The 227,046-nt window shown below is 66.9% G+C and carries 219 protein-coding genes, 3 tRNA genes and 1 riboswitch (2 of these 223 only partly in view); of the genes, 105 read left to right on the forward strand and 117 right to left on the reverse strand.

Annotated elements, in window-relative coordinates; all coding sequences use genetic code 11:
* Positions 1-402: the 3' end of a trimethylamine methyltransferase family protein gene (locus EV656_RS06385; protein ID WP_132601110.1), read on the forward strand. 1,113 nt of this gene lie to the left of the window's left edge; only the last 402 of its 1,515 coding nucleotides appear in the window; its start codon lies off the left edge, out of view; the stop codon is at positions 400-402.
* Positions 403-476: 74 nt separating this feature from the next.
* Here the strand turns inward: EV656_RS06385 and hflX are convergent, their stop codons facing one another.
* From hflX to dusB, 9 genes are all read right to left on the reverse strand, one after another.
* Entirely contained in the window at positions 477-1,766 is a 1,290-nt protein-coding gene (gene hflX, locus EV656_RS06390; protein ID WP_207287063.1) for a GTPase HflX, read from the reverse strand.
* Positions 1,763-1,996: an RNA chaperone Hfq gene (gene hfq / locus EV656_RS06395; protein ID WP_081535796.1), complete on the reverse strand. Its 234-nt coding sequence runs from the start codon at positions 1,994-1,996 to the stop codon at positions 1,763-1,765. Before hfq ends, hflX begins: the two co-directional genes overlap by 4 nt.
* A gap of 134 nt (positions 1,997-2,130) precedes the next feature.
* On the reverse strand, positions 2,131-3,651 hold the full coding sequence (locus EV656_RS06400) for a TrkH family potassium uptake protein (RefSeq protein WP_132601113.1): 1,521 nt from the start codon (positions 3,649-3,651) through the stop codon (positions 2,131-2,133).
* A gap of 2 nt (positions 3,652-3,653) precedes the next feature.
* A complete protein-coding gene (gene trkA / locus EV656_RS06405; protein ID WP_132601116.1) occupies positions 3,654-5,030 on the reverse strand; it encodes a Trk system potassium transporter TrkA in 1,377 nt (458 codons plus the stop codon).
* Positions 5,031-5,086: 56 nt separating this feature from the next.
* Positions 5,087-6,496 (reverse strand): nitrogen assimilation response regulator NtrX, encoded by a 1,410-nt coding sequence (ntrX, locus tag EV656_RS06410; RefSeq protein WP_132601119.1) that lies wholly within the window; start codon positions 6,494-6,496, stop codon positions 5,087-5,089.
* Complete coding sequence (locus tag EV656_RS06415) at positions 6,496-8,748, reverse strand: sensor histidine kinase NtrY-like (protein WP_242469017.1); 2,253 nt, start codon at positions 8,746-8,748, stop codon at positions 6,496-6,498. The genes ntrX and EV656_RS06415 overlap by 1 nt, the downstream gene beginning before the upstream one ends.
* Positions 8,749-8,859: 111 nt before the next feature.
* On the reverse strand, positions 8,860-10,230 hold the full coding sequence (locus tag EV656_RS06420; protein WP_132601125.1) for a response regulator: 1,371 nt from the start codon (positions 10,228-10,230) through the stop codon (positions 8,860-8,862).
* A gap of 5 nt (positions 10,231-10,235) precedes the next feature.
* Complete coding sequence (locus tag EV656_RS06425; RefSeq protein ID WP_132601128.1) at positions 10,236-11,309, reverse strand: two-component system sensor histidine kinase NtrB; 1,074 nt, start codon at positions 11,307-11,309, stop codon at positions 10,236-10,238.
* Positions 11,306-12,289: a tRNA dihydrouridine synthase DusB gene (gene dusB / locus EV656_RS06430; protein WP_279432459.1), complete on the reverse strand. Its 984-nt coding sequence runs from the start codon at positions 12,287-12,289 to the stop codon at positions 11,306-11,308. Before dusB ends, EV656_RS06425 begins: the two co-directional genes overlap by 4 nt.
* Before the next feature lie 193 nt (positions 12,290-12,482).
* On the opposite strand from dusB, the gene EV656_RS06435 reads away from it, so the two are divergent.
* From EV656_RS06435 to EV656_RS06450, 4 genes are all read left to right on the forward strand, one after another.
* Complete coding sequence (locus tag EV656_RS06435) at positions 12,483-13,628, forward strand: bifunctional 2-C-methyl-D-erythritol 4-phosphate cytidylyltransferase/2-C-methyl-D-erythritol 2,4-cyclodiphosphate synthase (protein ID WP_132601134.1); 1,146 nt, start codon at positions 12,483-12,485, stop codon at positions 13,626-13,628.
* Complete coding sequence (locus EV656_RS06440) at positions 13,625-14,113, forward strand: phosphatidylglycerophosphatase A family protein (RefSeq protein ID WP_132601137.1); 489 nt, start codon at positions 13,625-13,627, stop codon at positions 14,111-14,113. Before EV656_RS06435 ends, EV656_RS06440 begins: the two co-directional genes overlap by 4 nt.
* 2 nt (positions 14,114-14,115) lie before the next feature.
* Positions 14,116-14,580: a CinA family protein gene (locus EV656_RS06445; RefSeq protein WP_132601791.1), complete on the forward strand. Its 465-nt coding sequence runs from the start codon at positions 14,116-14,118 to the stop codon at positions 14,578-14,580.
* A 175-nt stretch (positions 14,581-14,755) separates the two neighbouring features.
* Positions 14,756-15,934: an ammonium transporter gene (locus EV656_RS06450; protein ID WP_132601140.1), complete on the forward strand. Its 1,179-nt coding sequence runs from the start codon at positions 14,756-14,758 to the stop codon at positions 15,932-15,934.
* Positions 15,935-16,015: 81 nt separating this feature from the next.
* On the opposite strand, the gene prfB is transcribed toward EV656_RS06450, so the two are convergent.
* The 3 genes from prfB to EV656_RS06465 all read right to left on the reverse strand — a co-directional run bounded on the left by prfB (position 16,016) and on the right by EV656_RS06465 (position 21,132).
* Positions 16,016-17,143: a peptide chain release factor 2 gene (gene prfB, locus EV656_RS06455; protein WP_132601143.1), complete on the reverse strand. Its 1,128-nt coding sequence runs from the start codon at positions 17,141-17,143 to the stop codon at positions 16,016-16,018.
* 90 nt (positions 17,144-17,233) lie between these two features.
* Complete coding sequence (locus EV656_RS06460; RefSeq protein ID WP_132601146.1) at positions 17,234-19,762, reverse strand: penicillin-binding protein 1A; 2,529 nt, start codon at positions 19,760-19,762, stop codon at positions 17,234-17,236.
* A gap of 125 nt (positions 19,763-19,887) precedes the next feature.
* Positions 19,888-21,132 (reverse strand): N-acetylmuramoyl-L-alanine amidase, encoded by a 1,245-nt coding sequence (locus EV656_RS06465; RefSeq protein ID WP_132601149.1) that lies wholly within the window; start codon positions 21,130-21,132, stop codon positions 19,888-19,890.
* Positions 21,133-21,313: 181 nt separating this feature from the next.
* Here EV656_RS06465 and EV656_RS06470 point away from each other — a divergent pair, with 181 nt between their 5' ends.
* The 3 genes from EV656_RS06470 to EV656_RS06480 all read left to right on the forward strand — a co-directional run bounded on the left by EV656_RS06470 (position 21,314) and on the right by EV656_RS06480 (position 24,621).
* Positions 21,314-23,290, forward strand: coding sequence for a heme lyase CcmF/NrfE family subunit (locus EV656_RS06470; RefSeq protein ID WP_132601152.1), 1,977 nt, complete (start codon positions 21,314-21,316; stop codon positions 23,288-23,290).
* Between the two features lie 5 nt (positions 23,291-23,295).
* Positions 23,296-23,757, forward strand: coding sequence for a cytochrome c-type biogenesis protein (locus tag EV656_RS06475; RefSeq protein WP_132601155.1), 462 nt, complete (start codon positions 23,296-23,298; stop codon positions 23,755-23,757).
* An 87-nt stretch (positions 23,758-23,844) separates the two neighbouring features.
* Positions 23,845-24,621, forward strand: coding sequence for an enoyl-CoA hydratase-related protein (locus tag EV656_RS06480; protein WP_132601158.1), 777 nt, complete (start codon positions 23,845-23,847; stop codon positions 24,619-24,621).
* A gap of 9 nt (positions 24,622-24,630) precedes the next feature.
* On the opposite strand, the gene EV656_RS06485 is transcribed toward EV656_RS06480, so the two are convergent.
* The 6 genes from EV656_RS06485 to EV656_RS06510 form a co-directional block, all read right to left on the reverse strand.
* Positions 24,631-25,164 (reverse strand): holin family protein, encoded by a 534-nt coding sequence (locus EV656_RS06485; protein ID WP_132601161.1) that lies wholly within the window; start codon positions 25,162-25,164, stop codon positions 24,631-24,633.
* On the reverse strand, positions 25,155-25,766 hold the full coding sequence (locus EV656_RS06490) for a holin-associated N-acetylmuramidase (RefSeq protein WP_132601164.1): 612 nt from the start codon (positions 25,764-25,766) through the stop codon (positions 25,155-25,157). Before EV656_RS06490 ends, EV656_RS06485 begins: the two co-directional genes overlap by 10 nt.
* 64 nt (positions 25,767-25,830) lie before the next feature.
* Positions 25,831-26,295, reverse strand: coding sequence for a cytochrome c maturation protein CcmE (gene ccmE / locus EV656_RS06495; RefSeq protein WP_132601167.1), 465 nt, complete (start codon positions 26,293-26,295; stop codon positions 25,831-25,833).
* 13 nt (positions 26,296-26,308) lie between these two features.
* Positions 26,309-27,337 (reverse strand): N-acetyl-gamma-glutamyl-phosphate reductase, encoded by a 1,029-nt coding sequence (gene argC, locus EV656_RS06500; RefSeq protein ID WP_132601170.1) that lies wholly within the window; start codon positions 27,335-27,337, stop codon positions 26,309-26,311.
* A 53-nt stretch (positions 27,338-27,390) separates the two neighbouring features.
* Positions 27,391-28,203, reverse strand: coding sequence for a glutamate racemase (gene murI, locus EV656_RS06505; protein ID WP_132601173.1), 813 nt, complete (start codon positions 28,201-28,203; stop codon positions 27,391-27,393).
* Positions 28,204-28,338: 135 nt separating this feature from the next.
* Positions 28,339-31,749, reverse strand: a complete 3,411-nt coding sequence (locus tag EV656_RS06510; protein ID WP_279432460.1) for an indolepyruvate ferredoxin oxidoreductase family protein — start codon at positions 31,747-31,749, stop codon at positions 28,339-28,341.
* A gap of 141 nt (positions 31,750-31,890) precedes the next feature.
* Between EV656_RS06510 and EV656_RS06515 the strand changes: the two genes are divergently transcribed.
* The 7 genes from EV656_RS06515 to EV656_RS06545 all read left to right on the forward strand — a co-directional run bounded on the left by EV656_RS06515 (position 31,891) and on the right by EV656_RS06545 (position 37,459).
* On the forward strand, positions 31,891-32,796 hold the full coding sequence (locus EV656_RS06515) for a LysR family transcriptional regulator (protein ID WP_132601179.1): 906 nt from the start codon (positions 31,891-31,893) through the stop codon (positions 32,794-32,796).
* A gap of 272 nt (positions 32,797-33,068) precedes the next feature.
* A complete protein-coding gene (gene purL / locus EV656_RS06520; protein ID WP_132601182.1) occupies positions 33,069-35,228 on the forward strand; it encodes a phosphoribosylformylglycinamidine synthase subunit PurL in 2,160 nt (719 codons plus the stop codon).
* A gap of 12 nt (positions 35,229-35,240) precedes the next feature.
* Positions 35,241-35,723, forward strand: coding sequence for a GNAT family N-acetyltransferase (locus EV656_RS06525; RefSeq protein ID WP_132601185.1), 483 nt, complete (start codon positions 35,241-35,243; stop codon positions 35,721-35,723).
* 62 nt (positions 35,724-35,785) lie between these two features.
* Entirely contained in the window at positions 35,786-36,028 is a 243-nt protein-coding gene (locus tag EV656_RS06530) for a BolA/IbaG family iron-sulfur metabolism protein (protein WP_132601188.1), read from the forward strand.
* Positions 36,029-36,033: 5 nt separating this feature from the next.
* Positions 36,034-36,396, forward strand: coding sequence for a Grx4 family monothiol glutaredoxin (gene grxD / locus EV656_RS06535; RefSeq protein WP_132601191.1), 363 nt, complete (start codon positions 36,034-36,036; stop codon positions 36,394-36,396).
* Between the two features lie 8 nt (positions 36,397-36,404).
* Positions 36,405-36,899 (forward strand): hypothetical protein, encoded by a 495-nt coding sequence (locus tag EV656_RS06540; RefSeq protein WP_132601194.1) that lies wholly within the window; start codon positions 36,405-36,407, stop codon positions 36,897-36,899.
* Positions 36,900-36,985: 86 nt separating this feature from the next.
* A complete protein-coding gene (locus EV656_RS06545) occupies positions 36,986-37,459 on the forward strand; it encodes a hypothetical protein (RefSeq protein ID WP_132601197.1) in 474 nt (157 codons plus the stop codon).
* A gap of 13 nt (positions 37,460-37,472) precedes the next feature.
* Here EV656_RS06545 and modC read toward each other — a convergent pair whose 3' ends face one another.
* From modC to EV656_RS16505, 3 genes are read right to left on the reverse strand one after another with little or no spacing between them, the layout of a single operon-like run.
* On the reverse strand, positions 37,473-38,594 hold the full coding sequence (gene modC, locus EV656_RS06550; RefSeq protein WP_132601200.1) for a molybdenum ABC transporter ATP-binding protein: 1,122 nt from the start codon (positions 38,592-38,594) through the stop codon (positions 37,473-37,475).
* Positions 38,591-39,274, reverse strand: coding sequence for a molybdate ABC transporter permease subunit (gene modB, locus EV656_RS06555; RefSeq protein WP_132601203.1), 684 nt, complete (start codon positions 39,272-39,274; stop codon positions 38,591-38,593). Before modB ends, modC begins: the two co-directional genes overlap by 4 nt.
* A gap of 3 nt (positions 39,275-39,277) precedes the next feature.
* The gene (locus EV656_RS16505; RefSeq protein ID WP_165918949.1) at positions 39,278-39,424 is read right to left on the reverse strand and encodes a hypothetical protein; all 147 of its coding nucleotides are present in this window, start codon (positions 39,422-39,424) and stop codon (positions 39,278-39,280) included.
* 331 nt (positions 39,425-39,755) lie between these two features.
* Here EV656_RS16505 and EV656_RS06560 point away from each other — a divergent pair, with 331 nt between their 5' ends.
* Positions 39,756-40,541, forward strand: a complete 786-nt coding sequence (locus EV656_RS06560) for a TOBE domain-containing protein (RefSeq protein WP_132601206.1) — start codon at positions 39,756-39,758, stop codon at positions 40,539-40,541.
* On the opposite strand, the gene EV656_RS06565 is transcribed toward EV656_RS06560, so the two are convergent.
* From EV656_RS06565 to EV656_RS06605, 9 genes are read right to left on the reverse strand one after another with little or no spacing between them, the layout of a single operon-like run.
* Positions 40,538-42,379 carry an NAD-dependent epimerase/dehydratase family protein gene (locus EV656_RS06565; RefSeq protein WP_132601209.1) on the reverse strand — a complete coding sequence of 614 codons (1,842 nt, stop codon included), beginning with the start codon at positions 42,377-42,379 and terminating at the stop codon, positions 40,538-40,540. The two genes, EV656_RS06560 and EV656_RS06565, sit on opposite strands and share 4 nt — an antisense overlap.
* A gap of 12 nt (positions 42,380-42,391) precedes the next feature.
* Complete coding sequence (locus EV656_RS06570) at positions 42,392-43,351, reverse strand: NAD-dependent epimerase/dehydratase family protein (RefSeq protein ID WP_279432461.1); 960 nt, start codon at positions 43,349-43,351, stop codon at positions 42,392-42,394.
* A gap of 55 nt (positions 43,352-43,406) precedes the next feature.
* On the reverse strand, positions 43,407-44,630 hold the full coding sequence (locus EV656_RS06575) for a tetratricopeptide repeat protein (protein ID WP_132601215.1): 1,224 nt from the start codon (positions 44,628-44,630) through the stop codon (positions 43,407-43,409).
* Between the two features lie 51 nt (positions 44,631-44,681).
* On the reverse strand, positions 44,682-47,189 hold the full coding sequence (locus EV656_RS06580) for an NAD-dependent epimerase/dehydratase family protein (protein WP_132601218.1): 2,508 nt from the start codon (positions 47,187-47,189) through the stop codon (positions 44,682-44,684).
* Positions 47,190-47,248: 59 nt separating this feature from the next.
* Positions 47,249-48,079: an alpha/beta fold hydrolase gene (locus tag EV656_RS06585; protein ID WP_132601221.1), complete on the reverse strand. Its 831-nt coding sequence runs from the start codon at positions 48,077-48,079 to the stop codon at positions 47,249-47,251.
* An 8-nt stretch (positions 48,080-48,087) separates the two neighbouring features.
* Positions 48,088-49,695, reverse strand: a complete 1,608-nt coding sequence (locus EV656_RS06590; RefSeq protein ID WP_132601224.1) for an alkaline phosphatase family protein — start codon at positions 49,693-49,695, stop codon at positions 48,088-48,090.
* A 12-nt stretch (positions 49,696-49,707) separates the two neighbouring features.
* Positions 49,708-49,995, reverse strand: a complete 288-nt coding sequence (locus tag EV656_RS06595) for a phosphopantetheine-binding protein (protein ID WP_132601227.1) — start codon at positions 49,993-49,995, stop codon at positions 49,708-49,710.
* Entirely contained in the window at positions 49,992-54,761 is a 4,770-nt protein-coding gene (locus tag EV656_RS06600) for a type I polyketide synthase (RefSeq protein ID WP_132601230.1), read from the reverse strand. The genes EV656_RS06595 and EV656_RS06600 overlap by 4 nt, the downstream gene beginning before the upstream one ends.
* Positions 54,758-62,020 carry a type I polyketide synthase gene (locus EV656_RS06605; protein WP_132601233.1) on the reverse strand — a complete coding sequence of 2,421 codons (7,263 nt, stop codon included), beginning with the start codon at positions 62,018-62,020 and terminating at the stop codon, positions 54,758-54,760. Before EV656_RS06605 ends, EV656_RS06600 begins: the two co-directional genes overlap by 4 nt.
* 180 nt (positions 62,021-62,200) lie before the next feature.
* Between EV656_RS06605 and EV656_RS06610 the strand changes: the two genes are divergently transcribed.
* Complete coding sequence (locus tag EV656_RS06610) at positions 62,201-64,675, forward strand: sulfotransferase family protein (protein ID WP_165918952.1); 2,475 nt, start codon at positions 62,201-62,203, stop codon at positions 64,673-64,675.
* Here the strand turns inward: EV656_RS06610 and EV656_RS06615 are convergent.
* The 3 genes from EV656_RS06615 to EV656_RS06625 form a co-directional block, all read right to left on the reverse strand.
* Positions 64,665-65,393: a hypothetical protein gene (locus EV656_RS06615; protein WP_132601239.1), complete on the reverse strand. Its 729-nt coding sequence runs from the start codon at positions 65,391-65,393 to the stop codon at positions 64,665-64,667. The two genes, EV656_RS06610 and EV656_RS06615, sit on opposite strands and share 11 nt — an antisense overlap.
* 80 nt (positions 65,394-65,473) lie before the next feature.
* Positions 65,474-66,151: an SDR family NAD(P)-dependent oxidoreductase gene (locus EV656_RS06620; protein ID WP_132601242.1), complete on the reverse strand. Its 678-nt coding sequence runs from the start codon at positions 66,149-66,151 to the stop codon at positions 65,474-65,476.
* A gap of 18 nt (positions 66,152-66,169) precedes the next feature.
* Positions 66,170-67,081, reverse strand: coding sequence for a CE1 family esterase (locus tag EV656_RS06625; protein ID WP_132601245.1), 912 nt, complete (start codon positions 67,079-67,081; stop codon positions 66,170-66,172).
* Between the two features lie 284 nt (positions 67,082-67,365).
* Here EV656_RS06625 and EV656_RS06630 point away from each other — a divergent pair, with 284 nt between their 5' ends.
* Positions 67,366-70,293, forward strand: coding sequence for an efflux RND transporter periplasmic adaptor subunit (locus EV656_RS06630; RefSeq protein ID WP_132601248.1), 2,928 nt, complete (start codon positions 67,366-67,368; stop codon positions 70,291-70,293).
* Between the two features lie 60 nt (positions 70,294-70,353).
* On the opposite strand, the gene EV656_RS06635 is transcribed toward EV656_RS06630, so the two are convergent.
* Positions 70,354-70,686, reverse strand: coding sequence for a sulfotransferase (locus tag EV656_RS06635; RefSeq protein ID WP_165918954.1), 333 nt, complete (start codon positions 70,684-70,686; stop codon positions 70,354-70,356).
* Entirely contained in the window at positions 70,671-70,925 is a 255-nt protein-coding gene (locus EV656_RS06640) for a hypothetical protein (RefSeq protein WP_132601254.1), read from the reverse strand. Before EV656_RS06640 ends, EV656_RS06635 begins: the two co-directional genes overlap by 16 nt.
* 151 nt (positions 70,926-71,076) lie before the next feature.
* Here EV656_RS06640 and EV656_RS06645 point away from each other — a divergent pair, with 151 nt between their 5' ends.
* A complete protein-coding gene (locus EV656_RS06645; protein ID WP_132601257.1) occupies positions 71,077-71,940 on the forward strand; it encodes a hypothetical protein in 864 nt (287 codons plus the stop codon).
* A 17-nt stretch (positions 71,941-71,957) separates the two neighbouring features.
* Here the strand turns inward: EV656_RS06645 and EV656_RS06650 are convergent, their stop codons facing one another.
* Positions 71,958-72,722: a hypothetical protein gene (locus tag EV656_RS06650; protein WP_132601260.1), complete on the reverse strand. Its 765-nt coding sequence runs from the start codon at positions 72,720-72,722 to the stop codon at positions 71,958-71,960.
* Positions 72,723-72,929: 207 nt separating this feature from the next.
* Here EV656_RS06650 and EV656_RS06655 point away from each other — a divergent pair, with 207 nt between their 5' ends.
* Positions 72,930-73,664 carry a hypothetical protein gene (locus EV656_RS06655; protein ID WP_132601263.1) on the forward strand — a complete coding sequence of 245 codons (735 nt, stop codon included), beginning with the start codon at positions 72,930-72,932 and terminating at the stop codon, positions 73,662-73,664.
* On the opposite strand, the gene EV656_RS06660 is transcribed toward EV656_RS06655, so the two are convergent.
* A complete protein-coding gene (locus tag EV656_RS06660) occupies positions 73,646-75,883 on the reverse strand; it encodes an HAD-IIIC family phosphatase (protein WP_132601266.1) in 2,238 nt (745 codons plus the stop codon). The genes EV656_RS06655 and EV656_RS06660 overlap by 19 nt on opposite strands.
* Before the next feature lie 319 nt (positions 75,884-76,202).
* On the opposite strand from EV656_RS06660, the gene ugpB reads away from it, so the two are divergent.
* Genes ugpB through EV656_RS06680 form a run of 4 tightly spaced genes read left to right on the forward strand, consistent with a single transcriptional unit; the run spans position 76,203 to position 80,302 of the window.
* Positions 76,203-77,513: a sn-glycerol-3-phosphate ABC transporter substrate-binding protein UgpB gene (gene ugpB / locus EV656_RS06665; protein WP_132601793.1), complete on the forward strand. Its 1,311-nt coding sequence runs from the start codon at positions 76,203-76,205 to the stop codon at positions 77,511-77,513.
* Between the two features lie 48 nt (positions 77,514-77,561).
* Positions 77,562-78,443, forward strand: coding sequence for a sn-glycerol-3-phosphate ABC transporter permease UgpA (gene ugpA / locus EV656_RS06670; protein ID WP_132601269.1), 882 nt, complete (start codon positions 77,562-77,564; stop codon positions 78,441-78,443).
* Between the two features lie 20 nt (positions 78,444-78,463).
* On the forward strand, positions 78,464-79,300 hold the full coding sequence (ugpE, locus tag EV656_RS06675; protein ID WP_132601272.1) for a sn-glycerol-3-phosphate ABC transporter permease UgpE: 837 nt from the start codon (positions 78,464-78,466) through the stop codon (positions 79,298-79,300).
* Complete coding sequence (locus EV656_RS06680; RefSeq protein ID WP_132601275.1) at positions 79,301-80,302, forward strand: ABC transporter ATP-binding protein; 1,002 nt, start codon at positions 79,301-79,303, stop codon at positions 80,300-80,302.
* A gap of 127 nt (positions 80,303-80,429) precedes the next feature.
* Here EV656_RS06680 and EV656_RS06685 read toward each other — a convergent pair whose 3' ends face one another.
* The 5 genes from EV656_RS06685 to pdxH form a co-directional block, all read right to left on the reverse strand.
* Positions 80,430-84,077, reverse strand: coding sequence for a vitamin B12-dependent ribonucleotide reductase (locus tag EV656_RS06685; RefSeq protein ID WP_132601278.1), 3,648 nt, complete (start codon positions 84,075-84,077; stop codon positions 80,430-80,432).
* Between the two features lie 449 nt (positions 84,078-84,526).
* A tRNA-Pro gene (locus EV656_RS06690) sits at positions 84,527-84,603 on the reverse strand.
* Positions 84,604-84,656: 53 nt separating this feature from the next.
* Complete coding sequence (locus EV656_RS06695) at positions 84,657-85,142, reverse strand: DUF192 domain-containing protein (RefSeq protein ID WP_132601281.1); 486 nt, start codon at positions 85,140-85,142, stop codon at positions 84,657-84,659.
* On the reverse strand, positions 85,106-85,654 hold the full coding sequence (locus EV656_RS06700; protein WP_132601284.1) for a cold-shock protein: 549 nt from the start codon (positions 85,652-85,654) through the stop codon (positions 85,106-85,108). The genes EV656_RS06695 and EV656_RS06700 overlap by 37 nt, the downstream gene beginning before the upstream one ends.
* Before the next feature lie 171 nt (positions 85,655-85,825).
* A complete protein-coding gene (pdxH, locus tag EV656_RS06705) occupies positions 85,826-86,431 on the reverse strand; it encodes a pyridoxamine 5'-phosphate oxidase (RefSeq protein WP_132601287.1) in 606 nt (201 codons plus the stop codon).
* 98 nt (positions 86,432-86,529) lie between these two features.
* Between pdxH and fabI the strand changes: the two genes are divergently transcribed.
* The 7 genes from fabI (at position 86,530) to trpE (ending at position 93,723) form a co-directional block, all read left to right on the forward strand.
* Positions 86,530-87,348 (forward strand): enoyl-ACP reductase FabI, encoded by an 819-nt coding sequence (fabI, locus tag EV656_RS06710; protein ID WP_132601290.1) that lies wholly within the window; start codon positions 86,530-86,532, stop codon positions 87,346-87,348.
* Positions 87,349-87,352: 4 nt separating this feature from the next.
* Positions 87,353-87,955, forward strand: a complete 603-nt coding sequence (locus tag EV656_RS06715) for a LysE family translocator (protein ID WP_243695683.1) — start codon at positions 87,353-87,355, stop codon at positions 87,953-87,955.
* 7 nt (positions 87,956-87,962) lie between these two features.
* The gene (locus EV656_RS06720) at positions 87,963-88,574 is read left to right on the forward strand and encodes a LysE family translocator (protein WP_132601293.1); all 612 of its coding nucleotides are present in this window, start codon (positions 87,963-87,965) and stop codon (positions 88,572-88,574) included.
* A 15-nt stretch (positions 88,575-88,589) separates the two neighbouring features.
* Positions 88,590-89,093, forward strand: coding sequence for a xanthine phosphoribosyltransferase (gpt, locus tag EV656_RS06725; protein ID WP_132601296.1), 504 nt, complete (start codon positions 88,590-88,592; stop codon positions 89,091-89,093).
* A 10-nt stretch (positions 89,094-89,103) separates the two neighbouring features.
* Positions 89,104-90,282: an aminotransferase gene (locus tag EV656_RS06730; protein WP_132601299.1), complete on the forward strand. Its 1,179-nt coding sequence runs from the start codon at positions 89,104-89,106 to the stop codon at positions 90,280-90,282.
* Positions 90,283-90,350: 68 nt separating this feature from the next.
* Positions 90,351-92,198 (forward strand): peptidylprolyl isomerase, encoded by a 1,848-nt coding sequence (locus EV656_RS06735; RefSeq protein ID WP_132601302.1) that lies wholly within the window; start codon positions 90,351-90,353, stop codon positions 92,196-92,198.
* 10 nt (positions 92,199-92,208) lie between these two features.
* The gene (trpE, locus tag EV656_RS06740) at positions 92,209-93,723 is read left to right on the forward strand and encodes an anthranilate synthase component I (RefSeq protein ID WP_132601305.1); all 1,515 of its coding nucleotides are present in this window, start codon (positions 92,209-92,211) and stop codon (positions 93,721-93,723) included.
* A 7-nt stretch (positions 93,724-93,730) separates the two neighbouring features.
* Here trpE and EV656_RS06745 read toward each other — a convergent pair whose 3' ends face one another.
* The gene (locus tag EV656_RS06745; RefSeq protein WP_132601308.1) at positions 93,731-95,419 is read right to left on the reverse strand and encodes a divergent polysaccharide deacetylase family protein; all 1,689 of its coding nucleotides are present in this window, start codon (positions 95,417-95,419) and stop codon (positions 93,731-93,733) included.
* Between the two features lie 132 nt (positions 95,420-95,551).
* Between EV656_RS06745 and EV656_RS06750 the strand changes: the two genes are divergently transcribed.
* The 6 genes from EV656_RS06750 to lexA all read left to right on the forward strand — a co-directional run bounded on the left by EV656_RS06750 (position 95,552) and on the right by lexA (position 100,366).
* Positions 95,552-96,133 carry an anthranilate synthase component II gene (locus tag EV656_RS06750; protein ID WP_132601311.1) on the forward strand — a complete coding sequence of 194 codons (582 nt, stop codon included), beginning with the start codon at positions 95,552-95,554 and terminating at the stop codon, positions 96,131-96,133.
* Entirely contained in the window at positions 96,130-97,149 is a 1,020-nt protein-coding gene (gene trpD, locus EV656_RS06755) for an anthranilate phosphoribosyltransferase (RefSeq protein WP_132601314.1), read from the forward strand. Before EV656_RS06750 ends, trpD begins: the two co-directional genes overlap by 4 nt.
* On the forward strand, positions 97,146-97,946 hold the full coding sequence (trpC, locus tag EV656_RS06760) for an indole-3-glycerol phosphate synthase TrpC (protein ID WP_132601317.1): 801 nt from the start codon (positions 97,146-97,148) through the stop codon (positions 97,944-97,946). Before trpD ends, trpC begins: the two co-directional genes overlap by 4 nt.
* Positions 97,946-98,425, forward strand: coding sequence for a cyclic pyranopterin monophosphate synthase MoaC (gene moaC / locus EV656_RS06765; RefSeq protein ID WP_132601320.1), 480 nt, complete (start codon positions 97,946-97,948; stop codon positions 98,423-98,425). The genes trpC and moaC overlap by 1 nt, the downstream gene beginning before the upstream one ends.
* Positions 98,422-99,594 carry a molybdopterin molybdotransferase MoeA gene (locus EV656_RS06770; protein ID WP_132601323.1) on the forward strand — a complete coding sequence of 391 codons (1,173 nt, stop codon included), beginning with the start codon at positions 98,422-98,424 and terminating at the stop codon, positions 99,592-99,594. Before moaC ends, EV656_RS06770 begins: the two co-directional genes overlap by 4 nt.
* 70 nt (positions 99,595-99,664) lie before the next feature.
* A complete protein-coding gene (lexA, locus tag EV656_RS06775; RefSeq protein WP_132601326.1) occupies positions 99,665-100,366 on the forward strand; it encodes a transcriptional repressor LexA in 702 nt (233 codons plus the stop codon).
* Here the strand turns inward: lexA and EV656_RS06780 are convergent.
* The gene (locus EV656_RS06780) at positions 100,360-102,378 is read right to left on the reverse strand and encodes a ComEC/Rec2 family competence protein (RefSeq protein WP_132601329.1); all 2,019 of its coding nucleotides are present in this window, start codon (positions 102,376-102,378) and stop codon (positions 100,360-100,362) included. The genes lexA and EV656_RS06780 overlap by 7 nt on opposite strands.
* Before the next feature lie 86 nt (positions 102,379-102,464).
* Between EV656_RS06780 and gltX the strand changes: the two genes are divergently transcribed.
* Together gltX and gltA are read left to right on the forward strand one after the other, a co-directional pair.
* Positions 102,465-103,868 (forward strand): glutamate--tRNA ligase, encoded by a 1,404-nt coding sequence (gltX, locus tag EV656_RS06785; protein WP_132601332.1) that lies wholly within the window; start codon positions 102,465-102,467, stop codon positions 103,866-103,868.
* 89 nt (positions 103,869-103,957) lie between these two features.
* Positions 103,958-105,253, forward strand: coding sequence for a citrate synthase (gene gltA, locus EV656_RS06790; RefSeq protein ID WP_132601335.1), 1,296 nt, complete (start codon positions 103,958-103,960; stop codon positions 105,251-105,253).
* A gap of 93 nt (positions 105,254-105,346) precedes the next feature.
* Here gltA and EV656_RS06795 read toward each other — a convergent pair whose 3' ends face one another.
* The 6 genes from EV656_RS06795 to EV656_RS06815 all read right to left on the reverse strand — a co-directional run bounded on the left by EV656_RS06795 (position 105,347) and on the right by EV656_RS06815 (position 111,532).
* A complete protein-coding gene (locus EV656_RS06795) occupies positions 105,347-105,955 on the reverse strand; it encodes a superoxide dismutase (protein ID WP_132601338.1) in 609 nt (202 codons plus the stop codon).
* Positions 105,956-106,017: 62 nt separating this feature from the next.
* A complete protein-coding gene (locus EV656_RS06800; RefSeq protein ID WP_132601341.1) occupies positions 106,018-106,578 on the reverse strand; it encodes a sarcosine oxidase subunit gamma in 561 nt (186 codons plus the stop codon).
* On the reverse strand, positions 106,571-109,579 hold the full coding sequence (locus EV656_RS06805) for a sarcosine oxidase subunit alpha family protein (RefSeq protein ID WP_132601344.1): 3,009 nt from the start codon (positions 109,577-109,579) through the stop codon (positions 106,571-106,573). The genes EV656_RS06800 and EV656_RS06805 overlap by 8 nt, the downstream gene beginning before the upstream one ends.
* Positions 109,576-109,905 carry a sarcosine oxidase subunit delta gene (locus tag EV656_RS06810; RefSeq protein WP_132601347.1) on the reverse strand — a complete coding sequence of 110 codons (330 nt, stop codon included), beginning with the start codon at positions 109,903-109,905 and terminating at the stop codon, positions 109,576-109,578. Before EV656_RS06810 ends, EV656_RS06805 begins: the two co-directional genes overlap by 4 nt.
* A 54-nt stretch (positions 109,906-109,959) precedes the next feature.
* The gene (locus tag EV656_RS16510) at positions 109,960-110,124 is read right to left on the reverse strand and encodes a hypothetical protein (RefSeq protein ID WP_165918955.1); all 165 of its coding nucleotides are present in this window, start codon (positions 110,122-110,124) and stop codon (positions 109,960-109,962) included.
* Positions 110,125-110,278: 154 nt separating this feature from the next.
* Entirely contained in the window at positions 110,279-111,532 is a 1,254-nt protein-coding gene (locus EV656_RS06815) for a sarcosine oxidase subunit beta family protein (protein ID WP_132601350.1), read from the reverse strand.
* 195 nt (positions 111,533-111,727) lie between these two features.
* Here EV656_RS06815 and ccmI point away from each other — a divergent pair, with 195 nt between their 5' ends.
* The 3 genes from ccmI to EV656_RS06830 are packed head-to-tail and all read left to right on the forward strand — an operon-like array spanning position 111,728 to position 113,633.
* On the forward strand, positions 111,728-112,969 hold the full coding sequence (gene ccmI, locus EV656_RS06820) for a c-type cytochrome biogenesis protein CcmI (RefSeq protein ID WP_132601353.1): 1,242 nt from the start codon (positions 111,728-111,730) through the stop codon (positions 112,967-112,969).
* Entirely contained in the window at positions 112,966-113,445 is a 480-nt protein-coding gene (gene ruvX, locus EV656_RS06825; RefSeq protein ID WP_132601356.1) for a Holliday junction resolvase RuvX, read from the forward strand. Before ccmI ends, ruvX begins: the two co-directional genes overlap by 4 nt.
* The gene (locus tag EV656_RS06830; RefSeq protein ID WP_132601359.1) at positions 113,442-113,633 is read left to right on the forward strand and encodes a DUF1289 domain-containing protein; all 192 of its coding nucleotides are present in this window, start codon (positions 113,442-113,444) and stop codon (positions 113,631-113,633) included. The genes ruvX and EV656_RS06830 overlap by 4 nt, the downstream gene beginning before the upstream one ends.
* Before the next feature lie 16 nt (positions 113,634-113,649).
* Here the strand turns inward: EV656_RS06830 and EV656_RS06835 are convergent, their stop codons facing one another.
* Positions 113,650-114,087 carry a PACE efflux transporter gene (locus EV656_RS06835; protein ID WP_132601362.1) on the reverse strand — a complete coding sequence of 146 codons (438 nt, stop codon included), beginning with the start codon at positions 114,085-114,087 and terminating at the stop codon, positions 113,650-113,652.
* Positions 114,088-114,222: 135 nt separating this feature from the next.
* Positions 114,223-114,969: a GNAT family N-acetyltransferase gene (locus EV656_RS06840; RefSeq protein WP_132601365.1), complete on the reverse strand. Its 747-nt coding sequence runs from the start codon at positions 114,967-114,969 to the stop codon at positions 114,223-114,225.
* A 107-nt stretch (positions 114,970-115,076) separates the two neighbouring features.
* Between EV656_RS06840 and msrB the strand changes: the two genes are divergently transcribed.
* On the forward strand, positions 115,077-115,484 hold the full coding sequence (gene msrB / locus EV656_RS06845; protein WP_132601368.1) for a peptide-methionine (R)-S-oxide reductase MsrB: 408 nt from the start codon (positions 115,077-115,079) through the stop codon (positions 115,482-115,484).
* A 181-nt stretch (positions 115,485-115,665) separates the two neighbouring features.
* On the opposite strand, the gene EV656_RS06850 is transcribed toward msrB, so the two are convergent.
* Positions 115,666-116,091: an outer membrane protein assembly factor BamE gene (locus EV656_RS06850; RefSeq protein WP_132601371.1), complete on the reverse strand. Its 426-nt coding sequence runs from the start codon at positions 116,089-116,091 to the stop codon at positions 115,666-115,668.
* Positions 116,092-116,205: 114 nt separating this feature from the next.
* Here EV656_RS06850 and EV656_RS06855 point away from each other — a divergent pair, with 114 nt between their 5' ends.
* The 8 genes from EV656_RS06855 (at position 116,206) to EV656_RS06890 (ending at position 122,020) form a co-directional block, all read left to right on the forward strand.
* Positions 116,206-116,751 (forward strand): YceD family protein, encoded by a 546-nt coding sequence (locus EV656_RS06855; RefSeq protein ID WP_242469066.1) that lies wholly within the window; start codon positions 116,206-116,208, stop codon positions 116,749-116,751.
* A 156-nt stretch (positions 116,752-116,907) separates the two neighbouring features.
* Positions 116,908-117,117, forward strand: coding sequence for a 50S ribosomal protein L32 (gene rpmF, locus EV656_RS06860; RefSeq protein ID WP_132601372.1), 210 nt, complete (start codon positions 116,908-116,910; stop codon positions 117,115-117,117).
* Between the two features lie 27 nt (positions 117,118-117,144).
* Positions 117,145-118,245 carry a phosphate acyltransferase PlsX gene (gene plsX, locus EV656_RS06865; protein WP_132601375.1) on the forward strand — a complete coding sequence of 367 codons (1,101 nt, stop codon included), beginning with the start codon at positions 117,145-117,147 and terminating at the stop codon, positions 118,243-118,245.
* Entirely contained in the window at positions 118,242-119,219 is a 978-nt protein-coding gene (locus EV656_RS06870; protein ID WP_243695684.1) for a beta-ketoacyl-ACP synthase III, read from the forward strand. Before plsX ends, EV656_RS06870 begins: the two co-directional genes overlap by 4 nt.
* Positions 119,220-119,316: 97 nt before the next feature.
* Positions 119,317-119,619 (forward strand): integration host factor subunit alpha, encoded by a 303-nt coding sequence (ihfA, locus tag EV656_RS06875; RefSeq protein ID WP_132601378.1) that lies wholly within the window; start codon positions 119,317-119,319, stop codon positions 119,617-119,619.
* A 7-nt stretch (positions 119,620-119,626) separates the two neighbouring features.
* Positions 119,627-120,721, forward strand: coding sequence for a MerR family transcriptional regulator (locus tag EV656_RS16515; RefSeq protein ID WP_165918956.1), 1,095 nt, complete (start codon positions 119,627-119,629; stop codon positions 120,719-120,721).
* 63 nt (positions 120,722-120,784) lie between these two features.
* Positions 120,785-120,861 (forward strand) — tRNA-Pro (locus tag EV656_RS06885).
* Positions 120,862-120,934: 73 nt separating this feature from the next.
* On the forward strand, positions 120,935-122,020 hold the full coding sequence (locus tag EV656_RS06890; protein ID WP_132601381.1) for a 2'-deoxycytidine 5'-triphosphate deaminase: 1,086 nt from the start codon (positions 120,935-120,937) through the stop codon (positions 122,018-122,020).
* A gap of 31 nt (positions 122,021-122,051) precedes the next feature.
* On the opposite strand, the gene EV656_RS06895 is transcribed toward EV656_RS06890, so the two are convergent.
* From EV656_RS06895 to argS, 6 genes are all read right to left on the reverse strand, one after another.
* Positions 122,052-122,267, reverse strand: a complete 216-nt coding sequence (locus EV656_RS06895; protein WP_132601384.1) for a hypothetical protein — start codon at positions 122,265-122,267, stop codon at positions 122,052-122,054.
* A gap of 24 nt (positions 122,268-122,291) precedes the next feature.
* Positions 122,292-122,930 carry an SMC-Scp complex subunit ScpB gene (gene scpB, locus EV656_RS06900; RefSeq protein ID WP_132601387.1) on the reverse strand — a complete coding sequence of 213 codons (639 nt, stop codon included), beginning with the start codon at positions 122,928-122,930 and terminating at the stop codon, positions 122,292-122,294.
* A complete protein-coding gene (locus EV656_RS06905; RefSeq protein WP_132601391.1) occupies positions 122,930-123,718 on the reverse strand; it encodes a segregation and condensation protein A in 789 nt (262 codons plus the stop codon). The genes scpB and EV656_RS06905 overlap by 1 nt, the downstream gene beginning before the upstream one ends.
* Positions 123,711-124,721, reverse strand: a complete 1,011-nt coding sequence (nagZ, locus tag EV656_RS06910; RefSeq protein WP_207287094.1) for a beta-N-acetylhexosaminidase — start codon at positions 124,719-124,721, stop codon at positions 123,711-123,713. Before nagZ ends, EV656_RS06905 begins: the two co-directional genes overlap by 8 nt.
* Before the next feature lie 2 nt (positions 124,722-124,723).
* A complete protein-coding gene (locus EV656_RS06915; protein WP_132601397.1) occupies positions 124,724-125,644 on the reverse strand; it encodes an SPOR domain-containing protein in 921 nt (306 codons plus the stop codon).
* Between the two features lie 83 nt (positions 125,645-125,727).
* The gene (gene argS, locus EV656_RS06920; RefSeq protein WP_132601400.1) at positions 125,728-127,473 is read right to left on the reverse strand and encodes an arginine--tRNA ligase; all 1,746 of its coding nucleotides are present in this window, start codon (positions 127,471-127,473) and stop codon (positions 125,728-125,730) included.
* A 157-nt stretch (positions 127,474-127,630) separates the two neighbouring features.
* Between argS and EV656_RS06925 the strand changes: the two genes are divergently transcribed.
* Positions 127,631-128,470 (forward strand): lipoprotein N-acyltransferase Lnb domain-containing protein, encoded by an 840-nt coding sequence (locus EV656_RS06925; protein ID WP_207287090.1) that lies wholly within the window; start codon positions 127,631-127,633, stop codon positions 128,468-128,470.
* Here EV656_RS06925 and EV656_RS06930 read toward each other — a convergent pair.
* Positions 128,443-129,588 carry a deoxyguanosinetriphosphate triphosphohydrolase gene (locus EV656_RS06930; protein WP_132601406.1) on the reverse strand — a complete coding sequence of 382 codons (1,146 nt, stop codon included), beginning with the start codon at positions 129,586-129,588 and terminating at the stop codon, positions 128,443-128,445. The genes EV656_RS06925 and EV656_RS06930 overlap by 28 nt on opposite strands.
* An 89-nt stretch (positions 129,589-129,677) precedes the next feature.
* Here EV656_RS06930 and EV656_RS06935 point away from each other — a divergent pair, with 89 nt between their 5' ends.
* The 7 genes from EV656_RS06935 (at position 129,678) to xth (ending at position 135,094) form a co-directional block, all read left to right on the forward strand.
* Positions 129,678-130,001, forward strand: coding sequence for a HesB/IscA family protein (locus EV656_RS06935; RefSeq protein WP_132601802.1), 324 nt, complete (start codon positions 129,678-129,680; stop codon positions 129,999-130,001).
* Between the two features lie 3 nt (positions 130,002-130,004).
* Complete coding sequence (locus tag EV656_RS06940) at positions 130,005-131,012, forward strand: amidoligase family protein (protein WP_132601409.1); 1,008 nt, start codon at positions 130,005-130,007, stop codon at positions 131,010-131,012.
* Positions 130,994-131,722 carry a gamma-glutamyl-gamma-aminobutyrate hydrolase family protein gene (locus EV656_RS06945; protein ID WP_132601412.1) on the forward strand — a complete coding sequence of 243 codons (729 nt, stop codon included), beginning with the start codon at positions 130,994-130,996 and terminating at the stop codon, positions 131,720-131,722. The genes EV656_RS06940 and EV656_RS06945 overlap by 19 nt, the downstream gene beginning before the upstream one ends.
* A 176-nt stretch (positions 131,723-131,898) precedes the next feature.
* The gene (locus EV656_RS06950) at positions 131,899-132,354 is read left to right on the forward strand and encodes a c-type cytochrome (protein ID WP_132601415.1); all 456 of its coding nucleotides are present in this window, start codon (positions 131,899-131,901) and stop codon (positions 132,352-132,354) included.
* Between the two features lie 3 nt (positions 132,355-132,357).
* Complete coding sequence (locus EV656_RS06955; protein ID WP_132601418.1) at positions 132,358-132,963, forward strand: cytochrome b/b6 domain-containing protein; 606 nt, start codon at positions 132,358-132,360, stop codon at positions 132,961-132,963.
* A gap of 43 nt (positions 132,964-133,006) precedes the next feature.
* On the forward strand, positions 133,007-134,200 hold the full coding sequence (locus EV656_RS06960) for a BaiN/RdsA family NAD(P)/FAD-dependent oxidoreductase (protein ID WP_132601421.1): 1,194 nt from the start codon (positions 133,007-133,009) through the stop codon (positions 134,198-134,200).
* A 114-nt stretch (positions 134,201-134,314) separates the two neighbouring features.
* The gene (xth, locus tag EV656_RS06965) at positions 134,315-135,094 is read left to right on the forward strand and encodes an exodeoxyribonuclease III (RefSeq protein ID WP_132601424.1); all 780 of its coding nucleotides are present in this window, start codon (positions 134,315-134,317) and stop codon (positions 135,092-135,094) included.
* A gap of 3 nt (positions 135,095-135,097) precedes the next feature.
* Here the strand turns inward: xth and EV656_RS06970 are convergent, their stop codons facing one another.
* Together EV656_RS06970 and dksA are read right to left on the reverse strand one after the other, a co-directional pair.
* On the reverse strand, positions 135,098-136,291 hold the full coding sequence (locus EV656_RS06970; protein ID WP_132601427.1) for an FAD-dependent monooxygenase: 1,194 nt from the start codon (positions 136,289-136,291) through the stop codon (positions 135,098-135,100).
* Between the two features lie 40 nt (positions 136,292-136,331).
* On the reverse strand, positions 136,332-136,754 hold the full coding sequence (gene dksA, locus EV656_RS06975) for an RNA polymerase-binding protein DksA (RefSeq protein WP_132601430.1): 423 nt from the start codon (positions 136,752-136,754) through the stop codon (positions 136,332-136,334).
* Between the two features lie 189 nt (positions 136,755-136,943).
* On the opposite strand from dksA, the gene EV656_RS06980 reads away from it, so the two are divergent.
* The 4 genes from EV656_RS06980 (at position 136,944) to EV656_RS06995 (ending at position 140,937) form a co-directional block, all read left to right on the forward strand.
* Complete coding sequence (locus EV656_RS06980) at positions 136,944-137,783, forward strand: AAA family ATPase (RefSeq protein WP_132601433.1); 840 nt, start codon at positions 136,944-136,946, stop codon at positions 137,781-137,783.
* Positions 137,784-137,897: 114 nt separating this feature from the next.
* Positions 137,898-138,344, forward strand: coding sequence for a GNAT family N-acetyltransferase (locus EV656_RS06985; protein ID WP_132601436.1), 447 nt, complete (start codon positions 137,898-137,900; stop codon positions 138,342-138,344).
* A 4-nt stretch (positions 138,345-138,348) separates the two neighbouring features.
* On the forward strand, positions 138,349-139,713 hold the full coding sequence (locus EV656_RS06990) for a DUF2927 domain-containing protein (protein ID WP_132601439.1): 1,365 nt from the start codon (positions 138,349-138,351) through the stop codon (positions 139,711-139,713).
* Positions 139,714-139,752: 39 nt separating this feature from the next.
* A complete protein-coding gene (locus tag EV656_RS06995; RefSeq protein WP_132601442.1) occupies positions 139,753-140,937 on the forward strand; it encodes a vWA domain-containing protein in 1,185 nt (394 codons plus the stop codon).
* Positions 140,938-140,945: 8 nt separating this feature from the next.
* Here EV656_RS06995 and EV656_RS07000 read toward each other — a convergent pair whose 3' ends face one another.
* Entirely contained in the window at positions 140,946-141,683 is a 738-nt protein-coding gene (locus EV656_RS07000; protein WP_242469067.1) for a lysozyme family protein, read from the reverse strand.
* An 88-nt stretch (positions 141,684-141,771) separates the two neighbouring features.
* Between EV656_RS07000 and EV656_RS07005 the strand changes: the two genes are divergently transcribed.
* From EV656_RS07005 to EV656_RS07075, 15 genes are all read left to right on the forward strand, one after another.
* Entirely contained in the window at positions 141,772-142,467 is a 696-nt protein-coding gene (locus EV656_RS07005; protein WP_132601445.1) for a M48 family metalloprotease, read from the forward strand.
* A 137-nt stretch (positions 142,468-142,604) separates the two neighbouring features.
* A complete protein-coding gene (locus EV656_RS07010; RefSeq protein WP_243695685.1) occupies positions 142,605-143,510 on the forward strand; it encodes a DMT family transporter in 906 nt (301 codons plus the stop codon).
* Positions 143,511-143,658: 148 nt separating this feature from the next.
* The gene (locus EV656_RS07015) at positions 143,659-144,111 is read left to right on the forward strand and encodes a formate dehydrogenase subunit gamma (RefSeq protein ID WP_132601448.1); all 453 of its coding nucleotides are present in this window, start codon (positions 143,659-143,661) and stop codon (positions 144,109-144,111) included.
* 2 nt (positions 144,112-144,113) lie between these two features.
* Positions 144,114-145,622 (forward strand): formate dehydrogenase beta subunit, encoded by a 1,509-nt coding sequence (locus EV656_RS07020; protein ID WP_132601808.1) that lies wholly within the window; start codon positions 144,114-144,116, stop codon positions 145,620-145,622.
* 106 nt (positions 145,623-145,728) lie between these two features.
* Positions 145,729-148,554, forward strand: coding sequence for a formate dehydrogenase subunit alpha (gene fdhF / locus EV656_RS07025; protein WP_132601451.1), 2,826 nt, complete (start codon positions 145,729-145,731; stop codon positions 148,552-148,554).
* On the forward strand, positions 148,551-149,378 hold the full coding sequence (fdhD, locus tag EV656_RS07030) for a formate dehydrogenase accessory sulfurtransferase FdhD (RefSeq protein WP_132601454.1): 828 nt from the start codon (positions 148,551-148,553) through the stop codon (positions 149,376-149,378). Before fdhF ends, fdhD begins: the two co-directional genes overlap by 4 nt.
* The gene (locus EV656_RS07035; protein WP_132601457.1) at positions 149,368-149,604 is read left to right on the forward strand and encodes a formate dehydrogenase subunit delta; all 237 of its coding nucleotides are present in this window, start codon (positions 149,368-149,370) and stop codon (positions 149,602-149,604) included. The genes fdhD and EV656_RS07035 overlap by 11 nt, the downstream gene beginning before the upstream one ends.
* 28 nt (positions 149,605-149,632) lie before the next feature.
* Positions 149,633-149,833, forward strand: a riboswitch (cobalamin riboswitch).
* Between the two features lie 142 nt (positions 149,834-149,975).
* Positions 149,976-151,793, forward strand: coding sequence for a TonB-dependent receptor plug domain-containing protein (locus tag EV656_RS07040; protein ID WP_132601460.1), 1,818 nt, complete (start codon positions 149,976-149,978; stop codon positions 151,791-151,793).
* Complete coding sequence (locus tag EV656_RS07045; protein ID WP_132601463.1) at positions 151,780-152,622, forward strand: ABC transporter substrate-binding protein; 843 nt, start codon at positions 151,780-151,782, stop codon at positions 152,620-152,622. The genes EV656_RS07040 and EV656_RS07045 overlap by 14 nt, the downstream gene beginning before the upstream one ends.
* Positions 152,619-153,611: a FecCD family ABC transporter permease gene (locus EV656_RS07050; protein WP_132601466.1), complete on the forward strand. Its 993-nt coding sequence runs from the start codon at positions 152,619-152,621 to the stop codon at positions 153,609-153,611. The genes EV656_RS07045 and EV656_RS07050 overlap by 4 nt, the downstream gene beginning before the upstream one ends.
* Positions 153,608-154,363, forward strand: coding sequence for an ABC transporter ATP-binding protein (locus EV656_RS07055; RefSeq protein ID WP_132601469.1), 756 nt, complete (start codon positions 153,608-153,610; stop codon positions 154,361-154,363). The genes EV656_RS07050 and EV656_RS07055 overlap by 4 nt, the downstream gene beginning before the upstream one ends.
* A 1-nt stretch (position 154,364) precedes the next feature.
* Positions 154,365-154,985: a MotA/TolQ/ExbB proton channel family protein gene (locus tag EV656_RS07060; protein ID WP_132601472.1), complete on the forward strand. Its 621-nt coding sequence runs from the start codon at positions 154,365-154,367 to the stop codon at positions 154,983-154,985.
* A 3-nt stretch (positions 154,986-154,988) separates the two neighbouring features.
* Positions 154,989-155,369, forward strand: a complete 381-nt coding sequence (locus EV656_RS07065; RefSeq protein WP_132601475.1) for an ExbD/TolR family protein — start codon at positions 154,989-154,991, stop codon at positions 155,367-155,369.
* 3 nt (positions 155,370-155,372) lie between these two features.
* Entirely contained in the window at positions 155,373-155,750 is a 378-nt protein-coding gene (locus EV656_RS07070; RefSeq protein WP_242469069.1) for an ExbD/TolR family protein, read from the forward strand.
* Complete coding sequence (locus tag EV656_RS07075) at positions 155,747-156,712, forward strand: energy transducer TonB family protein (RefSeq protein ID WP_132601478.1); 966 nt, start codon at positions 155,747-155,749, stop codon at positions 156,710-156,712. Before EV656_RS07070 ends, EV656_RS07075 begins: the two co-directional genes overlap by 4 nt.
* Here EV656_RS07075 and cueR read toward each other — a convergent pair.
* The 6 genes from cueR to tyrS form a co-directional block, all read right to left on the reverse strand.
* A complete protein-coding gene (gene cueR / locus EV656_RS07080; protein WP_132601481.1) occupies positions 156,709-157,110 on the reverse strand; it encodes a Cu(I)-responsive transcriptional regulator in 402 nt (133 codons plus the stop codon). The genes EV656_RS07075 and cueR overlap by 4 nt on opposite strands.
* Positions 157,111-157,233: 123 nt before the next feature.
* Complete coding sequence (locus EV656_RS07085; RefSeq protein ID WP_132601484.1) at positions 157,234-157,593, reverse strand: hypothetical protein; 360 nt, start codon at positions 157,591-157,593, stop codon at positions 157,234-157,236.
* Between the two features lie 75 nt (positions 157,594-157,668).
* Positions 157,669-157,875 (reverse strand): DUF1127 domain-containing protein, encoded by a 207-nt coding sequence (locus EV656_RS07090; RefSeq protein WP_132601487.1) that lies wholly within the window; start codon positions 157,873-157,875, stop codon positions 157,669-157,671.
* 218 nt (positions 157,876-158,093) lie between these two features.
* Positions 158,094-158,603: a hypothetical protein gene (locus EV656_RS07095; protein ID WP_132601490.1), complete on the reverse strand. Its 510-nt coding sequence runs from the start codon at positions 158,601-158,603 to the stop codon at positions 158,094-158,096.
* Positions 158,604-158,795: 192 nt separating this feature from the next.
* Positions 158,796-158,993, reverse strand: coding sequence for a hypothetical protein (locus tag EV656_RS07100; RefSeq protein ID WP_132601493.1), 198 nt, complete (start codon positions 158,991-158,993; stop codon positions 158,796-158,798).
* Positions 158,994-159,165: 172 nt separating this feature from the next.
* The gene (gene tyrS, locus EV656_RS07105) at positions 159,166-160,422 is read right to left on the reverse strand and encodes a tyrosine--tRNA ligase (protein ID WP_132601496.1); all 1,257 of its coding nucleotides are present in this window, start codon (positions 160,420-160,422) and stop codon (positions 159,166-159,168) included.
* 64 nt (positions 160,423-160,486) lie between these two features.
* Between tyrS and EV656_RS07110 the strand changes: the two genes are divergently transcribed.
* Positions 160,487-161,587: an anhydro-N-acetylmuramic acid kinase gene (locus EV656_RS07110; RefSeq protein ID WP_132601499.1), complete on the forward strand. Its 1,101-nt coding sequence runs from the start codon at positions 160,487-160,489 to the stop codon at positions 161,585-161,587.
* A gap of 75 nt (positions 161,588-161,662) precedes the next feature.
* On the forward strand, positions 161,663-161,989 hold the full coding sequence (locus EV656_RS07115; protein ID WP_132601502.1) for a hypothetical protein: 327 nt from the start codon (positions 161,663-161,665) through the stop codon (positions 161,987-161,989).
* A 60-nt stretch (positions 161,990-162,049) separates the two neighbouring features.
* Here EV656_RS07115 and EV656_RS07120 read toward each other — a convergent pair whose 3' ends face one another.
* Positions 162,050-162,604 carry a peptidylprolyl isomerase gene (locus EV656_RS07120; RefSeq protein WP_132601505.1) on the reverse strand — a complete coding sequence of 185 codons (555 nt, stop codon included), beginning with the start codon at positions 162,602-162,604 and terminating at the stop codon, positions 162,050-162,052.
* Positions 162,597-163,103, reverse strand: coding sequence for a peptidylprolyl isomerase (locus EV656_RS07125; RefSeq protein ID WP_132601508.1), 507 nt, complete (start codon positions 163,101-163,103; stop codon positions 162,597-162,599). The genes EV656_RS07120 and EV656_RS07125 overlap by 8 nt, the downstream gene beginning before the upstream one ends.
* Before the next feature lie 147 nt (positions 163,104-163,250).
* On the opposite strand from EV656_RS07125, the gene EV656_RS07130 reads away from it, so the two are divergent.
* From EV656_RS07130 to EV656_RS07155, 6 genes are all read left to right on the forward strand, one after another.
* Positions 163,251-164,441 (forward strand): phosphoglycerate kinase, encoded by a 1,191-nt coding sequence (locus tag EV656_RS07130; protein ID WP_132601511.1) that lies wholly within the window; start codon positions 163,251-163,253, stop codon positions 164,439-164,441.
* 142 nt (positions 164,442-164,583) lie between these two features.
* The gene (locus tag EV656_RS07135; protein WP_132601514.1) at positions 164,584-164,886 is read left to right on the forward strand and encodes an FtsB family cell division protein; all 303 of its coding nucleotides are present in this window, start codon (positions 164,584-164,586) and stop codon (positions 164,884-164,886) included.
* 129 nt (positions 164,887-165,015) lie between these two features.
* Positions 165,016-166,026: a pyruvate dehydrogenase (acetyl-transferring) E1 component subunit alpha gene (gene pdhA, locus EV656_RS07140; RefSeq protein WP_132601516.1), complete on the forward strand. Its 1,011-nt coding sequence runs from the start codon at positions 165,016-165,018 to the stop codon at positions 166,024-166,026.
* Between the two features lie 14 nt (positions 166,027-166,040).
* Positions 166,041-167,405, forward strand: a complete 1,365-nt coding sequence (locus EV656_RS07145; protein ID WP_132601519.1) for a pyruvate dehydrogenase complex E1 component subunit beta — start codon at positions 166,041-166,043, stop codon at positions 167,403-167,405.
* A 13-nt stretch (positions 167,406-167,418) separates the two neighbouring features.
* Positions 167,419-168,726, forward strand: a complete 1,308-nt coding sequence (locus tag EV656_RS07150) for a pyruvate dehydrogenase complex dihydrolipoamide acetyltransferase (protein ID WP_132601522.1) — start codon at positions 167,419-167,421, stop codon at positions 168,724-168,726.
* A 29-nt stretch (positions 168,727-168,755) separates the two neighbouring features.
* Entirely contained in the window at positions 168,756-169,091 is a 336-nt protein-coding gene (locus EV656_RS07155) for a carboxymuconolactone decarboxylase family protein (protein ID WP_132601525.1), read from the forward strand.
* A gap of 22 nt (positions 169,092-169,113) precedes the next feature.
* On the opposite strand, the gene cysE is transcribed toward EV656_RS07155, so the two are convergent.
* Positions 169,114-169,935: a serine O-acetyltransferase gene (cysE, locus tag EV656_RS07160; RefSeq protein WP_132601528.1), complete on the reverse strand. Its 822-nt coding sequence runs from the start codon at positions 169,933-169,935 to the stop codon at positions 169,114-169,116.
* A gap of 83 nt (positions 169,936-170,018) precedes the next feature.
* Between cysE and EV656_RS07165 the strand changes: the two genes are divergently transcribed.
* A complete protein-coding gene (locus EV656_RS07165) occupies positions 170,019-170,354 on the forward strand; it encodes a TraR/DksA family transcriptional regulator (protein ID WP_132601531.1) in 336 nt (111 codons plus the stop codon).
* A gap of 14 nt (positions 170,355-170,368) precedes the next feature.
* Here the strand turns inward: EV656_RS07165 and EV656_RS07170 are convergent, their stop codons facing one another.
* The 25 genes from EV656_RS07170 to EV656_RS07290 form a co-directional block, all read right to left on the reverse strand.
* Positions 170,369-171,082 carry a DUF2793 domain-containing protein gene (locus EV656_RS07170; RefSeq protein ID WP_165918958.1) on the reverse strand — a complete coding sequence of 238 codons (714 nt, stop codon included), beginning with the start codon at positions 171,080-171,082 and terminating at the stop codon, positions 170,369-170,371.
* On the reverse strand, positions 171,075-175,478 hold the full coding sequence (locus tag EV656_RS07175; protein WP_132601537.1) for a baseplate multidomain protein megatron: 4,404 nt from the start codon (positions 175,476-175,478) through the stop codon (positions 171,075-171,077). Before EV656_RS07175 ends, EV656_RS07170 begins: the two co-directional genes overlap by 8 nt.
* Positions 175,479-175,481: 3 nt before the next feature.
* Positions 175,482-175,907 (reverse strand): C40 family peptidase, encoded by a 426-nt coding sequence (locus tag EV656_RS07180; RefSeq protein WP_200276790.1) that lies wholly within the window; start codon positions 175,905-175,907, stop codon positions 175,482-175,484.
* Positions 175,908-175,921: 14 nt separating this feature from the next.
* On the reverse strand, positions 175,922-176,812 hold the full coding sequence (locus EV656_RS07185; RefSeq protein ID WP_132601543.1) for a DUF2163 domain-containing protein: 891 nt from the start codon (positions 176,810-176,812) through the stop codon (positions 175,922-175,924).
* Positions 176,809-177,441 carry a DUF2460 domain-containing protein gene (locus tag EV656_RS07190; RefSeq protein ID WP_132601546.1) on the reverse strand — a complete coding sequence of 211 codons (633 nt, stop codon included), beginning with the start codon at positions 177,439-177,441 and terminating at the stop codon, positions 176,809-176,811. The genes EV656_RS07185 and EV656_RS07190 overlap by 4 nt, the downstream gene beginning before the upstream one ends.
* Before the next feature lie 15 nt (positions 177,442-177,456).
* Positions 177,457-178,122: a phage tail tape measure protein gene (locus EV656_RS07195; RefSeq protein ID WP_132601549.1), complete on the reverse strand. Its 666-nt coding sequence runs from the start codon at positions 178,120-178,122 to the stop codon at positions 177,457-177,459.
* Positions 178,123-178,125: 3 nt separating this feature from the next.
* Positions 178,126-178,323: a rcc01693 family protein gene (locus tag EV656_RS07200; protein ID WP_132601552.1), complete on the reverse strand. Its 198-nt coding sequence runs from the start codon at positions 178,321-178,323 to the stop codon at positions 178,126-178,128.
* Positions 178,310-178,645, reverse strand: coding sequence for a gene transfer agent family protein (locus tag EV656_RS07205; protein ID WP_132601555.1), 336 nt, complete (start codon positions 178,643-178,645; stop codon positions 178,310-178,312). The genes EV656_RS07200 and EV656_RS07205 overlap by 14 nt, the downstream gene beginning before the upstream one ends.
* Positions 178,645-179,058, reverse strand: coding sequence for a phage major tail protein, TP901-1 family (locus EV656_RS07210; RefSeq protein WP_132601558.1), 414 nt, complete (start codon positions 179,056-179,058; stop codon positions 178,645-178,647). Before EV656_RS07210 ends, EV656_RS07205 begins: the two co-directional genes overlap by 1 nt.
* Before the next feature lie 22 nt (positions 179,059-179,080).
* On the reverse strand, positions 179,081-179,491 hold the full coding sequence (locus EV656_RS07215; protein ID WP_132601561.1) for a DUF3168 domain-containing protein: 411 nt from the start codon (positions 179,489-179,491) through the stop codon (positions 179,081-179,083).
* Complete coding sequence (locus EV656_RS07220) at positions 179,488-179,829, reverse strand: head-tail adaptor protein (RefSeq protein ID WP_132601563.1); 342 nt, start codon at positions 179,827-179,829, stop codon at positions 179,488-179,490. The genes EV656_RS07215 and EV656_RS07220 overlap by 4 nt, the downstream gene beginning before the upstream one ends.
* Complete coding sequence (locus tag EV656_RS07225; protein WP_132601565.1) at positions 179,826-180,425, reverse strand: head-tail connector protein; 600 nt, start codon at positions 180,423-180,425, stop codon at positions 179,826-179,828. The genes EV656_RS07220 and EV656_RS07225 overlap by 4 nt, the downstream gene beginning before the upstream one ends.
* 102 nt (positions 180,426-180,527) lie before the next feature.
* A complete protein-coding gene (locus EV656_RS07230; RefSeq protein WP_132601568.1) occupies positions 180,528-181,715 on the reverse strand; it encodes a phage major capsid protein in 1,188 nt (395 codons plus the stop codon).
* 37 nt (positions 181,716-181,752) lie between these two features.
* Entirely contained in the window at positions 181,753-182,316 is a 564-nt protein-coding gene (locus EV656_RS07235; protein ID WP_132601571.1) for an HK97 family phage prohead protease, read from the reverse strand.
* Positions 182,317-182,330: 14 nt separating this feature from the next.
* Positions 182,331-182,573 (reverse strand): GTA head formation protein, RCAP_rcc01685 family, encoded by a 243-nt coding sequence (locus EV656_RS07240; RefSeq protein ID WP_132601574.1) that lies wholly within the window; start codon positions 182,571-182,573, stop codon positions 182,331-182,333.
* Complete coding sequence (locus EV656_RS07245) at positions 182,570-183,745, reverse strand: phage portal protein (protein WP_132601577.1); 1,176 nt, start codon at positions 183,743-183,745, stop codon at positions 182,570-182,572. The genes EV656_RS07240 and EV656_RS07245 overlap by 4 nt, the downstream gene beginning before the upstream one ends.
* A 122-nt stretch (positions 183,746-183,867) precedes the next feature.
* Positions 183,868-185,238, reverse strand: coding sequence for a DNA-packaging protein (locus EV656_RS07250; RefSeq protein WP_132601580.1), 1,371 nt, complete (start codon positions 185,236-185,238; stop codon positions 183,868-183,870).
* Positions 185,138-185,491 carry a hypothetical protein gene (locus EV656_RS07255; protein WP_132601583.1) on the reverse strand — a complete coding sequence of 118 codons (354 nt, stop codon included), beginning with the start codon at positions 185,489-185,491 and terminating at the stop codon, positions 185,138-185,140. Before EV656_RS07255 ends, EV656_RS07250 begins: the two co-directional genes overlap by 101 nt.
* A gap of 169 nt (positions 185,492-185,660) precedes the next feature.
* Positions 185,661-186,815, reverse strand: coding sequence for an endolytic transglycosylase MltG (gene mltG, locus EV656_RS07260; protein WP_132601586.1), 1,155 nt, complete (start codon positions 186,813-186,815; stop codon positions 185,661-185,663).
* Entirely contained in the window at positions 186,815-188,077 is a 1,263-nt protein-coding gene (gene fabF, locus EV656_RS07265; RefSeq protein ID WP_132601589.1) for a beta-ketoacyl-ACP synthase II, read from the reverse strand. The genes mltG and fabF overlap by 1 nt, the downstream gene beginning before the upstream one ends.
* Positions 188,078-188,237: 160 nt before the next feature.
* Positions 188,238-188,471: an acyl carrier protein gene (locus EV656_RS07270; protein ID WP_132601592.1), complete on the reverse strand. Its 234-nt coding sequence runs from the start codon at positions 188,469-188,471 to the stop codon at positions 188,238-188,240.
* A gap of 184 nt (positions 188,472-188,655) precedes the next feature.
* The gene (gene fabG / locus EV656_RS07275) at positions 188,656-189,393 is read right to left on the reverse strand and encodes a 3-oxoacyl-[acyl-carrier-protein] reductase (protein WP_132601595.1); all 738 of its coding nucleotides are present in this window, start codon (positions 189,391-189,393) and stop codon (positions 188,656-188,658) included.
* 10 nt (positions 189,394-189,403) lie between these two features.
* Positions 189,404-190,342 carry an ACP S-malonyltransferase gene (fabD, locus tag EV656_RS07280; RefSeq protein ID WP_369075516.1) on the reverse strand — a complete coding sequence of 313 codons (939 nt, stop codon included), beginning with the start codon at positions 190,340-190,342 and terminating at the stop codon, positions 189,404-189,406.
* 51 nt (positions 190,343-190,393) lie between these two features.
* Entirely contained in the window at positions 190,394-191,302 is a 909-nt protein-coding gene (locus tag EV656_RS07285) for a glycosyltransferase family 2 protein (RefSeq protein WP_132601601.1), read from the reverse strand.
* Between the two features lie 84 nt (positions 191,303-191,386).
* Positions 191,387-192,043 carry a hypothetical protein gene (locus EV656_RS07290; protein ID WP_132601604.1) on the reverse strand — a complete coding sequence of 219 codons (657 nt, stop codon included), beginning with the start codon at positions 192,041-192,043 and terminating at the stop codon, positions 191,387-191,389.
* A 250-nt stretch (positions 192,044-192,293) separates the two neighbouring features.
* On the opposite strand from EV656_RS07290, the gene rpsF reads away from it, so the two are divergent.
* From rpsF to rplI, 3 genes are read left to right on the forward strand one after another with little or no spacing between them, the layout of a single operon-like run.
* Positions 192,294-192,647, forward strand: coding sequence for a 30S ribosomal protein S6 (rpsF, locus tag EV656_RS07295; protein ID WP_132601607.1), 354 nt, complete (start codon positions 192,294-192,296; stop codon positions 192,645-192,647).
* Positions 192,648-192,673: 26 nt separating this feature from the next.
* Positions 192,674-192,901 (forward strand): 30S ribosomal protein S18, encoded by a 228-nt coding sequence (gene rpsR, locus EV656_RS07300; RefSeq protein WP_132601610.1) that lies wholly within the window; start codon positions 192,674-192,676, stop codon positions 192,899-192,901.
* Between the two features lie 13 nt (positions 192,902-192,914).
* A complete protein-coding gene (gene rplI / locus EV656_RS07305; protein WP_132601613.1) occupies positions 192,915-193,538 on the forward strand; it encodes a 50S ribosomal protein L9 in 624 nt (207 codons plus the stop codon).
* Positions 193,539-193,597: 59 nt separating this feature from the next.
* On the opposite strand, the gene EV656_RS07310 is transcribed toward rplI, so the two are convergent.
* The 3 genes from EV656_RS07310 to EV656_RS07320 all read right to left on the reverse strand — a co-directional run bounded on the left by EV656_RS07310 (position 193,598) and on the right by EV656_RS07320 (position 195,721).
* Positions 193,598-194,197, reverse strand: a complete 600-nt coding sequence (locus tag EV656_RS07310) for a GNAT family N-acetyltransferase (protein WP_425057170.1) — start codon at positions 194,195-194,197, stop codon at positions 193,598-193,600.
* A 78-nt stretch (positions 194,198-194,275) separates the two neighbouring features.
* Positions 194,276-195,610 (reverse strand): trigger factor, encoded by a 1,335-nt coding sequence (tig, locus tag EV656_RS07315; protein WP_132601616.1) that lies wholly within the window; start codon positions 195,608-195,610, stop codon positions 194,276-194,278.
* Between the two features lie 26 nt (positions 195,611-195,636).
* A tRNA-Leu gene (locus EV656_RS07320) sits at positions 195,637-195,721 on the reverse strand.
* A gap of 179 nt (positions 195,722-195,900) precedes the next feature.
* On the opposite strand from EV656_RS07320, the gene EV656_RS07325 reads away from it, so the two are divergent.
* Positions 195,901-196,185: a Hint domain-containing protein gene (locus EV656_RS07325; protein ID WP_243695686.1), complete on the forward strand. Its 285-nt coding sequence runs from the start codon at positions 195,901-195,903 to the stop codon at positions 196,183-196,185.
* 93 nt (positions 196,186-196,278) lie between these two features.
* Here EV656_RS07325 and EV656_RS16915 read toward each other — a convergent pair whose 3' ends face one another.
* On the reverse strand, positions 196,279-197,157 hold the full coding sequence (locus EV656_RS16915; protein ID WP_306666785.1) for an NAD(P)H-hydrate dehydratase: 879 nt from the start codon (positions 197,155-197,157) through the stop codon (positions 196,279-196,281).
* Entirely contained in the window at positions 197,147-197,869 is a 723-nt protein-coding gene (locus EV656_RS16920) for an NAD(P)H-hydrate epimerase (protein WP_306666786.1), read from the reverse strand. The genes EV656_RS16915 and EV656_RS16920 overlap by 11 nt, the downstream gene beginning before the upstream one ends.
* 153 nt (positions 197,870-198,022) lie before the next feature.
* Between EV656_RS16920 and EV656_RS07335 the strand changes: the two genes are divergently transcribed.
* The 4 genes from EV656_RS07335 (at position 198,023) to EV656_RS07350 (ending at position 202,366) form a co-directional block, all read left to right on the forward strand.
* Positions 198,023-198,361 (forward strand): P-II family nitrogen regulator, encoded by a 339-nt coding sequence (locus tag EV656_RS07335; RefSeq protein WP_132601619.1) that lies wholly within the window; start codon positions 198,023-198,025, stop codon positions 198,359-198,361.
* 64 nt (positions 198,362-198,425) lie between these two features.
* Positions 198,426-199,832, forward strand: coding sequence for a type I glutamate--ammonia ligase (gene glnA / locus EV656_RS07340; protein WP_132601623.1), 1,407 nt, complete (start codon positions 198,426-198,428; stop codon positions 199,830-199,832).
* Positions 199,833-200,024: 192 nt separating this feature from the next.
* Positions 200,025-201,092: a hypothetical protein gene (locus EV656_RS07345; protein WP_132601626.1), complete on the forward strand. Its 1,068-nt coding sequence runs from the start codon at positions 200,025-200,027 to the stop codon at positions 201,090-201,092.
* A gap of 71 nt (positions 201,093-201,163) precedes the next feature.
* Complete coding sequence (locus EV656_RS07350) at positions 201,164-202,366, forward strand: bifunctional alpha/beta hydrolase/OsmC family protein (RefSeq protein ID WP_132601629.1); 1,203 nt, start codon at positions 201,164-201,166, stop codon at positions 202,364-202,366.
* Between the two features lie 136 nt (positions 202,367-202,502).
* Here EV656_RS07350 and EV656_RS07355 read toward each other — a convergent pair whose 3' ends face one another.
* A complete protein-coding gene (locus EV656_RS07355) occupies positions 202,503-203,108 on the reverse strand; it encodes a biotin transporter BioY (RefSeq protein ID WP_132601632.1) in 606 nt (201 codons plus the stop codon).
* Between the two features lie 6 nt (positions 203,109-203,114).
* Entirely contained in the window at positions 203,115-203,582 is a 468-nt protein-coding gene (locus tag EV656_RS07360; protein ID WP_200276661.1) for a DUF6314 family protein, read from the reverse strand.
* Positions 203,583-203,661: 79 nt separating this feature from the next.
* Between EV656_RS07360 and purB the strand changes: the two genes are divergently transcribed.
* From purB to EV656_RS07375, 4 genes are all read left to right on the forward strand, one after another.
* Complete coding sequence (purB, locus tag EV656_RS07365; protein ID WP_132601635.1) at positions 203,662-204,966, forward strand: adenylosuccinate lyase; 1,305 nt, start codon at positions 203,662-203,664, stop codon at positions 204,964-204,966.
* Between the two features lie 99 nt (positions 204,967-205,065).
* Positions 205,066-205,230 (forward strand): hypothetical protein, encoded by a 165-nt coding sequence (locus EV656_RS16520; protein ID WP_165918959.1) that lies wholly within the window; start codon positions 205,066-205,068, stop codon positions 205,228-205,230.
* Positions 205,231-205,357: 127 nt separating this feature from the next.
* A complete protein-coding gene (locus tag EV656_RS07370; protein WP_165918960.1) occupies positions 205,358-206,413 on the forward strand; it encodes a FliG C-terminal domain-containing protein in 1,056 nt (351 codons plus the stop codon).
* Between the two features lie 97 nt (positions 206,414-206,510).
* Entirely contained in the window at positions 206,511-207,431 is a 921-nt protein-coding gene (locus EV656_RS07375) for a lysophospholipid acyltransferase family protein (protein WP_132601641.1), read from the forward strand.
* A gap of 7 nt (positions 207,432-207,438) precedes the next feature.
* Here the strand turns inward: EV656_RS07375 and EV656_RS07380 are convergent, their stop codons facing one another.
* The gene (locus EV656_RS07380; RefSeq protein WP_132601644.1) at positions 207,439-208,137 is read right to left on the reverse strand and encodes a DUF1223 domain-containing protein; all 699 of its coding nucleotides are present in this window, start codon (positions 208,135-208,137) and stop codon (positions 207,439-207,441) included.
* 219 nt (positions 208,138-208,356) lie between these two features.
* Between EV656_RS07380 and acnA the strand changes: the two genes are divergently transcribed.
* Positions 208,357-211,107: an aconitate hydratase AcnA gene (gene acnA, locus EV656_RS07385; protein ID WP_132601647.1), complete on the forward strand. Its 2,751-nt coding sequence runs from the start codon at positions 208,357-208,359 to the stop codon at positions 211,105-211,107.
* A gap of 268 nt (positions 211,108-211,375) precedes the next feature.
* Here acnA and EV656_RS07390 read toward each other — a convergent pair whose 3' ends face one another.
* The 9 genes from EV656_RS07390 to yajC form a co-directional block, all read right to left on the reverse strand.
* Positions 211,376-211,924 carry a DsbE family thiol:disulfide interchange protein gene (locus tag EV656_RS07390; protein WP_242469079.1) on the reverse strand — a complete coding sequence of 183 codons (549 nt, stop codon included), beginning with the start codon at positions 211,922-211,924 and terminating at the stop codon, positions 211,376-211,378.
* Positions 211,917-212,075 (reverse strand): heme exporter protein CcmD, encoded by a 159-nt coding sequence (gene ccmD, locus EV656_RS07395; RefSeq protein ID WP_132601650.1) that lies wholly within the window; start codon positions 212,073-212,075, stop codon positions 211,917-211,919. The genes EV656_RS07390 and ccmD overlap by 8 nt, the downstream gene beginning before the upstream one ends.
* Positions 212,072-212,800, reverse strand: coding sequence for a heme ABC transporter permease (locus tag EV656_RS07400; RefSeq protein ID WP_132601653.1), 729 nt, complete (start codon positions 212,798-212,800; stop codon positions 212,072-212,074). Before EV656_RS07400 ends, ccmD begins: the two co-directional genes overlap by 4 nt.
* Before the next feature lie 55 nt (positions 212,801-212,855).
* Entirely contained in the window at positions 212,856-213,512 is a 657-nt protein-coding gene (gene ccmB, locus EV656_RS07405; RefSeq protein ID WP_132601656.1) for a heme exporter protein CcmB, read from the reverse strand.
* Positions 213,509-214,123, reverse strand: a complete 615-nt coding sequence (ccmA, locus tag EV656_RS07410; protein WP_132601659.1) for a heme ABC exporter ATP-binding protein CcmA — start codon at positions 214,121-214,123, stop codon at positions 213,509-213,511. Before ccmA ends, ccmB begins: the two co-directional genes overlap by 4 nt.
* 153 nt (positions 214,124-214,276) lie before the next feature.
* Positions 214,277-214,651 (reverse strand): Mth938-like domain-containing protein, encoded by a 375-nt coding sequence (locus tag EV656_RS07415; RefSeq protein ID WP_132601662.1) that lies wholly within the window; start codon positions 214,649-214,651, stop codon positions 214,277-214,279.
* Positions 214,652-214,658: 7 nt separating this feature from the next.
* Positions 214,659-215,630, reverse strand: coding sequence for a protein translocase subunit SecF (gene secF / locus EV656_RS07420; RefSeq protein WP_132601665.1), 972 nt, complete (start codon positions 215,628-215,630; stop codon positions 214,659-214,661).
* Positions 215,631-215,640: 10 nt separating this feature from the next.
* Positions 215,641-217,305, reverse strand: coding sequence for a protein translocase subunit SecD (gene secD, locus EV656_RS07425; RefSeq protein WP_132601668.1), 1,665 nt, complete (start codon positions 217,303-217,305; stop codon positions 215,641-215,643).
* Between the two features lie 6 nt (positions 217,306-217,311).
* A complete protein-coding gene (gene yajC / locus EV656_RS07430) occupies positions 217,312-217,641 on the reverse strand; it encodes a preprotein translocase subunit YajC (RefSeq protein ID WP_132601671.1) in 330 nt (109 codons plus the stop codon).
* A gap of 135 nt (positions 217,642-217,776) precedes the next feature.
* Between yajC and EV656_RS07435 the strand changes: the two genes are divergently transcribed.
* The 3 genes from EV656_RS07435 to EV656_RS07445 all read left to right on the forward strand — a co-directional run bounded on the left by EV656_RS07435 (position 217,777) and on the right by EV656_RS07445 (position 220,557).
* Positions 217,777-218,490 carry a trypsin-like serine peptidase gene (locus EV656_RS07435; protein WP_132601674.1) on the forward strand — a complete coding sequence of 238 codons (714 nt, stop codon included), beginning with the start codon at positions 217,777-217,779 and terminating at the stop codon, positions 218,488-218,490.
* A 73-nt stretch (positions 218,491-218,563) separates the two neighbouring features.
* The gene (gene serS, locus EV656_RS07440) at positions 218,564-219,856 is read left to right on the forward strand and encodes a serine--tRNA ligase (RefSeq protein ID WP_132601677.1); all 1,293 of its coding nucleotides are present in this window, start codon (positions 218,564-218,566) and stop codon (positions 219,854-219,856) included.
* Positions 219,856-220,557 carry a hypothetical protein gene (locus EV656_RS07445; protein ID WP_132601680.1) on the forward strand — a complete coding sequence of 234 codons (702 nt, stop codon included), beginning with the start codon at positions 219,856-219,858 and terminating at the stop codon, positions 220,555-220,557. The genes serS and EV656_RS07445 overlap by 1 nt, the downstream gene beginning before the upstream one ends.
* 57 nt (positions 220,558-220,614) lie before the next feature.
* On the opposite strand, the gene der is transcribed toward EV656_RS07445, so the two are convergent.
* The 3 genes from der to EV656_RS07460 are packed head-to-tail and all read right to left on the reverse strand — an operon-like array spanning position 220,615 to position 224,149.
* Positions 220,615-222,078 (reverse strand): ribosome biogenesis GTPase Der, encoded by a 1,464-nt coding sequence (gene der / locus EV656_RS07450; protein WP_132601687.1) that lies wholly within the window; start codon positions 222,076-222,078, stop codon positions 220,615-220,617.
* 49 nt (positions 222,079-222,127) lie between these two features.
* Positions 222,128-223,441 (reverse strand): PQQ-binding-like beta-propeller repeat protein, encoded by a 1,314-nt coding sequence (locus EV656_RS07455; RefSeq protein ID WP_132601690.1) that lies wholly within the window; start codon positions 223,439-223,441, stop codon positions 222,128-222,130.
* Between the two features lie 54 nt (positions 223,442-223,495).
* Entirely contained in the window at positions 223,496-224,149 is a 654-nt protein-coding gene (locus EV656_RS07460; protein ID WP_132601693.1) for a hypothetical protein, read from the reverse strand.
* Between the two features lie 199 nt (positions 224,150-224,348).
* On the opposite strand from EV656_RS07460, the gene EV656_RS07465 reads away from it, so the two are divergent.
* Both EV656_RS07465 and EV656_RS07470 read left to right on the forward strand, forming a co-directional pair.
* Positions 224,349-225,566: an efflux RND transporter periplasmic adaptor subunit gene (locus EV656_RS07465; RefSeq protein ID WP_132601696.1), complete on the forward strand. Its 1,218-nt coding sequence runs from the start codon at positions 224,349-224,351 to the stop codon at positions 225,564-225,566.
* Positions 225,563-227,046 carry the 5' end (the start) of an efflux RND transporter permease subunit gene (locus tag EV656_RS07470; protein WP_132601699.1) on the forward strand. Its footprint extends 2,101 nt past the window's final position, so only the first 1,484 of its 3,585 coding nucleotides appear in the window; its start codon is at positions 225,563-225,565; the stop codon falls past the right edge of the window. The genes EV656_RS07465 and EV656_RS07470 overlap by 4 nt, the downstream gene beginning before the upstream one ends.

Below are 227,046 nucleotides of genomic sequence, written 5' to 3' on the forward strand. Positions count from 1 at the left end.
GCGACGGCGTTCAGCCCGGTCCAGGCCGTTCTGGACGACCAGATCGGTGCGATGTTGCGCCGCCTGCGACGCCCGCCACCCGTGGACGACGACAGCCTGAACTGGACCGGCCTGACCGCTATCCGGACGGGCGGGCACTTCCTGGCCGACCCGCATACCCTGGCCCGCTGCCGCCACGGATTGCAGCCGGGCGCCTTCCTGCGCCCCGGCCGCCAGTCCCATGACGCAAACGACGGGTTCACCGCACTGGATACCGCGCGCGAGGCCGCCCTTGCCGCCATCGCCGCCGCCCCCCAGGATGGCGTGCTGAGCACCGACCAACGCGCCGAGATCGCGGCCCTTGTCGCCCATGCCGACCGCCATGTTCCCGATGCCTTCGCCGAAACCGGCCCTGGCGTCTGACCGCGCCCTGCCGTTCTTTTTGGTAAAAATACCCCGGGGGGGTCCGGGGGGCAGCGCCCCCCGGCCTGCGCCCCCTAGAGTTGCCGGAACCGGGCCTGCTGCCGGGCGGTCCAGTTCACCCGCAGACGATAGCCGTCCTCGTCCTGTTCCTCATCCTCTACCACGCCCTGCTCATACAGCCAGGCACGCCGCTTCCCCTCGGCAAAGCCCAGCAACAGGTCCTGGCGGCTCCGGGCCTCGTCCAGGGCGGCCGTCACCGCCTCCATCAGCGGCGCCATCCCCGTGCCCGTCCAGGCCGACAGCGTCAGGATGTCATCGCGGCGGGCAGCGATGGTTTCCAGCGCGGCGCGCTCATCCGGGGGCAACAGGTCCGTCTTGTTCCAGACCTCGATCACCGGGGTCTCCTTGGCGACGCCCAGATCGGCCAGGATCGCGCGCACGTCCTCGGCCTGTTCCTCGGTGCCGGGATGCGCGATGTCGCGGACATGGCAGATCAGATCGGCCTCCAACACCTCTTCCAGGGTGGCGCGGAAGGCCGCGACCAGCTGCGTCGGCAGGTCCGAGATGAACCCCACCGTGTCGGACAGGATCACCTTCAGGCCCGTGGGCAACGTTACGGCCCGCATCGTCGGGTCCAGCGTGGCAAACAGCATGTCCTTGGCCATCACCTCGGCGCCGGTCAGGCGGTTGAACAGCGTGGACTTGCCCGCGTTGGTATACCCCACCAGCGCAACCACCGGGAACGGCACCTTGCGCCGGGCGGCGCGGTGCAGGTCGCGGGTTTTCACCACCTTGGCCAGTTGCCGCTTCAGCCGGGTGATCGCCTCGTCAATGGCGCGCCTGTCGGCCTCGATCTGGGTTTCACCGGGGCCGCCGACGAATCCCAAGCCGCCCCGCTGACGTTCCAGGTGGGTCCAGGCGCGGACCAGCCGCGTACGCTGATAGGACAGCGCAGCCAGTTCGACCTGCAGCACGCCCTCTCGGGTGCGGGCGCGGTCGGCAAAGATTTCTAGGATCAGGCCGGTCCGGTCCAGGATTTTAACCTTCCAGTCCCGTTCCAGGTTGCGCTGCTGGATCGGGGTCACCGGACCGTCAATCAGGACCAGTTCGACCTCTTCATCGCGAAAGCGTTCGCCCAACTCCTCCAGCTTGCCGGACCCGAACAGCAGCCCCGGCCGCACCTTTGGCAGCGGCACGATCTCTGCCCCGACGACCTGCATGTCGGGCAAGGCCGCGGCCAAGGCCACGGCCTCTTCCAGCGCGGGGCCCGCCTCGCGCCGGTCACGGTCGGACGTGATGTCCGGGTGCAGCACCCATGCGCGCGTGACGGTCGGGCCGTGCTCTTCAAAGCCGGCGGCGCTCAATCCTCACCGTCATACAGGTTGATGGGCTGCGACGGCATGATCGTGGAAATCGCGTGCTTGTAGACCAGCTGCGATTGCCCGTCGCGGCGCAGCAGTACGCAGAAATTGTCGAACCAGGTGATGACGCCCTGCAGCTTGACCCCGTTGATCAGAAAGATCGTGACCGGAACCTTGGTCTTGCGAACGTGGTTGAGAAATGCGTCTTGAAGATTCTGCTTGTCGGCAGCCATTTGTTCTTGCCCTTGTTGTCTGGACCTGCCCCTCGGCGGACAGCCGTCTCCCTACGGGGCGAGTATGAAGCGAGGTTTTCCGAGTTTCCAGCCCTTCCGTCGCCCCCACGGTGCGAAATCGCCGCCCGTGACACTCACGAGCGCCAGAATTCCGGGTTCATCAGGGCGATGATCGCCAGGGTTTCCAGCCGCCCCAGCACCATCGCCGCGGCCAGCACCATTCGGGCGTCATCCCCAAGCGCGGCGTAGGACAGGGCCGGATCGGCGGCCGCCCCGGCCAACGGGCCGGTCGTGGTCAGCGCCGCGACTGTCAGAACCATCGCGGCCTCGAAATCCAGCCCGGTCAGGCCCAAGGCCACCATGACCACCGCGACCGACAGTGCGAACAGCATGAAAAAGACAAAGGCGATCTGCGCCCCCTGTCGGCGGATGCGCCGGGCATAGGCCCCCGCGCCCCCGACGGAACTGGGATGGATCAGCTTTTCCATCTCACGCACGCCGTGCTTGTAAAGCGCGTAGATGCGCAACAGCTTGACCCCGCCCGCGGTGGTCGCCACGCCGCCGCCAAAGACCGCCAGCCCCACCAGGATCAGCCCCGGCGAGGGCAGCCCTGACCAATCCCGCGCCGCCGCCCATTCGCCCGACGTGAACCCCGTGGTCGTCAGGAAAGAGGTGACCGTGAAGACCGCCCCCCATAGCGCCTTGAGCGCGGCAATCCCGTTTTCGTCCACCGACCCGCCATAGGCGCCCATCCAGTGGCGCGCGATCAGAAAGGCAGTGACCAACCAGGCAATGGCGATCCCCATGCGGAATTCCAGGTCGCCGACCAACCCCCGCCAGCTTTCGGGGCGAAAATCGAACATGAATGTGCGCCGGGAAAACGCGAAGGCAAAGAACCAGAACAGCATGAACTCGCCCCACAGGCCGCTGGCCCCGCCTTCGACCCCGCCTACAGGCGAAATCCCCGATGTGGCCATCACCGCCATGGCATGACAGGCGGCCACCAGCGGCCCCTCGCCGGTCAGCAGCATCAGCACCCACAGGCTGGCGGTCAGGCCCAGATAAACCGGCGCCAGTTGCGCGCCGAAGCGGATCAGCCGCTCGCGCGCATCGGCTGTGGTTGTCGCCCCCGCAGCAGGCCGGGCGCGGCCCGTCACGCCGCCCTGCGTCGCGGTCACCTCGAACCCGCCCAGGTTCATCGGCGCCAGGATCGCAATGGCCGTCACCCACAGGAAATAGCCGCCCAGCCATCCAACCAGCGCGCGCCACAGATGCACCGCCGGGCCGGGATCCGCGCTGCCGTCAAAGATCGTCGCCCCCGTGGTCGTCAGGCAGGACACCATCTCGAAATAGGCGTCGATCAGGCGCAGGTCCGGCACTGCCTCTGTCAGGGGCACCGCCAGCATCAGCGGCAGCGCCGTGTAACAGCCCAGCATGGCCAGCAGGTGGCTGCGCGCCTGGTTCTTGACCGCGTTGTTGACCGTGGCAATGCCGATCAGCGTGGTCAGCATCCCGAACAACAGCGCCCCGTAAAAGAACGCGCGGGCGGCCTCGTGATCGTTGTCCACCAGGGCCACGGGCACCGGCACCAGCATAGCCAGCGCACCGATCCCCATCAGGATCACCAGAAAAGGAAGATCGGTGACCCGCGCCATCGTCAGAAGAAGTCAATCGAGACCTGGAGAAGCTGCTCGACCGCCGGGACGTCCGCGGACAGGGCAAAGATCGCCACCATGTCGCCCTCCTCGATCCGGGTGCGGCCGGTGGGGCGCACGACCTTGTCGCCCTTCTGCACCGCGCCGACCAGGGCCCCTTCGGGGAAGTCGATATTCGCGATGCGCTTGCCGCACATCGGCGAGGTGGACAGAACCTGCGCCTCCAGCACCTCGGCCTCGGCGTCGCCGATGGAATAGACGCCGCGCACGCGGCCGTGGCGCACATGGCGCAGGATGGAACTGACGGTGGTCGCGCGCGGATTGATATAGGCATCCACGTCCAGCGGCCCCATCAACGGCACCAGCGAGGGATCGTTGACCAGGCAGATCGCCATCGGGCAGCCGGCCATCTTGGCGCGCACCGCGGTCAGCAGGTTGGTCTTGTCGTCGTCGGTCACAGCCAGGATCGCGTCGGCGCGGTCGATATTGGCCTCGTGCAACAGCGCCACGTCCAACCCGTCGCCGTTCAGAACGATCGTCCGTTCCAGCGCGTCTGCGGCAATCTCGGCCCGGCGGCGGTCATGCTCGATCACCTTGGCGCGAATGCGGTGTTCCTGCCGTTCCAGGGCCTGCGCCACGGACAGGCCGACATTGCCACCGCCGACGATCACCACCCGTTCCTGCCGCTTGGTCGATTTGCCGAAAATTTCCAGCGTGCGGTTCACGTCCTCCACATGGGAAAAGGCGTAGATCTGGTCGTCGGGGAACAGCTGGTCGCCCGGTTCGGGGGCGAACAGCGTGCCCTCGCGGCGGATGCCGACCACCACCGCGCGCAGGGTCGAGAACAGCTCACTCAACTGGCGCAGGGGCGTGTTCAGCACCGGGCAGTCGGCCTCCAACGTGATGCCCAGCAATTGCGCGCCGCCCCGCAGAAAGCTTTCGGTGTCAAAGGTCGCAGGCGCGGCCAGCCGTTGCAGGGCTGCGTTTGCGACCTCGCGCTCGGGGCTGATGACCACATCGATGGGCATGTGTTCCCGGCGGTAAAGGTCGGAATAGATCGCCGCCAGGTAGGATTGCGCCCGCAGGCGGGCGATCTTGCGCGGGACCGCAAAGACCGAATGGGCCACCTGGCAGGTGACCATGTTGACCTCGTCCGAATAGGTCGCGGCGATGATCATGTCCGCATCCCGCGCGCCCGCCCGTTCCAGAACGTCCGGGTAAGAGGCGTGCCCGGCGATACCCTGCACGTCCAGCGCGTCGGTAGCACGCCGGATCAGGTCGCCGTCACGATCCACGATTGTAACGTCGTTCTTTTCGCCCGACAGGTGCCGCGCGATCTGCCAGCCGACCTGGCCCGCACCGCAGATGATGACCTTCATGGCCGCCTACGCCCCCAAGGAAGATGCCCCTTGCATTGCAGATGCCCGGTCATGGGTCAATCGGTGCCGTCGCCGGGCCCGACATGGGCCACCCGTGCCCCGCCCTTGGCCGAGGTCACAACCCCCAGCGTCTTGAGCTTGCGGTGCAGGGCAGAGCGTTCCATTCCGACGAAGCTGGCCGTGCGCGAGATATTGCCGCCAAAGCGGTTGATCTGGGTCAGCAGATATTCCCGCTCGAACAACTCGCGCGCCTCGCGCAGCGGCAGGGTCGCCAGACCGCCCGACAGCACCACGCGGCCCTCGTCCACCGGGGCCTCTGCCGGGACGGGCAGTTCGCTGGCGGCGATGGGGTCGCTGCCTTCGCCCAGGATCAGAACCCGTTCAATCACGTTCTTCAACTGGCGCACATTGCCCGGCCAGACCATCGTCTGCAGCAATGCTTCTGCCTCGGCGCTGAGTTCCCGCTGCGTCAGCCCCTGTTCGCGGTTGAAGCCCTTGATGAAATGCGTGGCCAGTTCGGGAATGTCCTCGCGCCGTTCATCCAGCGAGGGAACCTCGATCGGCACCACGTTCAGGCGATGGTATAATTCTTCCCGGAAATTGCCTGCCGCGATCTCGGCCGTCAGGTCGCACGTCGTGGACGAGATCACGCGAATATCCACACGCACCTTGTCGGACCCGCCAGAGCGCTGGAATTGCTGGTCCACCAGCACCCGCAGGATCTTGGACTGGGTGCCAAGGGGCATGTCGGCCACCTCGTCAAAGAACAGAACGCCCCCATGGGCCTGTTCCAGCAGGCCCGGTTCTATCCCGCGGTCCTGGCTTTCGCGGCCGAACAGCACCTCTTCCATCCGGTCGGGTTCGATAGAGGCAGAGTTGACCACCACGAAGGGCCGCCCCGACCGGCTGGAATTGGCGTGGATATAGCGGGCGGCCACCTCCTTGCCACAGCCCGGCGGGCCCGACAGCATCACCCGCCCGTTCGATTTCGTCACCTTGTCCAGCTGCGCCCGCAGCGCGCGGAACGCGGGGCTGGAGCCGACCATTTCCGCCTGCGCCACGTCGCGCCGCCGCAATTCCTGGTTCTCGCGGCGCAGCCGGGCGGCCTCCATCGCGCGGCGAATGACGACCAGCAACTGATCGATATTGAAGGGCTTTTCGATAAAATCATAGGCGCCCTGCTTGATCGCGGCCACCGCGATCTCGATGTTGCCGTGGCCAGAGATGATGACCACGGGGATATCGGGATTGTCGCGCTTGGTCGCGGTCAGGATGTCGATCCCGTCCATGCGGCTGTCCTTCAGCCAGATATCCAGGACCATCAGCGCCGGCGGCTCGGCGTTGATCTCGGCCATGCACTCTTCGGAATTCGCGGCCAGCCGCGTGGAATAGCCCTCGTCGATCAGGATATCCGAGATCAGTTCCCGAATGTCCCGCTCGTCGTCCACGATCAGGATGTCGCCCATCATTCCCTCCCCGAACTTGTTTCGTCCTGTGGCGGCACGCCCGGCCCGCCCAGGGTCAGCGGCAGCCGGATTTCTGCCAGCGCCCCGCGATGGGCGTCCGGCCCGAACGGTGCCGCATCGCGCAGATCCAGCGTGCCGCCATGTTCCTCGATGATCTTTTTGACGATCGGTAGGCCCAGCCCGGTGCCGCTGTCACGGGTCGTCACGTAAGGCTCGAACAGCCGCGCGCGATCCTCTGGCAGGCCGATCCCGTTATCGGCGATGGTGATGACGCCGAATTCGTCTTCTTGCCTCAGGCTGGTCCGAATTTCCGGCGCATACCCCTCGGGCGCCCCTTTTTCAACAAGGGTTTCCGTGGCTTCGCCAGCATTCTTCAGCAGGTTTGTCAGCGCCTGCGCAATCATCGTCGCGTCCAGTTCGGCGGGCATCTCGCTGTCCGGCAGATCCTCGACGAACCGCACGCCCGGCTGTCCGCTTTCCTGCAAAAGCAGCGCATCGCGCAGCAGCGCGGTCAGGTCCGCCCGTTTGCGCTCTGGCTCGGGCATCCGGGCGAACTTGGAAAACTCGTCCACGATGCGGCGCAGGTCGTCGGTCTGGCGCATGATGCGATCGGTCAGGTTCGCGACCTTGTCGGCGTCCTCCCCCTCCAACCGCCGGGCAAAACTGCGCTGTATGCGCTCTGCCGACAGCTTGATCGGGGTCAGCGGGTTCTTGATTTCATGCGCGATGCGGCGGGCCACGTCGCCCCAGGCGGCCATGCGCTGCGCGGTCACCAGATCCGTCACGTCATCGAAGGCCACGACATAGCCCTCCAGCCGCCCGTCCGACCGGCGCCGCGTGGCCATCCGAACCAGCAGGTTTTCCATCTTGCCCCGGCGCACCAATCGGATCTCGCCTTGCGCCACCTCCCGAGGACCGCCGCGCAGCTTGTTGAAAAGCTGCAGAAATTCCGGCGCGGCCTGTTCCAGGGAAACGCCGTTGTCGCGCTTTCCATCCAATTCCAGCAGGGTCAGCGCAGAGCGGTTCATGAACTCCACCCGGCCCTGGGCATCCAATCCCATGACGCCCGCCGTCACCGAGGACAGCACCGAGTCGAACAGCCGACGCCGCTGTTCGATCTGGCGGTTGGTTTCCAGCAGGGCCTCGCGCTGGCCCTTCAACTGCCGCGTCATCTGGTTGAACAGGCGTCCCAGCATCGCGATTTCGTCGTCTCCGACCTCTTCGCGCACCTGCACGTCCAGATCGCCCGCGCCCACCTGTTGCGCCGCGCCCGCCAGCCGCCCCACCGGCCGCGACAGGCGTTCGGCGAACCACAACCCCAGCCAGACCGCGGCCAGGATCAGAATGGCGGCGAACCCCAGATAAAGCAGGCCGAATTCGAACAGGACGCGGCCGCGCTCGCTTTCCAGCTGGTGGTAGAGGCGGACGGTTTCCTGGGTGTCGTCCAGCAGGTTCAGGATGTCCCCGTCCACCGTGCGGGAAATATAAAGGAAGCGGTCCACATAGGCGCCAAGCCGCAAGAGCGCGCGAAACTCGTTATTGTCCCAGTCCTCGATGATGACGGTTTCACCGTCGGCTGCGCGGGACAGATCCTCGGGGGGCGGACGCTCATAGTCGAACAGGTAAGACCGTTCGCCCCGTGCCTGGATCTCGCCCGTGCCGTCGATGACATAGGCCTCTTTCAGGCCGCGCTGCACTCGGCTTTGGGCCTGTGTCAGCAATTGGCGCACCTCGCCGTCGGACAGGAAAAACGTCGCCTGCCGCGCCACGTTCAGGTACCCGGCCAGCGATTCCGCATCCGTGGCCAGATCGCGGCGGTGTTCCTCTTCATACGCTTCGGCCGCCGCCAGCGAGGCGCCGACCACGTTGCGCACCCGGTCGGAAAACCAGCCCTCCAGCCCGATATTGATGGTCAACCCCGCAAAGACCGCGACCAGAACCGTCGGGATCAGCGCGATCAGCGCAAAGACCCCGGTCAGCCGCAAGTGCAGACGCGAGCCCGCGGAATGGCGCCGTCTTGCCGCGATCATCCGCGCGATGCGTTGAAACACCAGCGCGGCCACGACCAGCGCATAGACAAGATCGACCAGCAGAACCGCGCGCAGACCGGCCGAGGTCGCCCCCTGCCCCAGCGGCCCCAGCAACAGGAAGGTACCGATCGCCAGCACCGGACCCAGCACGACCACGCCCAGCGTCGCCGCGTTCTGCAGGCGCCGTGTCTTGCGCGCCTGCAAAAGCCGTTCGAGGGACATCTTTCCCGCCAGGGCTGGCACTGCCCGCCTCATCCTGCTGCACCGCTGCCGCGCGGCCTTGTTCGCGTCCCGGCGCCGAACTGCGTCCTTGGCGCCACGGGTGTTGCGAAACTACATCAACTTGCGGCGGCGTGTCACGCGAATATCCAGATCGTTGATCTTCTTGCGCAGGGTATTTCGGTTGATGCCCAGCAGATCGGCGCATTTGGCCTGGTTGCCGCCGGTGGCGTCCAGCGCAATCTCGATCAGCGGCATTTCCACCTCGCGCAGGATGCGGGCATACAGGCCCGGCGGCGGCAGCACGCCGCCATGCAGGTCGAAATAGCGGCGCAGGTGTTTGGCAACCGAGACCGACAGCTTTTCGCCGTCGCCGCCGCCCACCAGCGGCTCGATCTCGGGCTGGTTGCCCAGGACCGCCTCGACCTCGGCGCGGCCGATCACCTGCTCGGGGCTGGTCACCACAAGACGGCGGATGGTGTGTTCCAACTGACGGACATTGCCCGGCCAGCTATAGGCGCGGATCAGGTCCATCGCATCCTCGGCCAGTTGCCGCTGGGGCGTGCCGTCCCGTTCCGCACGGCCCAGGAAATGTTCGGCCAACAGCGGAATATCCTCGACCCGTTCGCGCAGGGACGGCACCGCCAGCGTGACGCCGCCCAGCCGGTAGAACAGATCCTGCCGAAAGGCACCCGCTTCCATCCGCGATGTCAAATCGCTTTGGCTGGTGGCCATGACGCGCGGCGCGCTGTCGCCGAAACTGTCCATCATGCGCACGATGCGGCCCTGGGCCTCGTCGTCGAAATCCGCGACCTCATCGAACAGGATCGAACCGCCCCGCGCCCGCGCAACCAGCGCCGAAGGGCCATCCGCCCCCTGCAGATCGCCCGCGGTCGCCACGATGAAGGGCAGGTTCCGCCGGTCGGAAAAATCGTGGATCGCCCGTGCGATCAGCGACTTGCCGGTGCCCGATTCACCCGTGACCAGAACCGGCAGATCGGCGTTCATCACCCGTGCCACCAGACGGTAAAGCGCCTGCATCTGCGGCGTGCGGCCAACCAGCGGCAGGTCGTCCTGTTCGGCGCTCGGGGTGGGAACCTCGGACACGGGCCGGGCACGGCGCTTGCTTTCCAGGGCGCGCGCGGCGCGTTTCATCAGGTCGGGCAGGTCAAAGGGTTTTGGCAGATAGTCATAGGCCTCGGCCTCGGCGGCCTGGATCGCCGTCATGATGGTGTTCTGAGCGGAGATCACGATCACCGGCAGACCGGGGCGATCCTGGGCGATCTTGGGCAGCATCTCCAGCCCGTTTCCGTCGGGCATGACCACGTCCGAGATCACCAGATCGCCCTTACCCTCGCCGACCCATCGCATCAGCGTGGTCAGCGAAGAGGTGGCATGCACCTTGCACCCCGCCCGCGTCAGCGCCTGCGTCAGCACGGTGCGGATCGTGCGGTCGTCATCGGCGACAAGAATGGTTCCGTCCATCGGGGTCAGTCCTTTTGCGGTTTCGGCGCGACCGGCAGCGAGACGCGGAACACCGTCCGGCCGGGGACGGAGTCCACGGCGATCCAGCCGCCATGGTCGGAGATGATCTTGGATACCAGCGCCAGGCCGAGCCCGGTGCCGTTTTCACGGCCAGACACGAAGGGCTCGAATATGTCGCCGGCAATCTCGGGCGGCAGGCCGGGGCCGTCGTCGACGATTTCCACCTGCAGGGGCACCGGCATCCCCGAGCCATCGGGATGGCGCAGCCGCAGCGACAGGTCATAGAAGGTGTGCAGCCGGATCGTGCCCCCCTGCGGCCCGGCGGCCTGGGCGGCGTTCTTGATGAGATTGGTAAAGACCTGCATCAGCTGATCGGCATCGGCCCAGGTGGGGGGCAGCGAGGGGTCGTAATCCTCGACGATGGCCATGTTCGCCGCATAGCCGACCGAGGCGGATTTGCGCACCCGGTCCAGCACGTCGTGGATGTTCACGGGCTTGCAATCGGGCGGGCGCAGGTTGCCGAACTGTTCGACCTGGTCCAGCAGCTTCACGATGCGGCGGCTTTCGGCGACGATCAGGTCGGTCATCTCGCGGTCGCCGTTGGACAGGTTCATCGACAGCAGTTGCGCAGCGCCGGTGATGCCCGCCAGCGGGTTCTTGATTTCGTGGGCCAGCATCTCGGCCATGCCGATGGCCGATTTCGCCGCCGATTTCACCGAATGCGCCCGCCCCAGCCGCCCGGCGATTTCACGGGGGGAAATCAGCAGCAGCAGGTGATCGGCCTGATCGTTCATCGGTGCGACCTGCAGATTGCACTCGACCGGCGGGCGCGTTCCGGCGGTGACATCCACGTCGTTGATGAACAGGGCGGCATGATTGGCCCGCACCCGGGCAAAGGCCTCGTCCAGCGGGGCATCGACGGCGATGCGGTCGAACACCGGCACCCCGCGCAGACCCTTGATGGTGGCATTCATGAACAGTTCTGCCGCGGGGTTGATCGCGGCCACCTTGTCCTCGGCGTCCAGCAGAAAGGTTGGAATGGGCAGGGCCGTCCAGATGGCATCTTGATCCAGGGTCATGCTGCGACCCTTTCACCGGACGTGCCTGCAAGGGCCTCTGGCAGCAGGGCCAGGACGCGTTCGGGATCGCGGGCGGTCAGCACCGCGCGGCGCAGATCTGTGGGCGTGCCCGCGTGATCCATGTACCAGCCCAGATGCTTACGCACGACACGAACCCCAAGGTCGCGCCCGTAAAAGGACAGCGCGTCCTGGTAATGACCGGCCACCATGGCGGCAAAGGCTGCCCCCTGTGGCGCCTCTGGCACCGGCTGGCCCTCCAGCGCCGCGGCGATCTGCGCCAGCAGCCAGGGCCGCCCCTGTATGCCGCGCCCGACCATCACGCCATCGGCGCCGGAGTGATCCAGGGCGCGGCGGGCGCTTGGCCCGTCGACGATATCGCCATTCGCGATGACCGGCACCGAAACGGCCTGTTTGACCGCGCGGATCGCCGCCCAGTCCGCCCGCCCCGTGTAAAACTGGCACCGGGTCCGGCCGTGGATCGTGATCATCTGCACGCCCGCAGCCTGGGCCCGGGCGGCGATATCCGGGGCGTTTATCGTGCCCTCGTCCCACCCCAGCCGCATCTTCAGCGTGACCGGGACAGACACGGCACCCACCACCGCCCCTATCAGCGACAGCGCACGGTCCGGGTCGCGCATAAGCGCCGAGCCGGAATAGCCCCCGGTCACCTTCTTGGCCGGGCAGCCCATGTTGATGTCGATGATACGGGCGCCCTGCCCCTCGACCAGGCGCGCGGCGCGGGCCATCCAGACCGGATCGCGCCCGGCCAGCTGGACGGCGGTTGCCGCCTCGCCCAGCCCCAGGGCCGCGCGTTCGCGCACACCGGGTTTGGCCTGAACCATTTCTTGGCTGGCCACCATTTCGGACACGACCAGCCCCGCGCCAAAGCGGACCACGAGCCGACGAAAAGGCAGATCGGTGATGCCAGCCATGGGGGCCAGCAGGACGGGCGGGTCTAGGGGGATATTTGCCACCTGAATGGCCAATTGATTAATCCTTGTGCATTCGGGATGGATGTAACAACGCTGGGCGCCAATGGCAATCGGCGGGGCCGCGCTGCACCCGCAGAAAAACGCGCATGCCCAAAATTTAAGCGCATGATATCGGCAGATTGCCCCATTGCCCCGCAGCCTCGCGCCGCCTAGAACGCCAGCGAACAAAGAAGGGCATGCGATGACGGTCACGGCACTCATCGTTGCTGCGGGACGCGGCACACGGGCGGGGGGCGACAGGCCCAAGCAGTATCAGGCGCTTATGGGGCGGGCCATCCTGGGCCGCACGCTGGCCGCCTTTGCCGCGCATCCGCGGGTGGACGCGTTGGTTGCGGTGCTGCATCCAGACGATGACGACCTGTTCGCCGAGGCCGTGGCCGGGCTGGACCTGGATGTGACGACCGTGCACGGCGGCGCGACGCGCGATGCCTCGGTCCAGGCGGGGCTGGCCGCCGTCGCGGACGAAAGCGGCCTGGTCCTGATCCATGACGGCGCCCGCCCGCTGGTCGCCCCCGACCTGATCGACCGGGTGATCGACGCGCTGGCCGATCACCCCGGCGCGGCGCCCGCCCTGCCGGTGACCGATGCGTTGTGGCGCGGCGCCGATGGCAAGGTGCAGGCCCCGCACCCGCGCGACGGGCTGTTCCGGGCACAGACGCCGCAAGGCTTTCACCTGCGCGCCATCCGGGCGGCGCATGACGCCCATCCCGGCGGTGCCGCCGACGATGTCGAGGTGGCGCTGGCCGCGGGCCTTGACGTGGCCATCGTGCAAGGGGATGAGGACAACCTCAAGATCACCCACCCAGAGGATTTCGCCCGCGCCGCGCGGGTCTTGCGGGAGAGAGACATGGATATTCGCACCGGCAACGGCTTTGACGTGCACGCCTTTTGCGAGGGGGACGGGGTGATCCTATGCGGGGTGAAAGTGCCCCACGACAAGGCGCTGAAGGGCCACTCGGACGCCGATGTGGGCATGCACGCGGTGACGGATGCGATCTATGGCGCGCTGGCCGACGGCGATATCGGCCAGCATTTCCCGCCCTCGGACCCGCAATGGAAGGGGGCGCCGTCCGACATCTTTCTGAAACATGCCGTCGCACTGGCCGGGGAACGCGGCTATCGCATCTCAAACGCCGATCTGACGCTGATCTGCGAACGCCCCAAGATCGGCCCGGTGGCCGGTGCCATGCGCGCCGAGATGGCCCGCCTGATCGGCATCGACCTTGACCGCATCAGCGTCAAGGCCACCACCTCGGAACAGCTTGGCTTTACCGGTCGGCAAGAGGGGATCGCCGCGCTGGCCACCGTGACCCTGGTGAAACCATGAGCCGCTTTGTCGCCACCTTTTTCGGCGTCGGACTCTTGCGGCCTGCGCCGGGCACCTGGGGTTCGCTCGCCGCGCTGCCGCTGTTCTGGGCGCTGCATGTGCTGGGCGGGCCCTGGCTGACGGGGCTGGCCTGTCTGGCTGTCACGCTGATCGGCTGGTGGGCCGTCGGCAGCGCCTCGCACGGGGCCAGCGATCCCGACCTCAGCGAATACGTGATCGACGAGGTCGCGGGCATGTGGATCGCGCTGATGCCGGTGTCCATCGGGGCCGCGCTCGCGCGGGTGGATGTCCTGGCGCTGTATCCCGGGTGGATCGCCGGGTTCCTGGCCTTTCGCCTGTTCGACATCTGGAAGCCCGGGCCGATCGGCTGGGCGGACCGGATGAAGACCCCCCTGGGCGTGATGCTGGACGACGTGTTCGCCGGGATCGCGGCGGGGATCGTCGTACTTGCACTGGCGATAATCTCGCATACCTATTTCATGTGAGTATCGACGCCCAGACCCTGGTTCAACGCGCCCGCGACGCGGGCGTAATGATCGCCACCGCAGAGAGCTGCACCGGCGGCATGATCTCGGCCGCGATCACCGATATCCCGGGCTCGTCGCGCGTGTTCGACCGCGGCTTTGTCACCTATTCCAACGGGGCCAAGCAGGCCATGCTGAGCGTGCAGCCCGCTACGCTGGAGGCCCATGGCGCGGTTTCCGAAGCGGTTGCCGCCGAGATGGCCGCGGGCGCCCTGGCGCGTTCCGATGCGGATATCGCGGTTGCCGTCACCGGCATCGCGGGCCCCGGCGGTTCGCAGCACAAGCCAGAGGGCCGGGTCTGTTTCGGGCTGGCGCGCGCCGGGCAGGCCGTACGTACCGAAACGGTCGAATTCGGCGCGTTGGGGCGAGAACGGGTGCGCCGGGCGACGGTGGACCATGCCTTGCAACTGCTCCTATCGGCGGTCTGAGCGCGATCACAGATCGCCCCTTTCGCAAGCGCCGACCTCAATAACAGCCCATTTCCGCGCCACTTTTTGAATCGCACAAGGATTCACCGTCGCCAAACACGATTGCCGCTTTTCCTTGCGCTGATTGACCGCTTCAACCCCCGGCAACCTGAAAAGAACCGAAAGGAACGAGGGAATGAACGGGGCGGATACTGCCTGGATCCTGGTCGCCACCGCGCTGGTGCTGTTCATGACGCTACCGGGGCTGGCGCTGTTTTACGGGGGGCTGGTGCGCGCGCGCAACGTGCTGTCCGTCTTTATGCAAACCTATGCCATCGCCTGTTTGATGAGCGTGCTGTGGTTCGCGCTTGGCTACTCTATCGCGTTCGGGGACGGCGGCGCGCTTTGGGGTGGGCTGGGCAAGGCCTTCCTTGCGGGCGTGGGCGATGACAGCCTGTCGGGCACCCTGCCCGAATACCTGTTCATGGCGTTCCAGATGACCTTTGCCATCATCACGCCCGCGCTGATCGTGGGGGCCTATGTGGAACGGATCGGCTTTGGCTTTGTGCTGCTGTTTTCGGGCCTGTGGATGCTGATCTGTTACGCGCCAGTCGTGCACTGGATCTGGGGCGGCGGGATGTTGGCCGATGGCGGCATCTTCGGCGACGTTGGCGCGCGCGATTTCGCCGGTGGCATCGTGGTGCACGAAACCGCCGGTCTGGCCGCGCTGGTGATCGCTGTGATGCTGGGCGCGCGGCGCAACCGCACCACGCCGCCGCATGCGCCCGGCTTCGTCTTCATCGGCGCGGCGATGCTGTGGGTTGGCTGGTTCGGGTTCAACGGCGGTTCGCAACTTGCCGCCGATGGCGGCGCGGCCAAGGCGCTGCTGGTCACGCACCTGTCGGCGGCGGTCGCCTCGCTGAGCTGGGCACTGTGGGAAAAGATCAAGTACGGCACCCCCTCGCTGGTGGGGATCGTGACCGGCACCATCGCGGGTCTGGCCTCGATCACCCCGGCCAGCGGATTCGTCGGGCCAGTGGCGGCCCTTGTGATCGGGGCTGTGGCGGGCATCCTGTGCCAAGAGGCCGTGAACGTCATCCGCAACAAGCTGCACATCGACGACACGCTGGACGTGTTCGCGGTGCATGGCGTGGGCGGCATCTTCGGCACGATCATGATCGCACTTTTCGGGGCGGGCAGCTGGATCGCGCAACTGGGCAGCCTGGTCATCGTCGGCGCCTTCACGCTGGTCGTGACGATCGTGCTGGTCAAGCTGGTGGCGCTGGTCACCCCCCTGCGCGTCGATCCCGAGACCGAGACAACGGGCCTGGACCTGAGCGTGCACGGCGAACGAGCCTACGACATCGTATCGTAAAAGAATGCGCCCCCGGCAAGCGGGGGCGCGACAACAGGATCGGGGCCGGGTGGCGTTGCGCCCGGCCCCTGTCGTTCGCGATCAGTCCTCGGCCTGGGCCTCGGCGCGGGTCTTGCCGGCCACGTCCATTGCCAGGGTGGCGGCCATGAACGGGTCCAGCGCGCCGTCCAGCACGCCCGAGGTGTCCGAGGTTTCCACGCCGGTCCGCAGATCCTTGACCATCTGGTAGGGCTGCAACACGTAGGATCGGATCTGGTTGCCCCAGCCGGCCTCGCCCTTGGCCTCGTGCTGGGCGTTGATCTCGGCGCTGCGCTTGTCCAGCTCCAACTGGTACAGGCGCGATTTCAGGGCCTTCATGGCGATATCGCGGTTCTGGTGCTGCGATTTTTCAGAGCTGGTCACGACAATCCCGGTGGGCATGTGGGTGATCCGCACGGCCGAGTCGGTGGTGTTGACGTGCTGGCCGCCCGCGCCCGAGGACCGATAGGTGTCGATCCGGATGTCCGACGGGTTCACCTCGATCTCGATATTGTCATCCACCACCGGGTAGACCCAGACCGAGCAGAACGAGGTATGCCGCCGCGCCGCGCTGTCATAGGGCGAGATGCGCACCAGGCGGTGAACCCCCGATTCCGATTTCAGCCAGCCATAGGCGTTATGCCCCGAAATCTTGTAGGTGGCAGAGCGGATACCAGCCTCTTCGCCCGGGTTTTCCGATTGCAGTTCCACCTTATAGCCGTGCTTCTCTGCCCAGCGGACATACATCCGCGCCAGCATGCTGGCCCAGTCACAGGATTCCGTGCCGCCCGCCCCTGCGTTGATTTCCAGGAAGGTGTCGTTTCCGTCGGCCTCGCCGTCCAGCAGGGCCTCCAGCTCTTTCTGGGCGGCCTTTTCCTTCAGCGCCTTCAGCGCGGTTTCAGCCTCTTTGACGACCTCGTCGTCCTCTTCCATCTCGCCCAGTTCGATCAGGTCGATATTGTCCTGAAGGTCTTGGGAAATGGACTTGTAGGTGTCCATCGCATCGACCAGCGCCTGCCGCTCGCGCATCAGCTTTTGCGCGCGGTCGGGGTCGTTCCACAGGTCGGGATCCTCTGTCATCGCGTTGAACTCTTCCAGCCGATGCTCGGCGGTGTCGTAGTCCATTCGCTGGGCCAGCAGCGTCAGCGACTTGCGGATATCCTCGACGATGTTCTGCGCCTCTGCACGCATGGGGCCACCCTTGAATGAGATGTCAGGCGCGAGAGATACCAACCCCCCCGGCGGCCCGCAAGTAGGCAGGCGGGACAGCCCCGCCCTGCCCTAGTACAACCCGCCCGAGGACAGCGTGCCGAAATTCGCCTTGGGGCCCACGGTGGCCTTGCGGCCGGTGGATGTTGTGACCTCTTCGCCCATGTCCACGGGCGGGGCATCTTCGCCCGGCTCGAACAGCGGCAGGTCGGACCCCATGGCAAAGCCGCCATCGATCATCCCACCCAGGCCAAAGATCGGCTCTGCCCCGGCGCGGAAATACTCTGCCACCACGTTGGGACCAGCCGCATCGTCAGGCAGGCGTGCGCCGGAATAGCGGTCGATCTTGATGAAACGCCCCCCCGGCGGCACCTTGAACGGGCCACCGCCGTATTTCGCCGTCGCCACCTTCATGAAGGCATTGAAGACCGGGGCGCACATGCTGCCCCCGTAGGATCCGCGCCCCAGACCGCGCGGGCGGTCGAATCCCATGTAACACCCCGCCGCGATGTTCGAGGTAAAGCCCACGAACCACACGTCGCGCGCGTCGTTGGTCGTGCCGGTCTTGCCCGCCGTGGGCACACCCAGGTTGACGCGGCCCGCTGCAGTGCCCCGTTCGACGACACCCCGCATCATCGAGGTCAGCTGGTAGGCGGTGATCGCGTTCATCACCCGCTTGCGGTCGGACTCGATCTGCGGCGCCTCGCCCTCTGCCAGTTCGGGGGTGTCGCAGTCGATGCAGCGGCGTGTGTCATGGCGATAGACCGTCCGCCCCCAGCGGTCTTGCACCCGGTCGACCAGCGTCGGTTCCACCCGCTCGCCGCCATTGGCGAACATCGCGTAGGCGGCCACCATGCGGTAAAGCGTGGTTTCCTGCGCCCCAAGCGCGTTGGCAAGGTAAGGTTCCAGCCGGTCGTAGACGCCGAACCGCTCGGCATAATGAGCGACGGTTTCCATACCGACCTCGCGCGCCAAGCGCACGGTCATCAGGTTGCGCGATTGTTCGATCCCGGTGCGCAACGGCGTCGGGCCATAGAACTTGTTGGACGAGTTGCGCGGACGCCAGATGCCCTCGCCGGTGTCGATCTCGATCGGCGCGTCGATGACGATGGTCGCAGGCGAATAGCCGCTGTCCAGCGCGGCGGCGTAGACAAACGGCTTGAACGACGAACCGGGCTGCCGCGTGGCCTGGGTGGCGCGGTTGAACACCGAATCCTGGTAGGAAAATCCTCCCTGCATGGCCAGAACGCGGCCGGTATTGACATCCATGGCAACGAAGCCGCCCTGGATTTCCGGCACCTGCCGCAGGGTCCAGCGGATAAAGCTGCCATCGCTGTCGGCGGTCATGCGCCGGACATGAACCACATCGCCCGGTTTGAAATTCTCGAAGAAGTCGCCCTTCATCCAGGCGATGTCCTTGCGCGGCACCTCGGCCGTGCCTTCGACATCCTCGATTCCGATCACAAGGCGCTGCGCCTCGACCCTCAGCACCACTGCGGGCAACCATTTCCCGTCAAGCGCGATATCGCGGGGCACCCGAACCTCTGCCAGGGCCGCGCGCCAGGCCGCCTCGTCCGCCAGGGCGGCGGGATCGACGGTTTCGCCGGTCCCCCGCCAGACGCCGCGGTCGCGGTCGTAGGTTTCCAGCCCACGGCGCAGCGCCTGGGCAGCCTCGGCCTGCAATTCCGGGTCGATGGTCGCGCGAATGCTCAGCCCGCCGCCAAAGAATTCAGCCTCGCCGAAATCGCGCGACAACTGTCGGCGGATTTCGTCGGTGAAATAGTCACGCGATGGCAGGCTGGCAGAGAACGGCTGGTAATCACCGTTCTGAACGCTGCGCAGGGGCGCGGTATGGGCGGCCTGATAGGTTTCGGCGTCCAGAAACCCATTTTCATGCATCTCGCGCAAGACGAAGTTGCGCCGCTCGACCGCGCGCTCGCGTTCGCGGACCGGATGATAGCGCGAGGGGGCCTTGGGCAGGGCAGCCAGATAGGCGGCCTCTTCGGGGCGCAGTTCTGAAAGCGTCTTGTTGAAATAGGTCTGGGCCGCCGCCGCCACCCCGTAAGAGTTCTGCCCTAGGAAGATTTCGTTGAGGTAAAGCTCAAGGATCTCGTCCTTGCTCAGGGTCTCCTCGATCCGGGTGGCCAGGATCAGTTCCTTGACCTTGCGCTCGCCGGTGCGCTCGCCGCCCAGCAGAAAGTTCTTCATCACCTGTTGGGTGATGGTGGACGCACCGCGCACGGTCTGACCGCGGCTTTTCACGGCCTCGACCAGGGCGGCGGCAATACCGCGCGCGTCATAGCCCTTGTGGGTATAGAAATTCTTGTCCTCGGCCGAAATGAAGGCCTGTTTGACAAGCTCCGGGATCTCGTCTGCGGGGGCGAACAAACGCCGTTCCTCGGCGAATTCGTCGATCAGGCGTCCCTCGCCGGAATAGATCCGGCTGATCGTCTTGGGCTCGTAATTCGCCAGATCCTCGGTATCGGGCAGGTCGCGGGCATACATCCAGAACACCGCACCGATCATCATCACCCCGGCCACAAGGCCCAGGGTCACGAAGGTAAGGATCGCGCCGAAGAAGGAAAAGATGAACCGGACCAAACGCCCTGCCCCCTGAATTCTGGTCCGCTCTGTATACGCATCGCAGGCGGGCCGGTCAAAGCACGACAGGCGCCATTTCGCCCACCGCAAGCGATTTCATCGCTCACGTTCCCGCCAGACCGCCGTCACCGCCGCAGCAGCCCGGCCAGTGCCGCATCCTCGGCCGCCCAGGCACTCAGCCCGGCGACCAGCCCTGCCACGGCCTTGGCCCGCCATTGTGGGGACACCAGGCGTTCGCGGTCGCTTTTCGAGGACAGAAAACCCAGTTCGACAAGGATCGAGGGAATATCGGGCGATTTCAGCACCGAGAACCCGGCCGACAGCTGCGGCCGCTTGTACAGATGCCCGGCGTGCGCCTTCAGCCCGGCCACCACCGCGGCGGCCAGCCTGTCGCTGCGCGGCGCGGTTTCGGTGCGGGCCAGGTCCATCAGCACGGTCGCGATCACGTCGTCCTGTTCGCTCAGGTCCACCCCGGCCAGCAGCGCGTCGCGGTCATGCCGTTCGGCCAGCAGCGCCGAGGCCTTGTCTGACGCGGTTTCGGACAGGGTATAGACCGTCGCGCCAGAGGCATGGCCATCGGCCAGCGCATCGGCGTGAATCGATACGAACACATCCGCCTGCGCGCGCCGGGCGATGTCGATGCGGGTTTCCAGCGGCACGAATATATCGGCGTCCCGAGTCAGCACGACCTCGAATCCCGCGCGGCGCAGCGCCTCGCGCAACTCGCGGGCAAATCGCAGGACCAGGGTGGATTCGCGCACGCCATCGCGTTCAGCTCCGGGGTCGATCCCCCCGTGACCGGGGTCCAGCACGACCCGCAGCGGGCGGGTGCCATCGGGGCGACGCCGGGGCGGCGGCAGGGTTTCGGGGTCAGGCAGGCCCCACAGCGCGCTTTGCGGCGGGCGGCTTTGGGCGGCGAATGCCTCGGGGGCGGCGGGGCGCAGCGCCAGACGCAGCAGCGCACGCCCGGTCACGGGATCGGGGCGCATCTCGGCGCTGTCCAGCCCCAGCGGACCGGCCAGGTCCAGCACCAGCCGCGACCAGCCCGGCCGCACCACCCCGGCGCGGGCCCCCTGAACCCGTTCGGTCCGGATCAGGGCGGCAGGATCGGTGCCGGCCCAATCGACCTCGCGAAAATCGGCGACCAGACGGGGCGGGTCGGCCAGGGTAAAGACGCGGTAGGGCACCGGCTGGCTGAGCGAAAGCTGCACGCGCACGCCGCCGTCGGCCCCGTCAGCGATGGCCGATGCGCCGATGTCAGGCCGCGCCAGCGCACTGAGATCCTGTGCCGCGACCGGCAATGCCAAGGCCAGAGACAACAAGAGGGCCAATCCCGACAGGCGGCCGCGGTTCCGGAATAGGGGTCTCATGTAGTGGTGCAACTGCTCGCTGTTGTTGGGGACAGGATAACGCAGCGCCCGGCCCGCGCAAACCGGCATATGCCCTGGTGACCGGGGACGGTGCGGGCGATGCTCACGATTGCGTCACCCCGCGCGCGGCGCGGCGGAAAACCCATTGGCGCGGCGGGCGGCCAAGTTTAATACTCGGCTCATGTTTATCGAACTCGGCCACTTCGCCCTGACCCTCGCCTTCGCCGTCTCGCTGGTGCAGATGGTGATCCCCCTGATCGGTGCCCACAAGGGCTGGAGCGGCTGGATGGCCATGGCCGAACCGGCCGCCATCGCGCAGTTCCTGTTGACCGGGCTATCCTTTGCGGCGTTGACCTACGCCTTCGTCACCTCCGATTTCTCGCTTCGGATCGTGACGGCGAACTCTCACACGCTGAAGCCGATGCTTTACAAGGTGTCGGGCGTCTGGGGGAACCACGAGGGATCGATGCTGTTGTGGGTGTTGATCGTGACGCTGTTCGGCGCCATGGCAGCGCTGTTCGGCGGCGGCCTGCCGCCCAGCCTGCGCGCCCGCGTCCTGGCGGTACAGTCGGCCATCGGGGCGGCGTTCTTCGCCTTTATCCTGTTCACCTCCAACCCGTTCGAGCGGTTGGCGATGCCCCCCTTCGACGGGCGCGACCTGAATCCGCTGTTGCAGGATCCCGGCCTCGCCTTCCATCCGCCGTTCCTGTACCTGGGCTATGTGGGTCTTTCGATCTGCTTCTCCTTCGCCGTGGCCGCGTTGATCGAGGGGCGGGTGGATGCCGCCTGGGGCCGGTGGGTGCGCCCCTGGACGCTGGCCGCCTGGATCTGCCTGACCATCGGCATCGCCCTGGGGTCGTGGTGGGCCTATTACGAACTGGGTTGGGGCGGCTTCTGGTTCTGGGATCCGGTTGAAAATGCCAGCTTCATGCCCTGGCTGATCGCCGCAGCCCTGCTGCATTCGGCCATTGTCGTGGAAAAGCGCGAGTCGTTGAAAAGCTGGACCATCCTGTTGGCGATCGTGGCCTTCGGCTTCTCGCTGATCGGCGCTTTCATCACCCGCTCGGGGATCATCACCTCGGTGCATGCCTTTGCCACGGACCCGACGCGGGGCGTGTTCCTGCTGTTGATCCTAGGCGTCTTCATGGGGGGGGCGCTGACGCTTTTCGCCGCGCGGGCGAACGCGATGGAGGCCAAGGGCGTCTTTGGCCTGGTCAGCCGCGAATCCGCGCTGGTGTTCAACAACATCCTGCTGGCGGTGTCGGCCTTCGTGGTGTTCATCGGCACGATCTGGCCCCTGGTGGCGGAGATGGCCTTTGACCGAAAGCTGTCTGTCGGCGCGCCCTTCTTCAACATGGCGTTTACGCCTTTCATGGTGATCCTGGGGATTATCCTGCCGCTGGGGGCCATCATGCCGTGGAAACGGGCACGGCTGGGCCGGGCGGTTCGCTATCTGCTGCCCGCGATGATCCTGGCCGTTGCCCTGGGGGCATTGACCTGGGCTATGCAGACGGGCCGCTCGGCACTGGGGCCGGTCGGCATCGCGTTGGGAACCTGGCTGGTGTCCGGCGCGGCGATGGATCTGTGGATGCGCGCGGGTCGCGGGGCGGCGGGGGCCAAACTGGCCCGTATCGCCCGCCTGCCGCGCGCCGACTGGGGCAAGGCCGTGGCCCATTCCGGGCTGGGCATCACCATGATCGGCATCGCCGGCATGATGGCCTGGCAGCAAGAGGATATCCGCGTCGCCCAGATCGGCGAACGCTTCGAGGTCGGCGAATACGGTATTCTGCTGGACAAGGTCGAGCGGGTGGAGGGGCCGAACTATCTGTCCACCACCGCGACTGTCACGGTCTGGCAAGCTGATGAACAGGTCGCAACGATGTACCCGGAAAAACGGGTCTACCCGGTGGCCGCGATGCCCACGACAGAGGCCGCGCTGGACAACGGCGTGCTGCGCGACGTCTATATCGCCATCGGCGACCCGCAGGATGGCGGCGGCTGGGCGATCCGCACCTATATCAAGCCCTTCGCGAATTGGATATGGGCGGGTGCGCTGATCATGGCGCTTGGCGGTCTGCTCAGCCTGTCCGACCGTCGCGTCCGTGTCGCGGCCGGGGCGCGCAAGGAACGGGCCGCCGCGCCCATGCCCGCGGAGTGATTGCGATGCTGAAACGCCTGATCCTGGCCCTTGCGCTGACCCTGCCCCTGCCCGCGCTTGCGGTCGAACCCGCGGAAATGCTGGACGACCCCGCGCAAGAAGCCCGCGCCCGCGAGGTCTCGAAAGAGCTGCGGTGCCTGGTCTGCCGGAACGAAAATATCGACGATTCCAACGCCTCTCTCGCCAAGGAATTGCGCCTGCTGGTGCGGGACCGCATCACCGAAGGGGACAGCAACGAAGAGGTGATCGAGTATGTCGTCGACCGCTACGGCGAATACGTGCTGCTGAAACCCACGGTGACCGGGTCCAACCTGCTGCTGTATATCGCGGGTCCGGCCATGTTGCTGATCGGGTTCATCGTGGCGATGGTCTATATCCGCGGCCGCAGCCGCCGCACCGATGTCGCCGCCGACGGGCTGAGCCCCGAGGAAGAGGCCCGCCTGAAAGAGATCATGGGCGGCAAGTGACGCGACGGCCCGGCGGCGGGTTGCCCCTTCCCCCCGCGCCCCGCATCCCTGTAACCTGTTGCGCGACCCCAATGGCAGGAGCGCGCGATGGTTTACAAGGTGATTGATCTGAAGGTCGAAAACGACGTGGCCGTGCTGACGTTGAACCGGCCCGAGGTGATGAACGCGCTGAACACGCAGATGCGCGCGGAAATCCTGGATGCCGTGCGCGAGGCGCCCGATCACGCCCGCGTTCTGGTGCTGACCGGGGCCGGGCGGGCGTTCTGTTCGGGCCAGGATCTGGGCGATAAAGCCAATGTCGCCAATATCGACCTGGAACGCACCCTGCGCGACGAGTATGAACCGATGCTGCGCGCGATCTTCGATTGCCCGATCCCCACCATCGCCGCCGTGAATGGCCCCGCCGCCGGGGCAGGCGCGAACCTGGCGCTGGCCACCGACGTGGTGATCGCGTCAGAGGCCGCGATGTTTCTACAGGCCTTTACCCGGATCGGGCTGATCCCCGATGCGGGTGGTACCTACTGGCTGCCCCGTCAGGTGGGATTCGCCCGTGCCATGGGGGCGGCGCTCTTTGCCGAGCCCGTCCCGGCCCGGCAGGCCGCCGATTGGGGCATGATCTGGGAAGCGGTGCCCGAGGACGGGTTCGAGGCCCATTGGCGCGCCCGCGCGGCCCATCTGGCTGTTGGTCCAACGCTTGCCTACGGCCGCCTGAAACAGGCGATCCGGCAGTCCTACGACAACGCGCTTGAGGATCAGTTGGCGCTGGAGGCCGAATTGCAAGGCGATTGCGGCAAAAGCCACGATTTCAAGGAAGGGGTTGTCGCCTTCCTTGAAAAACGCCGCGCCCGGTTCGAGGGGCGCTGAACACAGGGCTCAGCCTGCCCCCATCGTCCCGCCCCCGGCCCGCCAGGCATCGAGGGCGGGATTGGCGTCCGTGCCAGCGCCTTGCCCCCGCCACCCCGCGCCATCCGACGCCCCCATGGGCATACGGGCCAGCGAGACCGCCAGCGCACGCTGAAACTCTTGCCCCTTGGCCTGGTGCCGGGCGCCGAAATAAAAACTGACGATCGCGCCCAGCAACCACCAAAGCGGTTCGGGCACCAGCGCCAGCCCCTGCATGCGGCTGGCGAACCAGACCGGATTCACCATGGCCGCCCCCAGCAGCCCCAGGGTGCCAAAGGCCATCGCCGGGCGCGGCAGCCGATTCAGCCCGTCGATCACCCGGTCGAACAGACTGCGCCCGGGCGCGCCGAACTCTGCCGCGAACTGGGCCAGCGCGGCGGCCTGCGCCGCGGCTGCGCGTTCGTCCGATGCATCCGCGTTCACCCGGAACACCTGCGCCGTTTCGGCAATCGGATTGCGCCCATCGCCGAACACGGTTTCCAGCGCGCCGCCGATCAGTCCCATGCCGCCACCCGCGCGCGATGGGCGTCTTCGCCCAGGTGATAGCCCGGCGCGATGAAGGTTTCGGCCCGCTTGATCCAGCCGCCCTTGCCGCCATCGCGACGGCGCACGTATTTGCGGCTGGCCGGGCGCCGGTCGGCCAGCGCGTAATAGTAGTTGCGCCGCGCGATACCATAGGCGTCGGCGATATGCTCCGGCGCCTCGGTGACAGCGGCGCGCGCGGTCTGCGCGGTCTGCGGGCCGATCACCCCGTCCACAACCAGCGCGGCGCCCATATCGTTCAGCAACCGCTGCAGCAGGCGCACAGCGTTGGCACCGGAATGCACATACATGTCAAAGACAGAGGGTTGCAGCGCCTCGGGCAGTTGATCCAGCCGGGGCGCGGCGTAGTAATGCTGGACGAAGATGTCCACCGCGCGATCCTGATCCAGCTTGCGCAGGTCCAGCAGATCCACCTGTCCGTCGCCGTCCAGATCGATGCCCAGCCCGCGCAAGGTGGCCAGCGTCACCCCGTGCTTGGTGAGGCCGCCCGGATCGTCGGGATCGTTAACAAAGCCGCCCTCACGCGCGACGATCGCGCGGGCCAACTCTTGGACCGTCTGCATGAAAAACCCCCGGTCGATGGTTCAGACCGGGGGCACTTTCGCGTGGCATGGGTTAACGGTGCCGTTAGCTACCGCTCGGAACCTCGCCCTCTTCCATGTGGCGATAGACGCCCTGTTCCTTCAGCGCGTCGACCACTTCCTTGGGCATATAGCTTTCGTCGTGCTTGGCCAGGATCTCGCGCGCGACGAACACGCCGTCGACCAGTTGCCCGGTGCCGATCATGCCCTGATTCTCGGCAAACAGATCGGGCAGCACGCCCGTATAGGTGACCGGCACCGTCGCCCCGCCATCTGTCACGTTGAACCGGATCACCTCGCCCTGCCCGCGCTGCAGGCTGCCCGCCTCGACAAGCCCGCCGATGCGGAAGGTTTCGGTCGGCGGCGGCGGCGCCTCGACGATCTGGCTGGGCGCGCGGAAGAAGTTGATCCCATCCTTCATCGCATAGCCGATCAACGCCGTGGACCCCGCCAGCGCCACGATGGCCACCACGATGATCTGTATCCGCCTTTGCTTCTTCAGTCCGCGCATCTTTCACTCTCCATCAGGGGAAGCAGGGGGCCAACATCAGCCCCTCCTCCTCCGCGATCCCCAGCATCAGGTTGGCGTTCTGGATCGCCTGCCCCGAAGACCCTTTCGTCAGGTTGTCCAATGCCACGATCACCATCGCGCGTCCCGGCCTGCGGTCGGCCACCACGCCCACATGCACGAAATTCGATCCGCGCATATGCCGGGTAGAGGGATGCTCGCCCATCGGCAAAACCTGAATGAAAGTCTCATCTTCATAGGCGTTTGCCAAGGTTTCATGCACCCGCCCCGGATCACCTTTCAGATAGGTGGTCACCAGGATACCCCGGTTGGCGGGAATCAGGTGGGGGGTGAACTGCACCTCGACCGGGCGCCCGGCGATGGCGGAAAATTCCTGGTCGAACTCGCCCAGGTGGCGGTGGGTGCCGCCGACCGCGTAGGCGTGAAAGCCCTCGGACAGCTCGGCGTGCAGCAGGTTTTCCTTCAGCGCGCGGCCCGCGCCGGAAACCCCGGCCTTCAGGTCCATCACGATGTCGTCCAGATCAATCACAGCCGCCGCGATCAGCGGGCGCAGTCCGTACTGACCGGCCGCCGCGTTGCAGCCCGTGCCCGCCACCAGCCGCGCATTGCGGATGTCGTCGCGGTAGAATTCCGTCAGGCCGTAGACGGCCTCTTTCTGCAACTCCAGCGCGGCGTGGGGCTTGCCGTACCATTTTTCATAAGCGGCCGGATCGCGCAGCCGGAAATCGGCGGACAGGTCCACCACCTTCAGATCGCGCGGCAATTCCTTGATGACCGCCTGAGACGTCGCATGGGGCAGCGCGCAAAAAGCCAGGTCAACACCGGCAAAGTCGATCTGGTCGATCTTGACCAGATCCGGCAGATCCAGGTGGCGCAAATGGGGGAACACGGCCGCCATCGGCAGGCCGGCCTTGCGTTCGCCCGACAGGGCGACGATCTCCATCCCCGGATGGGTCGCGATCAGGCGGACAAGTTCCGCCCCCGTATAGCCAGAGGCGCCCAGAATGGCGATCTTGTGGGTCATGGTCCTTCCCGCAGCGTTTTCAGCTATCTAGGCAGAAATCCGCGTCACCGCAATCAGGCGGCGGTGAATTCGATGCGCCGGTGCAGGAATTGCGTGGCCTTGTCGGATACCGCCGCCGGGTCGCCGGTGGTCAGGAAAAGGCTTTGTTCGCCCGCGCCCAGCATTTCAGGATGGCGTTGCAGATAGTCGGCCAGGCTTTCGGCGACCAGGTTGGCCTGCGAATAGACCCGCACCTGCGGGCCGAGCGCCTGCTGGAACGCCTGTTCCATCAGCGGATAATGCGTGCAGCCCAGGATCGCGGCCTCGGGGTGGGGCATGCGCCGTTTCAACGCCTCGACATGGGAGCGCACCAGCGCCTCGGCCAGCATCTCGTCGCCCTCCTCGATGGCGTCGACCAGCCCGCCGCAGGGCTGGGCCTCGACATCCACGCCGATGGCGCGGAAGGCCAGTTCCCGCTGAAAGGCACGGCTGGCCACGGTCGCGGGGGTGGCAAACAACGCGACATGTTTCACGGCGACCTCACGCGGGGGGGAATTGTCGCCCCACTGCCGTTCGGTCAACGCCTCGATCAACGGCACGAAGACGCCCAGAACGCGCTTACCCTCGGGCACCCAGCTTTCCTGCATCCGCCGCAGTGCCGCGGCACTGGCGGTATTACAGGCCAGGATCACCAGATCGCAGCCCGCGTCGAACAGCCGGGTCACCGCGGCCGTGGTCAACTGATAGACATCCTCGGCATCGCGGGTGCCATAGGGCGCATGGGCGTTGTCCCCGAAATAGACAAAGGGAACCTCGGGCAGCCGTCGCGCCGCGGCGTCCAGAACCGTCAGACCGCCCAGACCGGAATCGAAAATACCAACCGCCATCGTCTCTTGCCCTGCGCCTGTGATCGGACACTGTCAGCCCCGCACGGCCGCCAGAGTCCATGTGACAAGTCATAAGTCGCATTGCCGCGGAAATCCATCGCCGCCATGTGCCTGCGTCCATCGATCCGCGCGTTCTCAGGCCGCGGCCGCCCCCTCCTTGCGGCCGCCTGCGCGGATTTCGGCCAGCAGCTCTGCGCGCCGCGCGGCGGCCTCCTGCTCTGCGGCCTGCTTGACCGGGCCAAAGCCGCGGATCGAGTGGGGCAGTTCCGCCAAAGCGATTGCAGGCGCCAATGTTTCAGGGCCAAGGTGCCCCAGAAGCTCGCGCATATCGGCCTCGTACTGGCGGATCAGGGCGCGTTCGCGTTTCCGCTCCCCCTGCCAGCCGAACGGGTCCAGCGGCGTGCCGCGCAGCCGCCGCATCCCCGCCAGCACCCGGAAAAGCCGTTCCATACCAGCGCCAAAGCGGCGTTTGCTCGGGCGGCCCGACGCGTCCTTGCCGGGCAGGAAGGGCGGGGCCAGGTGCCAAGCAACCCGGAAATCGCCTTCGAAGGTTTCGCGCGCCTTTTCGACGGTTTGCAGATGCAGACGGGCGACCTCGTATTCGTCCTTGTAGGCCAAGAGCTTGTGATAGCCTTTTGCGATGGCCAGACGCAGATCAGGGTCCGCAGCGCGGTCCACAAGGCGGCGATAGCGGCGGGCAAGCCGCGCGGACTGATAGGCGCGCAGGTGATCGGCGCGTAGGGCGATCTGCTGGTCCGGGGTTTTCGGTTTTTCCAAGGTCTCGGACATGACCAGACGCGTGGCCTCTTCGGAATGCAACGCGGCCCACCGCCCGATCTCGAACGCGCGGCGGTTGCCCGCCACGCCCGCGCCGTTCAACTGAATCGCGCGGTCGATGGCGTCGAAGCGCACCGGGATCAGCCCGTTCTGCCACGCCGTCCCTGTAACGATCATGTTGGCAAAGATCGTGTCGCCCATCAAACGACGGGCCAGTTCGGTGGCATCCAGAAACTGCACCCGCTGTTTCAATCGCGCCTCAAGAGAGACCTGCAACCTATCGGATGGAATGCGAAATTCGGGATCGCGGGTAAAGGCGCCGGTGACGATGTCGTGGTTGTTTACCACCGCGCCGGTGCGCCCCGTGGTCATCAGGCCGATGGTCTTTGCCCCCGCCGTCACCACCAGATCGCCGCCGATCACGGCGTCGGCCTCGCCCGTCGCCACACCGATCGCGGAAATGTCCTCGGGCCGGTTGGCGATGCGGCAGTGGATATGCACCGCGCCGCCCTTCTGGGCGAGGCCGGCCATTTCCATCATCCCCGCGCCCTTGCCGTCGATATGGGCGGCCATGGCCAGGATCGCCCCGATGGTCACCGCGCCCGTCCCACCGACCCCGGTGATGACCAGATTATGGGTGCCATCGATTGCCGGCAGCGTGGGGTCCGGCAACGCGCCGATCTCGACCTCGGCGCTGGCCTGCTTGCGCAACTTGGCGCCGCTCAAGGTGACGAAAGAGGGGCAAAACCCTTGCAGGCAAGAGAAATCCTTGTTGCATGCCGACTGATCGATGGCGCGCTTGCGGCCCAGATCGGTTTCCACCGGCACGATGGCCACGCAGTTGGATTGCACCCCGCAATCGCCGCAGCCCTCGCAGACATCGGTGTTGATGAACACCCGCGTATCGGGATCGGGGAAACTGCCACGCTTGCGGCGACGGCGCTTTTCGGCGGCACAGGTCTGAATGTAAACGATGGCCGTGACGCCGCTGATTTCACGCAGTTTTTCCTGAACCTGCATCAACTCTACCCGCGGGTGGCAGACAACACCAGGCGGAAAGCTGCCTGTATCCAGATCCTCTTTCTCATCATAGACCACCTCGACGCGTTTCACGCCCGCAGCCACCAGTTCGGCGACGATCTGTTGCGGGGACAGGCCGCCATCGTTGCCCTGCCCGCCGGTCATCGCCACCGCGTCGTTGTAAAGGATCTTGAAGGTGATGTTGGTGTCGGCGGCCACTGCCGCATGGATCGCCATGCGCCCCGAGTGGTTGTAGGTGCCGTCGCCCATGTTCTGGAAAACGTGGTCGCGGGTGGAAAACGGGGCCTCGCCCACCCAGTTCGCGCCCTCGGCCCCCATATGGGTATAGCCGCTGGTTTCGCGATCCATCCACATCGCCATGATGTGACACCCGATCCCGGCATAGGCGCGGCTGCCCTCGGGCAATTTCGTCGAACTGTTATGCGGACACCCCGCACAGAAATAGGGCAGCCGGGCGGCCAGGTCCTCGGCATTGTCGGCGCGGCGGGATTCTTCGACCCGGGCAAGGGCCGCGCGCAGGGCGTCCGTGCCGCGGCCCTCTTCGATCAGGATCGCGCCCAGTTTCTCGGCGATCATCACCGGGTCCAGCGCGTAACGCGACGGGAACAGTTCGGCGCCCCGATCGTTCTGCGCCCCATAGATGCGCCGCCCCCGCCGGTCATGGAAGATGGCCTCTTTCGCCTGCACCTCGATCAGCTTGCGCTTTTCCTCGACCACCACGATCAGGTCCAGCCCCTCGGCAAACGCGGCAAAGCCGGCCATGTCCAGCGGCCAGGTCTGGCCCACCTTGTAGGTGGTGATGCCCAACCGCTCGGCCTCGGCCGCATCGATGCCCAGCAGGCCCAGGGCATGCACCAGGTCCAGCCAGTTCTTGCCCGCGGCGACCAGCCCGATCTTTGCGCCCGGTTTGCCCCAGACCCGACGATCGATGCGGTTGGCATGGGCAAAGGCCTCGGCGGCGAAGCGCTTGTAATCCAGCATCCGCGCCTCTTGCGCGACCCAATGATCGCCCAGCCGGATGCTCAGCCCGCCCTCGGGCATATCGAAGTCCGGCGTGACGAAGGACATCCGGTCCGGGCGGCCATCGACAACCGAGGTCACCTCGACCGTGTCCTTCATAAGCTTCAGGCCGGCCCAGACCCCGGCGAAACGCGACAGCGCGAATCCATAAAGCCCGTAATCCAGAATTTCCTGCACGCCCGCGGGGGACAGCACCGGCATATAGGCATCCACCATCGCCCAGTCCGACTGGTGACAGGTGGTCGAGGATTCGCCGGTATGGTCATCCCCCATCGCCATGATGATCCCGCCATTGCGCGATGTGCCCGCCATGTTGGCATGCCGCATCACATCGCCCGAACGGTCCACCCCCGGCCCCTTGCCGTACCACAGGCCGAATACGCCGTCGTATTTGCCCTCGCCGCGCAATTCGGCCTGCTGGGTGCCCCACAGCGCGGTGGCGGCCAGATCCTCGTTCAAACCGGGTTGGAAACGGATTTCGGCGGCCTGCAGTTCGGCCTGGGCGCGGGCCATCTGCACATCGACCGCCCCCAGCGGCGAGCCGCGATAGCCCGTCACATAGCCGCCCGTGTTCAGCCCCGCCGCCCGGTCACGGGCCTTTTGCATCAGCATCAACCGGACAAGCGCCTGTGTGCCGTTCAGCAAAACGGGCGACTTGGCCAGATCGAAGCGGTCTTGCAGTTGAATGTCCTGCCGGGTCATGGGGATCTCCGTCGTGCTGGGCCGTGTCGCCTTGACATTAGGTCAAAAACAATGACCTACAAAATGAAATCTCCGGCAAGACTGCAATTGCAATGGCCAGAGCGCGCCCGCTAGGACTGATAGACGGGAAAAATCGGGACATTCGCCATGGACTGGGACAAGCTGAGGATCTTTCACGCGGTCGCCGACGCCGGAAGTCTGACCCATGCGGGCGATACGCTGCACCTGTCGCAATCGGCTGTATCGCGCCAGATCCGCGCGCTGGAGGAAAGCCTGGACACCACGCTTTTCCACCGTCACGCCCGCGGCCTGATCCTGACCGAACAGGGCGAACTGCTGTTCGACGCGACCACCGCGATGAACAAGCGGCTGGATACCGCCGTGGCCCGCATCCGCGACAGCGTCGAAGAGGTGTTCGGTGAATTGCGGGTGACGACCACCACCGGGTTCGGCTCGCTCTGGTTGGCCAAGCGGCTGCCCAAGCTTTATGAACGCTTTCCCGACCTGCGCATCGACCTAATGCTGGAAGAGCAGGTGCTGGACCTGCCCATGCGCGAGGCCGATGTCGCCATCCGCATGAAGGAACCCAGCCAGGCCGACCTGATCCGCCTGCGCCTGATGAGCGTGCGGATGCGGCTATACGCCGTGCAGTCCTACCTGGATCAGAACGGCACCCCCACCAGCCTGGAGGATCTGGGAACCCATCGCCTGATCTGCCAGAACACCGGCGCGACCCAGGTTACGGCCGGTGCCCAGCTGGTGCGGGAACTGATGACGCACCCGATCCGCTCTACCCTGACGGTGAACAACTATTTCGGCGTGCTGCAGGCCGTGCTGAACGGTTTGGGGATCGGGGTGCTGCCCGACTACGTGACCGAGGATCACCCGCAACTGGTGCGGGTTCTGGAAGACGTCGAATCAACCGAGGTTCCGGTCTATCTGGCCTATCCCGAGGAATTGCGCGCATCGCGTCGGATCGCGGTGTTCCGGGATTTCGTCACCAGCCAGATCAGCGAACAGCGCCTCAGGCAAAAGGACATGCCCGACATGTGAGATATGTGTCACAGGCATGACGGACATACGCCAGCGCCACAAATTTTGGTATTGAACTGCCCGGTTCGTGGGCATACTTGGCTTCACGAAGGCGGAGGCAGCGCTTTCGTCTTTACCTCCCTGTTGGACTTGGGCCGGGCTTCACGCTCGGCCTTTTTTTGTTTCCTGGCGGCGCGCGGACCGGGTCCAAACCCGCCTTGGGCGCCCCTGCCCCCTTCCCCCGCGCCCGCGCCTGTCGTAGACGCTAGGCAATCCGACCTGAGGGGGACGTCATGGAAGAGCCGCAGATCACCGAAGAGCTGATAGAAGCCCACGGGCTGAAGCCCGAGGAATATGCCGAGATCCTGCGGCTTCTGAATCGCGCGCCAAGTTTCACCGAACTGGGTATCTTTTCGGCGATGTGGAACGAGCATTGTTCCTACAAGTCGTCCAAGAAATGGCTGCGCACCCTGCCCACCGACGGGCCGCAGGTGATCTGCGGGCCCGGGGAAAACGCGGGCATCGTCGATATCGGCGACGGGCAGGCGGTTGTGTTCAAGATGGAGAGCCACAACCACCCCAGCTATATCGAACCCTACCAGGGCGCCGCGACCGGCGTGGGCGGCATCCTGCGCGATGTCTTTACCATGGGGGCGCGCCCTATCGCGGCGATGAACGCGCTCAGCTTCGGCGAGGTGGACCATCCCAAGACCCGGCAACTTGTGCACGGCGTGGTCGAGGGCGTGGGCGGCTATGGGAACTGCTTTGGCGTGCCCACCGTGGGCGGCGAGGTTCGCTTTCACCCCGCCTATAACGGCAACTGCCTGGTCAACGCCTTTGCCGCCGGTTTGGCCGATGCGGACAAGATCTTTTACTCGGCCGCCAGCGGCGTCGGCATGCCCGTGGTCTATCTGGGGGCCAAGACCGGGCGCGACGGCGTCGGCGGCGCGACCATGGCCAGCGCTGAATTCGACGAGGGGATCGAGGAAAAGCGCCCCACCGTGCAGGTCGGCGATCCCTTTACCGAAAAGCGGTTGATGGAGGCCTGCCTGGAACTGATGGCCTCGGGCGCGGTGATTTCCATTCAGGACATGGGCGCGGCGGGGCTGACCTGTTCGGCGGTGGAAATGGGCGACAAGGGCGGCCTGGGCATTCGGCTGGACCTGGATCAGGTACCGCAGCGCGAAACCAACATGACCGCCTACGAAATGATGCTGTCGGAATCCCAGGAACGGATGCTGATGGTCCTGCGCCCGGAAAAAGAGGCCGAGGCGCGCGCGATCTTCGACAAGTGGGATCTGGATTTCGCCATCGTGGGTGAGACCCTGCCAGAGGACCGCTTTGTCATTATGCACCAGGGCAAATGCTGGGCCGATCTGCCGCTGTCGAAACTGTCGTCCTCGGCCCCCGAATACGACCGCCCCTGGCAGGAAACGCCCCCCGCCCCCGAGATGGACGAGGTGCCGGGCATCGATCCCGTAGACGGCCTGAAGGCGCTGATTTCCAGCCCCAACTACGCCTCGAAACACTGGGTCTATGAACAATACGACACCCAGGTGATGGGCGACACGGTGCGCCGCCCCGGCCTGGGCGCGGGCGTGATCCGGGTCCACGGCACCGACAAGGCGCTGGCCTTCACCTCGGACGTGACCCCACGCTATGTGCGCGCCAACCCGGTCGAGGGCGGCAAGCAGGCGGTGGCCGAGGCGTATCGCAACCTATGTGCGGTCGGCGCGAAACCGCTGGCCACCACCGACAACATGAATTTCGGCAACCCCGAGAAACCGGAAATCATGGGCCAGTTCGTGGGCGCGATTCAGGGCATCGGCGCGGCCTGTACGGCGCTGGACATGCCCATCGTGTCGGGCAACGTGTCGCTTTACAATGAAACCGACGGCGCCCCGATCCTGCCCACGCCCACCATCGGCGCGGTAGGCCTGATCGCGCATATCGACGAAACGATCGCCGGTCTGGCCGCAGCTGGGCATGTCGCGCTGCTGCTGGGGGAAACGACGGGCCATCTGGGCCAGTCCGCCCTGCTTTACGAGGTGTTCAACCGCGAGGATGGCGATGCCCCCCATGTGGATCTGGACGCCGAGCGCCGCCATGGCGAGTTCATCCGCGCCAACCGCACCTGGATCGCCGCCGTAACCGACCTGGCCGATGGCGGCCTGGCGCTGGCCGCCTTCGAGATGGCCGAGGCCGCCGGGATCGGCGTGACGCTGGACGCGGGCGACACCCCCACCCTGTTCGGAGAGGATCAGGGCCGGTACCTGATCGCGGCCTCCTTCGACGCGGCCGAGGCGCTGATGGTCGAGGCGGGCAAGGCAGGCGTGCCGCTGGCGACCGTGGGCCGGTTCGGCGGTGATGCGGTCAGCTTCGGCGGAAATGCGGCCCCGCTGGCCGAATTGTCGGCGATCTACAGGGCCGCCTTCGCCGACACGCTTGGCTGAGGTGTGGGACCGATGACCGATACGATCCGCCCCGCGCGGCCCGACGATTTCACCTTTATCCACGCCATCGCGGCGCGGACGGAAAACGCGCGCTTCATCATTGACGAGGATGACGCGGCGCTGGCCGCTCATGTGGCTGCCCCCGACCGCGATCTGGTCATCTGGGAAGATGGCGGCACACCGCAAGGCTTTGCCCTGTTTGCAGAGATCGGAAATCCCGCAGCCCGTGTGGAACTGCGCCGCCTGGCGCTGGCCACGCCCGATGCGGGTCTGGGCGCGCCGTTCCTTCGGGCGCTGATCGCCCACGGCTTTGACGGGCTGGGGGCCGAACGGATCTGGCTGGACGTGGCTGGCGACAACCTGCGGGCGCAGAAAACCTATGCGCGGGCGGGCTTCGTCCACGAGGGGACATTGCGCCGCCATTGGTGCAGGCCCGCAGGCGATGTCGCCGATCTCGCGATTTACGGCCTGCTGCGCGAAGAGTGGCAGCCCTGACCGCTTGCCCCGGCCCCGACGCTCCCTTACATCTTGGGCGACAACAGGAAGGACGCACGCAGATGGCCATTGCGCCCGAAGAAATCGAAACCCTGATCCGCGCCAAATTTCCCGATGCGCAGATCACGATCACCGACATTGCTGGCGACGGGAACCACTATGCCGCCGAGGTGATCGACGAAACGTTCCGCGGCATGAACCGCGTACAGCAGCAGCGCGCGGTCTATGCCGCGCTGAAAGAGCAGATGGACGGCTCTGACGCCGCGCTCCATGCGCTCGCCCTGACCACCAAAGCCCCGGAGTGATCCAGATGTCCGACGCGCAGACCCAGATCAAGGAAACCATCGACGCCAACGATGTCGTGCTGTTCATGAAGGGCACCGCCGGCGCCCCGCAATGCGGATTCTCCAGCCGCGTGGCCGGTGTGCTCAGCTTCATGGGGGTGACCTACAAGGACGTGAACGTTCTGGCGGACGAGGAAATCCGCCAGGGCATCAAGGACTTCTCCGACTGGCCGACGATCCCGCAGTTGTACGTCAAGGGCGAGTTCGTGGGCGGTTGTGACATCATCACCGAGATGACCCTGTCGGGCGAGCTGGACAAGCTGTTCGACGACAAGGGCGTGACCTATGACAAGGACGCCGCCGACAAGATCCGCTCTGCCAACGCCTGAGGCCGGACATGTTGCGCGCGCGCCTGTGGTACGGCCCGGCCGGGCAGGACGTGGCGCTGGACCGGGTGGCGCGGTATCTGAGCGGGCCGCTGGCCTGCACCACGCGCCCCACCCAGCGGCGTCATCGTGATGGCTGGGTCGCGCAGATCGAACTGCGCGGCCCGCTGTGCGCTGCGGTAGAGCAGATCCGCGCGCCGCATGTCGGCGCCGAGGCGGAGCTGCTGGCCCGGCGCCTGCACCCTGCGGCCCCTGGCGCGCTGGCCAAGCGGCTGGTCGCCTGCACCGCACGGCTGGAGGTGCACGATCTGCCCGGCGCCGCCCCGTTTCTGCCGGCCACGGGTACGGCGCGCAGCGTACTGCTGCCGCTGGCCTATGCCATGGACGGCTATGTCGAAGAGGTCGAAACCGGCCGGCTGTTCTACTATCCCAAACCCGGCGACCGGCGCCGCACCGCGCCGATGCGGTTCGCGCTTGCGGCCCTTGGACGATTGATCCGGCGTTAAGCGCTCCAGTTGCATTCCGGACATTTTGGCGCATTCCTCCGGGGGCGATCCGTGCTCATCTGAAGAGGGCCCCAAGGAGCATGGCCATGGAACAGAAGACGGGACATTGTCCCTTTGCCGCGCAACACGACACCATCACTGGCCATCATCCCATACGGATCGGCCGCTCTGTCATGAATCGGGAAATCCTCCGCCCGGTCCTTCGGCAGGCGGGCGTGTCCGAGATGCCGTTCGATCCGCATGTGCTGGTGGCCTCCTGCCCCTGTCCCGTGGATTGGGACGCGGCCGCCTTTGCGCCGGAACACAACCGGATCGCGATCTCGCCCCGCAAGCCGCGGCTTGTTCGCACGCCCGAGGACACGGTTGCTCTGGCCTTCGATGCGGATGAACTGAGCGCGCGCTGGAAAACCCTGACAGAGGCCGGCGCCCACTGGACCGGGGCCGCCTACGTGCCGCAGATCGTGCTGGGCCCCGCCCCTGACGACCTGCCCGAGACCTGCTTTTTCAGCGGACCGATCCTATTCGGCCCAGAATGGCGCAAGACCCCCGACTGCGCCTGAGACCCGGCTTGCCTCAGGCGGTGTGCGCGGGCGGCGCCTGCGCCAGTTCCGGTGCGGCACCCGGCGCTGCCAAGGCAACCGCCTTTAGCCGCGCCACGACCGTTTCCCCCACGCGCAATCCCAAGGTGTCCCAGGACTTGAGCGAAACACTGGCCAGCAGCGCGGCGCCCTCGCCCCGTTGCCCTAGGCGCAGACGCACGACCACCTGATGGGCGGCGGTTTCCTCGGCGCCCTCGATCCGGGCGGGCAACGCGTTCAGGATCGTGGTGTCCTGCGGCGCCCGGCGGCCCAGGCTGACATCGCTGGCGGGGATCCGCAGGCGCCGCCGCCGCCCGATCGGCCCCAGGTCGCCCTGCACCGTCACCACGCCGCCGGGAACCCGTAGATCGGTCAGCCCGTAACGCGCATCACGCGCGATAACCTGCCCGTCGATCACCGCGGCCGGTTGCGGCATGTGGATCAGCGGCAAGGCGGGATCGGCCAGAAGGCCCGCGATGGGACCAGAGGCCCGCACCCGCCCCCGCTCCATCAGCACCAGGGTATCGGCCAGCCGCTCGACCTCGGCGATGTCGTGGCTGACATAGATCACCGGGATCGACAGGCTGGCATGCAGGCGTTCGAGGTAGGGCAGGATCTCTTCCTTGCTGACACGGTCCAGCGCCGACAGCGGTTCGTCCATCAGCAATAACTGCGGTTGGGACAGCAGGGCGCGGCCGATGGCGACGCGCTGCCGCTCGCCCCCCGACAGCATCGCCGTGGGCCGGTCGAAGAGCGGCGCGATACCCAGCAGGTCCACAACCTCGTTCAGGCCGATGCGGGCGGTGCTGCGCGACCGGCGCAGGCCAAACCGCAGGTTGTCCTCGACCGAGAGATGGGGAAACAGGCTGGCCTCTTGAAAGACATAGCCGACGGCGCGGCGGTGTGGCGGCACGAACCGGCGGCCCGCCTGCCACGTTTCGCCGTTGACCTGCAAGCGCCCGTCGCGCAGCCGGGCCAGCCCGGCGATCGCGCGCAGCACCGTCGTCTTACCCGATCCCGACGCCCCGAACAGCGCCGTGATCCCCTGCCCCGGCACCCGGAATTCGGCATCCAGATCGAAACTGCCCAACCGCCCGCGAAACGCAGCCTCGATCATGTCCGCCCCCGGTTCAGCCGACGTTCCAGCAGCAGCATGGCCAGGATCACGACGAAGGACAGCACCAGCATCCCCCCGGCCAGCACATGCGCCTTGCCCCATTGCAGGGTTTCCACGTAGTCGAAGATCGTAACCGACAGAACCTTGGTCTCACCCGGGATGCCGCCGCCGATCATCAGCACGACGCCGAACTCGCCCACCGTGTGGGCGAACCCCAGTATCGCCCCCGTCATCAACCCCGGCAGGGCCAGCGGCAATGCCACGGTCACGAACGCATCCAGACGCGAGGCGCGCAGCGTCGCCGCAACCTCCATCGGACGGTCGCCCATCGCCTCGAACGCGTTGCGGATCGGGTTCACCACGAAGGGCAGGGAATAGATGACAGACCCCAGCACAAGCCCCTCAAAGGTAAAGGACAGCTTGAATCCCAGAAGGGCGGTCAGCGGGCTGTCCGGCCCCATCGCGATCAGCAGATAGAACCCCAGCACCGTCGGCGGCAGGACGATAGGCAGCGACACAAGGCTGGCGATGACCTCTTTCCACGGGCCGCGGGTCCGCGCCAGCCACCAGGCCAGCGGCGTGCCGACCAGCAACAGCACCACGGTCGTTATCGCCGCCAGCTTTAGCGTCAGCAGGATCGTTTCGATCATCGATGCGTCGAACAGATGTCCCTCGCCCATGGCTTAACCACCCGTTCCGTAGCCGAGTTTGCGGGTGATCGCCTGCGCCGCCGGGTGGCCCGGATACGCCAGACAGGCCCGCGCCGCCAGGGCCAGCCCGACGATCAGGGCCACAGCACCGCCGCGTATCGAGGAACGGAAAAGGATCATCGGTCTTTCCTTGTTGTCGGCACCTTGTGCGGGACCGGTACGGCGGCCGAGAGACAGCGCCACGGCACCTTCCCGCATAACGTCGTGCAACGGTCTGTTTCAACAGCCCCGCTATTACCTCGCACTACATAACGCAGGGCGTGACCCCAATGCGACAGCCCCGCAGCGCCCACACCCACAGGCGAAATTGCGTAGCAGCCGCGCAGAAGGATGACCCGTGCCGAAAAACGCGCCGTTCTGCGAACAGTTCTACGGTCGTGCCCCTCGCCGCTGGTCCCAATGGGCGCGACTCGTTAAGACAGACAGGCCAATGCAGAGGGGAGCGGGACCAATGCCCGAAGGATTACGCAGTGCGCTGACACTGGAACGGCCCGGCGCGCGTATGGGCGCCGACCGGGTCGCGCTGCTGGCCGCGGTCGGGCGCACCGGCTCGATTTCCGCCGCCGCCCGCGAGGTGGGCCTGTCCTACAAGGCCGCCTGGGACGGTGTGCAGGCAATGAACAACCTGTTTTCCGGTCCTCTGGTCACAGCCGCGCCGGGCGGGCGCGCGGGCGGCGGCGCCACGCTGACCCCGGCGGGCGAAAAGGTGATCACCGCCTTCACCGCCATGCAAGAGGGGCTGGAGCGCGTTGTCGCCGCGCTGGACGCCCAGATCGACCTAGACCCGACCGACATGCTCTGGAGCCTGATGATGAAAACCTCGGCCCGCAACACCTATCGCTGCACCGTCACCCAGATCACCCAGGGCACGGTCAGCGCCGAGGTGGACATGGACCTGGGCGGGGGACAACAGATCACCGCCGTCATCACCGGCCGCAGTGCCGCGGACATGGGCCTGGCACCGGGGACCGAGGTCTTTGCCATGGTCAAGTCGAGCTTTGTCATCCTAGCCAAGGGCCAGGCCGAGGGCATGCTGTCCGTCCGCAACCGCCTGACCGGCACCGTCACGGCCCGCACCGACGGCCCCGTCACCAGCGAAATCGTTCTGGATCTGGGCGGCGGCAAGACGCTGGCCGCGACCATCACCCACGAAAGCGCGAACAACCTGGAGCTGCGGCCCGGCGACACGGCAACGGCCCTGATAAAGGCCAGCCATGTGATCCTGGCCCTACCCTAGGTCGCGTCCGGGGTTGCATCGGCCAGGGCCAGGCAGCGTTGCCAAAGGCGCTCGGCAATCTCTTGGTCCAGCACATGCGGCACGGGGTTGTCCTGCCCCTCCATCACGAAGAAACCGCCATTGCGCACCACCTCGGGGCCTTGAACGGCCAGATCGGCGATATGGCTGGCCACGTCCCGGGGCGAGGTCATCTGCATCACCGCCCGGTTGCGCAGGGTTTCGCGCCGCTGCCGTTCCTGCGCGCCCAGCATCTCGTTATCCTGGGACAACGGCGGCAGGCGCCAGGTTTCCGACCGTTCCGCCCGCGGCACAAGGGTTGCAACGCGAATGCCGCTGCCCTCTGTCATGCCGGACAGGACGAACCCGCACATCATCAGGGCCGCCTGCGCCCGCCCCATCGCCATAAGCGGCGCATAGACGATCCGGCTTTCCAGATCGTCGGGGTCCACGGGACAATCGGCATAGCTGTTGTTGACGACGTTCACGACCAGCGCATCCTGCGCCGCCTGCAACGGCCCGGCCAACAGGTCAGTCAGCAAAAGCTGTCCCAGCAGATTGGCGGCAACACTGCGCTCGTGCCCCTCGGCGGTTTCTTCGCGGGTGTCGTGCAGGCGCAGCACCGTGTTGAACAGCAGGTCGATCTGGCCCGGCGTTTGGCAAAGCTGCCCGGCGATGCGGCGCACATCGCCCATCAGCGCGATATCGCCATGCAACAGATCCAGCTTGCCCGCCTTTTCAAAATCGCCGAACCGGGCTTGTAGCGCCGCAGCATCCTCGGGCCGGGTGACGACATGCAGATGCGCCCCCAGCCGCAACAACAGCGACACCAGTTCGCGCGTCGCCGGGGTCGCGGCCTCGGTCACGACGACATGCTTTCCGGCAAGGGGCGTTTGCCCGGCCTCGACCGCGGTCAACGCGGGTGGCAGGCTGGACCGCACCGGCGGCAACAGCCCGCCATCGCGGTCGCGGCGGATGACCTCTTGCAGGATCTCTGCGAAATTCACCCAGACCCGTTTGCGCGGGCGAAATCCCAGGACCTGGACCGCGCGCGCGGTGTTCAGGACCGGCGGCACCTCGGGATAGACCGGCCGAACCCGGATGGTCGTATCGGTGTCATCCAGCAGCATCTTGCCCAGGCGTTGGCATTCGGCGGCGGCACTGTCCGCCCCCACGGCGACCGGCCCGGCCAGGTTGAAGGCCAGACCGGCCGCGCCGGGCCGTTCCGCAGCGGCCAGCACCATATCGGCCAGTTCGTCGACATCGACCGGATGCAACCGGCCAAGGCCCGCTTGTGGCTGGCCAGTGCGCCACATGTCCCGGATCGCGGCGCGCGCGGCGGGGCAATCCCGCGACAGCACCGGCAGGCAGCGCAAAACGGTGGCCTGCGCATCCTCGGACAGGTCGGACAGCGCACGTTCCAGCGCGATGGCCGCCCGGGCCAACGGATCGGCCGTCTGGGCGGACACGAAGGGGCCGTTTTCATCCACCGTCGCGGATTGCAACGCGACCGGGTCATAGACGGCGGCGCTGTTGACCAGCACGATGCGCGCCACGCCCGCCTTGTCGGCGGCCGCGATCAGCCCCGCGATATCGGCCGCAGCCTGCTCCGGCTCTTCCGGGGGCGTCGCGAAATCGGGGATGACCACCAGCGACACGCGCGCCAGCCGCCGCCCGAACCGCCCCGGCGTCTTGGGCCAGGGGCCTGTGCGCACGCCCTCTGGCGCGCGGTCAGCCTCTTCGGGCGACGCCAGGCCGGTGACCTCATACCCCGCTGCAAGCAGGCGCTCCGCTACCCGTTTGCCCAAGGGGCCGCAAACATCCGATATCAGTGCGCGCATGATCTTCGGCCCCTAGTCTTCCAGCATGTAGGCCGGCAGGCGGATACTCTCGGACGAGGCGAAGTCCAGCCGGCCCAGCACCTCCTCGATACAGTCGCGCACGGGAATCTCGGCCCGCCAGCCAAGCGCCTTCAGCTTGCGCGGTTCACGCTTCACCAGTCCGATATTGTTGCGCGAGGCCAGCTCGGTCACCGGGTTATCCGTTCGCCCGACATTGAGGATATCCCAGACCATCGCCTGGATATCGTACAGCGTGATCGGCTCTTCGCCCGCGACCAGAAAGCACTGATTGCGCGCGCGGTCATCCTCGGCCACCAGCAGCGCGGCGCGGGCCAGATCCTTGCCGTGGGTCCATTGCATGACATCCCACAATCGGCGCTGCATCTCGATCTGGGCAGGCTGGTTGCGCAGAACAGTGCTCACCATGGTTTCGATCGCGGGGCATTTGCGCCCGGCGATGACCGTGGGCCGCAGGATCGCATAGTCCAGCTTGCCTGTGGCGCCCGCATCCATCAGGGCATCCTCGGCGGCGATCAGGGATTCCGATTCCGCGACCTGGGTGGGGTTGCCATGGGCGTGGCGGGGATCGTCGTCCAACAACGGCCACATCGCGGGCGAGCGGTGCAGACCGTAGATGTTGTTGGACGTGACCATGACCATCCGCCGGGCGGACCCGGCGCAGGCCGCGATCAGGTTGCGGGTGCCCGTGACGTTGACCGCGTCCAGCGTATCCGCCCAAAGCGTCGGCGTCGGAGAGACCAGCGCGGTATGAAAAACCAGGTCCACACCGCGCGCGGCCTCTGCCAACGAGACAGGATCCAGCACATCGCCCGGCACCATCTCGATCCGGTCGCGAAACCGCACCCGATGCATCGAATCCGCCAGCGCAAGAACCCGGACATCGTGGTCCGTGGTCATCAGGGTTTCGAGAATGTATTGACCTGCCGTGCTTGTCGGCCCTGTCAGGAGCACCTTCAAACCAAGTCTCCCCGCCCCCTGTCATATGCCTGGCCCATTCGAACGGGGCCTAGTCCCTGTCACCCATCCTGAACAACGAGGACATCATGTCCTTCTGGCTTTGATCCAGCGCATCGGTGTAAAGCGCGAACAGTTCCGTGTCCGACAGCTTGCGCGCCGACCGCGCCTCGTCGATCTTGCGGATATAGGTCTCGCCTTTCGGGGCAGAATGCAACGCCGCACGATAGGATTCTTCGGCTGCGGTGATATTTCCCTCTCGGGCAAAGGCGTCGCCATACAGGCGCTGGATCGCGACGGCCATGTTCCCGCGGCGGGGCAATTGTGCCAGGATCTCGCGTGCCTCGGACTGCTTGTTCTGCGGGATCAGGGCCTGCACCAGCAAAAGCTGGGCAAAGACCCGCGGCCGCCCGCGGAACCAGTCGGCCATACGGCGGCGGAATTCGGCCTGGCGGGGCGATTGTGCCTGGCCCTGGCCCAGTTGGGACGCTTGCTCGCCACCGGCGGCAGCCGCGCGACGGGGCAGTGTCACCGCCCGGCGCAACAGTCCCTCGGCCTCTTGGAAATTGCCGGACCGGATCAGCATGTTGCCAAGCGCGGACAGCAACCCGGCATCCTCGGGATGCGCCTCTGCCGTGCGCCGCAACAGGGTCAGCGCCTCATCCGCCTTACCCATGTCATGCAGCGCGTTGCCCAGCTGGATCACGGTCGGGATATCGTCCGGGAAGATCGAAAGCACATGTTCCAGATGCGCCTGCGCGTCCTCGTAGCGATCCTGATCGACACAAAGCGCGGCCAGTCGCTGGCGCAGACGGCGGGATTGCGGATCGGCCTCGATCGCGCGTTCAAGAACCGTGATCGCCTCTTCGGGTTTGTCATTACGCAAATGCAGCCGGCTGAGGCCGGTCAGCGCACGGACAGAGTTCGGATTGGCGGCCAGCGCCTTGTGAAAGTTGACCTCGGCATATTCGGGGTTGTCGCCGCGCATCCCAACCTGGGCGGCCAACAGCGCCGGAACCTCGTTCTCGGGGTCCAGATCCATCGCCTTTTCGAACTGGCGCGCGGCCTCTTCCAGCCGTCGCTCGCGCAGCAGCGAAAAACCAAGCGCGATCACCGGGCGCGCATTGTCCGGGTCGGCCTCGATCTGCTTTTGCAGTTCGGCCCGCGCCTCTTCTACGCGGCCTTCGGAAAACAGACTGCGGATATAGCCCATCGACTGGGTATCGGTGTCGTCGAATTCCCGAAAACTCGGGGTCCATTCATTGGTATCAGACATGATTTCATTCCCCCTGACAAATCATGACAAGCTGCGGCCTGCCCAAAAACCCTAAATCGCTCCGCTCCGTTCCTCGGTTTTTCGGGTGTTTCCCGGCGACGGGATTGGTCCCTCTGCCACAGGCAGATGCCCGGCTGCCTGCTCGGCCTCGATGATGCGCCGCAACCCCTCTGCAAAGGGCACCCGCGGGGAAAACCCCATCTTGGTGCGCGCGCGGCTCATGTCGTATTGCTGAACGTAACGCCGCCAGATACGGGTGCGGTCCGGGCTCAGATCACCCGGGCCCGGCTGTCCGATGGCGATGCGGGTCATCTTGCCCAGATCGCGATAGGTAATCAGGTCCGGCCCGGCCACGTTGAAGGTCACATTGCGCGCCTCGGGCTGGAAGATGGCGCGTAGCAACGCCTCGACCGCGTCGTCGATATGCACGAACTGGCGCTGCTGATCGCCCCCGGGCCCCGAGCCGAAGCCCGGATCGGGCGCGTTGTCGCGCACCATGGGCGCGACCAGGGGATCGCCCACCCCATAGACCAGCGCCAGGCGCAGGATCGCGTGATCGAAACCGTGCTGCTTGCCGTAATGCTGTACCAGATTCTCGCCGGCGATCTTGCTCATCCCGTATTCGGCAAGGTCGTTGTCGGCATCCATGCGCAGGGCGTGGGCCTCGTGGATGGGCCATTCGGTTTCGGTGAACTGGTGCTGGTAGACCGCGACCGAACTGGTGAAAACGAAATGCTTCAGCGTCCCGTCCGCGATGCAGGCGCGCAGCAGGTCGTGGGTGCCGTCGACATTGGTCCGGCGCAGATCCTGCCGGGTGCAGGCCCCCGCCAGACGCGCGGCCATGTGCACCACGGTTTCCGCCCCGGCGACAAGGTCCGAAAGCGCGGTCTTGTCCTCCAGCGTGCCCTCGATCACCTCAAGGTTTTTGTGCGCGGGGATGTCGCCCGCCGTGCCCGGCAGGGTCAGAACCCGCAACCGATAGCCCGCCTTCAGCAGATGCGGCAGCGCGTGGCTGCCGAAATAGCCGGTCAGACCCGTCGCCGCGATCAGCGGCGTCTTCTTGCGCCCGGTTGCGGCGGGAACCTTATAGGGAACGGTGTCGCCGTTGCCGATGAATACCTCGGTCCCGCCATCGGGGTTTTCGATGTATTCCCAACGCGAGGCCAGGCGCGCGGGCGATTTGCCCCCGAACACGTTCGCCGTGCCCACCGCCAGCCCCTTGGGCGTGGAAACCATCGTCCGTCCGCCGTAATTGAACGGGTTTCCCATGCCGTTCAGCGTGACCGGCATCCAGTTGACGCCGTCGCGGGTGCGCCACATCTCGAACCCGCCGCCGACACTGGCCAGTTGCTCATAGCTGATCCCATTCAGCAGGCGTTTCGACGTGGGCGAGGGCCGGTGCGCGTATTGCAGGAACACCGACCAGTCAAAGGTGGTGGTGTAAAGCCAACCGTCATGCACGCACATCCGCCACGTATAGCCGGCAAAGATGTTGTCGAAGCCGGGGCCAAGGCCGGACAGCGGGTATTTCACCCCGTCGGGGGTTTCCCGCGGGCTGCCCACCAGCAGATCCCAACTGCCATCGGGCCAGATGCGGATGACCTCGCCCGAGGCGGGGCCGACCAGGTTGGTGCGGTCATAGCCGCCGTTCTGGATCGACGATCCGACATAAAGCGCGCCATTGAATTCGACCATCGCCATGGCGATTTCGGAAACGGGGCCGCGATAGGCGCCCTTGTCGATCACCTTGCGCCATTGCAGCGGGCCGTCGCCGCAGGGCGGCGTGGTCCAGATCTGATAGCCCTCGAAATTGTTGAAGGTGCCCGCGTATAGCTGGCCGTTGGCCACGGTCATCATGAAGATGCCGTTGTTGGTCGGATCGCCAAAGCCCAGGTCGCAGGCGACCTCCCAATTGCCGGGGCGCGGGTCCTTGGACCGCATCAGCACGCCCGAGCGGTTGGAGTTGAACTGGATCCCCTCGCCCGCCGGCGGCGCGTAAAGCCAACCGTCAAAGGAGACAAGCTCGCGAAACGTGGAAATCCGGTCGTTGCCGATCCCCGGCTCGCAGGCCGGTTCGAAGTTCAACCCATCCTCGGACCGCAGCACATGGGCCGCGCAACCGCGCAGCACCGTTGACATGGTGGACACGTAAAGCGTGGGTTTCTCGTCCGAGGCGCCCTGAAACACCGTCATGCCGCGATAGCCCAGGTCGCGCGGGGCCGGTTCGCCCTTTTTGCCGGGGATCATGGGCGAGCGAAAGGCCAGTTCCCAGTCGTCGGTTTCCGGGGTCCAGCGCCAGATCTGGCCCTGCATGTCCAGATCCTCGACCCGGGGCGGCACCTCGACCGGCCAGGGGTCCAGTGCGGGCGGGTCGATCGGCGGAAACAGCTTGAGCAGCTTGAACGAATTGCGGGTCATCCCGCAGTAAAGCCGCCCCTCGTACCACGCCATGCCATGCACATAGGCGTTGGCCGGGTCACCGATCCCGTTCTTGGCGATCTGCCGAAACTGGCCCGCTGTCAGGCCCTGTCCGTCCAAGTCTTTGGCGTTACCGCTCATGCGCCCTGCCTTTCAGCGCCCGTCCGGTTCGTTCTCGTGGAATTCATCCCGGCATCTCCTCAGGCCACGGCGTCCAGCGACGCGACAAACGCGGCCGGCCGCAGCAACGGGAAGAAATGGCCGGCGCCGGGCAACAGCAGGCTTTCATGCTCTGGCAGGATCTCTGCCAGCCGGTCCCGCGTGGGCAGGAAGCGCGAGCGCGATCCGTAAACCAGCCGCACCGGCACCTCGATGCGTTGCAGCGCATCAGGGTCCAGACCGGCGGGATCGTGGATCTCGGCCTTGGCCGTCGGCAGCGCCATCAACTGTTTCCAGCGCTTCATCGCCCGACCACCGCCCTGGCCGGGAAACCCCATCATCCCGGTGCCGGAAACCGCACCCTCGGGAGAGTCGAGAACCTCTTCGAAAAACCCGCGCACCACCAGGGGCATGTCCGGCTCGGCACTGACGCCCTGATCGGCCAGACGCTTTTGCAGCCCCGACCATTCGCCCTGCGCCGTCAGCAGCGGCGCATCCTGAAGCGAGGGCAGCCACGCATCGGCCAGGCTCAGCCGGTGGACCCGGTCGGGATGGGCCGCCGCCAGGGCCGCCGCAACCGCGCCGCCAAAGCTGTGCCCGACGATATGCGCCCGCTGGATTTCAAGGTGGTCCAGCAGCGCCAGCACGTCCTCGGCCATGTCACGGGCGCGATACCGGTCGGGCGTCAGGCCGGAAAAGCCGTGACCGCGCAAATCCATCGCGGTGACCCGATGGGTTTCAGCCAGCTTCGGCGCGACCCAGAACCACCAGAAGGCGATGCTGCAAAACAGCCCATGGATCAGGACGATATCGGACCCTTGCCCAAGCTGTTGATAATGCGTCGTGTTTCCGCGGAGCTGAACCCTGGGCATGGCTATTCCTACAGATAGCCCAGGGATTTTAGGCGTTCCCTGATCTGCGCCTCGGCCTCATCGGTCAATGTCTCGCCATCGCCGCCTGCCTGGGGGCCGTCCCCGGCACGGGCGAACCGGACCGGGTGCGCGGCGCTCCACTCCTCGGCAAAGGCATTTTCGGCAACGATGCCCTCCATGTCGTCGGGCACGGCAAGTCCCAGCGAATGCAGGACGGTCGGCGCCACATCAGCGATCTTCAGCGGCGCCAGCGCCGTTTCCCCGGCGATGCCCGCCCCGGTGGCAACAAAGATGCCGTCGGGATGGTGGGTGGCGTAGGGCACGCGCCGGTCCTTCAGCGGCGCATCCGCACGCAGCACAGACAGGAAGCTGTAATCCTCCAGCATCAGGGTAATGTCGGGCGCACGATCCGAATAGGTGCCGGGGAACGCCTCTTCGCGGGTAAAGACATGCTTGACCACCTTGCGGCCCGTCACCGGATCGGTCAGCGCTCTTAGCCCCGCGATCAGTTGCGCACGGAAGGCGGGGTAATCCTCGGCGGTCACGCCGGGATCGCCGGGGTTTTCCGCGTGCCGGATAAAGATCGCGTTGGACGAGGAACTCAGCGAATAGGCCTTGGTCTGCGCCCAGTCGATCAGGGTGCTGGCCTCGGTATTCTCATCCAGCGCCACGCGGCCCTGATCATCCATCGGCGTGCCCTCGACCCAGCCCAGCAGGCCCTGCTGTTCCAGCCAGGTATTGGCATAGAATATCCGCTTGCCCGAACGGGTAAAGCCATGGTCGGACACGATAAAGACCTGCGCCTGCGGTCCCGCGGCCGCGATCAGTTCCGCGATGAACCCGTCCACCATCCGGAAATACTCCAGCACCAGGGCGCGGGTGCGCTCGGCCTCTTCGGTCTGGTAGTCGTCGCGGGTGGCCGGATCGACCAGGTGCCAGCACAAATGCTGGATGCGATCAACCCCGTCGAACAGCACCGCGCCCAGTTCGGACGGTTCCTTGCGGATCAGCGTCATCATGGTCTCGAACCAGCGCCGTTCACGGGTGATATGAAACTGAACCCAATCCTCCAGCTGGTTTTCCTCCAGCCCCTGCACGGCCTTGCGTTCATGCTGCCAGTCGGTGGACATCTCGGATGCCTTGAACACGCCCTCGGCCTTCAGCATCTTGAAGGTCTCGCGCGGACGGATGGCGCGGCCCAGATAGGACCAGGGCACATAGCCGGGGATCACCACCCCTTCGATCGGCTTGGCCGGGAAGGTAACGGGAAAGTTCAGCGTCGTGGCCCGCAGCCCGGCCCCGCTGGCGATCTGCCAGATCGTGGGCACCATGACATCGGCAGAGGTCGCCAGCGTATAGCTGGGCTTGTCGCCCGTGCGCGTCACGCGGATAAAGTCGAAAACGCCGTGGTTCCCAGGGGACCGGCCGGTCGTCATGGTCGTCCAGGCGGGCGGCGTCAGCGGGTGGATGGTCGAACGCAGGATACCGCGCGCGCCCTCTGCCATGATCCGCCCCAGAACGGGCATCACGCCTTCGGCCACCAGCGGATCAAGCAGATCGTAGGTCGCCCCGTCCAGACCGATCATCAAGGTGCGGGTTTCGTGCCGGGTCGTCATCGGGCCCCTCCGTCAGACGCAATCGGGTGCGCCGACGCGCAGGACAGAGGTCACGATATCGTCGACCGTCATGTCCTTCAGCAGGCGACCTTCTTCCCTAAGCGCTTTGAAGACCCTGTCGCCCAACCCGAAATGCTGTTGCAGCTCGGACACCAGATAGACCAGCGAAATAGACTCCAGCCCCAGGTCAAGCAGCTTGCTGTCGGGGGTCAGATCAGTCGTTTCCAGTTCAAGGTCGTCGCCAAGATCCTCAAAGACTTCGGTCAGGACGGCCAGCACATTTTCTCTTGAAATCATCATCGGGGATTACCCATGTCACTTATTTGTTCTCCATGATGCACACGCAACGCAATCGCGGCAATGCAGTTCGCGCAAGAAATGTAAAGAAAACCCGTTGTTATTTCTTCATTTGTTTCGCTATCGATCATCTTCAAGTTGACTTCCGTCGCACTGTCCAGGTCGGGCACGAACCGCGAAAAGGACTCGATCCCCAGCCCGAATGCCTTTGATGTCGCTTCGTGCGCGCACCAAAGGCGGGTCACGGCACGGTTCCGTTCTTCTCCCTTCGGTAGAGCATCAAGATACCTGCCTTCCGCAACGGAAAAGGCCGTGGACACAAAGGCTGCGTCACGCTCTGTGACCTTTTCGACATCAACGCCGATACCTGCGAACAGAGCCGGATCCGCGGCGGCCCCAAGGGCCAGTTCGGCCGTGTGGCTGATCGACACATGCGGGGGGCGCTGTACCTCGAAACCGGGCCGGTCGGCCACCTGTGGCGCCCCCTCGGCGGTTGCAAGGATCGGGATATCAGCCAGACAGGGCCCCTGCCCTGTCAGCGCGCGCACCGCATCCTTGACCGCGACCCGCCCGCGCAACCAGTCCCACCTGCGCCGGGCAACGGCCCCGGCCATTTCGGCCCACTCCGCCCGCTCTGGCCGCGACAGGGCAAGCCGGGCCAGCGTATCGCCCCAGATGCCGCCGCCGCTTTCCAGAAAGGCATCGTCCAGATCGTTCAGCAGGCACAGGCTGATCCCCGCCCCCGGCAACCCCTCGGGCCGCAGCACCCGCGAGACAAAGGCAGACGCGGGATCCAGCCGGGCCTGAAAGAAGCCCTCGGGCAGGTCGAACCGCTTGTCCCACCAGCCGGTCAGCCGACATTGCAGGTGGCCATCGGCGCACACGACCTCGATATCCGAGCGCAGATCGTCCGCCCCCGGGCGCGCGATCTTGCAGCGGCATTGCACCGCCTCGCCCGCCGCCAGCGGCCGACGAAAGACTTCCAGCCGCTCGGCGCGGAAGGGAAAGACGTGAAAGGCACTGTCCAGTGTCTCGGCCGCCCAGACCCCGACCAATTGCCCGACGGCGTCCAGCGTCACCGGGTCCAGTTCGAAATACGGCCGGTCGGTGTGGGCCAGCAGCGGTTCTTGCGGCACGCCCAGGATCCGGCCATCGGCCCAGTCCGGGGTTGCGCGATCCATGCTGTCCAGCGCTTGCAGGCTGGGGCCATGGAACATGATACGGCTGTAGATGTCCTGCCGGGTCCAGGGCGCGCCGGTGGGATCATCGCTGCTGGCAAGACTGGCCTCGGGCGCGGGAACGGGGTGCGGGGCAAGCTCCACGATCGCCTCTGCCAGGATCGGGCGCAGCTTGGCGCTGCCTGCCTCGCGCAGGCGCACGGTGATCGCGTTGGGATCGTCGGAATGGCGCGCCTCGGCCAGGGCCTCCAACTCCAGCCCGGTTTCATCCACCTTCAGCCAGCGCGAGCCGCGCATCTCGCGCATGCCGGTCACGACCATCGACGGACGCAGGGCCGCCGCAGCCTCGGCCAGAACCTCCATGGTAAAGGTCAGCGGCACGATGGAAACACCCAGAAGCGCGGGGTCGGCATGGGAAATCCCGTTGCCGAAACAGTGGTCGCGCAGAAACGGCATCGCGTCGGTGTCAAAGCGCAGACGGGCGGTCAGGCTGCGACCGTCGGCGGCGGGTTCGACCTGCGCCAGCAGGGGGAAACGGTCTGCGGTCGGCTGGGGCGCGGCCACTGGCTGGGCAGCGGGCGCCTGCCCCAGATAGGCCTGCATGATCTGGGTTTCCGAGGTCAGGAACTGCGACATCGTATCGTAATAGGCCGCGACTGCACGGTCACCGGCGGCAGGCTGTTCCGGCGCCGCCGAATTCCCCTCGTCCTCGGGTGCCGCCGGTGCGCCGGTGTCCGCAGGGCGGCGCACCGGCGGCTCTCCGGTCAGCTTCATCGGCTGGATGCCGGTGCGCAATGGCATTCCGCGTGGCGCACCCTGGTCTGAGGATTGTGGCGCGCCCACGGCGCCGATATCGAACGGCACGCCCTCGACCGCCAGCCGCGCGGCCAGGTGATGCAACTGTACCAGCCCCGTCCGGCCAGCCGTATCCGCGGCCACGGCGACATGGGGCTGGCCGCGCAAGATGTCGTTGACGAAGGCGCACAGCGTATTGCGCGGCCCGCATTCGACAAAGATACGGGCGCCATCCGCATGCATGCGCCGCACCGTTTCGGTGAAACGCACCCGTTCCGACCATTGCGCCGCGGTCAGGGCGCGGATCGCCTCGGCCTCGGGGGGGAAGGGTTCGGTCGTCACGCAGGAATAAACCGGGATCTGCGGCGGGTCGAAGGCGACCGATTGCAGATGCGGCAACAGCCCCTCGCTGAACCCCTTGAAGGCCGGGCAGTGATAGGCGCGCTCGAACGGCAGCCGTTCGGCGAACCCGCCAAGGGCGGCAATCGCCCCCTCCAACCAGTCGGCGGCGTCGGGCGAGCTGGTCGCAACGACCGCCTGACCGGGGCAATTGTCCATCGCCAGGAACAGATCGTCCCGTTCGCCGACCCGTTCGGCCAGGGCGGCGGCGTCCACCGCGCCCACGGCAATCAGGATACCCGACGCGACCACCCCATCGGCCATCAGCGCCTGATAGGCCGCGTTCACGGCGCGGATCTCGTCCTTCAACTGGGCGGGATCGTCACGCCGCGTCACCCCGGCCGCGTAAAGCGCCGAGTATTCGCCCGAGGAATGGCCCACCGACATGTCGCAGCGCAGGCCCAGACGTTGATACAGTTCGAACACGGCCTGGTTCGCGGCAAAGATGGCCTCTGGCCCGATATCCATGCGCCACAGGCCCGCGCCGCCGTCACTCTCGCCCTTGGGAAAGATCACCTGCCCCGGCAGCACGTCGCGCCCCATCCCGGTGCAGGCCCCATCGACCAGATCGAACCAGCCGCGCATTTCAGGGTAATGCAGCATCAGTTCGCGCAGCATACCGACATGCTGGCTGCCCTCGCCGGGGAACATGAAGGCGACCTTGCCGGACGCCCCCAGCGGATCGGCGGACAGATAGCTGCCGCGCCGGTCGGCCATCCGCGTCTTGCCTTTGCCCAGGGCGGTGGCGATCTTGTCCAGCTTGGCATGCGCGTCGGCGGGATCGGTCGCGACGATGGCCGCGCGCCAGGTGCCCTGCCCAAGACCGGCATTGACCTGCGCAGCCAGATCGTCCAGCGAAGGCGCCGTGTCGAGGGCAGCGCGCAGATCCGCGATCCGGGCCAGCAGCGCCTCGGCGCTGTCCCCGTCCAGCGCCAGAACCTCGGTTTCGCGCGGGACCACGGGCACGGGTTGCGCGCCGCCGGTATATTCCTCCAGCACCGCATGGGCGTTGATCCCGCCAAAGCCAAAGGCGTTCACCCCCGCCCGGCGGGGCGTGCCATCCGCCTGCACCCAGGGCCGCGCCTCGGTGTTCAGGTAAAGCGGCGTCTCCTGCATCGCCAGCGCGGGGTTCGGCGTTTCCACCCGCGTCGGCGGCAGCACCCGGTGATGCAGCGCCAGCGCGGTCTTGATCAGCCCCGCCGCCCCCGAGGCTGGCAGGCAATGGGCGATGTTGGATTTCACCGTGCCCAGGGCACAGTCGGGCATGCCCGGACCGCGCCCGCCGAACTGGCGCGACAGGGCGGTGATCTCGGCCTCGTCGCCGACGGTGGTGGCGGTGCCGTGAGCCTCGATCAGGCTGACGGTGGCAGGATCGATCCCCGTTTGCGCATAGGCCCGTTCCAGGGCCAGCATCTCGCCCTCGATCCGGGGCGCCAGGATGCCCGATCCCTTGCCATCGCTGGCCACGCCCACACCGCGCACCAGCGCATAGATGCGGTCGCCTGCGGCCTCGGCCTCTTCCAGCCGTTTCAGGCAGAGAATTCCCACCCCCTCGCCCAGCAGGGTGCCGTCCGCCTCGGCCGAGAAGGGGCGGATCTGCCCCTGCCGCGACAGCGCCTCGAGCTGACAAAAGATCTGGTAGATCGGCACGGGCGTAGAGGCATGCACGCCCCCCACGATCGCCATGTCGCAGCGCCCCGCTTGCAGGTCCGCCACGCCCCGATCCAGCGCGATCAGGGACGAGGCGCAGGCCGCGTCAATGATATAGTTGGCGCCCCGGAAATCCAGCCGGTTGGCGATCCGCCCGGTCACCAGATTGGGCACCAGCGCGGGCGCGATTTCCGCGTTGAAGGGCGGCAGCGACGCCTTGAGCTGGCGCTTGACCTCGGCCAGTTCGTCATCGCCGGTATCGGGATGCAGACGCCTCAGCACATCCAGGAAGCGGTCCACCATCACCCCGTGCTGCACCACCGAGGTAAAGCCGCGGTTGATATAGGTGCCCCGCCCCAGAATCACCGCCACCCGGTCGCCCGGCACCGGGCGCGCGTCGAAATCGGCGTCCTCCAGCGCGTCGGCCGCCAGGTCCAGCGCAAGGAACTGGTCCGGCTCGCCCCCGTCCACGGATGAGGGCATCACCCCGTGGCGTAGCGGATCGAAGCGGGCCAGATCGCCCAGGAACCCGCCCCGGGCCGTATAGACCCGGTCGTTGTCGGAACTGTCAGCGTCCAGGAACAGGTCGGCGTGCCAATCCGCGGGCGCATCGCTGACGCAATCGGCCTTGGACAGGATATTGCGCCAGAATGTTTCCTTGTCCGGGGATTTCGGAAACAGGCCGGCCATGCCGACAATGGCGATGGGCGTCTGCCCGCCATCGGCCTGGCCGGGCGCGCCCGTCATTGGGCAGCCTCGGACGTGCCGGGGGCCAGGTCGTTTTCCCAAGGCCCCCGGCCCCAGACGATTTCCGCCGGCTCGCCGGGCGGGGCGGCAATCTCGGCGGCCAGCGCCTCGACGCCCAGATGGGGCGGGATCGGCTCGATCCCCATTTCGGCGAACTGGCCGCGGACCTCGTCCGACACCATGCCGCCGCTGTCCCACGGCCCCCAGCTGACCGCCAGCACGCGGCCCGGCCAGCGGGCGTTCAGGTGGCTGGCCAGTTTGGCAACGGTTTCGTTCGCGGCGCCGTAATCGCCCTGCCCTCGATTGCCGAACCGCCCGGCAACCGAGGTGAAGAAGACCAGAGTTCCGACCTCATCGGGGTTCAGCGCCCGGGCCAGCGCAAAGGCGCTGCGCGTCTTGGTGCCCATCACCCGGGCAAAGCTATCGGGCGATTTGTCCAGGATCAGCTTGTCCTCAATGATGCCCGCGCCGTGGATCACCGCGTCGATGCGGCCATGTTCGCCGCGCACACGCGCCACCAGCGCTGACAGCGCGTCGGGATCGGTCACATCACAGCTTTCATAGCTGACTGCGGCGCCTGCCCCCTGCACCGCCGCAAGGGTTTCGTGGATTTCCCGCGCCTTGGTCAGAGCGCGATAATCGGCCTCGATCGCCGCCGGTGTCATGGCGCGGCCCTCGGCCTTGGCCGCGGCGATCAGCGCCGATTTCAGGGCGCGCATGTCGGTGATCCCGGCGGTTTCCGGCCCCTCGGCCCGCGGCAGCGGGGACGAACCGACAAGCACGAAGCGGCAGGGCGTGCTGGCCGCCAGACGCCGCACCGCCCGTGCAGTGATCCCGCGTGCGCCCCCGGTGACCAGCACAACCGCATCCTTGCCCGGCAGCGCCGCATCCTTGGCCGCCGCCAAGGGACGCAACTGCGCGAACAGGCCCAGACGCTGCCCGTCGCGATAGCCGATCTCGACCATCCCGTCGCGGCGGCCTGCCTCCGCGAACAGGGTGCGCGCGCGGGTTTCCGCATCCGCCGTGTCCCCGAAATCGACCGCCCGGCAATGCGCCCCAGTCCACTCTTTCGACAGGGTCTTCAGCAGCCCCGGCGGGCCGCCCGCGGCCGGCGCCTGCGCGGCCATGTCGAATCCGAATGCGCCCCCCATCGCGGTAGCACACAGGATCACCGCGTCCTTGCGCGCGGACAGGTCCGGCCCAAGCTCCGACAGCAGATGGAAGAAGGCCCCCGTCGCAACCTCGACCGAGCGATCCCAGTCCGCCTGGGACAGCACCGCCACATCCGGCGCAGCCGACAGTGGCGCGCAATGGAGGATGCCCGCCACGCTGTCGCGATGCGGCGCGACGGCGGCGCGCAGGGCCGCGGGATCGGTCAGGGTTTCGGGCGCGATCAGCACCGGCACCCCGCCCTGCGCGGCGATCAGATCGGCCAGCCGGGCGGCGACACCCTCCGCATCCGGGGTCAGCACGTAGGCCGCGCCATTGCGGACCCATTCAGCCACGGGCGGCGCAGAAACCGGTTGCGCGATCATCTGGAACCGGGCCGGCCAGTCGGCAAATCCCGGCCCACCTGGCTCGGGCTCGGGGTCCGCCTCCCCGGTGACCTCGCCGGCCGTGGGCTTGGCATCGCGGCCGCCGCGCGAAAACTCGGCCGCGACCTCCATGAAGCGGGCGACGATGCCCGGCACCGTCTTTTCGCGCGAAACAGGCCCCATCTTCGCCTGCGCCGCCTCGCCCGCATGGGGCAGCAGGTCGGTACGCAGCGCGCCCAGGATCTCGACCCGCTTGATCGAGTCGATGCCCAGATCGGCCTCCAGGTTCAGCGCGCCTTCCAGCATCTCGGGCGGATAGCCGGTCCGGTCGGCGATCAGGGTCAGCAGCGTGTCGCGCACCCGGTCCTCTGTGATTGCGGCCTCGGCCGAGGCGGGCGCGGGTGCTGCGGCGGGGGCCGGGGCTGCGGGCGCTGCGGGGGGGGCAGCAGGCACAGGGGGCGCGGCAGCAACCGGGGGCTGCGCCACTGGCGCGGGGGCGGCAACCGGCATGGGCGCCGGGGCGGGCGCCTGCGGTTGCGCCAGCGGCGCCGCAAGGCCCGGCATTTCGGGCTGCCCGCCCAGATAGGCCATCATCACCGAACGGTTGGTTTCCAGGAACCGCGCCATCAATTCCTGATGGCGCTGCATCGCCGCCTCGGCGCCCGTGCGGGCATAACCGCCTGCAAGGGGCGCGGGCGCCGGAGCGGACCCGCTGTTCTGGCTGTCATTCGCCATTGCCGGACCTCCATAGTTCTCTTGTATTTGCCCCGGCACCGGATCGTCCTCGATCCGGGCGGACATGCCGATGGTTTTGGGCGGCTCGCCCACGGGATGGGCGCGCGCAGGATCGACCATCCAGACCGGACGCCCCGCCAGCGGGTCGTCGATTTGCAGGTTCCACGTCACTACATCCACAGGGCGCGACACGCGCTGATCCCAGAGCGACGCAAGATCCAGCGCATGCCCGGCAACGCTGGCCGCGCCAAGCGCGCACAGCAGTTGCTGCACCCCGGGCCGATCCTTGCGGTCCGTGGCGACCGCCAGATAGGGCCGACCGCGCAGGATACGATCGGTCAAACCGCTTAGCACCGCACTGGGCCCGACCTCGATGAACAGCCGGGTGCCCGCGTCGTGCATCGCCTCGATCAACCCCTGAAAGGCGACCGGATCGGTCAGGTGGCTGACCAGTTGGGCGCGCACCTTGGCCGGGGTGCCCGGATAGGGCGCTGCCGTCGCATTCGCATAAACGGGGACGCCAGGGGCGCCGATCGGGGCCTCTTCCAGAACCTTGGCCAGCCGCCGGGCGGCCGGCGCCACGCAGTCCGAGTGGAAACCGCAGGCCACCGGCAGCATCTTGACCGGCAGGCGCGCGGCCTCGATCACCGGCACAGCAGCCTCGATGGCGGCGGTCGGCCCGGCGATGACGGTCTGATCCGGCGCGTTGAGATTGGCCAGCGTCACGCCTGGCACCCCGTCCAGAACCCTGGCCAGTTCCTCGGCGCCACAGCCCACGGCGGCCATCGCGCCCAGATCGTCGCCCCCCTCGCGGATCATGGCGTCGCCGCGGGCATGGGCCAGGGTCATCAGCGTGTCCGCATCAAAGGCCCCGGCGGCATGCAACGCGCTGTATTCACCAAAGCTGTGCCCGGCATGGCATCCGGCCTGCAAACCCAGCCCGCGCAGCAATGACAACATTGCAACCGAGACCGCCCCGATGGCGGGCTGCGCGCAATCGGCGCGTTTCAGCGCCTCGGCCTGTTCTGCGCGCTCGGCCTCCGTCAAGGCGGGGCGCGGATAGATCAGCTCGTCCAGCGGGTCGGGCGTTCGCCCCTCCAGGTGGCGCGCGGCGGCCTCGATCTTGTGGCGGACCTGCGGGAAGTGCATCGCCATATCCGCGGCCATGCCGGGGTATTGCGCCCCCTGCCCCGGGAACAGGAACGCAGTCTGGTCGGGGCCGATCGGATCCTCGGCGCTGAACCAGGCCCCCTGGGGATCGGTCTGTTTCAGCGCGCTATCGCCCTGCGCGATCTGCTGGGCCGCACGTTCCAGCCGCCCGGCCAGATCGTCCAGTGCCCCCGCCACAACGGCAAAGCGCGCGCCCGCCCCGGCATCGAAGGTTTCGGCCAGCGCCGCGGCCAGATCGGCCGGCCGCAGGTCGGCGGGGGCACCGGCCAGCGCGGTGGCCGCGGTGCGCAACGCGTCGGCCAGCGCCTCGGGCCTATCGGCGGAAAACAGGAACAGCTCGTGCGTCCAGTTGCGGCGCAGCGGGGCCTGATGGCGGGGCAGATAGCCGCCCTGGTATTCCTCCAGCACCGCGTGAAAATTCGTGCCGCCGAAACCGAACGCGCTGACACCGGCCCGGCGCGGTTCGTCATCGCGTTTCAGCCAGGGCCGGGTGTCGGTCAGCAGATAGACCGGGCTGTCATCGAAATCGACGCCCTCATTCGGGGCCTCGACATGCAGGGTCGCGGGCAGAACCTTGGTGTGCAGCGCCATCGCCGCCTTGACCAGCCCGGCGCTGCCAGCGGCGGCCTTGGTGTGGCCGATCATCGACTTGACCGACCCGACACCGCAGGTTTGTCGATCCGCGCCAACCTCTTTGAAGAACGATACCACGCTTTCCAGTTCCGTCCGGTCGCCCACCACGGTCCCGGTGCCATGCGCCTCGACCAGGCCAACGCTGGCCGGGGAAACGCCTGCCCGCCGGTAGGCCCGGTGCAGCGCGGCCTGCTGCCCCTCGGAGCGCGGCGCCGTCAGCGACAGCCCCCGCCCGTCAGAGGCACCGCCGACCCCGCGCAGCACTGCATAGATGCGGTCGCCATCAGCCTCGGCGTGCTCCAGCTTGCGCAGCACGAGGAAGGCCAGACCTTCGGAAATCGTGATCCCGTCGGCGGTGGCATCGAAGGTCCGGCAAACGCCGCGCGGCGACAGGGCGCCGGTCTTGGAAAAGGCGATGAAATCAAAGGGGTTCTGGAAACTGTCCGCGCCCCCGACGATCACCATGTCCGAGGTGCCAGTCTCGATCTCGCGCGCGGCGGCCATGACAGCGGCCAGCGACGAGCCGCAGGCCGCATCCACCGTGAAATTCACCCCGCCCAAGTCAAAGCGGTTGGCCACGCGCCCGGCGATAACGTTGATCAGGATGCCAGGAAAGCTGTCCTCGGTCCATTCCGGCAGCCGGTGGCGCGCGGTGGGGGGAATTTCCCCGTTGATCGCGGGCAAGGTCGCGCGGGTGGCATAGCATTGCCCCAGCGGCCCGGTGCCCCCGCCCACGCCTATGATGACAGAGGTCCGCCGCCGCAGCTCCGGATCCGGGATCACCCCGTCGGGGAAACCGGCATCCTCCAGCGCCTGGCGAACCACCTCCAGCGCCAGCAATTGCAGCGGCTCGATTGAGGGGACAGATAGGGGCGGAATGCCATAGCGGATGGGATCGAAGCGGATCTCGTCCACGAACCCGCCCCATTTGGAATAGGCCTTGTCGGGCGCATCGCGGTCGGCATCGTAATAGCGGCGCCAGTCCCAGCGGCGCTCGGGCACCTCCTGGACGACGTGACGCTTGTCCAGAATGGTTTCCCAATACCCGGCGGCATCGGTGGAGCCCGGCAGAATCGTTCCGATCCCGGTAATCGCGATCCGTGCGCCCGGCCCCTGGTATTCGGGCGCGGCGCGCTGATGCGGGGCGCGCTCCGCCAACACCTGCGCGGCACCGTCGCAGATCGCGGCGTGCAGCTCGGCCATGGTGGTAGGGCGGTCGTGCAGGTCGGCCACCTGACCGATCATGAACAGGCCGGTGCGCGTCTGGTCGGCATCCGGCACCTGCACAAATTTCGGCGCCTTCGGGTCGCGGCCGAAATCGGGGTTGCGGTCGATCCCCTTGGAGGCGATGCGCGAGCGGCCGATGTTGAAGCGTTCCAGCCGGTCCTTGATCTCGTCAGGGTCGGTGCCCTCGGCGTGCAGGCGCAGTTTTTCGGCCAGGAATTCATCGACCACGGGGGTCCGGACCACCCGCGTCGAATGTCCGGGCGCCGAGGTCAGCAGCGTCGTGCGATCCGAGTCCAGCGCGAGCGACTGATAATTCGGCAGGATCGCGCCGCTGGTCACGGCCTCTTCGGTCAGCAGGTAGGCGGTGCCCACGATCACCCCGATCCGCGCGCCGCGCTGTGCCAGTTCGGCCGACAGCGCCGAGACCATCGCCCCCGACACACCGTCATGCACACCGCCGGCAAAGATGATTTCGCAGTCGATGGGATCGTCGGGGCCGAAATGGTCCAGCAGCGCATCCACCGCCTGTTGCCACAGAACGGCGCTGGCCCGTGGCCCCACATGGCCACCGCATTCGCGCCCCTCAAAGATCAGACGCCGCGCGCCGCTGTTCAGAAACAGCGACACCAGCCCCGGCGAGGGGACGTGCAGATAGGTCGCGATGCCCTCTGCCTCCAGCGCGGTGGCCTGTTCGGGGCGCCCCCCGGCAATGACGGCAAAACCGGGCCGGTGCGCGGTGATGGCGGCGACCTGCTCTTGCCGCAAGTCGTCGTCGATAAAGCCCAGGATGCCGACACCCCAGGGTCGCTCGCCCAGCTTCGCACGGGTTTCGGCCAACAGCCGGTCGGCCTCTTCGCCGCGCATCAGTGCCAGCGCGGAAAAGGGCAGCGCGCCGGCCTCTGCCACGGCAAGGGCGAAATCGGGCACGTCGCTGACCCGCGTCATCGGCCCCTGCAGGATGGGGTAGTCGGTTCCGTTGGCCTGCGCCAGCGGACCGCCCCGCCCCAACGGGGCCAAGTCGCGGGCCAGGTCGATCAATTCACCGGACTGGCGTTGCAGCGCACTCAGCGCGCCCCCCAGGGTGCGATGACGGCGGCTGAGCGCGCCTGCCAGCGCCGCATCCTGCCCGATCAGCCATAGCGACCGCTCCGGCGCGGTAGGATCGACCGCCGCGTTCAACGCCTCGACAAAGGCCGCGCTGTCGCCGCCCGCATTGTCCAGATCGTTCAGCGCCCGGGCCGGTGCGTGATCGGCCCGCCAATAGACCCGGTGCGGCCGGTCCCGATCGGCCCCCAGCACGATGGTTTCGCTGCCGTCCATGCGGGCCACCGCCTGCGCCAGCGGCCTGGGCGTCCCGGATTCGGGAAACAGCGCCAGTTGCCAATCCAGCAGCACCCCCGAGGCCCCGGCCACCCGGCAGGCGGCCGCGCTGTGTGGACCGATGCCGCCATGGGCATAGACCGGCAGGTCGGTCTGCCCGACCAGATGTTGCAGCAAAAGGAAGGCCGGCTTGTCCCCGACCGCGCCGCCCGCCTCGTTGCCCTTGGCGACCAGGCCATCGACACCGGCACGCTGGATCGCCGACAGGTCGGCCACATCCCGGATCTCGGCCAGCAGTTCAACGGCGGGGAACGCGGCGCGCAGGCGGTCGATCATCTTGCCGGTCAGCGCCGCGGTATCGCCACACAACAGCAAAGTGGTGATACCGCACAGGTCCTGCGCCCGGCTCTCGCAGAATTCGGCTGCCACACCGGCCCGCAGTTTCAGACCCCATTGCCCGCGTGCGGCGCGTTGCAGCGCACGCAGCGCGGCGCCGACATCGGCACCATCCAGAGCTGCGTGTTCAAGATCGAGCAGCCCGCAATGCCCCGCGCGCGACGCGGCGATCGCGGTATCCGGACACAGATTGTTGGAAAGTGACGCGGCGTAAACCCGGAAGGATGTTGGAACCATATTCATATCAGCCGGGCCGAACCCCTCCACAAATCAGCGCCTTAACCAGCATATTGAACATTATGCGCCTGCGGCAAAGGAAAAATTGGAACTTACTTTCGATCACTGGCGTGGCGCGGCACGGATGTCGTGGACATCGCGCAGCGGTTCACGGCACACTCGGCCACGCAAGTACGGGGCAGCGGCGTGTTCAAACCCATCTTTATCCTTGGGCCGGGGCGGTCCTACACCACGATCATTTCGGCGATGCTGGGCCAGCACCCGCAGCTTTTCGGCTTTCCCGAGTTGAACCTCAGCGTTGCGGACACGGTCGGCCAGTGGGTCGCGGAAACGACGCACCCGCACCGGGCGTGGATGCGCTTTGGCCTGGTCCGCACCGTGGCGCAGTTTCTGACCGGCAACCAGGGCGAGGCAGCCGTCGCCCAGGCTGAACAATGGCTGGCCACCCGGCCCGGGATGGCGATGACCGAGCTTTACGGGATGCTGGCGCAGGAAATCGCCCCGCGCCGCATGGTCGAGAAAAGCCCGCACATGATTTCCAGCGCGGCGCACCTGGCAAGGATCGACCGGATGGCACCGGATGCGATCTATTTGCATGTCACACGCCACCCGTTCAGCGCCGGTGTCTCGATGAACAAGACCGAGTGGTTCCGCCTGGCGCTGATGCTGGGCGACCGGCAGGCCTATGACGACCGGCAGGTGCCGCCGGTGTTCGACGCACAGTTCTATTGGCTGCGCAGCCATCGGCGCATCCTGGATTTTCTGGCGACGATCCCACCCGAGCGGCAGTTGCGGGTCCGTGGCGAAGATGTCCTGAGCGATCCGGGCCAGGCCCTGGCCGATATCTGCGCCCGCATCGGTCTGGACAGCGGCGCGCAAGCGGTCGAGCGGATGCTGCACCCCGAGGAGTCGCCCTTCGCCTGCCTTGGCCCGGCCAACGCGCCCCACGGCAACGACCCCGACTTTCTGGAAAATCCCAGGGTCCGGGCCTATACGCCGCCGCGCGCGCCGCTTTCGGGGCCGGTGCCCTGGCGCAATGACGGGGCCACTCTGTGCCCCGAGGTGATCGCGCTGGCGCAGGAATTCGGTTACCGCGACGAACAACCGGGCCCGAAACCGGCCCGCCCGTCCGATCCGCCGACCTGGCCGGATGCGGCGCTGACCTCGCTTGTTACCGATGGGCCCGGCGTGCCGATGGCCCATGCCAACCTGCTGGACAATTCCTATTGCGAGTTGCCGCCGATGCAGGCCCTGACCCGCGTCGATTACCGCCCGGCGCCCGCTATCGGCTGGATCAATTTCGGCAGCTACACCGCGGGCGATCTTGCGGTCTCGGTCTTTGACAGCCGCGATGAACCCGCGCTGGTCGCAACCGATCCGCGCAGCGGGGAAACCCTGTGGCAGACCGCGCCCGATGTTCTGCCCCCCAGCGGGCAAAGCCGCCTGCGTTGGGTCAGCGGCCTGTTGATGGCGCGGCTGGGCTTTGCCGACGGCAGCCAGCGGCGCTGCATCTTTGCGGGCAACGCCGCCGAGATCGTCTGCCTGGATCACACGGGCCGCGTGCTGTGGCGCAACCGCAGCGGCGACGCCGGGCCGCCGCGCTGCATCCGCTTTACCGCCGACCGCTGCCTGATCTTTGCCACCACACCCACCGATCCGGCGACGCCGGGCCAACTGGTCAAGATGGACCCGGTCACGGGCGAGATCGTGGACCGCCTGCGCCTGACCGCAGAGGCCGAGGTCGAGGGGCGCCGCATCCGCGGGGGGTACCATGTCTATCAGTCGATCATCGTGGCCGGCGACCACGCCTATGTGGAGGGCATGTTCGTACCGGAAACCCCGCAGCCGCCCCAGGCGGACCGTTTTCTGCCAACAACGGTGATGCGGTTCCGCGTTTCGGGCACGCAGGACCGCCGTATCGAGCGCGCCGAAGGCGATGTCGCGGTGGCTGCGCCGGTTCTGCAACGAACCATCGGACGGGTGGGCACCCGCCGGCAGGGCGGGTCGCCTTCTGCGATCAGGGATGCACAGGGGCATCCGGTCATCGTGGCCAACGGGTTCGCCGACACCCCGCCCGGCGCCCCGGATGAATACGTGCTTCAGGCGCTGCGCGACACGGGCGACCGGCTGGAGCCCCTGTGGCAGTTCCGCATCCGCGGCGAGGAAGACCCCAAGATCACCGCCGCCCCGGCCATCGATCCGCTGACCGAAACCTATGTCGCGGCCACGCGCACGACGCTCTACCTGTTCGGCAACATCACTGCTCTGACAGGCAACCCCATGCCCGACCTCGCGGTGCCCTCGCTTGATCTGCTGGCCGCCCCCTTCCGCCAAGAGGCCACCGCCGCCGAGGTATCCAGCCCCATCATCCTGTCGCGGTCCAAGGGCGAACGGGGGTTCATCGCCTATCTTGGTCTTGCGGCCTGGGCGCCGGGCGTGGCGCAGAACTATTCCCTGCTGAGCGCGCTGCGTATCGACGTGGCGCCCTATCGCGTGACGCCACTCTGGACCGCCTCGACCGCGCAATCGCCCGAGGGCATTCCGATCCCGACCGCGCGCTCGTTCGCGCAGCCCGCGCTGTTCACCCATGACACAGACGGCACGCCCCGCACGGGTGTCATCATGAGCAACATGACCGCAGGCGTCGCGATCATGCGTTAGCCTCCATCGCCAGGTGCATCCGGGCCAGGTCGGCGGGTTCGGTGCGCAGGTGGGCCTCCAGCACGCCGCGGTCGCGCAACCGCGCGCCCAGCTCGGTATGGGTCTTGCTCTTGCTGGGAACCGGAAAGATCTGCGGGAAATCCTGGATCGCGTGGGCGTTGTTGCGGTCCATTTTTAGGTTCTCCGAATGGTAGGCAATCATCGGGCCGACCGTACTGTCGCGGCTTTCGAACAGGGCGCGCAGATCCAGATAGCGCGGAACTTCCTCGCGCTTGGCGTAATACTCGTAAACCGCGTCGAACTGGCCGGGCCAGCGGGGACCGCACCGCCGCTTGCGGGCGATGTCATAGTCGCAACAGGTCCGCGCATTCGCCGTCAGGACATCATCCGCCCCGACAAGAAAGCCGTGCAACAGGGCGGCATACCCGCCGGTACAGATCCCCAGGCATGTCACCCGCTCGACATCCAGCCGGCGGCGCAGATAGGCCAGAAACTCGACATTCTCTTCGATCGAATCCGTCACCCCGGCAAAGCCGGAATGGTAGGAATCGCCGCCGGAATCCCGCGCCAGCAGGACATGGCCCTTGTGGTCCAACATGGCGTTTGAAAATTCGAACTTGCCCGAGGTCGCGGAAACCACCGTGCTGAACGCCACGACCAGATGCCTGCCATTCCCGCGCCGCAACAGCAGATCGGGGCCGATTTCTTCTTCCAACATCTTCAACGCAATCATTCCACCTGCCGGCCTTCGGGGCCTTTAGACGCCCGCGACGGTCCGGGCAGATTGGCCCATCCCCTTTACCAGGGCAACGGGCTGCCCCGAAAATCCAGGAAGGCACCGCATTGCGCCGGGGTCAGCCGATCCACCGTCACACGTATCCCGGCCGCGCTTTGCTCGGGCAAGATCGGGCCGTCGGGTCCGCCCATTTCGGTACGAACCCAGCCCGGATGCATCGCGATCCCGATCACGCCGTTCTGCGCCCACACGTCCGAGAACTGGCGAATCCGGTCATTCAGCGCCGCCTTGGATTCCCCATACAGGCGCAGGCGGCGGCCATTGCCTCGAATCCCGTCGGCGCTGGAAATGAAGACCAGCCGACCCATAGGCGCGTTCTTGAGGTTCTCGAAGATAGCCTCGGCCACGCGGATCGGGGCCTCGGTATTGATCGCGAACACTTCTTCGGCCGGGATCGGCGGGCCCGAACCGAAGGCCCCCCCGACCCGGTCATAGGTGCCCGCTGCGTGAATCGCCACATCCAGCGGGGTATCGCCCAGGTCGCGCCGCAGCTGTTCGATCTGATCGGCGTTGCGCACGTCCAGCCGGTGCATGATCAGATTGTCCCCGCAATCGGCCAGGGCCTCAGGGCGGGTGCCAGAGCGCGTGGTCGCATGCACCCGCCAGCCGAGCATGGCGTATTGGCGCGCCAGTTCCGCACCGATGCCGCGGCTGGCGCCGACGATCAGAACCGTGGACATTCGGTCTCTCCGCTCCACTCAGCGATGCGCATCGAAGAAGGCCATGACCTCGGCCGAGGCGTTCAGGTCGGGCCGGAACGGCCCAAGCAGACCCATGCCCTTGGGCGCCCCCGGCCAGGCATGCCCCATCCGCGGAACCACGCACAGCATCGAAACCGCAGCGCCGGGGCAGTTGGTATAGGCGCTGCAGGTCGTGTCCAGGGTGCGCGGCTTGGAAATGGCTTTGGTCGCCCCGGTGCCACAGCCATTCCGGCGGGCAATCGTGCGCACCATCTTGGCCGCCGGTTCCATGTAGCCGATATCCTTGGCGAACAGGCCTTCGCCATAGCCCCCTTCGACCGGCGAGCCGCGGTCGCGGTCGCCGTGGATGTGCATCACCGGCACCCGCCCCGACCGGCAACGGTCCATGTTCCGCGTCGCGCCCACGCCAACGACCGCCGCGACGGTCTGCGGCTGGTTGCACAGGATATGGTAGACCAACTGCGACCCGCCCGAGAAACCGGTCAGATAGGCCTTGCTCTCGATCGGGATGAGGCTGGCAACGTCCTTGCGCATCGCGTTGAAGAAGCCCAGATCATCGATCCCCTCGCGATGGGCGCGCCCGCAGCAATCGCCTGCGTTCCAGGTCGGGTAATAGCCATCGGGATAGACCACCACGTAATTGCCCCCGCTGCGCGTCGCATGCAGCTTGGTGCGCGTGCGCATCCACCGCCCCTGTGCCACCGCCGGGTGAAAGGCAAAGATCACCGGCCAGCTTGCGCGTGCCTTGGGGTTGTTGGGCAGGATCACGGTATAGGTCCGCTCGATCCCGCCGACCCTGATCTTGCGATCGACCCGCTGACCGGCCTCGGCCGCGGGTGCGGAAACCAGTGAAACGGTCACCAGCAGGCCGGCAAGGCCCGCCCAGGACCGCCGCGCAAGTGCGGTCATCCGAGTTCTGAGGCACGATAGGCGTGACAGCTTCATGACGAGATCTCCCTAGTCTGTACCGCAAGCCAGCGGCGGTGTTGACGCGACTCGGTCCCGCTCACGATAACGCGCCCTTTCCGCGTGCCAAAGCGCCGATCCCCGATTGACCTCTGCACGCGGCAAATCGCTGATTTGTCCGGCAAAGCGCGCCGCCCGCCGACGCTGCGCAACGTTGCACCGATGGTTCGAATATGGAAAGAAGATAAGGATCGGGTCCGGACCGACCTGCCATATGGGCTTTAACGATGACAGCGCTCAATCACGCTTGGCCCGATAGCGGCGACATTCCCGGCCTGGGCCTGGGGCCCGGTGTTTCGGTGTCGCGGCGCGGCGACGCGGATGGTTCCGTCTTCGTCAAGAATGCCGGTACGGGCCGGGTCTTGCGGCTTGGCGCCGAGGAGGATTTCCTGCTGACCGGCGGGATCGAGGGCGGCAGCCTGCAAGCCTTGTGCGACAGCTTTGCCGAGCGTTTTGGCAAGAAGGCCGCGCCCCAGACCGTGATCAACTTTCTCGATCAGATGGTCGAACGGGGCATCCTGGTGCCAGTCGAGGACGCACAGGTTGTCGAAAGCAGCCCTAGCCGCCCGGCCAGCACTGGCCCGAGCGGCCCCAAGCTGGTCGCTGGCGAGGTCGTAAACGGCGACGCGCCACCGGAGGACGAGGATCCGTTCGGCCCCGAGCTCGACGAGATGGAACAGGAAATCTTCGGCGAGGGGCGCCGCCCCCAAAAGCCGGGACGCCAGACACCCAAACCCGCCGAAGATGCCAGCAACCCGGATGCCGCAGCGACCTCGCAGCCGCCCAAGACAGCCCGTTTCCGCCCCAAACGGACGCCCAGGCCCGCCAGCGACCGGGCACCGGCGGGCACCGGCACAGGTGATGCGGCGCAAAATCGGGGCACGCCCGACCGGGACGCGCGCGCCGAGAGCGCCGCCGGGGCGCGCGATCCCGGGCCAACGTCGGCCCCGCGTGCCAAACCCGCCCCCAAGCCCAAGGATACCCAGTCGCAAGAGGGCGGCGTTCAGCCCGCGCTGGCCCGGAAAAAGATCAGTTTTCGCGACAAGCTGGACGCGCCAGGGGAAAAACCCGGTGGCATGCTGTCGCTGTTCGACCCGACCGGGCTTTTGCGCTTTCTGTCCGGGACATTCGGCTGGCTGCGCTATTTCCAGTGGCTGATCTACCCCTTGGTGATCTTCGCGATCATGATCACCTTGAACCGCCTGTCGCAATATGGGCTCAGCTTCGCGTTCAGCTTTGGCCAGGTAACCCTGATCGCGACGCTGTTCGTGTCGATGATCACGGTGAACCTGTTCGCTGTCCTTGTGCCGGCGGTCGTCGCCTATCGCCACGGGGCCGAGATCCGGCATTTCGGCTTCATCTTTGCGCTTTTCGTCATTCCGCGCTTTTCGATGGACACGACCGGGACGATGCTGCTGGACCGGGCGGGCAAGCTGGCCTTTCACGCCGCCGCCCTGAAGACGCGGCTCACGATCTTCGCCCTCACCACCTTCCTATGGGCGGTGACGCGGCAAGAAGGCACCTTCTTGTCCGATCTGGCCTTCATCGTGTCGCAGATCGCCTTGCTGAGCTTCCTTATCACCGCTTTCCCGCTGCTGCCCGGCAACGGTTACACCTGGATCGCGACCTATGTGGAACAGCCTTTCCTGCGGCAGCGGGCGTTCAACTATCTTTTCGGCACCTCGAAAAAGATTGTCGAGCGCCTGCCGCCGCCAACCCCGCGCGAGAAGATGGCCTTTGCGCTGTATGCCCTGGGATCGGTCCTGACGATCGGGGTGCTGGCCAGCCTTTTCGCGCTGCACTTTACCTCGGCCCTTGAGGGCCGGTTCGGCGGTACCGGGCTGCTTATGTTCCTGGGTCTGCTGGTCGCCCTTGTCCTGTGGATGTCGGTCATGAAGCGGGCCTATCGCAAGGCCGGGGCACAGACGATCCGGCGTGCGGTGGTCAAGGGAATGCGCGACGGCAACACCAACCTGCCGGTCCCCCTGGGCGGCAAGGCCAAGACCGGCACCACCCTGCCCGTGCCCGCCGGACGCGGCGGCGCCCTGGTCAAGCAGGGCCAGCGCCTGCCCGGACCGCCCCGGCGGGTGCCGCTGGCCGGTGTCTATACCACCCCGGCCAAGACGCGCTGGCGGTGGGTGCGCCGCGGCGTGCTGGTACTGGGGCTGGCGGCGCTGATCTACGGGGCCTTTCAGCCCTACACCTACGAAACCGGCGGGGATTTCGTGATCCTGCCCGATCAGCGCAGCAAGGTCAGCCCCCGGGTCGAGGGTGAGCTGGTCGAAATCTATGTCGACGAGGGCGATATCGTCGAGGCCGGGCAGCCGCTTGCCCGCCTGTCCGATCTGGCGCCGCGCCACGCCGTCGCCTCGATCGCGGCGGAACTGGAAAAGGCGCGCGCTGTCCTGTCCCGGCTGGAGGCCGGCGCCAGTTCCGAGGAGATCCAGGTCGCCCGCGAACAGGTCGAACTGGCCAAGGCCGACCTGCCCTACAAGGAGGGCCAGATGGCCCGCGCCGAGGCGCTGTTCGAACGCGGCACCATTTCCCAGGCCGAACTGGACAGCTATCGCACGGCCTATGCGGTGGCGCTGCAGAAACTGCGCACCGCCGAGGCCAACCTGGCCGAGGTTCAGGCCCCGGCCAGCGATGCCGATATCCGCATCGCACGCGCCGACGTGAACCGGCTGGAGGCCGAGCTAGCCTATCAGCAGAACCGCCTGGACGAGGTCGTGATCCGCGCCCCGGTGACCGGTCAGATCGTGACCGAGAATGTCCGCCTTCTGCATGGCAAGCACATGTCCGAGGGCGAGCTTTTCGTCGAGATCGAGGACCATAGGGTGGCCCGTGCCGAGGTCCGCGTGCCCGAGGCCGATATCGGCCTGGTCACGGCCGGTGATGCGGTGCGCCTGAAGGCCTGGGCCAGCGCCTCCAGCGAATTGGTCGGCGAGGTTGTGGGCATCGCCCCCCAGGCCGAAGAGGCCGAATTCGGCAATACCGTGCGGGTCAAGACGCAGCTGGACAACAGCAGCGGCTTTTTCCGGCCGGGCATGACCGGCTATGCCAAGATCGACGGCGCCGAGATGAAAAGCTGGCAGGCCTTCTCTCGCCTGGTCGATCGGTTTTTCCGGATCGAGGTCTGGGGCTGGATCCCATAACGGTTTGAAACCAGCCATCGGCCGCGTCTTACCCTGCCCGCAGCCGTTCGGGCGGGATGCCTAGGCCCGGTTGCGGTAAAGCGTGCTTTCCACCGCGCCGGCCATCGCCCCCCGATCCAGACCGCCGCCCAGGAATTCGTCCAGAGCCTGGGCCGCCTGCGCGGGGTCGGCGACCACCTGCCCGTAGTCCAGGCGCAGCAATGCAATGTTGCGCTGCGCCTCGGCCCAGCGAAGAAAGCGGATCACCTCTTCTTGAAACAGCCGGTGCAAGACGTCCCGGCCGATCGCATCGGGATCCAGCCCGTCGCGGCGCATCATCACCTCTTGCGAGGCGAGAACCTCGTCCAGGTCGCGCTGCATGAACACCAGACGGTACTCTACGTCCGGGGGCAATTCATAGGCCAGCTTGTAGATGACCTTGACCGCCTGGCCCCGGCGACCCAGCCCTTGTCATGGGGCAGATCCTTGACCGGCTCGAACTCGAAATACCCGCGCGGATTGTCCTCGTTCGCGGTGCGCAACTCATCGGTCAGCGGCGGAACCCCGCCCGCAGCCAGCATGCCCATCATCATCGAGGTGCCCGAACGCGGCAGCCCCGAGACAATAGTGACGAAATCGGCCCTGTCGGTCATCTCTGCCCTTGCCCCTGTCCCGTTTTCCATGACTTAGCGGGTTTTTGCCCCCATTGCCTAGCCCTTGGCGCAGGCGCCGTCGCGCAGATGCTTGCCGCATGCCCGACCGTCTGCTTAACTCGGATCGATACGACGAGCGGAGGATCGTTTCATGGCTGACGAAAAGGGCACCCCGACACCCCCGGCCGGGTCTGCCCGGTCACGCTTTTCCAACGATCACAGTTTCCAGCCCGCGCAGCAGCCCGCCACGGGCCGCGCGTTCGGCCCGGCCCGCAGCGTACCCGCGGCCGCCGGCCCGGATATTGGCGCAGGGCCTGCCCCTGCCGGCGGCGCCGGATTTGGCGGTGCCCCCGCAAGCGGGGCCGGCGGACAGGCCCCCTTGGGCGGTCAGGGGGCGTTCGGCGGTCTTCAAGGCGGCTTTGGCGGGGGCCAGGGTCGATTCGCGGCAGGGCGTCCGGGGGGCGGCTTTGGTGCGGCAGCGGCCGGTGCGCGTTTTGGCGCGGGCCAGACGCCCCCGCAGGGCGGGTTCGGCGGTGGACAGGCCGGGCAAGCCGGTTTCGGTGCCGCCCGTGCTGGGGGCCAGGGGCGCTTTGGCGCGGGGCAAATGGGCGCGCAGGGCGGCTTTGGCGCCGGTGGCGCGGGGGGGCAAATGGCAGGCAATGGCGGCGGGCTGTTGATGCTGCTCCTGCTGGCGCTTGCCGGTCGGGCGCTGTCGAACCAGCAAGGCGGACAGGGCGCCGGGGCGTTCGGCGGGGGCGCAGGTGCGGGGTTTGGCGCCGCGCAAGGGGGATTCGGCGGGATGCACGGCGGTTTCGCGCCCGCCCAGGGCGGTTTCGGTGCGGCCCAGCCGGGCACGGCCCAGCCCGCGCCCGCCGCCGCCCCGCAGGATCCGGGCACGCCCCCCGCAGCACCGGCCACCACGCCCACGGCCCCCGAAGGCGGATGGGCCAACTGGCGCGAGGATGCCAAGCGGCTTAAGGCCGAGGCCGGAGAATCCCCCGATCCAAAGGACTGACGGCGCAGACCGCGCGGTCAGGCGCTGCAACCCTCCAGCTGCAGCATCGCATAGCCCAGATCCAGCGGCGCAAAACCACCCGCCCTGCGTTGATCGGCCGGGCGCTCGATCACCGGCGCGTTGATGCGGGCGGCGATATCGGGGTCGCGCCGCAACGCAAAGGCCGGCACGCGGAAATGGTCGCCCTGATAATAGACCGTGCTGCGCACATGGGGCAGATCGGCGATATTGGCGGCCTGCGCCACATCGACCGGATCGTTCTGCCCGTAATAGATGTCGATGCTTGCCACCCGGTCGGAATGCGCCTCCATCATCGGGCGCAGGTTGGAATAGGGATACCCCGCGTCGATCTGCTGCTTACCTTGCTCGAACAAACCGGTGAATTGCGGATGCGTGGCCCGGTCCGTTTGCAGGACCGCGGCCATATCCGTCACCGGTCCGACCAGATACATGTCGTCGATGCCGATCCAGTGCCCCCATAGCACCGCCGGATGGGTCCCGACCGACCCTGAAACGATGGTCACCCGCTTTGCGCCAATCTTGGCGATCATGTAGCGCAGGAACTCGACGTTTTCTTCCTCGCTCTCGGTCACGCCGGGGATGCCGTGCCGGAACTGGTGGGGGGAATCGTCACGCAGGAACAGCTTGGTCTGCTGAAAGGGGGCGGCGAATTTCAGAAAGTGGAATTCCTTGAAATTCGGGTAAAGGTAACCCGAGACGAACACGATCAGGTGCTCCGGATCCCCGGCCTCCAGCCCTGCGCCCCAACCGATCATCTCCATCGCGAACCTCTCCGTACTCCGGCGCCACCCCGCCGGGCTGGGCGGGCTGCGTCATTTCATATCCCGCCGTCCCCCGCCTGCAAAGCCGCGCCTGCGCCGGGCCGGACCAGCTGTCACAGCTTCAGCTTGGTTCTTTTCCGGTGCCGGGAAAAGACGTATTTTGAATCCGCGGGGTGCACAGCCCCGAAGTCAGGTCAAGGTGATCGAATGCTTGAAACCATCGGACCGGATGCGGTGTTCCAAAGGGGGCAGAACGATCACCTGGTTGTCGTGTTCAGTTCCCTGGCCACGATCTTCACCGGCCAGTACGAGGGCATGGCCCTGCTGCGAAATCGCCCCGAGCATGTGCTGTATCTGCGCGAACCGGTGGCGCTGGCCTTTCACACGGGCCTGACCGGGCTGACCACGACGATCCCCGAAACAGTGGAATTCCTGAACTATTTTGCCCAAAGCATCGGGGCGACGCGGCGCAGCCACATGGGGGCCTCCAGCGGCGGATACGCGGCAATCCTCTACGGGCTTTTGTGCAGGGTGGATGACGTTTTCGCGGTGAACCCGGCGACCTTCGTGTCCGAAGGGGTGCAAACGCGGCTGTCCTGTCCCCCGCGCGAGCATTTCCCGCTATCGGCCTTCCGCGACCATTACGACCGGACGGGCCAACCGCTGGCCCATGGCGACCTGTCCGACGAGCTGCGCGAACGTGCCGGCGCGGTCAAGGTGATCGGGGTGCATTACGCGGCCAACGATGAGACGGACCGGATCAACGCCTGCCACCTGACCGGTTGTCCCGACACCTTCACCATTGCGCACAACTCGGACCAGCATGTGCTGCTGACCTTCGCGCTGGCCGAACAGGGGGTACTGAACCACCACCTGGTGACACCGCTGGATCAGCTGCGCAGCGATTACCGGGCGCTGGCCGATCAACAGGCCCCTGCCTGATCTGCCAGCGCCCGGCGCAGGTCCGCGTAGCTGTGGATCGAAAACAACACCTCCATCGGCAGGCGAACCTGCATGGTTTGCTCGATCTCCATCGCCAGCGCGACATGTTTCAGGGAATCCCAGGCGGGGGTGTTCTCCATCGTGACCGTGGACAGGTCCGTGGACGCGTCCAACCCCAGCTTGTGCCGGAACAAGGCATCCAGCGTCTTGTTCAACGCTGCGGGATCGCCCGCGGCGCACGCGGCAGATCCGGGCGCAGGGGCCGTGGTCGACAGGGGTGAAGTCGCCAAGGGCGAGGCCGGAGTCGTCGCCAAGGGCGAACGCGGCGCCGACGCGACCGTTGCAAGCGGCGAACGGGGCGGTTCTGCCACCGGGGGCCTTGTCCGGGCGGACACCACCCTCAGATGCGCGGGCAGCAACGACGCCCTGTCATCGCCAGGCTCCAGGTCCAGCGCCCAGATGTCGCCCGGTCCGGCGCCGCAAAGCGGCGCGAAACCCGCGCCCTGATAGATCTGCCTGACCGGGGTGTTGCGTTCGGTCGGAATGATCTGCCCCATCAGGCAACCGGCCCCCTGCCCCCGCGCGCTTTGCACGGCCTGCCAAAGCATGGCCCGCTCCACATCCCGGCCGAGGATCCGGCAACTCAGCATCAGGCTGTCGATGACCCAGGCGCCATCCGCAGGCCCAGAAACGGCCGACAGATCCAGCCCGACCCCCATATCACGGGCCGCCCGCAGGATCAGAACCCCCATGATTTCATAGGGGGTGTGGCGATCCTCGACCCCAACCCCCAGGATCAGCCCCCCTTGCGCCGCGATATGCGCAAGCGTGGCCGCATCGTGCCGTCGGGTGGTGGCGTTGAACTGGTTGGTCTTGACGATCAGCTGTTCGATCCGCTGCCGGTTGGAGGGGCCGTACGGTTCGAACGTGATGCGGATGTCCAACCCGCGCAGGAAGGCCTGCAGATCCTCTGCGGCGGCCTCGGCGCGGCGCAACTGCGCGCGCGCGCGGTACTGCGCGCCGCGGGTCACATCAGATCCGGTCAGGGACAGACAATCCAGGTAGGGATGGCGGTCCAGCATCGCGATCCGATCCTCCACCCGCTCGGGCAGGTCCGGCACCTGGCACTGCGGCAACCGCTGGCGCACCTTGGCCCGTTCCAGCGGATTGTCGTCCAGGAACATGCAATGGGCCTGCCCCAGCGACAGCTCTTCCAGCATCGCGGCGATGCCGTCGGCCTTTTCGGACCAGCCGATCCGATGGGCGGCCAGATCATCGGGCCGGATCAGCATGTCGGGATGGTCTGCCATCGCGCCCAAGGCCAGATCCGTATCGTTCTTGGAGGCCACGGCCAGCACGATGCCCCTGTCGGCCAAGCCTTTGATGCGGGATTGAAACTCTCGGAACGCGCCGCCGGGATAGCCGCCGCCCAGGCGTAGGCCACCCATCCCGTCCTCGCCCAGCACACCGCCCCACAGGGTGTTGTCCAGATCAAGGACCAGCAACCGGGTGCTGCGCCCGGTCAGAAACAGCAGCGCAGCGATCACCCGCCGCGACAGCGCGGCTGCGAACCCGGCCGAGAACGGCGCACGCGCGGCATGCCAATACATTCCGGGGGCTGCGGCCTGCCGGCCGACCTCGGCGATCAGAGCATCGGTATCGATCCAGTGCACCCCGGCCATTCCGGCGGTTTCCTCGCGAAGATGCGCGTTGGCCGATTTCAGCGCGGCGGCCAAACCTTGTTCGGCTGCCGGATCGACCATGCCAAGGGTCGAGGCGGAAAAACTCGCCAAGGAGAAGACCAGGATCGGCCCCGTTCCCCGCGCCCGCGCCTGGCGCACCGTGTCCAGCATCGGCGCCACCGCGGCGGCGATCCCGTCCTGCCCCCGGTCGTACAGGCGCAGGGGGCGATGCACCGCCTCGCCCAGCAGATCCTCGGCGCGTTCGAACACCACAGCGGCCGCCCCGGCCGCCAGCGACCGGCACAGCCCCGAGGTGTTGTCGCGCAGGTCGATCCCGGCCCGGCCATAGGTGGCAACCCGGCATTGCAGCGCCGCGTTCCACTGGGCGGCCTCGCTTGCCAAAGCCTCGGCCAGGATATCCAGATTCGCGCTGCCCAGCAGCGCCAGCGTCCCAAGGTCGGCCATGACGGCCCCCTCTGCCCCCAAAGACCCTTGCGCAAGGGCCTGACCCTCTGCGCGTGCATCATCGCCGTTCATGCCTGTCACCCCATCTGCGCCGCAACGCACACTGATCGCACCTGTCGAGGGTGACGGAAAACCCGCCGTCAAGGCAAGCGCGCTTTCACGACATGATATGCGGACCGATGCGTATCGCCTGGCCGGAAATGCCCCACGTGCGGCCGACGATGTCAAAGCCGGTCACAAGGATGTTGCACAAGCCTTTTAAGAGCAGGGTCTATCCAGCCGTTCCGCAACGGAAATCGCCCGCCAGGCCCATCGGAGATTGATCCAAGGGACGTGGGGGCATTACGTTTCGCGGAAAGGCGATAACTGATATGTCCAGTGGGGAATGACCATGAAAACCTGCATCTCGTCGCTTGCCGTCGTGTCCGCAACGCTTGCCGCCGGACAGGCCGCCGCGCAAACGGAAATCGAATTCTGGCACGCCTTTACCGGGCGGCTGGGCGAACTGGTGGCCGAGCAGGTCGAAACCTTCAACGCCACCCAGACCGACTATGTCGTGACCGCCACCCACAAGGGGAACTACTCTGAAACCCTGAACGCCGGCATCGCCGCTTTCCGCGCCGGGGAACAGCCCGACATCCTGATGGTGTTCGAGGTCGGCACCGCCACGATGATGGCCGCCGAGGGCGCGATCAAGCCGGTCTACCAACTGATGGAAGAGGCCGGGGCGGATTTCGATCCCGATGCCTTCATCGGCTCGGTCAAGGGCTACTACACCACCACCGACGGCGAGATGCTGTCGATGCCCTTCAACTCGTCCACGCCGGTGCTGTGGGTCAACCGCGATGCGCTGGAGGGGGCGGGAATCGACCCCGACACCGACCTGTCCACCTGGCAGCAGGTCGGCACGGTTCTGGACGAACTGAAAGCGGCCGGGCACAGCTGCCCTCTGACCACCGCGTGGCAAAGCTGGATCCACCTGGAAAACCTGTCGGCCTATCACGACGTGCCCTTCGCCACGCAGGACAACGGCTTTGCCGGGCTGGACACGGAACTGGCGTTCAACGGCCCCGTTCAGGTCAAGCACATCCAGACGATGGGCGACTGGGCGCGTGACGGCAAGTTCATCTATGCCGGCCGCCGCAACGAAGGTGGGGCGAATTTCCGCGCCGGGGAATGCGCGCTGTTCACCGAAAGCTCGGCCGGGTACGCGGGTATCAGTTCCGAGGCCGAATTCGATTTCGAGGTCCGCCCCCTGCCCTATTGGGACGGTGTCGAGGGCGCGCCCCAGAACACCATCATCGGCGGTGCGTCGCTGTGGGTGATGGCGGGGCAGTCGGACGAGGAATACCAGGGCGTCGCGGCCTTCCTCAACTTCCTGTCCTCGCCCGAGATTCAGGCCAAGTGGCACCAGGACACGGGCTATCTGCCGATCACCTCGGCCGCTGGCGAGCTGACCCGCGCCCAAGGCTTCTACGAGGAAAACCCCGGCACCGACATCGCGGTGCAGCAGATGACCGCCAACGAACCGACCGCCAATTCGAAGGGTCTGCGCCTGGGATCCTTCGACCAGATCCGCGGCATCATCGACGAAGAGCTTGAGGCCGTCTGGGCCGGCGACAAGGACGCGCAGGCCGCGCTGGACAACGCGGTTGAACGCGGCAACCAGTTGCTGCGCCGCTTCGAACAGGCCAACCGCTAAGGCACGCGCGCGCCCCGGCCCCCGCGCCGGGGCGTGCCCTTTCCCCCCATGGAAAAGCGCGTCCTCTTCAAGGGCATCTGGCTGCCGCTTCTGCTGGTCCTGCCCCAGATCCTGATTACCGCCGTGTTCTTCTTTTACCCGGCCGGGCAAGCGGTCTGGCAGTCGCTTTTCATCCCCGATCCGTTCGGGCTGTCCTCGCAATTCGTGGGCCTGGGCAATTTCGAGTATCTGCTGTCGGACCGCTACTACCGCGCCTCTTTCGTCACCACCGCGATCTTTTCAACCCTGGTCACGCTGGTTTCGATGGGTGTTGCGCTGTACCTCGCGGTGCTGGCCGACCGGCTGATAAAGGGGTCGGGCGCCTATCGCACCCTGCTGATCTGGCCCTATGCGGTCGCCCCCGCCGTGGCGGGTGTCCTTTGGATGTTCATGTTCAACACCCGCGTCGGCGTGGTCACATGGTATCTGGGCCTGCTGGGATATGACTGGAACCACGTCCTGAACGAGGGCGAGGCGATGAGCCTTGTCGTGATCGCCTCTTCCTGGGGGCGGATCAGCTATAATTTCCTGTTTTTCCTGGCCGGGCTGCAAGCGATCCCCAGATCCGTGATCGAGGCCGCCGCCATCGACGGCGCCCGGTTCTGGACCCGCTTTCGGACCATCGTCTTTCCGCTGCTTTCGCCGACCACCTTCTTTCTGCTGGTTGTGAACATCGTCTACGCGTTCTTCGAAACCTTTGGCGTGATCCACACGATCACCAGCGGCGGACCGCAACAGGCGACCACCATCCTTGTCTACAAGGTCTATGCCGACGGCTTTGTCGGACAGGATCTGGGCTCTTCCGCCGCGCAATCGGTGATCCTGCTGGTCGTTGTCTCGATCCTGACGATCATCCAGTTCAAGTATATCGAACGGAGGGTCCATTATTGAGCCGTTCCCCCCGTTCCGGCATGGTTGAAAATCGTGGACTCGGCCTGTGGTTGACCCATGCCGGGTTGATCCTGGGCGTCGCCTTCATCTTCTTTCCGATCTGGCTGGCCTTCGTGGCCTCTACCGTTAGCCAGCCCGAGATCGTGCACCCGCCCATGCCGCTGGTCCCCGGCGACCAGTTCTTTGAAAACTACCGCAAGGCACTGGTTGCAGGCGTAAACGCGCCCGTGGCGCTGATGCTGCTGAATTCGGGCGTCATGGCCATCGGCATCGCGGTGGGCAAGATCATCATTTCGCTACTGTCGGCCTTCGCCATCGTCTATTTCCGGTTCCCGTTCCGGCGGGTGTTCTTCTGGCTGATCTTCCTGACGCTGATGCTGCCCGTAGAGGTGCGTATCGTGCCCACCTACGAGGTCGTGGCCGGTTTCGGCATGCTGAACAGTTATTCGGGGCTGATCCTGCCGCTGATCGCGTCTGCCACCGCCACCTTCCTGTTTCGCCAGTTCTTCATGACCGTCCCGGACGAACTGGCCGAGGCCGCCCGCGTCGATGGCGCGCGGCCCATGCAGTTCTTCTGGGACATCCTGCTGCCGATGAGCCGGACCAACATCGCCGCGCTCTTCGTGATCCTGTTCATCTATGGGTGGAACCAGTATCTGTGGCCGCTGCTGATCACGACCGACCCGTCGATGAACACCATCGTCATGGGCATCAAGCAGATGTTCCCGTCGGGCGACGACATCGCCGACTGGCCGGTCATCATGGCAACCTCGATCCTGGCGATGCTGCCGCCGGTGGTGGTGGTCATCGGGATGCAGCGGCTGTTCATCCGCGGACTTGTGGAAAGCGAGAAATAAATGGCGACGGTAACGCTGAATGACGTGCGCAAGCGCTTTGGCACGACACAGGTGATCCACGGCGTCGATATCGACATCGCCGAGGGCGAGTTCATCGTGATCGTCGGCCCCTCGGGCTGCGGGAAATCCACGCTCTTGCGTATGGTGGCCGGCCTGGAAACCGTGACAGAGGGAGAGGTCCGCATCAACGGCGAACGGGTGAACGACAAGGAACCCATGGACCGTGACATCGCCATGGTGTTCCAGAACTACGCGCTTTACCCGCATATGTCGGTGTTCGACAACATGGCCTACGGGCTGAAGATCGCCAAGACACCCAGGACCGAAATCGCCGAGCGTGTGCAGGTGGCGGCAAAGCTCTTGCAGTTGGAACCCTACCTGCAACGCAAACCGCGCGAGTTGTCCGGCGGGCAGCGGCAGCGTGTCGCCATGGGCCGTGCTATCGTGCGCAAACCGGCCGTGTTCCTGTTCGACGAACCGCTGTCCAACCTCGACGCCAAGCTGCGCGTGCAGATGCGGCTGGAAATCAAGCAATTGCAGCGGGAACTGGGTGTCACGGCGCTGTACGTCACCCATGACCAGGTAGAGGCGATGACCCTGGCCGACCGCATGGTGGTGATGAATGCGGGCCGCGCCGACCAGATCGGCGCGCCGCTGGATGTCTATGCCCATCCGCAGACCGAGTTCGTGGCAGGCTTCATCGGCTCGCCGCCCACGAATTTCCTGGACGCCGCTGTGCTGGGCGGTCAGGGCGCGCGCCTGGGCATCCGGCCCGAACACGTGCATCCTGGCCCGGCCGGGTCGGGCCGGATCACCGCCCGCGTGCTGGATGCCGAGGCACTGGGCGCGGAAACCCTGATCCACACGCGCCTGCCCTCGGGCGAATTGCTGACCGTCCGCCAGAACGGAACGACCGGCTGTCCCGGCGAGGGCGAAGAGATCGGCCTGGACTGGGCCGACGCCGACGAGATGCGCTTTGGCCCGGACGGCCGCCGGATCTGAGCCACGGTTTCCCCGCCCCTTGGCGGATTGCCCATCCGGACGCCAAAGATGAAAAACCCCACCGCGACAGCGCCGCGATGGGGACGGTCATTCAGCGTTCCGCGCCGGAGCGCCGGAAAAACAAGGCTCAGCTACAGCCGCTCGTCGCCCCGCACGTGTTGCACTTCATGCAGGTGCCGTTGCGCACCAGCGTGTAGTTGCCGCATTCGCCGCACGGATCGCCCTCGTAGCCCTGCATCCGGGCCTTGGTGCGGGCGTCAATCTCGACCGTGCCGGTGCTCAGCGCGGTCACGCTTTCGCTGGCAATTGCTGTCGCCGCGCCGTCCTGGGCCACCGCCTGCACACCGCCTTGCAGCACAACCAGTTCCTGGGGCAACCGCTTGCGCAGGTAGCCAGTGGAACTGATCTGTTTCAGCACCTCCAGCGATTTGGAGGCCGCGCTGTCAGAAACCGGCGCCACGTTGGGTTTGCCCTCCTGATCGCCGCCGCCCAGTTCATCGAAGGCCGCGCCCTGGGGTTTGACATGGGCCAGATCGGTGCGATCCAGATAGCTGACCGCCAGTTCCCGGAAGATGTAATCCAGGATCGAGGTGGCGTTCTTGATGCTGTCATTGCCCTGCACCATCCCCGCCGGTTCGAACCGGGTAAAGGTGAACGCCTCGACGAATTCCTCCAGCGGCACGCCGTATTGCAGGCCGACCGACACCGCGATGGCAAAGTTGTTCATCATCGCGCGGAAACCGGCGCCTTCCTTGTGCATGTCGATGAAGATTTCGCCCAAGGTGCCGTCGCGGTATTCGCCGGTGCGCAGATAAACCTTGTGCCCGCCGACGATGGCCTTTTGCGTATAGCCCTTGCGCCGCTCGGGCAGCTTTTCGCGGTGGCTGCGGACGATCTCCTTGACCACGACCTTCTCGATGATCTTTTCGGCGATGACCTGGGCCTTTTCCGGCACGCTGCCGCTGGCCAGGATTTCCTCGGCCTCTTCGTCGTCCTCCACCAGGCTGGCGGCCAGCGGCTGCGACAGCTTGGACCCGTCGCGATACAGCGCGTTGGCCTTCACCCCCAGCGACCAGGACAGTTCATAGGCGTTCAGGCAGTCCTCGATGGTCGCGTCGTTGGGCATGTTGATGGTTTTGGAAATCGCCCCCGAGATAAAGCTCTGTGCCGCGGCCATCATCTTGATGTGGCTGTCCACGGACAGGAACCGCTTGCCCTTCTTGCCGCAGGGATTGGCGCAGTCGAAGACATGGTAATGGGCCGGGTCCAGATGCGGCGCAGCTTCCAGGGTCATGGTCCCGCAGACATGGTCGTTGGCGGCCTCGATCTCGGCCCGGCTGAAGCCCAGGTGCCGCAGCATGTCGAAGGACGGATCGTTCAGTTTCGACGCCGGGATGCCCAGGGTCTTGGTGCAGAACTCCTCGCCCAAGGTCCATTGGTTGAACACGAACCGGATGTCGAAGGCCGAAGGCAGCGCGGCCTCGATTTTCTCCAGCTCTGCCGGACCAAAGCCGTGCCCGATCAGCGAGGTCGGGTTGATGCCCGGGCAGTTGCCGATGGTGCCGTGGCCCACCGCATAGGCGATGATTTCCTCGATCTGCGCCGGGCCGTAGCCCAGGGTTTCCAGCGCCGCCGGAACCGACCGGTTGATGATCTTGAAGTAGCCGCCACCGGCCAGCTTCTTGAACTTGACCAGCGCGAAATCGGGTTCGATCCCGGTGGTGTCGCAATCCATGACCAGGCCGATCGTGCCGGTGGGCGCGATCACCGAGACCTGCGCGTTGCGGAAGCCGTGCTGTTCACCCAGGGCCAGCGCCTCGTCCCAGGCGCCCTTTGCCAGTTCGACCAGCCGCCCGTCGGGGCAATTGGCGTGATCCAGCGGCACCGGCTTGACCGCCAGACCCTCGTAGCCTTCGGCCTCGCCATGCGCCGCGCGGCGATGGTTGCGGATGACGCGCAGCATGTGGTCGGCATTGCGGGCATGGCCCGGGAAGGCGCCCAGTTCACCTGCAATCTCGGCCGAGGTGGCATAGGCGACACCTGTCAGGATCGCGCTCAGCGCGCCGCCGATCGCCCGGCCCTCGTCGCTGTCATAGCCCAGCCCCATATTCATCAGCAGGCCGCCGATATTGGCATAGCCTAGGCCCAGGGTGCGGAAATCGTAGGACAGTTGCGCGATTTCGCGGGACGGGAATTGCGCCATCAGCACGCTGATTTCCAGCGTCAGGGTCCACAGCCGCGTGGCGTGGATGTAATCCTCGGCCTGGAATTCGCCGTCCTGATAGAAAGTCAGCAGGTTCATCGACGCCAGGTTGCAGGCCGTGTCGTCCAGGAACATGTATTCCGAGCACGGGTTGGACGCACGGATTTCGCCATCCGTCGGGCAGGTGTGCCAGGCGTTGATCGTGTCGTGGAACTGGATGCCCGGATCGGCACAGGACCACGCGGCGTGGCCGACCTGATCCCACAGTTCGCGCGCCTTCACGGTCTTGGCGACCGTGCCATCGGTGCGGCGCACCAGTTCCCAATCGGCATCGTCCTTGACCGCCTGCAGGAACGCGTCCGTCACCCGGACCGAGTTGTTGGAGTTCTGCCCCGCCACCGTCGAATAGGCCTCGGAGTCCCAATCGGTGTCGTAGGTCGGAAACTCGATGCTGTCATAGCCCTGGCGCGCGTAATCCAGCACGCGCTTGACATAGGCCTCGGGGATCATGGCCTTTTTGCTGGCGCGGATCGCATCTTTCAGGCTCGCGTTGGCCTTGGGGTCATAGGCGTCCTCGGCCTGGCCGTCCCAGGCACGGATCGCGGCGAAGATCGCGTTGAGGTGCTGTTCATGCAGCTTGGAGCCGGCCACCAGGCTGGCGACCTTCTGTTCCTCGATGACCTTCCAGTTGACGAATTCCTCGATATCGGGGTGATCCATGTCGCAGATCACCATCTTGGCCGCGCGCCGGGTCGTCCCCCCCGACTTGATCGCGCCCGCAGCGCGGTCACCGATCCGCAGGAAGCCCATCAAGCCGCTGGACTTGCCGCCACCCGACAGCGCCTCGCCCTCGGCGCGCAGCGACGAGAAGTTGGTGCCGGTGCCCGAGCCGTATTTGAACAGCCGCGCCTCGCGCACCCACAGGTCCATGATGCCGCCTTCGTTCACCAGATCGTCCTGGATCGACTGGATGAAACAGGCATGCGGCTGGGGATGCTCGTAGGCGGATTGCGACTTGGTCAGCTTGCCGGTCTTGTAGTCGACATAGAAATGGCCCTGCCCCGGCCCGTCGATCCCGTAGGCCCAGTGCAGGCCGGTGTTGAACCATTGCGGGCTGTTCGGCGCGGCACGCTGGGTCGCCAGCATGTAGCGCATTTCGTCGTAATAGGCGCGGGCGTCGGCCTCGGTCGTGAAATAGCCGCCCTTCCAGCCCCAATAGGCCCAGGCGCCGGCCAGCCGGTCAAAGACCTGGGTGGCCTTGGTTTCACCGCCGAAACGTTCGCCCTCGGGCAGTTCTGCCAGGGCCGCCTCATCGGGCACAGAGCGCCACAGGAATTCGGGCACGCCCTTTTCGCGGACCTTCTTCAGGCGCGCGGGCACACCGGCCTTGCGGAAATACTTCTGTGCAATCACGTCGCTGGCGACCTGGCTCCAGCCGGCGGGCACCTCCACCGCGGCGAGACGGAACACCACCGTCCCGTCGGGATTACGGATTTCCGACGTCGTGGTGATGAACTCGATGGCGCCGTAAGCGCCCGTTTCCTCGGTGGTGAACTTGCGTTCGATCTTCATTTTGCCTGCCTCATCCGCATCCGGTGTTCCTGCAAAGGGGCGCACACAACGCGCGATACCCCCGCTCCCTGTCCGTCGGACAAACGCCTCCCGCTCTGGCCTCGGTTTCTGAGGTCAGCTGCCCGGCACGGCTGCCGGGGTCCCCGTCGCGGTGATCGTATGCCCTACGCTGCCACTACATCTAGTGTTGTCGCGCCCGGCCCGCACAAGGTGGCGTATTTTCGGCCAGAGCGTCAACGCAAAATTCACCCGCGCGGACCAGATTTTTTGGTTGACTGGACCTGCCCCCACCAGATGTTGATTCACGCGCCCGGAAACCGCCCTCGCGCACCCGGTCGAAAGCGAAGGCCGCACAGCCGGTTAGACCTGCGAGCTGAAACCAAAGTTGAAGAAGCAGAAAGAGGGCGCCGGGGAATCGAACGGGTTGCCGCCAGGTCACAGGCAATCACTGGTCGGGGCGGCGGGATTCGAACCCACGACCTACGGCACCCAAAGCCGTCGCGCTACCAGGCTGCGCTACGCCCCGTCGCCGCCTGCATAGCGCCCACACGCGGAATAGGAAAGGCCCAAGACAAGCGCTTACGGACAGGGCCAGGCGGCCCCTTGCCCCAGGGCGGGATGGCGCAACACCGTTCCCGGGCCGATCCCCAGGCGCGCGGCCAGACCACCGTTGATCTCAAGGACGGCCTTCACGCCAGGGCCGCCGTCGATGGGGGTTTCATCCAGCGGGCGGGCGTTTTCATGCAGCCGGACCACACGGCCCTGCGCATCAAGAAACAGCATGTCCAACGGGATCAGCGTATTCTTCATCCAGAACGCGACACGTTGGGGCGTGGGATAGATGAACAGCATTCCCGCGGCGCGGGGCAGCGAGTCGCGGTGCATCAGGCCGCGGGAGCGTTCCTCGGGCGCATCGGCCAGTTCGACCGTGAAACGGGCCTGCCCCCAGTCCCCACGCAGGTCGACCCGGTCATCTGCGCAGACGACATCGGCGCCCGCCGCCCCGGCTGACAGGACCAGCGCGACGCTCAGCGCCGCGAAGGATCCGAAGATGCGTTTTCCCATGGTTCCACCGCAATTGCCATGCGTCCCCGGTCACCCTCGATCGCGCGCAGCGCGACGGCCTCACCAGGTTGCAGGTCCGCCAGTCCCGATCTTCTCAGGACTTCGATATGAATGAAGATGTCGGCAGGGTTGCCGAACGCATTGGCAAAACCGAACCCCTTGCCCTTGTCGAACCATTTGACCCGCGCCGGTTCCAGCGGCGTTTCGGCCAGGGTTGCCGCATCGACCTGAAAGCTGTCCCCCGCCTCGGGCAGGCCCGGCGCGGCGTCCTCGGGCGGCTCGATCTCCAGCACCTGGACGGCCTGCAGGCCCCGCGCGGTGCGCTGCACGACAAGCCGGATCGCGGACCCATCCGCGACAGACCCCTGGCCAAAATTCCGTAACACGTTGGCATGCAACAGGATATCCGGCCCGCCCTCATCGGCGATGACGAAACCGAACCCCTTGCCGGGGTCGAACCATTTGACCCGGCCCTGTACCGGGACAGCCTCTTCCTGGCGATCTTCGGTCATTGGTCCCCGACACGCATCTTCGCCCACACGCTCCCATTGGTCCTCGGACTGTGACAGCGCGCTGCATGTCACCGTTACTGACCCATTCTCACACCCATGCGGCCAAAGGCAAGCCCCAAGCGCCTTGCCGCGACGCAGCGTCCACAACGACGCCCGAAAGCTTACGCTACGTCAAGGATAAAGGCGGGCAATCTGCCACGGCGCGCCGATTTCGTCGCGGCGCCAACGGAATCGGTCATGCAGCCGAAAGGCCCCGTCGGCCCAGAACTCGATCTCCAGCGGGCGCAGGCGCACACCGCCCCAAAAGGGCGGGCGCGGTGGGGCAACGCCCTTTTGCGCGGTCACCTTGGCGACCTCGGCCATCAACTGGGTTCGGCTGGCCAGCGGCCGCGATTGCTGCGAAGCCCAGGCGCCCAGCCGACTTTGCAATGCGCGCGAGGCATAATAGGCATCGGCCTTTTCGTCCTCCACCCGCTCGGTCAACCCGCGCACCCGCACCTGCCGGCGCAGCGATTTCCAATGCATGACGAAGGCGGCCTTGCCGGCACTCTCGATTTCCTGGCCCTTTGCGCTGTCGAAATTGGTGTAGATGACAAAGGCGTCGGCCTCGATCTCCTTCAGCAGAACCATGCGCACATTGGGCAGGCCCTGGGGATCCACGCTGGCCAGGGCGATCGCGTTGGGATCGTTCACCTCTGTCTTTTCGGCCTCGGCCAGCCAGGCCCGCGCCAGTGCGAACGGGTCATCGCCCGCGAAAATCCCGTTGCGGTCGGCCATGCCTGCGCTCTCCTGCCCTGTCCTGTCGCACTTGATGGGGTGGGGCAATTGCCCTACACCGGCTGCAATTTTCTGAATAGGTGGTCGAGGACACCCGGATGTCAATGAAACTGATGGAAGGCAAGCGCGGGCTTATCATGGGCCTTGCCAATGACAAGTCGATTGCCTGGGGCATCGCGCAGAAATGCGCGGAACAGGGCGCGGAACTGGCCTTCTCCTACCAGGGCGATGCGCTGAAGAAACGTGTCGCGCCCCTGGCCGAACGGTTGGGTAGCAACATCGTGATCGAATGCGACGTGGCCGAGGAGAACTCGCTCGACCGTCTGTTCGAGGAACTGGGCCAGCACTGGGACAAGCTGGATTTCATCGTCCACGCCATCGGCTTTTCCGACAAGGAACAGCTGCGCGGTCGCTATGTCGATACGACCCGCGACAATTTCGCGATGACGATGGACATCTCGGTCTATTCCTTCACCGCTGTCGTGCAGCGCGCGGCCAGGATGATGGGTCCGGGCGGGGCGGCACTGACGCTGACCTATTACGGCGCCGAACGGGTGATGCCCCACTACAACGTCATGGGCGTGGCCAAGGCCGCGCTGGAGGCAAGCGTGCGCTACATGGCCGAGGATCTGGGCAAGGACGGCATCCGGGTCAACGCGATTTCCGCAGGCCCGATCAAGACGCTGGCGGCCTCTGGCATCGGCGACTTCCGCTATATCCTGAAATGGAACGAGCTGAACTCGCCCCTGCGGCGTAACGTGACCCAGGAAGAGGTCGGCAAGGCGGCCGTCTATCTGCTGTCCGATCTGGGCAGCGGCGTGACCGGCGAGACGCACCATGTCGACGCGGGCTATCACCTTGTCGGCATGAAGGCCGTGGACGCCCCGGACATCGACGCGGTCACCGGCCGGAAATAGGCAGGTGGACCCCGCCCACCTGATCGCGTTCAACCTGACGCTGCTGGCGGCGATGGCCGCGCCCGGCCCGGCGCTGCTGTATGCTCTGCGTATGTCCGTGGCGCACGGGTTTACGGCGGGCGCTGCGACCGGGGCCGGATTGGGCCTGGTCGCAGCGGCCTGGACCGGGGCGGCCCTGCTGGGGCTGGAGGCGGTGTTCACGCTGTTTCCCTGGGCCTTTGCCGCGCTGAAGGTCGGCGGTGCGATTTACCTGCTGTATATCGCGGTCGGGCTGTGGCGCGACGCGCGCCGCCCCCTTGGCGACAGCCCGCATCCCGAGCGGCGCGCCTTTTGGGGCGGGGCCGCCGTGAACGCGGCCAACCCCAAGGCGGTTCTGTTCGCGGCCTCGGTGCTGATCGTGATCTTTCCGCCCGACCTGACGCTCGCCCAGAAGGGGCTGATCGTGGGCAACCACCTTGTCGTCGAACTGATCGTCTACGCGCTGTTTGCCGCTGCGCTGTCCACGTCTGCCGCACGCAACGGCTACCTGGCGGCCAAACCGCATCTGGATCGCCTTGCCGCGGCGGTGCTGGGGGCGCTTGGCCTGAAACTGATCCTGTCGCGCTGAGGCCCACATGACCCTGGCCGCCTTTCTGTCCGTCTGCCTGATCCACCTGCTGGCCGCGATGAGTCCGGGCCCCTCTTTCGTGGTCAGCGCGCGCACCGCCGCGACCGAGGGCTTCCGCACCGCCGCCGCGCTGGCCGTCGGGTTCGGTCTGGGCGCGGCGCTGTGGGCAACGGCGGCGATGGCGGGGCTGGCGCTGCTGTTCGAACTGGTGCCCGCGCTGTTCGTCGCGATGAAGCTGGGCGGCGCGGCCTTTCTGCTGTTCATCGCGGTGATGATGTGGCGCCACGCCCGCACCCCCCTGCCCGAGGCGGGCGACCTGAACCCGCGCGGCCCGCTTGCCGCGATCCGGCTGGGGTTTCTGACCTTTGCCAGCAATCCGAAAACGGCGATCTTTTTCGGCGCGGTCTTCGTCGGGCTGGTCCCGGCCGAGGCGCCGCTGGCCGTGCGCGCCGCGCTGATCGCGGTGATCTTTTGCAACGAAACGCTATGGTATCTTGCGGTGGCCCGGCTTTTTTCGCTACCGCGTGCGCGCAACGCCTATGGCCGGTTCAAGGCCCTGCTCGACCGGGCCTTCGGAACACTGATCGCCGCCTTCGGCCTCAAGATCGCATTCAGCTAGGGAACAAGAAAGAAGATGACAAACCGCCTGCCCCACGAAAAAGGCTTTCACGTCAGCTGGGACCAGTTGCACCGCGACGCCCGCGCGCTGGCCTGGCGGCTGGACGGGCATGGGCCCGACGATGGCGCCTGGCGCGCGGTGGTGGCGATCACCCGCGGCGGCATGGCCCCGGCGATGATCGTGGCCCGCGAACTGGACATCCGCATGGTCGATACGATCAGCGTGAAATCCTACAACCACCAGACCCAGAGCGAACCGCGCGTCATCAAATCCCCCGACATGGACCTGATCGGCGACGGCAGCGGGGTACTGGTCGTGGACGACCTGGTGGATACCGGCCGCACGCTGGAGGTGGTCCGCGCCCACATGCCCAAGGCCCATGTTGCCACGGTCTATGCCAAGCCCAAGGGCAAGCCGATGGTCGATACCTATATCACCGAGGTCAGCCAGGACACCTGGATCTTCTTCCCCTGGGACATGGCATTGCAATACGTCGAACCCTATCGCGGCACCGACTGAGGCATCCGAAATGGCGCTCCCCCTCAATCCCCGCATGGCCGCCACCTTTCCGCCCCCGGTGATGGAGGCGCGGCGCTGGCTGGAGGGGGTGGAGTTTCCCGCCGATCGCCCGCTGATCAATGTCAGCCAGGCCGCCCCGATGCAGCCCCCGCCAGAGGGCCTGCGCCAGGCCATCGCCGAGGCCGCATTGACCGACACCGCCGCGCATCTTTACGGCCCCGTTCTGGGCCTGCCAGAGTTGCGGGCCGAGATCGCGACGCAATGGTCGGCGGCCTATGACGGCCAGATCGCCGAGGATCAGGTCGCCATCACCCAAGGCTGCAACCAGGCATTCTGCGCGGCAATGGCCACCCTGGCCGGCGACGGGGACGAGATTATCGTGCCCACGCCATGGTATTTCAACCACGCGATGTGGTTGCAGATGCAGGGCATCCGCACCGTTCCGCTGACCACCGGCGCGGACCTGCTGCCCGAGGCGCAGCGCGCCGGCCAACTGATTACCGAACGCACCCGCGCCATCGTCCTGGTCACGCCCAACAACCCGGCCGGCGTGGAATACCCCGCCCGCATCGTCGCCGATTTCATGGAACTCTGCCGCCGCCATGGCATCGCGTTGATCGTCGATGAAACCTACCGCGATTTCGACTCGCGCAGCGGCGCCCCCCATGACCTGTTCGCCGATCCCGACTGGGACGACACGCTGATCCACCTTTATTCCTTTTCCAAGGCCTACCGGCTGACCGGCCATCGTGTGGGCGCGATCGTCGCCGGGCGTGACCGGCTGGCCGAGGTGGAGAAGTTCCTGGACACCGTTGCCATCTGCCCCAACCAATTGGGCCAGCGCGCCGCCCTTTGGGGGATGCGCAACCTGGGCCAATGGCTGGCCGGCGAACGGGACGAGATCCTGGCCCGCCGCGCGGCGGTGCAAACCGGCCTGACCGCCCTGCCCGGCTGGGATCTGCTGGGCGTCGGGGCCTATTTCGCCTATCTGCGCCACCCCTACGCCATCGCGTCGGACGCGTTGGCCCGGCGGCTGGTGGCAGAGGCCGGGGTGCTGCTGCTGCCCGGCACCATGTTCCGCCCCGAGGCCGACACCCAGGCCCGTGGCGAACTGCGCATCGCCTTTGCCAATGCCGACCGCGCCGGGCTGGCCGCGCTGTTCGGGCGGCTGGCCGCCTTTGCCCCCTGACGCTTGCGACCGGCCCGGCAAAGACCTACACAAGGCCGGACCACGCATCGCCACGCAAGAGGGGCCCCATGTCCAAGTCCATCGCCAAGCAGACCTCCAAGACGCTGGTCTGGATCCTGCTGCTGTTGCTGATCGTCGGGCTTGGGGGCTTTGGCGTGGCGAATTTCGGCGGCAGCGTCCGCACCATCGGCAGCGTTGGCGAAACCGAGATTTCTGCCGACGCCTATGCCCGCGCGCTGCAACGGGAACTGAACGCGCAACAGGCCGCCAGCGGCGCGCCAATGAGCATGGCCCAGGCCCAACAGATCGGGCTGACCGACGCGGTACGCGGCGAACTGATCACCGAGGCTGCCCTTGACAACGAGCTGGCCCGGCTGGGCGTGTCCGTCGGCGACGCGCGCGTCGCGCGCGAGGTGATGGCCGTGCCCGCCTTTCAGGGGGCGAGCGGCGATTTCGACCGTGAGGCCTACCGCTTTACGCTGGAACAGAATGGCCTGACCGAGGCCGAGTTCGAGGCGATGATCCGCGCCGACACCGCACGTTCGCTGTTGCAGGCGGCGATTGTCTCGGGGCTGCGGGCGCCTGAAACCTACACGGACACGCTGTATGCCTTCATCGCGGAACGCCGCAGCGCCAGCCTGCTGCGCCTGACGGCGGACGACCTGGCCGACCCGGTCCCTACCCCGACCGCGGCGCAGGTGCAGGCCCAGTACGAGGCCACCCCCGACGCCTACACCGCCCCCCGCACGCGCCAGATCACCTATGCCTGGCTGACGCCGAACATGATGGCCGACCGCATCGAACCGGATGAACAAATGCTGCGCGAGCTTTACGAGGAACGCCTGGACGAATTCGTCCAGCCCGAACGGCGCCTTGTCGAACGCCTGGCCTTCCCCAGCGAGGCCGAGGCCGCAGAGGCGCTGGCCGCGATCGAGGCCGGAGAGAGCGATTTCGACACGCTGGTCGACGCGCGCGGGCTACAGCTTTCGGATGTGGACCTGGGCGATGTGACCCAGGCCGATATCGGGGGCGCGGCAGGGACCGCCGTGTTCGCCCTGGATGCCCCGGGCATCGCCGGGCCGGTGATGTCGGACCTTGGCCCGGCGCTGTTCCGCGTCAACGCCATTCTGGCCGCGCAGGAAACCCCCTTTGAAGAGGCGCGCGAAACCCTGGCGACCGAGGCCTTCGGCGACCGCGCCGCGCGCATGATCGCCGACCGCATCACCGACATGGACGACCGGCTGGCCGCCGGCGCGACGCTGGAAGAGCTGGCCGCCGAAACCGACATGGAACTGGGGCAGATCGCCTATACCTCGACCAGCGAAGAGGGCATTGCCGCCTATGCCGCCTTCCGCGAGGCCGCAGAGGCGGTGGCTGAGGGCGACTTCCCCGAGATCCTGGAACTGGAGGATGGCGGCATCTTTGCCCTGCGCCTGGATGCCGAGGTGCCCCCCACCCTGCGCCCGCTGGACGAGGTTCGCGAACAGGTCACAGCCGACTGGCAGGCCGCCGAGAGCCGCCGCCGGCTGGCCGAACTGGCCGAGGCCTTGCAGGCACAGATGGACGGCGGCACCGAACTGGATGGCCTGGGCTACCCGGTCACCCGCGAAGAGGGCCTGTCGCGCGGCGGCCTGACCCCGCCCGCCCTGGCAGAGGCGCTGTTCACCCTCGCCGCACCGGGCGAGACTGCCGTGGTTGCGCGGGACCAGGCCGCATGGCTGATCCGGCTGGACGCGGTGCTGCCGCCGGATGAAACCGACCCGACCGCGGGGCTGTTGCGCGACACGCTGGCCCGGCAGGCCGGACAGGGCATCGCGCAGGATCTCTATACCCTTTTTGCGCAAACCCTGCTGAACACGTCGCAACTGCGGCTGGATCAGGCGGCGATCAACGCCGTTCACGCGCAATTCCGCTGAGGCAGGCACGATGGCAAAGCTGAACCCCGATTTCGAAAGCTTCGAACGCGGCTACGAGGCGGGCCGCGCGCAAGTTGTTCACGCCCGCCTGGCCGCAGATCTGGACACGCCCGTTTCGCTGATGCTGAAACTGGCAGGGGCCCGGCGCGACAGCTTCATGCTGGAATCGGTCACCGGGGGCGAGGTGCGCGGCCGCTATTCCGTCGTGGGGTTCAAGCCCGACCTTGTCTGGGAATGCCGGGGCACGGCCAGCCGGGTGAACCGGCATGCCCGCTTCGATGCCGACGCGTGGGAGGATCTGCCGGGCGATCCGCTGGACAGCCTGCGCGCCGTTCTGGCCGAAAGCGAAATCGATATGCCCGAGGATCTGCCCGCGATCGCGGCCGGTCTTTACGGCTATCTGGGCTATGACATGATCCGGCTGGTCGAACACCTGCCCAACGTCAATCCCGATCCCCTGGGCCTGCCCGACGCGGTGATGCTGCGCCCCTCGGTCGTCGCGGTTCTGGACGGCGTCAAGGGCGAGGTCATCGTCGTGTCCCCGGCCCGCCCGCAACCGGGCCTGTCGGCGCGCGCCGCCTATGCCCAGGCGGCGGAACGGGTGATGGATGCGCTGCGCGATCTGGACCGCGCGGTCCCTGCCGAAACCCGCGATTTCGGCGAGGCCGTGGACACCGGCGCGCCGGTGTCGAACTTCACCAAGGACGGCTACATGGCCGCGGTGGAGCGGGCCAAGGACTACATCCGCGCGGGCGACATCTTTCAGGTGGTCCCGGCGCAGCGCTGGACACAGGATTTCCCGCTGCCGCCGTTTTCGCTGTATCGCAGCCTGCGGCGCACGAACCCCTCGCCCTTCATGTTCTACTTCAATTTCGGCGGCTTTCAGGTGATCGGCGCCAGCCCCGAGATCCTGGTGCGCCTGCGCCAGGGCGAGGTCACGATACGCCCCATCGCGGGCACCCGGCCGCGCGGCGCCACCCCCGAAGAGGACCGCGCGCTGGAGGCCGATCTGCTGGCCGACCAGAAGGAACGCGCCGAACACCTGATGCTGCTGGACCTGGGCCGCAACGACGTGGGCCGGGTCGCCAAGATCGGCACCGTCCACCCGACCGAACAATTCGTGATCGAGCGCTATTCCCACGTCATGCATATCGTGTCCAACGTGGTGGGCGAGATTTCCGAGGATCACGACGCCCTGTCGGCCCTGCTGGCCGGGTTGCCCGCGGGCACGGTCAGCGGCGCCCCCAAGGTTCGCGCGATGGAAATCATCGACGAGCTGGAACCCGAAAAGCGCGGCGTCTATGGCGGCGGCGTGGGCTATTTCGCAGCCGGCGGCGACATGGACATGTGCATCGCGCTGCGTACCGCCGTGGTGCAGGATGAAAAGCTGTATATCCAGGCCGGGGGCGGCGTCGTCTATGACAGCGACCCCGAGGCCGAATGGCAGGAAACGGTGAACAAATCCAACGCCCTTCGCGCCGCCGCGGCAGAGGCCGCCCGCTTCGTCCGGCGCGGCAACGGATAGGCGCGGATCACTCGCGCGTCAGGATCGCCGAAACCGGGACAAGCTGCACCTCGTCCGCTGCCGCCTCCAGCGCCCATTCGTAAAAGGCGCTGACCGTATCGCGGTAGCTGTGGCCGACGACGATGACATGCCCGTCCTGGCGGGCCTTGAACAGCGCCCGGTCCAGCTTGCGCCGGATCACGAAGGGGTTGTCGCGCGCGCCGTCCAGCAGGCGGAACACCGTGGCCGCGGGCACCCCCACCTGCCCCGCCATCCGCGCCGCGCCGTTCAAACCGCGATCATAGGTCAGCAGTCCGTGCCCACTGGCATCGGCCAACGAAACCATCTGCGCGCTGAGCGCACGGTCGTCCTGAAAACCGCCCGTCGCCGCATCCAGAACCGCGACACTGCCGTCCGTCGCGGCCAGCAGCGCGGTCATCGTTTCCTCCAGATCGCTGGGGGTGGCGCCCGGCGGCAGACCACGGGCCAGGGTGACGACCTCGTGGCCGGCGTCGCGGTAGCCGCGCACGATATCCCCGGCATCGGACAGGGTCGGGTCCACCGCAAAGGTCACCGGCACGCTGAGTTCGTGCAGGGCGGCGCGGGCCACGCCCTCTTCGCCCGCATCAATCAGGATCACCGACATCAGCGGCACGCCCGCACGCAGTTCCACCGCGCGGGCGTTTCGCGCCAGGGCCCCGGCCTCGGGTTCCGCTGCTGAGGCGGGGGCCGCCGCATCGGTGGGCGGCGCAGGCGGCGGGGCGTCGCCCTCGGGCGCCGGGGCCGCTGCGGGCGGGGGCGCGCTTGCAGTCGGGGCTTGCTCTGGCGCGGCGGCCTCTTCCGTCGGGGGGGGCTGCACAGACGCTGTCGGCAAACGGTCGGTGCGCACGCCGGGCACACCGCTTTCAAAGCCGGTGGGCGGCAGCCCCAGGGGCTGGGCCGGGTCCGGCACCGCATCGGCACCGGCGCCAATAGCCGCGCCCGGGTCGCTGGGCCCCCGCACACCGGGGCTGGGCAGAACCGGCTCCTCGTCGGTCATCTGCCGGGTCGGCGCTTCGGTTCCTTCGGGCGCGATCATCGCTGCGGGACCATCGACGACCGGGGACGGGGCGCTGGCCGGCGCGGTTTCATCCAGGGCCGGGGTGTCCGCGGCGGGCAGCGGTGGGGCCGGGATCGCGGCACCGGGGGCTGCGCGGGGGGCCGGGGCCTCGCCCGGCAGGTCGTTGCGTTCCAACCCCTCGGGCCTGCCGAAGGCCGACCCTTCGGGCAAAACGATGTCGACAGCGGGCGATGTCGCGGGGGCGGCAACGGGCGCATCCGCCGCAGGGTCGGCAACCGGCGGCGCCTCGGGAACAGAGGTGGTCGGCGCCGTCGGCGCGACCCCGCGCCCCGCGGCCGTGTTTTCCATTACCGGCTCTTGCAGCGGCCCATCCTGCGCCTGTTCCGGCACCGCAGCGGGCGCGCCTTGCTCGCGGCTTGGGGCCGCTTCATCAGTTTCACCAGCAGGCGTTTCGCCGGTGGCCGCTGCACCTTGCGTTACCTCATCCGCATCGGGCGTCTGCGCCCCGGACGGCAGGCCGCTGGCGGGCGCCTCGGCCGGTCGGGCCAGGCCGGTCCCGCCTCGCTGTGGCACGGGCGTCGTCAACGCCAACAGCACCAGTACCAGCACCGACACGATCACGCCCCAGATAATTCCGCTGACAAGACCTTTGCCCATGCCTCGTCCCTTTTCCTTTGCCCGCGGGGCCTGACGCCCCGAATGGCGCCCCCCTTGACCGGGGCGCTAGCCTCTGGGCATGTATAGCCCGACCTTCCACGGGGTTCATCCCCTTTCGCGAAAGCGTGGCGCATGCTGCTCCTGATCGACAACTACGACAGCTTTACCTACAACCTCGTCCATTACCTGGGAGAGCTGGGAACCGAGACCCGCGTCGTGCGCAACGATGCACTGGATGTGGCCGGGGCCATGGCGCTGCGCCCCTCGGCGATCCTGTTGTCGCCCGGCCCCTGCGACCCGGCACAGGCGGGCATCTGCCTGGACCTGACCCGCGCGGCGGCAGAGGCCGAAATTCCCCTGATGGGCGTGTGCCTGGGCCACCAGACCATCGGGCAGGCCTTTGGCGGTCGCGTGGTGCGCGCGGGCGACATCGTGCACGGCAAGATGGGCACGATCGCGCATGACGGTAGCGGCGTCTTTGCCGGGCTGCCCAGCCCGTTCCAGGCGACGCGCTATCACTCGCTCATCGTCGAACGCGACAGCCTGCCCGACGATCTGATGGCGAATGCCCGGCTGGAGGATGGCACGATCATGGGCCTGCGCCACCGCGAAAAACCCATCCACGGGGTGCAATTCCACCCCGAAAGCATCGCATCCGAACACGGCCACGCGCTGCTGAAGAACTTCCTCGACACCGTGAAGGAGCCCGCATGAGCGACGATCTGAAACCGCTGATCGGCATCGCCGCCGACCGGCCGCTGAGCCGGGCCGAGGCGGAAAGCGCCTTCGAGGCCCTGTTCGAGGGCCAGGCCACCCCCAGCCAGATCGGCGGCCTGCTGATGGCGCTGCGCACCCGCGGTGAAACAGTGGACGAATTCGCCGCCGCCGCCGCCGTCATGCGGGCCAAGTGTAAACCCGTCGCCGCCCCCGAGGGCGCGATGGACATCGTGGGCACCGGGGGCGATGGCAAGGGCACGCTGAACATTTCCACCGCGACGGCCTTTGTCGTGGCCGGCGCGGGCGTGCCGGTCGCCAAGCACGGCAACCGCAACCTGTCGTCCAAGTCCGGCGCGGCGGATGCGATGGGGGAAATGGGCATCAACGTGATGGTCGGCCCGGATGTCGTTGAAAAGGCGCTGAAAGAGGTCGGGATCGGCTTCATGATGGCGCCGATGCACCACCCGGCCATGGCCCATGTGATGCCCACCCGGATGGAACTGGGCACGCGCACGATCTTCAACATCCTCGGCCCGCTTACCAACCCCGCGGGGGTGAAACGGCAACTGACCGGCGCCTTTACCCGCGACCTGATCCGCCCCATGGCCGAAACCCTGGGCGCGCTCGGGTCCGAGCGCGCCTGGCTGGTCCATGGCGGCGACGGCACGGATGAGCTGTCCATCGCGGGCGTGTCCTGGGTCGCGGTGCTGGACGGCGGCACGGTCAGCGAACGCGAAGTCCACCCCGAAGAGGCGGGCCTGCCGGTCCATCCCTTCGAGGCGATCCTGGGCGGCACGCCCGAACACAACGCGCGCGCCTTTGCCGCGCTGCTGGATGGCGAGGCGTCCGCCTATCGCGACGCGGTGCTGTTGAACGCAGCGGCCGCGCTGGTCGTTGCGGGCCAGGCCAGTGATCTGGCGCAGGGCGTGGCAATTGCCGCCGAGAGCATCGACAGCGGCGCGGCCAAGGCCAAGGTCGAGGGCCTGGCCAAGATCACCTCGGGGGCGGCATGAGCGATACCATCCTTGACCGCATCAAGGCCTACAAGCTGGAAGAGGTCGCCGCCGACAAATCCGCCAAACCGCTTGCGGATGTAGAGTCAGAGGCCAAGGCCGCGCCCCCCGTACGGGGCTTTGGCGCCGCGCTGAGTACCAAGGCCGAAACCGGCCACGGCCTGATCGCCGAGGTCAAGAAGGCCAGCCCCTCCAAGGGGCTGATCCGCCCCGATTTCGACCCGCCCGCGCTGGCGAAGGCCTACGAGGACGGCGGCGCGGCCTGTCTGTCGGTGCTGACCGATACACCGTCCTTTCAGGGGGCCAAGGACTATCTGGTGCAGGCCCATGATGCCACCGCCCTGCCCTGCCTGCGCAAGGATTTCATGTACGACACCTACCAGGTGGCCGAGGCCCGCGCCCTGGGCGCCGATTGCATTCTGATCATCATGGCCAGCGTGTCCGACGCGCAGGCCGCGGAACTGGAGGATGCGGCCTTTGGCTGGGGCATGGACGTGCTGATCGAGGTGCACGACGCCGCCGAACTGGACCGGGCCCTGGCGCTGAAATCGCCGCTGATCGGCATCAACAACCGAAACCTGAAAACCTTTGAAACCACGCTGGACACCACCCGTACACTGGCCGGGCGCGTGCCTGCCGACCGCCACGTGGTCAGCGAATCCGGCCTCTACACGCCCGCCGATCTGGCCGACATGGCAGGCCACGGCGTGCGCCGCTTCCTGATCGGGGAGAGCCTGATGCGGCAGGACGACGTGACCGCGGCCACCCGCGCCCTGCTGGCCGACCCGGTGGCGTGATGGCGGACCTGACCCATTTCGACGCCGAGGGACACGCCCACATGGTCGATGTCTCGGACAAGCCCGCCACCGCGCGGGTCGCCGTGGCCGAAGGGTGGGTCAAGATGACGTCGGAAACGCTGGCGCTGGTCACCGAGCAGCGCGCGAAAAAGGGCGACGTGCTGGGCGTGGCGCGACTGGCGGGGATCATGGGCGCCAAGAAAACGGCCGAGCTGATCCCGCTGTGCCACCCCCTGCCCGTGACCAAGGTTACACTGGGGTTGACGCCAGACCCCGACCTGCCCGGTATCCGCATCGCTGCCACGGTCAAGACCACCGGCCAGACCGGCGTCGAGATGGAGGCGTTAACCGCGGCCTCAACCGCCGCGCTGACGGTCTATGACATGCTGAAGGCCGCCGAAAAGGGAATGGAAATCGGCGGCATCCGCCTGACCCTGAAAGAGGGCGGGAAATCGGGCCGCTACGAGGCGCCGAAATGATCTCGGTCGCCGAGGCGCTGGCCCATATCTTCGATCTGGTCGCCCCCCTGCCGACCGAAGAGGTCGCGCTCGAGGATGCGGCAGGCCGGGTGCTGGCCGCCCCGGTGATCGCCCGGCGGGACCAGCCGCCCTTTGCGGCCTCTGCCATGGATGGCTACGCGGTGACGGCCGCCGATGCCCGACCCGGCGCCAGCCTCGGCGTGATCGGCACGTCGGCCGCCGGGCATGGATTTGACGGAACGCTCGCCCCCGGACAGGCGGTACGCATCTTCACCGGCGCGCCGGTCCCGCCCGGCGCGGATCGCGTCATCATCCAAGAGGACGTGATGCGGGACGGCGACCGCATCACCCTTGGTGACCGGCTGGACAGCGCGGCCCATATCCGCCCCGCCGGGGCCGATTTCGCCTGTGGCGACACCCTGTCTGCGCCCCGGCGCCTGCGGCCCGCCGACCTGGCATTGGCCGCGGCCATGAACGTGCCCCGCGTCACCGCCCACCGCCGCCCGCGCGTGGCAATCATCGCCACCGGGGACGAGTTGGTGATGCCCGGCGAAACCCCCGGCCCCGACCAGATCATCGCCGCCAACGGCTTTGCCCTGACAGCGATGGCCGAGGCCGAAGGCGCCCGTGCGCAGATGCTACCCATCGCGCGCGATACCGAGGCGTCCCTGCGGGCCGTCTTTGCCCAGGCCCGCGATGCTGACCTGATCCTGACCATCGGAGGGGCCTCTGTCGGCGATCACGACCTGGTGGGCAAGGTGGCCGCCGATCTGGGACTGAACCAGAGCTTTTACAAGGTGGCGATGCGCCCGGGCAAACCGTTGATGGCGGGGCGGCTGGGCGATGCCACGATGATTGGTCTGCCCGGCAACCCGGTGTCCGCGCTGGTCTGCGCCCATGTCTTCGTTCTGCCGGCGATCCGGGTGATGCAAGGCCTGCCCGCTGAACCGGCCCCTGCGTCCCGTGCGCCGGTGGCCTGCGATCTGCCAGCAAACGGCCCGCGCGCCCATTACATGCGCGCCCGGATCATCGACGGGCGGCTTGTCCCCTTCGACAGTCAGGACAGCGCCCTGCTGACCATCCTGTCCGAGGCCCGCGCGCTGATCGTGCGGGCGCCCCATGAGGGGCCACGGCAAGCGGGCGAGCGGGTGGATTACCTGCCGCTTTAGCGCCACGCTTGACACAAAACGGGAACATGCGTAGAACATGGACGAACACCCCGGCGGTGACGGAGGTTCCATGCTCACGCGCAAACAACTCGACCTGTTGGAATTCATTCACAAGCGGACCCAGGCCGATGGCGTCCCCCCCTCTTTCGACGAGATGCGGGATGCGCTGGACCTGCGGTCCAAATCGGGCATTCACCGCCTGATCACGGCGCTGGAGGAGCGCGGCTTCATCCGCCGCCTGGCCCACCGCGCCCGCGCGATCGAGATCGTCAAACTGCCCGAAGCGCTGGAAACCAAGCTGGGTAAGACCGGCTTTACCCCCAAGGTGATCGAGGGGGATGCGCCCCCGCCGCCGCCCGCGGGCGCGATGAACGTGGAATCGGTCGGCGCGCTGGAACTGCCGGTGATGGGCCGGATCGCCGCAGGCACCCCGATCGAGGCGATTTCCGAGGTCGCCTCTCACGTTGCCGTGCCCGGCACGATGCTGTCCGGCCAGGGCAGGCACTACGCGCTGGAGGTCAAGGGCGACTCGATGATCGAGGCCGGGATCAACGATGGGGACATCGTGGTGATCCGCGAACAGGATACCGCCCAGAACGGGGAAATCGTCGTCGCCCTGGTAGAGGGGCACGAAGCCACGCTGAAACGGTTCCGCCGCAAGGGCGACATGATCGCGCTGGAGGCCGCCAACCCCGCCTATGAAACCCGCCTGCTGCACAGCCATCAGGTCCACGTTCAGGGCCGGCTGGTCGGGCTGATCCGCAGCTACTGAGTCCAAGGGCGATTGCCGGCCAGACGGCGCGCCCCGATCCGCCTGACCCCATCCCCATCGGGATACAGCGCCAAGGCGCCGGTCGTCCGCAGCATCGTGCGATCAAACAGCGTACAGCCCGGCGGCGGTCGATCCACGCGCTGCGGCACCACCACCCAGCCCGCAGCACAGGCCGGTGCAATACGCTCGGCCCAGCCCCGGCCGCTTAGCAAGGTGATGCGTTGCGCACCGACCATGGCCACCTGCGCCTGGCGCGGCCCGAACAGCCCCGGCCGGGCAAAGGCCGCATCCTGTTCCGCCCGGTCGCCATCGTTTTCCAACCAGCTTCGCGCGACGAACCCGTCGCCTGCGGGCTTGCTCAACGCCCTGCCCTCGGCCGTCATCAGGCCCATCAGCCCGCCGCTTTCGGCGATCAGCAGGACCGGCCGCTGGGCCTGTGCCCACAGCAGCAGGGCCATCGCCATCGGCACCAGCCCCAGTGCCCGCGCCCGCCCCTGCCAGACCACTCCGAAAAGCGCCCCAAGGGTCAGCAGCGGCAGCACCCATGGTCCCGGTGCAACGACCGGCCAGACCGCACCCTCCATCCCCGCGACATGGTCGGACACCGCCAGGATCCAGGCAATGCCCCAACGCATCGGCTCCAGCCCCAGCCCGGCCAGCCCAAAGGGCGCAAGGCACGCGGCCAGCACCGCCGCGGGCATCACCAGCGCGCCCATCAGCGGTACGCTCAGCAGGTTGGCCAATAGACCATACTGCGCCACCTGGTTGAAATGCGCCGCCCCGAATGGCGCGGTCGCGGCCCCGGCCACCGCCGAGGACAGCACCACCGCCAACGGCCCGCGCAGCCAGGCGGGCGGGCGTGGAACCGACTCGGGCAGATCACGCAGCGCGGCAAAGGCGGCCACCAACGCTGTCGTCGCCGCAAAGGACATCTGGAATCCCGCGCCGGTCAGGCTTTCAGGTGTCAGCAGCAAAACGATCAACGCCGCAACCGCGACGGCACGCAGGGTCAAGGCACGGCGGTCGGCCAGGACCGCCCCCAACACCACCGCCACCATGATGAATGCGCGTTCGGTCGCCACGTTGCCCCCCGACAGCGCCAGGTAGACCGCCCCGGCCAGCAGCGCACCGATGGCGGCGATCTTCTTGATGGGCAGGCGCAGGGCCACCGGCGGGATCAGTGCCAGGCCATAGCGCAAGGCACCGAATACGACGGCGGTCAGCAGCCCCATATGCAAGCCGGAGATTGCCAGCAGATGCGCCAGATTGGCATCGCGCAAATCCTGCAACGTGTCGCGTGAAATCGCCGAGCGATCCCCGGTCAAGATCGCTGCGGCAAACGCCCCCTGGTCGCCCGGCATCCGTGCACGCAACGCCCGCGACAGATGCATCCGCGCCCGATGCACCGCCAGCGCAACGCCACGCTCTGGCGGCGCCAGCATCACGGGCGGGCTGCGCGCATAGCCAACCGCCCCCAGGCGCTGAAACCAGGCATGGCGGCGGAAATCGAACCCGCCCGGCTCTGCCGGGGCGGCGGGCGGGGACAGATGCGCGGTCACTGCCAGCCATGTGCCCGGCACCGGGTCCGTCAACCCGCTGGCCCCGTGCAACGAGATGCGGACGCGGGCAGGTGTTTCAGCGGGGTCCAGCCCGGAAATCCAGACGCGATCCAGCGTCAGGCGCGGCACATCGGACTGGGACCGATCCAGCGCGATCACCCGCCCCTCGACCGGGCCGTAAACGCGATAGGGCAGCACCGGCGCGGCGACCTGCTGGCTGCGAAGGGCCGCCACCAGAACCCCTGCCCCGATCAGCGCCGGGATCAGCAACACAGGGGCCAGCCGGGGCAGGCGCCAGGCCAGCACGGCCAGCCCGCCAATCATGGCGCCCGTCACTGCCAGCACGGGGCCGACCGGTTCGACCGGCAGCGCGAAATACAACCCGATCCCCAGGCCCAGCATCACCGCGCTCCACGGGAAGAGATGCCCGCGCTGATGCTCGATCACGGCCATGGGCGGCACGGCTTGTCCTCTCGGCGGCGATCCCCTAGACAGGTCGCAACGCTATCCCCAACATGGTTTCCAAAAGGTTAAGGCGCATGTCCGAGGCCCCTGTCGTCACTCGTTTCGCCCCCTCGCCCACCGGCTTTCTGCATATCGGCGGTGCGCGCACGGCGCTGTTCAACTGGCTGTACGCGCGCGGTCGCGGCGGGAAATTCCTGCTGCGGATCGAGGATACCGACCGCGCACGTTCCACCCCCGAGGCCACGCAGGCGATCCTGGACGGGCTGACCTGGCTGGGCCTGGACTGGGACGGCGAGCCGGTCAGCCAGTTCGCGCGCGCCGATCGCCACCACGAGGTGGCCGAGGCGATGCTGGCAAGCGGCAATGCCTACAAATGTTTCGCTACACAGGACGAAATCGCCGTCTTCCGCGAGGCGGCCAAGGCCGAGGGGCGGTCAACCCTTTACCAAAGCCCCTGGCGCGATGCCGACCCGGCAACACACCCCGATGCGCCCTATGTCGTCCGCCTCAAGGCGCCCCGCGACGGCGCGACGGTGATTGCAGACCAGGTGCAGGGCGACGTGACCGTAAAGAACGCACAGCTGGACGACATGGTTTTGCTGCGCTCTGACGGGACGCCGACCTATATGCTGGCCGTGGTGGTCGACGATCACGATATGGGCGTGACCCATGTGATCCGGGGCGACGACCACCTGAACAACGCCGCGCGGCAAATGCAGATATATCGCGCGATGGGCTGGGACGTGCCGGTATGGGCGCATATCCCGCTGATCCACGGCCCCGACGGCAAGAAGCTGTCGAAACGCCACGGCGCCCTGGGGGTCGAGGAATACCGCGACATGGGCTATCCGGCGGCGGGCATGCGCAACTATCTGGCGCGGCTTGGCTGGTCCCATGGCGATGACGAGTTTTTCACCGACGCGCAGGCGCAAGCGTGGTTCGACCTGGGCGGAATCGGCAAATCGCCCGCGCGGTTCGACTTCAAGAAGCTGGAAAACCTGTGCGGCCAGCACTTCGCCGGAATGGACGATGCTGCGCTGCTGCGTGAATTCGAGGGTTTCCTGAAGGCGACGCAACGTTCCCCCCTTGGGGAGGCGCAAAAAGAAGGTCTTGCACAGGCGCTGCTCCTACTGAAAGGTGGCATCAAGACCTTCCCGCAACTCATTGAAAAAGCGAACTTCGTCTTGGCCTCTCGCCCTATCGAACCGGACGAGAAGGCCGCGAAGGCGCTGGATGATGTATCCCGTCGTATACTGGCAGAATTGACGCCGCATCTGCAAAATGCTAGCTGGACGCGAGATGCGCTGGAGGCGGCAGTCGGCACGGTGGCAGAGGCCCATGGGCTGAAGCTGGGCAAGCTGGCAGGCCCCCTGCGCGCGGCGCTGGCGGGCCGCTCGGTTTCGCCCAGCGTGTTTGACATGATGCTCGTCATCGGCCGGTACGAAACGCTCGCCCGGCTCGCTGACGCCCAGGGCTGACGGCCTCGGCCGATGTGCCCGCACGCCACGGACCGGCGCCGCAACAGGGAGAGCGGCGCAGGTCGCCCGTAACACGGAAAGGGACATTCATGGCCGACAGCACCAAAACCGCGACGCTGACCCTGGGAGACAAATCGGTCGAGCTTCCGGTGCTCAGCCCCACAGCCGGCCCCGACGTGGTCGATATCCGCAAGCTGTATTCGCAGATGGGGGTGTTCACCCACGACCCGGGCTTTACCTCCACCTCGTCCTGCGAGTCCGCGATCACCTTCATCGATGGCGACGAAGGCGAACTGCTGCACCGCGGCTACCCGATCGACCAGCTGGCCGAGAAATCGCACTTCCTGGAAGTCTGCTACCTGCTGCTGTACGGCAATCTGCCGACCGCCGCGCAGCTGGAGGATTTCGAGAACCGCGTGACGCGCCATACGATGGTGCACGAGCAGATGCACCGCTTCTTCTCGGGGTTCCGGCGCGACGCGCACCCGATGGCGATCATGGTGGGCGTGGTCGGCGCGATGTCGGCCTTCTACCACGACTCCACCGACATCAACGATCCCTGGCAGCGCGAGGTCGCCTCGATCCGGCTGATCGCCAAGGTGCCGACGATCGCGGCGATGGCCTACAAGTATTCGGTGGGCCAGCCCTTCGTCTATCCGCGCAACGATCTGGACTACGCGTCCAACTTCCTGCGGATGTGCTTTGCCGTCCCGGCCGAGGAATACGAGGTCGACCCGATCCTGACGCGCGCGATGGACCGCATCTTTACCCTGCACGCGGACCACGAGCAGAACGCATCGACCTCGACCGTGCGCCTGGCCTCGTCCTCGGGGGCTAACCCGTTCGCCTGTATCGCGGCCGGCATTGCGTGCCTGTGGGGGCCGGCCCATGGCGGCGCCAACCAGGCCTGCCTGGAAATGCTGCGTGAAATCGGCACCGTGGACAAGATTCCGGAATACGTCGCGCGCGCCAAGGACAAGAACGACCCGTTCCGCCTGATGGGCTTCGGCCACCGGGTCTACAAGAACTTCGACCCGCGCGCCAAGGTGATGAAACAGTCTGCGCACGAGGTGCTGGACCTGCTGGGTGTCGAAGACAACGAGACGCTGAAAGTCGCGATGGAGCTGGAAAAGATCGCGCTGGAAGATCCCTATTTCGTCGAGAAGAAGCTGTATCCCAACGTGGATTTCTATTCCGGCATCATCCTGGATGCGATGGGCTTCCCGACCTCGATGTTCACGCCGATCTTTGCGGTCAGCCGCACGGTGGGCTGGATTTCCCAGTGGAAGGAAATGATCTCGGACCCGACGATGAAGATCGGCCGCCCGCGCCAGCTGTACACCGGCCCGACCCATCGCGATTACACGGATGTCGAGGATCGTTGATCGACAGGGCGCGCGCCCTTCGGCGCGCCCACAGCCCGCAACGAAAAACGGCCGCCCCGAGGGGCGGCCGTTTCGCGTTTACCGTGCGTGATCTCAGGCCTTGGACAGACGCTCGGCCACGTTTTCCCAGTTGACCAGGTTATCCACGAAGTTGGTCAGGTAGGCCGGGCGCTTGTTGCGGAAATCGATGTAGTAGGAGTGCTCCCACACATCGCAGCCCAACAGCGCGGTCTGGCCAAAGCACAGCGGGTTCACACCGTTTTCCGTCTTGGTGATCTTCAGCGTGCCGTCGGTATCGACCACCAGCCAGCACCAGCCAGAGCCGAATTGCCCCACGCCCGCGGCGGTGAACTGTTCCTTGAAGCTGTCGAACGATCCGAAGCCATCCGTAATGCGGCTTTCCACCTCGGACGGCATCGCGGGCTTGCCCGGACCCATCATCTCCCAGAACTGGGTGTGGTTCCAGTGCTGCGAGGCGTTGTTGAAGATGCCGTTCTGCGCAACGGCGCCGGCCTCGTAGGTGCCCTTGACGATCTCTTCGAGGGACTTGCCCTCCCACTCGGTCCCGGCGATCAGCTTGTTGCCGTTGTCGACATAGGCCTTGTGGTGCAGGTCGTGGTGGTATTCCAGCGTTTCCTTGGACATGCCCAGGTCAGCCAGCGCGTCATGGGCGTAAGGAAGGTCGGGAAGTTCGAAAGCCATATTGGGCCCCTCTCTGTTGACTGCGTCACTTTGCCGTAGATGGAGGCCCGGGCGGGGGAAGGTCAACCCCCGGATGCGAAATACCCGACACCCGATCCGGGCGCGGCGGCATTGACCAGCAACCCGGCAACGTAATCCGCCACGGAACGGAAACAGACCAGCCCGAACACGTCCTCCTCCTTTTGCCAGACTGCGACGGGCACCTGCGCCAGCCGGGTCCGGCGGAACGTACCGGGGGCAAAGCGGGCAGGCGCGAAATCGACCGGCGACAGCTTGGCCAGCACCTCGCGCGCGCCCGGCCCGGTCAGACGGAACTGGGCGCGGGCATCCGACACATCGACGGCGGTGATGTGGTGATCGCCGATCTTGTTGCGCAGTCTTGCCAGCGCCTCGGGCACCTCTTCGCCGGGGACCAAGATCAACACCTCGTCGGGTGCCATCCAACCGACGCCCCGGGCCCCGTTGAAGGCGCAGGACAACGGCCCCGGCAACGGCAGGTCCAGCGCCTTGGCCAGCACGTTCCTGAAGCGGCGGCTTTCCAGCTCGCCCTTCAGCGTGATCATGCCGCGGCCGGACACGGTTTCGATGCGGGCCAGGCCCTCGGTGCAGAGCAGTTCAGACATTCTGCTTCTCCCCTTCGGGGTCGTAGAACACGGGGCTGACGATCCGCGCGGGCTGCGTGCGCCCATCGGTGCGCATGAAGTTCAGCACCTCGCCCATCCGGTCCGGTCCGTGCCGCACCAGCCCCATCGCGATGCCGCGCCCCAGCGTCGGCGAATGGTAGGTCGAGGTCACCCGCCCCTGGGTGTTGCACTGGCCGTTCGCGTTCAGCCCGTCATCCACCGCGTAGGCACCGTCAGGCAACACGCTGCCGTCCAGGGTTTCCAGGCCCACCAGTTTCCAACGGTCGGGGTCGGTCATGTGCACCCGCTCTTGCGCGCGCTTGCCGATGAAATCGGCCTTCTTCTTGGACACGGCCCAGTCCAGCCCCAGATCCTGCGGGATCACCGTGCCGTCGGTTTCGTCCCCAATCATGATAAAGCCCTTTTCGGCCCGCATGATATGCAGCGCCTCGGTGCCGTAGGGCGCGACACCCAGATCGGCCCCGGCGTCCAGGCAGGCGTCCCAGAACGCCCGCCCCTGCCCCGCGGGCACGGCCACCTCAAAGCTGAGTTCGCCCGAGAAGGAGATGCGGTAGACCCGCGCCGGGATGCCCGCCAGTTCGCCCTCAACCCAGCCCATGAAGGACAGCGCCTCGCGCGACAAATCCATACCGCCCAGCCGGTCCAGCAGCACCCGCGCCTTGGGGCCGACAACGGCCACCTGCGCGAACTGCTCGGTCAGGTTGATGACATGCACCTTCAGGTCCCACCACTCGGTCTGCAGCCATTCCTCAAGGTGCGCGTGCACATGCTCGGCCCCGCCAGAGGTGGTGTGACACAGAAAGCTGTCCTCGGACAGCCGCGCCACCACGCCGTCATCCATCAGAAAGCCGTTTTCGCTGCACATCAGCCCATAGCGGCAGCGGCCCGGTTTCAGGGTGGACATCATGTTGGTGTAGACGCGATCCAGGAATTCGGCCGCGTCCGGCCCCGTCACCAGCAGCTTGCCCAGGGTGGAGGCATCCAGCAGACCCACGTTTTCACGGGTGTTGCTCACCTCGCGCTGGACGGCCTGCGCCCGGCTTTCGCCCTTGCGCGGATAGGCATAGGGGCGGCGCCACTGGCCCACGGGTTCGAACACCGCGCCCTGCTCCGTGTGCCAGTCGTGCATTGGCGTCTTGCGCACGGGCTGGAACAGATCGCCGCGCGCCTCGCCTGCGATGGCACCGAAGGTCAGCGGCGTATAGGGCGGGCGGAAGGTGGTGGTGCCCACCTGCGGGATCTCTGCGCCCAGGCTGTCGGCAAGGATGGCAAGCCCGTTGATATTGGACAGCTTCCCCTGGTCGGTCGCCATGCCGAGCGTGGTGTAACGCTTGGTATGCTCGACGCTTTCATAGCCCTCGCGCGCGGCCAGCTGGACATCCGACACCTTCACGTCGTTCTGGTAGTCCAGGAACATCTTCATCCGCTGGGCCGGGCTGGCCCGGCCCGGCATCACCCAGACCGGCTGCATCGGCGCCTCTGCCGGGGCGTCGGCGCGGGGTGGTTGTGCGGTGATCTGGTGCCCAAGCGCCGCAGCAGCCGCCACCGCTGCGCGGGCCGCGTCGTCCAGACAGTCCGTCGCATGCAGCGCGCCGTTGGCGCTGCCTGCCACATGCACGAAGGGCTGGCCATCGGCCCCCGTCGGCGCACGGTCGGGATCGGGCCGGAACATCGCATGGGTGTTGTCCCAAGTCAGCTTGCCCCCGCAATGGGACCACAGGTGCACCACCGGCGACCAGCCGCCCGACATCGCCACCGCGTCGCAGGCGATGGTGTCGGTGGCCAGTCCGATGCCGCCCGCGTTGCCGATGCCCACACCCTTGACCCGCGTGGTGCCCTTGACCTTGACCACCGCCCTGCCGGTACGCACGGGAATGCCGCGCGCGCGGGCCTGTTGCGGCAGCGGGCCGTCGGCCGCATCGCGCGCATCCAGGATGGCAGGCACCTCCAGCCCCGCGTCAAGCAGCGCCAAAGCGGTTCGGTAAGCGTCGTCATTGTTGGTCACGACCACCGTGCGCCGGCCCGGGGCCACCGCCCAGTTCACCACGTAGTCGCGCATGGCCGAGGCCAGCATGACCCCCGGCACGTCATTTCCCGGGAAGGCCAGGGGACGTTCGATCGCGCCGGTCGCGGTGACGATCTGTTGCGCGCGGATCTTCCACAGGCGATGCCGGGGGCCGGGCGCATCCGGCGCATGATCGGTCAGCCGCTCATGCGCCAGAACATAGCCATGGTCAAAGACGCCCGTGCCCTGCATCCGCAGCCGCAGGTGGACATTGTCCATCGCCTGCAACGCGGCGACCGTTTGCGCCACCCACGCGCCCGCGGGCATCCCGTCCACGATCACGCCATCCACGGGCGCGCGCCCACCCCAATGGGCGGTCTGCTCGATCAGCAGCACCTGGGCACCGGATTGCGCCGCGCTCAGCGCCGCCTGCAAACCGGCGATACCCCCGCCGATCACCAGCAGATCGACATGGGCATGGAAATGTTCATAGGCGTCAGGGTCGGTTTCGGTCGGCGCTTGACCCAGGCCCGCCGACTGACGGATCACGGGTTCGTAAACATGCTTCCAGAAGGCGCGCGGCCACAGGAACGTCTTGTAATAGAACCCCGCGGGCAGAAAGCGCGCCAGCCGCGCATTGACCGCGCCGACATCGAAGGCGAGCGAGGGGAACCGGTTCTGGCTTTCTGCCACCAGCCCGTCGAACAGCTCGGTCATCGTGGCGCGCTGGTTCGGCTCGAACCGGCCGCCGATGCCGAGGCCCACCAGCGCGTTCGGTTCCTCTACCCCCGAAGCGACCAGCCCGCGCGGGCGGTGATACTTGAAGGACCGGCCGACCATCATATGGTCGTTGGCCAGCAACGCCGCGGCCAGCGTGTCGCCGGCAAACCCCGTGCATTCCACCCCGTCGAAGGCAAAGCGGCGCGGCGCGCCCCGGTCGATCAGGCGCCCGCCGGTTTCCAGCCGAAAGCTCATTGCCCCGCCTCCCAGTCAAAGCCGGGATGTGTCGCGGCGATCCGGTCGATGATGTCCTGCGGCGGGCGGGTGACCTGCGCGGAATAGGTGCCAAAGACCTGCAAACTGCGGGTGTCACGCGCGGCATGGAACCACTTGCCGCAGCCATGGGCGTGGCGCCAGCGTTCGAAATGAACGCCATAGGGATTCTTGCGCAGGAAAAGGTAGCCTTCGAAGGCTTCGTCTGAGGACCCGGGGCCGTGGCGCGTCAGATGCGCCTCGCCGCCCGGGGTCAGTTCGGTCTCGTCTGCGGCCGCGCCGCAATACGGGCAGGTCAAGCGAAGCATCGCGCCCCCCTGGTCTGGAATTGCATCAGACGGGGGGCGGCGATGGTGCCCCCCTTATTCCTCGGGCAGGGGATAAACCTGCACGGAGGCCTCGCCGCGCGGCGTGTAGATCTGGTTCGCGACCACGGCAAGGAAAAGCGGCACAAGCAGGCCGCCGACAAGGCCGATCCACTTGGCAGCGGACGGGGGCACGAGCACGGCATATTGATCGTCAGACATGGGCGCCTCTCACTGTTGCGTTTGGGGCAACTTATTGAAACACGGCGCCCGGTCAAGGCGACCAAACGCCCGAAAGGCCCATCTGCGACAGTGCGGCCCAGATCGTTGGCCGCACCATGGACAGGCAAGCGCCACAGGCGCAGCGCCACGCCCATCAATGCGCCACCCCCGCGGCGACGCTTTCGTCAATGAACCGCCCCTCGCGGAAACGGTCCAGTCCGAATTCGGCACTCAGCGGCCCAGGTTCGCCCTTGGCGACCAGTTCCGCCATGGCCCAGCCGGATCCGGGAATCGCCTTGAACCCGCCGGTGCCCCAACCGCAGTTGATGAAACAGTTTCCCAGGGGCGTTTTCGACAGGATGGGCGAGCGGTCGCCGGTCATGTCCACGATACCGCCCCACTGGCGCAGCATCTTCAGCCGGGTGATGATCGGGAAGGTTTCGCACAGGGCACGCACGGTTTCCTCGACATGGTGGAAACTGCCCCGCTGGGTAAAGTTGTTGAAACTGTCCGCGCCGCCGCCGATCACCATCTCGCCCTTGTCGGACTGGCTCATGTAGCCGTGCACGGTGTTGGCCATCACGACGACATCCATGCAGGGCTTGATCGGTTCCGACACCAGCGCCTGCAACGCCACCGATTCAACCGGCAGCCGGAAACCGGCCATATCGGCCAGCCGCCCGGAATGCCCCGCCACCACGATGGCGAGTTTTCCGCAACCGATGGCGCCTTTCGTGGTCTCGATGCCGGTGACCTGCCCGCCGGACTGGCGCACGCCGGTCACCTCGCAATTCTGAATGATGTCCATGCCCATCGCCGAACAGGCCCGCGCATAGCCCCAGGCCACCGCATCGTGCCGCGCGGTGCCGCCGCGGGCCTGCCAAAGCGCCCCCAGAACCGGATAGCGCGGCCCGTCGATATTCATGATCGGGACGATCTCCTTGACGCGCTTCGGCCCGATGAACTCGGTCGGGATGCCCTGCAACACGTTGGCATGCGCGGTCCGCTTCCAGCCGCGCACCTCGTGTTCGGTCTGGGCCAGCATCAGCACGCCGCGCGGGCTGAACATGACGTTCATGTTCAGATCTTGGCTCAGGTTTTCATACAGCGACCGCGCCTTTTCGTAGATCGCGGCCGAGGCATCCTGCAGGTAGTTGGAGCGGATGATCGTGGTGTTGCGGCCCGTGTTGCCGCCGCCCAGCCAGCCCTTTTCCACCACCGCGACGTTGCGGATGCCGTGGTTGCGGCCCAGGTAATAGGCGGTGGCCAGCCCGTGGCCGCCTGCCCCCACGACAATCACATCGTATTTCGCCTTCGGCGCGGGCGAGGCCCAGGCCCGCTCCCATCCGCTGTGGTAACGGGTGGCCTCGCGGGCGACGGCGAAGGCGGAATAACGTCTGGTGGCCAACGGGCGACTCCCTCTTGCGGCGGGCGTGTACCGCCCTTCTAGCAACGTTGCGCCGACTAGGCCCGACCCGCCAGCGGCATCGCATCACAAGAACGCGACATGGGGCCGGGTGCAAGGGGGGCATGGCCTTTCCCCCTTTCGGGGCGCCGCCCGGCAGTCTAGACCGGGGGCGAAGACGACAAAGGATAAGGCCCCATGCTGTTCACGGCTCTCGCCATTGCCCTTGCCGCGATCGTCGCGGCGTTCATGCTGGTCACAATGCTGCGCGGGCGGCGCGGCGACGGGCCCGCCGCGGCCTATGACCTGCAGGTCTACCGCGAACAGCTGGAAGAGGTGGACCGCGACCTGGCCCGCGGCATCATCACCGAGGACGAGGCCGCCCGCATCCGCACCGAGGTTTCCCGCCGCGTGCTGGAGGCCGACCGCAAGCTTGCCGCGCAAAAGGCGGCCGGACAGGCGCCGCAGGGGATCAGCGCCGCCGCCGGCGGCCTGGTCATGGCCGCGCTGCTGGGCGGGGGCTGGTTCATCTACAGCCAGATCGGCGCGCCGGGCTATCCCGACCTGCCGCTGCAGGAACGCGTGACCGCCGCCGAGGAGGCACGCGAAAACCGCCCCTCGCAAGCCCAGGCCGAGGCCAATGCCGGCCCGCTGCCCGCGCTGGAGGCGCCCGAGCCGGACCATCTGAAGCTGGTCGAGCAATTGCGCGAGGTCGTGGCCGAACGGCAGAACGACCTGCGCGGCTTTCTGCTGCTGGCCCGCAACGAGGCCGCCCTGGGCAATTTCGACGCCGCGCACAAGGCGCAGGCCCGCGCGATCGAGCTGAAACAGGGCCGGGCGACCGCCGAGGATTACGGCACGCTGGCCGACATGATGGTGATCGCCGCCGGTGGCTATGTCTCGCCCGAGGCCGAAGAGGCCCTGCGCCAGGCCCTGGGCCGCGATCCCGACAATGGCATCGGGCTGTATTACTGGGGCCTGATGCACCTGCAAACCGGACGCCCCGACATCGCGTTCAACGTCTGGCGCAAGCTGCTGACCGTGTCCGAACGCGGCGATCCCTGGCTGACGCCCGTGCGCAGCCGGATGGAAGAACTGGCCTGGCAGGCGGGGGTGCAGAACTACCAGCTGCCGCCCCTGCCCCAGGCCAACGCCCCCCTGCGCGGCCCCAGTGCCGAGGACATGGAAGCCGCCGCCGACATGACCCCGGAACAGCGTCAGCAGATGATCCAGGGCATGGTCGCCAATCTGTCCGAGCGGCTGGCGACCCAGGGCGGCACCCCGCAGGAATGGGCCCAGCTGATCCGCGCCCTGGGCATCCTGGGCGACACCCAGCAGGCCGGGGCAATCTGGACAGAGGCGCAGCAGGTCTTTGCCCAGCACCCGGACGCGCTGGAACTGGTGCGCGGGGCGGCCGTGGATGCCGGTGTCGCGCAGTGAGCGTTCACGACACCCCCGAGGCGCTGGCCGCCGCCCTGCCCCGTGGCCGCGCGCTGCTGGGCCTGGACCTGGGTGACAAGACCATCGGCGTGGCGGTGTCCGACGGGCTGTGGTCGGTGGCCACGCCCCTGGAAACCATCCGCAGGCGCAAGTTCGGGCTGGACGCCGCGCGCGTTCTGGAAATCGCCACCGGCCGCGATGCGGGCGGCCTGCTGCTGGGCCTGCCGCGCAACATGGACGGAACCGAGGGACCGCGCTGCCAGTCCACCCGCGCCTTTGCCCGCAACCTGTCGCGCCTGACCGATCTGCCGATCGGGTTCTGGGATGAACGGCTGTCCACCGTCGCCGCCGAACGCGCCCTGCTGGAGGCCGACACATCGCGCCGCCGCCGAGCCGAGGTCATTGACCATGTGGCCGCCGGATATATCTTGCAGGGCTTCCTGGACCGGCTGTCCCATATGGAGCGCGACGGATGACCAAAGCCACCCCCATCGAAACCCCCTGCACCCAGGTCTGCCGGGTCGATCCCGAAACGCGGCTGTGCATCGGTTGTGCGCGCTCTATCGACGAAATCGGCGGCTGGCTGCGGATGAGCCCCGACGAAAGGCGCCGCGTCATGGCGGAACTGCCGGGCCGACAGCCGCGACGCGCCCGCACCGCATAAGGGCCGCTGGCGTGGTCTAGCGCGGCGTCGGCGGTGTGGACCATTCCGGCAGCGGGAACAGCCTGTCATAGGCCCAGTTGAACGCCAGCGCATAGGTCATGTAAAAGGCCGCCAGCGACACATCCATCACCAAGGCCTGCCACAGCGTCACGCCCAGATACCACGCGAACAGCGGCATCAGGACGACCAGCAGACCCAGCTCGAACAGCACCGCGTGAACAATCCGCGCCAGCGGCCGCTTCAGTGTGGTGCCGGTCAGCCGCCGCAGCCCCAGATCGAAGGCGTGGTTGTAGACCATGTTCCACAGCACGGCGATCACGGCGCTGGCCGCGCTGACCACCCCGATATCCTGCATGGGCATGTCGAACAACGCCGCCCCCAGGGGCACGACGATCAACAGCGCCAGAACCTCAAAGCTGAGGGCATGACGAATCCGGTCAAGTGGCGTGCGCATCGCAACCTCGGGTCTGGTGCCGGGCATCCCGGCCTACACGGCGCGCCGGGCCGTGGGCCGACGCCCACGGGACATGGCATGCGCCAGGCAGGTCGGCAAGGGCCTGTCTGGCCCGGTGCGGGGGCGCGCTGTCCCCTACCCCGCCGCGGCGCGCAGCAGCCGCTTGCGCGAGGGCGGGATCGCGCGGATTTCCAGCCCGGTGAACACATGCAGCGTGTTCAGGTCGCGATCCACCACCGCGTGGTCGCTGACCCAGCCCCCCATCACCAGGTAGGACCGCAGGAGCGGCGGCATCCCCAGCATCGCGCGCTTGGCGTCCGGCTTGCGCAGCCGCAGGTTCTGGGCAAAGCGAAACACGTTCGGCGCCTTGACCCGCGGCAGCCAGCGCTTGGGGCCAAGGTGGCGTTCCTTGAGCAGGGCAAAGGCGTCCATATAGGCCTCGGCCTCGGTCCCCTTGAAGGAGGAACAGCCGAACAGCATTTCGACCCCTTCCTCGTCCACGAAACGGGTCATCGCGCCCCAGGCCACGCGCAGGATGTCGGGATCGCGCCAGTCGGGATGGATGCAAAAGCGGCCCATCTCGACCATCGGGCCGTCGAATTCGGCCAGGGCCGACAGCTCGTAATACTGGGCCGAATAGCTTTGACCGATCTCGGCGCCGCAATGCAGGGGCAGCAGGCGGAAACAGCAGACCAGCTCGCCCGTGCGCGCCTCTTCGACCAGCACATGCCGGCAGGCGGCATCGAAATCGTCGGCGTCCACGCCGTCGGGGATCTGGGGCGTGGCGCGGAACGTCTGGTAGCGCAGGCGCTGCGCGGCCTCGACATCGGCAGGACCATTGGCCAGGCGGGCCGTGTAACGACCCTTGCGAAGTGACAGCATCGTGACGGCTCCACGGGACTGGCGGGCGTTGTCCGCGCGCCTAACTATGATTGCGTGGCGATAGCACGCAAGATGTGACAGCAATTTGACAGGAGGAAAGTGACCGAATGCCTCAGAAGATTTCCAGGACCGATGCCGAGTGGCGCGCCCAGCTTTCCGACCTGGCCTACAAGGTGACCCGCAAGCACGGCACCGAGCGCGCCTTTACCCATGACGATTTCCCCAAGGCGCCGGGTGTGTTCCGCTGCATCTGCTGCGGGGCGCCGCTCTTTGAGCAGGGGGACAAGTTCGACAGCGGCACAGGGTGGCCCAGCTTTACCCGGCCGATCGACGGCGACGCCGTGGGCGAACAGGTCGACCGCAGCCTGTTCATGAAACGGACAGAGGTGCATTGCGCCGCCTGTGACGCGCATCTGGGCCATGTCTTTCCCGACGGGCCGGCCCCCACGGGGTTACGGTATTGCATCAACGGCGTGGCGCTGGATTTCGCCCCCGAGGGGGAAACGCAATCCTGACGGCTACGGAAAAGTCACGATACGCGGGCTGCACAGGGGGGCGCAGAATACCGCGCAAAGATCCGCCTGGCCCGCATCCCGCCGGGGCGGGGTGCGCGGCCCGGTGAACGCAACAGACGCAACCGGAACGGAAGGTGTTCTTTTCCAGCCCCAGCCCCGGGGGCAGGCCATCGGCCGCCTGTCAGTCGATCACGTCGTCGGCGCGGAAGTTGCCCAGGTTCCCCATCAACTGACGGATGAAGGAGACACCCTTGACGTTGTCATCCGTAACGCGGCGGTTCAGGGTGACGACGCGACCCTCTTCCAGTCCGAAACGCTCGATGTTGCGGACGGTCCCGTCCGGGGCGAAGGAAATCGCGACAACTTGCCGGTCGACCACCTCGGGCGCGCGGTATCCCACCGTCTTTTGGGTGCTGGCGACATAGTACCACGCGTCGCCACGGATCACGCCGCTGGCCTGGGGGGAACCGATCACCTCGCCCACCGTGGCGCGGGTGTCGACGCCGACCACGATCTGTTCCAGGTCGCGGTCGAGGGGAACATAGCCATAGTTGCGGATGATCGGACTGCACGCGGCCAATGCACCCGAAAGCAGCGCCACGGCCATCCATCTTGCCCATCTTGCCTGCATCGTCACCCTTCCACCCTCTTGTCACGGGGCCGTTCCCTGCCTATCGACGCTTACAGAAGGACGACCGCCTGTTCAAGAATGGAACATGTCATGCCCGACCGCCCGGATACAAACAGCACGATCCAAATGCGCCGCTTGGGCGGACGCTTGCCGGTGGACATCCTGCTGCGCCCCGACGCCGAGGCACGCGCCGCCATGGCCGACCGGCTGGGCCTGATCGGCCTGCGCAAGCTGCGGTTCGAGGGACGGCTGGTGCCCGAGGATCGGCGCGACTGGCGGCTGGAGGCCCGGCTGGGCGCAACCGTGGTACAGCCCTGCGTGGTGACGCTGGCGCCGGTGACCACGCGGATCGACACCGATGTCATCCGGCACTACCGCGCGGAAATGCCCCCGCTGCCCGAGAGTGAAGAAATCGAGATGCCCGAGGACGACACCCAAGAGCCGCTGCCCGAGACCCTGAACCTGACCCGCGTCCTGGAAGAGGCGCTGGCGCTGGCGCTGCCGCTCTATCCCCGCGCCGAAGGCGCAGAACTGGGCGAAACCGTCGTCGCCCCGCCGGGGGCCGCCCCCCTGACCGAAGAGGCCACGCGCCCATTTGCCGGGCTGGCCGCGCTGAAGAAAAAGCTGGACGGCTGACGCGTCCAGAAAAACACTTGCGCACAGCCAGAATCGCAGTATGTTCCCGGCCTCGCTTGCATGATGGGTAGGACGCCGCGCCGAGGGCGCCACGAGCCGCGCTTCCCCAAGAGAAATACCACCGGGCAAACCGCCCCGAAGGATCGAGGTTGAGACATGGCTGTCCCTCGGAATAAAGTTACGCGCTCGCGCCGCAACAACCGCCGTTCGCACGATGCTCTGGTTCCGGGCAACCCGGCCGAGTGCGCCAACTGCGGCGAACTGAAGCGCCCGCACCACGTCTGTTCGGCCTGCGGGCATTACGACGACCGCGAGGTCGTTGCCCTGGCCGACGAGATCGACCTGGACGAAGACGACGCCGCCTGAGCCGGCCGGCACGGCTGAGCGTCGCAAATGACCGAAGAGCAACGTGAGCAATTGCGCGCCGCACCGCGGACGGTGATCTCGGTCGACGCGATGGGTGGGGACCGGGGACCGTCCGCCGTAGTGTCGGGCCTGGCCCGGTCTGCCGCCAAGAACCCGGATATCCGCTTTATCCTGCACGGCAACGCCGCCGTCCTGGAAAAGCTGGTGGGCAAACGCCGGGCTCTGGAGGGGCGGGTCGAGATCCGCCACGCCGACGAAGTCGTCACGATGGAGGCCAAGCCCAGCCACGTCATGCGGCATGGCCAGGGCACCTCTATGTGGTCGGCCATCGACAGCGTGCGCAAGGGTGAGGCCCCCGTCTGCGTGTCCTGCGGCAATACCGGCGCGCTGATGCTGCTGTCCATCGTCCGGCTGCGCAAGCTGCCCGGCGTCAACCGCCCTGCCATCGCCTGTCTGTGGCCCTCGCGCAGCCCGCAGGGGTTCAACGTGATGCTGGACGTGGGCGCCGACGTGCGCGCCGACGAACACGACCTGCTGCAATACGCGCTGATGGGGACCTCTTACGCCCGCAACGGCTTGGGGCTGGAACGGCCTCGCGTCGGCCTGCTGAATGTCGGCACCGAGGAAAACAAGGGCCGGGCCGAGTTGAAGGCCGCCCATGACATGATCGAGACCTGCGCCGCGCAAGCGAATTACGACTTCGTCGGGTTTGTCGAGGGCGGCGATATCCCGTCCGACAAGGTCGACGTGATCGTTACCGACGGGTTCACCGGCAACGTCGCGCTGAAAACCGGCGAAGGCACCGCACGCCTGATCGGCGATTTCATGCGCGAGGCGTTCAAGGCCACGCCGCTGTCGCGGGTCGCCGCCCTGCTGGCCTACACATCGCTGCGCCGCCTGAAAAAACGCATCGATCCGCGTCGGGTGAATGGCGGCGTGTTCCTGGGCCTGAACGGGACGGTCGTGAAATCGCACGGCTCGTCCGACGCAACCGGCGTTTCGGCGGCGGTCAAGCTGGCCTTCGAACTGGCCCAGTCCGGTTTCTCGGAACGGCTGGCGCAACGGGTGGCCACGGCTGCCTGCACCGAGGACGACCCCAAGACAGCCATCGCCAGGAGCGCGCAGTGACCAAGCAGATACGGGCCATCGTCAAGGGGGTCGGGCATTGCCTGCCCGAGCGCGTCGTCGAGAATGCCGAATTCGAAAAGACGCTGGACACCTCTGACGAATGGATCCGCACCCGGTCCGGGATCGAACGGCGCCATTTCGCCAGCGAGGGGGAAAAGACCTCTGACCTGGCGCTGGCCGCCGCCCGCGCCGCGCTGGCGGATGCGGGGCTGGACGCTGCGGATCTGGACGCGATCATCCTGGCCACCACCACGCCGGACCTGACCTTCCCCTCGACCGCGACGACGGTTCAGGCGGGGCTGGGCATGACCGCCGGCTTTGCCTTTGACATTCAGGCGGTCTGTGCGGGCTTTGTCTACGCGCTGTCCAACGCCAACGCGCTGATCCTTTCGGGCATGGCGAAACGGGTGCTGGTCATCGGCGCCGAAACCTTCAGCCGCATCCTGGACTGGGAAGATCGCGGCACCTGCGTCCTGTTCGGCGACGGCGCGGGCGCGCTGCTGCTGGAGGCCGCAGAGGCCGAGGGCACCCCAGACGATCGCGGTATCCTGTCGGTCGATCTGCATTCGGACGGGCGCCACCGTGACATCCTGTATGTCGATGGCGGCGTGGCCACCGGCGATACGGGCCATGTGCGCATGCAGGGCCGCGAGGTGTTCCGCCACGCCGTCGAAAAGCTGTCGGACACCGCGCATACGGCGCTGGATCGGGCCGGCCTGTCGGGGGCGGATGTGGACTGGCTGGTGCCCCACCAGGCGAACCTGCGCATCATCAAGGCCACCGCGCAGCGGCTGGACCTGCCGATGGAGCGCGTCGTCGTCACCGTGCAGGACCATGGCAACACCTCGGCGGCCTCTATCCCGCTGGCGCTGTCAGTGGGCAAGGCGCGTGGCCAGATCAAACCCGGCGACCTGCTGGTGACCGAGGCCATCGGCGGCGGGCTGGCCTGGGGCGCGGTCGTTCTGCGCTGGTAGACCGGGCTGCAACGTCGGGTTACAAGGCGTTGTTATTGACTCCGAAATCGGTTTTTCCCTACCCTTGGGAAGCGATTTTCACGGAAAGGGCGTTGGTATGGCGGGCAAGACCCTGACACGGATGGACCTGACCGAGGCGGTTTTCCGCGCCGTCGGCCTGTCGCGCAACGAGTCCGCCGATCTGGTGGAAAGCGTTCTGCAGCACATGTCCGATGCGCTGGTGGACGGCGAAACGGTCAAGATTTCCTCTTTCGGGACATTCTCTGTCCGGGAAAAGGCAGCACGGGTCGGGCGCAACCCCAAGACCGGCGAGGAGGTTCCGATTCTCCCGCGCCGTGTGCTGACCTTCCGGCCCTCTCACCTGATGAAAGAGCGGGTCGCCGCCGGCAACAAGTCCTGACGCCCGGATGGAAAAATCCCCTGACGCGTTCCGCACGATCAGCGAGGTGTCCGACTGGCTGGACACCCCGCCGCACGTCCTGCGCTTCTGGGAAAGCCGGTTCACCCAGGTCAAACCCGTGAAACGGGCCGGCGGGCGGCGTTATTACCGCCCCGCCGATATGCAATTGCTGGGTGGAATCAAGCGGTTGTTGCACGAAGAGGGCATGACGATCCGCGGGGTTCAGAAGATCCTGCGCGAAGAGGGTGTGCGCCTGGTGGCCGATCTGTCGCCGCCGCTGCCGGGCGAGCAACGCCCCGAGGGCAGCGAAGACATCCCCATGCCCCCGCTGCCCGCCACCCGCCGCGCCAAGTCACGCAAAGCACCGGCCAAGCCGGTGGCCGAACCTGCCGAACCCGACGCCGAAGAGGCGCCGATGTTGGAAAACGCGGAACCGGAAAAGGCAGAGGACAACGTCGTATCCTTTACCGCCCCGCCCATCGCCGCGACGCCGGGTGCGCCTGAATTGCCGGGCCTCTTCGACGCGGCAGCCAAGGCGGAGAGTTCCGACCAGGGGGAAACGGACACGCCCCCCGCCGCACCCAAAGATGCCGCGCCCGCAACGTCGCAGGATGGGGCAGAACCACCCACGACCGAAGGGACCGACACAACGGGCGAGGATCGTGCGACTCGCCCAATCCTAGAATCAGCGCAAGCTGCCCCGCCCGCCGAAGCGGCCACCGCGCCGGTGCCAAACGAAGATCCGTCCAAGGACGCCGCCGCGCCCCCCCCCACGGACGCACCGGCGGAAATCCCGCAGGATCAGGCGGCCCCCGAAACTGCCGAAACCACCACCGCCCCGCAGGACGACGCCCCGGCGGCCGACACGGGCGATGCCGCGACAGGCGCAGCGGCGCAGCGGCGCCCCCTGGGCGCGGACCTGCCTGTCGATGATCCGGCGGACGACGATCCGGCCTATGCCCCCGACGCCCCGCCCCTGCGCGTGCGCCTGCACGAGCCGCGTTTGCGCCAGGCAATCCAGGCCGATCCGGCCCGCGTTTCCGCCGCGCTGGAGCGCTTGAACGCCCTTGCCGCGCGGATGGATGAAAACCGCGGAAATTGACGCTTTGGGAATGGGATTTGCGTCTTGCCCCCGCTGCCAGACATGGTATGACACCCCCCACATCGGGCTATGGCGCAGTCTGGTAGCGCGTCCGTCTGGGGGACGGAAGGTCGCAGGTTCAAGTCCTGCTAGCCCGACCATCACAACCACCGCCCGCACCCGCACGGGGTTGCGGGCGGTGGTCGTTTCAGCCTGCTGCGCACGAGGTTCGCGATGACCGGAACCGGCGTTCTGCCCGCGGAACAGATTTCCCAGCTTGTCGATACCGGCGCGATCCGCGTCAGCGCCCCCTTGGCCCCGGGTCAGGTCCAGCCCGCCTCGCTGGATCTGCGGCTGGGCGACGTGGCCTATCGGGTGCGCGCCTCGTTCCTGGCGGGGGGCGGGCGCAGCGTGGCTGATCGCCTGGCCGATTTCGAGATGCACCGGATCGACCTGTCGGGCGGCGCCGTGCTGGAAAAGGGATGCGTCTATGTGGTGCCGCTGATGGAACGGCTGGCCCTGCCCGACGACATCCAGGCCGTGGCCAATGCCAAAAGCTCGACCGGGCGGCTGGACCTGCTGACCCGCGCGATCACCGACGGCGGCGAAGAATTCGATCGTATCCGCGCAGGCTATGACGGGCCGCTTTACGCTGAGATCTGCCCGCGGTCCTTTTCCGTGCTGGTCCGGCCCGGCCAGCGCCTGAACCAGATCCGGTTCCGCCGCGGGCAGGCGATGCTGAACGATGCACAGCTAACACAGTTGCACGCGACCCACCGGCTGGTGGCGGGGGGGCCTGCGGTGATTTCGGATGGGCTGGGCTTTTCCGTCGATCTGCGGCCGCAGTCGGGCGATCTGGTCGGCTATCGCGCAAAACCCCATGCGGGCGTGATCGATCTGGACCGTATCGGCGCCTATGACCCGGCCGAGTTCTGGGAAGAGCTGCGAACCGACGCGGGACGGATCATCCTGGATCCCGGCGCTTTCTACATCCTGGTCAGCCGCGAATCGGTGCACATCCCGCCCGATTACGCCGCCGAGATGGCCCCCTACCTGGCCATGGTCGGCGAATTCCGGGTGCATTACGCGGGCTTTTTCGATCCCGGCTTCGGGCATGACGCGGCTGGCGGCACCGGGTCGCGCGGCGTGCTGGAGGTGCGTTGCCACGAGGCGCCCTTCGTGCTGGAACACGGACAGGTCGTGGGGCGGCTGGTCTATGAACGCATGGCCGCGCGGCCAGGCACGCTCTATGGCGCTGGCATCGCATCGAACTATCAGGGGCAAGGGCTGAAGCTGTCCAAGCATTTCAGGACCACCTGACGCCCCGAACGCGGACGGCCCTACTGCCGGATCAGAACCGCCCCATGCGCCGTGCGATGCGCATGGATTGCTGCAGGCGCTTGCGGGTTTCGCGGGTCTGGGCCTGGGATTGCGGGTCGGGCTCTGCCCCGGCATCGTGTCCCTGACCGCGCCGGCTGGCCATGTCGATCCCGGCATCGATCCCCTTGTGCAGCACCTTCCGCATGACGATGCGGACGGCCATGTTGATCAGTTGGTTCGCGTTCATCGCTCGCTCTCCTGTCGCCCCCGCTCAGCTTTCGTCCTCGAACATGTCGCCCTGTGTGGACGCGTCTGTTTCGTCCTCTTCCGCGCCGGGCATCGGGCGGCTGTCCAGCAGCCCCGCGGCGCGCAATTCCTTCAGCCCCGGCAGGTCGCGGGCGCTTTCCAGCCCGAAATGGTCAAGGAACCCTTCGGTTACAACATAGGTCACCGGACGGCCCGGTGTCATCCGCCGCCGCCCGAAACGGATCCATTCCAGTTCCAGCAACTGATCGATCGTGCCCCGGCTTAGCGAAACGCCGCGGATTTCCTCGATCTCGGCACGGGTGACCGGCTGATGATAGGCGATGATCGCAAGCGTTTCGATCGCGGCGCGCGACAGCTTGCGGATTTCGACGGTTTCCTTCTGCATCAGGAAACCGAGGTCGGGCGCCGTGCGGAACGACCAGGCCTCGCCCACGCGCACCAGGTTCACGCCGCGCCCCTCGTAGCGGCGGGCCAGGTGGGCCAGCGCAGCGGCCGCGTCGCAGCCATGGGGCATGCGCGCGTTCAGTTCCGCCACGCGGACCGGGTCGGCGCTGGCAAAAAGGATCGCCTCGACCATGCGCTCTTGCTCGGCCATGGGCGGGGCCTCGAAAAGGCTTTCCTCCGGTTCCGTGTCCTGCGCCATCACGGCACCCTCTTGCGAATATGGATGGGCGCAAAGGTATCGCCCTGCCGGATTTCCAGCGCGCCCTGTTTCACCAGTTCCAGCGAAGCCGCGAAATGCGCCGCTGTCGCGGCCCGGCGGCGCGCGGGGTCCAGTTGCCAGCCCTCGGGCAACCAAGAGGACAGGTCCACCCAATCGCCCGCATACCCGATCATCCCGCGCATCCGTTCCAGCGCCTCTTCCATCGTGTAGACGCTTTCGCGGTCCAGCGCGTAGGGGCGAAACTCATCCTTGGTGCGGATGCGGGCATAGGCCTGCATCAGGTCCAGCAGCGTCGCGGTATAGCTGACCCGGCGAATGCGGGTGACGTCCTCTGTCAGGCCACGCACGAAAAAATCGCGGCCCTTCTGATCGCGCGCCATCAGCCGGGCGGCGGCCCCGCGCATCGCCTCCAGCCGCTCCAACTGAAAGGCAAGATGCGCGGCCAGATCCTCGCCCGAGGGGCCGGCCTCTGACGGGTCGGGCGGCAGCAGCAGGCGCGATTTCAAAAAGGCCAGCCACGCCGCCATGACCAGGTAATCGGCGGCCAGTTCGATCCGTAACGCCTTGGCGCTGGCGATAAAGGCCAGGTATTGTTCCGCCAGGTGCAGAACGGAAATCCGGCGCAGGTCCACCTTTTGCCCCCGCGCCAGTGACAGCAGCATGTCCAGCGGCCCTTCATAGCCGTCCACGTCGACGATCAGCGCCTCGGCGGCGCGGCGCGCGGCGACGGGATCGTCGGCCTGATCGAACGCGGCATCCTCATCCATGCCCTGCCCCTTGCGGCATCGCCTCCAGCTCGGCCGCCAGCGCGGCAATATCGGCGGCATCGGGCGGCTGGCGCCGAGCCAGCGCCCGCGCGGCGCGGGCGGCACTCTCCGCGCCCAGCACGCCGCTTGCAGTGACGACCTCTTCCATTTCCGTCAGATCGCCGTTGCAATGCAAGACCACATCGCACCCTGCCGCCAGCGCCGCGGCAGAGCGCGCGCCGATCGAACCGTGCAAGGCCTGCATGGAAATGTCGTCCGACATCAGCACCCCGTCAAACCCCAGATCCCGCCGGATCAGCGCGATCCCCTCGGGCGATGTGGTGACGGGCAGGTCCGGGTCAATGGCATCGAAAACGATATGGGCCGTCATGCCCAAGGGCAGGTCGGCCAGCGCGCGGAAAGGGGCGAAATCCGCAGCCTCCAGCGTGGCGCGGTCGGCGGTGACGCGGGGCAGGTCCAGATGGCTGTCCACCGTCGCCCGCCCATGGCCGGGGATGTGTTTCAGCACGGGCAGAACGCCCCCGTCCAGCAACCCCTGCGCGGTGGCACGCGCCACATTGATCACGGTGGCTGGATCGTGCCCGTAGCAGCGGTTTTTCAGGATCGGGTGGGTTTCCGACCGGGCCAGATCGCCCAGGGGGGCGCAATTCGTGTCGATACCGACCGCAGCCAGGTCCGCCGCGATCAGGCGGGACCGCAGATACATCGCGCGTGCTGCCTGCCCCGGCCCCACCGCCGCGATCTGATCCAGTGCGGGCATCCATTGCCGCCAATGGGGCGGCCCCATGCGCTGGACGCGCCCCCCCTCTTGGTCGATCAGGACGGGCGCGTCGCGGCCCACCGCGTCGCGCAGCGCGCCGGTCAACCGGCGCAGTTGGTCGGGGGTTTCGACATTCCGGGCAAAGAGGATGAACCCCAGCGGGTTCGCCTCGGCGAAAAACGCGCGCTCCGCTTCGGCCAGGGATGGGCCGGCACAGCCCAGGATAAAGGCGCCGGCGCCCAGGCTCACCGTGCGACCACCGGGATGCAGTCCGCGCCCTCAGCCATCAGCGCCGCGCAAAAACGGCGCGCCTCTGCCAGGTCGCCAAAGCCCGCCGCGCGCAGGCGGTAGAACAACCGCCCGCCGCTTTCGGCCTCTTGCACGACGCGCAGTTTTTCATCGAAGAAATCGCCATAGCGGTCCGATCCGGTCAACCGCCCCCAGACCTGCCGGGCATCCGCCTGCGTATCAAAGGCGCCAAGCTGCACCAGAACGGTGCCCGGGACGATATCCTCGGGGACCAGGTCCGTGATGGGCGCAGGTCCGACAGCCGCCGACGCCGCGGCAATTGCCGCGCGGGCGACCAGGTCGGTTTCCGGGCGCGCGATCGGACGGGGCGAGCGGGCAAGCGCACCCTCTGGCAACTCGCGCATCGCCACGGAAACCGTTGCCGTTTCAGGCGCCGTGATCTCGGCCCCGGCCGGTACCTTGGTGGAGGGGATTTCGCCCCCCGCGTCAAAGGCCAGCGGCGTGGGCGCCGCGATGCCCGGCAAATCCTCGGCAAGGGCGGCCGGTCGCACCGGCGGCACAAGCGCCCCACGGGTGCGGTCCTCGGCGACCAGCCCGACCGAACGGGGGGCAAGCTGCAACTCGTCAGGGGGCGGCGCGACGCCACCCGCGGCGGCAACGTGATTGACCGCCAGCCCCTGGTGCGCGGCCAGTTGACCGCCCGGATCGTCCGGCGCCACACGCATCGGCCCGGCCAGCGCCTGCACGACCGGAACGCCGGTCATGTCGCGCACCGTGATCCGATAGCCCCAGGTCGCCAGCCCGGCGACCAACGCCAGCGACATCACGCCCCCGGCCCACATTGCGAGAACGCCCAGAATGGGCGGTACGCCCTCCGCGTCGTCGTCCACGACCGCGTCGAAGTCGATATCTGCCATCTATGCCTCGCCCTCCGGCGCCGCCTTGGCGACCCGGATGTCTCTTGCCTGCTACGACACCGGCGGGCTGCGCTTTGTTCAGATCAGCGCATTTCCTCTACCGGTTCGACCCCTAGGATACCAAGACCGGCAGAAATAACAACGGCAACGGCGCGGGCAAGGGCGATTTTGGCGGTGCTGGCGGCCGCGTCGCCCTCTTGCAGAAAGCGCAGGGCGGGCGTGTCGTTGCCCCGGTTCCACAATGCGTGGAACTCGGACGCCAGATCGTAGAGGTAGAAGGCAATGCGATGCGGTTCGTGGCTGCGCGCCGCGATTTCGACCAGCCGGGGCCACTCGGCCAGCTTTTTCGCAACCGCCAGTTCGGCCTCATGCGTCGTGTCACCCAGATCGGCGCCCGCCAGCGTTGCATCATCGACCGCGATCCCCGCCTCGCGCGCCTTGCGCAGGACGGAACAGACCCGCGCATGGGCATACTGCACGTAAAAGACCGGGTTATCCTTGGACTGCTCCAGCACCTTGTCGAAATCGAAATCCAGCGGTGCGTCGTTCTTGCGCGTCAGCATAACAAAGCGGGTCACATCCGCGCCCACCTCGTCCACCACGTCGCGCAGGGTCACGAAGGTGCCCGCCCGTTTGGACATCTTGAAGGGTTCGCCGTTTTTGTAGAGCTTGACCAGCTGGGTCAGCTTGATGTCCAGCGGCACGCGGCCATCGGAGAGGGCGGCAACGGCGGCCTTCATCCGCTTGACGTAACCGCCGTGATCGGCGCCGAATACGTCGATCAACTGGTCATAGCCGCGTTCCACCTTGTCGAAGTGATAGGCGATGTCGGGGGCGAAATAGGTCCACGACCCATCCGATTTCATGATCGGCCGGTCCACGTCGTCGCCATGTTCGGTGGATTTGAACAGGGTCTGTTCGCGCGGCTCCCAATCCTCGGGGGTCTTGCCCTTGGGCGGTTCCAGCACGCCGACATAGATCAGGCCCTTGCCCCGCAGCGCATCAATGGCAGCCTCGATCCGGCCGGTGCCGTACAGCGATTTCTCGCTGAAGAAGCGATCCATGCTGACGCCCAACGCCGCAAGGTCATCGCGGATCAGGTCCATCATCCGTTCGGTGGCGAATTCGCGGACATCCTCCAGCCAGACGTCCTCGGGCTGGTCGACATAGGCGTCGCCCACCTTGTCCTTCAGCGCCTCGCCGACCTCGATCAGGTAGTCGCCGGGATAGGTGCCGTCTTCGAAGGCGACCTCTTGCCCGTGCGCCTCCAGATACCGCAGATAGACAGAGCGGGCCAGCACATCGACCTGCGCGCCGCCGTCGTTGATATAGTATTCGCGGGTCACCTCGTAGCCTGCGTAATCCAGCAGGCTGGCCAGGGCATCGCCGAAGACCGCGCCGCGGGTATGGCCCACATGCAGCGGCCCGGTGGGGTTGGCCGACACATACTCGACATTGACCTTTTCGCCCTGCCCCATCGCGGACCGGCCAAAGCCGGTGCCATCGGACAGCACGCGCGCGATTACCCCCTGCCAGACGCTCGGCGCTAGGCGCAGGTTGATGAAACCGGGACCAGCCACATCGGCCAGGGCCACGCGCGGGTCGGCGGACAGGCGCGCGGCCAGATCGGTGGCGATATCGCGGGGTTTCATCCCGGCCGGTTTCGCCAACACCATCGCGGCATTGGTGGCCATGTCGCCATGGGCGGGGTCGCGGGGCGGCTCGACCGCGACGTTGCGGGTGTCCAGCCCTTCGGGCAGCGCGCCCTCGGCGGCCATGGCGGCAAGACTGTCGATCACCAGCGAGCGCAGATCGTCAAAGAGGTTCATATCCCATCCTTTCGGCTTGCCGCGGGGTTTACCACGGGCGCGGGCGGGGTCAACGGTGGGCAGCGGTTTCGCCTTTCGGGCCGGTGCGGCGCGATGCTACGCTCATCCGCGACAGGAGGCAGGTTTGCGCAGGCTCTGGCCAATACTCGGGTTGGGCATGGTCGCGGTGGCCCTGGTGCTGGCCGCGCCCTGGCTTTTGCTTGCGCCGTCCCATGATCGCGACTGGCAGCCGGTCTATGGCCGGGTGGCGCAGGTCACGCCCCTGCCCGACGGGCGCGTCCGCCTGTCCAACATCCGCGACTGGTCCTACGCGCCCGACGGGCAACCCACCGCGCAGACATGGATTGCCCGCGATCTGGACCCCGCGCAACTGCGCCGTGTCTGGTTCGTGATGGAGCCGTTTTCGAAAAACCCCGCCATCGCCCATACCATGCTGTCCTTCGAGTTTGCCGATGGCGCGGCCTATGTCGCCTCGGTCGAGGCCCGGCGCGAGATCGGCGAACCCTACAGCGCCCTGCGCGCGGCGTTGCTGCCGACCCACGAATACCTGTGGGTCTGGACGACCGAGCGTGATGCCTACGGCAATTCGACCTGGTTTACCGAGGATGCGCTTTACCTGTACGCGCTTGCGCTGACCCCGGCAGAGGCACGGGCGATCCTGCGCGAAGTGCTGGCCGATACTGCGGATGTGGCCGCAAACCCGCGCTGGTATCACACGCTGGCGGCGAACTGCACGAACGTTCTGGCGCGCACCGTCAACAAAACGCGACCGGACGCGGTGCCGCTGGACGTGGCCTGGCTGTTGCCGGGCTATGCCGACAGTTTCCTGCATCGGCTGGGCTATATCGCGCCGGGGCGGGATTTCACCACCGCAGAGACCGCAGCCCATATCACCCCGCTGATCCCCGCGGCCTATACCGCACCCGATCCCACCGCGTTTTCCCGGCGCTTGCGCGCGGCAATGGCGGCTCAGGACACCTCGGCCACCAGCCGTTGATGTTCGTGCATCGCAAAACGGTCGGTCATCCCCGCGATGTAATCGGCCACGATCCGCGCCAGGGCGGTTTCGTCCGCCGCCGCCTTCACGTCCTCGCGCCACTTCTCGGGCAGCAGGGACGGATCGGCCAGAAACAGCGGGAACAGATCCTCTACGATCTTGGTCACCTCGGCGCGGACGGCCATGACCGAGGGCGCGCGATACATCCGCCGGAACAGGAAGGCGCGGATGTCCCGCAGATCGGACCACAGCGCATCGGAAAACCGGATCACGGGCCGACCCAGGTTGCGCACCGCGGCCGCGTCCTGCGGCGCCGCCTGTTGCAGGATGTCGCGCGAGCGGTCGATAACGTCGCCCACCATCACGCCAAAGACGCGGCGCAGCGCCTCGTACCGGCGGCGTTTCCAGTCCAGGCCGGGCCAAAGCCTGTCCACCTCGGCGAAACAATCGCCGACGATCGGCAGGGTCGCGATTTCGTCCTCGGTGAACAGGCCTGCGCGCAGCCCGTCATGCAGGTCGTGATTGTTATAGGCGATGTCGTCGGCAAGGGCCGCGACCTGCGCCTCGGCGCTGGCATGGGTCGCCAGTTCCAGGTCATGGAGCGCGTCATACTCGGCCAGCGCATAGGGCAGCGGGCCGGTGACGGGACCGTTATGCTTGGCGATGCCCTCCAGCGCCTCCCATGTCAGGTTCAGGCCGTCGAATTCCGCGTAATGCCGTTCCAGCCGGGTGACGATGCGGATCGCCTGGGCGTTGTGGTCAAAACCCCCATAAGGCGCCATCAGGGCGGCCAGCGCGTCCTCTCCGGTATGGCCGAACGGAGTGTGGCCCAGATCGTGCGCAAGCGCCACCGCCTCGGTCAGTTCGACATTCAGCCCAAGCGCGCCGGAAATCGTACGCGCGACCTGCGCCACCTCGATGGAATGGGTCAGCCGGGTGCGGAAACTGTCGCCCTCGTGCACGACGAAGACCTGCGTCTTGTTCATCAGCCGCCGAAAGGCCGAGGAATGGATAATCCGGTCCCGGTCGCGCTGAAAACATGAGCGAAAGGCGCTTTCCTGCTCGGGGAAACGCCGTCCGCGGCTTTGACCGGGATCACAGGCATGGGGCGCAAGCATGGGCGGTCTCATTGCTTGTTCTGGGGTGGTTCAGGGCCATATATTGGAAAGACAATGCTTTTGACACAGGGAAACGCCGCGCGATGGACCTGACACTTCCCCCCAAGGTAACCGACCGCGCCTTCGCCCGCCTGGCCGAGATCGGGGCGGCACGCGAGGGCAAGGCCCTGCGCATCGCCGTTGAGGGCGGCGGCTGCTCGGGCTTTCAATACGAAATCCGGCTGGACGATGTGGCAGAGGACGACATGGTGCTGGAAGGCGCCGGCGAGAAGGTGGTGATCGACCCGGTTTCGCTGCCCTTCCTGTCGGACGCGACCATCGATTTCACCGAGGAACTGATCGGTGCGCGGTTCGCCATCGACAACCCCAATGCCAGCAGTTCCTGCGGCTGCGGCACCTCGTTCGCGATGTAAGCCATGGATGGTGTCACCGCCCTTGTCCCCCGGGACCGGTTCCTGCCGCCGGTGCCCGCCAACACCGCTGCCGGCACACCCCGCCGCGTGGGCGTGGAGATCGAGTTCGGCGGCCTGACCGAGGCGGAGGCCGCCGCGCTGGTGACCGACACCATCGGGGGCGATGTCGAAACGAAGACGGCCCACGACCTGACGGTCGAACAGACCGCCTGGGGCAAGGTCAAGGTCTGCCTGGATACCGCCTGGCGCGATCAGGCGGGGCACGCACTGGCCGATCTGGGCCTGGACCTCAGCCGCGCCGTCGTGCCGGTGGAAATCGTCACGCCCCCGCTGCCCCCCGACGCCCTGCCCGCGCTGGACGATCTGCGCGGGCGCCTGCGCCGCGCCGGGGCCACGGGCAGCCGCAACGGGGTTTTGCTGGGCTTTGGCCTGCACCTGAACCCCGAGATTGCCAGCGAGGGAACAGACGCCATCGTGCCGGTCGCGCGCGCCTTTGCCCTGCTGGAGGATTGGTTGCGCAAGGCGGACCCTATTGACCCCTCGCGCCGGGTTCTGCCGTTCATTGAACCTTACCCGCGCCCCTTCGTGGACCGCCTTGCCGCAGAGGCGCGCGACTGGTCGCTGGACACGTTCATCACCGCCTATCTGACCGACACGCCGACGCGCAATCGCGGGCTGGACATGCTGCCCTGCCTGCGTCACCTGGCAGAGGATCGTGTCGTGCGTGCCCTGGGCGCCGATGCGCGGCAGATCTCGGCCCGGCCTGCCTTTCACTATCGGCTACCCGATTGCCGGATTGATGAGATCGGCTGGCGCATCGCCTATGAGTGGAACCGCTGGGCGATGGTCGAGGCGTTGGCCGCCAACACCGTGGAATTGAACCGGCTGGCCGATGACTGGCTGGACTATCGCGCGCAACTCACCACCACCCGGCCCGACTGGCTGGCCCTGGTCGAGGCGCGTCTGGACGAGCTGGAACTGTGGAAAGGCACATGCCCGACCGACCGCTGATCGCCGTCACCACCTCGGCCCGCTCGGGCTGGCGCATTTTTCCGCTGGTGGCGCTGAACCTGTGGCTGGCCGGCGGGCGCGGGGTGCGTTGGGGCACCGGCCGACCCGCTGATCTGGACGCGGTGGACGGGCTGATCATCGGGGGCGGCGACGACATCTCGCCCGACCTGTACGACATGCAGATCGTCACATCGGCACGGCTGGACCCGGCCCGCGACGCACTGGAACGCGATCTGGTCGAGGCCGCCATTGCCCGCAACAAGCCGGTACTGGGCATTTGCCGCGGCGCACAGATGATAAATGTCGCGCTTGGCGGCAGCCTGCATCAGGACGCCTACGGCACCTACACCGCCTCTGACCGGCACTGGACGGTCCTGCCGAAAAAACAGGTCCAGGTCTGTCACGACACCCGGCTGGCGGGGATTGCGGGCACCGCCCCGATGCGCGTCAACGCCCTGCATTCCCAGGCCGTGGACCGCCTTGGCCGTGATCTGCGCGTTGCCGCCCATGACCGGGGCGGCATGGTCCAGGCGGTCGAACGCACCAGCGATCCCTTCGCCCTGGGCGTGCAGTGGCACCCCGAACACCTGTTCTATGCCCGCCGCCAACGCGCCATCTTCGCCGCCCTTGTTGCCGCCGCCCGCGCCTGCCGCACGGACACTGTGCAACTGCGCGCGGTCGATGCGCTTGCCGATGAGCAAGGCCTGTGACATCCCATGTGACAAGGTCACCGAACGACGCAAAAAATTGCCGTATCTTTCCGGTGCGTCCCTGAACCCCATGGCACGAAATCGTGATATGGGCGACGGAAAACTGTAACGTGACCGTTTCAAGGGTCGCGTGCTATCGCAAACGCGATTTCAACACCGCAATGAAGGAGACATTCATGCGCAAGGTTCTTCTGACTGCCCTGGTTGCCGCCATCCCGGCCACCGGCTTCGCCGCCGGCCTGGAAGATCTGGTCGAGGCCCGCCGCGGCTATTACAAGCTGCTGGGCGCCAACATGGGCACCCTGTCCGCCATGGCCAAAGGCGATGTCGCCTATGACGGCGCCGCTGCCCAGACCGCGGCCGACAACCTCAAGACCCTGACCCAGTACAACGTGGGCCACCTCTACGCCCCCGGCACCTCGAAGGCCGACATGCCCGGCAAGACCCGCGCCCTGCCCGCCATCTGGGAAGATCAGGCCGGCGTCGCCGAAAAAGGCATGGCCTATGTCGAGGCCGTGAACGCCCTGGCCGAAGTGGCCGGTCTGGACCGTGCCGACATGGGCAAGGCCCTGCAAAAGGTCGGCGGCACCTGCAAAGGCTGCCATGACGACTACCGCGCCAAGGATTTCTGATCCATGACCAAGAGCTCGAGCACCGATACCGCCAACCTGGAAACCGTCCGCGTCTGGGACCCGCTGCTGCGTGTCTTTCACTGGGCCCTGACCATCTGCGTGGTCGCCGCCTGGGGATTGGGCCAGTTCGGCCCTGACGTGATGACGCTGCATTTCTATTTCGGCTACGCGGTGCTCGGGCTGCTTGCCTTCCGCGTGCTTTGGGGCTTTGTCGGCCCCAAACACGCGCGCTTCCGCAGCTTTGCCTACGGTCCCTTTTCGATCCTGAAATACGTCTTCGGGATGTTCCGACGCCGCCCCTCCTACTGGCGCGGGCACAACCCACTGGGGGGCTTTTTCGTCTTCGTCCTGCTGGCCGTGCTGCTGGGTCAGGCCGCCACGGGCCTGTTCGTCGACCCCGAGGATTACGTGAATGTTGGCCCGCTGGCCAAATACGTGTCCTCCGACACCGCGCGCACGGCGCTGTCCTGGCACGACCTGCTGGCCTGGGCGGTACTTGGGCTGGTTGCACTGCACGTTGCCGCCATCGGCTTCTACAACAAGTGGAAGGGCGAAAACCTGGTCACGCCGATGATCACCGGCCGCAAGACGGTGCGCAAGGACGGCTGATCCGGGACTGGACAGCGCGCGCCCCCTGCTCGATGTCCCCCGCATGACCCATATCGATTGCCTGATTATCGGGGCCGGCGCCGCCGGCCTGATGTGTGCGGCCCATGCCGCTGCCCGCGGCGCCCGCATTCTGGTCATCGACCACGCCCGCGCCCCGGGCGAAAAGATCCGTATCTCGGGCGGCGGGCGGTGCAACTTCACCAACCTGCAGGCCGGGCCCGACAACTACCTGTCTGAAAACCCGCATTTCGCCAAATCCGCCCTGGCCCGGTATACCCAGTGGGATTTCCTGGACCTGATCGGGCGCCACGGCATCGCCTGGCACGAAAAGACGCTGGGCCAGCTTTTCTGCGACGGCAAGGCCACGCAGGTCGTCGATATGCTGCTGGCCGAAATGCGGCGCACCGGGGCGGATCTGCGGCTGGGGATATCGGCAGGCGCCATCGACCATGGTGACGGCGTTTTCCGCGTCAGCCTGAGCAGCGGCGAAATCCTGCACAGCACGACCTTGGTCCTGGCCACCGGCGGCAAGTCGATCCCCAAGATGGGCGCCACCGATTTTGCCCTGCGCATCGCCCGCCAGTTCGGCCACCGGATTACCGAAACCCGGCCCGCGCTGGTCCCCTTCACCCTGAACGGCCCGGCGCTGGCGGGACTCAAGCCGCTTGCGGGCCTGTCAACGCCGGTCCGCGCCACCACGGCGGCCACCAGCTTCGACGAGGCGATGCTGATTACCCATCGCGGCCTGTCAGGGCCTGCGATGCTGCAGCTCTCCTCATACTGGCGCGAGGGGCAAGAGATCGCCATAAACCTGCTGCCCGGCCAGCAGGCACAATCCGCCCTGCGCGACCTCAAGACCACCGCAGGCCGCAAGAGCGTTTCCAACGCGCTGACCGCGCTCTTGCCCGCCCGGCTTGCGGCCCATGTCGCGGCGCGGGCCGGGCTGACGTGCAACATGGCGGACCTGGGGGCACGGGATCTGGACCACCTCGCCAGCACGCTCACCGACTGGCGGCTGACCCCCGCGGGCACCGAGGGCTACCGAACCGCAGAGGTGATGCTGGGCGGCATCTCGACCGAGGGGTTGGAGGCCCGCACGATGGAAAGCCGCCATATCCCGGGCCTTTACGCCATAGGCGAGGCCGTGGATGTCACCGGCTGGCTGGGCGGCTACAACTTTCAATGGGCCTGGTCCTCGGGCTGGGCGGCGGGCACGGCGATCGCGGACCGCACTTAGCGCTGATCCTGCTTTGGTCCAAATATCCTCGCCGAAGGCGTGGCCTGCCATGGACTTCCTTGCCTTCGGCGGGGATATTTCCCCCAACGCAGACACAAGGGGGCGCGACAGACGATGCAGATCGCCACGTTCAACATCAATGGCGCCAAGGCGCGGATCGAAACCGTGCTGAACTGGCTGGACGCGGCCAGCCCGGACGTGGCCCTGTTGCAAGAGATCAAGTCCGAGGACGCGTCCTTCCCCCGCGCGCCGTTCGAGGACCGGGGCTATAACCTGGAAACCCATGGGCAAAAGGGGTTCAACGGCGTCGCGATCCTGTCGAAATACCCGCTGGAGGATGTGACCCGCGGCCTGCCCGGCGATGACAGTGACGAACAGGCCCGATGGATCGAGGCCACCGTGGTCGGCAAACGCGCGGTGCGGCTATGCGGGCTGTACCTGCCCAACGGCAACCCGGCGCCGGGGCCGAAATACGACTACAAGCTGGCCTGGATGGAGCGGCTGGAGGCCCGCGCGCGCGATCTGCTGGCAGCCGAGGAACCGGCAGTGATGGCCGGCGACTACAACGTCATTCCCCAGGATGAGGACGCCGCCCGCCCCGAAGCCTGGAAAGACGACGCGCTGGCCCTGCCGCAGACCCGCGCGGCGTTCCGGCGGATCGTCAATCTCGGCTTTACCGAGGCCTTCCGCGCCCGCACCCACGGGGGCGGGCATTACAGTTTCTGGGATTACCAGCGCGGCGCCTGGAACCGGAATGACGGCATCCGCATCGACGATCTGCTTTTGACGCCCCAGGCCGCCGACCTGATGACCGACTGCCGGATTGAATCAGAGCTGCGCGGCGGCGAGAAACCCTCAGACCACGTGCCCGTCTGGCTGACCCTGGACGCCTGAGCCTCAGGGCGCGGGCGCGGCCACCAGCGGGTGGCGCGCGGCCACGTCATGGGCATAAAGCCAATCGAACCGTTTCAGCGGCCCGCCCGGTGCCAGCGCCCCGCCGACCCGCAGCGCCGCGTGGGCAGCGATGCGCAGCGGACCGGACAGGTGATAGTTGCGCGCGTTGCGGCTGGCGGCATCGACGATGCGCATGGTGCGCGGGCGCCGCTCTTCCTGATAGGCGGCAAAGGCGGCCTCGGGGGTGTCGTGGCTTTCCAGCGCCGCGGCCAGCACCCAGGCATCCTCCAGCGCCATGTTCGCGCCCTGCGCCAGGAAGGGCAGCGTCGGATGCGCCGCATCGCCCAGGATCGCGGCGCAGCCCTTGTGCCAATGCGGTGCAACCGGATGGCGGAACAACCCCCACAGGTTGACGCGGGTGACACGGTCCAGCAGTGCGGGCACCTCGCCCCCGAAATCGGCAAAGGCAGCGCGCAGGTTGGCGGGCTGGTCGTCGTGGTTCCACCCCTCGTCCACCCAGTCGCGGCGTTCCTCGACGGCGACGATGTTGATCAGGTCGCCGCTGCGCAGCGGGTAATGCACCAGATGCCGGCCCGGCCCCATATGGACATTCGCCACCGGGTCTACCCGGCCATTCGCCGGAACCGTGGCACGCCAGGCGACCTGCCCGGTGAAACTGGGCGCCGCGCGCCCGTTCAGCACGCCGCGCACGACGGAATGCAGGCCATCCGCACCAATCAGCGTCTCGGCGCTCAGATGCGCGCCCTGCGCCGTGGTCAGGTGGGCACGGTCCTGTTCCAGGGCAAGGCCGGTGATTTCATGCAGAAAACGGATCTGGACCCCTGCCGCCCGCGCGGCGCGGGCCAGCATTTCGACCAGGTCTGCGCGGTGGATGAAGTAATAGGCGCCGGCCGCGCCGGACAGGTCCAGGCGCAGAACCTCGCGCCCCTGCCTGTAATCGCGCAGCGCAACCTCGTGCCCGCGCACGCCGATATCGGCCAGTTCGGCCCCCAGGCCCAACGCCTCCAGCACGGTGACGCCGTTGGGGCTGATTTGCAGGCCGGCGCCGACTTCGCGGATCGCCTCGGCGCGTTCCAGCACCGTAACCTCTGCCCCGCGGCGGGCCAGGATGGTGGCCACGGTCAGCCCCGAAATCCCAGCCCCCAGAACGGTGATCTTGCGTCCCGTAAGCGCCATGCGGTCCTCCACGGGCCGGTTCGCCGGCCCCTTCGGTTCTTCAGTCGTCGCGGTGGACGCGTTCGCGCCGTTCGTGGCGTTCCTGCGCTTCCAGGCTCAGCGTCGTGGTCGGGCGCGCATCCAGCCGCTTCAGCGAGATCGGCTCGCCGGTTTCCTGGCAGTAACCATATTCGCCCTCGTCGATGCGGCGCAGCGCGGCGTCGATCTTGGAAATCAGCTTGCGCTGGCGGTCGCGGATACGCAGTTCCAGGGCGCGGTCGGTTTCCTCGCTGGCCCGGTCGGCGATGTCGGGAATGTTGCGCCCCCCGTCCTGCAATCCCTCCAGGGTGCTGCGGCTTTCGTCCAGAACCTCGGTCTTGAGCGCGATCAACTTGCGACGGAAATATTCAAGTTGCCGGTCGTTCATGAAGGGTTCGTCTTCGGCCGGGCGATAATCGTCGGGTAGAAATGTCTCGGCTTTCATCGCTTCTTCCTCTTTCGCGCCGGTTGAAACGTGCCCCATATTTCGACTCCCCTCCCGGCGTTTCTGCGCTGCATGTAGCCCAATCCCGGCGATGTGTCACCATGGAACTGGTGGTTTGCGTGCCGCTTGCAGCCCGGTACCGGGGCGCTATGGTCGGGCGCAGATGTGGCCGGAGCGGAGAGCGGAAAGATGAAATTCAGTTCAACCGATAGCTATGTGGCGGCGGACGACCTGAAGGTCGCGGTGAACGCGGCCGTCGCGCTGCAACGCCCGCTGCTGGTCAAGGGCGAACCGGGCACCGGCAAGACCGAGCTGGCCCGCCAGGTGGCGCAAAGCCTAGGGATGGAGCTGATCGAGTGGCATATCAAATCCACCACCCGCGCGCAGCAGGGGCTGTATGAATACGACGCGGTTTCGCGGCTGCGCGACAGCCAGCTGGGCGACGAACGCGTTCACGATATCGCCAACTACATCAAGCGCGGCAAGCTGTGGGAGGCATTCGCCGCGCCCGAACGGGTGGTCCTGCTGATCGACGAGATCGACAAGGCGGATATCGAGTTTCCCAACGACCTGTTGCAGGAACTCGACCGGATGGAATTTCACGTCTACGAGACAGGCGAAACGATCCGCGCCACCCACCGCCCCGTGGTCATCATCACCTCCAACAACGAAAAGGAACTGCCCGACGCGTTCCTGCGGCGCTGCTTTTTCCACTATATCCGGTTCCCGGACATGGAGACGATGAAACAGATCGTCGAGGTTCATCACCCCGGCATCAAGCACGATCTGCTGCACGCCGCGCTGACCCGTTTCTACGAGATCCGGGAAATGGACGGGCTGAAGAAGCGGCCCTCCACGTCCGAGGTGCTGGACTGGCTGAAGCTGCTGCTGGCCGAGGATCTGTCGCCCGAGGACCTGCGCCGCGAAGGCAAGACCGCCCTGCCCCGGCTGCACGGCGCCTTGCTGAAGAACGAACAGGACGTGCAATTGTTCGAGCGGCTGGCCTTCATGGCGCGGCGCGGGATGTGACGCGCCCCGCAAATACCGCAATCATGCCCTTGTGAAGCCTTCGCCACTCTCGCAAGATATAAGATACCGCACATCCCAGTGCAGCGTTTACATTTTTATGGAAGGGCCGCCAGCGTGATCGATCTGACCATCCGCCCCTTGCAGGCGGCCGACCGGCCCGAGTGGCACCGCTTGTGGACCGGCTACCTGACCTTCTACGACAACCAGCTGCCGCAGTCGGTCTATGAGTCGACCTTTTCCCGCCTGTTGCCCGGGGGCGATCCGGACATGGCCTGCCGACTGGCGGTGATGGGCGGGCGCCCGGTCGGTCTGGTGCACTTTCTGTTTCACAACCATTGCTGGCGGCCAGAGGGCGCCTGCTATCTGCAAGACATCTACGCCGAACCCGACAGCCGCGGCCAGGGGGCCGGTCGCGCCATGATCGAGGCGGTCTATGCCGCCGCCGAGGAACGCGGCGTGCCCTTCGTCTATTGGCACACGCACGAATTCAACACGATCGCGCGCCGCCTGTACGACCGGATCGGGCGGGCCACGCCCTTTATCAAGTATGTGCGGGACTAGAAGGATGCTGCGCGCCGCCGTTCTGTCCGTCGCGTTCCTTTCGGCCTGCACCGCCCCGGTGGCGGAAATGCCCGCACGCCTGCCGCCCAACCCGGCCAGCCTGCCCCCGATGAAGAGCTTTCCGGCCACCCAGGTCAGCGCGCCGCACCGGCCCAACCGCGAGATCGCGCAGGATTTCCTGGACCTGGCGTTTCGCATGGAAAGCGGGCGGTCGCTGCCCGTGCTGACCCGGTTCGAAACGCCAGTCACCGTGCGTGTCCTTGGCGATGCGCCGCCCAGCCTGGGCGGCGATCTGGCGGCCCTGCTGGCCCGCCTGCGCCGCGAGGCCGGGATCGACATCCGGCGCGTGGCCACCAACCAGCCCGCCCATGTCACGATCGAGGTCATGCCCCGCGCCCAGTTGCAGCGCCTGGTCCCCGAGGCCGCCTGTTTCGTCGCGCCGCGCGTGACCAGTTGGGACGAATACCGGCGCGCTCGCCGCTCTGACCTGGTGGACTGGACTACGCTGACCCGGCGCGAACGGGCGGCAATCTTCGTGCCCGGCGATGTCAGCCCGCAAGAATTGCGCGATTGCCTGCACGAGGAATTGGCCCAGGCGCTTGGACCGCTGAACGACCTGTATCGCCTGCCCGATTCCGTGTTCAACGACGACAATTTCCACACGGTCCTGACCGGGTTCGACATGCTGATCCTGCGCGCCTATTACGCGCCGGAACTGGCCAACGGCATGACCCGCACAGAGGTTGCACGCCGCCTGCCCGCCCTGCTGGCCCGGCTGAACCCCCGCGGGGAGCGCAACGCCAACCGGCCGCCCGCCACACTCACCGATCGCGACTGGATCGAGGCCATCGAAACGGCACTGGGGCCGCGCACCTCGGCCAGTGCGCGCCACGCCGCCGCGGATCGCGCGGTCGCGCTGGCCCGGGCACGGGGCTGGACCGATGCGCGCCTGGCCTTCAGCCTGTTTGCACAAGGCCGGCTGACACTTGCCAATAACGGCGAAGAAGCGCTGCGTGCCTTCCTGGAGGCGGGCCAGATCTACGCCGCCCGCCCCGAAACCCAGGTGCAAAAGGCCCATGTGGGCATGCATCTGGCCGCCTTTGCGCTGTCCTCGGGACAGGCGAATACGGCCCTGGATTTCATCAACGGCAATCTTGGCGCGGCGGTCGAGTCGCAAAACGCCGCGCTGTTGTCCTCCATGCTGATGATAAAGGCCGAGGCGCTGGAAATGTTGGGCCGCGCCAGCGAGGCGCGCGCCGTGCGCCAGGACGCCCTGGGCTGGGCGCGCTACGGGTTCGGGTCCGAACGCGACGTGCGGGCCCGCCTGGCCGAGATTGCCGCCCTCAGCCCCGCCGCCCCGCCGGGCTAGGGTCTTTCCCCTGCGCCGGTCCCGGATTATCGTCGTTTCATGTTCCTGCCCTTCTTCCAGACCCTTCGCGACAGCGGCATCCCGGTTTCCCTACGGGAATACCTCAGCTTTCTGGAGGGTATGAAAGCGGACCTGGTGACCTATGACGCCGAAGGGTTCTACTACCTCGCCCGTACCGCGCTGGTGAAGGACGAGCGTTTGCTGGACCGCTTCGATCAGGCCTTTTCACAGGCCTTTGGCGGGCTGGAAGAGATCGCGCCCGGCGACGTGCTGGAGGCGCTGGACCTGCCCGAGGACTGGCTGCGCAAGCTGACCGAAAAACACCTGAGCGAGGAAGAGCGCGCGCAGATCGACGCGCTCGGCGGTTTCGACAAGCTGATGGAGGCGCTGAAAGAGCGCCTGAAGGAACAAAAAGAGCGCCACCAGGGTGGCAACAAGTGGATCGGAACCGCCGGCACCTCGCCCTTCGGCGCCTATGGCTACAACCCCGAGGGCGTGCGCATCGGCCAGCATGAAAGCCGCCACCGCCGCGCGGTCAAGGTCTGGGACCGGCGCGAGTTCCGCAACCTCGACGACAGCGTGGAACTGGGCACACGCAACATCAAGGTGGCGCTGAAGCGCCTGCGCCGTTGGGCCCGCGAGGGCGCGCATGAAGAGCTGGACCTGGACGGTACGATCCGCGCGACTGCCGATCATGGCTATCTGGACGTGCAGACCCGCCCCGAGCGGCGCAACGCGGCCAAGGTGCTGCTGTTTCTGGACGTGGGCGGGTCGATGGACGACCATATCGCGGTGGTCGAGGAACTGTTTTCAGCCGCCCGGGCCGAGTTCAAGCACCTGGAATACTACTACTTCCACAACTGCCTGTATGAGGGCGTCTGGCGCGACAATGCCCGCCGCTGGACCGAGGTGATCCCCACCTGGGACGTGCTGCATACCTATGGCCCGGATTACAAATGCATCTTTGTGGGCGATGCCAGCATGTCCCCCTACGAGGTCGCCTTTGCCGGCGGCGCGAACGAGCATTGGAACGCCGAGCCGGGACGCGTCTGGCTGGAACGCGCCCGCACGACATGGCCGGACCACCTGTGGATCAACCCCGTGCCACAGCGGTTCTGGGACTATACCCAGTCCATCGGCATGATCCGCGAGATTTTCGAGGATCGCATGGTCCCCATGACCCTGGACGGCATCGAACGCGGGATGAAGATGCTGGGCCGTTAGGCCCGCGCCTACAGCGGCAGGATCTTCGCCATTCCCGCCTCGAACTGCGCCCAGGTCATCGTGGCCCGGTTGCCCGCAACGCCCGCATAATGCGACCGCCCGCTGGCCGTAGGCAGGCCCGCCCAGATGCGGGCCAGGTTGTGCATGAAATCGGCCCGGCTCATCCGCCCGGCCAGCGCCGCCGCCAGCCCCGCCTCTGCCAGCAGGCGGTCGGCCATCCGGTCCTGCATCGCCGGTGAAAACCGCGTCTGCGGTTCCAGGTCCAGGGCGCGGGCCAGTCGGCGCAGGGTTGCCGGGATCACCTGGTAACGGCCGATGGCATGGGGCTGGCCCGGTGTGGCGGCGATCCATTCCTCGATCTCGGCCAGGGTCAGGGCGGTCGGCGGGCGCGGCGGCGCCACCCGCGCGCCGTGCTGGACGGCGTCATACCCCTTTGGCCCCGCCTCTGCCCGGGCGATCAGGTCGCGCAGGTGGCGCGCCACCGCCCCGTGCGCACCACTCAGCGGCAGGGCCGGTGCGCGCGGGGTCGCACGCGGCGCAAACAGCCCTGCCCCTGCCCGCCCGGCAAACAGGCTGGGGCCGGTGGCCCCCGTACCCTCTACCCGCAGCAGGGCGGCGCGCGGGGCGGGCAGAAACCCGGCGTTGCCCAACAGCGACACCGCCTCTGCCCCGACCGCCACCGGCCAAAGCCCCACCATGACAAGCGCGGCCCACAGACCCGCCCGACTGATCCGATCCCGTTTCATGGCGCCAGCATCGGGGCGAAGGGTTCACATTTCCTTGCCCGCGCCGCCCCGCATTGCCAGCCGCCCCGCAGCGCCCCATATTCCCCTAATGCTGAAGCTGACCCCGATCCTGCTGGCCGTCCTCTATGCCCTTGCCATGTATCGCTTTTCCGCCTGGCGGACGGGGCGTGAGCTGGACACACGGTCAACCGAGCTGGCCGACGCGCGGCTCAAGGCGCTGACCGACCGGATGGCACAGGCGCTGGACCTGCCCCGCATCCGTGTGAACATCTACGAGATCGAGCCGGTAAACGGGCTGGCCGCGCCCGACGGACGCATCTTTCTGACGCGCGGTTTTTACGACCGTTACCGCGCGGGCGAGGTCACGGCCGAGGAATTGGCCAGCGTCATCGCGCATGAGTTGGGACATGTGGCCCTGGGCCACACGCGGCGGCGCATGATCGACTTTTCCGGACAGAACGCGCTGCGTACCGCGCTGGCGATGATCCTGTCACGTTTCCTGCCCGGCATCGGGATCTATATCGCCAACGCACTGACCACCCTGCTGGCCGCCCGGGTCAGCCGCAAGGATGAATATGAGGCCGACGCCTATGCCGCCGCCCTGTTGACCAAGGCCGGGATCGGCACCGCGCACCAGAAATCCCTGTTCGCCAAGCTGGAGGATCTGGCCGGCAGCCGCGGTGGCGTCGTCCCCGCCTGGCTGATGAGCCACCCCGCCACCGCCGACCGGATCCGGGCCATCGAAACGCTGGAAAGCCGCTGGCAACCCGTCACCGCGGACTGACCCCGGCTTGACACGCCCCGCCCCGCGCCCCTATCGGAAACGGGTGCCCGCCGATGGCGTCGGCGGCGCGCCCTACCCGAAACCGTCCCGCACGCCCGGACCCTCTGCCCCCGCAGAGCCGCCTGAAGAGGTTTGCGATGCGCACCGCCGCCCCGGCCCCCGCCACCACCGCCAATGGAATGGCCCTCATGGCCCTGGCAATGCTGTTGCTGCCCCTGGGCGATGCGCTGGCCAAGCTGCTGTCGGCCAGTCTGCACCCGCTGGAAATCACCATGTGGCGCCTGATTTCACAGGCGGTCTGGATGGTTCCCGTCGCGCTGCTGCTGCGGCGCAGACTGGGCGGCGCGATGTTCTCGCCCATCGTGGCGCTGGCGGGCCTGTGCATCCTGGTCACGTTGCTGTGCCTGATTTCGGCCTTCGCGGTGATGCCCATCGCCACGGCGATCGCCATCTTCTTTGTTGAGCCGCTGTTGCTGACGCTGCTGGCCGGCCCCTTGCTGGGCGAGGTGCCCGGCCCGCGCCGACTGGCGGCGGTGGCGGTGGGCCTGGTGGGCGCGCTGGTGGTGATCCGGCCCAGTTTCGCCGCGTTCGGGCCGGCCGCGCTGCTGCCGCTGGCCGCCGCGCTGGCCTATGCGCTGAATATGATCCTGCTGCGGCTGGCCTGCCGGACACGCGCGGCATTGACGGTGCAACTGGGCGCCACGCTTTACGCGGTGCTGGCGATGATCGCACTGGCGGGCGCGGCGGCGTGGCTGGGCGCCGTGCCGCTGTCGATGCCCACCACGCCCGGCTGGGAATGGGCCGCGGTGATCGGCGCGGGCGCGACGGCGACCGCCGCCTTCGTCATGATCGCCGAGGCCTTCCGCCGGACCGAGGCCAGCAGCCTGGCCCCGCTGCAATACCTGGAAATCGTCGGCGCCACGGCGGTCGGCTATGCCGTCTTCGGCGATTTTCCCGATGCGCTGACCTGGCTCGGCGTAGCGATCATCCTGGCCTCGGGGCTTTATGTCTTTCACCGCGAACGGGTGGTCGCAAAACCCTGAACGCGTGCCGCTTGCGGACATGGCGGCCCGGCCTGCGCGGGGCACTCTGCCCGCAGGGAGGCACATCCATGATCCACCGTTCCGCAGATGTCTTGATCGCGGCGCACCGTTTTTGGCATACTGAGGTATGCATGAACCGGAGCGCGCCATGACAGATCCCGCGATCCGCGCCCGCCAGATCGCCGAGGCCCATGCCGGGATGGACGGGCCCCTGTTGCCCGTGCTGCATGCGATCCAGTCGGAACTGGGGCATATCCCGCCCGACGTATTTCCCGAAATCGCAGCTGCGCTGGACCTGTCCACGGCCGAGGTGCATGGCGTGGTCAGCTATTACCCCGATTTCCGCACAACACCGCCCGGCCGCCGCATCCTGCGCGTTTGCCGGGCAGAGGCGTGCCAGGCCATGGGCGGTGCCGCGCTAGCCGATGCCCTGCGCGCCGGGCTGGGCCTGGACTGGCATGAAACCAGAGCCGATGGCGCGGTGACGCTGGAGCCGGCCTATTGCCTGGGGCTGTGCGCCTGCGCGCCCGCGGCCCTTGTCGATGGCGCGCCGCGCGGGCGGGTCACGGCGGATACGCTGCTGGCCGAGGTCGCGCCATGACCCTGACTCTGTTCCTGCCCCGCGACAGCGCGGCCCTGGCCCTGGGGGCGGAGGCGGTGGCCGACGCCCTGCGGGCAGAGGCCACCCGGCGCGGGATCGACCTGCGCCTGGTGCGGACGGGCAGCCGGGGCATGGTCTGGCTGGAACCGCTGCTGGAAGTCGAACGCCACGGTGCAAGGCTGGGCTTTGGCCCGATCGCAACGGGGGACGTGCCCGCCCTGTTCGACAGCGATTTCGGCCCTCATCCCGCGGCATTGGGACCTGTGGCCGACATCCCCTTCCTGGCGCGCCAGACCCGGCTGACCTTTGCCCGCTGCGGGGTGATCGATCCGCTGGACCTGGACGCCTACCGCGCCCATGGCGGGCTGGCCGGGCTGGCGCGGGCGCAGGACATGACGCCTGAACAGATCATCGCCGCCCTGACCGACAGCGGGTTGCGCGGGCGCGGCGGCGCGGGGTTTCCCGCCGGGATCAAGTGGCGCACCGTGATGCAGGCCGATGGCCCCCGCAAGGTGATCGTCGCCAATGCGGACGAGGGCGACAGCGGCAGTTTCGCTGACCGTATGCTGATGGAGGGCGACCCCTTCGCCCTGTTGGAGGGCATGGCAATCGCTGCCCGGGCGGTTGGGGCCGAAACCGGCTATATCTACCTGCGGTCGGAATACCCTGTCTGCGCCGATATCCTGCGCGCGGCGCTTGAGGTGTTCCATACCAAGGTGCTGGCGGGCAGCGGGTTCACGATTGAACTGCGCATCGGTGCGGGTTCCTATGTCTGCGGCGAGGAAACCGCCCTGCTGAATTCGCTGGAGGGCAAGCGCGGCACCGTGCGGGCCAAGCCGCCCCTGCCCGCGATTGCCGGGTTCCTGGGGCGCCCGACGGTCATCAACAACGTCCTGACGCTCGCCGCCGTGCCGCATATTCTTGCCGATGGCGCAGACGGCTATGCCGCCCATGGCACGGGCCGGTCGCGCGGCACCGTTGCCTTTCAGATTGGCGGGAATGTCCGGCACGGGGGCCTGTTCGAAACCGGGCCCGGCCTGACGCTGGGTGATCTGGTGAACGGTATCTGCGGCGGCACGGCCAGTGGGCGGCCGGTCAAGGCGGTGCAGGTCGGCGGGCCGCTGGGGGCCTATTTCCCGCCCGCGCTGTTCGACACCCCCCTGACCTATGAGGATTGCGACGCCGCCGGCGGGTTGTTGGGCCATGCGGGGCTGACTGTGTTCGACGACAGCGCCGACATGGGCCAGCTTGCGCGCTTTGCGTTTGAGTTCTGCGCGGTGGAAAGCTGCGGCACCTGCACACCCTGCCGGATCGGCGCGGTGCGGGGAATGGAAACGCTGGACCGCCTGATCGCGGGCGACCCGCAGGCCGCGCCGCTGCTGGCCGATCTGTGCGAGGTGATGCGCGCGGGCTCGCTCTGCGCGATGGGGGGCTTCACCCCCTACCCAGTTGAAAGCGCGTTGCGGCATTTCCCCGACGATTTCGCGGGACAACGGGAGGCGGCGGAATGAGCGATACTGATCTGCTTCGGTTCTGCCCGCACGGGGCGCTTGCGCCCCAGGCTGCGCGCGACCGCCCTCTGTCTGACGCAAGTCCATCAGGAGAAGAGACCCGGTCATGAAGGACTTCATCCTGCCCGACCCCGATTTCGGCACCCCGGCCCGCACCTCTGCCGCCACCGTGACGCTGACCGTCGACGGCCAGCCGGTCACCGTGCCTGCGGGGACCAGCGTGATGCGCGCCGCTGCCGAACTGGGGATCGATATCCCCAAGCTCTGCGCCACCGACAGCGTAGAACCCATCGGATCCTGCCGCCTGTGCATGGTAGAGATCGAGGGGCGCCGGGGCACGCCTGCGTCCTGCACCACGCCCGCCGAGGACGGAATGCAGGTCCACACACAGACCGACCAACTGGCAAAGCTGCGGCGCGGGGTGATGGAGCTGTATATCTCGGACCACCCGCTGGATTGCCTGACCTGCGCGGCCAATGGCGATTGCCGGTTGCAGGATATGGCCGGCGCGGTGGGCCTGCGGGATGTGCGCTACGCCCCCGGCGCCAACCACCACCAGCCGCGCCAGAACGGCGAGGCCAACCCGCGCTATATCCCCCAGGACGAAACGAACCCCTATTTCACCTATGATCCGGCCAAGTGCATCGCCTGCTATCGCTGCGTGCGCGCCTGTGAAGAGGTTCAGGGCACATTCGCCCTGACGTTGGAGAGGCGCGGCTTCGAGGCGCGGATTTCCACGGGCGCGGCGGATTTCCTGTCCTCGGATTGCGTCAGTTGCGGGGCCTGCGTGCAGGCCTGCCCGACCGCGACCCTGCAGGAAAAGGCAGTGATCGACCAAGGCACGCCCGACCGGGCGGTTCTGACCACATGCGCCTATTGCGGGGTCGGCTGCACCTTTCGGGCAGAGATGAAGGGCGATCAACTGGTGCGCATGGTCCCCGCCAAAGAGGGCAAGGCGAACCGGGGGCATTCCTGCGTCAAGGGCCGCTTTGCCTGGGGTTATGTCAATCACCCCGACCGCGTCCTGACCCCGTTGATCCGCGCGCGCATCACCGACCCCTGGCGCGAGGTCAGTTGGGACGAGGCCTTTGCCTTTACCGCCGAACGGTTCCGCGCGATCCAGGCGGCGCATGGCACGGGCGCGATTGGTGGCATCACCTCATCACGCTGCACGAACGAGGAAACATTCCTGGTGCAGAAGATGATCCGTACCGTCTTCGGAAACAACAACATCGACACCTGCGCCCGCGTCTGCCACTCGCCCACGGGCTATGGGCTGAAGACGACCTTTGGCACCTCAGCCGGGACGCAGGATTTCGACAGCGTGGCACATGCGGATGTGGTGCTGGTGATCGGTGCGAACCCGACCGACGGGCACCCGGTCTTTGCCGCGCGCTTGAAAAAACGCCTGCGGCAGGGGGCAAAGCTGATTGTCGCCGACCCCCGCCGGATCGACCTGGTGCAGGGACCGCATCTGCGTGCCGCACATCACCTGCCCCTGCGGCCTGGCACCAACGTCGCACTCTTGACCGCCATGGCCCATGTGATCGTGACCGAGGGGCTGACCGACGCGGCCTTTATCGCAGCGCGCTGCGACGGGGACGCCTATGCCGACTGGGCGGGCTTCGTCGCGCAGGACCACCTGTCCCCCGAGGCGACAGCGGATCTGACCGGCGTACCCGCCGCAGATGTCCGCGCGGCCGCCCGCCTGTTCGCCACAGGCGGCAACGGGGCGATCTATTACGGGCTGGGCGTGACGGAACATTCCCAAGGCTCGACCACCGTGATGGCGATTGCCAACCTGGCCATGGCCACCGGCAATATCGGCCGTCCCGGCGTGGGCGTGAACCCGCTGCGCGGGCAGAACAACGTGCAGGGATCGTGCGACATGGGATCCTTCCCACACGAATTCCCCGGCTATCGGCATGTGCATGACGCGGACACACGAACGATGCTGGAATCCGCCTGGGGCGTGCCCCTGTCCGGCGCGCCGGGCCTGCGCATTCCCAACATGCTGGACGCTGCGCTGGATGGCAGTTTCCGCGGCATCTATATTCAGGGCGAGGATCTGGCCCAATCGGACCCGAACACCAACCATGTCGCAGCGGGACTGTCGGCGATGGACTGCGTTGTGGTGCACGACCTGTTCCTGAACGAAACCGCGCGTTTTGCCCATGTGTTCCTGCCCGGATCGACCTTTCTGGAAAAGGACGGCACGTTTACCAATGCCGAACGCCGCATCAACCGGGTGCGCCGGGTGATGGCGCCCAAGGCGGGGCTGGCCGACTGGCAGGTGACGCAGGGGCTGGCCAATGCCATGGGCGCGGGCTGGGACTATCCCCACCCCGAACGGATCATGGCCGAGATCGCGGCGACAACCCCGGCCTTTGCCAATGTCACCTACGATCTGCTGGAACGCGAAGGATCCGTCCAGTGGCCCTGCAACGATGCCGCCCCCCTTGGCACGCCGGTCATGCACGCAGAGGGGTTCGTGCGCGGCAAGGGGCTGTTCGTCATCACCGATTACGTCGCGACCGACGAACGCACCGGCCCGCGCTTTCCGCTGCTGCTGACAACCGGCCGCGTCCTCAGCCAATACAATGTCGGCACGCAGACCCGGCGCACGGCAAACACCGTCTGGCACGCCGAGGACCGGCTGGAAATCCACCCCCATGACGCCGAACAGCGCGGCATTGCCGAGGGCGACACGGTCAGGCTGGCCTCGCGCGCGGGGGAAACGACGCTGCGCGCGACGATCACCGACCGGGTGGCGCCGGGCGTGGTCTATACCACCTTTCACCACCCCGACAGCCGGGCCAATGTCGTGACCACGGACAATTCCGACTGGGCCACGAACTGCCCCGAATACAAGGTGACGGCGGTGCAGGTCAGCCGGACCAACGCAGCCCCGGTGGAAACGGCCGCCGAATGACCGGCGCGGTGGGGCCTGCCCGCGCCCTGTGCCTTGGGCAGGGGGCGCCGCGATGGACGGACCGCGACCTGGCGGCCGAATGCGCAGTGGCGCTCAGCTTTGACGGGACGACACATGCGGTGATGATGGCCAGCCCGTGCGATCTGGAAGATTTCGCCCTGGGCTTCGCGCTCAGCGAGGGGATCGTCGCGCAACCCGGCGAGATTACGCAAATCGAGCAGATCGACCACCCCCAGGGTATCGAGATGCGGATGTGGCTGGCCGCGCCCCGCGGCGCCCGGCTGGCCGCGCGGCGCCGGGCGATGGCGGGGCCGGTGGGCTGCGGGCTGTGCGGGCTGGACAGCCTGGCCGCCGCAGAGCGCGCCCTGCCGCCCCTGCCCAACGGCGGCCTGCACCTGTCACCCGGCGATCTGGCCCAGGCGATGAAGGCGTTGAGGCAGGCACAGTCCCTGCATGCCCGCACCCGCGCGACCCACGGCGCGGGACTGTGGCAACCGGGGGCGGGCCTTGTCTGCGCGCGCGAGGATGTCGGGCGCCATAACGCGCTGGACAAGCTGATCGGCGCACGGGCCCGAACCGGCGCGGACCTGTCGGGCGGCGTGGTCGTGATGACCAGCCGACTGTCCATCGAACTGGTGCAAAAGGCGGTGCTGGCGCGCGCGCCGGTGCTGGCCGGGGCCTCGGCCCCAACGGCGCGGGCAGTGGCGGCGGCACAGGCGGCGGGGCTGACGCTGATCGGGCGGCTACGGGGCAACACCGCCGAGGTTTATTCCCACCCCGCGCGGATCGGGCAAACGGTAAGGAGCGCACAAGATGCAGGCTGAGAAACTGGCCCGGATGGCCAACCAGATCGCCACGGCCTTTGCCCACCTGCCCGCCGCGCGGGCGGCCGAACGGGTCGCGGGCCATATCCGCGATTTCTGGGATCCACGGATGCGCGCGGGCCTGGCCCGCATCGCGGCAGAGCAGCCCGAGATCCTGTCGCCGACCGTGGTTGAGGCCTCCCGACAGCTTGAAACGGCGGCCGGTACAGGCCCGTCGCCCCAGTGATTCGCATTTGACATCGCGCGGGGATTCGTTACCCAAGTCACGCTTCGGTTCCGTGCCCCAGGGTACGGATGAAAAGGGAACGCGGTGCGCCCGGTTGGGCCAATCCGCGGCTGCCCCCGCAACTGTAGGCGGAGAGCAAGGCTGACTGATGCCACTGGGAACCACCCCGGGAAGGCCAGCCAAGCGACGACCCGCGAGCCAGGAGACCTGCCGAGGCAAGATCACCCTTTCCGGACGCGGGGTGCGTTCCGGAGGCGGCCTGACCGCAGTGGTGACCTGATCAGCACCGTCTGCGGTAGGGGCCTTGCCCTTCCCGGACATGACAAGACAACACCGCCGGCACGCACGCGTGCCCGGAACGGAGGGCAAGAATGACCTTGAACCGAACCGCCACCATCGCCCTGTTGGCAGGGATGGCCCCGCTGTCAGCCATCGCGCAGGACAGCCTGCTGCTGGACGAGATCACCGCCACCGCGCGGCTGACCCCGGTCGAAATCAGCCGCACCGGCGCCACCGTCGAGATCGTGACCGAAGAGGATCGCGAGGCAACCGGCGAAGTGCGCCTGACAGACCACCTGGAACGGGTGCCGGGGATCATCGTCAACTCCAATGGTCCGATCGGTACGATCACCTCGGTCCTGGTGCGCGGCGCGCCCAACTATTACACGCCGGTTCTGATCGACGGGATCGATGTCAGCGACCCGGCCGGCACGCAAATGTCGTTCAACTTTGGCGGGCTGACCACGGCGGGCCTGGGCCGGATGGAGGTGCTGAAAGGCTCTCAATCGGCGCTCTACGGCTCGCGCGCCATCGCGGGGGTGATCGATATCCAGTCGGCCCGCGCCAGCGCCGAGGGCGTGGAACACCGCGTCGAACTGGAATACGGCAGCTATGCGACGCAGCGCGGCAGCTACAGCCTGGCCGCCAAGGGCGACCGCTACGAGCTGTCCTTTGGCATCGCCAGCATCGATACGGATGGCTTTTCCGCCAAGGACGAGGATGCCGGCAACTTCGAGAAGGACGGCTTCCACGCAACCCGGATCAATTTCTACGGCACCTACGAACTGGACGGCGGTGCGCTGATCGGCCTGGCCGCGTTCCACGAAAACCGCCGCGGTGAATTCGACGAATTCACCGGGGATACTGCCGGCACGCCGGGGGACGAATTCAACAAGGCCGAAAGCACCGGCGTCCGCCTGTTCACCGAGTTTTCCACCGGCGCGGTGGATCACAAGCTGGACGCCACCTACTACAACATGGACCGCATCAGCAGTTCCAACGGGTTCGCCACCCCCTTCGACGGCACCCGGCGCAAGCTGTCCTACCTCGGCACCGGCGATCTGGGGGCCGCGACCACCCTGTCCCTTGGCGCCGACACCGAGAAGGAAAACGCCGCGGGCCTGGGCTCGACCCGGCTGAACGGTTTGCTTGGCGAGCTTGCGATCAGCCCCACCGACAGCCTGGACCTGACCGCCTCGGCGCGGGTCGACGATCATTCCACCTTTGGCCGGTTCGAAACGGGGCGCCTGGCGCTGGCGTGGCGCCCGGCAGAGGATTGGGTGATCCGCGGCGCGGTCGGCACCGGGTTCCGCGCCCCCTCGCTCTATGAACTCTACAGTGCCTATGGCGATCCCACGATGGACCCCGAGGAAAGCGTGACCGCCGAACTGGGCGTGGAACGCTACCTGGACGACAAGGGCCACCTGCGCGCCACCGCCTTCCTGCTGGAGGCCGACAACCTGATCGGGTTCGATTCAACCGCGACCGCCTGCGGCCAGGCCTTCGGCTGCTACAATCAGGTGCCGGGCACCTCGCGGCGGCACGGTCTGGAACTGGCCGGCGACTACGCGGTTTCCGAGCGGCTGACGCTGTCGGGCAGCTATACCTATACCGACAGCTCGCAATCGGCAGCGAACTGGGCACGGGTGGCACGCCATGACCTGTCGCTTCAGGCGGCCATCGACCTGACCGACATGCTGTCGGGTGCGCTCAGCGTGCAGCACCAGGCCGACCGCGCGCCGGGGCTGGACGATTATACCGTGGTCAACGGGATGCTGTCCTATAGCGTCAACGACCATGCCGAGGCCTATATTCGCGTGGAAAACCTGTTCGACGAAAGCTACCAGTCGGTGGCCAGCTACGGCACGTCGGATCGGGCGATCTTTGCGGGGATCCGTGGGACGTTCTAGGCCCATATCGCTGTTCGCCGCCCTGGCCCTTTGCCTGGCCGGGGCGGCGGCACAGGCCACGCCCCCACCCGCGCGGGTGGCATCGATCAACCTGTGCACCGACCAGCTGGCGATGATGCTGGCGGCGCCGGGGCAGTTGATCTCGGTCTCCATGCTGGTGCGGGACACGCGACTGTCGCCCCTGGCCCAGAACGCGCGCGCCTACCCCGTGAACCACGGCCAGGCCGAGGAACTGTTCCTGATGGCGCCCGATCTGGTCCTGGCCGGACGATACGGCGCGCAGGCCACGGTGGACATGCTGCGCCGGCTGGGGATCGCGGTGGTGCAGGTCGCCCCGGCCCGCTCTTTCGACGACATCCGCGCCAATATCCGCACCGTGGGCACCGCCCTGGGGCGCAAGGCCGAGGCCGAGGCGATGATCGCACGCTTCGATGCCGATCTTGCCGCGCTGGCCCGCGATCCGGCCACCGGGCCACGTGCTGCGGTCTATGCCGCGGGGGGCTATACCTCGGGGCGGGGCACCCTGATCCAGGACATCCTGAGCGCGGCGGGCCTGCGCAACGCCACGGCCGAGGCCGGGCGCAAGGGCGGCGGGCGCGTTCCGCTGGAACTGCTGGTCACGATCGCGCCCGACCTGGTGATCCGCGCACAGCGCTATGGCGGCGCCTCGCGCGCCGAAAACATGCTGGACCACCCGGCGCTGGCCGCGCTGATGGCCGACCAGCCGGTGCACCCCCGGTCCGACGGAACCTATATCTGCGGCACACCCCTAGTGCTGCGCGCCGTGGCCGAACTGGCCGACGCGGCCCGGGCGCTGGAGGCAAGATGAGGTATTCGCTGCTCCTCTGGCTGCTGTCGCTACTGGTCGTCGTGCTGTTCTGCGCCGCGCTGCTGATCGGCCCGGCAGGGCTGTCCCCTGGCGAAAGCGTGTCGGCCCTGCTGACTGGCCGGGGCGATGCCGCCGTGCTGGTCATGCGCGAAATCCGCCTGCCCCGGGCGATCCTGGCCGTGCTGGTCGGCGCCAGCCTGGGGCTGTCGGGTGCAGCGCTGCAAGGGTATTTGCGCAACCCGCTGGCCGAACCGGGGCTGATCGGCGTGTCCGGCAGCGCCGCCCTGGGCGCGGTGATCGCGCTGCAAACCGGGTTGGCGGCGGCCTACACGCTGGCCCTGCCCGGCGCGGCGCTTTTGGGCGCACTGGTGGCGGTGGGGCTGTTGCTGGGGCTGGCGGGGCCGCGCGGCGGCGCCTTTACCCTGATCCTGGCGGGTATCGCGCTGTCGGCGCTGGCGGGGGCGGCGACGACGTTGGTGCTGAACTTGTCGCCCAACCCCTATGCCGCGGCCGATATCGTGTTCTGGATGATGGGATCGCTGGCCGACCGGTCGTTTACCCATGTCTGGCTGGCACTGCCCTTTACCCTAGCGGGCTGGCTGCTGCTGGCAGGGCTGGGCCGGGGGCTGGACGCGCTGACCCTGGGCGAGGACGCGGCCGAGGCCTTGGGCATCCGCCTGACCCGCCTGCGCCTGGCGCTGGTTGTCGGCGTGGCCGCCTGCGTGGGCGCGGGGGTCGCGGTGGCCGGGGCCATCGGGTTCGTCGGGCTGATCGTGCCGCATCTGCTGCGCCCGCTGGTCGGCGCCCGACCCGCGCGGCTGCTGTTGGCCTCGGCCCTGGGCGGGGCGGCGCTGCTGCTGGCCTCTGACATCGCGGTGCGGCTGATCCTGCCCGAACGCGACCTGAAACTGGGGGTGCTGACCGCGCTGCTGGGCGCACCGCTGTTCCTGCACCTGATCTATAAAACCCGGCGGGAGCAGGGCGCATGACCGGGCTGACATTGTCCAACCTCTCCGTCTATCGCGGCCCCTGCCCGGTGGTCGAGGATATCTCGCTGAACCTGCACCCTGGCGAATGCGTCGGCCTGATCGGCCCCAACGGGGCGGGCAAGACCACGCTGATGCGCGCGGCCCTGGGCTTGCTGCCGCATAAGGGCACGTCCAGCCTGGCCCGCCTGTCCACGGCGGAACGCGGCCGCGCGGCGGCCTGGCTGCCGCAGATGCGTGAAATCGCCTGGCCCGTCAGCGTGGAAACCCTGGTGGGGCTGGGCCGCACGCCCCATCTGGGCCCCGGCCAGCGGCCCGGCCCGCGCGACGCCGCCGCCATCGCTGCCGCACTGGCGCGGATGGATCTGACTGACTTCGCCGCCCGCCGCGCGACTGCCCTGTCGGGGGGCGAACAGGCGCGCGTGCTGATCGCGCGGGCCTTGGCGCAAGAGGCGCCGATGCTGCTGGCCGACGAGCCCATCGCCGGGCTGGACCCCGCGCACCAGATCACCACGATGCGGCTGTTCGCCGATCTGGCCGCCGAGGGGCGGCTGGTGCTGGCGGCACTGCACGATCTGGGGCTGGCCGCGCGGTTCTGCACGCGGCTGATCCTGATGCAGCGCGGGCGGTTGGTGGCCGACGGCCCCCCGGCCGAGGTGCTGACGCCCGACAACCTGGCCCGCGTCTTCGGCCTGCGGGCCTATATGGCCGACACGCCGGACGGCCCCGTTTTCCAACCGCTGGAGGTGGTCTGACATGCAGGCGCTTGCCGATTTTCTGGTCAAAGGCGGCCCGGCGATCTGGGTGATCGCGGGGCTGTCGGTTCTGACCCTGGCCCTAATCCTGTGGAAGCTGTGGCGCCTGGCCCTGATGGGCGCCTTTGCCGGGGCGCGGGCCGAACGCGCGGTCCAGCTTTGGCAGCATGGCGCGCGGGACGCCGCAGCGCAGGCCGTCGCCGGGCGCGCGGGCCTGCGGGCGCGGCTGGTGCGGGCGGCCATCGACGCGCTGCACCGGGGCCTGCCCGAAGCGGCCGCGCGCGAGGAAACCACCCGCGTCGCCCGCCGCCTGCTGGCCGAGGCGCGCACAGGCCTGCGAGCGCTGGAACTGATCGCCGTGATCGCCCCGCTGTTGGGGCTGCTGGGCACCGTGATGGGCATGATCGACGCCTTTCAGGCATTGGAAAACAGCGGCGCCGCAGCCGACCCGTCCGACCTGGCTGGCGGGATATGGGAGGCGCTGTTGACCACCGCCGCGGGCATGGCCGTGGCGATCCCGGCGGCCATCGCCCATAGCTGGCTGGAGTCGGTCGTGGACAGCGCCCGCGCCGATATGGAGGATCTGGCCACCCGCCTGTTCCTGTCCGGCAAGGGGCGCTGAGCGATGTTCGCCTTCGACACCCCGCGCCGCCCCCGCCGGCCCAGCCTGACCCCGATGATCGACGTGGTCTTTCTGCTGCTGGTGTTCTTCATGCTGGCGGCGCGGTTCGGGCCGCAGGCAGGGCTGGAACTGGGCACCGCGTCGGGCGGGTCCACTGCCTGGAGCGGCCCGCCCCGTCTGGTAGAGGTGACCCAGGATGGCATGCGCCTGAACGGCGTATCCATGGACCTGCCCGCCCTGCTGGATCGGCTGGCCGCCCTGACCCCGCGCCAAGGCGACCCTGTGCTGGTGCGCGCGCGGCCGGGGGCGGACACGCAGGCATTGGTCGATGCGCTGGAGGCGCTGGCCGGGGCCGGCTTTGCCGGCGCCATGCTGGTGGAGTAGGCGATGCTGGATTTCGGGGGGCATACGCGGGCAAGGACGGGCGAGGCGATCGTACCGATGATCAACGTCGTGTTCCTGCTGCTGATCTTCTTCCTGATGACGGCGCGGCTGACCCCGCCCGAACCCTTCGCCACCACGCCGCCCCGCGCAGGCGGCGCCACCGCGGCAGAGGGGGCAACGATCTACCTGTCCGCGAATGGCGATCTGGCCTTTGGAACGGTGCGGGGGGATGCGGTCGTTGCGGCACTGGCGGAACGCGCGCCCGGGCCGGTGCTGCTGCGCGCCGATGCCCGCGCCCCGGCGCCGGACCTGGCCCGGATCGTGGCCCGGCTGACGGCGGTCGGCCACGGGCCGGTGCGACTGGTGACGGTGCCGCGATGAACCGCCTGGCCGATATCGCGCTGTTCGTGCCGCTGGCCGCGGGGCTGCATGTGGCGGCGTTCACGCTGGCCGCGGGGTCGCTGGGCGGGGGAACCGGCGCTGGTGGCGAGGGGGGCGAGGATCTGGTCACGCTGGCCGCGGCACCGCCCGCAATGGCCCGGATCGCGCAGGAATGGGACACCGCGCCCGCGCCACACAGCGCGAGCCCGGCCCCTGCCAGCCCGCAGGCAGACACGGCCCCCACCCTGCCCGACAGCGCGCCCGCCCCGCACACGCGCGCGCCCCTCCCCGCGCAACCGGACCGGCCCGAGGTGACAGCGCCGTCGCTGCCCGCACCGCCCCCGGCAATGGCCGCGCCACAACTGCCCCGGCAGATGCCCGCCCTGCCCGCCGCGCCGCGCCCCGACCGGACCGCCGCCCTGGTGCCCCCCGCCCCCGCACCGGGCCGGGCCCTGCCCAGCCGGCCGCCGATGCCAAGCCCGGACACCCTGCCGGATGCCCAAGCGCAGACCGGCGCCCCGCTGGCCGACAGCCCCCGCCCCGTTGCGCGCCCGGACCCCACACCAGCAAGCACGCCGCAACAGGCCCGCCGCGCGAAAGGCACCGCCGGCGCCCCCGTGGCCGGGGGGCAGACCGGCACCGTTGCCACCCCCACCCTGTCCCCCGGACAGCGGCAATCGCTGCGGGCCGAATGGGGCGCACGCATCCTGGCCCGCGTAACCCGGCAGCACCATTATCCGCGCGGCAGCCGGGCCGAGGGGCGCGCGCTGGTCGAACTGGTCGTTGCGGCGAATGGGCAATTGCTGTCCGCGCGGCTGGTGCGCAGTGCTGGTGATGCATCGCTGGACCGGGCCGCGCTGGCCGCCGTGCGCCGGGCTGCGCCATTCCCGGCGGCACCAAGGGGGCTGGGACGACCCCGCGACAGCTTCACCCTGCCGCTGAATTTCGAAAGACGGCGCTAAACGGCCTTGCCTTTCTCACCGGCAAGACCCCGCAGGATCGGGCAGTCGGGCCGGGCATCGCCCGCGCAGGCCTCGATCAGTTCGGACAGAGTAGCACGCATCGCCTGAAGCTCGGCGATCTTGGCGTCGATCTGGTCCAGATGGTCGCGCGCGATACGTTTCACATCCGCGCTGGCGCGGTTCCGGTCACTGTAAAGCGCCAGCAGCGCGCGGCATTCCTCGATCGTGAAGCCAAGCGCCCGCGCACGCCCCAGAAAGGTCAGGCGATGCAGGTCCGTTTCAGAATAAGCACGATAGCCGTTGGCACTGCGTGCGGGCCGGACAAGGCCGATCTCTTCGTAATAGCGCAGGGTCTTGGGCGGCAGGCCCGTCTGTTCCGCTGCCTCGCCAATATTCATGCGATCCCCCTGTCTGCGCGCAGTGCAAGCCTTGCAGGTCAAGCCAGGTTACCCGAACAGCCGTCATAACCGCCGCTGTTGTGAACACGGGCGCAACAGATGGGGCTTACACCGACTGGAAGGTCAAGAGCCCTGTTCGTCCAGAGCAGAGGTCATCCGCTCTCGCACATTGGAACAGAACTGTGCGGTCTTCTCTGCCTGGTGCGCAGCCTCTTTCGTGGCGGCGGCGACCGTTTCGCCAAGATAGTCCTGCTGGATCGCCGCAAGGCTGGCCGCGTCGCGGCACGTCATCGCGCGGGCAAGGGTTTCGGCATCGCGCAACGCCTTGTCCCGGGCGAAACCGGCCATGTCATTCGCCGCACGGCGGGTATAGTCGACCATCGCGCATCCCAGCCAGGCGGCCAGGCCAACCCCCTCTGCCTGGGCGGCTGCAAGGGAACGGAGCGGGTCGAATTCAGCGGTGTCGGTCTCTTTCCCGGACATGGCATCCCCGGCGCGTTTTCGTTTCTGGGCCTACAGATAGCCAGTCCCGCACGCAGGGTCAAAGCCCCATTGCCATCACAGATAATAGCGGTCGCGGAAGATGTGGCGGATCACCTCTTCGCGGGTGACGCCGCGCCGGGCCAGCTCGGCATCGCTGGTGGCATTCAGGGTCGCAACCTGGCGGCTGCGCGGGTGGTTTTCTACGATCCGGGCGAATACGCCGACCAGGTTCCCCAGCGTGGGGACGTGCAGACCGGTGATGTTTGTGTTTGCAAGTGCCATTTCTTGGAAACTCCTGTCCATTTACAGACGTTTCCTCCCATGGGGCCAATATGGAACGGGATCGCTGACCAGACCATTGCCAAGTCCGAAGCACCGCGTTGCAGCACGTGCGCAGCTTGGCGGGGAATTTCCCGGAAATGGAAAGGGGCACGCAATTCTGTTGCGCGCCCCGGTTCATGGCGATCTTTTCCTTGCGCACCCACGCGGTATGGCGCCGATCACTCCTTGAACGGCTGACTGGGCGCGGCGGGCTGGCGACGGGCCCGGCGGCGCGGCTCGCGCTTGGGGGCCGCAGCGCCGGTTTCGGTGGCCGGGGCCGTCGTCGGGGATTTCGCGTCGGTGCTGGCGGGTTCAGGCGCCTGCGCGCTCTCTTCAGGCTTCGCCGGTGCCTTGGCGGGCCTCGGGGCCTCGGCGGCGGGGGCAGCGGCCTTGGGCGTCTTGCCGGCGGGCTTGGCTGCCGGTGCCGGGCTATCGGCGGTCGCGGCCGGTTTTGCGGCTGTCTTCGCGACCGGCTTGGCCGCGGTCCGGGCGCGGGCGGGCGTGGTCTTGGGCGCAGGTTTGGCCGGCGCGGGCGTGGCCGGCATTGTGCCGCTTTCAAAGGTCATGGGGCTGAATTGCACACCGAACGACACCCATTGCTCGGCCAGGCGAACCTGCATCTCGGCAACGGTTCCCCAGAAACGGCAGTAGCTGGTGGTCAGGGCGAGCGGAATGGCAAAGGCGGACATGGCATTTCCCTTTTCGTTTCGGGTCTGTTCACGCCACACGGAGCCCCACCCACGGCCAAGCCGCGAATGACGGGGCACCCGCGCAGCATATCGCGCCAAGTCTAGCCCAGATTTCGCTGCATTGCAGCAAAAGAGTTCATCCGCCCGAACAGCGCTGGAAATGCCGTGATCGCGCGCGTCCGGCGCGTGGTTTCAGCAGGCCAGACGGTAGGCGCTGCGGGCGGTGTCCTGCCCCAGCAGCGCCTCGATCAGTTCGCGGCCCTCTTGTGTGGGTTGACCCTCATGATCCAGCCAGCCACGTCCCAGTGCCGCATGATCGACGCGATCGGCCGCGTGGACGAGAAACCGGGTAAAACCGAGAATCCGCGAGGCGAGGTCGTCGTTGCTCATGTAACACAATCCTTTCGGCAAGAAGAAGCGGCAGCAGGAATGCGTCGACGGCGGAAATCGCCGGACACCTACTGCGCCTTCGTCATACCAAAAATGCTGCGTTGCAGCAACTCGACGGCCATGCATTTTCTGCAATGCGGCAATTCATCTGCCGCACCGCAGCATCGCGCGATCAGCCTTGCATACGCACCAGCGCGTGACGCTTCTTGCCCGCCGACAGCTTGATCGGGTCGGCCAGCATGTCCGCATCCACCATCAGCCCCGCATCGGTCAGCGGCTCATCGTTCAGCCGCGCGCCGCCCTCGGCGATCAGGCGCTTGGCCTCCTTGCCCGATTTCGCCAATCCCGACCGCGTGATGAGCTGAACCACCGAGATCCCCTCGCCCAACTCTGCCGCGCTGAGATCCAGGGTGGGCAGGTCGTCGCCCGCGCCGCCCTTTTCGAACACCTCGCGCGCGGTGGCCTCCGCCGCTGCGGCTGCATCTGCGCCGTGGCAAAGGGTCGTCACCTCATTGGCAAGGCGGATCTTGGCGTCGTTGATCTCGGACCCTTCCAGCGCGCCCAGGCGTTCGCATTCCTCGACCGGCAATTCGGTGTAAAGCTTCAGGAACCGGCCCACATCGGCATCGGTGGTGTTGCGCCAGAACTGCCAGAATTCGTAGGGCGACAGCATTTCGGCGTTCAGCCAGATGGCACCGCCCTGGCTCTTGCCCATCTTGCGCCCGTCCGACGTGGTCAACAGCGGCGAGGTCAGACCGAACACCTCGGCATCCAGGATGCGGCGGGTCAGGTCGATGCCGTTGACGATGTTGCCCCACTGGTCCGACCCGCCCATCTGCAACCGGCAGCCATAGCGGCGGTTCAGCTCCAGGAAATCGTAGGCCTGAAGGATCATGTAGTTGAATTCGAGGAAGGACAGCGATTGTTCCCGGTCCAGCCGCGATTTCACCGACTCGAACGACAGCATCCGGTTCACGCTGAAATGCCGCCCGATATCGCGCAGGAACTCAAGATAGTTCAACCCGTCCAGCCATTCGGCGTTGTTCAACATCAAGGCGCCGGTCGGGGCCGAGTCGTCGTAGCTGAGGTATTTGTCAAAGACGAGCTTCATCGAGGCGATGTTGGCGTCGATATCCGCCGCACTCAGAAGCGGGCGTTCGTCGGACCGGAAAGACGGGTCGCCCACCTTGGTCGTTCCTCCGCCCATCAGCGTGATGGGCCGGTGCCCGGTTTTTTGCAGCCAGCGCAGCATCATGATGTTCAGCAGATGCCCCACATGCAACGATTTTGCCGTGGCATCATAGCCGATATAGGCGGTCACCACCCCTTCGCTCAACGCCTCGTCGAGGCCCTGATAATCGGTGCAGTCGGCCAGAAAGCCACGCTCGATCATCACGCGCAGGAAATCGGATTTGGGGTGGTAGGTCATTGCCTCTTGTCCCTTGGCTGGTTTCGGGCGTGATATATCGGGGCAAGGCGGCAAGGGGAAGGCCATGAAGGACGCACGGGTCGTCAGAGCATTGGGGACGATGTCGGGAACCTCGCTGGACGGGGTGGATGCGGCCATACTGCTGACCGATGGCGAGGCGATTTCAGGATTTGGCGACACCGCCTACCGCCCCTACACGGCCAAAGAACGCGCCACCCTGACCGCGGCCCTTGGAAAATGGCCGGGCGATGATGGGGTAAACGCCGCCGCCGAGGTGGTCGAGGCCGCCCATGCCGAGGTGATGACCCGTTTCGAAGGGGTGCAGATCGCGGGGTTTCACGGCCAGACCCTGGCCCATGATCCACGGGGGCGCGGCACCCACCAGGCGGGCGACGGGCAGGTGCTGGCACAGGCCCTGGGGGTTCCGGTGGTCTGGAATTTCCGCAGCGCGGATGTGCGGCTGGGGGGTCAGGGCGCGCCGCTGGCGCCGTTCTTTCACTTCGCCTGCGCGCGGTTCATCGGGGCCGAGGCGCCGGTGGCCTTCGTCAATCTGGGCGGCGTGGGCAACCTGACCTGGGTGGACCCAAGCCGCCCCGCACCAGAGGCAGAGGGCGCGCTGCTGGCCTTTGACACCGGCCCCGCGAATGCCCCCCTGAACGACCTGATGCAGGCCCGGCGCGGGCTGGGGTGCGACCGCAACGGCGAATTGGCCGCACAGGGCATTGTGGACGAGGGCGTCATCGCGGCGCTGATGGATCATCCCTTCTTCTTTCGTGTGCCGCCCAAATCGCTGGACCGCAATGCCTTTGCCGATTTGCTGGCGCGGGTGGCGCATCTGCCGGACGCAGATGCGGCGGCGACCCTGACCGCCGCGGCGGCCAGCGCGGTGGCCCGCGGGCTGGAACACTGCCCCGAACCGCCTGAACGGCTGCTGGTCACGGGGGGCGGGCGGCTGAACCCGCTGATGATGGAGATGCTGATCGAACGCGCGGGCGTGACCGCGGTTCAGGTCGAAGAGGTCGGCCTGAACGGCGACATGCTGGAGGCGCAGGCCTTTGCCTTTCTCGCGGTGCGGGTGGCGCGGGGCCTGCCGACCTCTTGCCCCGGCACGACCGGGGTGGCGGCTGCCGTGGGCGGGGGCGAGATCAGCCGCCCGCTGCGCTGAATGGCCCCCTTGGCGCAGGCGAACGCCGCGCAGTAAACGAAGGAAAACGCGCCGACCCGACCGAGAGGAACGTCCATGACCGGAGTTGCGGACCAGAGATTTCCCAAGAGCCTGATTCAGGCCGATCGCATCGTGACGGACACGCGATGGGATCTTGCGGAATACGGCAGCACACCCTTTTCCGATTTCTTCGGGCTGGCCATGCTGAGCGCGGCCGCCCCGCGCGCGGGGCTGACGGCCCGCGCCACACCGCTGTCCTCGGCGATCAAGCTGCCGACGATCTGGCACCGGCGGCTGAAGATGCGCCTGCGGACGGGCAAGCGCATCCTGCCGATCCCGACGGTATCGCGCCGCCGGTCCAAGACGCGGCTGGCGACTGGACGCGTGATCCCCATCGGCTAAAGCAGCTCCCGGCACGGCGTCTGACCCAAGGGCGCGCCGTGCCGGTTGCCCGCCAGCCGTTCAGTCGATGACGCGCACGGCGACCATCCGGTCGGGCTGGCCCATGACGGCGCCGTTTTGGCCCCGAACGCCGCGCTTGATCGCGTCGACTACGTCCATCCCGTCAGTCACCTCACCGACAACCGTGTATTGCCCGTTCAACCCCGGAACGGGTGCGAACATGATGAAGAACTGCGAATTGGCCGAGTCCGGATCTGTCGACCGCGCCATGCCGATCACGCCCCTCTCGAACGACAGATCGGAGAATTCCGCCGCAAGGTCCGGCAGATCGGATCCACCGCGCCCGGCAAGCCGCATGTCGCCGCCCAGCTTGCCGAACTGCACATCGCCGGTCTGCGCCATGAAACGGTCGATCACCCGGTGAAAGACGACATCGTCATAGGCGCCGGCCTCTGCCAGTTCGGTGATCCGGGCCACATGGTTGGGGGCGACATCCTCGAACAGGTCAACGGTGACGGTGCCGTTGGCGCCCTCGCCCGCGATGTCGATTTCCAGCCCGGTGGCCAGCGCCGGACCGGCGGCCAGAACAGCCAGAAGGGTCAGGGCCTTACGCATCGGCCGCCACCTTGACGCTGAGCATGCGATCGGGGTTTGCGGGCGGCTCGCCCCGGGTGATGGCATCGACATGTTCCATCCCCTCGATCACGCGGCCATAGACGGTGTACTGACCGTTCAGGAAGTGATTGTCGGTGAAGTTGATGAAGAACTGCGAATTGGCGGAATTCGGGTTCTGCGACCGCGCCGCGCCCAGCGTGCCCCGGTCATGGGGAATGCGCGAAAACTCTGCCGGCAGATCCGGCAGGTCCGACCCGCCGGTGCCCGCGCGGCGGATGTTGAAGCCATTCTCGGCGTTGCCATGCGCCACGTCCCCGGTCTGGGCCATGAACCCGTCGATCACCCGGTGGAACACCACGTTGTCATAGGCGCCTGCGCGGGCCAGTTCCTTCATCCGGGCGCTGTGGGCGGGGGCGATATCGGGCATCAGCTCGATCACGACGCGACCGTCCTTCAGCTCCATGATGATCGTGTTTTCGGGATCCTTGATCTCGGCCATTGTGGCCTCCTCCTGCCTGTTTTTCCGGGGCGGAGCGTAGTGCGACCAATCGCCGAAGGAAAGGGGCGGCAGCGGCCAAGAGCATTGACCTTGCCCCCCGCTTCGGGCGATCTAGCGCCAAGCCTATAACCCTCGGGAGGAGAACGCATGGCCTGGAAGACCCTCGACGACATGGACCTCGCCGGCAAGGTGGCGCTGGTACGGGTGGATATCAACGTGCCGGTCGAGGATGGCCGCGTCACCGATGCCACCCGGATCGAGCGGATCATGCCCACGGTCAAGGACATCCTGGCCAAGGGCGGCAAGCCCGTGCTGCTGGCTCATTTCGGCCGCCCCAAGGGGCAAGTCGTGCCCGAGATGAGCCTGAAGGTCACCATTCCCGCGCTGGAAGCGGCCTTTGGCCAGGGCGTCGTCTTTGCCGAGGACTGCATCGGCCTGCCCGCGAAACAGGCCGTCGCCGCGATGAGCGAGGGTGACATCCTGCTGCTGGAAAACACCCGCTTTCACCCGGGCGAGGAAAAGAATGACCCCGAGCTTGCCGCAGCCATCGCGGCCCTGGGCGATATCTATGTCAACGACGCGTTCTCGGCCGCGCACCGCGCGCATGCCTCGACCGAGGGGCTGGCCCGCCTGCTGCCCGCTTGCGCGGGCCGCAACATGGAGGCCGAGCTGAAGGCGCTGGAAGGCGCGCTGGCCACCCCCGAACGCCCGGTGGTCGCGGTCGTCGGCGGCGCCAAGGTTTCCACCAAGCTGGACCTGCTGGGCAACCTGGTGGCCAAGGTGGATTACCTTGTCATCGGCGGCGGCATGGCCAACACCTTCCTGGCCGCCCAGGGCATCGATGTGGGCAAGTCGCTGTGCGAGCATGACATGACCGGCACCGCGCGCGACATCATGGACAAGGCCAAAACCGCCGGCTGCGAGATCGTGCTGCCCGTCGACGTGGTCGTGGCGCGTGAATTCAAGGCCGGCGCCGAGAACGAAACAGTCGCCGCCGACGCCTGCCCGGCCGACGCGATGATCCTGGATGCCGGCCCCGAAACCGTGAAGGCGGTGGACGAGGTGTTCGGCAAGTGCAACACGCTGATCTGGAACGGTCCGCTGGGTGCCTTTGAGATCGAACCGTTCAACGCCGCCACCAACGCCGCCGCACAGAAGGCCGCCGAGATGACCAGGGCCGACAGACTGATCTCGGTTGCAGGCGGGGGCGATACGGTCGCGGCCCTGAACGGCGCCGGCGTTGCGGCGGATTTCACCTACATCTCGACCGCGGGCGGCGCCTTCCTGGAGTGGATGGAAGGCAAGACCCTGCCCGGCGTCGCGGCGCTGGAAGAGTGATCAAGAACGCCCGGCGCCGCAAGGCGCCGGGCCCGCCCCGAACGGCGGCTACCCCCTACATTTAGGGGATTCACAAGCCGATTCGCTTGTGCGACACTGCCACCAACCCCGCCCGTCAGAGGCGGCATGAGAGGCAGGAAGAATGAGCAACGCGCGCAAACGCCCGGGTCTCGGGGGGCTGGCCTTTCTCGGGGTCTCGTGTTCCCTGGCGGCGTATTTCACCTATTCTGCGGTGCAGGGCAATTACGGCCTGTTCCGCCGCATCCAGATCGAGTCCGACGTCGCACAGCTGGAGGCCCGCCGCGCCGCGCTGACCACCGAAATCGCCGTTCTGGAAAACAAGACGCGGCGGATGTCGGACGATTACCTGGACCTGGACCTGCTGGACGAACGTGCCCGCGCCGTTCTGGGCATGGTGCGCGCGGATGAAATCGTGATCCGCTAACCCCCGGCCCTTTCCCCCCCACCCTGCCTTGCCGGTTGCTCCCCGGAAAAGACCTCGCATTCGTGGGCCCTGTCTGCTATTATTTTGTTTAACGTTAAACCATTTGCCGCGCGGAGGAGGCGCCGCCCAATGGCCACGCGAAAGACCCCCCAAAAATCAAATACTTCCAAGGAAGAACTACTGACCTTTTACCGCGAGATGCTGCTGATCCGCAGATTCGAGGAAAAGGCTGGCCAATTGTACGGCATGGGCCTGATCGGCGGCTTCTGCCACCTTTATATCGGGCAAGAGGCGGTTGTCGTCGGGCTGGAAGCGGCCACCGAAGAGGGCGACAAGCGCATCACATCCTACCGTGACCACGGCCACATGCTGGCCTGCGGCATGGACCCCAAGGGCGTTATGGCCGAACTGACCGGGCGCGAGGGCGGCTATTCCAAGGGCAAGGGCGGCTCGATGCACATGTTCTCGAAAGAGAAGCATTTCTACGGCGGGCACGGGATTGTCGGCGCGCAGGTGCCGATCGGCGCCGGGCTGGCCTTTGCCGACAAGTATCAGGAAAACGGCCGCGTCACCTTTGTCTATTTCGGCGACGGGGCGGCGAACCAGGGCCAGGTGGCCGAAACCTACAACATGGCGGAACTGTGGGACCTGCCGGTGATCTTCGTGATCGAGAACAACCAGTACGCCATGGGCACCGCGGTCAAGCGCGCCACGAAAAGCCCCGATTTCTGGGAACGCGGCGCCGCCTTTGGCATCAAGGGCGAGGCCGTTGACGGTATGGACGTGCTGGCGGTCAAGGCGGCCGGGGAAAAGGCCGTCGCTCACTGCCGCGCGGGCAAGGGCCCCTACATTCTGGAAATCATGACCTACCGCTATCGCGGGCATTCCATGTCGGACCCGGCCAAGTATCGCTCGCGCGAAGAGGTGCAGAAGATCCGCGAGGAACGCGACGCCATCGAACATGTGCGCGACCTGCTGCTGACAGGCAAGCACGCCACAGAGGACGAGTTGAAAGAGATCGACAAGCAGATCAAGGGCGTCGTCAACGAGGCCGCCGAGTTCGCCAAGGAAAGCCCCGAGCCCGCGCTGGACGAGCTTTGGACCGATATCTACGCCGATACGGCGCCGCAGAACGCCTGAGGGAGGGAAACAAGATGGCTACCGAAATCCTGATGCCCGCCCTGTCGCCCACGATGGAAGAGGGCACGCTGGCCAAGTGGCTGGTGAAAGAGGGCGATACCGTGTCCGCCGGCGACATCCTGGCCGAAATCGAAACCGACAAGGCCACCATGGAATTCGAGGCAGTGGACGAGGGGACACTGGGCAAGATCCTGGTTCCCGCAGGCACCGACGGGGTCAAGGTCAACACCCCCATCGCCGTGCTGGTCGAGGACGGCGAGGATGCCGAGGCCGCCGCAAGCGCGGCCAAGGCCCCTGCACCGGCATCTGCGGCGACCGACAGCACGCCCGCCCCGGCACCCGCCACGCCAAAGGCCGCAGCCCCCGCGCCCGAACCGGACGTCCCCGAGGGCACCGAGATGAAATCGACCACCGTGCGCGAGGCCCTGCGCGACGCTATGGCCGAGGAAATGCGCCGCGATGGCACGGTTTTCCTGATGGGCGAAGAGGTGGCCGAGTATCAAGGCGCCTACAAGATCAGCCAGGGCCTGCTGGACGAATTCGGATCCAAGCGCGTGATCGACACGCCCATTACCGAACATGGTTTCGCGGGCCTCGGCGTTGGCGCGGCCTTTGGCGGTCTGCGCCCGATCGTGGAGTTCATGACCTTCAACTTCGCGATGCAGGCGATGGACCAGATCGTGAACTCTGCCGCCAAGACGCTGTACATGTCCGGCGGCCAGATGGGCTGTCCGATGGTGTTCCGCGGCCCCAACGGCGCGGCCGCCCGCGTCGCCGCACAGCACAGCCAGGATTACGCCGCGTGGTATGCGCATATCCCCGGCCTCAAGGTCGTGCAGCCCTACTCGGCCGCCGATGCCAAGGGCCTGCTGAAAACCGCCATCCGCGACCCCAACCCGGTGATCTTTCTGGAAAACGAAATCCTGTACGGCCGCAGCTTCGATGTGCCGGTGCTGGAGGATTTCACCCTGCCCTTCGGCAAGGCACGGATCTGGCGCGAGGGCACGGACGTGACCATCGTCAGCTTTGGCATCGGTATGACCTACGCGCTGGAGGCCGCCGAGGCGTTGGCGAAAGACGGCATTTCGGCAGAGGTGATCGACCTGCGCACCCTGCGCCCCCTCGACACCGCCACCGTGATCGAAAGCGTCAAGAAAACCAACCGCTGCGTGACCGTCGAAGAGGGCTTCCCGGTCTGCTCCATCGGCAACCACATCTCGGCGGTCTTGATGCAAGAGGCCTTCGACTGGCTGGACGCGCCGGTGATCAACTGCACCGGCAAGGACGTGCCCATGCCCTATGCCGCGAACCTGGAAAAGCTGGCGCTGGTGACCACGAAAGAGGTCATCGACGCGGCCAAGTCCGTCACCTATCGCTGAGGAGGGCCGGCTGATGCCTACGGAAATCCTGATGCCCGCGCTTTCGCCCACGATGGAAGAGGGCACATTGGCCAAGTGGCTGGTCGCCGAGGGCGACAGCGTTGCTGCCGGCGACCTGCTGGCCGAGATCGAGACCGACAAGGCCACCATGGAGTTCGAGGCCGTGGACGAGGGCGTGATCGGCAAGATCCTGGTCCCCGCCGGAACCGACGGGGTCAAGGTCAACACCCCCATCGCCGTTCTGCTGGAAGACGGCGAAAGTGCCGGGGACATTTCCGACGAAGCGCCCGCGCCAAAACCCGCACCCGAGGCCGCACCGGCCGACACGGGCGGCAAGGCGGCCCCCGATGGGGGCCCCGCGCCGGCCGCTGCGCCCCCGGCGCCCACAACCGGCGATGGCACCCGCATCTTTGCCTCGCCGCTCGCCCGCCGGATCGCGGCCGACAAGGGGCTGGACCTGGCACAGATCACCGGCACCGGCCCCCGCGGCCGCATCGTGAAAGCCGATGTCGAGGGCGCAAGCGTCGCCCCCGCGCCAAAAGCACCGACCGCGGCACCCGACGCCCCTGCCCCTGCGGCAATGCCCGCCGGTCCGGGCACCGATGCGGTCATGGCCATGTATGCCGACCGCGCCTATTCCGAACTGCCGCTGGACGGTATGCGCAAGACGATCGCCGCGCGCCTGACCGAGGCCAAGCAGACCATCCCGCATTTCTACCTGCGCCGGGACATCCGGATCGACGATCTGCTCGCCTTCCGCGGCCAACTCAACAAGCAGCTTGAAAAGCGCGGTGTAAAACTCTCGGTCAACGATTTCATCATCAAGGCCTGCGCCCTGGCCCTGCAACAGGTGCCCGCCGCCAATGCGGTGTGGGCCGGGGACCGCATTCTGGAACTGAAACCCTCGGACGTGGCCGTCGCCGTTGCCATCGAGGGCGGGCTGTTCACCCCCGTCCTGCGGGACGCCGACACCAAATCGCTCAGCCAGTTGTCGGCCGAGATGAAGGACCTGGCCACCCGCGCCCGCGACAGAAAGCTGGCCCCCCACGACTACCAGGGCGGCAGTTTCGCGATCTCCAACCTCGGCATGTTCGGGATCGACAACTTCGACGCTGTGATAAACCCGCCCCATGGCGCGATCTTGGCCGTGGGCGCGGGGGTAAAGAAACCCGTCGTGAACACCGAAGGGCAGATCGAGGTCGCCACGGTGATGTCCGTGACGCTCAGCGTCGATCACCGGGTCATCGACGGGGCGTTGGGCGCGGAATTGCTGGCCGCGATCAAGGACAACCTGGAAAACCCGATGGCCATGCTGGCCTGACGCCAGGACGACAACCGAGGGAGAAGATCATGGACTGGAAAGAGGCGCTTGCCACCGGAAAGGCGCATATGGAGGATTACGGCGCGCAGCAGCCCGCCGCCTCCGAAGGGTTTTTCGGCCTGCACCACGCGGCGCTAGAGGATGGCGCGCTGACAACCAAGCAGAAGGAACTGATGGCGCTTGCTATCGGCATTTCCAAACAATGCGTGGATTGCATCGGCTTTCACACCCAGGCCGCGCTTGAGGCCGGGGCCACCCGTGCGGAAATCGCGGAAACGGTGTCGGTCTGCGTCCTGATGGGCGGTGGCCCGGCGCTGATGTACGGCACCAAGGCACTAGAGGCCTACGACCAGTTGACAGGCTGAGTAGGCACAGCGGCGGGGACGTTCAGTCCCCGTCGCAGCCGCAATCGCGCAGCCGGTGATCCATCGTCACCGAGGGCTGATCGCACCCGGCCTCGCCCACGATCTTGGCGGGCACGCCGGCGACGGTGGAATGCGGCGGCACCTCTGACAGCACCACCGACCCCGCCGCGATGCGCGAGCAACAACCGACGCGGATATTGCCCAGCACCTTGGCACCGGCCCCGATCAGAACGCCGTCGCCGATCTTGGGGTGACGGTCCTCTTCCTCTTTGCCGGTGCCGCCCAGCGTCACCGAATGCAGCATCGAAACGTTATCCCCCACCACCGCGGTTTCCCCGATCACGATGGAATGGGCGTGGTCGATCATGATGCCCTGCCCCAACCGGGCCGCCGGGTGAATGTCGACGCCGAACATCTCGGACACGCGCATCTGGATCAGATAGGCCATGTCCCGCCGCCCCTCGGACCACAGGTGATGGGCAACGCGATAGGCCTGCAGCGCCTGGAACCCCTTGAAGAACAAGATCGGCTGGATGAACCGATGGCAGGCCGGATCGCGGTCATAGACCGCCATCAGGTCGGCCCGCGCGGCCTTGCACAACCCCGCGTCGGCGGCATAGGCCGCATCGGCAATCTCACGCAGCAATTGTTCCGACATCTCGCCCGAGGACAGTTTCAGCGCAAAGCGATAGGCCAGCGCATCCTCCAGCCCGTCATGGTGCAACAGCCCGCCGTGGATCAGCGAACCCAGCAACGGCTCTTCCTCGACGGCGGCCTCGGCCTCGGCGCAGATACGTTTCCAGACCGGATCGACCTCGGTCAGGCGCGGCTGGGTTCGAGCCATGGGATGTCCTTTCGTTGCTCTGCGATCCTACACCAGATAACCGTTAAGGGCCAAATTCAACGCCCATCGACGGAGACCCGGCAATGCCCGAGGCGCAAATCGCCGGTTTTCGCGCCCGGCTTGCCGCGATGCTGACCGATCTGCAAGCACAAAGCGCCCACAGCGCAGAGGACCGCCGCGCGGTGGCGCTGGACCAGCAGTCGGTGGGCCGCCTGTCGCGGATGGACGCGATGCAGCGCCAGACGATGGCCAAGGCAACCCATGCGCGGCGCACGGCCAGCGAAAGCCGCATTCGCGCCGCACTGGCCCGGATCGATGCGGGAGCGTTCGGGTATTGCACCGAATGCGGAGAAAAGACCGCCGCAAAACGGCTGGACCTAGACCCGACCGTGCCGACCTGCATTGCCTGCGCCCGCTAAGGCCCCACGCCGACTCAGACCGGCGCGGGCAGGGTAAACTCGGCGAAATGAACGGCCAGCCGCACCGTGCCCGCCGCGAATTCGCCCCCCTCTGGCGTCAACTCCAGCGGCATCGGGGCATAGCCCGTCAACGGGCTGCCCAGCACGCCGCGCACATAGGAATTCAGCCCAATTCCCAACCCGCTGCCAAAGCGGTTATCCGCGCCATCCATCCCCAGGCGCCAGCTGGACAGCGTGCCGGTGATCTCTTCGACCACGCGGCCGGTCACCGCGAAGACCATCACATGCGACGGCACGTGAACCGCGCTGACATGCGCATCCCCTGCGGCGATGGGGTGGTCGAATTCCAGCACCCGGAACCGCAGCCCGGCGCCTGACGCAGCCCGCGCGGCATGGGCGGGTTGCCAGCCCGTACCGTCATACTGCCGTTCCTGCCCTTCGTCCGCGACATAGGCCCGCCAACCATGCGCCGGATCGGCAAAGATCCAGCCCCCGTTGTCGACAATGGCCAACCGCCCGTCCTGCCCGGCCCAGGCGTTGACGGCGCCGCCCGGCACCGCCCAGACCTGCCCGTCCAGGGCCGTTGCGGGCGGGTTTCCCACGGCGACGCTTTGCAGGGTCAGCTGTGTCAGCGCATCCAGCCGCGCCAGCGCCGCGTTCATCGTTACATGCTTTTGCGCCTGGGCGGCCTGCAACAGCGGCAGGCCCAGATTTGCAGTCTCATCCATGAAAATCGATCCTCCGATAGGGTCCGGGTCCGAACGCCTCGGACAGTTGCGCCACCTCAATGGCAAACGGGGCTGCGGTGCCGTCCTGGGCCTGCATGGCGGCGGTGTAGGTCCACGACGCGGCATCGGTGCTGGCCTCACGCAGGATCGCGCCGGTTCCGTCGCGCACCCGCAGGTGATAGGCTTCCCGGCTTTCGCCCAACGGCACCTCGGCCAGCTCCCAGCCATCGCCGCCGCTACGGGTCCGCCTGGTCCAAGTCAGGCCACGGTCCCCTGCGGGCGTGGTCCGCGCGCGCAGATGGCAGGGCGCGTAGGGCCGCAGACCGATCCCGCTAAAGGCCTCTACCCGGTGTATGTAGCTGGGATCATCCATCGGCCGGCCACCGGGACCGATCAGGAAATGCCGCGCCATGCCCAGCGCGTCCAGGGACAGTTCGATCTGCACCGCCGCCCCGTCGAGCAGGACGAAATAGGCCCCCGCAGCGCGGGCCGGCAGGATCTCGGCCTCGGTCCCGGCCTGCCCGCGCAGGCGCATCCGCAGGTCGTAGGTGCCCGGGGCCATCAACTCGGCCTCGGCGAACTGGATCAATTCCCAGCCTCCGGGCGTGCCGTCACCGATCGCCGCCAGATTCCCTCCGGCAAAAAGCGCAGTGTCCGAGATCGAAGAAAGCGCCCCAGATGCCACCTGCACCCGCAGCGCAGGGCCCCGGTCCCACCGAGCGGGCGCCGCGGCAAAAAGCGGCCCCAGCGTCACCCCCGCGACCGCGCCCCGCTCGACCAGCGTGTTCAGGCGATAGCCCGCGTCCTCTGCCGCGCTGTAGAGCGCAACGCTGCCGGGCCAGGGCGTGGCCGCGATCGCGATATGCGGCGCATGGGGGATCTCGTCGCCGGACAGCAACGGCAGATCCAGAAACAGCGGCTCTACCGGCAGGGGCGGGACATGGGCGCCGCGAACCGTCCCCTCGGCGGACAGATCCACCGGGCTGGCCGCATAGACGCCACGCTCGACCCTAACCGCCTCGATGTTCCGTGTGGCGGCCTGTTCCACGCGGTCCACGCGAAAGCCCCCCTGCGGCAGGCGGATCACATCGCCCGCCCCGACGGCGTGGGCCGATGGTGGCAGCGCAAGGCGCACCCGGTCGCGTGCGACACGCGCCTCGGCCAACCAGCGAGAAACGATGGCCTGCGCCTCGCCCCGAGCCATGACCAGCGGCATCTCACTCGACGTGACGCTGCCCCCGACCTCATCCGGCAAGATGGCTTCGACCGCGCGGGTTTCATAGGCGCCCTCCGCCTCGGCAAAGACCAGACGCACCCGCCCGGCGGTTTCGGCATCGGGACTGCGGAAATGCTCTGCCTCGCCAGCTTGGCCATCAGTCACCGCCAGCGCGTCGGGTGAAACGATGTGATCCGACCGCCCATCTCGCTTGAAGAATACCAGCCGGCCATCCCGCTCGGCCGCCTCCAGCCCATGGGCCAGCATCAACGGCTGCAACGCCGCGCGTGCGCTGGCGTTTTCGGCAACCACATAGCCACGCACCAGCCCCTGCACCCCGTCCAGATCCAACGCCGTCACACCGGCCTTGCGGCAGATCTCGGAAATCACCGCCTCCAGCGGCTGTGCATTGGCCCGACCTGTCAGCCAATGGCCGCGGGCATAGTTGGCACCGTCCGCCCAGACTGCCGTTGAGGTCGGGAATTCCGGAAAGGGTCGCGCGTCCCAGGTCCAGACATGGGCACGAGACAGGTCCACCATCGGCCCGCCATACACCTCAGAAACCGGATTGACCTGCGGGTCAGCCCAATAACCCAGTACCGCCCGCAGATATTGCTGCTGGATCAGGTCATCGCGCGCCCCCGTCGAAAACGGCGGAAAGGCGCTTTCCGACGAGTTCGGATCATGGAACAGGTTCGGCGCATTCGTGCCCTTGTCGACGGCCGGGCAGCCAAGCTCGGTAAACCAGATGGGTTTGCCCTGCGGCACCCACCCGGTGGGCGAAACGCCCTCCTGCCAAAGCTCGGCCAGATAGAAAGTCGTATAGGCGCCCTCGACGGTATCGCCATTGCCCACATGGAACGCAGCTGCCGCATCGGCCTCGGCAAGGCGCAGCCGGAACCGCAGGTCGATCACGCCATCCTCCCCAACGCTGAAGGTCAGGTTCATGACCTGCGCACCGCCGCCTACCTCTGTGGAAACCTGCCCGGTCGCCTGGGACCAGACCACCTGTCCCCAGGCCGTGGCATGGGTCCAGCTTACGCAGGCCGACGGGGCACTGCCTGCGCGAAACACGACACGCACACGATAGACCGCCTCTGCCAATGCGGTTTGCAGAACGGTCGCGCGGCTGGCCGCCCCTAGCCCGCCGGAAACGATATCGGCCGGCGTCAGCCCATCATGCACAGGCGCGTCGGAGGCCCGAATCGTGCAGCCGGATTCGATGGGCCATAGCGCGGGACGAACCCCCTCGGGGATCAGGCTGGCCTTGCGCCCACCGACGCGGTCGGCATGTTCGTTGCCCCACCATCCGCGGAGGTCCTTGTAGCGATAGATCCAATGCTCGCCATGGGCTTCGTCCCGGATCGGCGTACGCCGTTGAATGTCGCGGGCATGGTCGCTGGCGTAATACCAGTCATAGCCCTCGCCCCCCTCTATATTGGCGCGCAGGTAGTCCAGATCGTGGATCGTGCCCCAACCGGCATCCAGATGGCGATCGCCCTCGCGCCAGTCCGAAAGGGGCATGTAATTGTCGATGCCTATGAAATCGATATTCGGGTCGGACCACAGCGGATCGAGGTGGAAGTACAGATCGCCCGGCGCCTCTGGCGGACGAAAGCCGAAATACTCGCTCCAGTCCGCCGCATAGCCGATCTTGCAATCGGGCCCCAGAATCGCGCGCACATCCGCGGCCAGCCTGCGCAACTGCTCGACCACCGGGAAACGGCCGCGCGGACCGCGGATCGTGGTCAGCCCGCGCAGTTCCGAACCGATGCAGAACCCGGCGACGCCCCCCGCCGCCTTGCACAGCCACGCATAGTGCAAGATGAAGCGGCGATAGCTCCACCCGTCATCGCCGCTATAGGTGACGGTGAGCCCCTTGTCCTTGTCCAGACTGCCCGCGACAGCGAACTCTTCCGGCGCTGCCGTGCCGAACAGCGCGGCGATTTCGTCCTCTGCGGCAGCGGTTCCATCGGGGGACAGCGAATGCCCCGGCGCATGGCTCAGCGTAATGCGCCCGCGCCAGGGCAGGTACGGCTGCCCCGGATCGCCGGTATAGGGATCGGTCAGGTCGTTCCCCTCCATCTGGTCCATCAGGATAAAGGGATAGAACAGCGTGTCCTGTCCGCCTGCACGCAGCGCGGCAATCGCCTGAGCCACGGCGCCGTCCGCCGGCGTCCCCCCGTAGATCGCGCGCCCGTCGCGTTGCGGGATGATCTCGGCGTCCGCCCGCCTCAGCCCCGATACCCGCCAGGGCAGCGGCTGTCCCTCTCTAAGGGCCTGATCGACCTTGGGCCGCAGCGCCACCTGCGGCGCGCGCAAATCCGACGCAAACCAGCTGACCACCAGAGAAACCGAACGGACTCCTGGCAGATCCGCGCGCAGCGCCTCCAGCGAGGTCTCCATGTCGGTCCGTCCGCTGGGCGTGTTCATGTTGGCGGTGGTCGTTTCGCCCAGCAGCTTCTTGAAATGCACCGGCACGGTGGCCAGCGCGTATTCCCCCGTTCCGGGGATCAACGCCACGCCCTGCACCAGATCGCTCAGGGTCTCAACGGGGCAGTCGGCCTCGCGCATGACCTCGAAACTGAGCTGGGGCACCCGGTTTCCATAGGGCAACAGGTCCATCTCCTCGATCACCACATAGGCAATACCGCGGTAGGATGGCGCTTGCCCCGCCCCTTCGGTCGCCTCGATCAGCGGGTCGGGCAACTGATCCTCGGTCCCGTTATAGACCCGCAGGGTCAAATCACCGGGCGCGATTTCCAATCCGTCCGCCCAGATCCGCCCCACCCGGGCGATCTCCCCTTCGCACAGGGCGATGGCCAGGCTGACAGTGTAGCTGTGCACGCGGATCTTAGGCTTGCCGGGCATGCCCTTGCCACCGCCCCGGCTCTCGACCGTTTCGCGAAACCGAGAGGCCCAGATCACCTGGCCCGACATCCGCGACCGCCCCCAAAGCCGCGGAACCGCCGTGCCTTCGCTGGCCCCGGTCAGGCGGAAACGTTCCACCCGGCCGGTCTCGACAGCGTCCGACCCGCTCCCCAGCAGTTGTTGGTCCACCACCCGGCCGATTGTGGCCCCGACCGCCCGCCCGATCACGGTCGAGGACAAGCCCAGCACCGCGCCGCCCCAAGCGGCACCCGCAGCGGCGCCGATCGCCGAGAAAACGATTGTTGCCATGGGTCAGATCCTTTCGGGAAATTCGAAACGGGCCACGATACGCCGGGCCCAGGGGCCGGAGAGCGGGCTTTCCACCACGCCGTGGCCGGAATAGGCATGCACGAAACTTGCCGCGCCTCCGACGCGCCCCTGCAGCCCCAGATGCTTGGCCACCGCATCGGCACGCATCCGAAACAGCAGAACGTCGCCCGGGGCGCGCGCCTCGGGGCTTTTCTCTACCAGAACGCGCCGCGCGGCACGCCATAGCGCCTCGTCGCCCTGCGGTTCGGACCAGTCAGGGGTATAGGGCGGCACCGTTTCGGGTTCGGCCCCGTAAAGCGCGCGCCAAACCCCGCGCAGCAGGCCCAGACAGTCCGCCCCAGCACCCAGGGTCGAGGCCTGGTGCACGTAAGGGGTGCCGATCCAGCGCCGCGCTTCGGCCAGTGCCATATCTCCGCGCGCACTCACTGAAACAGGCTCCCGCCGTCATGCGTCTGCCCATCGGTGGGGTAGCTCAACAGCCAGTCTTCGCCCGGAATATGCGGAAACCCGCGAAAGTTCAGGAAATTGGCGAATTTCAGGCGACAGGTCTCGGCCCGGCGATCACACCCAGCAGTCAGCCGCAGCGCATCGCCCGGGCTGACCGGGGCCCGCAGTTCGGTCCACAGCTCGATCACCCGCGCGTCATGCTCCAAACGGTCCGCGCGGATCATGCCCAACTGTCCCTTGGCCGGCCCCGACAGAACCTCCAGCCGGCCATGAACGAACCATTCCGGCTGATATCCTGGCAACTCGGCAAAGCGGAACACCCGTTGCCCCTCGACCGCGACGGCCACCGCCTCGGTCCGCAGGCCCGGCGCGTCCAGGTCAACCCGGCAGTCGGCATCGCCCAGAACGGCAGCGCAGCGCTTGTGAAAGATGCGCCCGGTCGGCTGGTTCAGCGCCTCTGCCAGGCCGCGCAGCTCGACCTCGAACCGCCCGCCGCGATGGGAAAGTTCCCCCAGCGACCCCGCGAAAAGTACCGCCCGCTGGTCGACATCGGCCCAATTGACCAGCCAGATCCGCAGCCCGGCCCCGTCATACAGCCCGGCCTGGATATCCTCTTCGGTGATCGCGGCCGAGGAAACAGCACCGACCGCCGCGGAATTGTCCACCGACAGGCCAGTCGTCTGGCTCAGCGCCTGCGCGCTCATCCCGGTTTCCGCCGCGAAGGTGATGCCCTCAAAGACCAGCCCCCGGTCGTGATCGGTGAACCCCAGCACCACGCCATCGCAGCGCGTGATCGCCCAGGCCCGCGCCAGCGTGGTCGTGCCCCCGTCCAGATGCGCCTGCAGCGCTGTCCCGACGCCGCTCATAGCCGCAACTCCACGACCGGCACCGAGGGCACGTCACCCGCCCGAAAACTGGCAACCGAGGTCTGTATGCGATCGGTATCGAAACGCACCGGGACGTCGAACTCGAACCCTGCGGTAACCTCGACACCGATGGCCGGCACCTCGGCAAGGGTGACCAGCCCCGTCGCCGTGTCGACCTCGAAATGCAGCCGTTCGACCAGCGCAGCACCATCGACCCCGACCCGCACCGTACCCGCAACCGGCTTGGCGATGGGACGGACGTAGCTCTGTCCGCCAGAAGCGTAGGTCTTGACCAACTGGAACACCTTGGTCTCACCGTCACCCCGCCCGATCACCTGGTCGTCGAAGCGCACGGCGCGCGACGGCGGGCAGGATTTGTAATCCGACCAATCCTTCCAACGGAATCCGTAAAGCTGGCCGCGCCGCGCCTCGAAAAAGGCGATCAGCTCTTCCACATCGTCAAGCGCGCGCATCGAAACGCCCGCGTCATACCTGCGGCGCGCATGTTCCCAGGGGGTGTTGCGTTCCTCGAACCCGTTGGCCAAGGCCACGATTTCAGTGCGCCGCTCCGGCCCGCCGACCGAGCCAAAGCTCAGGTTGGCGGGAAAGCGGACCTCGTGAAAGCCCATCTCGATCCCTTTCGCTTATCGGTTGCGCTGCCCGCGCGACAGCGCCCGGCCCATCTCGGCGGCGATCTGGCTGCGGCTGCGCGTGAAACTGTCGGCGTCCGGCGTGCTGATATTCATCACAACCTGCACCGGGCGCGTCCCGCCGCCCCCTGCGCTGACCCCCAGCCGCCCGTCGGCACCGCGGGCCAGCGGCAAGATCGCCTCTGGCCCGGCCTCACCCATCAATCCGGTGCCGCCGCGCATCGGGAAATAGGTCGCCCGCCGCACGACCCCACCATCGGCAAAGGGCATCACCCGGCCCTGGGTAAAGGCGCTGCCGTGCTCAAAGGGGACGGCGGCATTGACCAGCCCCTCGATCCCGCTGGCGACCAGTCCGCCCAGGTGGTTCTGCACCGGCCTGACCGCCGCCGAATAGGTCGCGTTCAGGATCGAGTTGGCCAGGCCCGTCAACGCGTCCGACAGTTTCATCCCGTCGAACACCAACCCGTCAAAGGCGTTGCGCAGCCCCCGCCCGATCGACCGCGACAGCGTCCCGACCTCGCGATTGGTCAGGGTCAGGCTCTTGCGCATCTGCATCAGTTCCAGGTCGAACGCCGCCGCCGTCCCGCGCGCGCCCGACAAGGTAGCTTCCAGCGCCTCCACCTGGGCCTCGAACTCCTCGATATCGTCATCCGCCGCCATGGCCTATCCTTTGGTTTTCGTATCATCGGGAAAGGCGCGGGCCAGTTCTTCCAGCCGCGCGCGGCTCATCGGGGCGGAGCCGCCGCCCGCGCCCAGCATCAGCATCAACTCCGCCGGGGTCAGCGCCCAGAACTCGGCCGGGCGCAGCCCCAGCCCGCGAATGCCCGCGCGCATCAGGCCGCCCCAGTCAAATGCCGTCATTCTGCCTGGCCTCCGGCACCGTGAAGGATCGCGCCAGCAGTTGCGCCGCCGCCTGCGCCGCCGCGACCGGGCCGCCGCCGATCTCGGCCCCGGCCAGATCGGCGGTGCTGCCCTGCCATCCGCCACCGCGCAACCCCGCCAGCACCAGCGCCAGCACATCGCGCGTGGCGAAGCGGCCATCCTCGAACCGGGCGATCAGATCGACCAGCGTTTCGGTCCCCAGCGCCGCCTCCAGCTCGGCCAACGCGCCCAGCGTCAGCTTCAGCACATGGCGTCGGCCATCCAGCATCAGCGCCACCTCACCTGCATGGGGATTGGCCATCACAGCGCGCTAAAGCTGATGGCCCCGGCAGAGGCGAGCGACAGCTCATAGGTCGCCTCACCGTCATGGCTGCCGGAATACTCCAGCGAGGACACCTGGAACGGTCCCTCCACCACGCCGAAATCGGGAATGACCACCTGGAAATCGGGTGTCTCCCCATCGAAGAAGACCTGCCGCGCACGTTCGTCGGTGCCCGCGTCACGGAACACCCCGGACCCGGAAATTGCCGCCGTCTTGACCCCGGCCCCGGCTAGCAATTCGCGCCAGCCCCCCTGGCTTTCCAGGCTGGTCACATCCACCGTTTCCGCGTTGAAGCTGATCCGCGTGGCCCGCAGGCCCGCGATGGTCTCGAACTGCCCGTCGCCGGTCAGGTCCAGCTTGATCAGTAGATCCTTGCCGCTTTGCACGCTCATGTCGTTCACTCCAGATGGGAAATCAGTCGTCCGAAACCCGCGCGGCAAAGCGCAGGTCTATGCGGCGCCGGTCCCGGGCGCCGACGCGCCGGGCGCGCGCCCGTTCGAAATCCAGCCGCACCAGATGCCCGCGCGCCAGGTCCAGCGCCGCCCCGGTCAGCGCGTCGGACACCGCGCCCGCCGCCGCCTTGGCCTGCTCGAACCCCGCCGCGTCGGTCACCACCGACACCGTGAACCGGTGCAGCGCCCCGCGCCCCGTCCCGTCCGAGGCATCGCGCACCTCCTCGGGGCCGACGCTGACATAGGTCGGGGGCAGCGCGCCGGACGGCAGCGCGTCATAGATCGCCTCGCCCACCAGCGCGCCCAAGGCCGCATCGCCGACCAGACGTTGATAGATCGCCGCCTGCAGGGCAGCCGCCGCGCCATAGCTCATGTGGCGTCCTCCTCTTCGGCGAAACAGGTCAGGTATCGGCCCTGCGGGTCGGCCTCGGTCACAGCGCGGATCGCGAAAAGCCGCGCACCCTCGCGGAACCGCTGGCCGGGCACCGGGCGCGACGGGGCGCCCACGGGCGCGCCGCGCACCACGATCCGGTAGCCAACGCGCGACAGCGACACCCCTTGCCCCGTCCGCGCGCCGCCAGTCCGCGGGCTAACCTCGGCCCACAGCGTACCGCGCGCGACCCAGGTTTCGGTGAACCCGCCTGCCCCGTCGGCCACACGCTCGGGCGCCTCCAGCACCAGCTTGCGGCTCAGCCTGCGCGCGCCGCTCATGTCGCGGCCCCGCCCAGCACGCGTACCGTGCGCCAGCGTTCCAGCAGGGCCATCACGCCAAAGGGCATGCCGCCCTCGCCCAATGCCGCCTCGTGGCGATGCTCGTGGTAATGGGCGGCCAGCAGAAACACCGCCTGCGCCAGATCGGCCGGCACAGCAGCCCAGGCCGCCCCGAACCCGGCCTGGAAATCAACCTCGGCCTGGCCGCCCAGGGGGATCTGCGGCAGCAAGGTTGCCGTTGCGCCCAGGCGCGGACGATGCGTGTCGCGCACCAGCTGATACGTCTCGGGCGACATCACCGTTACGCCGCCCTGCCGATCCAGCACCCGCAGCTCAGTTATCGCCGTGACCGGTGCCACGGGCAGCGCCTGCCGCCCTGTGTCGCGCCAGGCCATGACCGTCCAGGTAAAGCCGCGCGCCAACAGAACCTTGCCGGTGCGGCCCTCGATTGCCCCGATCGCCGCGCGCAGCAGCGCCTCCAGCAGGGCATCCTGGCCGCCATCGTCGGCAAACCCCGTGCCCAGGCGCAGGTGTTCCTTGAACCGCTCCAGCGGCAGCGCCGCGGTGGGCACCGTGGTCTGCTCGATCAGCATCATCTCGGATTCTCTCTGATTATGTCTCGTCGTGTATGGTTGCAGGTCTGGTGATGCCGGCCTGCGCGGGCGCCGCCCCGATCCGGCGCGGCGCCCCACCCGGCCTTATGCGGCCGAGAATTTCAGCAGCTTGATCGCGGCAAAGTCGCTGACATCACCGCCTACGCGGCGCGTGGCGTAGAACAACACATGCGGCTTGGCCGAGAACGGATCGCGCAACACCCGCAGGTCAGGGCGCTCGGCCACGGTATAGCCGGCCCGGAAATCGCCAAAGGCGATGGCCGCCGCACCGGCGGCAATGTCCGGCATATCCTCGGCCACCAGCACCGGATAGCCCAGTAGGCGCGGCGGTTCGCCCGCCGCCAGACCGTCCGACCACAGAAACCGCCCGTCGGCGTCCTTCATCTTGCGCACCGTCCCCGCGGTCTTGGAGTTCATGACGAAGCTGGCATTCGCGCGGTATTCCGCCCCCAGCGCGTAGACCAGGTCCAGGATCGCGTCGGCGGGCGCGATGGCGTCGAAATCGCCCTCGGTGCCGGTCGGGATATAGCCCAGGCTGCCCCAGTCCCAGATGCCGTCATCGACCTGCGGATGGGCCAGGATGCCGGTGGGCTTGTCCACCCCGTCCCCATTGATGAAGGCCGCGGCCTCGGCCCGGGCGAAACGGTCGGCGATGCGCCCGGCCAGCCAGCCCTCGATATCAAAGGCGCTGTCATCCAGCAGGCGCTGGCTGGCCTTGGGCATCGCGGACAGTTCATGCAACGGGATCGTCACACGCTCGATCTGCGGGGTGTCGGTTTCGATCTGTGCCGCGGTTTCGCTGGCCCAGCCGGTACCGATATCGCTGTGGTCCACCAGCACATCGTACGAGGTCGCCTCGACCGTCACCACCTGCGCGACCGCCCGCAGCGAGGCGGTGGATTTCAGCACCGACCGGATCGTGTCGGCGGTCTGCGGATCGACCAGATAGCCGCCCTCGGCCGCCACGGCCGTGGACATCGCCTTGCCCTCCATCTCCAGCCCACGCAGGGCGTCGTCATCGCCACTGCGCAGATAGGCGGCAAAGGCCTTCTGGTGCGGCGCTTCGGGGGTCGCTGCCGCAGCCAGCGCGGGGCGGGATGCGGTCAGGTGGGTCTTGCGGTCCAGCATGGTCAGTCGCTCTTCCTGTTGTTGAAGTCTGGATTTCATGTCGGCCTGAAACTCTCTGAAATCGCTCAGAAAGCCTGTCAGCGCCTGTTTCACCTCCACCGCCGGTTCATCCCCCGCGATGGCCTTGGTCTGGGTTTGCGTCATGTCTTTTCCCCTGGGATCGGTCCGGTTCGGCCGGCGCTCACGCTCCGGCCAGCACATGGCGGGCGCCCTCCAGCGCCTCGGCCATCTCGCGCCACAGCGCCTCGGCCCCGTCCCCGGCCTTGGCCCCCACGCGCGCCTCGGGCAGCATCGGAAAGGTCACCAGCGACACCTCCCACAGCTCCAGTTCCGACAGCAGGCGCCGCCCGCTTGCATCCTTGCTGGCCCGCCGCGTGCGATAGCCGATCGACAGCCCGTCGATGGCCCCCGCAGCCACCAGCGCGGCGGCCTCGCGGCCCTTGGCGACCTCGGCCAGCAGGCGGCCCTTGACGAACAGGCCGCGGGCGTCCTCGCGTACCTCGTCCCAGACGCCGATGGGCTGCGCGGCATCGTGCTGCCACAGCATCTTGACCTGCCGCCCTTCGCCAGCCAGCCGCTTCAGACTGGCCGCATAGGCGCCCGGCGCCACGATATCGCCACCCTGGTCCGCCGCCCCAAAGAGCGAGGCATAGCCTGCGATCACGGCCCCCTCTTGCAGGCTCAGCGGCGCCTCGGGCTGGCAGAACTTGCGCTCCAGCCCCGGCCCCCAATCGTCGTGGATCATCGCTTTTCCCCTTGTCATGGCGTCAGCGCCAGCACCGACGCCGCGCCCTCTGCCAGGATGACCGCCACCACACCGTAGACGGTCAGCCACATCCGCTTTTCCAGCCGCTCCAGCGACGCCTCGATCCGCGCCAGCCGGTATTCCAGCGCCGCCCAACGCGCCTCCATCACCCGCTCGTTCGCGTCGATGCGTTCGCGGGCCACCTCGAACGGCGCGTAGAGAAAGCGCGAGCCGGTCCGTTCCGCCGCCGCACTCATGCGCCCTCCGGCCGGGGCGGCAGCCCCAACAGCGCGCGTTTTTCATCCTCGGTCAGGAAACCGGCCGCCGTGATGCGCCGCCACTGGGCCTCGCGCTCGACCGCCAGGGCGGGCACCCGATCAAGGTCCGGCCCCAGATCGACAGGCGCCCCGGAAAACCGCACCAGGAAATCGGCCAGGGCCCCGGTGACCTTGGCCACCAGCGGCAGCACCGTCAGCCGGTAAAAGGCGCGGTTGGCCTCTTGGTAATTGGCGTAGGTCGCGTCGCCCGGAATGCCCAACAGCATCGGCGGCACCCCAAAGGCCACCGCGATCTCGCGCGCGGCGGCCTCCTTGGTTTCCTGAAACTCCATGTCCGAGGGCGAAAACCCCATAGGTTTCCAGTCCAGCCCGCCCTCCAGCAGCATCGGCCGCCCGGCATTGGCCGCCCCCTGGTGATAGGCGATCATCTCGTCCTGCAGACGGGCATATTGATCCTCGGTCAGGGTGCCCTGCCCATCGCTGCCGCGATAGACGATGGCGCCCGAGGGCCGGGCCGCGTTGTCCAACAGCGCCTTGGACCAGCGCGAGGCCGCGTTATGCACATCCACCGCCGTGGCCGCCGCCTGCATGGGCGACAACCCGTAATGGTCGTCCTGGGGGTGAAAGCTCTTGATATGGCAGATCGGGGGCGCGACCCCGGTCATGTCAAAGCGGTGCTTGCGCCCGCCAACCGCATAGTCATACGCCACCGGCCAGCCATCGGCGCCGGGCACCAGATGCACCCTGTCCGAGCGTAGAACGTGCAATTCCAGCGGCAGGCCGCCCTCGCCGCCCACGGCCTCCAGGTAGCCATTGCCGGTCAGCAGGATCTGGCCATACAGCGCCTCGAACAGCTCCGCCCGGCCCTGCGCCACGTTGGGCCGACCGATCAGCGCCAGGACGGGGTGGCTGTCGTACCGCCGCTCAGCATCCTGACAGACCAGCGGCAGCGCCGCGGCCGCCTCTGCGATCAGCTTGACCGCGCGAAACCCCACCGGGTTGCCGGTAAACCCGGCACGGGTCAGCGAGACCGTATCGCGCGGCGTCCACGCCGGGCGCGCCCCCCCCGCCCAGGCGATCACCGGCCCCGTGGCCGAGGCCTTGACCTCGGGCGCAACAGGGTCGGCACGGCGGAAGACGTTGAACTTCATGCGGAAACTCCCTCGGCTGTCGTGGACCGCCGCCCCGGCGGGGGCGCCAGAAAAAACCCGCCGCCGGGATGCCCCGGGGCGGGTTTCGCTCGTGGTTCAGGCCCGGATATCCAGGCGGCGCGTTACAGGCCGCGCAAACGGGGCCGGCGCCAATGCGCAGCGGGGACGATCATCAGATCGTGCAACGCCCACACCAACGCATCCACCCGGTCGGGGCTGCCGCGCCCCTCATATCCGCGGGCGGTCATCCGGCACATCTGGTCCTCCAGCGCGTCCAGTCCCGCGACATGGCCAACCCGCCCCTGTTCGTAGAGCGCCGCGATGGGTTCGGCCCGTGCCGCCTTGCCCCGCGCCGCGCGCACTGCGCGAAAGGGCACCAGCGGGTCGATCTGCCGGATCACGCTTTCCACCAGATCGCCCCCCTGGTTCACCTCTGCGACCAGGCGTTCGGCGCCGTGGCGTTCCATTGCGGCAATGGCGGCCTCGGCCCAGACACTTGGCGCGGCGCCGGTCACGCTGGCATCCTCCAGCACCACCGCGCGCCAATCGCCAGGCGGGCCCTGCGTCACCGCCCCCGCCACCACGATGCCGCATGCGTCGGACCCTGCATGCCCTGTCACCGGGGGATCCACCGCGACCACGATCCGGTCGAACGCCGGAGCGTCCTTCACCCGCGCGGCCTCCAGCCCCGCCAGCGTCCACAGCGCGCCCTCGGCCTCGTCCAGCAACTCGCCGTCCAGTTCCTGCCGCCCAAGGCGCGAACCGGCATAGCGGGCCCGCACTTCTTGCAGGAAGCTTTCGGCCAGGTGCGCGCGGTTCGCCTCGGTCGGGGCGTGGGTCACAACGGTCGACGGGTTGGCCAGGATCTTCCGCAGGATACCCACGTTGCGCGGCGTGGTGGTGATGCACTGCCGGGGGTTCGCCCCCAGCCGCAAACCGAATTGCAGCATGTCCCAGGTCTCCTCGGCCTTCTTCCACTTGGCCAACTCATCCGCCCAGGCCGCATCGAATTGCGGCCCGCGCAGCCCCTCGGGGTCGTGGGCGGAAAACACCTGCGCGACCGCCCCGTTCGGCCAGACCAGGCGTTTGCGCGTGGCCTCCCATTTCGGGCGGCGGTCGGGGGGCGAACAGGCCAGGATTCCGCTGTCGCCAAAAATCATCACCTCGCGGACCTGGTCCACGGTTTCGCCCACCAGCGCCACGCGCCGGGCGGTGCCCACGTCCAGCGGCCGCGCGCCCTCGACCTGCGCGCGGACCCATTCGGCCCCGGCACGCGTCTTGCCCGCCCCGCGTCCCCCCATGATAATCCAGGACCGCCAGTCGCCCTCGGGCGGCAACTGATGCGGCAGCGCCCAGAACTCAAAGATATAGGGCAGCGCCAGCAAGGCCCCTTCACTCAGCCCCTCCAGAAATTTCTCCTGCTCCGCGCGCGGTGCGCAGGCGATCCAGTCGGCGCCCGATTTCAGCCCGGGCACCGTCGAGGTCGAGGGCATAGTCGTTGACGATGCCGGATTCGCTTCTGAGACGCTTTTCAACTCGTACCCTTTCATCGAATGCGGTTTGCGCCGCCTTGCCGAGATCGCTGAGCGCGGTGCGCAGTTCTTTTGCCCGTTCGACATGCCCGGACTGGACCTCTTCCATGATGTCATGCAGCGCCCGGATGGTGCGCCTGTAATGCTCCTCGGCTTCCGCAAGCACCGCCTGGGCCGCCGAGTCGCCCCCCAGGGGGGTCGTGATCAATGCCATATGTGATGTGCCTGCTTCGCCTGACCGCTGCGTGAGGACATGAAAAAGCGGCCTCGGGGATGCCCCCGGGCCGCTTGCCCACCTCGTCCAGCTTGCGTAAAGGGATACTTCAGACCGCGCGGAGAGTCAAGAAGTTTATTCTTAACAAGGGGTTAACAAATCCCCACACTCAATCCGCAGCCCGCTCCGCCTCGATCTGACGCCACCGCGCAACGTTGCGGTTATGCTCGGCCAGGGTTTGCGCAAAGGCGTGCCCGCCCGTGCCATCGGCCACGAAGAACAGGTAATCCGTGGTTTCGGGATCCAGCACCGCCGCGATAGAGGCCCGGCCCGGATTGGCAATCGGAGTCAGCGGCAGCCCGTCGATCACATAGGTATTCCAAGGGGTCTCCCGGCGCAGCTCGCTTTGCCGCAGGCCCCGGCCCAACGGCCCCTTGCCCTCGGTCACGCCGTAGATCACCGTCGGGTCGGTCTGCAAGCGCATCCCCTGGCGCAGGCGATTGACGAAGACGCTTGCCACGCGGCGGCGCTCCTCGGGAATCCCCGTTTCCTTTTCTACGATCGACGCCAGAATCAACGCCTCTTCCTTGCTGTCCAGCGGCAGCCCGTCCTGACGATCCAGCCACAGCGCCTCCAGCAGACGGGTCTGACGCGCCTGCATCTCGGCGATCAGCCCAGCGCGGTCGGCGCCCTGGGATACCTCGTAGCTGTCGGGCGCCAGGCTGCCCTCTGCGGGCAGGTCGGCAACCGTACCGGACAGGAAATCGGCGGCTTTCAGTTCCTCGACCACTTGCCAGCTGGTCACGCCCTCGGCCAGCGTCACGCGAAAACGCAGATCCGTCCGGTCCCGATACGCGGCATAGGCCTCGGGTACCGCATCGGTCCCGGGATCGAAGGACAGTACTTCGACATAGCGCTCGGTCTGCGGATCGACCTCGCGCAGTTCCACCTCTGCGCGGGTCACGCCGATGCGGAAATTCAGCTCCGTCCCGCAGGTCGAGCGCCCGCCGCGGGTGACAATATCGACGATCTCTTCCATCGACGCCCCGGACCGCACCAGGAAACTGCCCGCCTTCAGCAGGTGGGATTTCTCGGTGTATTCGGCGCCCAGCCGCAGGATCGTCGCATCGCTGACCGCGCCTATATCGGCCAGGCGGTCGGACAGCCGGGTCATGTTGGTGCCCTGCTCGACCCGCAGGCAAATCGCCGTCTCCAGCGGCCCGGGCGACGTGTATTGCCGCTTGCCCCACATCACCAGCCCCCCGGCCAGCACAAGTACCACGGCCAGAAGCGTCAAGGCGTTAGAGGCAAGCGAGCGCCACATCAGAGTTCACCGCGCCCCAGCACGAGCGAGGCATTGGTGCCCCCGAACCCGAAGGAGTTGGACAGCGCCACGTCGATCTTGCGCTTGACCGCCTTGTGCGGGGCCAGGTCGATACGCGTATCCTCGGGGGGATTGTCCAGGTTCAGCGTCGGCGGCGCGATCTGATCGCGCAGCGCCAGCACGCAGAAGATCGCCTCGACCGCACCGGCCGCGCCCAGCAAATGCCCGACCGACGACTTGGTCGAGGACATCGTGGTCTGCGCCGCGCTATCGCCCAGCAGACGTTGCACCGCACCCAGCTCGATCGTGTCGGCCATGGTCGAGGTGCCGTGCGCATTGATGTAATCCACGTCAGCCGGCGTCAGCCCGGCATCGCGCAGCGCCGCCTGCATCGAGCGGTAACCGCCGTCGCCATCCTCGGCAGGCGCGGTGATGTGATAGGCATCCCCCGACATGCCGTACCCCAGAACCTCGGCATAGATCTTGGCGCCGCGCGCCTTGGCGTGCTCGTATTCCTCCAGCACGACCACGCCCGCACCCTCGCCCATCACGAACCCGTCCCGGTCCGCGTCCCAGGGGCGCGAGGCCGATTGCGGGTCGTCGCCCCGCTTGGTCGACAGCGCGCGGGCCGCGTTGAACCCGGCCACGCCGATTTCCGACAGCGGGCTTTCGGCACCGCCAGCCACCATCACGTCCGCATCGCCATACTTGATCAGCCGCGAGGCATCGCCGATGGCATGCGCCCCGGTGGAACAGGCCGTCACGACAGCGTGGTTCGGCCCCTTGAACCCAAAGCGGATCGACACCTGCCCCGAGGCTAGGTTGATCAGCGCCGACGGAATGAAGAAGGGCGAGACACGCCGCGGCCCTTTCTCCTTCAGCAACAGCGCCGTATCGGCAATCGACGACAGCCCCCCGATGCCCGAACCGATCATCACGCCGGTACGCTCTTTCTGTTCGTCGGTTTCGGCGACCCAGCCGGAATCCTCGACCGCCTGCGTCGCAGCCGCCATCGCGTACAGGATGAAGTCGTCGACCTTGCGCCGTTCCTTCGGCTCCATCCAGTCGTCAGGGTTGAAGGTGGCGTCGCTGCCATCGCCCACGGGCAGTTCCGCCGCATAGGTCGTCGCCACACGCGACGCATCGAAACGGGTGATCGGACCGATCCCCGACTGCCCGTCCAGCAGCCGCTTCCAGGTTTCCTCCACCCCGCAGGCCAGAGGTGAGACCATCCCAAATCCCGTGATCACCACTCGACGCATCTGTCGCTCCTCGCTGGATATGTCGCCCGTTCCGGCGCTCCTGATACAGCGGTTTCACCGGCCGGGGCAAGAGAGCCCGGCCGAAGCCCGCCCAATCCCTTTGCAAACGAAAAACGGCGCCCGCTGGGGGCGCCGCCGTGTCCGGTCCGGACTGCGTGGCTCAGGCCGCTTCCGAGATGAACTTGACCGCATCGCCGAAGGTCTGGATGGTCTCGGCCGCGTCGTCCGGGATCTCGATGCCGAACTCTTCTTCGAAGGCCATCACCAGCTCGACGGTGTCGAGGCTGTCCGCGCCCAGGTCATCGATGAACGAGGCGTTCTCGTTCACCTTGTCCTCTTCGACGCCCAGATGCTCGACGACGATCTTCTTAACGCGATCAGCGATGTCGCTCATGTCCATTCCTCACATATTGCTCAGGCAGCTTGCCCGTCTTTTGCTGTTGGCCCCGCGGGGCCGCTCGGGTTCCCGCGGGCGCGGGAAAATGCCAAGCGCGGGATGCCCCCGGCAGAAACTGCGCCGCCTATACCACATCGTTTCCGCTTGGCAAACGCTTTCCGGTCGCAGCCACAGGGCCCCCTCAGACCATCGCCATCCCGCCGTTCACATGCAACGTGGCGCCGGTCACATACCCGGCTTCGGCGCTGGAAAGGTAGAGCACCGCCGACGCAATCTCGGTCGGGGTGCCCATCCGTCCCATCGGCACGGCCCCCATGATGCCCGCCTTCTGCTCTTCGGTCAGCTTCTCGGTCATCGCCGTCTCGATAAAACCCGGCGCGACGCAGTTCACGGTGATCCCGCGCGCCGCGACCTCTTGGGCCAGCGATTTGGACATACCCACCAGCCCGGCCTTGGCCGCGCAGTAGTTCGCCTGGCCCGGGTTGCCGGTGGTGCCGACGACCGAGGTGATGTTGACGATCCGGCCCCAGCGGGCCTTCATCATGGGACGCATCGCGCCCCGGCACAGACGCATCGCGGCGGTCAGGTTCACGTCCAGAACCGCCTGCCAATCCTCGTCCTTCAGCCGCATGAACAGCGTGTCGCGGGTGATCCCGGCATTGTTCACCAGAATGTCCAGACTGCCCATCGCATCGGCCGCGCCCTTGGGCAGAGCGTCGACCGCATCGGGGTCGGACAGGTTGCAGGGCAGCACATGGGCCCGTTCGCCCAACTCCTCGGCCAGCGCCGCAAGCGGCGCCTCGCGCGTGCCCGACAGCCCGACAGTGGCACCCTGCGCATGCAGCGCGCGCGCAATCTCGCCACCGATCCCGCCCGAGGCGCCGGTTACCAGCGCGCATTTTCCAGTCAGATCGAACATGCTCCCCTCCTCAGTTCATGCTTTCGACGGCGGCGGTCACCTCGTCGGGCCCACCCACCTGCCGCGTGGCGACCGATCGGTCGATCCGGCGCACCATGCCGGACAGCGCCTTGCCGGCACCCACTTCCCAGATCTCGGTCACGCCCTGGCCCGCCATCCAGGCCACGGATTCGCGCCAGCGGACCGAGCCGGTCACCTGCTCGATCAGCAGCGCGCGGATCGTATCGGGATCGCTGACCGCCTCGGCGCGGACATTGGTGACGACCGGCACATGCGGCGCCTCGATGGCAACGTCGGACAGCGCCTCGGCCATCACCCGCGCGGCAGGTTCCATCAGCGCGCAATGAAACGGGGCCGAGACCGGCAGCATCACCGCCCGCTTGGCGCCCTGCCCCTTGGCCAGGGCCACCGCACGTTCCACCGCCGCGACATGGCCAGAGATCACCACTTGCCCCGGATCGTTGTCGTTGGCAGCCTGCACCACCTCGCCCTCGGCGGCCTCTTGCGCGATGGCATCCACCGCCGCGTAGTCCAGGCCCAGGATCGCCGCCATGGCGCCCACGCCCACAGGGGTTGCGTCCTGCATCGCCTCGCCACGGATGCGCAACAGCCGCGCGGTGTCGGCCAAGCTGATCGCCCCCGCCGCACACAGCGCCGAGTATTCGCCCAGCGAATGCCCTGCCACGTATTCAGCCGCGTGCACCGTCACGCCCTCGGCCCCCAGCGCCGCCATCGCCGCGATCGAGGTCGCCATCAGCGCGGGTTGCGCATTGCGGGTCAGCGTCAGCGCGTCCTGTTCGCCCTCCCAGATCAGCGCGGACAGCTTTTCGCCCAGCGCATCATCGACTTCCTCGAAAACCTCACGGGACTGCGGATAGGCCTCGGCCAGCGCACGGCCCATGCCGATGGCCTGAGCCCCCTGACCCGGAAACACGAATGCACGCATCAGTCACCCCCTTGTCGCGGCAGTTCGGCGTGGTCTAGCCGCTCGCACTGCGGTTCACAAGGCGACAGAATGCGATGCGCCAACCCGGCGCAGAAAGTCGATCGCGCAGCGGTCCTCGACCTCCTCGGCCTCGATATTGGCAACGTTGCGCCGCACCCGCGCGGCATGCCGCTCTGCCGCGACACGCTGGTTCGACCCGCGCGCGATCTTGGCGGCCAGTTCGGTTTCGGACCGGGTGTAATAGTGGTTCAACTGCAGGTGGTCGGCGGAATAGAAATCGCGCGATCCCCGCGCCTTGTTCGCCGCCGCCTGCCCACGGTCGTTCCAGGTCACGGCACGCCCGTCCACCTGATAGCTGTGCACCTTCAGTCCGGTCACCCGGGTCGCATCGACGATGGTCTTGAAATTGGTGACACCGCGCGCCCCACTGATCGGGTCGGCCGCCCGGTGCGTGTAGTTGGACAGAACCCCGCCCTTCGGGGGCTGGACATGCCCGTTGCGCCCGAAATTGTGCCAGGGCAGCGTGACACTGGGCACATCGCCCAGATGCGCCAGCGCCGCCGCGATGCTGTCTGCGCGCTTCGGCACCAGAAACTCGTCCGCGTCGATACAGGCCATCCAGCGGTACAGGCCGCCAAAATTGCGCAATGCATGGGCATAGGCCAGAACCTGGTTGTGTATCTCGCGCCCCGTGCCTGCGTCGAACAGCTTCTGGTCCCAGGGCATGACCGTCAGGCTGCCCCCAAGGCCGTCGCGCAGATGCGCGATGGTTCGGTCGGTACAGCCATTGTCATAGACATAGACGTGGGACACACCCGCCGCGCGGTGAAACGCCGCCCACTCACCGATATGGCGTTCCTCGTTGCGCACGATCAGTGCCAGCGCCACACCGTCCCGCCCCGGCCGCGGATCCGGCGGGGCAAAGGCAAGTTCAGTAATCGGTCTGCGGGAAAACAGCTTCATCGGCTCCGGCCATTGCATTCTGGCCGGCACCATAGCCCGGCGGCTGCGCAGGGGCCAGCGGTGGCCCCGCGCGCATCCCGGGGATCAGGCCACGCGCACCGCTGGCGCCGTCCGCGGCCGCACCGGACGAACCTGGCCCGCCTCGGACTGGCTGCGGTGGACGTTCAGGTCGGTGCACAGCCGCTGGTGCACCGGCGTCAACGCAGCCTCGCGCCCGCGGGCCACCTCGATGGGGGTCTCACACCCCTCCAGTCGTGCGTAAAGGATCGCGGGCACGCCGGGCGACTTGGACCGGCGAATGAAAATGCTGCCGATCCGGTCGAACGGAATGCTGCGGTTCAGCCGGCTCTTGCCGCAGTGATTGCAGTTGGCCCACGCCAGGCAGCGCGCCTCCAGATCGACCTGAACTTCCTGGCGCACGCCACGCACCGAGATCCACAGGAACAGGATCCCTGCGATCGCCATCGCCACGCTCAGCAGCATTTCCGACGTTACCTTTTCGTGAAGGCCGGGCGCCACAGCGGTCGCAGCCGCCTGCAACGGCTCAAGGAACCACTGCCCGCCGGCAACGAACAGGAAAGACAGCCCCGCAAGCCCGGACACCCGCTCTATCAGCACGGCACGATCGGAAAACGGTGTGTCGGAGCGAATGATATAGCCCCAGGGCGTGTCGCAAATCACTACAAGGGGCTTTGCCCCGGCACTCGTCACGCCCGTAGGTATCCAGGCACTGACGGACATGAGGATTCTCCTCTTGGTTGCACTTTGACACAGGTTGGCCCGTAAATCTGGCAGGAATTGGCCGATTGCCGCCCTATTTCCGGGCATGGCCGCGCCCCAAGCGCGCAGGCTTGCAATCGTCGCGCCGCACTGTATAAGGCGCGGACCTTCCGTCGTGATCGATCCGGTGCAGCCTCTCGTGGGCGGGATGCGGAAGGTGTTTCACGACCCCGCCCTTTGAAGTGCACCCGAAAACAGAACTGGAGTGAACATGCCGCTGTACGAGCATGTCTTCATCGCGCGCCAGGATCTTTCCAACGCGCAGGCCGAGGGCCTTGTCGAACACTTTTCCACCGTGCTTGCGGATAACGGCGGCAAGGTCGTCGACAGCGAGTATTGGGGCGTCAAGACGATGGCCTACAAGATCAACAAGAACCGCAAGGGGCACTATGCCTTTCTGCGCACCGACGCCCCGGCGCCGGCGGTGCAGGAAATGGAACGCCTGATGCGGCTGCATGACGACGTGATGCGCGTGCTGACCATCAAGGTCGACGAACACGCCGAAGGTCCGTCGATCCAGATGCAGAAGCGTGACGACCGCGACGGTCGCCGCGACCGTCGCTGATCCGCCTGACGAAAGGAGTCCAACCCATGGCCGCAAGACCGTTTTTCCGCCGCCGCAAGGTCTGCCCCTTCTCGGGCGATAACGCACCCAAGATCGACTACAAGGACACCAAGCTGCTGCAGCGCTACATTTCCGAGCGCGGCAAGATCGTGCCTTCGCGCATTACCGCAGTGTCCGCGAAAAAGCAGCGTGAACTGGCCCGCGCGATCAAGCGCGCCCGCTTCCTCGCCCTGCTGCCCTACAGCGTGAAATAAGGGGACCGAAGCGATGCAAGTGATCCTTCTGGAACGCGTGGCCAAGCTTGGCCAGATGGGCGAGGTCGTTTCCGTCAAGGACGGCTACGCCCGCAACTTCCTGCTGCCGCAGGGCAAGGCGCTGCGCGCCAACGAGGCCAATATCGCCCGCTTCGAGGCCGAAAAGGCCCAACTGGAAGCGCGCAACCTCGAAACCCGCAAAGAGGCCGAGGCCCTGGGCGAAAAGCTCGGCGGTCAGCAATTCATCGTGATTCGCTCCGCCTCCGAATCGGGTGCGCTCTACGGCTCTGTCACGCCGCGCGACATCGCCGATGCCGCCACCGCCGAGGGGTTCTCTGTCGACCGCAAGCAGGTCGTGCTGTCCGGTCCGATCAAGGAACTGGGCCTGCATGACGTGACCGTCGCCCTGCACCCCGAGGTCGACGTGACGATCCAGATCAACGTCGCCCGCTCGCCCGAAGAGGCCGAGCTTCAGGCGTCGGGCAAGTCGATCCAGGAACTGGCCGCCGAGGAAGAGGCTGCAGCCGAGTTCGAGATTGCGGAACTGTTCGACGATATCGGCGGCGCCGCGTCCGAGGACGAGGAACTGGCCGAGGCCGTCGAGGCGCAGGCCGAAGAAACCGACGAAGACAAGTAAGCCTTGCCGGAATGTTCTGGCAGGTGACGGGCGCGCGGGCATCCCCCGCGCGCCCTTTTCTATTTCAGGATCGGCACATGCGGCGCCGCCGTTTCCGGCAGCAGGCCGCTCAGACGGGGATCGGGCACCACCTCCACCTGGCGGCGCACCGGCACGAAACCGCTGCGCTGATAGAAATCCAGCGCCTGCGGGCTGTCCATCGTGCATGTGTGGACATGAAACAGTGAAATCGGCGCAGCCCAGGCCAGCCGGATCGCCTCGTTCATCATGAACCGGCCCGCCCCGGTCCCGATGGCCGAGGAAACCAGCCCGAAAAACGCCAGTTCGCAGGCGCCGGGCTGGCGGAAATCCAGCTCCATCAGTCCGATATCCAGCCCGTCGCGGCGCAGCACGTAAACATGCACGTCCGCATCTTCCAGGATGTCGGCCAAGGCGTCATCGTCCAGCAGCAGGCGCGAAAACCACAACCAGTCCTGGCCACCGACCCGCAGGAACAGGGCGCGGTACCAATCCGGGTCCGGCTCCTCGATCCGCAGCAGGGACAGTCCTTCGGCCCCGGCCCCTGACCGCACGGGCGCGGCCGCCCGCATTTCCAGATGCGTGACCACCGCCGCGATATGGCCCGCGGGCACATCGTGAAAACCAGCTTGCAACATCATGCCATCCTGTCTTTTCGACCCGCCCAACGCAAAACGGCAGCCCAAGGGCTGCCGTCAGGGGGCGCAGTCATCCGCCCTTTACGCGTCGTCTTCCAGCTCGTCGATGGCCTTCTGCAGCTCATCCTTGGAGACTTCCTTCTCCTCGACCTCGGCCAGTTCGAAGACGTAATCGACAACCTTGTCCTCGAACAGGGGCGCGCGGATCTGCTGCTGCAACTCCTGGTTCTGGCGGATGAACTCGAAGAACTGCTGTTCCTGGCCCGGGTACTGACGCGCCTGCGCCATCACCGCCTGGGTCATCTCGGCATCGGTGATCTCGACCTCGGCCTTGCGCCCGATCTCGGCCAGCAGCAGGCCCAGCCGCACCCGGCGTTCGGCCAGTTTCTGATGATCCTCGGTCGGCTCGATGGCGCCATGGTCATGGCCCTGCACCTCGGGGTGCTCTTCGTGCCACAGCTGATGCGCGATCTGCTTGGCCTCGGCCTCTACCAGGCTGGGCGGCAGATCGAACTTGACCGACTCGTCCAGCTTGTCCAGCAGCGCCCGCTTCATCACGGCCCGCGCCGCACCCCCGAACTCGGCCTCCAGACGCTCGGCCACCTGGGCCTTCAGCGCATCCAGATCGTCGGCGCCGAACTGCTTGGCCAGTTCATCGTCGATCTCGGCATCCTTGGGCGCCTTCACGTCCTTGACGGTCACATCAAAGGTCGCCGCCTTGCCCTTCAGGTTTTCCGCGCCGTAATCCTCGGGGAAGCTGACCTCGACGGTCACCTCGTCCTCGGCTTTCACGCCGACAAGCTGCTCCTCGAAACCGGGGATAAAGCTTTGCGAGCCCAGCACCAGCGGGTAATCCTCGGCCGCGCCGCCGTCGAAGGCTTCGCCGTCGATCTTGCCGACGAAGTCGATGATGACCTGGTCGCCTTCCTTGGCTTTCGATCCCTTGCGGCGGCTCTTGTAGGTCTGGGCGCTGCCGGCCAGTTTGCCGATGGCCTCGTCGATATCGGCCTCGGCCGCCTTGGCAACCAGCTTCTCCAGCTTGATCGCCTTCAGATCGGGCTCGGGGATCTCGGGCAGCGCTTCGTAGGTCATTTCGACCACGACATCGTCGCCCTCTTTCCAGTCCTCGTTCGTCATGCGGACCTGGGGCTGCATGGCGGGGCGATCACCGGTTTCCTCGAAATGCTCGTTCATGGCGCCGTCGATGCTTTCCTGCATCACTTCGCCCATGACGCGCTGGCCGAACTGCTTTTTCAGCAGGGCCATGGGAACCTTGCCCTTGCGGAAGCCCTTCATCTCCACCTCGGGCTGGGCCTCGGCAAGCTTTTCATTGACCTTCTCGTCCAGCTCGCCCGCGGTAAGGGTAATCGTGTAGCCGCGCTTCAGCCCCTCGTTCAGGGTCTCCGTGACCTGCATCTTCTTTCGTCCTTCTCATCCATGCCTGGTGCGGGTGGAGGGACTTGAACCCCCACGCCTTGCGGCGCCAGAACCTAAATCTGGTGCGTCTGCCAATTCCGCCACACCCGCAAGACCGACGGGGCAGCCCCGGCATCTGGGACCGCCCCGCAAATTCCGCGCGTTCATAGCAAAGCGCCAAACCGGATGCGAGGGGAAAAAGCCAAGTCCAGAAAACGCTCGCCGTTTTCGCCCATCTGGCCTATTCTGACCAAAAAACGACAAAAAGCAGGCAAAGAGCGAGCAGTGCCATGCCAGACATTTCTTTCGCGGCGCCCCGGCGCACGCGTAACCGGCAGTTTCGCCGGGCGCCCGGCCCATTGACGGCCGGAACGATCGTGCTGACCCTCGACGGGGCGCTGCCCGTCGAATACCTGGCGGCGGGCGACCGTATCGTGACGCGGGCCGGGGCACGCGTTCTGCGCGATATCCGCAGCGACGAGGCGCCCGATCTGCCGGCCTTCACCCTGGGCTTCGACGCGCCCGAGGTGATCTATGCCGACGGCCAGGAAATCGCGGTCGCGCCTCTGGCCTGACTGCCTCTTCTTCTTGGTGTCAAATACCCCCCTGCCGGCCCGCACCGGGCCGGCAAAAAGGCGTGCGCCGCAGGCGCGCAATCGGATTGCCCCTCAGCCGGCCAATTCGCGCAGCACGGCGGGCAGCGCCTCTGGCAGATCCTCGGCGATCAGCCCCGGCCCAACGGTGCGCGCGGCCTCTACATGCAGCCAGGCGGCGGTTTCCGCGGCTGCGCCTGCATCCACCCCCCGCGCCATCAGCCCGGCGATCAGCCCCGCCAGAACGTCGCCCGCCCCCGCCGTCGCCAGCCACGGCGCGGCGCGGGGACCGGTCGCATCGTTTAGCGCACAAGCGCCCCTGGGCGTTGCGACCAAGGTCTCTGCCCCCTTCAACAGCACCACGGCCCCGGCCCGTTCCGCCGCGGCGCGCACCAGTTCGGCACGGGCGGCTGGCGGGCGGCCAGGGTCAGCCGCGCCCTGCTTCGCCAGATCCGGGAACAACCGGGCAAACTCGCCCCCATGCGGTGTCAGGACCGTGGCGGGATGCAGCCGGGCAAACAGGGCCTCGGGCACCTCGGCAAAGGCCGTCAGCGCATCGGCATCCAGCACCGTGGCTCTCTGTACGGCCAGCGCGACAGTGACCATCTGACGAGTGCCCTCGCTCACCCCCAGCCCCGGCCCCAGGCACAGCGCGTTCAGGCGGCTGTCGGCCAGCAGGCCCGCCAGGGCGTCCGCGTCGTCCACCTGACGCAGCATAATCGCCGTCAACTGCGCCGCGCATTCGGGCATCGCCGCCGCCGGTGCGGCCACGGTCACCAGTCCCGCCCCAACGCGCAGCGCCCCCCGCGCGGCCAGGCGCGCGGCGCCGGTGAGCCCCAGGCCCCCCGCCAAAACCAGCGCATGGCCATGGGCGTATTTATGGGCCGCCCCTTGCTTGAACAGCCGCGCGCGCATGGCTGCGTCCCCTTCGATCAGCCGCAGTTCACGCCCCATCGCCGCGCGCCCCATCCCAGGGCCGCAGCCCGATATCCACGACCTTTACATCGCCGCACATCACCGTCCCCTGCCCCGCGCCATGCCCCCGCTTGCGCGCATGAAAGGTGACCGTCAGGTCCGCAGGCAACACCAGCGCCGGATCGCCCCCAACGACATCGCCGTCATCGGCCGACAGCCCGCTGGGCAGGTCCACGGCCATCCGCCCTGCCAGCCGGGGGGCCGCACGCACTGCGGCCAACACCGGGCGCAGGCCCGCCAAAGGCCGCGCCAGGCCCGTGCCGAACAGGGCATCGACGCAGACCGCGCCCTGCAGCGCCTCGACCACCGCAGCGCCATCGGCGGCTGTCGCATCGGGGAATTGCAGGGGGCGCACATCACCCACGGCACGCCACAGGTCGTGCTGACGGCGGGCATCGGGCGGCAGGCCCGCGGGATCGCCATACAGGAACAGCGTCACGCACCAGCCGCGCAGCGCCAGCCAGCGCGCGATCACGAACCCGTCTCCACCGTTGTTGCCCGGCCCGCACAGCACCACCGCGCGGCGCAGCCTGGGCCAGCGCGCCGCCAGCGCCCGCGCCGCACCGGCCCCAGCCCGCTCCATCAGGATCAGGCCCGTCACCGCGCCCGAGGCAATCGCCGCCACCTCGATGGCGCGCATTTGGGCGGCTGTCACGGGTATGACCATCTCTGTGGCATCTGCGCCGTTCATCAAACGCCCTCCTTGCAAGCGTTGCGCACAAAATTTAGGCATGGGATATGAAACCACGGGGGCATCCTCTTGCCTCTGACCCTAGCCAATTGTCTGCCTGCAACGAAAGTGGTCTGTCGGGCGACGAAACGCACGAAGAAGGAGTCGCGTGCCGTGAAGAAGATCGAGGCGATCATCAAGCCCTTCAAGCTCGACGAGGTGAAGGAAGCGCTGCAGGATGCCGGGGTTCAGGGCCTCAGCGTGATCGAGGTGAAAGGCTTTGGGCGCCAGAAGGGACACACCGAACTTTATCGTGGCGCCGAATACGTTGTCGACTTCCTGCCCAAGGTGAAGATCGAGGTCGTTCTGCCCGAAGATCAGGTCGACGCCGCGATCGAGGCCATCGTGAATGCTGCCAAGACCGACAAGATCGGCGACGGCAAGATCTTCGTCTCGCCCGTCGAACAGGCAATCCGCATCCGGACCGGCGAAACCGACGAGGACGCCCTGTAAGCGTACCGCAAATCCCGGCCCGACCGGCCGGCCAGACCAACCTAAAGAGAGGGATCAAGGTCATATGAGCAAGGAAAAGGTTCTTTCGACCATCAAGGACGAGGGTGTCGAATATGTCGACATCCGCTTCACCGACCCGCGCGGGAAGCTGCAGCACGTCACCGTGATGGCGCATATGGTGGACGAGGATTTCCTGGACGAAGGCTTCATGTTCGACGGGTCGTCGATCGCCGGCTGGAAGTCGATCGAAGCCTCGGACATGAAACTGATGCCCGACACCGAGAGTGCCTATATCGATCCGTTCTACGCGGAAAAGACGATGGCGCTGCACTGCTCGATCGTCGAGCCCGACACCGGCGAAGCCTATGACCGCGACCCGCGCGGCACCGCCGAAAAGGCCGAAGCCTACCTGAAATCTTCCGGCATCGGCGATGTGGCCTACTTCGGCCCCGAGGCCGAATTCTTCCTGTTCGACGACGTGAAATACGCCGTGACCCCGAACAAGGTGGCCTATGAAATCGACGCCGACGGCGCCGCCTGGAACACCGATGCCGAGTTCGAGATGGGCAACCTGGGCCATCGTCCCGACTACAAAGGCGGCTACTTCCCGGTGAACCCGTCCGATGACGGGCAGGACATCCGCTCGGAAATGCTGTCCACGATGAAGCGCATCGGCATGAACGTCGACAAGCATCACCACGAGGTGGCCACCACCCAGCACGAGCTTGGCCTGATCTTCGACAGTCTGACCAAGCAGGGTGACAACCTGCAGAAGTACAAGTACATCATCCACAACGTGGCGCTGGCCTATGGCCGCTCGGCGACCTTCATGCCGAAGCCGATCCAAGGTGACAACGGCTCGGGCATGCACGTCAATATGTCGATCTGGAAAGACGGCAAGCCGGTCTTTGCCGGCGACAAGTACGCCGACCTGTCCCAGGAAGCGCTGTACTTCATCGGCGGCCTGCTGAAGCATGCGAAAACGCTGAACGCCTTCACTAACCCGTCCACCAACTCCTACAAGCGCCTGATCCCCGGCTTCGAAGCCCCGGTTCTGCGCGCCTACTCGGCCCGTAACCGTTCGGGCTGCGTGCGGATCCCGTGGACCGAAAGCCCGAAAGCCAAGCGCGTCGAGGCCCGCTTCCCCGACCCGTCGGCCAACCCCTACCTGGCCTTCTCGGCGCTTCTGATGGCCGGCCTGGACGGCATCAAGAACAAGATCGACCCGGGCGAGGCGATGGACAAGAACCTCTACGACCTGCCGCCGGAAGAGCTGGAAGGCATCCCGACCGTCTGCGGCTCGCTGCGCGAGGCCCTGGAGGCGCTGGAAGCCGATCACGACTTCCTGCTGGCCGGCGACGTGTTCACCAAGGACCAGATCGCAGGCTACCTGGAGCTGAAGTGGGAAGAGGTCTACGCCTTCGAACACTGCCCGCACCCGATGGAATACAAGATGTATTACAGCTGCTGATCGTTCCTCCCCAAACGGGAGCGGACACCAAGAGGCGCCTTCGGGCGCCTCTTTTCATTTCCGGCGGCACAATTATGGCGTGAATCTCCGCATTTCGGGGACAACCATTTAAAAATCCCTCAAATCCGCCCCAGTCTTTCCACAAAGTGAAGGGATAAAAGGGTCAGAAAATCCGATCCACGGAGCGAACCAATGTCAGATTGTCCGAGTAGTGTTCAGGCCACGCTCCTGTTCGCCGAATGGCAAGAGCTGGACCTCGCCGATCTGATTTCCGAGTTTTCGCGCACGTTGCGCAACATCGGGCTCGACTGCCCCAGTGTCGAGGCCCGCTCGAACCCGCCGCGTATCACGCTGTCGAATGATCGCATCAGCGTGTGCGTGTCCCTGGGCGAATCGCAGATCAGCGCGGAAACCCTCCGCGGCGTGCAGCGGCCGACCCTGCCGCGCAGTTCCGACAACGCGGTGCAGCAGATCCTTCAGGTCTGTGACAGCGCCATCCATGTCGAGGCCGCCCATGTCCAGAACACCGCGCGTCCCGTTGCGCGGCGCATCCTGATTGCGGCCTGCTACCATGTGGTCCGCTTTCTGGACCACGAATTCGAGGCCGACCTGATCCATTGGCACCCCACGGACATGTTGTTCACCGCCGAAGAGTTCGAAACCCCGATCATGCCGCCGGATTCGGCCGACACCCCGGCGCGCCCGGTCCTGCCCGAAAGCCTTGCCGCCGCAGAGGCGATGCAAGGCGCCACGGCAGAGGTCGCCCCGGAAATGGCCTCCATGCGTCTTGAGGCAGAGGACGCCGAGGTGATCGACACCGCAGCAGAGCAGGCAGAGATTGCCCGAAGCGAGGCTGCGCCGGATGTGATCGACGCGGATGCGTCGGCTGAAACCACCGGCGAAAGCAATTGGGAAAACAATCGCGAATTCGATGGCGCCATGGCCGCACGGCAGGCCCTCGCCCAGGAAGAGGCCCTGCGCAAGGCGCGCCGGTCGATCTTTGCCGATGACCTGATCGAAACCGAGGACCGTCAGCGCGAACAGCCAAAGGAACCTGTTGGCCTGATTGAACAGACGACGGTCTATGTTATGACCTCGACCTTGATGATCGTGTCTTTCCCGATCGGCTTTGCGGTGCTGATCTACAACATCCTGGCGGGCGAAAACCTGCGCAACACCGCGCGCGCAATGGCCCTGACCGGGGTCGGCTTCGCCTTTTCCACGGCCGACCTGGCAGCAGGGCTGAGCAGCCTGATCTGATTCCTCCCGCGCGCCCCCCTTGTTCGAGGGCGGGCGCGCGCCCATTCTCGGACCAGGGAACGGGAGGGAATATGGAAAAGATCACCTTCGCAGGCCATGCCGACCACGAACTGGCGGCCCGACTTGATCGGCCCGCGGGCACGCCACGGGCGGCGGCGCTCTTTGCGCACTGCTTTACCTGCGGCAAGGACATCCACGCCGCCCGGCGCATTGCCCAGCGGCTGACCTCGGCCGGATTTGCGGTGCTGCGCTTCGATTTCACCGGCCTCGGCCATTCGGGGGGCGAGTTCGAAAACACCACCTTCACCACCAATGTCGCCGATCTGGTCGCCGCAGCGAACCACATGGAGGAGATGGGCCTGCCCCCCGCACTGCTGATCGGTCATTCCCTGGGCGGAGCCGCAGTCATAAAGGCCGCCGCGCAACTGCCCTGCGTCCGTGCGGTGGCCACCCTTGGCGCGCCCTTCGACCCCGAGCATGTGACCACCCACCTGGCGGCCACAGAACCCGATGCAGACGGCGTGCGCGAGGTTTCGCTTGGGGGCGGAACGGTGCGGATCGGCCCCGATTTCCTGGATGACGTTGCCAGCGCCTCGCTGGCCAACACGCTGGACAACCTGAAACGTGCCTTGCTGGTAATGCATGCCCCCCGGGACGAAATCGTCGGCATCGACAACGCCACACAGATATTCACCCATGCGAAACACCCCAAAAGCTTCGTCACGCTCGACAGCGCCGATCACCTGGTCAGCGACCGGGCCGATGCCGATTACGCCGCCGGGGTAATCGCGGCATGGGCCAGCCGCTATCTGGACCTAGCCCCCGAGACCGCCCCGTCAGACGCACCAGAGGGCGTGGTCCGCGTTGCCGAGGCCGACCCGGACGGTTTCCTGCAAGACATCGCTGCGGGGCGTCATCACCTGCAAGCGGACGAACCCGAAAAGGTCGGCGGCACCGATCGGGGCCTGTCCCCCTATGGCCTGCTGGCCGCCGCTCTGGGCGCCTGTACCTCGATGACGATCCGCATGTATGCGCGGCGCAAGGAATGGCCGTTGGACAGCGTGCGCGTCGATGTGTGCCACGCCAAGATTCACGCCGAAGATGCCGAGGGCGGCGACGGCCCCTCGGGCAAGATCGACCGCTTCGAACGGCGTATCTGCCTTGCCGGCGACCTGGACGACACGCAGCGCGAACGCCTTTTGGAAATCGCTGACAAGTGCCCGGTTCACCAGACACTGGAACGCAGCTCAAAGGTGGTCACCGAATTGGTCTGACGCGTTCGGCGGGCGCACTCGGGCCAACGCCGAAAGGTGCGCGCCCTGCCCGTCCGTCTGGGGCGCTCACCGTGACATGCAAAAAGGGCGCGGCCAGATTGGCCGCGCCCCTTTCACGAATTCGCTGTGAACTGGATCAGTCGCGGGCGCGACCGACCAGCTTCCACACGGCGGGAATCATCAGGGCGGCAAGGCCCAGCTTCATCGCGTCGCCGATCAGATAGGGGGTCAGGCCCCATTCCAGCGTCTGCGCCCAGCCGCTGGTGAACTGGTTCAGCCACAGCACGCCGGGCACATAGATCAGCGCGTTGCCGACCAGCAGCGCCGCGCCCATACCCAGAACCGAACGGTCCAGCCCACGCCGCGCGGCCAGACCCAGCGCCAGGGTCGCCAGCACGTAGCCCAGCAGGTAACCGCCGGTGCCGCCCATCATGTAGGTCACGCCGTTCAATTCGGCCGAGGAAGAGGCGAACACATCAAAGCCCAACGCGCCGATCGCCATGTAGCCCAGGATCGTCGCCAGACCCAGCCGCGGGCCGTAGGCCGCGCCGATGGTCAGCACTGCAAAGGTGCCCATCGTCACCGGCACCGGCGAGGGCCACATCGGCACCCGGATCTTGGCGGCCACCGCCAGCACCGCGATACCGGCAACCACCAGCAGCAACTGTTTCACACGCAGCGCCGCGCCGCCTTGGGGCAGCAGCTTTTCGGCAAGAACCTTTTCGGTCAGGGCCTGGGCCATCGTCCATCACTCCCGTTGCAATCGTTCCGAACCTTCTGCCCCAGCGCAGCGCCCCGTGCAAGCCCCGAGCGGGCTGTAGTCGGTTATCATGCGGTAATCCTTGCGCGGGCCGATCACGTTCCAGACCGCGCGCCAGGTTGGCCAGGCGGTGAAATCATAGGACACATCATAGGTGTCCGGCGGGCAGTCGTGCCGGGCGCACGGGGTGTGTCCCGGTGCAATGGCGTGAAAGAAACGGCCATCGGCAAAGAACACGTCGATCCCCCCCGGCGCCGATTGCCACAGGTAGCGCCGCGTGGCCGCCATCGGGGCCTGTCCGGGCACGTCCAGCGTGCCCTCTTCGTCATAGATCAGTCCCGCCGCGTCGGGGCGGAACGCGGCCCACCCCGTGAAATGCACCACCTGCCCTGCGCGCCGATCCTCGATCCTGCGCGCCACCGCCCAGCGTCCCGCGAATTCCGCCAATTCCGGCATTGCGCCCCCATCGCTTGCCGCGCCTGCGCCCAAGCGGTATCAGACCCCGCAACCACAGTCCAAGCGAAGGCGAACGCCCATGATCCCCCGCTATGCCCGCCCCGAGATGACCGCCATCTGGGAGCCCGCCACCAAGTTCCGCATCTGGTACGAGATCGAGGCCCATGCCTGCGACGCGCAGGCCGAACTGGGCGTGATCCCGAAAGAGAATGCCGAAGCGGTGTGGAAGGCAAAAGACGTGGAATTCGACGTCGCCCGCATCGACGAGATCGAGGCGGTGACCAAGCATGACGTGATCGCCTTTCTGACCCATCTGGCCGAACATGTCGGCAGCGAAGAGGCCCGCTTCGTCCACCAGGGCATGACCAGTTCCGACGTGCTGGATACCTGCCTGAACGTGCAGCTGACCCGCGCCGCCGACATCCTGCTGACCGACATGGACAAGGTTCTGGCCGCGCTGAAAAAACGCGCCTACGAACATAAGGATACCGTGCGGGTGGGCCGCAGCCACGGCATCCATGCCGAACCCACCACGATGGGCCTGACCTTTGCCCGCTTCTACGCCGAGATGGACCGCAACAAGGCTCGCCTGCAACAGGCCCGCGAAGAGATCGCCACCGGCGCGATTTCCGGCGCGGTCGGCACCTTTGCCAATATCGACCCGGCAGTCGAGGCCCATGTCTGCAAGATGATGGGCCTGACGCCCGAGCCGATCAGCACCCAGGTCATCCCGCGCGACCGTCACGCCATGTTCTTTGCCGTGCTCGGTGTCATCGCCTCTTCGATCGAGAATATCGCGATCGAGATCCGGCACATGCAGCGCACCGAGGTTCTGGAGGGTGCGGAGTTCTTCTCGATGGGGCAGAAGGGGTCGTCCGCGATGCCGCACAAGAAGAACCCGGTCCTGACCGAGAACCTGACCGGGCTGGCCCGGCTGGTACGCATGACCGTGATCCCGGCGATGGAAAACGTGGCGCTGTGGCACGAGCGGGACATTTCGCATTCCTCGGTCGAACGCGGCATCGGGCCGGACGCGACCGTCACGCTGGATTTCGCCCTGAACCGTCTGGCAGGCGTGATCGACAAGATGCTGATCTTCCCGCAGAACATGCTGGACAACATGAACAAGTTCCCCGGCCTGGTCATGAGCCAGCGGGTGCTGCTGGCCCTGACGCAGGCCGGCGTATCGCGCGAGGATGCCTATGCCATGGTCCAGCGCAACGCCCTGAAGGTCTGGGAGGAACGGCTGGATTTCCGCGAACTGCTGCTGGCCGACCAAGAGGTCGTTGCGGCCCTGGGCACCGACGGCATCAACGAGAAATTCGACATGGGCTATCACACCAAGCATGTGGATACGATTTTCGCCCGCGTTTTCGGCGAATAGGCCCGACAGGGGGCAGGCAGCCCCCTTGACGCCCGCGTGAGTTTGGAAACGGCCGGGACTGTGCTACCTTGTGTCACACCACACCAAGGGAGAAGCAGCATGTCCTTCAAGACTCTCGTTTCCGCGGCGGTGCTTACGCTGGCCCCGACGCTTGCCCTGGCCGATGGATGCGGCTGGGAAAAACGGATCAACGCCAGTCAGTGCCCCGAAGGCCAAGTCATGGATTCCGCCTCGGGTTCGTGCGTGAATCAGGCCACCAGCTAAGGGCCGGAACATCCGGACGGGAACGGCGCGGCACAGACCGCGCCGTTTTCTTTGGCGGCAGGGAATGCCGCTAACGCTTTCTTCACTTCATCGGGCACAGATTGGGCAGGTCGAAACGGAGGCCCGCTTGATCCCGCCCGCCACATCTGAACACCCATCCGCTGGCCTTGTCCCCGCCAGTCGCCTGACCCGCAGGCGCAAGGCCGCGATCATCGTGCGCCTGTTGTTGGGCGATGGGATTGACCTGCCGCTGGACCGGATGCCACCGGCGCTGCAAACGGCACTGACCGACGAAATCGCGGCGATCCGCTATGTCGACAGCGCCACCCTGCACGAGGTCGTGCAGGAATTCCTGGACGACCTGGACCGGATCGGCCTGTCCTTCCCCGGCGGGCTGGACGGCGCGATGGACCTGGTCGGCCAGCACCTCAGCCCAGAGGCCGCAGCCCAGATAAAGGCGCGCCAATCTGGCGCCACAGGCCCCGATCCCTGGGCCGATCTGGCCGGGTCCAGCCCCGCTGACCTCGCGGGGCTGCTGACCCGCGAAAGCCCCGAAATCGCCGCCGTCGCCCTGTCCAAGCTGCCCCGCGACCTGGCGGCGGCAACATTGGGCAAGATGCCCGCGCTACAAGCCCAGCGGATCGTCCTTGCCCTGTCCACGACCGGCAACGTCACCCCCGCCGCGGTGGCGCGCATCGGCACCGCGCTGGCCACCAGCCTGGCCGACACGCCCGCCCCGGCCTTCGACGCCCCGGCAGAGGCGCGGATGGGCGCCATTCTGGATATTGCCCCGGCAAGCACACGCGATTCGGTCCTGGACGGCCTGGCCGAAACCGATGCGGACCTGGCCCGCCGCGTGCGCCAGGCGGTCTTTACCTTCGCCGACATTCCCGACCGGCTGTTGCCGCGCGATGTTGCGGCCCTTGCCCGGGCCGTCCCGCAAGAGCAACTGGTGACCGCCCTGTGCGGCGACGGCACGACAGAACGTGCCAGCGCCGAATTCATCCTGTCGAACATGCCCACCCGGCTGGCCGAACAGATGCGCGAGGCGATGGCCGAACGCCTCCCCCCACCCACCGCAGAGGAGATTGAAACCGCCAGCAGCGCCCTGACGGCTGCCCTGCGCCGATTGGATGCCTCTGGGGAAATTCGCCTGACCGCGGACGCGGGAACAACCGGCTAAGGCCCGCATCACGCCTTGTGGTCGGGCGGGCGGGGTTCTATTTCAGACGGGCAATCCGGCGCGCGCTGGCGCGTCCCTTGAAAGGAACCGCTCCTCCATGGGCAAACCGCGCCGAGGCCCCAGGGAATTCGTCGAAAACCTGGCCGCGCGCGCGGTGTTGGGCGCGGCACTTGCCCTGCCCTATCGCTGGCGGGTGCCCTTCGTGGGATGGGTCACGTCGCGGCTGGTCGCCCCCCTGGCGGGATATGACCGGCGGGTTCGCGAAAACCTGGCCCATGCCTGCCCCGACCTACCCGAGGCAGAGGTGCGCCGCCTGATGCGGGCTGTCCCCGACAATTTCGGCCGCACCCTGATCGAGCTGTATTCCGGCCGGGAATTCGCAAGGCGGTTCGCCGATGCCCCGATCCATGGCCCCGGCGCCGCCGCCCTGGAACAGGCCCACACAGAGGGCCGCCCGGTCATGCTGGTAACCGGGCATTTCGGCAATTACGACGCGGTCCGCGCGGCCCTGATCCAACGCGGCTACAATGTCGGCGGGCTGTACAACCCGATGCGCAACGATTTCTTCAACGCGCATTACGTGCGCGCGATTTCCTCCATCGGTGAGCCGCTGTTTCCCCGCGGCCGCGCGGGCATGGCGCGCATGCTGCGCTTCGTCAAGGGGGGGGGCATGCTGGGCATTGTGCTGGACCAGTACATGCGGCGCGGGGCCGATCTGACCTTTTTCGGCAAGACCGCACCGACCGCCCTGTCAGCGGCGGACATGGCGTTGAAATACGATGCCCTCGTCGTGCCGATCTACGGGATTCGGCAGCCGGACGGCCTGTCGTTTAGGATCGTGGCCGAGGCACCGGTTCCCCATGCGGACCGCGAAACGATGACCCAGGCCCTGAATGACAGCCTGGAGGCGCGGGTGCGCCAGCACATGGCGCAATGGCTGTGGATTCACCGCCGCTGGAAACCCGAACGCACCCGCCGCCTGCGCGCCAAGGCCCAGGCCAGGGCCGCGAAGGATTGATATCAGGTCAGCGCAGTTGGGCCGCCGCAATAATCGGCCCCGGCCCCGGGCGCTGAACGATGGCCACCACGGGCTTGCCCTCTACCGTTTCGACAGTGACGATCAGCGGCTCTGCCCCATCCCAGCGGGCCACCGCCTTCCATGCCTCCACGATATTGGCATAGTGCAGGACGCGGCCGGAATTCTCGCCGCGCTTGATTTCGACCGACGCTTCGGGGCGGTAGCGGACCACCTGCAGGACGACATCCTCGTCGAACCGTTGTTCGGACTGGGCGGTGATCACGACGTTTTTTCCGTCGCGGGTCATGCTCAGGCTGACGGGGCTGTCGCTCTCGGCGTGGCTTTCGATCACCCGGGCCAGATCCATCGGCCGATAGCCGACGATGTGATCGGTGCCGCCCACCACCAGCTGCGGGGTATAGATCGAGCGCGCCCCGGCCACCTGTGCATAGGCCTTTTGCCGCATCGTGTGGGCCGGATCGGCAAAGATGTCCTTCCACCCGATATAGTCCCAGTAATCGACATGCAGGGCCAGGGGGATCACGTCGTCGCGCTTGGCCAGTTCCGCGATCAGCGCATCCACCGGCGGACAGGACGAGCAGCCCTGAGAGGTGAACAGCTCCACCACCACCGGGCTGTCCCCCGCCCGCGCCGGCCCGACAAGGGCCAGGAACGCAGCCAGACCACCGGCGATGATACGATTCATGAACTCCACCCTCTTTCGTTCCTACAAGGTCTTAGACAACCCCCCGCCCGTCGGCCAATCAAGGTTTCGGGAGGCGCCCGTGCGCAAGTGCCGCTGTTTCGGCAGCACTTTGTGCACCGTTGTATACAAAAATATGCCGAACCCTCTTGATCGCCCGGGGTCAATCAGGCAAGAGCATGCGCAAGAGACGCGTATGACCCTTGATGGAGACCGACCTTCATGCCGATCACCGTTGGACAGGATACCGCCAGGACCCGCAAGACGCTGCAAGCCGGTGGGACCAGCTATGCCTATTATTCGATCCCGGCCGCGCAGGCCGCGGGCCTGGGCGATTTTACCCGCCTGCCCGCCGCCCTGAAGGTCGTTCTTGAAAACCTGCTGCGGTTCGAGGACGGCAAGACGGTCACCGTCGACGACATCAAGGCATTTTCCGACTGGGCCGCAAACGGGGGCAAGACCGCCCGCGAAATCGCCTATCGCCCGGCCCGCGTGTTGATGCAGGATTTCACCGGCGTTCCGGCCGTGGTGGACCTGGCCGCGATGCGCGACGGGATCAAGGCCCTGGGTGGTGACGCACAAAAGATCAACCCGCTGAACCCGGTGGACCTGGTCATCGACCACAGCGTGATGATCGACGAATTCGGCAATCCCCGCGCCTTTCAGCTGAACGTCGATCGCGAGTATGAGCGCAATATCGAACGCTACACCTTCCTGAAATGGGGGCAAAAGGCGTTCAACAACTTCCGCGTTGTGCCGCCGGGCACCGGGATCTGCCACCAGGTCAACCTGGAATACCTGGCCCAGACCGTCTGGACCGACACCGACCAGAACGGCGAAACCGTGGCCTATCCCGACACGCTGGTCGGCACCGACAGCCACACCACCATGGTCAACGGCCTGGGCGTGCTGGGCTGGGGCGTGGGCGGCATCGAGGCCGAAGCCGCAATGCTGGGCCAGCCCGTATCGATGCTGATCCCCGAGGTCGTCGGCTTCAAGCTGACCGGCCAGATGGTCGAGGGCACCACCGCCACCGACCTGGTGCTGAAGGTCGTGAAAATGCTGCGCGACAAGGGCGTGGTCGGCAAGTTTGTGGAATTCTACGGCCCGGGCCTGGATCACCTGCCGCTGGCCGACCGCTCCACCATCGCCAACATGGCGCCCGAATACGGCGCGACCTGCGGCTTCTTCCCGGTCGATGACGAAACCCTACGCTACCTGCGGCAAACCGGCCGCGACGAGGACCGTATCGCCCTGGTCGAGGCCTATGCCAAAGAAAACGGCCTGTGGCGCGACGCCGATTACGACCCGGTCTATACCGACACGCTGGAACTGGACATGGGCAATGTCGTGCCCGCGATTTCCGGCCCCAAACGCCCGCAGGACCACCTTCCGCTGGATCGTGCGGCGGAAAGCTTCTTCAACGTGGTGGCCGAATACCGCGGTGAGGACGAAAGCCGCGCGGCGACCGAGATGGCTTCGGAAGGCCCGGCACCCGACGCGATGGTCGATCCCCGCAAATCGGCCAAGGTCGAAGGGGCCGATTACGAACTGCGCGACGGCGCGGTGGTGATCGCCTCAATCACCTCCTGCACCAACACCTCCAACCCCTATGTGATGATCGGGGCCGGGCTGGTGGCGCGCAAGGCGCGCGCGCTTGGGCTGACCTCGAAACCCTGGGTCAAGACCTCGCTGGCGCCGGGCTCGCAGGTCGTCAGCGAATATCTTGAGGCCGCCAACCTGCAAGAGGATCTGGACGCGCTCGGCTTTAACCTGGTGGGCTATGGCTGCACCACCTGCATCGGCAACTCCGGCCCGCTGGCCGCCGAGATTTCCAAGGCGATCCACGACAACGACCTGATCGCGACCAGCGTGCTGTCGGGCAACCGCAACTTTGAAGGGCGGATTTCGCCGGACGTGCGCGCCAACTACCTGGCCAGTCCGCCGCTGGTGGTGGCCTACGCCATTGCCGGGGACATGAATCTCGATCTCAGCCGCGAACCGATCGGCCAGGACAAGGACGGCAACGATGTCTACCTGAAGGACATCTGGCCGACCCAGTCCGAAATCGCCGAGCTGGTGGAACAGACCGTCACCCGCGCCGCCTTCCAGTCGAAATATGCCGACGTGTTCAAGGGCGACGAGAAATGGCAGGCGGTCGAGACCACCGATAGCGAGACCTATGACTGGCCCGAGGCCTCGACCTATGTCCGCAATCCCCCCTATTTCCAGGGCATGGGGATGGAGCCGGGCGAGATCACCGATATCGCGGATGCCCGCCCGCTGGCGATCCTGGGCGACATGGTCACCACCGACCACATCAGCCCCGCCGGGTCGTTCAAGGACAGCACCCCCGCCGGTCGCTACCTGACCGAACGGCAGGTGCCGGTGCGCGAGTTCAACTCTTACGGCTCGCGCCGCGGCAACCACGAGGTGATGATGCGCGGCACCTTTGCCAACATCCGCATCCGCAACGAGATGCTGAGCGGCGTCGAAGGCGGCTACACCAAGGGGCCGGACGGCGCGGAAACCTCGATCTTCGAGGCAGCGATGGCCTGGCAGGACCAGGGCGTGCCGCTGGTGGTGATCGGTGGCGAACAGTACGGCGCAGGCAGTTCGCGCGACTGGGCGGCCAAGGGCACGGCGCTGCTGGGCGTCAAGGCCGTGATCGCCGAAAGCTTTGAGCGTATCCACCGCTCCAACCTGGTGGGCATGGGCGTGATCCCGTTCGAATTCACCGGCGGCGACACGCGCAAGACGCTGAACCTGAGCGGCGAGGAAAGCTTCTCGATCGCCGGGCTTGCCGGCGATCTGAAGCCGCAGGCCGAGGTGCCCTGCACCATCCGCTATGCCGATGGGACCGAAAAGACCGTCACGCTGAAATGCCGAATCGATACCGCCATCGAGAAGGAATATGTCGAGCATGGCGGCGTGCTGCATTACGTGCTGCGCAACCTGGCCCGCGCAGCCTGACGCGACCCTGACCTGAAACGACCGCGCCCCTGTCCAAAAGGACAGGGGCGTTTTCGTTTACGCAACGGTCAATTTCCGGGACCGCCACTCGTAACAGTGGGATGAAGTTTGGAAAAAGTATAAACTGCTTACCATGGACAAGCAGTTTCACATTTCCCGTTTTCTCTCGATGCCGATTTTCGAGGCCTTGGCCTTTATCGCCGTGATCGGCTTGCTGGCCGGCAACGGCTAAACCGTCTGACAATATCTTCGCATGGGCGCCGGGCGATTACTCGGCGGCCGCGCGCATTGCAGGCAGGATGATATCTTGCAGCACCTTGTCGGTGATGGGGCCAGCATGGCGCAGGCGGATCACCCCCTGCCCATCGACGACAAAGGTTTCCGGCGCGCCGTAAACACCCCAGTCGATCTTGGTCCGTCCGGTGGTGTCCTCTCCCACCGTGGCGAAGGGGTTTCCTTCGCGTTCCAGATAGGCCAGGGCACGCGGCTGCGTATCGTCGTAATTCACGCCGTGGATGGTGATGTTCATATCATCGGCCATGCGCAGCAGTTGTGGATGTTCCTGCCGGCAGGCGACGCACCAGGTCCCCCAGAAATTCACCAGCTTGACGCCGGGCGCACGCAGTTCCGCATCGGTCAGCGGGGTCAGATCGCCCAGTTGCACCAGTTGCGTCGGCGGCGCCTCGCGCCCGATCATGGTCGAGGGCAGCGCGTTGGGATCGTCCCGCGTCACGCCGATATAAAACAGAACGGCCAGCCCCGCGAAAATCAGCGGCGGCAGGAACATCAGCGGGGAGAGCGATTTCTTCTCAGACATCGGATTTCCTGCGGGCCTCCACCTCTTCCAGTTGGCGACGCACACGCGCAGCACGCCACACCGAAAACGCCACAAGCAGGATCAGCAGGCCCAGCGAAATCGCGTAAGAGGACAGAACCGCCCCCGCGTATTTACCCAGATCGGGGATCATCCCATCCGCTCCCGCGCGATCAGCGCCTTGATACGGCGGGCCCGGATTTCCGTCCGGGTCCGCACCAGAACCAGTGTGACGAACAAAAGGCCAAACGCGACCATCGTGATGACCAGCGGCAGCCAATAGACGTTGGCGATGTTCTCTTCCTTGTCCAGCGACATCGTCGCGCCCTGGTGCAGCCCCTGGTTCCAGAAATTGACCGCATAGCGCGACAGGATCGCAAAGACCGATCCGACAAGGCACAGCACGCTGGTCAGGTCGGCGGCGGCGTCGGGGTTTTCGATCGCCTCCCACAGGGCGATGTAGCCCAGGTAGAACAGGAACAGGATCAGGAACGAGGTCAGCCGCGGATCCCACGCCCAGTAGGTGCCCCACATCGGTTCGCCCCAGATGGCGCCGGTGATCAGCGCGATCACCGTCATGGTCAACCCGATCGGTGCCGCGGCCCGCGCGGCCAGCGCGCTGACATGGTGGCGCCGGATCAGCCAGATCAGAGAGGTCACCAGCATCATCAGCCACGCGTTGATCGCCATCAACGCCGAGGGTACGTGAACGTAGATGATCTTGACGGTAGAGCCGAAATTCTCTGCCTCGGGGGTCAGGAAAAAGCCCCAGACCAACCCGACCGCCAACGAAACCAGCGTCAGCCCCCAGAACCAGGGCAAAAGCGCCCGGCTGGTGCGCATGAACTTCACCGGATTGGCATATTCCCAAAGCGACATGAGCGTTTTCCTAGCGGGCTTTGTCCAGGGCCTCAAGGCACGAGCCTGTGAAGCCTCAGCGCAGGTTGATACGTATGGCCGCAGCCGCCGCAAAGGGCAGCAGCGCGACCGTGGCAAGGGTGATGGCAGCCAGCATCATCAGCGGCGTCGCGGTGGCCATGCCATCCGCCCCGCGCGCCACCAGTTCGGCCCCGAAGATCAGCGTCGGCACGTAAAGCGGCAGCACCAGCAGCGACAACAACAGGCCGCCCCGCTTCAGCCCCACGGTCAGGGCCGCGCCGAACGTACCGATCATCGACAGCGCGGGCGTGCCAAGCGCCAGGCTGAGCATCTGCCAGCCAAAGGCGTCGGGCTCCAGGCTCAGCAGCATCCCCAGCCCGGGCGCGGCCAGCGTCAGCGGCAGGCCGGTCGTCACCCAATGGGCCGCGGCCTTCATCGCGACGACGCCCTCCAGCGGGATCGGTGCGGTGGCCAGCAGGTCCAGCGATCCGTCCTCGTGGTCCAGCGCAAAGATGCGGTCCAGCGACAGCAGGCATGCCAACAACGCCCCCACCCACAGGATACCCGGGGCGATGGCCGACAGGATCGCGCTGTCGGGCCCCACGCCGAAGGGCACCAGCACGACCACGATCAGGAAAAACGCCAGGGCCAGCCCGAACCCGCCCCCGGCGCGCACGGCAAGGTTCAGGTCCCGCAGCAGCAGCGCGATCATACAAAGGCCTCGTCGAAATCGTCCATCTGACGCGGCACCGCCTTGAAGGGGGTCACATCCAATTCCTCAGCCTGAAAGCCCAGGTCGATATGGGTGGCGATCAGCGCCGCACCGCCACCCTGAAGGTGGCGTTTCACCGCCTGACCGAACAGCGCGACCGAGGCCACGTCCAGCGATACGGTCGGTTCGTCCAGCACCCAGATCGGCCGCCCCGTCACCAGCAGCCGCGCCAGGCCCAGCCGCCGTTTCTGACCCGCCGACAGGTTCTGCGCCTGCCGATGTGCCAGATCGGTCAGGTTGAAATCCTCCAGCGCCGAGCCCAGCCCGCGCTGTCCGAAGATCCGCGCCCAGAAGGCCAGGTTTTCGGTAACCGTCAGCGTGGCCTTCAGCCCGTCGGCATGGGCGGCATAGGCCATCGTCTCGGGGGGGACGGATACGCGGCCCTCCAGCGCGGGTTGCAACCCGGCCAGGGTACGCAACAGCGTCGTCTTGCCGATCCCGTTGGGTCCGCGCAGCAAAAGTGCCTGGCCAGCCTTCAGGGTGAAGCTCACCCCCTCCAGGACAGGTACACCGCCCCGTGCGCAGGCCAGGTTTTCCACGGTCAATTCCATGGCTGACGCATAGCCCAAACCCCGCCAATCGGGAAGCGCAGAGCGGCGGGGGCGGCAGGATTTTCACGAAAATCCTGCCGTGGAAAAATCTTCGGGAAGATTTTTCGGCGCGTTCCGCGCCAATTGGGTATTTGGACCAAGAAGAAGGAGGGCCTAGCGCCCCATGCCCGCCGCTGTCACGGGAACAAGGGCCACGGCCACGCGGCGGCCCTCAGACAGCAGAACGTTGTAGCTGCGCGCCGCCGAGGGGCTGGACATGATTTCAACCCCCAGGCCCGCCGCCTCCAGCCGGGGCTGAAGGCCACCCGGCAAGGGCGTCAGGCTGTCGCCGGTCCCCACCAGCAGAACGTCGATCTGCCCGGCCAGGGCGGAAAGCGGCGCGTCCTCTTGGGGGCCGGCCCAGGATTGCACCCGGCCCTGCCCGACGAGAACGCCGCCGTCGTACAGCTGCCCGTCCACGCGAAAGAAGCCGGGGCCGTAGCCGTCTACCGGCAGGCCCTCGGGAATATGCATCTCGTTGACCAGCATGGACCGATCAGGCGTCCACGTCGGCGAATTGCGTGCCTGCGCCGCCATCGTCCTGTTTCGACCAGTCGCGCTTGACCCCAAGCATCAGAAGGATGTTAGAGGCCACGAAGACCGACGAATAGGTGCCGACGACCACGCCCCAGATCATGGCAAAGACGAACCCGCGGATCACGTCGCCGCCCAGAACGAACAGCGCAATCAGCGCCAAGAGCGTGGTGACCGATGTCATCACCGTGCGCGACAGGGTTTCGTTGATCGAGAGGTTCAGTACCTCTTTCAGCGCCATCTTCTTGTAGCGGCGCAGGTTTTCGCGCACGCGGTCGAACACGACCACGGTGTCGTTCAGCGAATAGCCGACGATGGTCAGCAGCGCGGCGATGATGGCCAGGTCGAACTTGATCTGCAAGGCGGCGAAGATGCCGATGGTCAACGTCACGTCATGCACCAACGCCGCCACGGCGCCCAGGCTGAACTGCCATTCGAACCGCAGCCAGATATAGACCAGCACCGCAAAGATGGCGAGCGCGACCGCCAGAACGGCCGTTCGGATCAACTCTCCCGAAACCTTGGGGCCGACGCTTTCGACCGAGGGGAAGGTGATGTCAGGCGCCACCTGTTGCAGTGCGGCCTCGACCGCGGCGATGGTTTCCGGCGTCACGCTTTCCTGGCCGTCCTGGGCCTGGATGCGGACCTGGGCCACGTTCTTGTCCGGGCCGAAACCGGGATCGAAAACCTCGGTGATCGTCACGTCGCCCAGATCCAACGCTGCCAGGGCATCGCGGTAGATGCCCACATCGACCGGCTGTGCGCTTTCGGTGCGGATCGTGGTGCCGCCGCGAAAGTCGATCCCAAAGTTCAGGCCGAGTGTCGCGAAGAGCAGGACAGAGGCCACCATCGCCATAAGCGAGGCGCCAAAGCTGATCCGCGTGGCGCGGAAAAAGTCCCAGTTCGTTTCCGAGGGCACGAGTTTCAAGCGCATGACAGGTCCCTCACAAGGCGATGGTCTTGGGGCGGCGGCGTTCCATCCAGATCACGATCATCAGCCGCGTCACGAAGATCGCGGTAAAGACCGAGGTCAGGATGCCCAGCCCCAGCGTCACCGCAAAGCCCCGCACCGGGCCAGAGCCCAGCATGAACAGGATCGTGGCGGTGATAAAGGTGGTGATGTTGGCGTCCAGGATCGCCGACAACGCCTTTTCGTAGCCCAGTTCGATTGCGCGCGCCGGGCCGCGGGCGGATTTCAGTTCCTCGCGGATCCGCTCGAACACCAGCACATTGGCGTCCACCGCCATGCCGATGGTCAGCACGATCCCGGCGATGCCCGGCAGGGTCAGCGTGGCCCCGATGGCCGACAGCAGGCCAAAGATCAGCCCAACATTGACCAGCAGCGCGATATTGGCGAACAGGCCGAACAGGCCATAGCTGGCCCCCATGAAAACCAGAACCGCGACGAAGGCCACGATGCTGGCGATCTGGCCGGCGGCGATGCTGTCGGCGCCCAGTTCCGGGCCGATGGTCCGCTCTTCGAGAAAGACCAGTTCGGCGGGCAGCGCCCCAGCGCGGAGCAGCACGGCCAGTTGCGTGGAATCCTCGACCGTGAAATTGCCGGTGATCTGCCCAGACCCGCCCAGGATTGCCTCTCGGATCACGGGGGCGGAAATCACCTCTTCGTCCAGCACGATGGCGAAGGGTTCGCCGACGTTTTCAGAGGTGTATTGCCCGAACTTGCGCGCCCCCGCCGGATTGAACCGGAAGGTGACGGACGGCAGCCCGTTCTGGTCGAACCCCGGTTGCGCATCGGTCAGGTCCTCACCCGAAACGACGGCCCGTTTTTCAAGGATGTAATAGGTCCCGTTATCCTCGATATCGGGATAGATCACGTTACCCGTGCCCGGCGCTTCGTCCGGGTTGGCGGTGCGCGAGACGACCGGGTGAAAGGTCAGCCGCGCGGTGGTCCCGATCAGCGCCTTCAACTCTTCGGCAGAGCCGATGCCGGGCACCTGGATCAGGATGCGGTCCGCGCCCTGGCGCTGGATCGTCGGTTCGCGGGTGCCGACCTCGTCCACGCGGCGGCGGACGATTTCCAGCGATTGCTGGATGGTGCGGTCGCGCGTGGCCTGCTGCTCGGCCTCGGACAGCTGGACGATCAGCATGTCGCCCTCGCCCCGCACCTCGATATCCGAGGCGCCGACGCCGGTCAGCGTGACCGTGGGCCGGGCCAGTTCGCGGACAGCGGCAACCGCAGCGGCCATGTTCTCGGGGCGCGAGACCTGGACGTGCAGTTCGCCCACCGGCGCATCGCGGCGCCGGATCGTTCCGATTTCGGCCCGCTGCTCGCGCAGGGCGTCGCGCACGTCGGGCCATAGCCCGTCCATACGCTCGGCATAGACATCGTCGACCTGCACCTCGGCCAGAAGATGTGCGCCGCCGCGCAGGTCCAGACCCAGATTGACCAGCCCCGAGGGCAGCCATCCCGGCCAGGCATCGCGCTTGGCGATCAACTCGGGCGTGGTGGCGCCGGTCGCCTCGATCGCCTGTACGGCGTCGTTATGCCCCTCCACCCGCGTGTAAAAGGCGTTGGGCATCGCCAGCGCCAGCCCGAAAAGGACCGCCGCCAGGATCGCCACCCGTTTCCAAAGCGCGATTTGCAGCATGGATGCTTACGCCTTTTCGGCCGGCTCGGTCTTGTTCAGCACTTGGGTAATCGTGTGACGCACGACGCGCACCTTGACGCCCTCGGCGATCTCGGCCTCGATTTCCTCGTCGTCCTTGACCTTGGTCACCTTGGCGATCAGCCCGCCCTGGGTCACCACCTGGTCGCCGCGGCGCAGGGCATCGACCATCGCCTTGTGTTCCTTCATCTTTTTCTGCTGCGGACGGATCAGCAGGAAATACATGATCAGAAAGATCAGGATCAGAGGCAGGAAAGAGCCGAAGGCGCCGACGGCGCCGCCACCGGCCGCTTGCGCGAAGGCAGGCGTTGCAAACATGTGAAATCCCCGTGTTCTGCGGGCGGTCCTGCCGCCCGGTTCGTGTCGCGCGGCACCCTATTGCGTGCCCCCCGGCTTGGCAAGGCGCACCGGTTCCCGCTTTCACTTGGGCGGTGCAGCGGGCATATCAAGGGCATGAACCGCCTTGCCGCCGCCCTCGCCCTGATGGCCTGCCTTTCGCAGGCGCAGGCCAACCCCCTGCCCGGCCCCGAACGGCTGGCCGACGCGGCGCATGCCGATTGGGCGGCCATCGGGCGCGTGAACGTGGCAGGCTTCGGCTCTGGCGGGACATGCACGGGCACGCTGATCGCCCCTGACCTCGTGATGACCGCGGCGCATTGCCTTTACGCGGTGAAAGGGATCGCACGCGCCGCGCCCGGACAGGTGCATTTCCTGGCCGGGTGGCTGAAGGGCAGCTATGCCGCCCACCGCACCGCCGAACGCATCTACATCCACCCCGGTTACGAGCACCAAGCCAAGATTGATTTCAACAACTTGCGCAGCGATCTTGCAATCTTGCACCTGGCCGCGCCGATCACGCAGGTCAAACCGATCCCGCTATCCCAAACCGCTGTGGACGCCGCCCCGCTCAGCCTGATCGGCTATCGCCGCGACCGGCCCAACGCGCTCAGCCGGCAATCGGGATGCCGGGTGCGGGCACGTCAGGACGGGGTGATCGGGCTGGACTGCACCGCCATTCCGGGCAGCTCCGGCGGCCCGGTCCTGGCCGAAACGCCCGATGGCTGGCGCGTGATCGCCGTGGTCACCGCCGCCAATACCGGCCCCGGCCCCGTGCGCACCGTGGCCGCCCCGGTCGGCATGGCGACGCTGGCCGATCTGCTGCCCTGACGATTTGCCGGTTCAAAACGTCGCGCGGGTGGGGCATACGGACACCGAACACCGCTTTCCCAAGGGGGTCCTCATGCACGACATCCGCGCCATCCGCGAAAACCCCGACGCCTTCGACGCCGCGCTGGCCCGCCGGGGGCTGGCGCCGGTCGCCGCCGACATCCTGGCCATCGACACCGCCCGGCGGGAAAAGATCCTGGCCGCCGAAACCGCCCAGGCCGAGCAGAACAAGGCCTCGAAAAAAATCGGCAAAGCCAAGGCATCGGGCGACGAGGCCGAATTCGACCGCCTGCGCGCCCTTGTCGCCGACAAGAAGGCCGAGATCGCCCAGTTGAACGAGGCCGCCAAGGCCGAGGATGCCCGCCTGCAAGAGATGCTGATGGGCCTGCCCAACCTGCCGCTGGACGACATCCCCGACGGCGCGGACGAGGCCGACAATGTCGAGCTGCACCGCTGGGGCACCCCGCGCGCCTTTGCCTTCGACCCGAAAGAACATTACGACCTGCCCGCCGTACAGGCCGGAATGGATTTCCAGACGGCCGCGAAACTGGCCGGCTCGCGCTTTGTGGTGCTGAAGGGGGCCGTCGCCCGCCTGCACCGGGCGCTGGCCCAATTCATGCTGGACACCCACACCACCGATAACGGCCTGACCGAGGTCAACGCCCCCGTGCTGGTGCGCGAGGAAATGATGTACGGCACCGGGCAATTGCCGAAATTCGGCGAGGACAGCTATCAGACGCGTGAGGGCTGGTGGCTGATACCCACATCCGAGGTGACGCTGACCAACACGGTATCGGATACAATCCTGGACGCCGCCGACCTGCCCCGCCGGATGACCGCCCATTCCCTGTGCTTCCGGTCCGAGGCCGGCAGCGCGGGCCGCGACACCGCGGGAATGCTGCGCCAGCACCAGTTCGAAAAGGTGGAAATGGTCTCGATCACCACGCCCGACGCGGGCCGGGATGAACTGGAACGCATGACCAAATGCGCCGAGGGCATCCTGGAACGGCTGGGCCTGCCCTACCGCACGGTGGTCCTGTGCACCGGCGACGTGGGCTTCGGCGCGCGCCGCACCCATGATATCGAGGTCTGGCTGCCCGGCCAAAACACCTATCGCGAGATTTCCAGCGTGTCGCTCTGCGGCGACTTCCAGGCCCGGCGGATGAACGCCCGCTACCGCCCGGCGGATGGCGGCAAGCCCGAATATGTGCACACACTGAACGGGTCGGGGCTGGCCGTGGGGCGCTGCCTGATCGCGGTGCTGGAAAACGGCCAGGAAGAGGACGGCTCTGTCACCCTGCCCCAGGCGCTGCTGCCCTGGCTGGGCGGCAAGACCCGCCTGACCGCCGACGGCGAGCTGGTCTGATGGACCCGATCAAGGCCGTCTTCACCTTCGTCGCGACGCTGTTCTTCGTGCTGTCGCCGCTGCTGTCGGGCGGGTTCGGCGGGTTTGAACCGGCGCAATTCCCGGTGCCCCAGGACAACCCGCCGGTACAGCCCGCGGGCTATGCCTTTGCGATCTGGGGGCTGATCTATGGCTGGCTGCTGGTCTCGGCCGGGTTCGGCCTGGTCAAGCGGGCGCAGGATACGGGCTGGGAACGCACCCGCCTGCCGCTAATCCTGTCGCTGGCCCCCGGCGCGGCCTGGATCGGGGTCGCCCTGAATACCGCGCTTTGGGCCTCGATCCTGCTGTGGTGGATGCTGGCCATGGCCCTTTGGGCGCTCTTCGCCGCGCCGCGCCGCGATCGCTGGCTGGCCCAGGCCCCCATCGCCATCTATGCGGGCTGGCTGACCGCGGCGGGCTGGGTGTCGGTGGGGCTGCTGGGCGCGGGCTATGGCATCGGCCCGGGCGAAACCGTCTGGGCACTGATCGCGCTGGCCGGCGCGCTGGCCACCGGCGCGCTGGTGCAAACCCGCCTTGGCCGGGCGCCGGAATATGGCGCGACGCTGGTCTGGGCGCTGGTGGGGGTGCTGATCGCCAATGCCACCACCAACCCGCTGGTCGCCTTTGCGGCCATTGCCGGGATCGTGCTGATCGGCACGCTCACCCTCAAGGCCGCACGCTGAGCCTTCTTCTTGGCTGAAATACCCCCGCCGGAGGCATGCGCCCGCAAGGGCGCACCCCTACGCGCCCGGCGGCGGCTTGCCCAGGTGCTTGCGCAGGCGCGATGGCGTGGACTTCTTGCAGCCCTTATAGGGGTTCTTGTCCGCCTGACTGCGAAAGGTCAGCCGGATCGGCGTGCCCGGCATGTCGAAATCCTCGCGCAGCCCGTTGATCAGGTACCGCCGGTAACTCTCGGGCAGCTTCTCGGGCGCCGAACACATCACCACGAAACCCGGCGGGCGCGTCTTGACTTGGGTCGCATAGCGCAGCCGGATGCGGCGCCCGCCCGGCGCGGGCGGCGGGTGCATCTCTACCATACCGGCCAGCCAGCGGTTCAGCCGCGCGGTGGACACCCGGCGATTCCAGACCTCATGTGCGCGCAGCACCGCGTCACGCAGACGATCCAGCCCCCGCCCTGTCTTGGCAGAGACCGTGACCAGCGGCGCCCCCTTCATCTGCGGCAGCAGGCGGGCGAATTCCTCTTTCAACTCGCGCAGCTTGCCCTGCCGGTCGGTTTCCAGATCCCACTTGTTGACCGCGACCACGACCGCGCGCCCCTCACGCTCGGCCAGGTCGGCGATGCGCAAATCCTGCTGCTCGAACGGGATCTGCGCGTCCAGCAGCACGACGACCACCTCGGCGAATTTCACCGCGCGCAACCCGTCGGCGACGGACAGCTTTTCGACCTTGTCCTGAACCTTGGCCTTCTTGCGCATGCCCGCCGTGTCAAAGATGCGCGTGGGCGTGCCCGCCCAGTCCAGCCCTAGGGAAATCGCGTCGCGGGTAATCCCGGCCTCGGGGCCGGTCAGCAGCCGGTCCTCGCCCAGGATGGCATTGATAAGGGTGGATTTTCCCGCGTTGGGGCGGCCCACTACCGCCACTTGCAGCGGCCGTGCGGGCGTGGGGGCATGGGCTGCGCCGGTTTCGCCCTCTTCGTCGACGTCGACATCGGTGACGGGGGCGGCCTCGGCGTCGGTGGCGGCCTCTGACGCCTCGATCAGCGGGGCAAGCGCGGCGTGCAACTCGCCCAGCCCCTCGCCATGCTCGGCTGACAGGCGCAGCGGTTCGCCCAGGCCCAGCCCGTACCCCTCCAGCACCCCGGCCTCGGCGGCGTTGCCCTCGGCCTTGTTGGCGGCCAGAATCACATGGGCGGACTTGCGGCGCAGGATGTCGGCGAATACCTCGTCGGCGGGCAGCACGCCCGCCCGCGCGTCGATCACGAACAGGCAGGCATCGGCCATGCCGACGGCCCGTTCGGTCAGCGCGCGCATGCGGCCCTGCAGGCTTTCGTCTGTGGCCTCTTCCAGACCGGCGGTGTCGATCACGGTGAACCGCAGATCGCCCAGCCGGGCCTCGCCCTCGCGCAGGTCGCGGGTCACGCCCGGCTGGTCGTCAACCAGCGCCAGACGTTTGCCCACCAGGCGATTGAACAGCGTCGACTTGCCCACGTTGGGCCGGCCCACGATGGCCAGTTTGAAACTCATCCCTGCGACTCCCGCGAAACCCGAAGGCCCCGCCTACACCAATCCGCCCTCAGCGGAAAGCGTGCAGTGTTCCCCGCTGGCTGACGACATAAAGCGTTTGTCCCGCCACCACGGGCCGGGTCGCCGCGCCGCCCGGCAGGGCGACCTGGGCCAGTTGGGCGCCGCTCTCGGGACTGAAGGCCCGCAGCACCCCGTCATCCGAGGCCACCCACAGCCGCCCGCCGGCCAGGACCGGGCCGAAATGCGCGTGGATCGCCTTGCGCCGCTTGGCCTTGGATTTGGTGAAATAGGGCAGGTCGACTGCCCAGACCACATCGCCGCTGCCCGCATCCAGACGCACCAGTTGCGCCTGGTCGGACACGACGAACACGGCGCCGCCCACCGGCAGGATCGCGCCGTATGCGCCTTCCTCGGCGGTCCAGGCCCGCTCACCCGTGTCACGCGACAGACGCACTAGCCGCCCGGCCTGGTTGCCCGCATAGACCGCGCCGCCCACGACCACCGGGTCCGCGGCGATATCGTCGATCTGGGCATAGACCAGCCCGCGCCGCTGCCCCGCGATCGAGGCCGCCCAGGCGCGCACGCCCGTATCGCGGCGCACCGCCACCAGCTCGGCCGATCCCAGCGGGAAGAACGCCAGATCCCCGGCCACCGCCGGGGCAGCGCCACCGATCAGACCCGCCCTGAGCGGTGTGCCCGGCACCTCCCACTGGACGCGCCCGTCAGCGGCGCGCACGGCCCAGGCCCGGTTGTCGCGGCTGACCACGTAGACCGTGCCGTCGCTGTAGACCGGCGCGCCGGTGACCGGCGCCTCGGTCCGCTGGGTCCACAGAACCTCGCCGGTGTCGGGCTTCAGCGCGACCAGCGTGCCAAAGCCGGTGGTCGCGAAAAGCCGACCGCCGCCAAAGGCCAGACCGCCGCCCCCGGCATCTTGGTTACGTTCGAATTCGGGGGTCAGGTCGCGCGTCCACAGCGCCTGTCCGCCGGTGGAAACAGCGGTGACATGGCTGCGCGCGTCCATCGCATAGACCACGCCGCCCGCGACCACCGGGGTCGCGGTGATGCGAAAGCGGCGGCTGTTGCCCGATCCGATGCCGGTGCTCCACCGCAGGGCGGGCTGGGCAGAAAGGGCCGCATGCCAGGGCTGGTGCGCGGCGTTGCCGCCCGGCTGCGGCACGTCGGCCCGGTTGACCGCGCCGGGCAGCGCGATCGCCGCCGAGGCGCGGGTTTCAGGCGCCTCGGCCTCCAGCCCCAACGCGTCGCGCACCCCGACCCGTTCACCGGGCAGGATCGGTTCCTTCTGGCTGCACGCCGCAAGCGACGCGACCGCCGCGAGGATTGCAATTGCTCGGCCCAGATTCACTGCGCTGTCCCCCTGTTGCGGCCCGGCGTTGCGGACCCGTCCCGGTGCGCCGGCTCAGCCCTGCTCGGCATCGCCACCCAGCGCCACAATCAACTGAGTGGCGCGCTGACGCAAGCCCGCGCTGCTGCCCGCGTCCTGGATGGCCGCGTTCAGGTGCCCCAGCGCGGCCTCGGTATTCCCGGCATCGACCTCTGCCAGCGCCAGTTGTTCCAGCGCCAGCGGGCGATAGGGGCGCCCCGGCTCGGCCAAGGGCGCAAGGCGGTCGCGGCGAGCCTCGGGGGCGATGGCACGCCCCTCCAGCATCACAAGCTTCAGCGCGGCCAACTGGGTGTAATGCACCGGCAGCGTCGGGTCCTCGGCTATGCCGCGCAACACCTCGGCCGCGGCTTCGCTGCGCGCGCCCTCGTCCGTTTCGCCAGCGGCAAGCAGCGCGGCCAGCGCGCGCGCGTCGCCCGCAGAGGCAAGGTCGGCCAGCGCAGTCGCGCGGTCGGCGGCATCGGGTTGTTCCAGCGCGGCAAGAATCGCATCACCCAGCGCCTGCGCAGCCGCGCGGTCGCGCGCCTGGGACCACTCGCGCCAGCTGGCGCCGCCGACGATCAGCAGCACGGCCAGGGCGGCCACCCAGCCGTATCGCTTGATCAGCGCGAACAGCTTGTCGCGGCGGACTTCCTCGGTGACTTCCTCGATGAAACTGTCGGTCTGGCTCATTGCGCCCTCGCAGGTTCGGCTAGGGCCTGTCTTAGCGCAGGGTCCGCGCGGTTGCCACCCCCACCAAGCCTTGCGCCATGCGTGCATGACCCTATAGTCTGAACCAGATCGTTTACTGGATCTTGACCGATCCACCACAGGTTTTCCGCACATGTGCCCGGCGCGGTCCGCGCGGCAGCAAAAGGATTTTGCACTTCCCATGCGCTGGATTTCGATGCTTACCGCGGCCCTCGTGACCGTCTCGCTCTACATGCTGTTGATGGAGCGTGACCGCGTCATCGCCTTTGCCGGGGCCGAACCCGCCCCGTCAGACACCGCAGCGGAACATGCCAAGACCCACGATCACCGCGTTCCCGTGATGGTCATGCGCAGCACCGCGCAAACCGTCCAGGGCCATGTGTTACTGCGCGGCGAAACCGAGGCCGCCCGCGCCGTCGAGATGCGCGCCGAAACCAGCGGCCGCGTCATTTCCGATCCCCTGCGCAAGGGGGCCGAGGTGGCGGCGGGCGACATCCTGTGCCAGATCGACCCGGGCACGCGCCAGGCAACGCTTGAACAGGCCCGCGCCGCCCTGCGCGAGGCAAAACTGCGCCTGCCCGAGGCCGAGGCCGGGGTGGAAAAGGCCCGCAGCGCCTTGGAAGAGGCCAGGCTGAATGACCGCGTCCGGCGGCGCCTGGCTGAAAACGGCTATGCCTCTGATACCCAGGTGGCGGCCACGGCCGCGGCCGTATCCAGTGCAGAGGCCGGGCTTGCCTCGGCCCGGGCCGGGCTGGAAGCAGCCCAGACCGCGATCCGCACCGCCGAGGCGCAGGTCGCCAGCGCGGAAACGGAAATCGAGCGGCTGACGATAACGGCCCCCTTTGGCGGCGTGCTCGAATCGGACACGGCGGAACTGGGCGCGCTGCTGCAGGCGGGCTCGCTCTGCGGCCGGGTGATCCAGATGGACCCGATCCGCCTAGTCGGCTACGCGCCCGAAACCGAACTGGCCCGGATCGAGCTGGGCGCGATGGCGGCCGGGCGGCTGGTTTCCGGGCAAGAGGTGATGGGCCGGGTGACCTTTGTCGGCCGCGAAGCCGATGCCGCCACCCGGACCTTCCGTGTCGAGGTCGAAATCGACAATGACGCGGGCCAGATCCGCGCCGGGCAGACGGTCGAGATCCGAATTCAGACACCGGGCCGCCGCGCCCACCTGCTGCCGCAATCGGCATTAACCCTGGACGATGCCGGGCGGCTGGGGGTGCGGCTGGCCGATGCCCAGGCAACGGCCCGCTTTGCCCCGGTCACGGTCCTGCGCGACGGCCAGGCCGGGATCTGGGTATCGGGCCTGCCCGACAGCGCCGACGTGATCGTTACCGGGCAGGAATTCGTCACCGATGGCGTGGCCCTTGCCGTAACCTATCGCGAGCGCGACCAATGACTGGCATCGTCGACTGGGCCGCCGCCCGCGCGCGCATGGTCATCGCCTTCGTGGTGATGTCGATCCTTGCCGGTGTGCTGGCCTATACCGGCCTGCCGAAAGAGGGCGAACCGGATATCGAGGTGCCCGCGCTCTTCATCTCTGTCCCTTTCCCGGGCATTTCGGCCGAGGATGCAGAGAAACTGCTGATCGAGCCGATGGAAACGGAACTGGCCGACCTGGACGGGCTGGATTCCATGACCGCCACCGCACGCGAGGGTTATGCCGGCGTCGCGCTGGAATTCGAATTCGGCTGGGACAAGACCAAGATCATCGCCGATGTCCGCGACCGGATGAACACCGCCGAGGGGGAATTTCCCGAGGGGTACGAGAAATACTCGATCTCGGAAATCAACTTCTCGGAATTCCCGATCATCATCGTTTCCCTGTCCGGCCCCCTGCCCGAACGCACCCTTCTGCGCCTGTCCAAGGATCTACAGGACCGTCTGGAGGGGCTGGATTCCGTACTGGAGGTCGCCCTTGCCGGGCAGCGCGACGAGATGCTGGAGGTCATCATCGACCCGCTGCGGCTGGAATCCTACAACGTCACGGCGGGCGAGTTGATCAATGTCGTGACCGCCAACAACCAACTGATCGCCGCAGGCGAGGTCGAGGCACCCGGCGGCGCCTTTTCGGTCAAGATCCCCGCCTCCTTCGACGATCCCACGGATGTCTACGACCTGCCGGTCAAGACCAACGGCGACCGCGTCGTCACCCTGGGCGATCTGGCCGAAATCCGCCTGACTTTCGAGGATCGGACCTCTACCGCGCGGTTCAACGGGGAACCCACGGTCGCCCTGCAAGTGGTCAAACGCAAGGGCTTCAACATCATCGAGACCGCCGCCACCGTGCGCGAGGTCGTCGCCCGGACCCAGGCCGCCTGGCCCGAAGACCTGCGCCGGGCGATCAGCGTGGAAACCTCGCTGGACCAGTCGGACACCGTGGATTCCATGGTGCGCCAGCTGGAGGGGTCGGTGCTGACCGCCATCGCGCTGGTGATGATCGTCGTGCTGGCCTTCCTCGGGACGCGTTCGGCATTGCTGGTGGGCTTTGCCATCCCGACCTCGTTCCTGCTGTGCTTCGTGCTGCTGGGCATCATGGACGTGGCCGTTTCCAACATCGTGATGTTCGGCCTGATCCTGGCCGTGGGCATGCTGGTGGACGGCGCAATCGTCGTGGTCGAATATGCCGACCGCCGCATTTCCGAGGGCGTTGGCCCGATGCACGCCTTTACCGAGGCGGCCAAGCGCATGTTCTGGCCCATCGTCAGTTCCACCGCGACGACGCTGTGCGCCTTTCTGCCGATGCTGTTCTGGCCCGGCGTCGCGGGCGAGTTCATGGGCATGCTGCCGGTCACCCTGATCTTCGTGCTGACAGCCAGCCTGATGGTCGCGCTGGTCTACCTGCCCGTAGTGGGCGGCGTCGCGGGGCGCTTTTCGCG

It is taken from the genome of Rhodovulum adriaticum (assembly GCF_004345735.1).
GTDB classification, from domain to species: Bacteria; Pseudomonadota; Alphaproteobacteria; order Rhodobacterales; family Rhodobacteraceae; genus Rhodovulum; species Rhodovulum adriaticum.

Coding starts and splice junctions, on each gene's coding strand:
- hfq (WP_081535796.1), bottom strand. CDS start 1,996: ATGGCTGCCGACAAGCAGAATCTTCAAGACGCATTTCTCAACCACGTT.
- EV656_RS06400 (WP_132601113.1), bottom strand. CDS start 3,651: ATGGCGCGGGTCACCGATCTTCCTTTTCTGGTGATCCTGATGGGGATC.
- trkA (WP_132601116.1), bottom strand. CDS start 5,030: ATGAAGGTCATCATCTGCGGTGCGGGCCAGGTCGGCTGGCAGATCGCG.
- ntrX (WP_132601119.1), bottom strand. CDS start 6,496: ATGGGCGACATCCTGATCGTGGACGACGAGCGGGACATTCGGGAACTG.
- EV656_RS06415 (WP_242469017.1), bottom strand. CDS start 8,748: ATGTCCCTCGAACGGCTTTTGCAGGCGCGCAAGACACGGCGCCTGCAG.
- EV656_RS06420 (WP_132601125.1), bottom strand. CDS start 10,230: ATGGACGGAACCATTCTTGTCGCCGATGACGACCGCACGATCCGCACC.
- EV656_RS06425 (WP_132601128.1), bottom strand. CDS start 11,309: ATGACCCTGGATCAAGATGCCATCTGGACGGCCCTGCCCATTCCAACC.
- EV656_RS06435 (WP_132601134.1), top strand. CDS start 12,483: ATGACGGTCACGGCACTCATCGTTGCTGCGGGACGCGGCACACGGGCG.
- EV656_RS06440 (WP_132601137.1), top strand. CDS start 13,625: ATGAGCCGCTTTGTCGCCACCTTTTTCGGCGTCGGACTCTTGCGGCCT.
- EV656_RS06450 (WP_132601140.1), top strand. CDS start 14,756: ATGAACGGGGCGGATACTGCCTGGATCCTGGTCGCCACCGCGCTGGTG.
- prfB (WP_132601143.1), bottom strand. CDS start 17,143: ATGCGTGCAGAGGCGCAGAACATCGTCGAGGATATCCGCAAGTCGCTG.
- EV656_RS06465 (WP_132601149.1), bottom strand. CDS start 21,132: ATGAGACCCCTATTCCGGAACCGCGGCCGCCTGTCGGGATTGGCCCTC.
- EV656_RS06470 (WP_132601152.1), top strand. CDS start 21,314: ATGTTTATCGAACTCGGCCACTTCGCCCTGACCCTCGCCTTCGCCGTC.
- EV656_RS06475 (WP_132601155.1), top strand. CDS start 23,296: ATGCTGAAACGCCTGATCCTGGCCCTTGCGCTGACCCTGCCCCTGCCC.
- EV656_RS06480 (WP_132601158.1), top strand. CDS start 23,845: ATGGTTTACAAGGTGATTGATCTGAAGGTCGAAAACGACGTGGCCGTG.
- EV656_RS06485 (WP_132601161.1), bottom strand. CDS start 25,164: ATGGGACTGATCGGCGGCGCGCTGGAAACCGTGTTCGGCGATGGGCGC.
- EV656_RS06490 (WP_132601164.1), bottom strand. CDS start 25,766: ATGCAGACGGTCCAAGAGTTGGCCCGCGCGATCGTCGCGCGTGAGGGC.
- ccmE (WP_132601167.1), bottom strand. CDS start 26,295: ATGCGCGGACTGAAGAAGCAAAGGCGGATACAGATCATCGTGGTGGCC.
- argC (WP_132601170.1), bottom strand. CDS start 27,337: ATGACCCACAAGATCGCCATTCTGGGCGCCTCTGGCTATACGGGGGCG.
- murI (WP_132601173.1), bottom strand. CDS start 28,203: ATGGCGGTTGGTATTTTCGATTCCGGTCTGGGCGGTCTGACGGTTCTG.
- EV656_RS06515 (WP_132601179.1), top strand. CDS start 31,891: ATGGACTGGGACAAGCTGAGGATCTTTCACGCGGTCGCCGACGCCGGA.
- purL (WP_132601182.1), top strand. CDS start 33,069: ATGGAAGAGCCGCAGATCACCGAAGAGCTGATAGAAGCCCACGGGCTG.
- EV656_RS06525 (WP_132601185.1), top strand. CDS start 35,241: ATGACCGATACGATCCGCCCCGCGCGGCCCGACGATTTCACCTTTATC.
- EV656_RS06530 (WP_132601188.1), top strand. CDS start 35,786: ATGGCCATTGCGCCCGAAGAAATCGAAACCCTGATCCGCGCCAAATTT.
- grxD (WP_132601191.1), top strand. CDS start 36,034: ATGTCCGACGCGCAGACCCAGATCAAGGAAACCATCGACGCCAACGAT.
- EV656_RS06540 (WP_132601194.1), top strand. CDS start 36,405: ATGTTGCGCGCGCGCCTGTGGTACGGCCCGGCCGGGCAGGACGTGGCG.
- EV656_RS06545 (WP_132601197.1), top strand. CDS start 36,986: ATGGAACAGAAGACGGGACATTGTCCCTTTGCCGCGCAACACGACACC.
- modC (WP_132601200.1), bottom strand. CDS start 38,594: ATGATCGAGGCTGCGTTTCGCGGGCGGTTGGGCAGTTTCGATCTGGAT.
- modB (WP_132601203.1), bottom strand. CDS start 39,274: ATGGGCGAGGGACATCTGTTCGACGCATCGATGATCGAAACGATCCTG.
- EV656_RS16505 (WP_165918949.1), bottom strand. CDS start 39,424: ATGATCCTTTTCCGTTCCTCGATACGCGGCGGTGCTGTGGCCCTGATC.
- EV656_RS06560 (WP_132601206.1), top strand. CDS start 39,756: ATGCCCGAAGGATTACGCAGTGCGCTGACACTGGAACGGCCCGGCGCG.
- EV656_RS06565 (WP_132601209.1), bottom strand. CDS start 42,379: ATGCGCGCACTGATATCGGATGTTTGCGGCCCCTTGGGCAAACGGGTA.
- EV656_RS06575 (WP_132601215.1), bottom strand. CDS start 44,630: ATGTCTGATACCAATGAATGGACCCCGAGTTTTCGGGAATTCGACGAC.
- EV656_RS06580 (WP_132601218.1), bottom strand. CDS start 47,189: ATGAGCGGTAACGCCAAAGACTTGGACGGACAGGGCCTGACAGCGGGC.
- EV656_RS06585 (WP_132601221.1), bottom strand. CDS start 48,079: ATGCCCAGGGTTCAGCTCCGCGGAAACACGACGCATTATCAACAGCTT.
- EV656_RS06590 (WP_132601224.1), bottom strand. CDS start 49,695: ATGACGACCCGGCACGAAACCCGCACCTTGATGATCGGTCTGGACGGG.
- EV656_RS06595 (WP_132601227.1), bottom strand. CDS start 49,995: ATGATGATTTCAAGAGAAAATGTGCTGGCCGTCCTGACCGAAGTCTTT.
- EV656_RS06600 (WP_132601230.1), bottom strand. CDS start 54,761: ATGACGGGCGCGCCCGGCCAGGCCGATGGCGGGCAGACGCCCATCGCC.
- EV656_RS06605 (WP_132601233.1), bottom strand. CDS start 62,020: ATGAATATGGTTCCAACATCCTTCCGGGTTTACGCCGCGTCACTTTCC.
- EV656_RS06615 (WP_132601239.1), bottom strand. CDS start 65,393: ATGTTGGAAGAAGAAATCGGCCCCGATCTGCTGTTGCGGCGCGGGAAT.
- EV656_RS06620 (WP_132601242.1), bottom strand. CDS start 66,151: ATGTCCACGGTTCTGATCGTCGGCGCCAGCCGCGGCATCGGTGCGGAA.
- EV656_RS06625 (WP_132601245.1), bottom strand. CDS start 67,081: ATGACCGCACTTGCGCGGCGGTCCTGGGCGGGCCTTGCCGGCCTGCTG.
- EV656_RS06630 (WP_132601248.1), top strand. CDS start 67,366: ATGACAGCGCTCAATCACGCTTGGCCCGATAGCGGCGACATTCCCGGC.
- EV656_RS06640 (WP_132601254.1), bottom strand. CDS start 70,925: ATGACCGACAGGGCCGATTTCGTCACTATTGTCTCGGGGCTGCCGCGT.
- EV656_RS06645 (WP_132601257.1), top strand. CDS start 71,077: ATGGCTGACGAAAAGGGCACCCCGACACCCCCGGCCGGGTCTGCCCGG.
- EV656_RS06650 (WP_132601260.1), bottom strand. CDS start 72,722: ATGGAGATGATCGGTTGGGGCGCAGGGCTGGAGGCCGGGGATCCGGAG.
- EV656_RS06655 (WP_132601263.1), top strand. CDS start 72,930: ATGCTTGAAACCATCGGACCGGATGCGGTGTTCCAAAGGGGGCAGAAC.
- EV656_RS06660 (WP_132601266.1), bottom strand. CDS start 75,883: ATGAACGGCGATGATGCACGCGCAGAGGGTCAGGCCCTTGCGCAAGGG.
- ugpB (WP_132601793.1), top strand. CDS start 76,203: ATGAAAACCTGCATCTCGTCGCTTGCCGTCGTGTCCGCAACGCTTGCC.
- ugpA (WP_132601269.1), top strand. CDS start 77,562: ATGGAAAAGCGCGTCCTCTTCAAGGGCATCTGGCTGCCGCTTCTGCTG.
- ugpE (WP_132601272.1), top strand. CDS start 78,464: ATGGTTGAAAATCGTGGACTCGGCCTGTGGTTGACCCATGCCGGGTTG.
- EV656_RS06680 (WP_132601275.1), top strand. CDS start 79,301: ATGGCGACGGTAACGCTGAATGACGTGCGCAAGCGCTTTGGCACGACA.
- EV656_RS06685 (WP_132601278.1), bottom strand. CDS start 84,077: ATGAAGATCGAACGCAAGTTCACCACCGAGGAAACGGGCGCTTACGGC.
- EV656_RS06695 (WP_132601281.1), bottom strand. CDS start 85,142: ATGGGAAAACGCATCTTCGGATCCTTCGCGGCGCTGAGCGTCGCGCTG.
- EV656_RS06700 (WP_132601284.1), bottom strand. CDS start 85,654: ATGACCGAAGATCGCCAGGAAGAGGCTGTCCCGGTACAGGGCCGGGTC.
- pdxH (WP_132601287.1), bottom strand. CDS start 86,431: ATGGCCGACCGCAACGGGATTTTCGCGGGCGATGACCCGTTCGCACTG.
- fabI (WP_132601290.1), top strand. CDS start 86,530: ATGTCAATGAAACTGATGGAAGGCAAGCGCGGGCTTATCATGGGCCTT.
- EV656_RS06720 (WP_132601293.1), top strand. CDS start 87,963: ATGACCCTGGCCGCCTTTCTGTCCGTCTGCCTGATCCACCTGCTGGCC.
- gpt (WP_132601296.1), top strand. CDS start 88,590: ATGACAAACCGCCTGCCCCACGAAAAAGGCTTTCACGTCAGCTGGGAC.
- EV656_RS06730 (WP_132601299.1), top strand. CDS start 89,104: ATGGCGCTCCCCCTCAATCCCCGCATGGCCGCCACCTTTCCGCCCCCG.
- EV656_RS06735 (WP_132601302.1), top strand. CDS start 90,351: ATGTCCAAGTCCATCGCCAAGCAGACCTCCAAGACGCTGGTCTGGATC.
- trpE (WP_132601305.1), top strand. CDS start 92,209: ATGGCAAAGCTGAACCCCGATTTCGAAAGCTTCGAACGCGGCTACGAG.
- EV656_RS06745 (WP_132601308.1), bottom strand. CDS start 95,419: ATGGGCAAAGGTCTTGTCAGCGGAATTATCTGGGGCGTGATCGTGTCG.
- EV656_RS06750 (WP_132601311.1), top strand. CDS start 95,552: ATGCTGCTCCTGATCGACAACTACGACAGCTTTACCTACAACCTCGTC.
- trpD (WP_132601314.1), top strand. CDS start 96,130: ATGAGCGACGATCTGAAACCGCTGATCGGCATCGCCGCCGACCGGCCG.
- trpC (WP_132601317.1), top strand. CDS start 97,146: ATGAGCGATACCATCCTTGACCGCATCAAGGCCTACAAGCTGGAAGAG.
- moaC (WP_132601320.1), top strand. CDS start 97,946: ATGGCGGACCTGACCCATTTCGACGCCGAGGGACACGCCCACATGGTC.
- EV656_RS06770 (WP_132601323.1), top strand. CDS start 98,422: ATGATCTCGGTCGCCGAGGCGCTGGCCCATATCTTCGATCTGGTCGCC.
- lexA (WP_132601326.1), top strand. CDS start 99,665: ATGCTCACGCGCAAACAACTCGACCTGTTGGAATTCATTCACAAGCGG.
- EV656_RS06780 (WP_132601329.1), bottom strand. CDS start 102,378: ATGGCCGTGATCGAGCATCAGCGCGGGCATCTCTTCCCGTGGAGCGCG.
- gltX (WP_132601332.1), top strand. CDS start 102,465: ATGTCCGAGGCCCCTGTCGTCACTCGTTTCGCCCCCTCGCCCACCGGC.
- gltA (WP_132601335.1), top strand. CDS start 103,958: ATGGCCGACAGCACCAAAACCGCGACGCTGACCCTGGGAGACAAATCG.
- EV656_RS06795 (WP_132601338.1), bottom strand. CDS start 105,955: ATGGCTTTCGAACTTCCCGACCTTCCTTACGCCCATGACGCGCTGGCT.
- EV656_RS06800 (WP_132601341.1), bottom strand. CDS start 106,578: ATGTCTGAACTGCTCTGCACCGAGGGCCTGGCCCGCATCGAAACCGTG.
- EV656_RS06805 (WP_132601344.1), bottom strand. CDS start 109,579: ATGAGCTTTCGGCTGGAAACCGGCGGGCGCCTGATCGACCGGGGCGCG.
- EV656_RS06810 (WP_132601347.1), bottom strand. CDS start 109,905: ATGCTTCGCTTGACCTGCCCGTATTGCGGCGCGGCCGCAGACGAGACC.
- EV656_RS16510 (WP_165918955.1), bottom strand. CDS start 110,124: ATGTCTGACGATCAATATGCCGTGCTCGTGCCCCCGTCCGCTGCCAAG.
- ccmI (WP_132601353.1), top strand. CDS start 111,728: ATGCTGTTCACGGCTCTCGCCATTGCCCTTGCCGCGATCGTCGCGGCG.
- EV656_RS06830 (WP_132601359.1), top strand. CDS start 113,442: ATGACCAAAGCCACCCCCATCGAAACCCCCTGCACCCAGGTCTGCCGG.
- EV656_RS06835 (WP_132601362.1), bottom strand. CDS start 114,087: ATGCGCACGCCACTTGACCGGATTCGTCATGCCCTCAGCTTTGAGGTT.
- EV656_RS06840 (WP_132601365.1), bottom strand. CDS start 114,969: ATGCTGTCACTTCGCAAGGGTCGTTACACGGCCCGCCTGGCCAATGGT.
- msrB (WP_132601368.1), top strand. CDS start 115,077: ATGCCTCAGAAGATTTCCAGGACCGATGCCGAGTGGCGCGCCCAGCTT.
- EV656_RS06850 (WP_132601371.1), bottom strand. CDS start 116,091: ATGGCCGTGGCGCTGCTTTCGGGTGCATTGGCCGCGTGCAGTCCGATC.
- EV656_RS06855 (WP_242469066.1), top strand. CDS start 116,206: ATGCCCGACCGCCCGGATACAAACAGCACGATCCAAATGCGCCGCTTG.
- rpmF (WP_132601372.1), top strand. CDS start 116,908: ATGGCTGTCCCTCGGAATAAAGTTACGCGCTCGCGCCGCAACAACCGC.
- plsX (WP_132601375.1), top strand. CDS start 117,145: ATGACCGAAGAGCAACGTGAGCAATTGCGCGCCGCACCGCGGACGGTG.
- ihfA (WP_132601378.1), top strand. CDS start 119,317: ATGGCGGGCAAGACCCTGACACGGATGGACCTGACCGAGGCGGTTTTC.
- EV656_RS16515 (WP_165918956.1), top strand. CDS start 119,627: ATGGAAAAATCCCCTGACGCGTTCCGCACGATCAGCGAGGTGTCCGAC.
- EV656_RS06890 (WP_132601381.1), top strand. CDS start 120,935: ATGACCGGAACCGGCGTTCTGCCCGCGGAACAGATTTCCCAGCTTGTC.
- EV656_RS06895 (WP_132601384.1), bottom strand. CDS start 122,267: ATGAACGCGAACCAACTGATCAACATGGCCGTCCGCATCGTCATGCGG.
- scpB (WP_132601387.1), bottom strand. CDS start 122,930: ATGGCGCAGGACACGGAACCGGAGGAAAGCCTTTTCGAGGCCCCGCCC.
- EV656_RS06905 (WP_132601391.1), bottom strand. CDS start 123,718: ATGGATGAGGATGCCGCGTTCGATCAGGCCGACGATCCCGTCGCCGCG.
- EV656_RS06915 (WP_132601397.1), bottom strand. CDS start 125,644: ATGGCAGATATCGACTTCGACGCGGTCGTGGACGACGACGCGGAGGGC.
- argS (WP_132601400.1), bottom strand. CDS start 127,473: ATGAACCTCTTTGACGATCTGCGCTCGCTGGTGATCGACAGTCTTGCC.
- EV656_RS06925 (WP_207287090.1), top strand. CDS start 127,631: ATGGTCGCGGTGGCCCTGGTGCTGGCCGCGCCCTGGCTTTTGCTTGCG.
- EV656_RS06930 (WP_132601406.1), bottom strand. CDS start 129,588: ATGCTTGCGCCCCATGCCTGTGATCCCGGTCAAAGCCGCGGACGGCGT.
- EV656_RS06940 (WP_132601409.1), top strand. CDS start 130,005: ATGGATGGTGTCACCGCCCTTGTCCCCCGGGACCGGTTCCTGCCGCCG.
- EV656_RS06945 (WP_132601412.1), top strand. CDS start 130,994: ATGCCCGACCGACCGCTGATCGCCGTCACCACCTCGGCCCGCTCGGGC.
- EV656_RS06950 (WP_132601415.1), top strand. CDS start 131,899: ATGCGCAAGGTTCTTCTGACTGCCCTGGTTGCCGCCATCCCGGCCACC.
- EV656_RS06955 (WP_132601418.1), top strand. CDS start 132,358: ATGACCAAGAGCTCGAGCACCGATACCGCCAACCTGGAAACCGTCCGC.
- EV656_RS06960 (WP_132601421.1), top strand. CDS start 133,007: ATGACCCATATCGATTGCCTGATTATCGGGGCCGGCGCCGCCGGCCTG.
- xth (WP_132601424.1), top strand. CDS start 134,315: ATGCAGATCGCCACGTTCAACATCAATGGCGCCAAGGCGCGGATCGAA.
- EV656_RS06970 (WP_132601427.1), bottom strand. CDS start 136,291: ATGGCGCTTACGGGACGCAAGATCACCGTTCTGGGGGCTGGGATTTCG.
- dksA (WP_132601430.1), bottom strand. CDS start 136,754: ATGAAAGCCGAGACATTTCTACCCGACGATTATCGCCCGGCCGAAGAC.
- EV656_RS06980 (WP_132601433.1), top strand. CDS start 136,944: ATGAAATTCAGTTCAACCGATAGCTATGTGGCGGCGGACGACCTGAAG.
- EV656_RS06990 (WP_132601439.1), top strand. CDS start 138,349: ATGCTGCGCGCCGCCGTTCTGTCCGTCGCGTTCCTTTCGGCCTGCACC.
- EV656_RS06995 (WP_132601442.1), top strand. CDS start 139,753: ATGTTCCTGCCCTTCTTCCAGACCCTTCGCGACAGCGGCATCCCGGTT.
- EV656_RS07000 (WP_242469067.1), bottom strand. CDS start 141,683: ATGAAACGGGATCGGATCAGTCGGGCGGGTCTGTGGGCCGCGCTTGTC.
- EV656_RS07005 (WP_132601445.1), top strand. CDS start 141,772: ATGCTGAAGCTGACCCCGATCCTGCTGGCCGTCCTCTATGCCCTTGCC.
- EV656_RS07010 (WP_243695685.1), top strand. CDS start 142,605: ATGCGCACCGCCGCCCCGGCCCCCGCCACCACCGCCAATGGAATGGCC.
- EV656_RS07015 (WP_132601448.1), top strand. CDS start 143,659: ATGACAGATCCCGCGATCCGCGCCCGCCAGATCGCCGAGGCCCATGCC.
- fdhF (WP_132601451.1), top strand. CDS start 145,729: ATGAAGGACTTCATCCTGCCCGACCCCGATTTCGGCACCCCGGCCCGC.
- fdhD (WP_132601454.1), top strand. CDS start 148,551: ATGACCGGCGCGGTGGGGCCTGCCCGCGCCCTGTGCCTTGGGCAGGGG.
- EV656_RS07035 (WP_132601457.1), top strand. CDS start 149,368: ATGCAGGCTGAGAAACTGGCCCGGATGGCCAACCAGATCGCCACGGCC.
- EV656_RS07040 (WP_132601460.1), top strand. CDS start 149,976: ATGACCTTGAACCGAACCGCCACCATCGCCCTGTTGGCAGGGATGGCC.
- EV656_RS07050 (WP_132601466.1), top strand. CDS start 152,619: ATGAGGTATTCGCTGCTCCTCTGGCTGCTGTCGCTACTGGTCGTCGTG.
- EV656_RS07055 (WP_132601469.1), top strand. CDS start 153,608: ATGACCGGGCTGACATTGTCCAACCTCTCCGTCTATCGCGGCCCCTGC.
- EV656_RS07060 (WP_132601472.1), top strand. CDS start 154,365: ATGCAGGCGCTTGCCGATTTTCTGGTCAAAGGCGGCCCGGCGATCTGG.
- EV656_RS07065 (WP_132601475.1), top strand. CDS start 154,989: ATGTTCGCCTTCGACACCCCGCGCCGCCCCCGCCGGCCCAGCCTGACC.
- EV656_RS07070 (WP_242469069.1), top strand. CDS start 155,373: ATGCTGGATTTCGGGGGGCATACGCGGGCAAGGACGGGCGAGGCGATC.
- EV656_RS07075 (WP_132601478.1), top strand. CDS start 155,747: ATGAACCGCCTGGCCGATATCGCGCTGTTCGTGCCGCTGGCCGCGGGG.
- cueR (WP_132601481.1), bottom strand. CDS start 157,110: ATGAATATTGGCGAGGCAGCGGAACAGACGGGCCTGCCGCCCAAGACC.
- EV656_RS07085 (WP_132601484.1), bottom strand. CDS start 157,593: ATGTCCGGGAAAGAGACCGACACCGCTGAATTCGACCCGCTCCGTTCC.
- EV656_RS07090 (WP_132601487.1), bottom strand. CDS start 157,875: ATGGCACTTGCAAACACAAACATCACCGGTCTGCACGTCCCCACGCTG.
- EV656_RS07095 (WP_132601490.1), bottom strand. CDS start 158,603: ATGTCCGCCTTTGCCATTCCGCTCGCCCTGACCACCAGCTACTGCCGT.
- EV656_RS07100 (WP_132601493.1), bottom strand. CDS start 158,993: ATGAGCAACGACGACCTCGCCTCGCGGATTCTCGGTTTTACCCGGTTT.
- tyrS (WP_132601496.1), bottom strand. CDS start 160,422: ATGACCTACCACCCCAAATCCGATTTCCTGCGCGTGATGATCGAGCGT.
- EV656_RS07110 (WP_132601499.1), top strand. CDS start 160,487: ATGAAGGACGCACGGGTCGTCAGAGCATTGGGGACGATGTCGGGAACC.
- EV656_RS07115 (WP_132601502.1), top strand. CDS start 161,663: ATGACCGGAGTTGCGGACCAGAGATTTCCCAAGAGCCTGATTCAGGCC.
- EV656_RS07120 (WP_132601505.1), bottom strand. CDS start 162,604: ATGCGTAAGGCCCTGACCCTTCTGGCTGTTCTGGCCGCCGGTCCGGCG.
- EV656_RS07125 (WP_132601508.1), bottom strand. CDS start 163,103: ATGGCCGAGATCAAGGATCCCGAAAACACGATCATCATGGAGCTGAAG.
- EV656_RS07130 (WP_132601511.1), top strand. CDS start 163,251: ATGGCCTGGAAGACCCTCGACGACATGGACCTCGCCGGCAAGGTGGCG.
- EV656_RS07135 (WP_132601514.1), top strand. CDS start 164,584: ATGAGCAACGCGCGCAAACGCCCGGGTCTCGGGGGGCTGGCCTTTCTC.
- pdhA (WP_132601516.1), top strand. CDS start 165,016: ATGGCCACGCGAAAGACCCCCCAAAAATCAAATACTTCCAAGGAAGAA.
- EV656_RS07145 (WP_132601519.1), top strand. CDS start 166,041: ATGGCTACCGAAATCCTGATGCCCGCCCTGTCGCCCACGATGGAAGAG.
- EV656_RS07150 (WP_132601522.1), top strand. CDS start 167,419: ATGCCTACGGAAATCCTGATGCCCGCGCTTTCGCCCACGATGGAAGAG.
- EV656_RS07155 (WP_132601525.1), top strand. CDS start 168,756: ATGGACTGGAAAGAGGCGCTTGCCACCGGAAAGGCGCATATGGAGGAT.
- cysE (WP_132601528.1), bottom strand. CDS start 169,935: ATGGCTCGAACCCAGCCGCGCCTGACCGAGGTCGATCCGGTCTGGAAA.
- EV656_RS07165 (WP_132601531.1), top strand. CDS start 170,019: ATGCCCGAGGCGCAAATCGCCGGTTTTCGCGCCCGGCTTGCCGCGATG.
- EV656_RS07170 (WP_165918958.1), bottom strand. CDS start 171,082: ATGGATGAGACTGCAAATCTGGGCCTGCCGCTGTTGCAGGCCGCCCAG.
- EV656_RS07175 (WP_132601537.1), bottom strand. CDS start 175,478: ATGGCAACAATCGTTTTCTCGGCGATCGGCGCCGCTGCGGGTGCCGCT.
- EV656_RS07180 (WP_200276790.1), bottom strand. CDS start 175,907: ATGGCACTGGCCGAAGCGCGGCGCTGGATCGGCACCCCTTACGTGCAC.
- EV656_RS07185 (WP_132601543.1), bottom strand. CDS start 176,812: ATGAGCGGCGTCGGGACAGCGCTGCAGGCGCATCTGGACGGGGGCACG.
- EV656_RS07190 (WP_132601546.1), bottom strand. CDS start 177,441: ATGGGCTTTCACGAGGTCCGCTTTCCCGCCAACCTGAGCTTTGGCTCG.
- EV656_RS07195 (WP_132601549.1), bottom strand. CDS start 178,122: ATGGCGGCGGATGACGATATCGAGGAGTTCGAGGCCCAGGTGGAGGCG.
- EV656_RS07200 (WP_132601552.1), bottom strand. CDS start 178,323: ATGACGGCATTTGACTGGGGCGGCCTGATGCGCGCGGGCATTCGCGGG.
- EV656_RS07205 (WP_132601555.1), bottom strand. CDS start 178,645: ATGGCCAATCCCCATGCAGGTGAGGTGGCGCTGATGCTGGATGGCCGA.
- EV656_RS07210 (WP_132601558.1), bottom strand. CDS start 179,058: ATGAGCGTGCAAAGCGGCAAGGATCTACTGATCAAGCTGGACCTGACC.
- EV656_RS07215 (WP_132601561.1), bottom strand. CDS start 179,491: ATGAGCTATGGCGCGGCGGCTGCCCTGCAGGCGGCGATCTATCAACGT.
- EV656_RS07220 (WP_132601563.1), bottom strand. CDS start 179,829: ATGAGCGGCGCGCGCAGGCTGAGCCGCAAGCTGGTGCTGGAGGCGCCC.
- EV656_RS07225 (WP_132601565.1), bottom strand. CDS start 180,425: ATGATGCTGATCGAGCAGACCACGGTGCCCACCGCGGCGCTGCCGCTG.
- EV656_RS07230 (WP_132601568.1), bottom strand. CDS start 181,715: ATGACGCAAACCCAGACCAAGGCCATCGCGGGGGATGAACCGGCGGTG.
- EV656_RS07235 (WP_132601571.1), bottom strand. CDS start 182,316: ATGATCCACGACGATTGGGGGCCGGGGCTGGAGCGCAAGTTCTGCCAG.
- EV656_RS07240 (WP_132601574.1), bottom strand. CDS start 182,573: ATGAGTGCGGCGGCGGAACGGACCGGCTCGCGCTTTCTCTACGCGCCG.
- EV656_RS07245 (WP_132601577.1), bottom strand. CDS start 183,745: ATGAAGTTCAACGTCTTCCGCCGTGCCGACCCTGTTGCGCCCGAGGTC.
- EV656_RS07250 (WP_132601580.1), bottom strand. CDS start 185,238: ATGCCCTCGACCTCGACGGTGCCCGGGCTGAAATCGGGCGCCGACTGG.
- EV656_RS07255 (WP_132601583.1), bottom strand. CDS start 185,491: ATGGCATTGATCACGACCCCCCTGGGGGGCGACTCGGCGGCCCAGGCG.
- mltG (WP_132601586.1), bottom strand. CDS start 186,815: ATGTGGCGCTCGCTTGCCTCTAACGCCTTGACGCTTCTGGCCGTGGTA.
- fabF (WP_132601589.1), bottom strand. CDS start 188,077: ATGCGTCGAGTGGTGATCACGGGATTTGGGATGGTCTCACCTCTGGCC.
- EV656_RS07270 (WP_132601592.1), bottom strand. CDS start 188,471: ATGAGCGACATCGCTGATCGCGTTAAGAAGATCGTCGTCGAGCATCTG.
- fabG (WP_132601595.1), bottom strand. CDS start 189,393: ATGTTCGATCTGACTGGAAAATGCGCGCTGGTAACCGGCGCCTCGGGC.
- EV656_RS07285 (WP_132601601.1), bottom strand. CDS start 191,302: ATGAAGCTGTTTTCCCGCAGACCGATTACTGAACTTGCCTTTGCCCCG.
- EV656_RS07290 (WP_132601604.1), bottom strand. CDS start 192,043: ATGTCCGTCAGTGCCTGGATACCTACGGGCGTGACGAGTGCCGGGGCA.
- rpsF (WP_132601607.1), top strand. CDS start 192,294: ATGCCGCTGTACGAGCATGTCTTCATCGCGCGCCAGGATCTTTCCAAC.
- rpsR (WP_132601610.1), top strand. CDS start 192,674: ATGGCCGCAAGACCGTTTTTCCGCCGCCGCAAGGTCTGCCCCTTCTCG.
- rplI (WP_132601613.1), top strand. CDS start 192,915: ATGCAAGTGATCCTTCTGGAACGCGTGGCCAAGCTTGGCCAGATGGGC.
- EV656_RS07310 (WP_425057170.1), bottom strand. CDS start 194,197: ATGATGTTGCAAGCTGGTTTTCACGATGTGCCCGCGGGCCATATCGCG.
- tig (WP_132601616.1), bottom strand. CDS start 195,610: ATGCAGGTCACGGAGACCCTGAACGAGGGGCTGAAGCGCGGCTACACG.
- EV656_RS07325 (WP_243695686.1), top strand. CDS start 195,901: ATGCCAGACATTTCTTTCGCGGCGCCCCGGCGCACGCGTAACCGGCAG.
- EV656_RS16915 (WP_306666785.1), bottom strand. CDS start 197,157: ATGGGGCGTGAACTGCGGCTGATCGAAGGGGACGCAGCCATGCGCGCG.
- EV656_RS16920 (WP_306666786.1), bottom strand. CDS start 197,869: ATGAACGGCGCAGATGCCACAGAGATGGTCATACCCGTGACAGCCGCC.
- glnA (WP_132601623.1), top strand. CDS start 198,426: ATGAGCAAGGAAAAGGTTCTTTCGACCATCAAGGACGAGGGTGTCGAA.
- EV656_RS07345 (WP_132601626.1), top strand. CDS start 200,025: ATGTCAGATTGTCCGAGTAGTGTTCAGGCCACGCTCCTGTTCGCCGAA.
- EV656_RS07350 (WP_132601629.1), top strand. CDS start 201,164: ATGGAAAAGATCACCTTCGCAGGCCATGCCGACCACGAACTGGCGGCC.
- EV656_RS07355 (WP_132601632.1), bottom strand. CDS start 203,108: ATGGCCCAGGCCCTGACCGAAAAGGTTCTTGCCGAAAAGCTGCTGCCC.
- EV656_RS07360 (WP_200276661.1), bottom strand. CDS start 203,582: ATGCCGGAATTGGCGGAATTCGCGGGACGCTGGGCGGTGGCGCGCAGG.
- purB (WP_132601635.1), top strand. CDS start 203,662: ATGATCCCCCGCTATGCCCGCCCCGAGATGACCGCCATCTGGGAGCCC.
- EV656_RS16520 (WP_165918959.1), top strand. CDS start 205,066: ATGTCCTTCAAGACTCTCGTTTCCGCGGCGGTGCTTACGCTGGCCCCG.
- EV656_RS07375 (WP_132601641.1), top strand. CDS start 206,511: ATGGGCAAACCGCGCCGAGGCCCCAGGGAATTCGTCGAAAACCTGGCC.
- EV656_RS07380 (WP_132601644.1), bottom strand. CDS start 208,137: ATGAATCGTATCATCGCCGGTGGTCTGGCTGCGTTCCTGGCCCTTGTC.
- acnA (WP_132601647.1), top strand. CDS start 208,357: ATGCCGATCACCGTTGGACAGGATACCGCCAGGACCCGCAAGACGCTG.
- EV656_RS07390 (WP_242469079.1), bottom strand. CDS start 211,924: ATGTCTGAGAAGAAATCGCTCTCCCCGCTGATGTTCCTGCCGCCGCTG.
- ccmD (WP_132601650.1), bottom strand. CDS start 212,075: ATGATCCCCGATCTGGGTAAATACGCGGGGGCGGTTCTGTCCTCTTAC.
- EV656_RS07400 (WP_132601653.1), bottom strand. CDS start 212,800: ATGTCGCTTTGGGAATATGCCAATCCGGTGAAGTTCATGCGCACCAGC.
- ccmB (WP_132601656.1), bottom strand. CDS start 213,512: ATGATCGCGCTGCTGCTGCGGGACCTGAACCTTGCCGTGCGCGCCGGG.
- ccmA (WP_132601659.1), bottom strand. CDS start 214,123: ATGGAATTGACCGTGGAAAACCTGGCCTGCGCACGGGGCGGTGTACCT.
- EV656_RS07415 (WP_132601662.1), bottom strand. CDS start 214,651: ATGCTGGTCAACGAGATGCATATTCCCGAGGGCCTGCCGGTAGACGGC.
- secF (WP_132601665.1), bottom strand. CDS start 215,630: ATGCGCTTGAAACTCGTGCCCTCGGAAACGAACTGGGACTTTTTCCGC.
- secD (WP_132601668.1), bottom strand. CDS start 217,305: ATGCTGCAAATCGCGCTTTGGAAACGGGTGGCGATCCTGGCGGCGGTC.
- yajC (WP_132601671.1), bottom strand. CDS start 217,641: ATGTTTGCAACGCCTGCCTTCGCGCAAGCGGCCGGTGGCGGCGCCGTC.
- EV656_RS07435 (WP_132601674.1), top strand. CDS start 217,777: ATGAACCGCCTTGCCGCCGCCCTCGCCCTGATGGCCTGCCTTTCGCAG.
- serS (WP_132601677.1), top strand. CDS start 218,564: ATGCACGACATCCGCGCCATCCGCGAAAACCCCGACGCCTTCGACGCC.
- EV656_RS07445 (WP_132601680.1), top strand. CDS start 219,856: ATGGACCCGATCAAGGCCGTCTTCACCTTCGTCGCGACGCTGTTCTTC.
- der (WP_132601687.1), bottom strand. CDS start 222,078: ATGAGTTTCAAACTGGCCATCGTGGGCCGGCCCAACGTGGGCAAGTCG.
- EV656_RS07460 (WP_132601693.1), bottom strand. CDS start 224,149: ATGAGCCAGACCGACAGTTTCATCGAGGAAGTCACCGAGGAAGTCCGC.
- EV656_RS07465 (WP_132601696.1), top strand. CDS start 224,349: ATGCGCTGGATTTCGATGCTTACCGCGGCCCTCGTGACCGTCTCGCTC.